The following is a 227,955-nucleotide window of genomic DNA, read 5'->3' as shown; positions in this document are numbered from 1 at the left end:
GGGGAGCGGTGTTCCTGATCGGCGTCCCGATCATGGTTGCGCTGCTCATCGCAGGTCCACGGCTGCTGCCGGAGTACCGCGCACCGGGCGGCAAGCGACTCGACCCGCTGAGCGCTGTGCTGTCGATGGCCGCGATCCTGCCGATCGTCTACGGGCTCAAGCACCTGGCCGCAGACGGGTTCGCCTGGCAATGGCTGGTCGCTGTCGCCGGTGGGGTGATCCTCGGGGTCATGTTCGTCGTCCGGCAGCAACGGCTACCCGATCCGATGATCGACCTGCACCTCTTCACCAGCCGCGTCTTCAGTACGGCGTCGATCGCGCTGGCCCTGGCCATCTTCGTTCTCTGGGCGGTCAACTACGCGATCGCCCAGTTCCTGCAGCTCGTGCACGGACTCGATCCGCTCACCGCGGGTCTCTGGACTGCACCCTCTGCCGTCGGCACGATCGCGGGATCCCTCCTGGCGCCACGACTGGCTCGCCGGATTGCCCCGGGCATAGTCATCGCGGGCGGACTCACGCTGGCGGTCGCAGGATTCGGCGTACTGATTGCGACCGGCCCACTCCCCCTACTCGTCACCGGCTCGATCATCATCTCGGCCGGTCTCGCGCCGACCATGGCGTTGGCCACCGACCTCATCATCGGCGCCGCTCCCACTGAGCGCGCCGGAACCGCCGCATCCATCGCCTCGACAGCTCCACAACTCGGTGGCGCACTAGGCATCGCGCTGCTCGGCAGCCTGATCACTGTCGCCTACCGCCACCAGACCGGCGCAACCGACCTCACGCGCGAAGCACTCGCCGTACCAGCGGCTCGTGACGCCTTCACCGACGCCTTCCACCTCTCAGCCACCGTCAGCGCCGCCCTCCTTCTAGCCACCGCCGCCCTCACCGCCCGCCACCTCCGCACCCCACCAAGCCCCGACCCGGTACGACGTTGAGCACGGATCAACCATGTACGCGCCCGGACGGTGGTCGATGCGTGCTCAAGGTGAGCCGGCCCGACAACCTTGAGCACGGCTCGACCGTTTCAGCGGGGCTCGCGTGGTCGATGCGTGCTCAAGGTGACACGCGCCCGCGACCTCGGGGTCCTGGGTGCGTTAGCCGAGGGATTCTCGTCACCGAGTCCCAAAATCCCCCGGACAGCGCAGAACTCGAGCAGCACGCACCTCAGCCACCGGTTCGGGGAGGGATCGCACCGTGCGCGGGGTATGCGAACGGGCGCCGGCGGAGGGGTCCGCGGGCGCCCGGTCGGGGGTGATCAGAAGTTGATCATGTGGCCTTCGAGGCCGTGGAAGGCTTCTTGGAGGGCCTCGGACAGGGTCGGGTGGGCGTGGACGTTGCGCGCCAGTTCCTTGGTGGTGAGGTCCCACTTCTGGGCGAGGGTGAGCTCGGGGAGGAGCTCGGTGACCTCGGGGCCGATCAGGTGCGCGCCGAGGAGTTCGCCGTACTTGGCGTCGCTGATGACCTTGACGAAACCGTTCGGGTCGTTCAGGCCGTGGGCCTTGCCGTTGGCGGTGAACGGGAACTTGGCGACCTTCACCTCGTGGCCGAGCTTCTTCGCCTCTTCCTCGGTGTAGCCGAAGCTGGCGATCTGCGGCTGGCAGAAGGTAGCCCGCGGGATCATGGCGTAGTCGAGTTCCATGGTCTCGTGGCCGGCGATCGTCTCGGCGGCGATCACGCCCATCGCCTCGGCGGCGTGCGCGAGCATCAGCTTCGCGGTGACGTCACCGATGGCGAAGATGTTCGGCACGTTGGTCTTGCAGAGACCGTCGATACCGATCGCGCCGCGCTCGGTGAGCTGTACGCCGGTCTTGTCGAGGCCGTAGCCGTCGACGCGCGGCTGGAAGCCGATCGCCTGCATGACCTTGTCGGCCTCGATCGTCTTCTGCGCGCCGTCCTTGCCGGTCACCGTGACCTTGACCGACGAGCCGGAGTCGTCGATCGAGTCGACCCGGGTGGAGGTGAGGACGTCGACACCGAGCTTCTTGTAGGCCCGGGCGAGCTCCTTGGAGACGTCCGGGTCCTCCAGCGGGACCATCCGGTCGAGGAACTCGACGATGGTGACCTTGACACCGTAGTTGGCCAGGACGTACGCGAACTCGACACCGATCGCGCCGGCGCCGGCGATCACGATGGAGCCCGGCAGGTCCTCGGTGAGGATCTGCTCCTCGTAGGTGACCACGCGGTCGGACAGCTGGGTGCCCGGCAGCAGCTTGGTGGTGGCGCCGGTGGCGATGATGCAGCTGCCGAAGGTGACGGTCTCCGAGGAACCGTCGTTCAGCGTCACGTCGATGGTGTTCGCGTCCGTGAACGAGCCCCACCCGTCGAACTCGGTGATGCTGTTCTTCTTCATCAGGAAGTGGACGCCCTTGACCCGGCCGTCGGCGACCTTGCGGCTGCGCTGGACGGCGGTCGGGAAGTCGAAGCTGACCTCACCGCTGATACCGAAGGTCTTCGCCTCCGTCCGGAAGATGTGCGCGAGCTCCGCGTTCCGCAGCAGCGCCTTGCTGGGGATACAGCCCACGTTCAGGCAGACACCGCCCCAGTACTTCTTCTCGATGATGGCGGTCTTGAGCCCGAGCTGAGCCGCGCGGATCGCCGCGACATACCCACCCGGACCTGCGCCGAGGACAACAACGTCAAAGTGCGAGGCCATGACCTGAACTTTAGTCGGTCGCCCCAGCACAGTGACGATCGGGCAGGCTGGTGGTCCAATTGGTCACACTGCGTGAAGTGGGGTTTCGTCAGGACCGTTCGCGGCTTACGCTGGGGCAGCGCGGGGGTTCGTCCGGCCTGCGCAAGTGAGGCGAGACGACAATGGGGAGCCTGATGGTTCTGGGGAACCGTCGGGGGCTGCGGTTCGCGGCGCTCGGCACGGTGCTGGCAGTGGTGGCGCTGCCCGCCTATGCCGGCACGCCCACGCCTCCCCCACCGGCCTCCGTCACGGACGTCAAGCGCTCACTCGAGCAGCTCCAGGCCGAGGCCGCCGTACTGCAGGCTGATTTCGCCAAGGCGACCATCGCCTACACGAACGCGCTCAAGGCCGCCGAGGTCGCTGAAGCCGCCGCCAAGAAGGCCGAGACCACGGCGAACAGCTCCACCGGCCGGGCCGACGAGGAGCGTCGCAAGCTCGGTGTGATCACCGCGCAGGCGTACCAACTCGGCGTACCGACTCAGCTCGGTGCGGAGTCGATCCTGTGGTCGCTGGCTCCGGTCGCGGAGAATCTGCAGGAGATCGCTGACCGGCAGACCGCGATCCAGCAGCTCGGTACGACGCAGACCTCGCAGTACAACAAGGCCATGAACGCCGGCGCCGAGGCCGACAAGGCCAAGGCCGAGGCCGGCAGCAAGCGCGGCGCTGCCAAGGCCGCGGCGGAACGGGCGCAGCAGCTCGGCAACGAGGTGAAGCAGAAGGCGGCCGATGCCGCGTCGCGTGCCATCGACCAGCTCCCGGAGCTGGACGGCGCGTCCGAGCTGTCGAGGCAGCTGCAGCTGGCCCGCAACCAGCAGGCGCTCCTGCGCTGGCAGGCCTACCTGAGCGAGCTCACCACGGCCAAGGTGGCGCTGCCGCCCGCCGCCACGATCAAGAACCCGGCCGCGCTCCCGGCCGGCCTGAGCCCACTCGTCGCCGGTGGTCAGCCGGTTCCCGGCGCAGCCTCGGTGACGGTCGCCGGCAAGACCCTCCGGGTGCTCTCGTCCGAGACGATCCGCGCAGTCAACCAGGCCTTCAACCTGGTCGGCCGCGCGTACGCGATCGATGCCAGCGGCCCCGACCAGTACGGATGTCTCGGCGCAACCCGCGCCGCCTGGGCGCCGTTCGCCAAACTGCCGAACACGATCAGCAAGGTCTACCCCGGCTACCAGCAGGTCCCGCCGGACCAGATCCAGCCCGGCGACATCATGCTGATGGGCAGCCGGTCGCTCGGCCTGGTCCACATCGGCATCGCCCTCGACAACGACGAGATGATCGCGTCCGACGAGTCCAAGGGCTCGGTCGTCGTGACGCCGGTCCCGCAGAACCTCTGGGCCGCCCTGCGCCCGACCCTCGGGGCACCCACCAAGGCGCAGGTCGCGCCGACGGCAGGCACCAACGCGGTCAACTTCCGCTGCGGCAACACCGGTACGTCGGTCAATGTCGGCACCGGCGCGTGGACGTGGCCGCTCGCCGACGGGACCTACGAGATCGGTACGCCGTTCGGTCAGTCCGGCGCGATGTGGTCGAGCGGCTTCCACACCGGCCAGGACTTCCCGGCCTCGATCGGTACGCCGGTCCGTGCGGTCACTGCCGGCACTGTCCGGGTCGAGCACCCGAGCTGGGCCGGCAACCTGGTCCGGATCGATCACGGCGATGGGTTCGAAACCCTCTACGCCCACCTCAGCCAGGTCAACGTGACCGACGGTCAACAGGTCGTCGCCGGTCAGCGGATCGGCGCGGTCGGCAGCGAGGGCAACTCCACCGGCCCGCACCTGCACTTCGAGGTCCGGATCGGCGGCGACCCGGTCAACCCGATGCCGTTCCTGGCCACCGGATCCGCGACAACCGGCTGGGGCGGCTACAGCAACGGCATGATCCCGTCCAGCAAACTGTGTGCGATCGGCAACGGTCACATGCTGCGCTGCGACGCCGCCGCGGCCTACCTGCAGCTCGCCGGTTCCTACCGCAAGGCCTTCGGCAAGTCGCTCTGCATCACCGACTCCTACCGTTCGTACCAGGCTCAGGTCAGCCTGTACGCACGCAAGCCGTCCCTGGCCGCGCTTCCCGGTACGTCGAACCACGGCTGGGGTGTCGCGATCGACCTCTGTGGCGGCATCGACAAGTTCGGCACCACGCAGTACCGCTGGATGAAGGCGCAGGCCTCCGCATTCGGCTGGGTGCACCCGTCATGGGCCGAGCAAGGCGGCAGCCGCGAGGAGCCGTGGCACTGGGAGTTCGGCCGCGCCGCGCGCGCCTGATTCGTCAGCGTTATTTCCGGGATTTCGGCCGGGTCAGCACGTAGGGTGGTTCCGTGGCCGAGCAGCACGACAGTCCCGACCGCACTGATCACAACATCACCTTGGACGCTGAAGACGACCGGTGGGAGTGGCGGCGCCGGATCCGGGCGAATCCGAAGAAGCATCTGATCTACCGCATCGTGGTGGGCGTGGTCGGCGGTGTGCTGATCATCGCGGCACCACTGACCGGCTGGTTACCCGGACCGGGTGGCATCCCGTTGTTCATCGCGGGTCTGGCGGTCCTGGCGAGCGAGTTCGAGTGGGCCCAACGGCTGCTCTACAAGGTCAAGGACTGGGTCAAGGCACTGACCGCCTGGACCGGCAAGCAGCCGGCATGGCTGAAGACGCTCGGCACCATCGCGTTGTTCTGCTGCGTGCTGATCGCGATCTGGCTCTACATGGCCGTGCTCGGCGTACCCGGCTGGCTGCCGGATTCGTGGGAGTCATTCCTGCACAAGCTGCCCCTGCTCCACTGAGTAGTCCGGCAGTTCGATCAGCGTGCTCATCTTCTGAGCCAGCTTGATCATCTGCCGCAACAGGAACGGGTTGTTCAGCATCCGGTTGCGGGCGGTGATGGCGAACTTGCTCGGCGGTGCCATGAACCGACCTGACTGACTGCCGTCCTGGGTCGTCGACGTCGCCTTGCGCAACCTGGCCTCATAGCGCTCGAACGCACCCTCGCGACCTACGCCCAGCTCCCCCGCCAGGACGTACGCCCCGACGACCGCCGTACCGGTGCCGAGTGCTCCGAAGGTTGCGCCGTACCCGGCGTCACCGAGCAGCACGACCCGGTTCGTCGACCAGCGGTCCACGTGCACGCGGCTGATCGAGTCGAAGTACAACTCCGTTGCTGATGGCAACGCTGCGAGCAGCTCCGGGACGCGCCAGCCGAGGTCGGCGAAGTGCTCATGGATGATCGCCTTCTGCTGGTCGCGATCGCGTCGGTCATAGGTCAGCACCGGCGACTTGAAGACGAACAGCGTCCCCGCCAGCGACGGATCACGCCTGTCCACACCAACACCGGCCATCCGGCCCGGCACGTTGTACAGCAACGAGTCCTCGACTGCGCCGAGTGTGTTCGGTACCTCCCAGCCGGCCACGTAGTAGCCCAAGTGACGCTCGGTCACCTGCTCACGCGGCCACGCGAGTCTGCGCACCACCGAATGCATGCCGTCGGCACCGATCACCAGGTCGTACGTCTCCTCCAGTCCACTCTCGAACGTCACGTCCACCCCGCCCGCCGTCTCATGCAGGCTCGCGATCGAGTCACCGAACCGGTACGACGCTGTGTCGCGACCGTGCTCGTACAGCACCTGCGACAAGTCGGAGCGCAGGACCTCGAGCTCGCCGCCCGCGAATTCGGCCGGCAACCGCATCAGCTGCCGACCCGACTCGTCGACGAACCGCATCGCCGTACCGCCGGTCTGTCGCTCGCGAAGATCCTTGAGGACGCCCATCCGCTCGAGGACGGTCAGGAACACCTCGCCCCGGAAGTCGACGGCGTACCCGCCCTTGCGTAGTGCGGGGGCGATCTCGACGACCGTGACGTCGTGTCCCGCGCGGCCCAGCCAGAGGGCGACCGACGGACCGGCCACGCTCGCTCCTGACACCAGAATCTTCATCGCATCTGCTCCTCACAGTTAACTGTGTCCGGTGGACACAATAATGTGTATGGTAGACACAGATCAACCGATCAGGGAAGGGCACCGCCGGGATGACCGAGTTGCTGTGGGGCACGGCCCAGCCGCCGAGCCGCGGCCCGAAGCCGGCCGTCACGCTGGCCGGGATCGCCGAGGCCGCGATCCGGATCGCCGATGCCGAGGGGCTCGACGCGGTGTCGATGCAGCGGGTCGCGGACGACCTGCCGGTCACCAAGATGGCGCTCTACCGGCATGTCCCCGGCAAGGCCGAGCTGGTCGCGGTGATGAGCGACCTTGCGATGGGCGCCCCACCCGAACGCCCCGAGCTCCCCTGGCGCGAGGCACTGCACGCCTGGTCGATGGACCTCTACGACGGATTCACGCGGCATCCCTGGTTGCTGCTGTCGACCATCGGCCGCCGCTTGGTCGGTCCGAACGAACTGACGTGGATGGAGCGCGGCGTCCAGGCCCTAACCGGATCCGGCTTGAATGGCAGTGAGCAGCTCGACGCGATCCTGGTGCTGGCCGGCCATGTACGCACCCTCGCCTTGCAGACCACCTCACAGCCTGGCGGCCGTCAGGGACTCACCGAGGAGGCGTTCGTCGGAGCCTTCGCGGAGATCCTCACGACCCACGCCGATCGCTTCCCGAGCCTGGCTAACGCTCTTCAGTCAGCCGGTCGGACCAACCAAGGGCTCGAGTTCGGTCTCGAGCGCATCCTGGACGGCCTGGAGCTGCTGATCACGAGCCAGAAGAGCTGACCTTCGACGTCACGAACCGCTTCGGCGTATTGAAACGTTGTCGATACGTGCTGGCGCTCAGCCCGAAGTGCGACTTGAACCGGCGGGCGAAGTAGTTCTGATCCGGCCAGCCGACCGCCTCCCCGATCCGGCTCACCGGCAGGTCAGTGTGCAGCAGTTGGACCGCCGCCAGCTCCACGCGATGCCGCGATAGATAGGCCATCGGCGGCAGTCCGGTCGCCGACTTGAACAGCCGCACCAGATAGCCCGGCGCCAGGTGCAGCTCCTGGGCCAGATCGGTCAGTGTCCACGGCCGCGCCGGGTCGGCCTCCAGCAACCGCATCGCATCCAGTGCGGCGGGATGCGTCTGCGGACGAAGATCGTTGCGCTCGGCAACCGTCCGGGCCAGGCAGCTCAGGTACAGCGACAGCCAGCCGATGAGATCACCGCGATGCCGGCCGAGCGGCTGGTTGCGCAACGACCGGAGTCCGTCCAGATGCCGCTTCGCCTCGGCGAAGGTTTCGCCCTCCAGATGTGTGCTCAGCACACCGCGGCGCTGCTCGGAGAACGGCCCGGTCCACAGGAGATACCCGAGCAGCGGATCTTCCCGGGTCCAGGCCAGCTCACGCCGTACCAGGTCTGCCGAGAAGCAGCAGTTGTAGACCTCGAGATCGTCGCACTGCACGTACTCGTGCCACACGCCGGGCCGCAACAGGACCGCGTCGCCTAGCTCCAGACGCTGCCGCCCGGCCTGGCTGTGATGGACACCGGTGCCGCCGATCACCAGCGCGACCTCGAAGAAGCTGTGCGTGTGCAAGGGGTGCGATTCGGCGTGCAGATGCGGGCCCGCGTGCACGATCGCCCCGTCGATGAAGTGCAGCAGGGTGCCGCGATGCCGCACCGGCTCGTCGCCCATGCCTCACCATAGGGGCCGAGGTTCATTTCGTGCTAGGTCTCGTGCACTCCGGGCTAGTTCTCCGCGCCGGACCACAGCAAGCTGGCTCTGAATCGTTTCATTCGCAACGGTTGGAGCCTCATGCCGAATCTCGCCGCACCGAGCAGCATCCGCTTCGAACACCGGACCGACGTCCCGCTCGGGCTGGGCACTGCCACCCCACGATTGTCCTGGCAGATCGCGACCGCACCCGCCGACTACGTGCAGACGGCGTACGAGGTCGAGATCACCGGTACGACGACGCAGTCGTACGTCGTGGAGTCCGCCGAGCAAGTGCTTGTCCCGTGGCCTGGTGAGCCACTGGCCTCGCGGGAACGCGCGGGTGTCCGGATCCGGGTGCGTGGTGCCGACGAGTGGAGTTCATGGAGTGAATCGGCTCATGTCGAAGCCGGTCTACTTAGTCCGGACGACTGGAGCGCACGCTTCATCAGTCCGCGGGAGAACGCTCTCGGCTCTCCCGCTCCCCTGCTCAGCGCCTCCCTCGATCTCCCGAGGGACATCACCGCGGCGCGGCTCTATGTCACCTCGCACGGCATCTACATCCCTGAGCTCAACGGCAGTCGCGTCGGCGACGACGAGCTGGCGCCCGGGTGGACGGCGTACGAGCATCGGCTGCGCTATCAGACCTACGACGTGACCGATCTGGTCCAGGCCGGCGACAACCAGCTTGAGTTCCTGGTCGGCAACGGGTGGTATCGCGGGCGGCTCGGCTTTCGTGATCAGTCTCAGGTGTACGGCACGCGGCTCGCGGTTCTCGCGCAGCTTGAGGTCACCACTGGCGACGGCCGCGTTCACACCTTCGGCACCGATGACACCTGGAACGCCCGAGAGAGCGCGATCTTGGCCGATGATCTGTACGACGGTCAGCGCACCGACCTGCGCCGGACACCGGGAACCGCCTCCCCTGTCGACGTTCTCGATGCCGATCTCGGGTTGCTCGTGGCCCCGGACGGACCGCCGGTTCGGATCACCGAGAAACTCCCGGCGAGAGCGCTCTCTGTGTCTCCGAGCGGGAAGACGCTGATCGACTTCGGCCAGAACCTCGTCGGCCGCGTCCAGCTCACCGTGCGAGGTGGTGCGGCCGGTGACGAGATCGTCGTTCGGCATGCCGAGGTTCTTGAGAACGGCGAGCTCGGGGTGCGTCCGCTGCGCACGGCCAAGGCCACTGACACGTACGTGCTGGCCGGTCCGGACGAGGTCGTCCTCGACTCCCCGCTCACTTTCCACGGCTTCCGGTACGCCGAGGTGACCGGCGTACCGGATCTTCGCCTCGAGGATCTGACCGCGGTCGTCGTCGGCAGCGATCTGCGCCGGACGGGATGGTTCGAGTCGTCGAACGAGCTGCTGAACAAGTTCCATGAGAACGTCGTGTGGGGTATGCGCGGGAACTTCGTCGATGTTCCGACCGACTGCCCGCAGCGCGATGAGCGGTTGGGTTGGACCGGCGACATCCAGGTGTTCTCCCCCACCGCGAGCTTCCTGTTCGACACCGCCGGATTCCTCGGCAACTGGCTGGCCGATCTGTCTGCCGAGCAGATGAAGGACGGTTCGGTGCCGTTCGTCATCCCGGACGTCCTGCGCAATCCGGAACCGGCCACCGCCGCATGGGGTGACGCGGCAACGATCGTGCCGTGGGTGCTCTACCACCGGACCGGTGACGCGGGCCTACTGGCGAGGCAGCTGCCGAGTATGCGGGCGTGGGTGGACAAGTTGACGGCCTTGGCCGGCAGCAACCTGCTGTGGTCGGGCGGTTTCCAGTTCGGCGACTGGCTCGACCCGACCGCGCCGCCGGAGAACCCGTTCCGTGCCAAGGCCGACCCCGACGTACTCGCGACTGCGCATCTGGCTCGGTCCGCCGAGGTCGTTGCCCAGGCCGCCGAGGTGGTCGGCGACGCCGAGACCGCCGCGCAGTACGCCGATCTGGCGGCGCGCGTGCGGCAGGCCTTCGCCGCCGAATACACCACCGAAGGCGGACGCGTCCTGAGCGACGCCGCCACCAACTACGCGCTCGCCCTGCAATGGGCGCTGCTCCCGACCGAGCACCAGCGACAGCGGGCCGGTGAGCGACTCGCGGACCTCGTCCGTACGGCGAGCTTCCGGATCAGTACCGGTTTCGTCGGCACTCCGCTGATCGCCGACGCCTTGGCCGATACCGGACATCCCGACCTCGCCTACCGCCTTCTGCTGCAGACACACTGCCCGTCGTGGCTGTACGCAGTGACGATGGGTGCGACCACGGTCTGGGAGCGCTACGACAGCATGCTCCCCGACGGAAGCATCAACCCCGGCGAGATGACGTCGTTCAACCACTACGCCCTCGGCGCGGTCGCCGACTGGATGCACCGCCGGGTCGCCGGTCTCGCGCCGAAAGATCCGGGATACCGCTCTCTCGCGATCAGGCCGCTGATCACGGGACAGCTCGAGAACGCGTCCGCCAAGCACCTCACGCCGTACGGCGAGGCCGCGGTGGCTTGGCGTCGGAGCAACGGCGAGATCGCGCTCTCCGTGACCGTTCCGGTCGGCGCTCGCGCGCAGGTCGACGTACCGGGGTCGAGTGAGCCGGTCGAGGTCGGGCACGGCACCCACGAATGGACTGCCGCCGACCCGTACGTCGGGAACGCGGAGCTGCCGGCGGATCCGACCGTGCGGCAGCTGATCGATCACGAGGCGACCTGGGGCGCCGTCGTGACCGGATCACTAGAGAGCGGTTTCTCCGCAGACGACGCCGTTCTGGCGGCGCGGCTGGAGCGCTATCTCGATCAATCCGCGACCGGGCTCGCCGAAGCAGCGGGTGATCCCGCCGCCGTGAGAGCCGCTCTCGAGGCCCTTCTCAATCACTGATTCATCGCACCAATCCCCTAGGAGGTCATGATGACGTTCCGCCCAGACATGCGAGTAGCCGCCGTACTGGTGGCCGGCTCTCTCGCCCTGACCGCGTGCAGCGCGGGCAGTCTCGGTTCCAGTGACGACTCGGGTGGGGGCTCGGTCACGATCACTTACCTGATCGGTAATCAGGACCAGGACATCAAGACAGCCAATCAGCTGATCAAGGACTTCACCGCGAAGAACCCCGGGATCACGGTCAAGACCGAGACTCGCCCGGCCGGCGCCGAGGGCGACAACCTGGTGAAGACCCGGTTGTCGACCGGTGACATGCCGGAGGTGTTCGGCTACAACACCGGATCGCTGTTCCAGGCGATCGCGCCGCAGAAGAACCTGGTGCCGATCAGCGACCAGCCGTACGTGAACGACCTCGACGACAACTTCAAGAAGACGGTGACCGCCGACGGCCAGGTGTACGGCGTACCGACCGGCGGTTACCAGGGCGGCGCGGTGCTCTACAACATCCCCGTCTACACGAAGCTCGGGCTGAAGATCCCGACGACCTGGGCCGAGTTCATGGCCAACAACGCCAAGATCAAGGCAGCCGGTGGGGTCGCGCCGGTCATCCAGAGCTACGGTGAGACCTGGACGTCGCAGCTGTTCGTGCTCGGCGACTTCCACAACGTGTCCGCCGCCGAGCCCGACTTCGCCGACCGATACACCAAGAACCAGGCGAAGTACGCAACCTCCGCCGCGGCCCTGAAGGGGTTCGAGCACACCCAGGCCGTGCACGACGCCGGCTACGAGAACACCGACTTCGCCTCCGCGAAGCTGCCCGACGGTCTGCGGATGCTTGCCCAGGGCAAGGGTGCGCACTACCCGATGCTGTCCGGTGCGATCGCGAACATGGTCGGCACCTATCCGGAGGCGGCCAAGAACGTCGGCCTGTTCGCGTTGCCTGGTGACGACGCGAGCAAGAACGGCCTCACGGTCTGGACGCCGAACGGCAACTACATCCCGAAGACCACCACCGGCGACAAGCTCGAGGCGGCGAAGAAGTTCCTCGCCTTCTTCGCCAGTCCCGACGGGTGCGCCTCCCTGTCCAAGGCCGCGCCCCCGACCGGGCCGTACGCGGTCAAGGGGTGCACGCTGCCGACCGACGTACCGCAGGCGATCAAGGACATGCAGCCGTACCTCGACAAGCCGGGCGCGTCCAGCCTCGCGCTGGAGTTCCTCTCACCGGTCAAGGGCCCGTCGCTCGAGCAGATCACCGTCGAGGTCGGCTCCGGCATCCGGAAGGCCAAGGACGGCGCGGCCCGGTACGACGACGATGTGAAGAAGCAGGCCCAACAGTTGGGGCTGGCGGGATGGTGAGGGTGTACCGCCCCTACTCGAACTGGTTCTACCTGCCGACCGCGCTGATCTACGGTGTCCTGTTCCTGGTCCCGACCTTCGCCTCGCTCTACTTCAGCCTGACCCGGTGGAGTCTGTTCGAGTCGAAGTTCATCGGGTTCGACAACTTCAAGCTGTTCTTCCAGGAGCCGGCGCTGGTCAAAGGCTTCACCAACACACTGATCTACGCGGTCGTCACGTCCGGGTCGAAGGTCGTGCTCGGTCTGCTGCTGGCGGTGCTGCTCACGTCGCAGATCGTTGCCCGCGGCTACCTTCGGTCGGTGGTGTTCTTCCCGGTCCTGGTCTCGACGATCGGTGTCGGACTGACCTTCACGGTCCTGATGAACCCGGAACGCGGTCTGATCAACGGCGCGCTGAGCGTGATCGGCATCGACGGACCGGGCTGGCTGACCGATCCGAAGTGGGCGTTGCTCTCAGTGGCCGCGGTCGACGTCTGGAAGGGCGTCGGCCTGGCCACCCTGATCTACATCGCCGGCATCGTCTCCATCCCCCGCGAGTACGTCGAGGCTGCGCGCGTCGACGGGGCCGGTTCGTGGGAGACGTTCCGGCGGATCGTGCTCCCGCTGTCCCGCCCGGCCACGGTGACCGTGATCATCTTGTCGCTGATCGGTGGGCTGCGGTCGTTCGACCTGATCTGGGCGATGACCCGCGGTGGTCCCGGCTTCACCTCGGACGTGATCGCGTCGGTGATCTACAAGCAGTACCAGGCCGGTTTCTACGGGCTGTCGACGGCTGGGAACGTCGTTCTGTTCGTCGTGGTCACGGCGGTCGTGCTGCCGCTGTCGTGGTTCCTGAACCGGCGGGAGGTGGAGCTGTGAGTACGGCGGAGATGGTCAACCACCGGCCTGGTCGCAAGCTCGCGTTGAGCGCGGTCGCGATCGTCGCCTCGGTGGTCGTGTTCCTGATCCCGTTCGCGTTCATCGTGCTGACCGCGGTCAAGGACCGGCAGCAGTCGGCACTGCTCGACTTCTCCTGGCCGGACCAGTTCCGGTTCGTGCAGAACTTCATCGAAGTGGTCGAGGCCCGCGACTACATGCTGGTGATCGCGTTCATCAACTCGACCATCCTGACGGTGGCCAGCGTGACCGGGATGGTGGTGCTGGCGGCGATGGCCGGGTTCGTCCTGCAACGCCGCAAGAGCCGGTGGAACGGTTTCATCAACTTTCTCGTGCTGGCCGGACTCATCATCCCGCCGGCCGTCGTACCGACGATCTGGGTACTGCAGCAGTTCGGGCTGTTCCGGACGATGCCTGGGTTGATCCTGATCGAGATCGCGTATGGGTTGTCGTTCTGCATCCTGCTGTTCCGGGCGTTCGTGTCGACGATCCCGCGCGAGCTCGACGAGGCTGCAATCATCGACGGGGCCGGGCCGCTGCGGCTGTTCTTCGGGGTGATCTTCCCGCTGCTGCGCTCGGTCGTGGTGACGGTCGTGGTGGTGCAGTCGGTGAACGTCTTCAACGACTTCACCAACCCGCTCTACTTCCTGCCCGGCGACCGGAACGCGACTGTCCAGCTGACCCTCTACAACTTCTCGAGTCAGTTCTCCACGCAGTACAACCTGCTGTTCATGAACATCCTGCTGATCACGATCCCGCCGCTGATCATGTTTCTCTTCTTCAACCGCCAGATCGTCGCCGGTATGACGGCCGGAGCTGTCAAGGGCTGAGTCCATTCGACGTCGATCGAAGGTGTACCGGGAGCGACGCCCGGCTGGGACAGTGCTCGCATGCGACGCTTCCTGGCCGGGCTGTTGATGCTGCCGGCTCTCCTCCCGCTCACCGCCGCCGCTCCGCAAACCGCGACTGCTGCTGCCCCGGTCAAGATCATGCCGCTGGGGTCGTCGACGACGGCGGGCAGCATCCCGGGTGGTTATCGGACGGATCTGTACTGGATGCTCACGAGTTCGGGGCAGCCGGTGGACTTCGTCGGGTCGATCACCGATGCGACGCCGGCGAATCTGCCGGATCGCAATCACGAGGGTCACGGTGGGTGGGTGATCGACCAGCTCACTCAGGTCGCGACCGAGCGGATGCAGACCTATCAGCCGGACACCGTGCTCCTGCACGCCGGCGCTAACGACGTGCTGCAGAACCTCAACCTGGCGACTGCGCCGGCCCGGCTCGAGAACCTGATCCGGACCTTGTACGCCGTACGTCCGGATCTGGCGGTTTATGTGTCGACGGTCGGGCCGATGACCGAGGCGGGAGCCAACGCGCGGGCGGCCGCCTTCAACAACCAGCTCCCGTTTGTGGTCGGCAGGTTGGCCGCCGAGGGAAAGAAGGTCCACTTCGTCGACAGCCGGGGCGCGCTCGCCGCGACCGACGTGATGAGCGATGGCATCCACCTCACCCACAGCGGCAACACCAAGCTGGCTGCGCAGTGGTACGCCGCTCTCCAGGGTTCGCCAATCATCCGCTTCGAGGCCGAGACGGCGGTGTTCGCCGGGAAAGCGCACAGCGCGGTGACTCCTTCGGCCTCGAACAACGGCAAGGCCGGGTGGATCGACGACGCCACGAGTTCCGCGACTGTCACGGTCAATGCGCCGTACGCGGGAAACTTCCGGGTGCTCATCCGTGGTGGGAACGGGACGGGTGGTCCGTGCTCACACAACCTGAGCGTCAACGGCGCAGCCGCGGTGGTGGTCGACTACCCGTCGTACGGGTGGGAGGCGTGGACGCAGCGAGCCCTCGACGTCAGCCTGAAGGCCGGAGCCAACACCTTCAAGTTCACCTTCCGAACCTGCTTCGCCGAACTCGACTCAATAGACCTCGTCACGGCCTAGCCGGTTTGCGCACCAGCGCATAAGCCTGCGGCTGCTTCTCACCCCACTCAGGCGCGTGGGTGAGCGTGGCCACCTCCTCAAAACCAGCATCCGCGAGAAGGGCGGCCACGTCCGCCGGCTCCTGCAGGTAGACGTCGAGGTCGACGGGGTGGCCATAGGCCGAGGCGAGGTGGTAGCTCGCGGCACCCGACCCAGATCCGGTGGTGAGGCGATCGGCGCCCGCCCCAGATCCGGCGCCGGGGGCCGCCTTGTAGCCGTACACCAGGTGTCCACCCGGCTGCAGCACCCGGTATACCTCGGCGAACGCGGTTGGCAGCTCGTCGCGGGTTGTGTGGACGAGCGAGTACCAGAGGAGGGCACCGGCTAGCTCGTCGTCCTTCAGGTCCAGGTCGAAGATCGAGCCGACCTCGAACCGCAGGTCCGGGTAGGCCTCGCGGGCTACCGCGATCATGCCTGGAGTTAGGTCGATGCCGAACACGTCCAGACCGGCCGCCGCGAGATAGGCCGTGATGCGGCCGGTGCCGCAGCCGAGGTCTCCGATCGGGCCGGGCTGCACGGTTTCGGCGAAGTAGCTGAGCATCATGCGCTCGGCCACACCCTTGGCGACGAAGTCCTTCAGTCGTTCGTGGTAGTCGGTGGCCGCGGCGTTGTACGAAGCTTGGATATCGTTCACCCGAGGACTCTAGGTAGGCCCTCCGACAGTTTCCGGTAGCACTCGGGGGTGTTGTAGGCGTGCGCGGAGAGCCGAATGTACGAGCGGCCCTCGAAGCCCGTCAGCGTGATCTCGATCTGCAGTTCGCGCGACACGTGTTCCTTGAAAGGTTCGGCATCCGCGACCACCATCGGCAGCTCGACGAGTCGCAGGGTCGGGGCCGGGTTCGCCACCTCACCGACCGACGTACCGAGCGCCTTCGCCACCAAACGCGCCCCTTCCTCGAGCATCGCGGTGATCTGCGGCCGCCGTACCGACCATTCCAGATCGGCCAGCACCCGGAGTGACTCCGGCGCCGCGATCCAGGCCGCGTAGTCCTGCGTACCCTGCATGTCGAACCGCTCCGGCAACCGCTCGTCGTACTCGGACCACGAAGTGATCAACGGGTACGACGCCTCGCGCCACCGCTCAGCCACCACCAGCCCGGCCGTCGCTCGCGGCGCGGCCGGCCACTTGTGGAAGTTGCCCGTCCAGAAGTCGGCACCATCACCGGTCGGTGCGTCGATCAACGCGGGCGCGTGAGCACCGTCGACGATGACCGGTACGTCGCGATCGTGCGCAAGCTCGACCAGTCGTGCAACCGGCAGGATCGTCCCGGTCGCAGCGCTGATGTGGTCGACGAGCAGCGCCGCCGCACCGACCAGCGCGGGTTCGATCAGCGCGACCACCGTGTCGTCGTCCGCCTGCATCGGCAGTTCGACCACCAGCAGTTCCGCACCCCGAGCCCGCGCAACACGCTCGGCGGCGAACCGGGAGGCGCCGTACACGTGGTTAGTGGTGACAATCCGGCTGCCCCGAGGAATCGGCACCGTGGCGAAGGCCGCCGTGATGCCGGCGCTCGCGTTCGAGACGAGCGCAAAGCCGTCCGGATCCGCCTCCAGGAACGCCGCGAGCTCGAGCCGGGCCGCGGTCAGCCGGGCGGGGACGGAGCGGAACCACACCATCGGGTTCGCCTCGGCCTCCGCGCGCAGGGCGCTCAGGACCTCCTGGGTACGGCGTGGGACGGCGCCCCACGATCCGTGGTTCAGGTGCACCACGTCGGGGTCGAGGGTCCACAGGTCTGGGCGGGGGCTGAGTACCGTCACCAGCCAAACGGTACATAATTCCTGACGTGTACCCCTACCTCGACCACGACGGTCCGATCGCGATGGCGCACCGCGGCGGCGCCAAGCACCCGGACCTGATCGGCTACGAGAACTCGCTGCACGCCTTCGAGCACGCGGTCGGCCTCGGCTACCGCTACCTGGAAACCGACCTGCACGCGACCAGCGACGGCGTCGTGATCGCGTTCCACGACGACGTCCTCGACCGGGTCACCGACCGGACCGGCGTGATCGCCGAGCTGCCGTGGTCGGAGGTGAGCCAGGCGAAGATCAACGGTCACGAGCCGATCCCCCGCCTCGACGACCTGCTCGAACACTTCCCCGACATCCGCTTCAACCTCGACATCAAGGCGGAGAACGGCCTCGCCCCGGCAGCCGACGTACTGCGGTCCGCGAACGCGATCGACCGGATCTGCGTCTCGTCGTTCTCCCAGTCCCGCGTCCGCCGCATCCGCAAACTCCTCGGCCCCCGCCTCTGCACCGGCTACGGCGACCTGGAGACCGCACTCCTGCGATTCCTCCCGATCGCCCTCCCGTCCAAGGGCGCCTGCCTGCAGATCCCCGAGAAGTACAAGTCCCTCCGCGTCCTCACCCCCGGCCTGATCGACCGCGCCCAGTCCGCCGGCAAACAGATCCACGTCTGGACCGTCGACGACCCCGCCACCATGCGCCGCCTCCTAGACGCCGGCATCAACGGCCTCATCACCGACCGCACCGACCTCCTCCGCGACGTCCTCATCGAACGAGGCCAGTGGCCCTAACGACAGGAGGTGTCCCCCGATTCGGGGCCACCGGTCCCGGACGCAGGCGTGCGGCGGCCTATACGTAGACAACTACGTCCTGTCCTTGTGCATCGCAATAACCAGGGGCGGGCTGGCGGCGGCTGACGCGGCAGGGTCACGTTCCTGACAAGGTCCTCTTCTTGGTCCCGGGAAGCTGCCACACTCTGCGCATGGGACTTCTCTCCGCCCCCGCCGGAGTCGACAAGCGGGAGTACTGGGGCTTCAGCCTCTACGACTGGGCCAACTCCGGGTACGTCACCACGGTCGGCACGGTGCTGTTCGCGCCGTACCTGACGTCGGTCGCCGAGACCGCAGCCTGCGGGTACGTCGGTACGTCGGACAAGCCGTGTCACACCAATCTCGACGTACTCGGGCTCGGTATCTCCCCCGGTTCACTCGCGTTCTACGTGGTCACGGTCGCGACCCTGATCTCGGCGTTGTTCCTGCCGGTGGTTGGCGCGATCGCGGACCGGCTCGAGCGCAAGAAGCTGCTGATGTGCGGCTTCGCGTGGGCGGGTGCGTTGGCCGCGTGCTGCATGGTCTTTGTCGGCGGCGGCCGATGGGAGCTCGGCGCGCTGCTGCTGTTCATCGGCAACCTGTGTCTGGGTTCGTCGATGGTCGTGTACGACTCGATCCTGATCGACATCGCCCCGCCCGACGACCGCGACGACGTCTCGTCGCGCGCCTGGGCGTTCGGGTACCTCGGCGGCTTCATCCTGCTCGCGATCAACCTCGGCGTCGTGACCGCTCACGACGCACTCGGTCTCAGCCAGGGCACGGCAGTCCGGCTCAGTCTGCTCAGCGCCGGCCTGTGGTGGGGCGCGTTCACGTTCTTCCCGTTCCTCAAACTCCGCAACCGGCCGCCGACGAACGTCGTACCGGTGCGCAGCGGCAGTCTGTTCAAGCAGAGCTTCGGTCAACTCGCCGCCACGCTCACCCACATGCGCGCCTACCCGATGACCCTGCTGTTCCTCGTCGCCTACCTGTTCTTCAACGACGGGATCCAGACGGTCATCTCGGTCTCCTCGACGTACGGCGAGAAGCAGTTGGGGTTCGAGACGCAGATCCTGATCATGACCATCCTGCTCGTCCAGTTCGTCGCCTTCTTCGGAGCCCTCGCCTTCGGCCGCTTCGCCCGCCGCTTCGGCAGCCAGCGCACGATCATGGGCGGCCTCGTGCTCTGGATGGTCATCGTGATCGCCGGCTTCATGCTCCCCGAACGCCAGGTCGTCCCGTTCCTCGCAATGGGCGTCGCGATCGGCATCGTCCTAGGCGGCACCCAGGCCCTGTCCCGCTCAGCCTTCAGCCAGCTCATCCCGGAGGGCCGCGAAGCCGAGTACTTCTCCCTCTACCAGGCAGGCGAACGCGGCACCTCCTGGCTAGGCACCCTCGTCTTCGGCCTAGTCCACCAGATCACCGGCTCCTACCGCCCAGCCATCGTCGCCCTAGGCCTCTTCTTCCTAGTCGGCCTAATCCTCCTCAGCCGAGTAGACATGCGCCGAGGCATCACCGAAGCCGGCAACACCCAACCCACCGTGATCTGACGCCGTGGTCAGTTGACGATGAAAGAATCGGACCCGTACCTTCGGACCGAATTGCACTATGCCGCATTGGAGAATGATTCCAGGCGGCTCGTCAGTCGCCTCGATAATGGTGACGATATCGATGCCCAGGATGTTCAAGGATTCACGGCGCTGCATCTCGCGTGTCAGGCGAATGCAGTCGAAGCGGCACGGATACTGCTCGACCGGGGCGCTTCTCTGAGTATCGTGAATCGCTTCGGAAATACGCCGCTGTTCGTTGCGGTTGCCAACTCTCAAGGTGCCGGCGAGTTGATAACCCTACTGCGTGAGCGCGGCGCGGACCCTCGCACAGTCAACAAGCATGGACAAACGCCCGTAGGCTTGGCGCGCTTGATAGCGAACTACAATGTGGAAAAATTCTTCGCAGACTTGCCAGACTAGCCGCTAATTGATTCATGGATTCGACTAGAGATGAGAATCATGGAAGGCTATTCTGTCATCTTTCGCGCGGGCGACCGGTATTCTTGGTCGAGTGGATCGCAAAGTGAAACAGAGGTCATTTCTGCGGGTGCTGTGCATTTTCCGACCGGAATGGTCGTCGCTGCCGATCCTGCCTGGTCGATCAATCCGCTGGAAGAATCGGATGCGGTAGCGGCGAAGGTGCCGACCGGCAGCTACCCGGTTTCCCTCCTGGTGTCGGTCTGGCGTCAGGCACCTGCTTCCGGTGCTGTTCCGCGGAGCAAGGTATGCGCCTCCAAGGTTCATGTCTCGGATGATCCGGTGACGCACTGGAGGCCCGCTTTTCCGTCGGGATCCGATCAGAGTGTGGCGCTCGGCTTCGCGGTGGACAGCGGTACGGCGAGCTTCTTCGACTTTTCCGCGAAAGATTGGCTTACCGCACGACAGGAGAATGACGACTGGTGGGACGAGGTTTCCGACGTACTCCGGCGCGATCTCTATGTCTTGATCGAGGATCAAGCCACCGGGGCCAATGCCATCATCTACGAATGCGGCATGGGCGACGGAGTCTACGAAGTCTGGCTCGGGCTGAATGCCGATGGGCAGGTCGCGGAGATTCTCGTCGATTTGGAGTTACTGTCCCACGGCACCGGCGCTGTATGAGTGAACCACTGACCTGCCGGTCGCTTCCTGAGTTTCTGGAGCTGCGGTTTCCTGACTACATGGTCGTGGTCTGGGCGGTTCGGGTGGCGAAGTACTCGGAGGGTGCGACCGCGGATGTGCTGATCGGCGAGGTGTTCGTGGATCAGATCTTCGCGGACGGGCTGAAGAGCGAGGATGAGACTCTGCTGACGGCGTGGTTCGAAGTGGTGGAGCTGGGGCTGGGGAGTCCGGATGAGTTGCTTCGGGGGATCTTTGCGGAGCACGTCGTGTCCATGATGTTGTTGCGGGATCGGCGGGCGCGGGCGGCGCAGGAGTTGGCTGGGCCGTTGCTGCGGGCGAGCCTGGACGACGACATGGGCAGCTCGTGGCGGAGGCAGGATGGTGGGTTCGGGCCGGACGAGGAAGAGCCGCCGGCTGTCTTGTTGATGAGCGGGTATCTCTTCCGTGGTGAGATCCTCTGGCATTCTCGTAGGTACTTGGCGGATCGGAGCGGGATTGCTACGACCGAGCCGTTCGCCAGGGTGCAGGCGGACGCTGGGGCCTACGAACTAGGTGTGGCTGTGGCGAAAGCGCTCGATCGCTTGTCCAGCACGACTGATGACAACCCGCAGCACGAACTGAAGAGGTTCCTCGCCTACGCAGGCATCGACTGGCCGACCTTGTATGCCGGCTCGCTTGAGGTGGGGTTGGAAGGTACCCCAGGTTCGTACGAGGCCTTGCTCTACACGATCCACAAGGCGAGCTATGGCACGTCACACATCAGCCGCTCCCCGGACGAACCGCTGGTGGTGCCGGATTGGCGGGATGCGGGTGAGTTCGGTGCCGCCGTCCTGAGGGCTTTCGGGGCGGCGACGACCGAGATCACGTACTAGACCGCGTTGGGGCCTACGTCCGCCGCAGTTAGGGGGCGGCGGGTGGGGGTGGCGGTTGAGTACTCGTCGGCGCCTACGTCGTACGGCGCGGTGCGGGCTTGGCCGTCTACGTCGTCGGTGACGCGGCTTGAGTGGTTCGCGCTCACCGCGTTGATGGCGGCGCTGCCGGAGGCGAGGCGGTAGACGCCGTCGGAGGTGGAGGTGAGTTTGGGGTCGGCTCGGGTGAAGCCGCTGGAGGGGATGGTGCCGTTGGAGGCGGCGCCCCAGAGGATGTTGCCGGAGAAGGTGATGCCGGATTGGTAGGGCAGGTCGGTCAGGTTGCCGGTGGTGCCGACTAGGAGGTTGTCGCGGATCTGGCAGGCCAGTGGCGGGATGGTGCGGTTGCTTTCGCCGGCGATGGCCTTGGTGTTGTTGCGCAGGGTGTTGAGGACGATGACGACGCGGTCGGGGGCGTCGTTGCCTTTGCGGGCGGTCTCGGACTCGCCGGGGGTGTGGTCGCGCTCGCTGCCGCTGCCGAGGACGATGCCGGCGCTGTTGGAGCCGGTGACGCCGTCGACGTAGTTGTTCACGATCAGGTGGTCGTTGCCGTAGATGCGGATGCCGTTGTCACCGGCAAGGATGTAGTTGCTCTCGACCCGGCTGCCGTTCCCGTGGCGGAGCACGATGCCGCCGAGGCTGTTGCGGATCGTGTTGTAGCGGATGGTGTTGCCGGACGACTTCACCGAGATCGCTTCGGGGTCGCCGTTCGCACGTTCGAACAGGTTGTACTCGACGGTCGCGTCGGCGTCGGCGAGGGCGCGGCTGCTGACGCCGAGGCGGATCGCCTCGCCGCCGTTCTCGCCGCTGAAGGTGTGGTCGCGGAAGTGGTTGCGCAGGATGTAGGTGCGCTGGGCAATCGTCTCGTTCTGCGGGTCGTTGTTCGAGGGACCGTCGATCACCAGGTAACAGCCGACGGTGGACTTGTCGCGGAAGATGTTCCGGTCGATCTTCACGTCATCACCCCGTACGACGACCGAGTGGCTCGCGGCCGATCCGAGGGCGAACTCGTTGCGCGTCAACCGGATCCGGTTCGACCCCGCCGCCAGGTCAAGCGTCGAGGTCTGTTTGAAGACGAAGCCGCTGATGGTGATGTTCGACGACTTCGAGAAGACGAAACTCTTCGAGCCGGTGAGCGTTACCCCGCCGCGGCTCTCGGCCTGGATGGTGATCGGCGAGGTGGTGGTGCCGTTGCGGCCGGTGATGGTGATGCCGCTGGAGCCGACGGCGTACGAGCCGTTCGCCAGGGTGATCGTGGAACCGGCGGTGGCCGAGTTGATGGCCGACTGCAGGGCGGCCAGCGAGGTCACCGTAGCGGCTTCGGCCGATCTGACCACGACGGCCGTGGCGCCGATCGCGCCGACGGCGCCGGCCAGGAAGGTGCGACGTTTCATGACAGATCTCCTCAACTGCGTGGGCGGTACAGCTTTCGGTAGGCGCTCGGGGTGACCGAGCTGACCTGACGGAAGACCTTCGAGAAATACGACTGGTCCATTCCGACCGCGGCGGCGATCTCTTCCATCGGGCGGTTCGTGGTGGTGAGCTCACGTTGAGCCCATTCGATCCGGGTGCGCTTGATGTACTGCTTGGGCGACAGACCGAACTCGGTCCGGAACCGGCGGACGAAGGTCGCCAGATCCTGCCCGAACTGAGCAGCCAGCAACTCGACCGTCAGCGGGTTGCCGAGGTTCTGCTGGATGTACTGCACGACGCTTGTCTCGCTGGTCTCCTGATGTGCGAGCCGGATCGATCCGGGCGGCGCGCTGTCCAGGTAGTGCGCGAACAGCGCGGTCAGCGCGGACCGCACCCGCAACGGCGTGGCGAGCCCGGGTGGGTCGCGATCGGCCGCGCCGACCTGTTCGAACAGGCACGCGGCTTCGTCCGGCGACTTGCTCGGCACGATGTACGGCAACGTCAGCACCTCGCCGATATCGCGCTCCCCGATCTGCGCGGAGAAGTGCAGCCAGTGCTTGCGGAACACGTTGTCGCTGATCGTCTCGTACGACACCGGCACCTCGGCCGGGAGATAACACAGCTCCCCCGGCTTCGGGAACAGCTCCTGGTCCCCCACGACCAGCCGGCCCTCGCCCTCGAGGATCAGATAGAGCCGGGAGAACGGGTCCGGTACCAGCGGTCGCGACCAGCCCCGATGCACCTTGGTGATCCGGGCCGCGACGACGAGGTCGAGCCGGAGCCGATCCAGCTGGGTCCGGATCAGCTCCTCGTCCCGGCGGCTCGCCACGGTCTCGGCCGAGGGCGTCGTACTCATGCGGAGTGCGGTCCGACGTCACCGGCGGTCAACGGCTGTCGGCAATGCGGCCGACGCGAGTACTCGTCGGCGCCCACATCAGCCCGGCCAGTACGGCGGTCGCCGTCAAGGTCGGTGTCGATATCGGGGTAACTGCGGGTGGCCGCGTTGATTGCCGGACTCCCCTTGGCCAGCCGCCGAATGCCATCCGGACCGGCCACCAGCCGCGGATCGGCCCGGCGGAACCCGCCGACAGGCGTGTTCCCGTCCGTGGCCGCGCCCCAGTGCAGATTGCCCGACCAGGTGACGCCGTCCGGGAACGGCATGTTCATCAACTGCCCACGATCGCCCATCAGAAGATTGTCGGTGATCGTGCAACCAAGCGGCGGGAGGGTCCGGTGACTCTCGCCGCTCACCGCGTTGTCACAGTCGAGAACCGTGTTCAACGCGATCTGTACGCCGTCAGGCGCGTCGTTGCCGGTCCGCGACGTCGGCGGCTCACCCGGGTAGTGGTCGCGGACATTCCCGCTCCCGAGCACCACCGCCGTACCAGCGATGTTCTCCAGATAGTTGTTCACGATCTGGTGGTCGTTGCCGTAGATCCGGATCCCGTTCTTGCCCGCGAGCAGGTAGTTGCCCTCGACCCGGTTGCCGTTCCCGTGCCGCAGCACGATCCCGCCAAAACTGTTGCGGATCGTGTTGTGCCGGATCACGTTCCCCGACGACTTCACCGAGATCGCCTCGGGATCGCCGTTCGCGCGCTCGAACAGGTTCGACTCGATCAGCGCGCCCGCCGTCGTGAGCGCGCGCGGACTAACGCCCAGCCGAATCGGCTCACCGCCATTGTCACCAGGAAAGCTGTGGTCGCTGAAATGATTGCGGTAGACATGCACACCCTGCGCCATCTGGTCGGACCCCGCGCCCTCGATGCCGAGGTAGATCCCGAGCGTCGTCTTCCCGTGGAACGCGTTGTGATCCAACGTCGTGTGGTCGGCCCGGACCATCACCCAGTGCACACCGGCGATATCGGCCAGCTGGAAGTCGTTGCGGGTCAGCCGGATCCGGCGACAGTCCGGCGGCAGCTCGAACGTCGTACTCTGCCGGAACGCGAACCCCTCGATGGTGATGTCCGACGCACCGGTGAGCACGAAGCTCTTCTCACCGGTCAGTACGGCGCCACCTGTCGACTCCGAGCGGATCACGATCGGCCGGTGCGGGCGGCCGCGTAGACCGGTGATTGCGATCGGCTGCCCGGCCGGCACCTGGTAGATGCCGTCGGCAACGGTGATCACGGTGCCCGGTCCCGCCGTACCGAGGGCTCGGCGCAGTTCGTCAAGTGAACGGACGTGCCGACGGTCCACCGCCGCAGCGGGGCGGACACCGGCGGTACTCAAAGCAACTCCAGCAGTGGCAGTGGCAGTGGCCAGAAACGTACGGCGATTCATGGAGCCTCACCCTTTCAACGCGCCCGCGGTCAGGCCGCGAGCGAAGGAACGCTGGAAGAACAGGAAGACCGTCACCGACGGCAGCAGGGCGAGCAGCGAGGCCGCCATCACCACACCCGGCGTCACCACCGGGTCGATCCGCAGCGTCCGCAGTGCCAGCGGCAGTGTGTACGAGTCGGAGTTCGTTGCCACCAGCAACGGCAGCAGGTACTGGTCCCAGATCATCGTGAAGCCGAAGACGCCGATCACGCCGAGGGCCGGTTTACAGAGCGGGAGGATGATCTGCCCGAAGATCCGGAACTCGCCGGCCCCGTCGATCCGGGCCGCCTCCTCCAGCTCACGCGGCACATCCTTCATGAACTCGGTCATCACCAGGATTGAGAACGCCCAGGCCCCGAGCGGCACGATCATCCCGGCCAGCGTGCCCATCAGGTTGATGTGCACCAGCGGTACGTCGGCCAGTACGAGGGTCAGCGGCAGCGCGAGGATCTCCTCGGGCAGCATCATCGTGGCCAGGATCGCGACCATCACCAGCGTCATCCCGGGGAAGATCTTGCGGGCCAGCGCGTACCCGGCCAGTACCGAGACCGCGACCTGCAGCAGCAGCCCGAAGCCGACGACGAAGAACGAGTTCAGCAGATACTTCAGTACGCCGTGATCGAACGCGACCCTGAAGTTCTCCAGCGTCGGGCTCTTCGGGATCACGCTCAGCTGGGTCGGATCGGACACGTGGTTGAACGAGCTGACCAGCAGCGCGAGCAGCGGTCCGGCGAACACGACGAACAGGCCGGTATAGATCACCGTCCGCGCCACGCGGGCCGCGGGCCTCTTGCTTTCAGTGAGACCGAGAGCAGTGTCGGTCATGCGACTCGCCTCCTTCGGAGCAGCTGGACGCAGACAGTCAGCACGAGCGTCGCGAGGAAGAGCAGTACGGCGCCCGCGGACGCGATCCCGAGCCGGTTCTGCTCGAAGCCGAGCTTGTAGATCAACGTCATCAAGACCTCGGTCGAGCCGTTCGGCCCGCCGTTGGTCAGCAGGAAGACTTCGGTGAACGCCCGGAACCCGCGCACGGCCGCGAGCACGAACAGAATCGCGAACACCGGCCGCAGCCCCGGCAGCGTGACGTGCAGGATGCGCTGCTTGGTCGAGGCGCCGTCGACGACCGCCGCCTCGTACAGACCACGGTCGATCCCGGCCAGCCCGGCGAGGAAGATCATCATGTCGTACGGCGCACCTCGCCAGATCCCCGTCACCACGATCGACGCGAGTGAGGTGTCCGGGTCGTTGATGAATCCCGACGGGCCGAGCCCAACCAGCCCGAGCACCTGGTTCAGCAGACCGTCGCCGGTCGGGTGGTACATGATCCGCCAGAGCTCGGCGACCACGGCGATCGGTACGACGACCGGCAGGAACGCCGCCGATCGGATGAAACTGAGCTTGCGGGTCTGGCCCTCCACCAGCAGCGCCAGCACGAACCCGAGCACCATCGATCCGGCGGTCTGCCCGACGGCCAGCACGATCGTGTTCCAGGTCGCCGACCGGAAGCCCTCCGACGACAGGATCTCGCTGTAGTTCGCCGACCCCACCCACAGGTTGCCGAGGTAGGGCCGCACCTCCTGCACCGACATCGAGATGGCCTGGGCCATCGGGATGAACTTGAAGTAGAGGAACAGGATCAGCGCCGGGGCCAGGAACAGCCACGGGATCCACCAGGAACCCGAGCTGCGGCCGAGGCGGCGCGACGGAGTCCGCCGCGCCACCCCTCCTGCCGCGAGCGGCTCCCGCCCCGCCGGTCGGGCCTCCGCCTCACGGACACTCACGATGCGCCGATGCCCTGCTGCTTCAGGGACTCGGCGAGTTTGCCGTCGAGCTTGGTCAGCTCTGCGGCGACATCCAGGCTGCAGTCGGCGATCAGCGCGTTCACCGTGTCGGCACTCGCCTGCCGGACCGGCGTCCAGTTCGGGATGCTCGGCGCGTACCGGCTGTGCTCGCGGTAGACGTCGGCGTACACCTTCCAGCGCGGGTCCTTGCGCACCGAGGTGACGTCGACGCTCTTGTTCACCGGCAGCTGCACGTTGAAGGCCTTCTCGCCGGCCATCCCGAGCTTCTGCGCCTCCGCCGAGATGATGTACGACGCCCAGGCGTTCTGCCCGGCCTCGTTCTTCGACCCGGCCATCAGGTAGGCGCTGCCACCCTCGGCCAGCACCGTCGAGTCCTTGACACCCTTCGGGACCGGGACCACCTCGTACTTGTCCTTACCGAGGCTCCCGTCGAACCGCGGCATCAGGTACGGACCGACGACGTACATGCCGGCCCGGCCGGACTCGAACGACTCATTGGTCGGCGGCGTGTCCATCGTCGCCGCGCCGGGCTGGATGACCTTCTCGGTGCAGGCCAGGTCGCGGAACCACTTGGTCGCGGCGACCGACTCGGGCATGGACATGGCCGGCTTGTACTTCCCGTCGGCCTGCTTGGCGATGAAGTCGCCGCCGGCGCCCCAGAGGAAGTTCGAGAAGTACCAGGAGGCATAGCCGCGCTTGGTCGACCCCGGTACGGCGAGTCCGGCGGTGTCGTTCTTGCCGTTGCCGTCGGGGTCCTTGGTGGTGAAGGCCTTGGCCAGCGCGACGAACTGGGTCAGGTCGGTCGGAGCCGGCAGACCGACCTTCGCCCGCCAGTCCTTGCGGATCAGCAGTGCGGACGCCTGCGCGGAGTACGGAACGCCGTACATCTTGCCGTCGCCGGACTTGGCCGCGGCGAGGGCGGACTCGAGGAGCTGGTCGCTGTTCTTGATGGCGGCCGGGTCGACCTCGCGGACGATGCCCTGGGTGACCATCGTGCCGAGCTGGGACGAGTCGTTCATGACAATGTCCGGCAGGTCCTTCTGCGCGGCGCGCTGGGACAGCTTGGTCTCGAAGTCGTCGAAGATCGCGGTGACCTCGATCTTCTGGCCGGTCGCCTGCTCGAAAGCGGCGGCCAGCTTCTTCATCCCCTTCTCGCCGTCACCACCGGGGGTAGTCCGCGTCCACAGCTCCAGCGCGGCCTTCGGATCCTGCTCGGTCTTGGCCGCGCCGGTGTTCCCGCACCCCCCGACGGCCAGGGCTGCCCCAAGCCCGACCGCCACCCACTTCAACGTCCTAGACATCCCGCCCACTCCCAAATTTGTACTTTTTGCACCTCATTTCGTCGGAAGATAGCGCTTTCCAAGGGAGTGGGTCAATGACTGATCGAGATCAGCGCGAGGGTGTCGCGCCCGGGCTGCGGAAGCCGCCGGCCGGGAAGGAGCCGCCTTGACGGACAGAACTGGCCGTCACCGAACCATCGGTGTTCTGGCCGGTGACGACGACCTGCTCGCCTGCCTTGAGGTCACTGGCCTTGCCCTTGGCGGTGATCTCGAAGTCGGTCTCACCGGTCAGTTTCACCGTCACGTCACCGCTCTGCGTCTTCACGACCAGCTGGGAATCAGTCGCCGAAACGACCGTGCCGACGGTGGCCCCAGCTCCCTGACCGCCCTGGCCGCGGAATCCCCCGCCGTACCCGCCCGCAGGGCCGCGACCCGCCGCGGTCTGCTGCGGAGTGCTGTCCGACGCGAAGGCCGCGTGCAGCCCGGCACCACCGGCCAGGCCGATCGCGAGAACCACCACACCAGCCAGTACGGCGGTCGCGGTCGGCAGGCTGAGTGTCTTCTTCGGCCGCAGTGCCGCGTCGACCTCTTCGTCGGACCCGATCTGGGCGAACTCATCGGGTGCTTGGTTACTCATCGGGTAATGCCTCTCACTCGTGACGTAGTGCGTCGATGGGACGAAGACCGGCGGCTCGGTGCGCCGGCATGCTGCCGAAGAACAGGCCGACCGCGGCGGAGACGCCGAGGGCGAGCGCGATCGACGACGGGACCAGGACCGGCATGACCCCGGCCAACTGGAACTGGGTCATAACCAGCGCGGCCGCGACTCCGACGGCACCGCCGATCAGGCTGAGCAGGGTGGCCTCGATGAGGAACTGGCCGAGGATCGTCCGCCGCCGGGCACCGAGTGCCTTCCGGATCCCGATCTCCCGGGTCCGCTCGGTGACGGTGACGAGCATGATGTTCGTGACCCCGATCCCGCCGACCACCAGACTGATCGCGGCGACCGTGGCCAGCAGCGCGGTGAACGTCGCCGCGGTGTCCTGGCTCGTCTGCAGGATCTGCGCCGAGTTGGTGATCCGGAACGGCGAGGTCGTGGTCGCCGGAACCTGGTGCCGCGCGGTCAGCAACTGCGTGACCTCGGCCTGCGCCAGGTCGACCCGGTCCTTGTCGGCCGCCTGGACGACGATCTGACTCAGCGCGCCGTACCCGGCCTGAGTCGCGCGCAGCGTGCTGATCGGGACGATCGCTGTCGCGTTGGGATCGTTGAACCCGGTGCTGTCCTTGCTGGCCAGCACACCTCGTACGACGAAGTCGACCGCGCCGAGCTTGACCGTCTGACCGACCGCGGCCTGGGCGCGTCCGAAGAGTTCGGTCGCGGTGGTCTGCCCGAGCACGATTACGCGCTCGGCCGCGTCGACGTCGTCCTGGGTGAACGACTCCCCGGAACCGACCGGTGTGTTGGTGGCCGGGAGGTACGCCGGCGTCGTACCGATGACCTGGTTGATCGTGTAACTGGTGTCGCCGTTGGTCGCCGTACCGGAACTCGTCATCACCGGGGCGACCGAGGCGACGTCCGGGGCGAGGCGCCGATCGGCGAGGGCAGTCGCGTCGTCGAGTGTGAGCGCGTACTGCTGGGCCGACGGACCGGCCTGGCCGCGGGCGAACCCTCCGCCTCCACCGGAGGTCGAGACCGTGAGCAGGTTCGTGCCCATCGCCTCCAACCGGCTCTGCACCGCCTTCCCGGAACCGTTGCCCACCGCAACCAGCACGATGACCGCGCCGACTCCGATCGAGACTCCGAGCACGGTCAGCAGCGAGCGCAGCTTGTTGGCGCTGAGGCCGCGCAAGGCGGCCCCGAACAGATCGCGAGGCGACATCAGCGGGTCACCTCGTCGACGACGATCCGGCCGTCGGCGACCTGGATCAACCGGCGAGCCCGGGCGGCGACGTCGTTCTCGTGGGTGATCACCACGACCGTCCGGCCTTCGGCGTTCAGCTCGTCGAACATGCCGAGGACCTCGTCGGTCGAGTGCGCATCGAGGTTTCCGGTCGGCTCGTCGGCCAGCAGGATCCGCGGGCCGGTGGCCAGGGCGCGGGCGATCGCGACCCGTTGCTGCTGACCGCCGGACAACTGGTTCGGGCGGTGACCGGCTCGATCCGAGAGGCCGACGAGTTCGAGAGCACGGTTGGCTCGCGTACGGCGTTCTGCGCGGCGCAGGTGGGCGTAGGTGAGCGGGAGCTCGACATTCGCCAGCGCGGTGGTGCGCGGGATCAGGTTGAAGGACTGGAAGATGAAACCGATCTTGCGGCCGCGGACGAGAGCCTGCTGATCCTCGGTCAGCCCGGCGACGTTGCTGCCGTCGAGGAAGTACTCACCGCGGGTCGGCACGTCGAGACAGCCGAGGATGTTCATCAAGGTCGATTTGCCGGAACCGGACGAGCCCATCACGGCGACGTACTCGCCGGCCTCGACCCGCAGCGAGACACCCCGAAGAGCGTGTACGGCGGTCTCCCCCGCGCCGTACGTCTTGGTGACCCCGCGGATGTCGATCAGGGCGTCAGCGCTCACCGGTTGCCACCGGCGTTGCGCTGAACCGGGAACTGACCGCCACCTCCGGGGAACTGGCCACCGCCACCGGGGACTTGGCCGGTGCGGCCCTGACCCGTCTGGCCGGTGCCGCCGCCGATCGTGCCCTGCAGGAGCTCGACCTGGTCGCCCTCGTTCAGCCCGGTCTTGATCTGGGTGAAGCTGCCGCCCTTGATGCCGATCTCGACCTCGCGGCTGGTGCCGTCGGCCATCGTCACGGTGTTCGTCGTACCGCTGGTGACGACCGCCGTACTCGGGACGTAGAGCACGTTGGTCGCCTTGGCGGTCTGGACGGTGACGTTCGCGGTCTGACCCATCCGGGCGTTCGCGGGGAGCTTGGCCAGCGAGAAGGTGGCCGAGTACGAGACCACGCCGTTGGTGGTGGTCGGGGTCGGCGAGACGGAGGCCAGTGTCGCGGTGAGGTTGGTGCCGGGTTCGGCGTTCAGGGTGACGGTGGCGGACTGGCCGGCTTTGATCTTGATCGCGTCGGCTTCGGGGAACGCGGCCGAGACCTGGAGGGCCTTGAGGTCGGAGATGTCGGCGAAGCCCGTGCCGGCGGCGGACGTCGTACTGGTGGAGGTTGACCCTTGACCTGAGGTCGAGCCAGAGCCTGAGCCGCCGGTGCTGCCTGAGCTTGAACCACTGCTCGACCCGGCGACCGACCCGACCGAGCCGTTGATCGCGGTGATGGTGCCGGCGATCGGCGCCTTCAACGTGGTCGCGGCGACCGCGGACTTGGCGGCCACGACGTCCTGATCGGCCTGCTCCTTGTCGGCCTTCGCCCGGGCCAGCGACGCCTCGGCGTTGCTGACGGCAACTTCCGGGTTCTGCGTCTGGGTCTGACCCTGTGCCTGAGCTTGACCTGTCGGCGTGGGTGAGGCGGACGCCTCGTCGGCGGCCTCCTTCGCGTCCTCGGCGTCGTCGAGTGACTCCTCGGCCGCTGTGACGGAGTTGGCCGCGGCGATCTGGTTCTGCTCGGCGATCCGCAGCTGCCGCTCGGCCGAGGCCGGGTCGACCTTGGCGATCGCGGCGCCCTTGGCGACCACCTGGCCGACCTTGACCAGGATCTGCGTGACCGTGCCGGAGGTCTCGAACTGCGGCGACGCCGTCTGCGAACTGGCCAGCGTCCCGCTGGAACTCACGCTCGCGACCACGTCGCCGCGGGTCACCGCGACACTCGGGCGGGTCGCTGCCGCGGAAGGTTCATCGCTGCGGAAGAACAGGAAGTACGCCGTGACGGCGATGGCGGCGACGATGGCCACCAGGGCCACATTGAGCAGACTGAGGCCACGGAGTTTGTGGCGGGGTAGCACCATGGGACCTGAAGCTAGAGACGGTTGCTGAGGAAGTAGTGCCTGCTTCCTGGCAACTGACTGTGAACTTCGCGCGTCAGTACTACGGGTGCCCGCGACACACCGTGATCTGTGCACGCCTGATGACAGCGGGTCATGACGGTGCTGTCAGGTGCGTACATATCGCTCGGGCATGCCAAAATGGGAATGATCCGGGCCGGCCGACCGTTGGCACGGATGACGATCTCGGAGGTTTGACATGTCTAATCGCGTACTGCGTGGTTCGGGGCTGGGTGGGGTCAGCTTCGAGGATGACCGCGGTGTCGAGTTCGCGCCGCGCCAGATGATTACGTACGACTGCCCGCGCGGTCACGTGGTCGAGGTGACGATGGCGCACGACGCCGAGGTGCCCGCGATCTGGGAGTGCCCGCACTGCGGCAGCGAGGCCGCTCGCTCGACCGGTGAGAAGCCGGAGCCGAAGCAGGAGAAGCCGGCCCGCACGCACTGGGACATGCTGCGCGAGCGCCGGAGCATCTCGGAGCTGGAGGAGCTGCTCGCCGAGCGCGTGGACCTGCTCCGCAAGGGTGAGATCGGCCCGGCGCACCTGCACCGGACCAAGCGCACCGCCTGACGTACTGCTGAGAAGCCCGGGTCGCAATGGCGCGATCCGGGCTTCTTCATGAACTCATTTGCCTAAAGCCTTTAGGTTTGCACATAATGAGTTATGGCACGAGTGGGACTGACTCCGGACCGGCTGGCCCGGGCCGGCGCCGAGCTCGCGGACGAGATCGGCTTCGACCAGGTCAGCGCGTCGGCGCTGGCCCGGCGGTTCGACGTCCAGGTCGCGAGTCTGTATGCGCATGTCCGGGGCGCTCACGACCTCAGGTCGCGGATCGCTCAGGTGGCGCTCGACGAGATGGCCGATCGCGCGGCTGAGGCGGTGGCCGGGCGGGCCGGTCGCGATGCGCTGGTGGCGCTGGCCACGGTCTACCGCGACTACGCCCGCGAACACCCCGGCCGGTACGCCGCTTCGCAGTACCGGGTCGATCCCGGCTCACCGGCGGTGGACGCCGGGCGACGGCACAACGAGCTGACTCGCGCTGTCCTGCGCGGCTACCACCTGGATGAGCCGGCTCAGACGGACGCGATCCGGCTGCTCGGCAGTGTCTTCAACGGCTATATCGGCCTTGAGTTGGGCGGCTCGTTCGCCCACTCCTCCCCCGCCAGCGACGAGAGCTGGCCGCGCATTCTCGACGCCCTCGACCTACTTCTCCGGAGCTGGACCAAGTCATGATCACCACCCCCATCACTCTTGACCTGCTGCGTGGCGCGCTCGAGCTCACGCCGTCCGACCGTGGCCTGGTGCCGCACCGGCTGCCTGGCTGGGCGCGACGCCAGTACGACGACCCGCAGCTCGCCGGCGCGGAGTCGCAGCCGTCAGGCGTGCGGCTGGTGTTCCGCAGCCGGGCGACCGTGATCGAGCTCGACGTCGTCGCCACCAAGCGCGACTACGTGGGCGCTCCCCCACGCCCAGACGGCGTCTACGACCTCGTGATCGACGGCACGCTCACCGCCCAGGCAACCGCCGAGGCCGGCGACGTGATGACCGTCGACCTGCTGGCCGGCACTGCCGACGTACAGCGCGGTGAGCCCACCACCGTCCGTTTCGCCGACCTGGGCTCCAAGGACAGGACGGTCGAGCTCTGGTTGCCGCACGACGAGACCACCGAGTTGGTCGCGCTGCGCACCGACGCTCCGATCTCACCCGTCGCGCCTGACGGTCGCCGTACCTGGGTGCATCACGGCAGCTCGATCAGCCACGGCTCGAACGCCGCAAGCCCGACCGGCACCTGGCCGGCGCTGGCCGCGGCCCAGGGTGAGGTGAAGCTGGTCAACCTCGGTTTCAGCGGCAGCGCGCTCGTCCAGCCGTTCGTCGCCCGCACGATCCGCGACCTCCCGGCCGACCTGATCAGCGTCAAGCTCGGCATCAACGTCGTGAACACCGACGCCCTGCGGCTGCGCACGTTCATTCCGGCCGTGAACGGCTTCCTCGACACGATCCGCGACGGCCACCCGACGACACCGCTGCTCGTCATCTCGCCGATCCTCTGCCCGATCCACGAGAACACCCCCGGCCCCACCGGCTGGGACCTGGCCGCCCTCGCCGAAGGCCGCCTGGCCTTTACCGCCGACGGCGACCCCGCCGACGTACCGGCCGGCAAACTCACCCTCACCACCATCCGCGCCGCCCTCGCCACCATCGTCGCCCAGCGCGCCACCACCGACCCCAATCTGCACTACCTCGACGGCCGCGACCTGTACGGCGACGCCGACACCCCCGCCCACCCGCTCCCCGACGACCTGCACCCCGACGCGGACTCCCACCGCCTGATGGCGGACCGCTTCGCTGAGCTCGCCTTCACCGGGAAAGGCCCCTTCGCCGTACCTCCCCAGGTACGCTAAGGAAGGTAGTGGTGTTGCCGTCGCGGATCCGAGGGAGGTGCGCCGTGGCCGTTGACATGGTCGCTCCGGCGTGGATGCACACGCAGATCACAGCCGAGCAGTACGACTCGTGGACCGCCGAGCAGTGCGCCGGCATCGAGATCGTGGACGGGATAGTCGCAGTGGCGCCGAGTGCCTCCAAACGTCACAACCGGATCGCTCGTCTGCTGGCGAACGCACTGGATCAGGCGGCCGGTCCGGAGTGGAACGCGGACACCGACTTCGATGTCCGGCTGCAGGACTCGCCGCTGACGAACCGGCGGCCGGATGTGGTGGTCTACCGCGCGGACACCATCGACATCTCCCCCACCCGGCCCGAGCACGTGCTCCTGGTCGTCGAGGTCGTCTCCCCCGGCTCAGAGACCACCGACCGAATCGTCAAGGTCGACCAGTACGCCAAGGCCGGAATCGGCTTCTACTGGCGAATCGAACAGGCGGCCACCGGACTCCCGATCGTCTACACGTACGTGCTGGACCCCGCGAGCCAGAGCTACCGCGACACCGAGGTCTTCGCCGGCGAGGTCAAGACCGCCGTACCGTTCCACGTCTCCGTGGATCTCGGGGTGCTCTGAGCAGAGCGACAACAACCTAGGCGTCTTGTTCGATCCGTTCGAAGATGTCGGCGTCTGTCTCGCGTTGCCATTGCGGGAGGTCGTCCCAGTCGGCCACGTAGCCCGGCTTGGGTTCGTCGATGTGCTTATGGATCTGTGCGATCCAGCAGACCGCAACGAATCGGCCTTTCTGCGCTCGGCTCAGCTTGGCCGTCGATCCGCCAGAGACCTCGACAAACGCCCGCACCTGCCCGTACACCGCGGCAGCACTCGCCTGCTCCCACGCCGGTGTCTCGTCCCACGGGACGACGTACCCGGGCTTCGGCTCACCCGGATAGTGCTTGTTGACCCCGGCAATCCACGCCTCACGAAACACTCGACCGGACTCGACCTGCATCCGAACTCCTCACGTCAACCAGCAACCGTCGTCTCCAACGCCTCGATGCGTCGACTTAGGTCATGGACCGATCCACCTTCAGGGATCTGTCCGAGACTCTGCCGGAAATCCAGCAACTTCCGGCGAACCACCCCGGACCAGGACTCCAGCGCCACATCGAGAGCAGCCTCGCCATATCTGATCACACGCTCGGTGTCCCGAAGCAGGACCCCGGTGCTGGCGAGATCGGTGAGCACGGCTCCGCGACGACGAAGTGACAGGTTTTGCTCGAGCGCCTGGGTCAGCGCGACATCGGCGGCTTCGGCCTCCCGCAGACTGGCCAGGCAGGCCCCGTGCTCTTCGGCCAGCCGCGACCCGTCGAACCGAAGCCAGCCTGAAGGTGCCTGAGAGATCGTCAGCTCGCGAACGCCGGCGGCTCGGTCGATTGCCCGCAAACACGCTTGACTGTCGCCCAACCCGGCCAACGCCTGAGACTGGACCGAGCTGACCCAATGCCGGGTGGCCAACTGCGGATCTCCGCTGCGGGCAACGACAGCGGCATGCTGAAGCAGCGGTTCAGCCTGGGCGAACGCTCCCTCGTAGATGCAGATGTAGGCATGGCGCGTCAGCGCACAGGCCCACAGATCGGGGCTCGCCGCCTCCCGCGCGGCGGTGAGGACATCGAGTTGAGCGCGAACCACCGGGAACATCGGCGCCTTGGACGTCGAGAGCGCGAAGACCGTCCAGAGGTGGCGATTCAGCTGCTCATGCTCGGCCAGCGCGGCCCGTGAGATCCGGCCACTGTGACGGCCGGCAGCTGTCACCATCTCAAGGTCGAACGACTGTGTTCAGGCGAGGACCGCGCCGGCCAGACTGAGCAAGCGCAGAAGTTCACGTCGATTCAGATCCTCAGTGCCCTTTCCGGCCGACCTGATCTCGACGGGTTCGTCGCCGGCGCAGACCCCGGCGGCCATCAGCCGCGTGGCGAATCGTTCTTGCACCTCAGCAGTTGCGCGCCGCAATGCCGTGTCCAGGATGGCCTGCATGTCCGGCCTCGGGCGTACCGCGGAACCACCGGCCTCCCAGTTGGCCACAGTGCGAGGGGCAACACCCAACCCGTCGGCGAACGCGCGCACGCTCTGCCGCAGAGACTCGCGCAACAGGCGCGATTCACGCCCGGTCCACTGATCGACGTGCGGCATGGCTTCATCCTGTCAAGGATCGCGGTCCGTAGTCGCCCCATCATCTCCCGCATTCAACGGACCTGCAACGGAGGTGCGTCGAGCCCTCATTTCTCCGCCGCCCCGTCCACGCGACGCTGATGGCAAGCCGGTGGGCGGACGTGCTGGAGCCCTGAGTCCCGCGTCCGTCCGCCGTACCAACTGACCGTTCTCACATACCAGGGGAGGTGACAGAGATGGACTTCGACGAGGTCTTCGAAGCCGATTGCATCCTCGGCGTTCCGGCGCCGGCCGACGAGTACGGCCGGAAGATGCCGGGAGCCGCGGACGCGAACGGCGATCACTGCAGCTGATCTGCCTCGGGGTCGCGGTCCACGACCGCGACCCCGAGTAACTCGAGAGGAGGAGGCATCAATGCTGCGGCTGCAGATTCACGTCGAAGACCTGTCCACCGCTTGGCACGAGCAGGAGGGCGAGTGGAGAGGCGGCGACAGCTTCATCGAACCGTTCAGGCATTCAATGGTCGAGGTGACCTCGGTCTCTGGCGTCGGTGAGTTCGATCTGCTGATCAGAGAGAGCCTGCCCGGCGGAGACGAGCTCACGGTGACGATCTCGAACGGAGTCCTTCGCTTGCGATCGGGACGACGGGGAACGCTGCCGATCTCGCTCGCAGTGGTCGACAGCGTCCTGCATGGATCCTGGGACCTCGCTGACCTGTACCGGTTCACCGCAGCGGACAGGTTGCTCGATCGAGCGATCACGCGGTTGCTGACTCGGCACCAGCGTTACTCGATGGACACAGTCTTCGTCGACATCAAGAGGCTGACGGAGAGAGAGCTGAGGCAACGTTCGATGGCGGTGGGCTCGACGTGCGGTACCCCGCTGACGCTGCACACGTACTCGTGGCGCGGACGTTGCAGGCGAATGCCGATCCGGTGGCGCACCTCGACCGTTTCCTGGCTCGCCAGCTCGAGTCGGTGCTGCAGGTGCGGGCGACCGGAATCGAGCTGTCGGGAGGGCTCGATTCGGCCAATGTAGCGCTCGCCGCGGCTGACCATACATCGCGGCAGCTCTACTCGTTCGGCCTGATCGGCCAAGGCTTGTCGGCCGCTCCGCAGATGGCCCGGAGAGCTGCGATTGTGCACGAGCTCGGCCTGGCAGACATCGATCTGCATGCTGCCGGCCATCTGCCGTTCAGCGGTGCTGCGATGGAAATACCCGATCGGAGGCATTATGCCGACGGTGACGTCTATCGCGAGGCGTTCGACGAGCTACGTATCCAGGCGGCTGCATCCGGCTGCGAAGTGATGCTCACCGGCTTCGGCGGCGACGAGCTCATGAGCCTGCGCGGGAGCGAACGCTCAGTTCCTCGCCGCGTCATCGGGCGGCCGTCGTGGTTGGGTGCGCGTTCAGTCGAAGCGTTGCCGACCATTGAGGACAACGTCGCCCCGGCAGCACCGGTCGCGGTGCCGTGCCTGATGGCGTTCGCGGCGCGGCATCCGTCGTACTTGCGTCATGGGCTGTGGCCGGTTGCTCCCTTGGCGGACCCGGAGTTACTTCGCTTCGCCGAGTCGCTTCCCCTGCAGTGGCGTGTCGGCAAGCATCTCCTGCGGTTGCGATTGACACGAGCGGGCTTCGGCAGCGAAGTCACGCGTCCCGCAGTCGCCGAGAGCTTCAGCGACACCATGGAACTCGCACTACGCCGGCACGGGTTGGCGATGGCACGAGAGATGCTGCAGGGCTCGATCCTCGTCGACGCCGGGTACGTCGACGAGTGCGGCCTCGCGGGGGTCGTTCGCTGCGCTGAGCGGGGTGGCGCCGTACCCGATCTGCTGTATGACACTCTGGCTGTAGAGAGAGGCCTGCGGAGCATGGTGGGGGCTGGAGTGAGATCTGCCGGTGGACAGTACTGAATGCGCTCGGTTGGCCAGATCCAATCTGGCCTACCGGCGGCCGGCCCTGTACGACGCGATGACGGCCGACGACGAGGTAGCGGGGCAGGTAGCGAAGGCCGTCGGGGAGTGCGGCGTGCGCCCGCTCGCGGTTCTGGACCTTGGCTGTGGGACTGGGCGGCACCTGGCTGCTCTTCGCGACGAACTCGGTGCAGTGGCGGTCGGTGTCGACCTGCAAACCGGGATGCTCGACTACGGGCGCCGAAGGTACGGAGTCGATCTTCGGCGTGGCGACCTTCGATCGATTCGGCTAGGTCGGCGGTTCGAGCTGGTTACTTGCCTCGGCAACAGCCTTTCCTACCTGCACGCCGATGATGACCTGGTCTCCGCTGTGCAGACGATGCGGGCGCACGTCGAGGACCGGGGTGTCGTCGTGATCTCGACCTTGACGAATCCTTTGGTTGAGCCGGCCGAGCAGGTTGTGCGGGTCGAGACGGCGTGCATCTCTGCGGACGTTGAGATCGCGTCAGCCTGGGACGCGGAGCGGCGGTTGCAGGTGACGCGGCGTACCTGGCGACACGATGATGGCCGCATCGACGTGGACGTGCTGCGACGCCGGGTTGTCAGGCTGGATGAGCTGGTCGGCCTGCTGCACGGTGCCGGCTTTGTCGGTGGACGGCTGGTGGGTGCCGGATACGTCGTGGCGACCGTGAGCGCGCGCGGGTAACCGAGGCCGCGGGGTTACTTCGGTGGGTCGGGGTCGATGACTTCGCCCTGTACGACGTTGTCGGCCGACGAGTGTGGTCCGGTGGGACCGGTCGGTGGGCCGAAGCCGGTGAAGCCTGGGCCGTTGGAGCCGGGTGTTCCGGCGCCGAACCCTGGGACTCCGCCCAGGCCGCCTAGGCCGTTGGCGCCCAACTGGGTGACGCGGCGGCCTAGGAAAGCCGTCAGGGCGCGTCGGGCTAGCGGCCGGGTGAAGGGGAGGACGAAGAAGAAGCCGAAGATGTCGGTGACGAAGCCTGGGGTGAGCAGCAGGGTGCCGCCGATCAGGACGAGGGCGCCGTCGGCGAGTTCGCGGCCGGGCATCTTGCCGGTCTCGAAGGAGGACTGGAGGGCGGCCCAGGCGCGGCGGCCTTCGCGTTTGATCAGCCAGGCACCGAAAGCGCTCTCGGCGACCAGGAGGGCGATTGTGGGCCAGCCACCGATCACCTGGCCGACCTGGATGATCACGTAGATCTCCACGATCGGCACCACGAGCAGCGCGAGCGCCACCAACCAGCCCATGTTCTACCCCTCTCCTGCTTCAGCCCAGGATACGGAGTCGGACCAAGCGCTAGACGGGAACCTTCTGCCGCGCGGGCTTGGCCGCCGGCGGCTCCTGCGGGCGGGCCGGGCGGCGGGTTGCGAGCGCCAGCACGATGCCGAGCAGGCCGAGGCCGGTCAGGATCCATTGCGGCCAGGCGCCGAGCCGGATCGCCAGCGTCTTGCCGACGCGGACGGGGACCTTCGCGACGTAGACGTCGGACACGAACTGGCCCGACTTGTGCTCGACCTTGCCGTTCGGCTGGATGACGCCGGAGATGCCGCTGGTGGACGCGATCAGGACGGTCCGGCCGGTCTCGATCGCGCGCATCCGCGTGATGGCGAACTGCTGCTCAGGCTGACCAGTGCCGCCGTACGTCGCGTTGTTCGTCTGTACGACGAGGACCTGCGCCCCGCCGTTGAGGACGTCCGCGATCACGTTGTCGTAGGCGAGCTCGAAGCAGATCACGTCGCCGTAGGTGACGCCGCGGATCGGCACTATGCCGGGGACCTTGCCGGGTGCGGTCTGCCGGCCGACCATCTCGAGCCGCTTGATGTAGGGCAGCAGTTGCTCGCGGAAGGGGATGTACTCACCGAACGGCACCGGGTGCCGCTTCGCGTAAACCTGACCGGGTCCGGTCTGCGGATCCCAGACGACGCCGGTGGTCTGCCGCTCGTTCGGACCCGGACCTTCGAGGACCGCGCCGACCAGGATCGGTACGCCGACGGCCTTCACGGCCTGCTCGATGTCGGCGCGGGTCTCGTCGTCCTTGAAGGGGTCGATGTCGGTCGAGTTCTCCGGCCAGATCACGATGTCCGGCTTCGCCTCGGCGCCGGCCTGGACGCGCTTCTCGAGCTCAAGGGTCGCGGTCAGATGGTTCTTGGTGACGGTCCGGGCCCGGCCGAGGAACTCCAGCCCCTTGCCCGGCACGTTGCCCTGGACCATCGCAGCGGTCACGGTCTTGCCGTTGCCGTCGGTGGACAGGTTGATCAGCGCACTGCCACCGAAGATCGCCACGCCGGCAATCACGGCCAGCACCCGGATCCGGAACCGCGTCGCCTGCCGGAACACGACGTACACGAGGACACCCAGTACGGCGATGACGAAGCTCAGGCCCGGGATTCCGACGTACGCCGCGAGTCTGCCCAGCGGGGAATCGGAGAAGGCCCACGCGAGCCGGCCCCACGGGAACCCGCCGAACGGCACCGACGCGGTCGCGAACTCGGTCGCGACCCACAGGCACGGGATCCAGAGCGCCCACAGTTTGTGCCGGAAGACCCGTACGGCGAAGGCGCCGAAGACCGCGTAGAACAGACCCTCGAGGATCGACAGCGCGATCGCGGCGTCGCCGCCGATGACACTCAGCCAGGGAACGAGCGTCGCGTAGTACGCGATCCCGAAGCCGGCTCCGATCAGGAACCCGGCCTTCGAGGAGAGCTGAGTGCCGCTGAGGGCGGCGAAGAACAGTGGCAGGGCGATGAACGCGAGCCATGGATGGGTGTGGGGTTCGAAGGCGTATCCGAGCGCGACACCCGCCGCCACAGCCACCACGATGCGCGGCAGCAACCGCCCCAGAGCCTGCAACCGATTCACGCCGTCTCCCTCAGTCCTCACGACCGGAAGCACCGGCGCGCGACAACTGTATCGGGACGAAAAAGAGGAAAGAGGCTCGGCGCCCTTCGGACCAACTACCGGATCACTGGATGCGAACCGCGCAGCTGTTGTCTACTGGGCGCCGAACCTCTTCCACCTCTGCCCCCGCGGGGGGCTAACCACCGGCGATCTCAGCCCCCGTCGACTCAAGCCTGGCACTGGCCTGGTCAGCGTCGCGGGATCATCCGGTGGCCGAACTCCGTGTGACCAATGGCCCAACGGGGTCTGACGACTCCCAAAACGATGCTCGCTGCCGACGATGGTGTCAACCTCTCCGTCGGCCTCTTTGGGTCGTTGTAACACTTTCGCCTGTCGTGCAAAGAGTTACACCTGTGTCACTCCACGTGACTGTTACCTAGGGCAACTATTCGTCACCCAACCGGTACGACGACAGTGCCCTTCGCGCGCGTGATCACAAGGGGTTCGGCGAGCACTTCGGCGGCCGATTCGGACCGGTCCGGCCGGCCGCGGCAGACGACGTACGCGCTGAACTCGAGGTCGCGGCTGCGGGTGCCGACGCGGGTGATCGTTGCCTGCACCTCGACCACGTCGCCGGCGCGCAGCGGCTGCAGGAACTGGACGTCGGAGTACGACGCGAACAGGCCCTCGTCACCGTCGGCCTGGATGCACACCTCGGTTGCCACGTCACCGAACAACGCAAGCACGTAGGCGCCGTCGACCAGGTTCCCGGCATAGTGCGCGTGGCTGTACGGGACGTAGCGGCGATGCGTGACGGTCAGCCCGGTAGTTGCCTTTGACACCTTTATGCACTCCGCTTCACAGGTTGACGTTTGGTGACGAGGGCATCGACCAGGTAGCTGGCCACTTCGCCCGGTGTGGTGCCGCGGCCGAACACCCGGTCGACGCCGAGCTCACCGGCCATCTGCTCGGTGAAACGGGGGCCACCGGCAACCAACACCGGGCGCGCGTTCTCGGCGTACGCCTCCCGGAACGCAGCCGACATCTCCTTGGTGTTCAGCACATGCGCCTCGCGCTGGGTGACCACCTGCGAGACCAGGATCGCGTCGGCCTTCTCGGCCTTGGCCCGCCGAACCAGCTCCGGTACGGCGACCTGGGCGCCGAGGTTCACGACCTTCAGCTCGCGGTAGTACTCCAGGCCCTTCTCCCCCGCGAACCCCTTGATGTTCATGATCGCGTCGATGCCGACCGTGTGGGCGTCGGTACCGATGCAGGCGCCGACAATGGTGAGCCGCCGACGCAAGTGCTTGCGGACCGACAGGTTCACCTCCTTGGGCGAGAGCAGCGGGTAGTCGCGCTCGATCACCTCGACCTTGTCGGTGTCGACGAGGTGGTTCACCGGGCCGTAGACGACGAAGAAGGTGAAGTCCGGTCCCATCGGCTTGGCGTGGACGACGAGTGCCGGGTCCATGCCCATCTTGTTCGCGAGCTGGATCGCGGCACCCTCAGCGCGCTTGTCGTGCGGGATCGGCAGCGTGAACGACATCTGCACCATGCCGTCCCCGGTGGTGTCTCCGTACGGCCGGATGATGCTCACTGCGCCTCCTCGAGTAGCTCGATGGCTGGGTTGTAGTACTCACTCGAACGCCGGGCCACACCGTCGAGACCGCGACCCGCGTCCTGCGGGCGCTTCATCAGGCCGAAGGTGCCGTCGCCGATCGCGTTCAGCAGACCGTCGTCGACGATCTCCTCCAGCAGGTCGACCGACTCCCCCAGCACCTGGCGGGCGCGGTTCGCGATGAAGCCGTCCGGTGCGGGATGGAAGTCCTCGTGAAGGTTGCCGGCGGCACCCAACACGTAGCGGACGTTCTGCAGAGCCAGGTCGCGGTCGGAGATCCATGGCGTCACGACCGCCTCGGTCATCATGCCGACCAGCAGGATGCCCTGCCCGGTCATCGCGCCGACCAGGTTGAAGAAGCCGTCCAGCAGGTAACCGCGGAACACATCGCCGGTCATGTGCCGGGTCGGCGGCATCCACTTCAGCGGCGCGTCCGGGAACAGCTGCCGGGCGAGCATCGCGTGCGCCAGCTCCATCCGGAACGAGTCCGGGATCTCCGGCGTGATCTCGAACGCGTGCCCGAGCCCGAGCTGCCAGTCCTCGAGGCCGGCCTCTTTGGCGAAGTACTCGTTCAGCAACTGCGAGACCGTCACCGTGTGCGCGGCCTCGACCGCGTCGGCCGTGGTCAGGTAGTTGTCCTCGCCGGTGTTGATGATGATTCCGGCGCGGGCGTGGATCTGCCGGCTGAACCGCTGGTCGACGAAGGTGCGGATCGGGTTGATGTCGCGGAACAGGATCCCGTACATCGAGTCGTTCAGCATCATGTCGAGCCGCTGCAGACCGGCCAGCGTCGCGATCTCCGGCATACAGAGACCGGAGGCATAGTTGGTCAGCCGGATGTAGCGTCCGAGTTCGCGCGACGACTCGTCGAGCGCGGCACGCATCAGCCGGAAGTTCTCCTGGGTCGCGTAGGTTCCGGCGAAACCTTCGCGGGTCGCGCCCTCGGGCACGTAGTCCAGCAGCGACTGCCCGGTCGAGCGGATCACCGCGATGATGTCCGCGCCTGCCCGGGCAGCTGCCTGGGCCTGCGGGATGTCCTCGTAGATGTCGCCGGTGGCAACGATCAGGTAGATCCACGGCCGCTGCTCGGGATCACCGTGCTTCTTGATCAGCCGGTCGCGTTCACGCCGCCGCCCGTCGATCAGCTTCAGTCCACCGGCCGCAGCCTTCCGCGCCGCGGCTCGCGCCCGTACGGCGTCGCGGCCCTCGGGCAGGCGGAACGTCACCGAACCAGACGCGGCCTTCTGCGCGAGCACGTTCAGGTCCTCGGCCTCACCGCGCAGCAGCGCGTCCCAGACCGGGAGCGCGAACCCGTGCTCCAGCCCGACATCGGCCCGGACGGTGTCCGCCAGGCGGTTCACCCACGGGATGCCTTCCGAGTCCGCGCCGGCTAGCCCGGCCAGACGCAGTACGGCGCGCTCGACCGAGACCGTCGTGTGCTGCTTGGCCAGGTTGACGATCGGCCGCCCGGCCTTCCGGGCCAGACTGCGCGCCTTCCGGACGGTCACCGGGTCGAGGTCGAGCTTCTTCACGGCACGCGTCACTGGGTCCATCCTTCGGAGTCGTACACGATGCGACCGCCGACCGCGGTCCGCAAACAAGTGGGCACCGGCGAGCCCTCGGACAGATCAGGCAGCACCGGTACGCCGGCCCGCGGGTCGGTCGACCAGGCCGCGACTCGCTGATCCGGGGTCTGGACGACGAGGTCGGCCTCGCTCTGCCAGATCGCGTACGTCGCCGGCATATTCGGCGCGAGCACGCCCGCATCGTCGATCCCGGCCGCCCGCCAGCCGCCACGCGTATGTGCTTGGAACGCCGCTCGCACGGTGATGCGCTCATCCGGGTTGTGATGGAACGCCGCCGCCCGTACGGCGTCCCACGGGCCGAGCTCCGTCACCGGCGAGTCCGAGCCAAACGCCAGTACGACGCCTGCCCGGGCGAGCGACGCGAACGGGTTCATCCCCTGCCAGCGGTCGCCGACACGTTCGGCGTACATGTCGTCCGGGCCGCCCCACAGTCCGTCGAACATCGGCTGCACGCTGGCCGCGACGCCGTACCGGGCGAAGGTGGCGATCGCCTCGGGGCTCGGCATCTCCACGTGCTCGAGCCGGTGGCGGACAGCGACAAGAGCTTGGACACCGACCTTCTCGGCGGCGAGCTCGAACCCGCGCGCGATGTTGTCGAGAGCCTGGTCGCCGATGCAGTGGAACCCGGCCTGGATGTCCCGCTCGGTGCACGCGATGACGTGCTCGGCGATCTGCTCAGGCGTCAGGTAGGCGTGCCCGCGATGATCGGTCTGGTCTGCGTACGCCTCGCGCAGTGCCGCAGTCCGCGAGCCGAGCGCCCCGTCAGCGTTCAAGTCCCCAGCCAGCCCAACGACGCCGTACTCGTCAAGCACCTCGAACACGCCAGGCTCACCCCAGTACAGCGTCGAGTGCAGCCCAACCTCGTCAGCAGCCTGTCGCACCAACGGAAGTTCCCAGCGAGGCCCGATATGAGGAGCCGCCATCTCATGAAAGGCTCCAATGCCTTGTGAAGCCATTGCCTGGACGGCAGTACGAGCATCCTTCAGTACGTCTTGCTCGGTGGTGACACTTTCAGACAACGCATCCCGTACGGCGTGGTTCGCGGCTCGCTCGACGCGTCCGCTCTCGTCGTACCCCTCACGGCTCGCGAGCCCCGGGACTGCCGCGACCAGCGCTGACGACACCACACCCGAGTGCCCGTCAACTCGCGACAGGTACACCGGGCGACCACCCGCAGCGCGGTCGAGCTCGGCGGCGGTGGGCGGGCGGTGTTCGGGCCAGCGGGTCTCGTCCCAGTTCGAACCCTCGATGACTGCGCCCGCCGGCAGGTCAGCCGCGTGAGCTGCGAGCCGGTCCAGCGCCTCGGTCAGCGACCGACAACCCGTGAGGTCGAGGCCGTTGAGGAGGAAGCCGGTGCCTACCGTGTGGACGTGGGCGTCGACGAAGGCGGGGGTGACCAGCTTGCCGTCGAGGTCGATCACCTCGTCGGCACCCTCGGCGTACGAGGTGGCTCCGGTGTCGTCGCCGAGCCACGTCACCACCCCGTCGTCGAAGGCGATGGCGGTGGCATGCGGGTCGGCGGGCGAGTAGACGGAACCGTTCGTCAGAAGTGTGCGCACGGGCTAATCCTCGTCCAGCCTGCTCTCGAACAGACCGCGGACACCCGGCTCGTTCCGCAACAACTGCAAGGCGTAGTCCGCGTGACCGGGCACGTACCCGTTCCCCACGAGCATCGTCACGTCCGCCGCCAGCCCCTCCGCACCCAGCGCAGCAGCCGAGAACGAGGTCGCCATCGAGAAGAAGATCACGGTCCCGCCAGCAGCGGTCGACAGTACGGCGCCGTGCTCGCATCCGGGGACATCGACGCAGACCACGGTGATGTCGGCCGGTCCCCCAGCCGCCTCGACGGCCGCGTTCAAAGCGACCGGATCCCGCGCATCGGCAAGGGCGACGACATCAGCCAGACTGGCCGCGTTCAACGTGTCGGCCTCGTGCTGAACCGGCACGATCCCGATCGTCCGAGCAGCACCGGCATCGCGGGCAGCCGCAAGCGACAGCGAGCCCGATTTACCTGCGCCGCCAATTACTGACACGACAGGCTTAGTGCCTTTGTCGACATACGAGCGGACCACGCGAGCGGTCAGCGCCGGCGCTCCGCACACGTCCATCACCGCCAGCGACAGCTCCGGCCGCAGGTCGTCCGGCAACTTCGCGACGATCGAGCGAGCGAACAGAATCGCGTGCCCGGCCGCCGGAACCTGCTCCCCCTGCCCATCCCAACCTGCTAGCTCGTCAGTGATCTGCAGCGGAGTCAGCGTCAGCGACACGAGAGTAGCGACCCGATCACCCACCGCGAGCCCCAGCGGCGACTCCGGCCCGACCTCGTCCACGACACCGACCAGCATCCCGCCCGATCCGGTCACCGGGTTCTGCATCTTGCCGCGCGCCTCGACGATCTCCAGCACCGCGCGGCGGATGGCATCACCATCGCCGTCATGAGCCCCGGACAGCTGCCGGTACGACGCTGCGTCCAGATTCAGCCGCTCGATCGCGATCCGGACCTCGTCCGGCCAGATCTCGGCGCGGGCGTCCAACCGCTCCGCGGCCTGCGGCAACACGCCGTACGGGGTGATCACGCGGTGTAGTCCTACCGGGCTCGACGGCACCTGTCCTCCTCTGAACGGTCGGGCAAAATACTACTGAAAGATCAGTGTGACGAGAATTCTTACGGCGTACTGTTGCTTCTAGGGGAAGTTCTATCGCTATCCTCACATCTGACCACATCGCGCGGAAACCCCCGGAGGACTCGTGACCGACCTGATCAGCCCGGCTGACCTGATCGACCCCGACAGCGCTGCGGGTCAGCCGTACGCGTACCAACGGGCCGAGCTCGTGGAGCCGGACTGGACCCGGCTGCCCGGCTGGAAGGACGTCACGGCCGAGGAGTGGCGCTCGGTGCAGTGGCAGCGTTCGCACTGCGTGAAGAACGTCAAGCAGCTGCGCGACGTGATGGGCGACCTGGTCGACGAGCGGTTCTACGAGGACCTCACCCGGGACCAGGCCGAGCGCGCGACGATGTCGATGCTGCTCCCGCCGCAGATGCTGAACACGATCGTTCCGAACGGCGCGGCCGACTACACCGAGGCGTTCTACGCCGACCCGGTGCGCCGCTACATGCTGCCGGTCTTCACGGACCGCCGCAGCGACTGGCCGTCGCACCCGCATGCGACGCGCGACTCGCTGCACGAGCACGAGATGTGGGCCACGGAGGGGTTGACCCACCGATACCCGACCAAGGTCCTTGCCGAGCTGCTGCCGACGTGTCCGCAGTACTGCGGTCACTGCACTCGGATGGACCTGGTCGGGAATTCGACCCCGGTCATCGACAAGCTGAAGTTCGTCACCAAGCCGGGTCAGCGGGTCGAGGACATGCTCGACTACCTGCGCCGTACGCCGGGTGTGCGTGACGTCGTGGTCTCCGGCGGCGACGTGGCGAACATGCCGTGGCCGCGGCTCGAGTCCTTCCTGACCAGCCTGCTCGACATCGAGAACATCCGCGACATCCGGCTGGCCACGAAGGCGCTGATGGGCATGCCGCAGCACTGGCTGTCCGACGACGTACGGGCCGGCGTCGAGCGGGTCGCGACGCTGGGCCGCGAGCGTGGCGTGATGATCGCGATGCACACGCACGTGAACGCAGCCCAGTCCGTCACCCCATTGGTGGCCGAGGCAACCAAGGCGATGTTCGAGGCCGGCCTGCGCGATGTCCGCAACCAGGGCGTCCTGATGCGCGGCGTGAACGACTCCATCCCCGAGCTGCTGGATCTCTGCTTCGCACTGCTCGACGGCGCGACCATCACGCCGTACTACTTCTACATGTGCGACATGATCCCGTTCTCCGAGCACTGGCGGGTCTCGGTCAAGGAAGCCCAGCACCTGCAGCACGGCATCCTCGGCTACCTCCCCGGCTTCGCCACCCCGCGCATCGTCTGCGACGTCCCGTACGTCGGCAAGCGCTGGGTGCACCAACTGTCGGAGTACGACGAGGTCCGCGGTATCTCGTACTGGAAGAAGAACTACCGCACCGGTATCGAGCAGCAGGACCCGGAAGCGTTGAACCGCACCTACGAGTACTACGACCCGATCGACACCCTGCCCGCCGAGGGCCAGGCCTGGTGGAACCAGCACGCCGGCAACTCCCTCGCCGAAGCCGAGTCCCGCGCCGCCGCTTCTCGCGAGGCAGCCGAAGCCCAGAAGCTCCTCCCGCTGATCTGACCCGTCTGCAACTTCGTGCAATCTCCCCGATTCCGGCCCTGCTGAACCGTTGCCGACCGCTACGATCTGGAGCCGGTTGGTAGCAATGTCGGTCTCGGGGAGTTGTTCGTGCGGGTTGTTCGCGTGTCTGTTGGTGCTCTGCTGGGTGTCGTCGGTCTTCTGCTGGCGGTCGGGGGTGGAATCGCCGCCTTCTTCGTCATCGGGCCGGACGACACCGTGCAGTCCGACGAGCAACACCTGGTGAGCAAGGGACTGGCCATCGCCAGTACGCCGGGACTGCTTGAGCTGCACGGTCCGATCCTGCACGTCGAGGCGCGGTCGGCGAAGCCGGTGTTCATCGGGGTCGCGCGGGACTTCGACGTCGCGAGCTATCTGAAGGACGTGGCTCATACGTCGTTGGTGCAGCTGACGTATCCGATCGCCTTGAACACCCAGGAGCAGAAGGGCGCGACGGACCCGCTCACCGCTCCAGACAGTTTGGACTGGTGGGTCGCTAAGGGAAACGGATCCCTCACCTGGCCGATCGCCGACGGGCCCCACGACGTCGTCATCATGTCCGCGGACGGCAAGACAGTTCCCGACGTCCAGGTCCGGCTCGGGATCGAGATCCCGAACGCGTTCCTCATCGCCCTCGCGATCTTCGTCGGCGGGCTGCTGATTCTTGCCCTCGGCATCGTTCTGATCGTCGCCCGGCGCCGCCCAGCCCCCGTCGTACCGCAGCCGCCGACACCAGCCCCGTTCGGTACGACGTACCGGGTGGTCGCCGGCACCGCCGTACTGGGCCTGCTCGCTGGGTGCTCGGCGATTCCTGAGCGCGACACGGTCACCACGCTGACCCGGCCCGCGGTGACCAACGAGTCCGGTGCCGCGGTCATCAAGCGCTACAACGAGGTGAGTACGGCGGCTGGTCGCGCACGCAATGAGGTGCAGATCGGCCAGGTCGAGGGTGGTGAGCTGGTCAAGCAGACCCGCGCCGCGTACGCGATCGGCCGCAACCTGAAGCGCCCCCTCCCGAAACCGGCGCCCATCAGCAAGCCCACCTTCGCCGTACCGGAGTATGGCGGTTACCCGATGCGGTTCGTCAGCACCGCCGGCTCAACCGTCGGTCTGTGGCAGCGCGACAGCGCCGGCGGTCCGTGGTTGCAGACGCTGGCTGCCACGCTGCAGAAGTCCGCGAAGCTCCCGGACCTCTCCGGTTTGCGGCCACTGACCACCGCCGACAAGAACTTCGCCGTGGCACCCTTGACCGCACCCGCCGCGCTGAGCGAGTACCTCACGAAGGAAGGCAAGTCGCCGCACGGAGCATCGTTCGCCGTGATCCCGGAGTTCGCCACCGGGTTCAAACGCCTCGCGTACGAGCGTCAGTACTGGCACAAGCACGACCCGAAGTCGGTGCAGAAGGTCACCCGCACCTACAGCGCTGCCGCGCCGCCCTCGGCGTTCGTCACCAAGGACGGCGAAGCAGTGGTGCTGGCGACACTCAGGGACGAGTATCTGCTGGTGGTCGGGCAGGACCCCGACACCTACTTCTACTGGAGCAGCGGCGAAGCGAACGCCTTCAGTCTGCCGTCGGCCCGCTACAAGAGTGCCCTGAAGTCCACGACCCTGCACGACGTCGCGCTCGTGATCCCCCCGAAGGGCAAGGGGAAGATCCGCATCCTCTCGTACGAGTCGCAGATGGTCGCGGCCGGTGGGTACTAGTGGGTGATCTTCACCTCTGATCCGGTGGCCGCCGACTCGTAGATGGCGGTCAGCATGCGGGCCATTTCGAGGCCGTGTTCGGCGGGGGCGTCGGCGGGGATCTCGCGGCGGCAGATGCGCAGGAAGTTCTCGATCTGGTTGGCGAAGCCGACGGTGAAGTCGAAGCCGAGGGAGTCGATCTGCGGCTCGATGTGCAGCAGGGTGTCGTGGCGTTCGGTGACCATGTGCAGGGCCGGTTCGATCTCCACGCCGCCCTTCTCGCCGAACAACTGCACGGCGGTCTCGTTGCGGGTGTGCAGCGAGTAGGAGACGTCGACGTTCAGTACGGCGCCGCCGTCGAACCGGATCTGCGCGGTGGCGTAGTCCTCGACGTTGTTGACCCGGGTGGCCGAGGCTGCGCGGTAGCGGGACAGGTTCTGGATGTTGTCGCGGGCACCGATCGGGTCGAAGGTCGCGCCGGAGACCGCGACCGCGGCCGGTTGACCCATCAGGTACCAGCAGAGGTCGACGACGTGTACGCCGAGGTCGATCAGCGGTCCGCCGCCGGCCACGTCCTTGTCGCCGAACCAGCCGCCGGGATTACCGGCGGTACGCAGGATCGTCGTACGGGCGGCGTAGATCTTGCCGAACTCGTCCTCGTCCAGGAACCGCTTCGCGACCAGGGCGTTCGGCGCGTACCGCCGTACATAGCCGATCTGGAGTGCTTGGCCGGTCTCGGTGGTTGCCTTGACCAACGACTCGGCCTCGGCGACCGACACGCTCATCGGCTTCTCGACGAGCACGTCCTTGCCGGCGCGCAGGGCCGCTTCGGCGATCTGGGCGTGCAGGTTGTTCGGGACACAGATGCTGACGGCATCGATCTCGGAGTCCGCGAGGATCTCGTCGACGTTGCCGGTCGCGCGCGGTACGCCGAACTGTTCGGCGCGCTGCTTGACCCGCTCGATGTCGATGTCGCAGAGCGCGACCACCTCGGCGCCGGGGTTCTTCTGGTAGGCCTTCACGTGTTCCTGGGCGATCGTGCCCAGGCCGATCACGGCAATCTTGGTGGTCATGTGTCAGGCTCCTTGGGCCAGTGCGAGGACGTTCTTGAGGCCGAGCTCGACCGCGCCGGGAGCCGCTTCGAGTCCTTCGAACTCGAGTGTGACGGGCAGGTCGGGCTTGGTGGCGACGAGTGCGAGCAGGGCGCGCAGGTCGAGGTCGCCGTGGCCCGGAATGGTGCCGAGCAGGTAGTCGCCGGCCAGGGTCTTCAGCCAGCCGTCGCTGGGGATCGAGCGGCGGATGTGGAAGTCCTTGACGTGCGCGGCGGCCGCGACATCGAGGAGACCGGACACGGTCCGGCCGGGGACCTCGCCGACGCAGAGGCCGTTGCCGAGGTCGAGGGTGACGCGGAAGTTCGGGCGGTCGACGGCGTGGACCAAGCGGGCGATGCGCTCGTGTCCGTTCATGGACATGCCGTGGTTCTCGACCGTGGTGGTGATGCCGAGCTCGGCTGCGTGGTCGGCGATGACCTGTGCGCCCTCGACCAGCTGCGGGAAGACCTTCTCGAACTCGGCCTGGTTCGCCTCGCGCCAGCCCCACGGCAGGACGTCGTGACGGAACAGCCGGGCGCCGAGCCGGTGCCCGACGTCCACGTGCCGGCGGACGCGGTCGATCTCGCTGCTGTCGCCTTCGCGGAAGTCGGCGCCGATCAGGTAGTTCAGGATCGGGACACCGCGGTCGCCCGCGGCCTTCACCACGGTCTCGACCAGCTTGTCGTCGGTCAGCAGGTCATCGCCGAGCGCGGCGATCTCCAGGTGCTCGGCCGGTGACGCCGCCACCCAGTCCACGACCCCGACCAGGTCCATCTCGCCGCGGGCCATGAGCTTGCTGAAGCTGTACGAACTGACTCCCAGTTTCACTGGTAGTTCCTCTCTTCGTCATGCGTGAGCTTGTGCCAGGGACTCGGATAGTTCCGGACGCCGTAGATGGCGGGGCCGAACCGGTCGAACGCGTGACCGGCTGCCCCCAGCACCGCTGCCTCACGGCCCAAGGCGGCGGCGACGAACGGCGATCGCTCCGGAACGACGAGTTCCTTCGCGACAGCTGCTTCCAGCGGGCGGAGCAACGCCGTACTCTCGGCGGCGCCGCCGCAGCGCACGACGACGACATCGGGGTCGACGACCAGTAGTACGGTCGCGATCCGGCCGGCGATCTGCCCGCAGAAATCCTTGATCTCGGCCTTGGCGTCCGCGTCACCGGCGGCGGCTGCCTGCAGCACAGCCTCTCCGGTCGGGTGCGACGTCCAGACGAGTTGGCCGCGTTGCGCGTTGCGGGTCCAGCGCATGCCGCGCTGGGCGCCGAGCTCGCCGGCCAGGCGATGGCTTCCTTGCCGGATCTCCTCGTCGAGGACGATCGACAGCGAGAGCCGGTTGCCGACTTGCAGGTAGAGCACGTCGGAGTGCCCGCGGCCGGCGCCACCACGCTGCTCGGCCAGCGCCGCGAGTTTGATGTCGTTGTCGACGGTGACCAGGCAGTCGAGCTCGGTCGCGACGGTTGCTGCGATCGGCTCACCGACGACCTCGGGCAGCACGAGGCTCGCCCGCAGGCGACCGCTCTCCTCGACGACACCTGGCAGCGCGACTCCGACGGCCCGCAGCCGGTCGAGATCGGTCCCGGACTCTTTGGCCGCGGCCTCGACCGCGTTGCGTACGACGTCGACAGTGCTTTTGTTGCGAGCGAGCTCGGCGTACCCGAGTCTGTCCCCCGCCAGATCGCAGAGCACCGCCCGCACGCCTCGCGGGCCGATGTCGACACCGGCGACCAGGCCGGCTTCGCGGACGAACCGGAACGATCTCGCTGGTCGCCCGGGTCCGGCGGAGGCGGCGTTGCTGGGCTCGACGAGGCCTGCTTCGACGAGATCGTCGAGTACGGCGTGCACCGTCGGACGGGACAACCCCGTCTCGGCGGCGATCACGCCGACCGTCTGCGCGACCCCGGCCTCGGCCAGCCATCGCAGGCAGGCGACCTGGTTCGCGGACCGCTCGGCATGAGCGGCCCCAGGAGCAGTCTCCATCGACCCCAACCAATTATCTAACCGGCTTTAATAACCACGCTAGTCGACTGTCTCTGGTCCTGACAAGCATCCTGCGAAGCTCGCTGAAAGCTCACGGAGAGCGATCTCCCGGGCACCCGGCGGCAGGCTCAACCGAGCGGGTGCGATCACTTCCGTGGCTCCTGCAACCTCTCGGTGCCTCCATTGCATTTGTCTGGCACAAGGCGATCGAGGGGGATCTTTGAGGATGCGGGCCCGGCGCTACTGGCCAGCCATGGTTGCGGGTGCTGCGGCCTCTGCCACGTTCGTCCTCAGCGGGATCATCCGCGGCACCTATCCGTTCGGCGACCGGACCCGCAGTACCAACGACCTCGGTCAGCAGTTCATCCCGATGGCCGCGCACCTGCGCGACGTCGTCACCGGCCAGGCCGCGGGCGATCTGGTGTTCAACTGGCAGAGCGGCTTCGGCGTCCCGTTCGTCGGCGACTTCATGGCGTACATCGGTTCCACGCTCTCCTGGATCGCGTTCGTCCTGCCGCGCGACCGGATCGACCTCGCCCTGTTCCTGATCGCCACGGCCGCGATCGGCATCGGGGCCGGCGCAATGACGGCGTACTTGCGGATGATCCGGCCGAGCGGGCCGGTCTGGATCGCGGTGGCAGCCGGGGCGTCGTACGGCGCCTGTTCGTGGTCGATCGACGATGCGGCGTACATGACCATCTGGCTGAGTGGGATGGTCGCGTTCCCGGTGTTGTGTCTGCTGTGCGAGTGGATCCTGCAGAAGCGGTCGATCGCCGCGATGGTGGTCACGCCGATCGTTGTCGCGCTGCTGTGGACCTCGCATTTCTACACGGTGTACATGGCAACGATCGGGGCCGGGATCGTCACCCTGGCACGTCTTCTGACGACCTCATCGACCTGGCGGGATCGACTGACCGGCGGTGTGCGGTGCGTTGTGGCGGTTGCCTTGGGCATCGGTCTGGCGGCGCCGTTGCTGGTGCCGACGTTCGCTCTGGTGAAGGCTGCGACGCCGAGTCCGCCCCAGGAGTTCCAGCGGGCCGGGATGCGGGAGTTCCTGTCGCGCCTGCTGGCCGGCACTGAGGGTGTCGGCACTAGCCCGAGCTTCGCCGTGGGCACTGTGATGCTGCTGCTCGCGTTGAGCTTCCCGTTCAACCGGGCGATCGCGGTACGGCAGCGGCTGGTCTGGACGCTGACGGTTGTGCTGACCGTGGTCAGCATGCAGGTGACGTTCACGCATCGGGCTTGGCACGGGTTCGATACGCCCCAAGGAAGTTCGTACCGGCAGGCGTTCGTGATCGCGGGGATGCTCGTGATCCTGGGCTGGATGTCCGCGAGTGAGATCACGAGATCGCGCTCTCTCGTGATCTCTCTCGCTCCCCCGGTACTCGTTCTCGGGCTTTACGTGTGGACGCGGGACGTGCGGCACATCACGCCAACCACGCGCGTCGTCGTACCGGTGTTGATCGGTGTCGCGGTGGTGGCTTGGTGGTTCAGTCGCTCACCTGGACGGTTGCGGTGGGGTGCCGTCGCGATTCTGATCGCCGCTGTGCTGGCGGAGGTGACGGTGTCGTCGGTGGCCATCGATGCCGCTCGGTACCCGCGGCTTTCGAATGCGGCGTTCTGGGGTGCTGATCACGAGCAGGTGCGGTCGCTGGTGCAGTCGATGGATGACTGGCCGCGGCATCGGACATCGCCGGGGCAGACGCTGACGTTCAACGATCCGATGCTGGTGGGTGGGCAGGGATCGCAGTACTACTCGAGCACCATCCCTCACACGACCTCGCGCGCGCTGATCGCGCTGGGATTCGGCTACACGTCGTACGGTCGCGCTCTCTACGATCCCGAGAACCCCGTCGTCGACGCCGTCTTCGCAATCCGCGGCCGTGTGATCCGCGGTCCGAAGCTGGTCACGCAGGACGCGGTGGCGCCGCTGGTCACGATCCGCCCTGCTTCCCCGTGGAAGTCGTCTGATCCCGGGCCGTACGGCGTTCAGGAAACCGCTCTCGGAGCCGACGTCTATACCGTGCCTCCGGTGTCCCCGCTGAAGATCGAACCTGGCGCCACCGCGAGTCTCGTCGCCTCGTGCCAGCCTGGTGCCGAGGTCTACCTCACCGCGCCCCAGTACGTCGACCTCCTGATCGACGGGACCTGGAAACCGACCCTGCGCGACCGGCGCCCTGGTATCTACAGCGGCGCTCCCGTGACCCGAGTCGGCACGGCGGACACCAGCGGCAACGTCCGCGTCGACATCAAGGCGCACCAGCGGACCACCATCCCCAGCGGCGCCCTGGCCTGCCTAGACCGCACCCGCCTGACCGCCGCCGTACGCGACCTCACGGAATCCGCACCGGGCGTTGTAGACGTCGGCGGTCATGCCATCCGGATCCAGCGCCTACCGGGCCGCGCCGCAACCGTGGCCGTCGCCGTTATCAGCATCAAGGGCTGGCGCTGTAGCGTCGACGGCAGACCAACCACCCCGATCAGCCACGCCGGTCTCCTGACCGTCGCCGTAGGACCACGCGCCTCCGAGGTCGCCTGCACCTACCGCCCACCCGGTACCCGCCTCGGCCTGGCAGCCGGCGCAGGCTCCCTCGCTGCCCTGCTGTTCCTCACAGCCCTCCTCACCTGGCACCGACGGCGAGCCGCCTCACGCCACGATGAGAGCAGGTAGCTCGGCAAACGTGTTGATGGTTTCACCGGGCCAAGCCGGGTGGCTGTTGGAGTGCTCCAGCGTGCGGATCGTATGCATACCGAGCGCCGCCGCAGCCGACAACTCGTTGTCCCGCCCGTCGCCGACGTAAACGCATTCGGATGGCGCGACACCGAGCGCCATACACGCGGCGAGGTAAATGGCCGGCTCGGGCTTGGCCGCACCAAGCTCCGACGAGAAGGCCGTCGTGTCGAAGTACGGCGCGAGCGGGCTGTCACCCCACTGCAGCTGAGTCTCCGTGGTGATGTTGCTGACCAACCCGATCCGCCACCCATCAGCACGCAACTTCGCAAGCGTCCCAAGAGTCGCCGCCGGCGGCCCCTGCATCAGCCGCCGAGTAAGCCCGCGCCGAAGATTAGTTGCCTCCAGCACCTGCTCGTCACTGGGTTCCCCACCGGCCCGCTCGGCAATCAACCGAACGGTCGTCTCCAGGTCGCCGTACACGCCGGTAAACCGCTCATAAGCAGCCGCATCGAACTCCCGAGCAAACCGAGCCGCATCCACCCCCAGCACCCGAGCCATCGCCTCATTCAGCACCCCCCGCTCGGCATCCCCACCCGGAATCAACGTGCTGAACAAATCACTCAAAAGCACCCGACGCATCCCCAGACCCTACCTGGGTCGACGATCTCGGCGACCGGTTCACCGCACTAGAGAGCTGGGGGGCGGCGTTCGTACGGGGTGCTGAGGACGATGGTTGTGGTGGTGGAGACGTTGGCGCGGGCGCGGATGACGGCGAGGAGGTTCTCGAGGGCGGCGGGTGAGGCTACGCGGACGATCAGGACGTAGCTGGAGTCGCCGGCGACGGAGTAGCAGGACTCGATCTCGCGGACGTCGCGGAGGCGTTCGGGTGAGTCGTCGGGCTGGGAGGGGTCGATCGGGCGGATCGCGATCAGGGCGCTCAGGGGCAGGTCGAGGGCGGTGTGGTCGATCAGGGCGGCGTACCCCTGGATGATGCCGCGCTGCTCGAGGCGCTTCACCCGCTGGTGCACCGCAGAGGTGGACAGGCCGGTGGCCTTGCCCAGGTCGGTGAAACTCATCCTGCCGTCGGATGCGAGCAGGCCGACGATCTTGCGGTCCAGGTCCTCCATCCTGGAGACCCTACTGCCGCGAGACCCCGGCATGAAAGCATCCCCTCATGGCTGAGATGGATCCTGGGACAGGACAGCGGCTGATGCTGCTCGACACCGCCTCGTTGTACTTCCGCGCGTTCTTCGGCGTGCCGGACACGATGAAGGCCGCCGACGGTACGCCGACGAACGCGATCCGCGGGTTGCTGGACTTCATCGCCCGCCTGGTCGAGAACCACCGTCCGACCCATCTGGTTGCCTGCTGGGACGACAACTGGCGGCCGTCGTGGCGGGTCGCGCTGATTCCGTCGTACAAGGCGCAGCGGGTGGAGTACGTGTCGCCGAAGGGTGACCAGGTCGAGGACGTTCCGGACCGGCTGGAGGTGCAGGTGCCGTACATCCGCGCCTGCCTGGACGCGCTCGGCATCGCGATCGTGGGCGCGGCCGACCACGAGGCCGACGACGTGATCGGCACGCTGTCGCACCAGGCGCAGATGCCGGTCGATGTCGTGACCGGTGACCGGGACCTGTTCCAGCTGATCGACGACAGCCGTGGCGTGCGGGTCGTCTACACCGCGGCCAAGGGGGTCGGGCGGGCCGAGGTGTATGACGAGAAGGCGCTGCTCGCGAAGTATGAGATCCCCGCGAACCGGTACGCCGACTTCGCGACTCTGCGCGGGGATGCGTCCGACGGGCTGCCTGGCGTCAAGGGGGTGGGCGAGAAGACGGCCGCGTCGCTGATCACGGCGTACGGGGATCTGGACAGTATCCGTGCGGCCGCTGCCGACCCCAGTACGCCGATGTCGGCTTCGGTGAAGCGGAAGATCCTGGACGCGGCCGACTACCTCGATGTCGCGCCGAAGGTGGTCGCGGTCGCCAAGGACGCGCCGGTCACCGTCGCGAACTTCTCGATCCCGCGGCAGGTGCAGGACCCCGAGCGCTGGCTGGACCTGGTCGAACTGCTCGAGCTGGGCAGCAGCGCCCAGCGGGTGATGACCGCCCTCAACCTCGGCCCGAAGTCGTGACGGCCACTCAGGATCTCGCCCGGAGCTTCGGCGACGAGATCATCGCGCTTCGCCGCGCCCTGCACCAGGTGCCGGAGTACGACCTCGACCTGCCGAAGAGTCAGCAGCTCATCCTCGATGCGCTCGCCGGTCTGCCGCTCGAGATCACTCTCGGCAAGGAGCTCTCCTCGGTCACCGCCGTACTGCGAGGAGGCGGCGGGCCCGGACCAGTCGTCCTGCTCCGCGGTGACATGGACGCATTGCCGGTCACCGAGCGCGTCGACGTACCGTATGTGTCGCAGCACCCAGGCATGATGCACGCCTGCGGCCACGACCTGCATGTGGCCGGCCTGGTCGGCGCCGCGAAGGTCCTGTCGGCGATGCAGGCTGAGCTGACCGGTGACGTGGTCTTCATGTTCCAGCCGGGTGAGGAGACCAGCGGCGGCGCGCCGATCATGATCCGCGAGGGTGTTCTCGACGCCGCGGGTCGCCGGGCGGATGCCGCCTACGGTCTGCACGTCGGTTCTGCGGTGCAGCCGCTGGGGATGTGGAGCAGTCGGCCCGGTTCGTTCATGGCCGCGGCCGACCAGCTCCACGTGCGTGTCGTCGGCGCGGGGACGCATGGATCGACGCCGTTCCGCGGCAAGGACCCGATTCCGGTGGCCTGCGAGATGGTGACCGCGCTGCAGACGATGATCACGCGGCAGTTCGATGTGTTCGATCCGGTGGTGCTGACCGTTGGGCGGATCGCGGGCGGTACGAAGGAGAACATCATCCCGGACGACGCGTTCTTCGACGCGACCGTGCGGACGTTCTCGGAGGAGACCCGGGCCAAGATCCAGCAGACGTCGACGCAGCTGGTCGAGTCGATGGCGGCCGCGCACGGGCTGGTCGCGGAGGTCGAGTACCTGATCGGCTACCCCGTCACCGTCAACAACCCCGACGAATTCGCCTTCGCCCGCGACACCATCATCGATCTCTTCGGCGCCGACCGCTTCCGCGAACGCGCCCACCCGCGCTGCGGCGCCGAGGACTTCTCCTACATCCTCAACGAGGTCCCCGGCGTCTACGTCAACCTCAGCGCCTGCCGCTCCGCCGAACCCGACAAGGCGGCCGACAACCACTCCCCCTTGGCCGACTTCGACGACTCCGTCCTCCCCGACGCCGCCGCCCTGCTGGCCGAACTCGCCGTACGGCGTCTGGCCCGCGGCATCTAGGGAATCTTCCCGATGCGCGCCTGCCCCGTGGTCGTCCACACTGCGGGGCATGCGCGGACATTACGTCGAGGTCTCTGAGGGCTACCTCTACTGCGAACAGCACGGCGATGGCGGCCCCGACGTCGTCCTCCTGAACGGCGGCCTGGCCGACACGCGGATGTGGGATTCGACCGTCCCGTGGCTGGCCAAGTTCGCCCGGGTGACCACGTGGGACTACCGCGACAACGGCCTGTCGTCGGTGTCGTGCGGCCCGTACGACGAGATCGCGGACCTGCTCGCCGTACTGGATGCCGCCGAGATCGACCGCGCCGTCCTGATCGGTTCCTCGGACGGCGGTCGTCGCGCCCTCGCGTTCGCGCACCGGCACCCCGAACGAGTGGAACGGGTGTGCGCGCTAGCGCCGTCGTTCGGTGAGTTCCCCGACCCGAACCCGGAGGAGGAGGCCGCCCGCGTCACCATGCGAACTCACTTCGCCGAGATCGCCGACCTCCTCGAAACCGAAGGCATCCCCGCCGCAGCAGCCCACGACATCGACGGCTGGTGCCCCCAAGTCACCGAACCCGACCGCCGCCTACTCACCGCCCTGGCCGTAGCCAACGCGCGCATCCTGACCATGCCCGTAGCCCACAACCAGGAGTTGGACCCACCCATCAAGACCTGCTTCGCCGAACTACAACCCCCGATCCACGTCCTAGTCGGCAAACACGACTTCCAAGGCACCCAACTCTGGGCCCACCGCCTAGCCGCCCAAGCCCCCACCGCCACCCTCTCGGTCCTCCCCCACGCCGACCACATGCCCATGTTCTCCGCCCCCGCCGCCTTCCGCGAATGGATCACTCACCACGCAAGAGCGGCCGCCAGCCACGCCATGAACGCCGGGTAATCGACGCTGACCGACATCTCGATCTCGACGCCGTCGTCACTGCGGCTCATCCGAGCCAGATCGTCGAGAGCGACGCGTTCCGTCGCAAAGCGGATTCCCGGCCACAGCATGGCTGCCGCCAGCGTCATGGCGTCGTGCTGCATCGACCCCGGATACCGCTGCAGCCAGCGATCCGTGTGAGTTCTCAGGACCTTCGCCCAGTCCGGCGAGTCGGGCTCGGCCCAGCGTTTGTACAGCGGCGATGCGGTCGTGATCTCCGTTGCCGGATTGAAGGTCACATCCGACACCACGTAGGCCGCCTCCCATCGCTGCAGGATCGGCACCATCCGGATCGCCGCCGCGGGATCCATCCGGAAGTTGTGCTCAGCCCGCGAAGGGTCGCGATAGACGATCGCTCCGCCCATCTGCGTCACCTGCAACTGCGCAAGCAGCTCCGGCCGCGCGTCCTGCACTGCGGCGAGATTGGTCAGTGGCCCCATACCCACCCACCGAACCGGACCCTCGACACCCGCGCACGCCTCGGCCACAGCCTCCACGACATCGGTCCGCTGCCCCGGCGCCGATGCCGGCGTGACCCCCTCCATGAACCACAGCCGCCGGTTTCCCAGATCGGCCCCTGCAACAACCTCCACATCGGTCCGCCCCACCAGATCCAGCAGGTACCGCACGAACCGGGCCCGCTCCCCCGCCACCTCGTCGCCCGTCACCACCAACCGCAACTCCGGCACCCGCAACCCCGCGACCACCAAGGCAACCGCGTCATCGGGATCACCGCCGCAGTCGGTATCGATGATCATCGGAGCCCTCGCCACGCCCGGCACCCCGCTCGGCGGCGGACCTGTCTCCAACAGCGACTCGGTCAGGTCCCCGAACTCGTCAAAGGTCTCGCCCAGTCCGGCCAGGGCCGTCCATTCCTCGCGGGGGTCTTGGCCCCGGGTCCTGCCCATCCCAACCTCCTGTGGCTTGTACCGAGCTGAGCACATTCTGTACGAACACCCGTTTGTCGTCGTCGCTGGCGCACTGGTCGAAGGCCGCCCACAGCTTGGCGCGAGCGCCGAGGGGCAAGAACGCGTGCTCCAGCGTTCGCTGAAGTTGTTGCACCTGCTGCTTGTCGGTCCGGTGGACGAACGAGTCGAGGAATTCCGTCAGCCGTGGGTCCCCAGGCGTGCCGGCGATCCAGGCCCGGATCTCGGTCCGATACCGTCGCGCCTCGTCTTCGAGCCGCGGCCGGTACTCGCGCCCGGCATCCCGGGACGCCGCAGCAATCCGCGCGCGGTCCGCAACCGCGTGAAGGTTGACGACCTTGACTCCCTCACGAACTCGCGGAGCCCACAGCCGCGGTGAGATTCGCCCATGGCTCAAGCCGGCCACCAACGCTTCCTCGTTGCGCTGCAACATCTGCGCCGGGCCGAACTCACCGATCGACACCGGACTGGTCATCGGACCATCGAGCAACTCCTCGATGCTGTTGATCGCGAGCTGATGGGCGAAGGTGTTGGCCTCGTCGTCCGGGAGCTCGTAGAAAGGCTTGCCCTGACGTGATTCGGCAGCGCTGAGGTGGACCTCGTACCCCTTCTTGCTGCCCGGGTGCGGATCGTGCGGCGACTCGCCGAAGAACGCATACCTCCCGGTGAACGTCGTCGCCGGGTAGACGGCCGACAGCAACTCCTGCACGGTGCCCTTGAAGCTGGTGTCGAACAGCGTGACCCGACTTCCCGGCCGGCTCACCGGAACCCCGCCACGGCGCAGATACCGGTCGAGCGCACGGAAACCGCCGACCGTGTCCGCCGGGCGGACCCGCGACGCCACCCTGCGATAACCGTCCACCTGAGGAAACGTCTGCCCCGCGTGGCGTTCCAGATCCTGCAGCGCGTTCTCGACCACAGCCCGCGAAAGCACCAGGTTCGCAATATGCTTCCGCGCGAAGCGGCGATCGAGCCGGTACATCGCCAACGCAAGGCTGTGACCGTCCCGTCCCAGAGCCACAACCCTGTCCACGCGTCCGGAACCGACGTCAGAGCGCAGATCCGCGAGCATGTCATCGGCGACTCTGACCATCAAGGGCGCCGAGAACTCGAAGGTCACCCGGTACGCGTCGCGCAGGATGTCGACCTCGTCGGCACTCAGGCCCAGCGCCCGCACAACGTCCGCGGCGAGCTTGTCGCCGCGCGCCATGTACTCCCTGTCCTCGCCGTTCATGGATCTAGTAAGTCATGAACGGCGAGGACGCCGCGGAAGTTATCCACAGGTCAGCTGCGGAGGGCTCCTGCTGGGCCTGCGGGGACGGGGGCGGCGTCTATGTCGGCTACGGCGCCGCTGAACTGGGCGTTGTAGAGGCGGGCGTAGGCGCCGTCGATGGCGAGGAGTTCTCGGTGGTTGCCTTGTTCGACGATGGCTCCGTTCTCCATGACGAGGATCAGGTTGGCGTCGCGGATGGTGGAGAGGCGGTGGGCGATGACGAAGCTGGTTCGGTCGGAGCGGAGGGCTGCCATGGCCCTTTGGACCAGGACTTCGGTGCGGGTGTCGACCGAGCTGGTGGCCTCGTCGAGGATCAGCAGCTGGGGGTCGGCCAGGAAGGCGCGGGCGATGGTGAGCAACTGCTTCTCGCCGGCGCTGACGTTGCTGCCTTCCTCGTCGATCACCGTGTCGTAGCCGTCGGGGAGGCTGTGGACGAAACGGTCGACGTATGTCGCCTTGGCCGCCGCGAGCATGTCGTCCTCGGTGGCGTTGAGGTTGCCGTAGAGGATGTTGTCGCGGATGGTGCCGCCGAAGAGCCAGGTGTCTTGGAGGACCATGCCGATGCGCGAGCGGAGGTCGTGGCGGGTCAGCTCGGTGATGTCGATGCCGTCGAGGGTGATGCGGCCGCCGTTGAGTTCGTAGAAGCGCATGATCAGGTTGACCAGGGTGGTCTTGCCGGCGCCGGTGGGGCCGACGATTGCGACTGTCATGCCGGGTTCGGCGACGAGGCTCAGGTCGGTGATCAGCGGGGTATCGGGGTTGTAGGAGAACGAGACGTGCTCGAACTCGACCCGGCCGCGCGCTTGCGTGACGGTCTCCGGTGTTGCGTCCTCCGGGACCTGCTCCTCGGCGTCGAGGACCTCGAAGACGCGCTCGGCCGAGGCGACACCGGACTGCAGCAGGTTCGCCATCGAGGCGACCTGGGTCAGCGGCTGGGTGAACTGGCGCGAATACTGGATGAACGCCTGCACGTCACCCAGCGACAGCTGACCAGACGCGACGCGTAGACCGCCGACGACCGCGATGACGACGTAGTTCAGGTTCCCGACGAACATCATCAGCGGCATGATCAGACCGGAGATGAACTGCGCCCCGAACGCGGCCTGGTACAGCTCGTCGTTCTTCACCTTGAACGACGCCTCGATCTCCTTCTGCCGGCCGAAGACCTTCACCAGCTCGTGCCCGGTGAACGCCTCCTCGATCTGGCCGTTCAGCGCGCCCGTGTGCCGCCACTGGGCGACGAACTTCGCCTGCGACCGCTTGGCGATCACCGCGGTGACGATCATCGAGATCGGGATCGACACCAGCGCGATCAGCGCCAGCAACGGCGAGACCACGAACATCATGGTCAGTACGCCGATCACCGTCAGCAGCGAGGTGAGCAGCTGGCTCAGTGTCTGCTGGAGACTGGTCGAGATGTTGTCGATGTCGTTGGTGACCCGGCTCAGCAGCTCACCGCGCGGCGCACCGTCGAAGTAGCTGAGCGGTAGCCGGTTCAGCTTGTCCTCGACCTCGGACCGCAGGTCGAACACGGTCCGCTGGACGACGCCGTTCAGGATGTAGCCCTGCATCCAGGACAGGAAGAACGCACCGATGTAGAGCGCCAGCACCAGCATCAAAACGTTGCGCAGGGCATCGAAGTCGATCCCCATCCCCGGGATCAGGTCGACGCCTTGGAGCAGGTCGGCGAGCCGGCCGTTGCCGGCGGCGCGGGTCTGCTCGATGACCTGCTCTTTGGTCATTCCACTCGGGAACCTCTTGCCGATGAAACCGGCGAAGATGATGTCGGTCGCGCGACCGAGGATCTTCGGCCCCAGCACCGCCAGGCCGACGCTGAAGATCGCCAGTACGACGACGCCGGACACCTTCAGGCGGTGTGGGCGCAGCCGCTTCAGCAACCGCTTGGCCGACGGACCGAAGTTCATCGACTTGTCCCCCGGGATACCTCCCGGCGGCCCGAACGCCCGGCCGGTATTCGGCCGATCGGTCGCCTTCACAGTCTGTTTCCCCTCGGGGACAGCTGCTTCCTCGCTCATGCTGCCTCCTCCGCAGAACGCTGGGACTCGACGATTTCGACGTACGTCGGACAGGTGTCGAGCAGCTCGTCATGCCGGCCCTTGCCGACGATCGCGCCGTCCTCGATCACGATGATCTGGTCGGCGTCGACGATCGTGGACACGCGTTGCGCCACGATCACCACACACGCCTCCCGGGTTTCCGGCCGCAGTGCCGCGCGCAGGCGGGCGTCGGTGGCCAGGTCGAGTGCCGAGAACGAGTCGTCGAACAGATAGATTTCAGGTTTGCGAACGAGCGCCCGCGCGATCGCCAGCCGCTGGCGCTGACCACCGGACACGTTCGTGCCGCCTTGGGCGATCGGCGATTCCAGTCCCGCCGGCATCGCCTCGACGAAGTCCTTGCCCTGGGCAATCTCCAGCGCAGCCCACAACTCGTCGTCGGTCGCCTCCGGATTGCCGTACCGCAGGTTGCTCGCGACCGTCCCGGAGAACAGGTACGGACGTTGCGGTACCAGACCGATGCGCTCCCAGAGCGCCTCCGGCTCGATCTCCCGTACGTCGATTCCGTCGACCAGCACCCGGCCTTCAGTCGCATCCATCAACCGCGGTACCAGCGAGAGCAGCGTCGTCTTGCCGGCGCCGGTGCTCCCGATGATCGCGGTCGTCTGGCCCGGCGATGCCACGAAATTGATGTCCCGCAGTACCGGCTCGGCCGCGCCCGGGAACTTGAACGAGGCGTGCTCGAGACTCAACTGACCGCGTCCGGTGAAGGACTTGATCGGCGTGGCCGGCGGCCGCACCGACGAATCGGTCTGCAGCACCTCGGAGATCCGGTCCGCGCAGACCGAGGCCCGCGGCACCATGATCATCACGAAGGTCGCCATCATCACCGAGAACAGGATCTGAATCAGGTAGCTCAGGAACGCCGTCAGTTCGCCGACCTCCATCGCGCCGCTCTCCACCCGGGAGGCGCCGAACCAGAGCACCGCGATACTCGACACGTTCAGGATCAGCATCACGACCGGGAAGACCAGGGCCATCAGCCGGCCGGCCCGCGTCGCGGAGTCGGTCAGATCCGCATTGGCCGAGGCGAACCGCTTGGTCTCGTGCGGTTCGCGGACGAACGCCCGGACCACCCGGATACCGGTGATCTGCTCACGCAGCACGCGGTTCACACCGTCGACGTACTTCTGCATGCGCTGGAACTGCGGCACCATCCGGCTTGCGATCAGCCCGATCGATGCGGCCAGCAGCGGCACCGCGACGGCGACCAGCCAGGCCAGACCGGCCTCCTCACGGATGGCCATGAACAGACCGCCGACCATCGTGATCGGTGCGGCGACCAGCATCGTGCAGGTGGTGACGACGAGCATCTGCACCTGAGTGACGTCGTTCGTGCTGCGCGAGATCAGTGTCGGCGCGCCGAACTGGTTCACCTCACGAGCGGAGAACTCGCCGACCCGGTGGAACACCGCGGCCCGGACGTCACGCCCGAACAGCGCGGCCGTCTTGGCGCCGTAGTACACCGCGACGACCGTACAGAGAATCTGGATCAGGCTGACACCGAGCATCCAGCCCCCGGTGCTCATGATGTAACCGGTGTCCCCCTTGGCCACGCCGTTGTCGATGATGTCGGCGTTCAGGCTGGGGAGGTAGAGGGAGGCGATCGTCCCGACCAGTTGCAGGACGACCACCAGGGACAGGTATCCCGCGTACGGACGCAGGTGCGTACGCAAGAGTCGAACTAACATCGATCATCCCCTGAGTGGTGTGCGGACACCGTCGAGCGCGAAGTCGACGATCTCCTCGGCGGTCAGCACCTGGCCGCCGGAAATCATTGGGTGGGTCGCGGAGAAGGTGATCATGTGCAGCCGGCGCACGACCTCCTCGGGCGAGAAGCGCAGCTGGTCCGCGTCCGGGCGCAGCAGGTCGGCGAAGGCCAGGTTCACCAGATCGGACTGCCGCTTACGCCGTGCCTCGTCCATCGGCGTCTGCAGCTTCGGGTCCGGCGGCCGGGCGATCCGCATCGCGAACATCAACCGGAACACCCCGCGCAGCCGCCGCTGGCCGACCTCGACCGCGGCGATCATCCGCTCCCGCAGCGGCAGCGCCGGGTCGACGGCCAGCAGTTCTTCGAGCAGGCCGCTGCTGTCGAAGGCCTTGGCCATCGCGGCGTCGATCAGCGACTCTTTGCTGCCGAACGCGCGGAAGATCGTCCCCTCGGCGATCCCCGCCGCCTCGGCGATCTGCTTGGTGCTCACATCCGATCCGTGCTCCTCGAGCAACGGCAATGCGGCCGCGATGATCGCGGCGCGGCGCTCGTCGGGCGGCAAAGGCGTGGCTCGTGGTGTCACCTGAACGACATTAACTGAGTGAGTACTCACTCACAACTGTATTTACGAGCGATCTTCCACGAGTGCCGCGACTCCGTCGAGCAGCCGGGCCAGGCCGTACTCGAAAGCGTGATCCGAGTCGTACGGCGCGTCGAATTCCTCCCCGACCGTACTTCCGACCCGCGTCGACAGCGGGTAGCTGTCGATATCGGCGATCCGGTCCAGATGCGGCACGTGCGCCAGCCACCACTGCTTGTCGGTCATCCCCGAGTGCTGAATGACCTGCCGCGCCTCGACCGCCGTCCGGACCGCGCCGTGCACATAGCCGTTGATCAGCGCGACCGTCGCGTCCATCTCGACATCGGTCAGCCCGATCCCCTCGACCGCGGCCAACTCGTACTCGTACTTCGCCATCACCTGCGGACCGAGTGGCGGCCGACTGACGGCGACCTGCAGCATCCAGGGGTGCTTCAGATAGAGCTCCCGGTTCTCCCGAGCCACCTCGTCGAGCTTGGCGCGCCAGTCCCCCGGTACGACGCGCTTCGGCAGCTCGCCGTACACGGTGTCGAGCATGACGTCGAGGAGCTCGCCCTTGCCGGGGATGTAGCGGTACAGCGTCATCGCGCCGGCGCCGAGCTCATCGGCGACCCGGCGCATCGACATCGCGGCAATCCCCTCCGCGTCGGCGATCCGGAGCGCGGCCTCGACGATGCCCTCGACGGTCAGCGCCGGCTTCGGGCCGCGGGTGGGCTGCGGGCGTCGGCGCCAAAGCAGTTCCAGGCTCTTCGCCGGATCCCCGCTCCCGCTGTACTCCTGGCTCATGTGCGTGATTCTCCCGGATCGGATATTCTTCGTACACTGTACCCAGTTCGATCGATGATTGACCTCAAGGTTTGTTGAGGTCATACGGTCGGAAACTGTCGGTGAGGTACGGAATCATCGACTCACCCGATCGACCGATGCTGTGGAGCCCGCTGTGAGTATGGAAATGACCGCGTGGAACTCGCTGTACCACGCCATGCACGCCTCTGACGACAGACGACCGTTCTCCAAGGAGACCCTGCTCCGGATCCTCGCGTTCGCGCGCCCGCACAAGCGGCAGCTGATCTCGTTCCTCGTGCTCAGCGTCGGCGCGGCGGTGCTCGCGGTGGCGACGCCGGTGCTGGCCGGCCGCGTGGTCGACGCCATCGTCGATCACAAGGCCGTCGGGACGGTACTGCGCCTGGCCGTGCTGATCGCGGTGATCGCGGTGGCCGAGGCCGGGATCAGCATGCTCACCCGCTGGCTGTCGTCCCGGATCGGTGAAGGGCTGATCCTCGATCTCCGGACTGCGGTCTTCGACCACATCCAGAAGATGCCGATCGCCTTCTTCACCCGCACGCGGACCGGCGCGCTCGTCTCCCGGCTGAACAACGACGTCATCGGCGCGCAGCGCGCGTTCAGCGACACGCTGTCCGGCGTGGTGAGCAACCTGGTCATGCTGGCGCTGACCCTCGTGGTGATGCTGCGCGTCTCGTGGCAGATCACGCTGCTCGCGCTGGTGATCCTGCCGATCTTTGTCATTCCGGCCCGGCGTGTCGGGAGCCGGCTGGCCGCACTCGAGCGGGAGGCGGCCAACTACAACGCCACCATGAGCACGCAGATGACCGAGCGGTTCTCGGCGCCCGGTGCGACCCTGGTGAAGCTGTTCGGGCGACCGGCACGCGAGTCGGCGGAGTTCGCGTCGCGGGCTCGTCGGGTGCGCGATATCGGCGTGCGGACCGCGATGGTGCAGTGGATCTTCGTCACCTCGTTGACGCTGGTGTCGGCGCTGGCGCTGGCCGTCGTCTACGGGCTCGGTGGCTTCTACGCGCTGCGCGATCAACTGGATGCCGGCGCCGTGGTCGCGATGGCACTCCTACTCACCCGCCTCTACGCGCCGCTCACCGCACTGGCGAGCGCGCGACTCGAGGTGATGACCGCACTGGTCAGCTTCGAGCGGGTCTTCGAGGTGCTCGACCTCAAGCCGCTCATCCAGGACAAGCCGGACGCCGGCAAGGTCCCCGAGGGTCCGGTCTCGGTCGAGTTCAGCAACGTGCACTTCGCGTATCCGTCGGCCGACAAGGTCTCGCTCGCCTCACTCGAAGAGGTCGCGAAGCTCGACACGCGCGGAGGCGTAGAGGTCCTGCACGACATGACGTTCCGGGCCGAGCCCGGTCAGATGGTCGCGCTGGTCGGATCCTCCGGTGCCGGGAAGTCGACGATCGCCCAGCTCATCCCCCGGCTGTACGACGTGGATTCGGGCTCGGTGCGGTTGGCGGACGTCGACGTACGGGATGTGTCGGCCGAGTCGTTGCGGGAGACGCTCGGCATGGTCACCCAGGACGGCCACCTGTTCCACGACTCGATCCGCGAGAACCTGCTGCTCGCGCGCCCCGAGGCGACCGAGGACGAACTGTGGGATTCGCTGCGGCGGGCCCGGCTCGAGGACCTGATTCGGTCGCTGCCTGATGACCTCGACACCGTCGTGGGTGAGCGCGGCTACCGGCTCTCCGGTGGCGAGCGGCAGCGGTTGACGATCGCGCGCCTGCTGCTGGCTCAGCCGCGGGTCGTCATCCTCGACGAGGCGACCGCCGCGCTCGACTCCACCAACGAGGCCGCGGTCCAGGCTGCGCTGACCGAGGCGCTCGCCGGTCGTACGGCGGTCGTCATCGCGCACCGCCTCTCGACCATCCGCGCCGCCGACCAGATCCTCGTGATCGAGGACGGCCGCATCGTCGAGCAAGGCACGCACACCAGCCTGCTCGCGGCCGGTGGCCGTTACGAAGAGCTCTACCGGACTCAGTTCGAGCAGCCAGGCGCCGGGCCGAGTGACGCGGAGGTGCTCACGGTCTGACGTAGCTGCGGTGACGGGGTCGAGGTCGGTCGGGACGGTTGGGAGTGCGGTTGTCTGAGTTGTCGGGGTGTGCGGTCGGGTTCGAGCCTGCGGATCCACCGCGGGACGGTCGGGTGGTGTTCTGGGATCCCGAGGGCGGCGAGTTGCCGCTCGGGGTCGGCGAGCAGGTCCGGCTCGACGTAGCAGTCGGATCGGGCGGGGCGCCGGGTTCGAGCACGATGGCCGGGGCGGGTGCGAGCTCGGTGCGCGGGATCAGCGTGCCGGTGGCGGACGCCGTACCGATGCTCGGGCGGATGCGGCGGGAGCCGGGTGCGCATCCGTCGGCGGCGTTCTGGGGTTCGGCCGCGGTGGCGGCGCTGCAGTTGGTTGCCCGGGGCAAATTGTTGCCTGGCGTCTCCCCCGACGGGTACGACGCGTGGCGGATGGGACCGTTGGAGCCGGCCGACGTCGCGCGGCTGGTTGCCCTCGCCGAAGCGATGCCAGCGACGGAGCTCCCCGGCGAGCTCGCGGCCGAGGGGTTGGTGCGGGCGTTCTGGGATGCGGTGGCGGACGGGATGCCACGCTCCCCCGCCGCCGCGAAGGCGCAGGGCGGTGGACTGTTCGCGGCGAAGGCTCCGCAGCCCGCTAAGGGTCTGCGGCGTTGGGCCGATGAGGTGTCGGTCGGGCTCGACAGCGGCGTGCGGGTCTCGCTGCGGATCGAGATGTCGGAGTCCCAGGCCTTTCACGCCGTCGTGCAGCTGCACAGCCTGAAGGATCCGACGCTGGTGCGGGATGCGGACGATGTCTGGGCCGCCGAGGTGCCGGGGTTCGGACCGCGGGCGCGGATCGACGCCACGCTGGCGATCCGCCGGGCCGGGCGGGTCTGGTCGCCGCTCGCGCGGTTGCTGGACGCCGCCGTACCGGATCAGTTGGAGCTGGCCGATGAAGAGGTCGCGGATCTGCTGGCTGGGTCCGGGCAGCGGCTGACTGCTGCCGGGATCGACCTGCACTGGCCGCGCAGTCTCGGGCGCGACCTCAAGGCGCGGGCGGCGATCACCACTCCCGAGCACCGGCCGAGTGACCTGCCGAGCTTCTTCGGTGGCGACGCGACGATGGACTTCCGTTGGCAGGTTGCCCTGGGCGACGATCCGCTGACCGAGGAGGAGCTGGATAAGCTCGCCGAGGCGACCCGGCCCGTGGTCCGGCTGCGTGACCAATGGATGCTGATCGACCCCGAGCTGGCCCGCAAGGCACGGGAGCGCATTCTCAAACCGGTCACCGCGATCGATGCGCTGAGCGCGGCGCTGACCGGGACCACCGAGGTGGACGGCCGGCAGATCAAGGTCGAGCCGACGGCTTGGCTGTCCGAGCTGCGGACCCGGATCGCTGATCCCGAGCGCGCTGACGAGCTGATCGACGTACCGGCCGGGCTGCAGGCCACGCTGCGCGACTACCAGCTGCGCGGTCTGCGTTGGCTCGCGCGGATGACGTCGCTCGGTCTTGGCGGCTGTCTTGCCGACGACATGGGTCTTGGCAAGACGATCACGCTGATCTCGCTGCACCTGCATCGGCAGGAGTCCGCCGGGACCGCCGGTCCGACCCTCGTGGTCTGCCCGGCGTCCTTGCTTGGGAACTGGGAGCGTGAGGTCAATCGGTTCGCGCCCGGCACCGCGGTACGGCGCTTCCACGGGTCGGCGCGGTCGCTCGAAGGGGCCGAGGACGGGTTCGTGCTGACGACGTACGGGACGTTGCGGCGCGACGCGGCCCGGTTGGGCGCGCATCGGTGGGGGCTCGTGGTCGCCGACGAGGCGCAGCATGTGAAGAATCCATCCTCGGGTACGGCGAAGGCGCTGCGGACTGTTCCGTCGCAGGCGCGCGTGGCGCTGACCGGTACACCGGTGGAGAACAACCTTTCCGAGCTCTGGGCGGTGCTCGACTGGACGACGCCCGGGCTGCTTGGGCGGCTCAGCACCTTCCGGACGCAGTGGGCGACGCCGATCGAGGCGGACAAGGACGAAGAGGTCGCGGATCGGCTGGCCAAGTTGGTCCGGCCGTTCCTGCTCCGGCGGAAGAAGTCCGATCCGGGGATCGCGCCGGAGCTGCCGCCGAAGACCGAGACGGATCAGACCGTTTCGCTGACGCGGGAGCAGGCTGTCCTCTACGAGGCGACCGTGCGCGAGCTGATGTCGGCAATCGCGGCCAGCGACCAGATGGCGCGCCGCGGCGCGATCGTGAAGCTGCTGACCGGGCTCAAGCAGATCTGCAACCACCCGGCGCAGTATCTGAAGGAGGGCGAGGACGCGCGGCTGACCGGGCGTTCGGGCAAGCTCGAGCTGCTTGATGAACTGCTCGAGACGATCGTCGCGGAGGACGGCGCGGTGCTCGTCTTCACCCAGTACGTCGCAATGGCGCGACTGCTCGAGCGTCACCTCGCCGGGCGTGGGATCGCGACCCAGTTGCTGCACGGCGGGACGCCGGTGCGGAAGCGGGAGGAAATGGTCGAGCGGTTCCAGGCGGGCGACGTACCGGTGTTCTTGTTGTCGTTGAAGGCGGCTGGGACGGGGCTCAACCTGACGCGGGCCGATCATGTCGTGCACTACGACCGGTGGTGGAATCCGGCGGTCGAGGATCAGGCGACCGACCGGGCGTACCGGATCGGGCAGACCAAGCCGGTGCAGGTGCACCGGTTGATTGCCGAAGGCACCATCGAGGACCGGATCGCGGCCATGCTCGCCGCCAAGCGGGAGCTGGCCGATGCTGTGCTGGCTGGCGGTGAGGCGGCGCTCACCGAGCTCTCGGATGCTGAGCTTGCTGATCTGGTCGAGCTGCGGGGAGGTCTGCGATGAGTACGGCACAGGGTTATCCGGCGTTTCCGGCTCAGCGGCGGAGTACGCGCGGTCAGTCGTGGTGGGCACGGGCGTGGGTCCAGGCGCTGGAGGACACCTCACTCGACAACACCCAACTCAAGAAGGGCCGCCGCTACGCGAACTCCGGTCACGTCGGGACGATCACCATCAGCCCCGGCCGGATCGGCGCGACGGTCTACTCCCCCGACGACACCTACGAGGTCGCCGTTCGGGTGGACGAGTTGAGTGAGGCCGAGTGGGATCAGTTCCTGGAGCAGATCGCGGCGCGGGCCGGGCACATTGCAGCTCTACTAGACGGTGAGATGCCGCAAGATCTCGTCGAGGCGGCGGAAGCCGCCGGGGTGGAGCTACTCCCAGGGATTGGCGACTTGGACCCGAGCTGCACCTGCGATGCCTGGGAGTTGCCGTGCCAGCACGCGGCGGGGTTGGCGTACCAAGTCGCTTGGTTGTTGGACTCCGATCCGTTCGTGCTGCTGCACGTTCGTGGGCGATCACGCGAGGTACTGATCGATCAGTTGGTGGCTCGCTCGACGGGACCGGAGGCTCATGCTGAGGTTGAGGATGAGGTCGGAGCTGGGTCGAGCGTTAGGCATGCTGGGCTTGAGGGTGAGCTCACTGGCGCTGTCCTAGGCGCGTTGCCTGAGGTGCCTTCGGTGCCGCGGAAGGTGTTGGTCGAGGATTTGGCGGTGAGTGGGATTGAGCCGCCGGCGGGGATGGCAAACGGTGTGCTGCCGTTGCTGGTGTTGGATGCGTCGCGGCGAGCACGGGCGTTGCTGATCGCACTGCTGAACGGGACGGCGGAACCGCAGCCGCTGGATGAGTGGCAGGACGCGGTTCGGCTTGCGGCTGACTTTCCCGAGTTGCTGGCGCCATTTGCCGACGCGACTGGGCAGCCGGCTGAGCTGGGACTTGGTGTTCAAGCTTGGCGGTACGGCGGGGTTACCGGGCTCGACGTACTTGAGCACGCGTGGCAACCGACTGCTGGAGAGCTGGCCAGGGCTCGGACTGATCTTGTTGTGGAAGAGATCGGAGATGTTGTTGTGGCCGGCAACCGGCTGACGGTTGGGGATGACGCTCAGCTGCGGTTGGATCGGCGTGGCAACTGGCACGGCTACCGTTTGGTTGAGGACACCTGGACGCCGGCTGCACCTGCTTCGCCGGATCCGCTGTTAGCGCTGGAGGAGGCTGTCGCACAGGTATGACCGAGAACGAATCGACGAGCGTGCACGCCACGGAGCGGGTGCGGCTGGCGGTCTACCGCGGGTTTGCTCGGACCGGCCGTGCTCCGGGCGTGGACGAGCTCGCGGCGATCACCGAGCTCACGTCCGACCAGGTGCGGTCGGAGCTCGGCGCTCTGCACGCTAGCCACGACCTGGTGCTGGATCCGCAGGACGGCGACCAGATTGTGATGGCCCATCCGTTCGCGTCCGTGCCGCTCGGCTTCTCCGTCATGGGGGCGCGCACGCTGTGGTGGGGCGGTTGCGCCTGGGACTCATTCGCCTTGCCGCACCTGCTCCGGGATGAGCCCGATGTTCTCGTCGCCACCCGCTGCCCGGCCTGCGACAGCCCACACGCGTGGGTCGTCAACCGAGCGGCACCCCCGCAGGGCGACCAGGTGGCCCACTTCCTCACCCCCATGAGCCGCGTCTGGGACGACGTCGTCCACACGTGCGCCAACCAGCGCCTGTTCTGCTCCACCAACTGCGTCGACACCTGGCTGCATGGCACGGGACAGGAACGCGGCTATGTGATGGACCTCGGCACGCTCTGGCACTTCGCAAGCGACTGGTACACCGGCCGCCTCGACGCGGGCTACCGCCGCCGCGACCCCGCCGCCGCCAGCACCTACTTCGCCGAAGTCGGCCTCCGCGGTTCCTTCTGGCGGCTCCCCCAAGGCCCAGTGAGTTAAGGCCTCCACCGCGCCGGTACGACGTTGTGCGCGGGTCAGCCATGTACGCGGCTGACAGGTGGTCGATGCGTGCTCAAGGTGAGCCGGCCCGGCAACCTTGAGCACGGTTCGACCGTTTCAGCGGGGCTCGCGTGGTTGATGGGTGCTCAAGGTGAACTGGTCGGGGCGGCCTTGAGCACAGTTCGACCGTTCCGGCGGGGCTCGGGTGATTGATGGGTGCTCAAGGTGACTCGCCCGCGATGTCGGGGTCTCGCGGCTGCCCGGGTGCGTTGTCCGATGGGTTTTCGTCACCGAGTCCCCCCCCCCCGAAATCCGGCTCTTGTGACGTATCTGTGGGTGTTGTTGCGCGCCTGAATGAGCACACGCCGTTCTCTGCCTAGGTTTCTGAGCTGTCGAGGAACAGGAACCAGTGGCGGAGGAACGGCGTGCGTGGTGTCAGTTTATGGCGTGGTCTGCTGGGTGTGGAGCACACGGTGGTGGAGAGCGTGGTGTTCGAGGACGGTCCCGGTGGTGTGGTGGTGGTCGCGCGGGTGCGGCCGGTGGCCAGGCAGCGGCGGCGTTGCGGGCGGTGCCGGCGGCCGTGTCCGGGCTATGACAGCGGCGCTGGGCGGCGGCGGTGGCGGTCGCTGGACCATGGCGTCGCGATGATGTTCTTGGAGGCCGACGCGCCCCGGGTCCGTTGTCGTGAGCATGGGGTGGTGGTGGCCCAGGTGCCGTGGGCGGCCCACGATGCGGGACACACTCACAGCTTCGACCAGCAGGTCGCCTGGCTGGCGACCCGGACCTCGAAGGCGGCCGCCACCGAACTGATGCGGGTGGCCTGGCGCACTGTGGGCACGATCATTGCCCGGGTCTGGCGCGCGGCCGAGGCCCGCGCCGAAGCCGCCGGGGACGGGGACGGGCTGGACGGGCTGCGCCGGATCGGGATCGACGAGATCTCCTACCGGCGCAACTTCAAGTACCTGACCGTGGTCGTGGATCACGACACCGGGATCTTGGTGTGGGCCGGCGAGGGCCGCGATCGCGCTACCTTGCGCAGATTCTTCGACCATCTCGGCCCCGACCGGTGCACGCGGATCACTCACGTCTCAGCCGACGGCGCCGGCTACATCGACGAAGAAGTGGCCATGGCCTGCCCGCAGGCGGTGCGGGCAATCGATCCGTTCCATGTGGTGAAGTGGGCCAACGACGCCTTGAGCCGGGTCCGCATCGACGCCTGGAACGACGCCCGCGCACAGGCCCGCACCGAACCCCCACCACTGACGGGATGGGCCCGCCGGACCCAGACGCTGCCCGGCCGCGAACGAGCCCACGGCCTGAAGAACTCCCGCTACGCATTGTGGAAGAACCCCGACAACCTGACCATCCGGCAGAAAGCCAAGCTGCAGTGGATCGCCACCATCGACCGCCGCCTCTACCGGGCCTACCTACTCAAGGAAGGCCTACGGCTGATCTTCCAGCTCCCACCCGACCAAGCCACCGAAGCCCTGGACCGGTGGCTGAGCTGGGCCCGCCGCTGCCGCATCCCCGCCTTCACCAAACTGGCCAAAACCATCAAGGTCTACCAAACCCGGATCCTGGCCTCGATCCAGCACCAGATCTCCAACGGACCGGTCGAATCGGTCAACACCAAGATCCGCCTCCTCACCCGGACCGCCTTCGGATTCCACACCGCCGACCCCCTGATCGCCCTCGCCATGCTCCGCCTCGGACGCCACCACCCCACCCTCCCCGCACGAAACTGACCCACACATACGACAGGAGAGCCCGAAATCCCCTCGGATAACGCAGAACTCGAGCAGCACGCACCTCAGCCCCAGCCCGTCAGCCCCAGGCAGCGTGGAACCGTAGTCGCCGGCCTCGCCATCCGGCTCAGCCATCTGCTCGGCTCGCCGTCTGGTTTTTGTCGGCCGCCTTTGGCGGTCGAGTGGGGGTGCGGGCCGAAAGGTTCTCGGCCGGGGACGTGCGCGGTGGTTGATCGCCGCTTCCGGCCGAACTGGAAGACAGGGTGGCTGGGCGCCGCGGTGGCTGAGCCGGATGGCAACGTCGGCGACAGCAGCTACACGTCGCTTGAGGTTGCCGGGCGATGGCTGGGGAGGTTGAGGTTCCGTCGCTTGACAGTGACTGTTGGGGTGGATATTCGCCGTGCCTGGCCCAATTTCCTCCCCAAACCGGTATGGGGAGGGCTGGCACCGGGAGCGAGGGGATGTGGGGAGGGTTCACCCCCCGAATCCGTCTGTGTTCGGGGGTGGATCCGCCCCAGAACGCCGCGGGTGGAGCGCAGGTGCTCCCCGAACCGGTTGGGGAAGGGGATTCGGCGACCCGTTCGCCGGCAGGCTCCTAACGTCCGATCATCCGGAGACGGGCCCTCCGGTCTTTCGGACGTTAGGTGGGGGCCGCGGTTAACGTCCGACGATCCGGAGACCATGCGTGCGGGTTCTTCGGACGTTGTGGTGGGGAGCGGGATGCCGCATGGGTGGGCGTTGATTGACTCGCGTTGGGGCCTGCCAGACGGAGTGCTTTTCGCTGTTTGACCTGAGTCCCGGGCTCTCTGGCGGTTACTCAAGAGGTCTTGTGCAAGGTTTATTGCGCACACTGCGGAATCACCTGTTTTAGGGTGGGCGGGACTTCGGAGGAGGTGGGTTGATGACCGCGCGACGCGGGACCTCGGTCGACCCATCCCTTTTTCGAGAGGCTTCGAAGTTGTCTATTACCTGGAACACCCGTGTCGGGACGTCTGCTGACGAGCAGGTTCTGCGTGACATCACGTTGCAAGCGTTCGGCCGGCAGTACGAGGTCGACTACCTGGATGCATTGCGTGCCGAGCCGGCGACCTGGATCCCGGAGCTCGTTTGCGTGGCCACTGTCGATGACCGGCCTATTGCCTACGCACTGTTGACCCTCGCGGCGGTCGGCTCTACGCCGGTGTTGTCGTTGGGGCCGGTTGCGGTGGTGCCGGAGTATCAGCGGCAAGGGGCTGGTGACGCGGCTGTGCGGGCGGTGCTTGCCTTGGGCTCCGAGCGCACAGAACCAGCGGTGGTGGTGCTTGGGCACGACAACTACTACCCGCGGTTCGGGTTTCGGCAGGCTACCGAGTTCGGGATCCATCACCCGCAGTACGACGGGCCGAACCTGATGGCGCTCGCGTTCGGTGATCGCGTCGTGCCGGCGGGGCTGTTGACGTACTCCGTCGAAGGCTGACGAGAACCGGAAAGAGTTCGAAAGAAACTCGCCCAATCCCTTGCGCGGGCAGCTTGTATACATGAAACAGTCGGGGCACCGCCTACGCAGGGAGCATGTGATGTCTCCTCGACTTCCGTTCGTGTTTGCGACTGTCCCCGTGATGGTCACGGCCCTCGCGCTCGTCGTGGCCGGCTGCTCTCCGGTGCAGCCGGCCGCTGACGGGCCGACGGCCGCGGAGACCCAGAGCGATGTGTTCGGCGAACCCGCGGATCCGGCGCAGGTGAAGGCCGGCGGGACGCTGACGGTCGCGCTCTCCGCGGATCCCGACAAGCTCGATCCGACGCTGTCGCGCAGTCTGTACTCGCGATATGTCTTCCACACCTTGTGCGAGAAGCTGTACGACCTCGGTCCGGATGCGAAGGTCGTCCCGCAGCTCGCGACCGCGCTGCCGACGATCGCGCCGGACGGGCTCAGCCTGACCATCCCGTTGCGCCAGGGCGTGAAGTTCGCCGACGGCGGCACGTTCGACTCGGCCGCGGTGAAGACGACCATCGAACGCCACCTGACGCTGGCGGGTTCGGCCCGTAAGAGCGAGCTCGGTCCGATCAGCGCGGTCGAGACACCGGATCCGAACACCGTGGTGATCAAGCTGTCGAAGCCGTTCGCCCCGCTCACCGCGGCGCTGGCCGACCGGGCCGGCATGGTGCTCAGCCCGGCCGCGGTCGCCAAGCTCGGTGCGAACTTCTCCACCGCACCGGCCTGTGTCGGTCCATTCAAGTTCGCCAATCGCGTCGCGCAGAACTCGATCAAGGTCGTCAAGGATCCCCTGTACTACGACGCTGCCAAGGTGCACCTGGATGCGATCGAGTACCGGATCATCACCGACTCGAGTATCCGCTCGGCCAACCTGAAGGCCGGCGACGCCCAGGTCGCGGACTCGCTCTCCTCGCAGGACGCGCCTTCGCTGCAGAAGGACAGCACGATCAGCGTCCTGCAGTCCCAGTCGCTCGGCTACCAGGGCGTGACGATCAACATCGCCAACGCGAACGGCGTCGGCAATCCGCTGAAGCAGCTCGACACCCCGATCGCGAAGGACCCGCGAGTCCGGCAGGCACTCGATCTGTCGATCGACCGCGCGGCGCTGGTGAAGTCGATCTTCAACGGGCTCAACACTGTTGCGTGTTCGCCGGTTTCACCGAAGAGCGAGTTCACGTCCGACGCGGCGCAGGCGTGTCCGGCTCATGACCCAGCGAAGGCGAAGGAACTGCTCGCCGCGGCCGGCGTCAGTACGCCGTACAAGGTCTCGATGATCACTTCGAACAACCCCGACAGTCTGCGGCTCGCGCAGGCTCTGCAGGCGATGGTGAAGGACGGTGGATTCGAGCTGGTGATCAAGCCGGTCGAGTACGCCTCGCTGCTCGATCAGCAGGATCGCGGCGACTTCGAGATCCTTCAGCTCGGGTGGTCCGGCCGGGTCGACCCGGACGCGAACATCTTCAACTTCGTGGGTACGACCGGCAGCCAGAACGTCGCCGGCTACAGCAGCCCCGAGGTCGACAAACTGCTGACTGACGCGCGGCAGTCCACGGACAAGGCGCAGCGGATCAAGCTGTACGGCGATGTGGTCACCAAGTTGCAGCAGGACGAGCCGCTGATTTACCTGTACCGGCAACGGAACCTGACCGGGGTTTCGAAGAAGCTGCTCGGCGTGCAGACCTATCCGGACGGGGTGATCCGCACGGCGTTCGCGGGGTTCGCCAAGTGAGCCGCTACCTCCTGCACCGGCTGTGGCAGTCGGCCGTGACGTTGATCCTGGCGACGATCGTGGTGTTCGCCGGGGTCCGCGCGCTGCCGGGTGATCCGGCGCTCGCGTTGGCAGGTGAGGATCGGGATCCGGAGTCGTTGCGGGCGATCCGGGAGCAGTACGGGCTGGACGATTCGTGGCTCGTGCAGTTCTGGCAGTTCGTGAGTCATGCGGCGCGGGGCGATCTCGGTCAGTCGATCCGGACGGGTGAGCCGGTCAACGGGATGATCGCCGGTGCGTTGCCGGTGACGATCGAGCTGTCGGTGCTGGCGATTCTGGTGGCTGGGGTGATCGGCGTCGGCGCGGGCGTGATTGCCGCCGTACGGCGGGGTCGGCCGGCTGAGTGGGCGGCGAACGCGCTCGCGCTGCTCGGGCTGTCGGTGCCGAACTTCTGGCTCGGGCTGATGGCGATCCTCTACCTGTCCGTTGCCCTCGGCCTCTTTCCGGCGTCGGGGTTCGTGCCGTTCTTCACCAATCCGGTGGCTAATCTGCACCATCTGGTTCTGCCGGCGCTGATTCTCGGTACGGGTCTGGCGGCGGTGATCATGCGGCAGACCCGGTCGTCGATGCTGGATGCGTTGTCCGCTGACTATGTGCGGACTGCGGAGGCCAAGGGGTTGTCGCCGCGTGCGGTGATCGGGCGGCATGCGCTGCGGAACAGCTTGATTGTCGTGGTCACGATCGTTGGGCTGCAGCTCGGGGCGTTGATCTCGGGGGCGGTGGTGACTGAGCGAATCTTCGCGCTGCCTGGGTTCGGGAAGCTGACGGTCGATGCGGTTTTCCAGCGGGACTACCCGGTGATCCAGGCGGTCGTGCTGGTGACGGCGACGGCGTACATCGTGATCAATCTGCTCGTCGACCTGCTGTATTCGGTGATTGATCCGCGGATCCGGGTCAGGGGTGAGTCATGACGACGGTCGCGGTGCCGATCCGGACCAATCGGCGGAAGGTCGCGCGGCGGATCCTGCGCAATCCGCTCGCGATCACCGGGCTCGTCGTACTCGTGCTTGCGATTGTCTTGGCTGTCTTCGCCAATGTGCTCGCGCCGCACGAACCGACGCAGACTCAGCTGGACCAAGCTTTTGCACCACCCGGTACAGCGGGGCATCTGCTGGGGACCGATGATCTCGGGCGGGATGTGCTGTCGCGGATCATGTTCGGGCTGCGGGCTTCGTTGCATGTGGGGTTGCTGGCGGTCGCGACCTCGTTGGTGATCGGGGTACCGCTGGGGTTGATGGCGGGGTACTTCCGTGCGATCGACGCGTTGATCTCGCGGCTGACCGATCTGGTGCTGGCGTTTCCGTTCCTGATTCTGGCGGTGGGGCTGGCGGCGATCCGCGGGGCGAGTTTGGGGAACGCGGCGATCGCGATCGGGATTGCGCAGATTCCTGGGGTGATCCGGATCGTGCGGTCGGAGACGTTGCGGCTGAAGTCGTTGGACTTCGTGGCTGCGGCGATCGTCGAGGGCGCGAGTGATGCGTGGGTGCTTGGGCGGCACATCCTGCCGAACGCCGCGTCGGTGATCATCGTGCAGGCGACGGTCGCGATTCCGGCGGCGGTTCTTGGGGAGGCGGTGTTGTCGTTCCTGGGGCTCGGGATTCAGCCGCCGGCGCCGAGTCTGGGGACGATGTTGTCGGATGCGCAGCAGTTCGCGGCGCGGGCGCCGTGGGCGGCGGTGATGCCGGGGTTGGCGATCATGCTGCTGACGTTGGCGTTCAACATCGTCGGCGACAGCCTGCGCGACGCCCTCGACCCGAAAGCGAGCCGCCGATGAGCGCGACCGCGAGGCCCAGCGCCGACTCGACGCAAGCTGGCCGTGACCGGCGCGTGCTGGAGGTGCGGGACTTGTCGGTGGCCTTCCGCACCGAGGACGGTCAGTTGTCGGCGGTGGACCGGGTCAGTCTCGAGGTCGGGGCGGGCGAGGTGCTGGCGATTGTGGGTGAGTCGGGGTGCGGGAAGAGTGTGACGGCGATGAGTTTGGCGGGCCTACTCCCCCGGTCGGCGCGCGTCGACGGTTCAGTGCGGCTGGACGGGGTTGAGCTGATTGGCGCGGATAAGCGAACACTGCGGTCGATTCGCGGGCGCGAGATCGCGTACATCTTCCAGGAGCCGATGACGTCATTGAACCCGGTCTTCACGGTCGGCAGTCAGATCGGTGAGGTCCTTCGCACGCATCTGGGGTCTAGCCGGAGTGCAGCCCGGGCTCGCGCGATCGAGTTGCTGAAGCTGGTGGGGATTCCGTCGGCCGAACGTCGGGTCGACGACTATCCGCATCAGCTGTCCGGTGGGATGCGGCAGCGAGTGATGATTGCGATGGCGGTCGCGTGTGATCCGAAGGTGCTGATCGCCGACGAGCCGACCACCGCGCTCGACGTGACGATCCAGGCGGGCATCCTCGACGTACTGCGGGGTCTGCGGGAGCGGCTCGGGACGAGCATCGTGCTGATCACGCACGACCTTGGCGTGGTGGCCGATCTCGCGGATCGGGTCGCGGTCATGTACGCCGGGCGGGTCGTCGAGACGGCCGAGGTCCACGAACTGTTCGCCCACCCGCAGCACCCGTACACGACCGGTCTCCTCGGCGCCTCCCCCGCCGCCGGCCGCCACGCGGATACTGAGCGGCTGGATGAGATCCCGGGCCTGGTGCCGGTGCTGTCGGAGCAACCGAACGCCTGCACCTTTGCCGACCGCTGCGGCCAAGCAGTCGACGCCTGTACGACGGCTCAGCCGCAACTGACGTCTAGTGGGCACGGACTGGCGTGCTGGAACCCAGTGGGGGTCTCATGAATGCGCTGGAGGTCGAGGACCTGGTCATGCACTTCGGTCCGGTCCGTGCGGTCGACGGGGTGACGCTGCGGATCCGTGAAGGCTCGGTGGTGGCACTGGTCGGTGAGAGCGGTTCTGGGAAGTCCACAGTCGGCCGCTGCATCGTCAGACTGCTCGAACCGACCGGAGGCACGGTCAGACTCGCCGGTGCGGACATCACGCACCTCAACCGGCGTCAATTGCGTTCACACCGGCGGGACGTCTCCATCGTGTTCCAGGACCCGGCGGGGTCGCTCGACCCGCGGTTGTCAGTCGGGGACATCGTTGGGGAGCCACTGCGGTTGATGCGGCGGAAAGACATCGCCGTACAGGTCTCTGAGGCGCTGCGGCGAGTGGGCCTGCGTCCTGAGGTCGCCCAGCGCGCACCGCATGAACTGTCGGGTGGGCAGCGTCAGCGGGTCAGCATCGCTCGCGCGCTCATCTCCGAGCCGCGGCTGCTGGTGGCGGACGAGCCGACGAGTGCGCTTGATGTGTCCGTGCAGGCCGCCGTACTGAATCTGCTGGCGGATCTGCAGCGGGATCTCGGGTTTGCGTGCTTGTTCATCACGCATGACTTGTCGGCGGTTGAGTACCTGGCTGACGAGGTTGCGGTGATGTATCTGGGTCAGCTGGTTGAGCAGGGGCCGCGGGCACGCATCTTCGGTACGCCGGCTCATCCGTACACGCAGGCGTTGTTGTCGGCCGCGCCGGTGCCGGATCCGGTGGCGCAGCGCGAGCGCAAGCCCGTGTTGCTGGGTGACGACCTACCGTCGGCGATCGATCCGCCGGACGGCTGCCGGTTCCACACCCGGTGTCCGGTAGCGGTTGATCGGTGCCGGACGATTGTGCCGGAGGCTCGCGTGATCGGATCGGGTGGACACCAGGTGGCGTGTCACCTGGTTGCTGACGACGGTAGCGGTCCCGACGTACGAACAGCAGAAGGAGTGGCTTGATGACGTTCACCACCCGGCCGACGTTGCGCGGCACGTTCGGCATGGTTTCGTCGACGCACTGGCTGGCGTCGCAGTCGGCGATGCGGATGCTGGAGCTCGGCGGGAACGCGTTCGATGCGGCGGCTACTGCAGGGTTCGTGCTGCACGTGGTGGAGCCGCATCTGAACGGGCCTGGTGGTGAGGTGCCGGCGATCGTGGCGACGGCGGACGACCCGACGCCGCGGGTGCTGTGTGGGCAGGGGGTTGCGCCGGCCGGGGCGACGATCGAGCACTATCGGTCGCTCGGGCTCGATCTGGTTCCGGGGTCGGGGCCGTTGGCCGCGACTGTGCCGGGTGCGGTCGACGCGTGGTTGCTGCTGCTGCGGGACCACGGGACGCTGCCGCTGCGCGTCGTACTGGAACCGGCCATCGACTACGCGCGCAACGGGCATCCGCTGGTACCGCGGGTGACGGAGACGGTGGCGACGGTGCAGTCGCTGTTCGAGGAACACTGGCCGACGTCGGCGGCGCTGTGGTTGCAGGACGGACCGCCGACCGGGTTATTCCGGAACGAGGCGTACGCGGCCACGCTTGAGCGGCTCGTGGTTGAGGGTGAGGCGGCTGGAGCGGATCGGGTCGCGCAGGTCGAGCAAGCGCGGAAGGTTTGGCGGGAAGGGTTCGTGGCCGAGGCCATCGATGGGTTCTCACGGTTGCCGCATCGCGATTCGAGCGGTTCGGATCATGCGGGGTTGATCACTGGGGATGATCTGGCGGCGTTCTCGGCTAGCTGGGAGGACGCGACCACGCTCGACTGGAACGGTCACACGGTGGCGAAGACCGGGGCTTGGGGACAAGGACCGGCTTTGCTGCAATCGCTCGCCGTACTGGCTGAGCTTGGTGATGTGGACCTGGCGAGTGCTGAGGGGGTGCACACGACGGTTGAGGTGATGAAGCTGTCGTATGCGGACCGCGAGGCCTGGTACGGCGACGGCGACGTACCGCTGAAGTCGTTGCTCTCCCCCGCGTACGCTGCTGAGCGGGCGCGGCTGGTTGGTTCCGAGGCGACGCTCGAGCTGCGACCGGGGTCGCCGGACGGGCGCGCGCCGCGGATGCCGTCGCTTGCTACCGGCAACCATCTGATCGATGCGAGTGTCGGGGAACCGACCGTTGCGCGCGATGGGGTGACGCGTGGCGACACGTGTCATGTGGATGTGGTGGATCGGTGGGGCAACATCATTTCGGCGACGCCGAGTGGTGGGTGGTTGCAGTCGTCGCCGACGATTCCGGAGCTGGGGTTCTGTCTGGGGAGCCGGGCGCAGATGTTCTGGCTGGAGGAAGGGTTGCCGGCGTCGCTTGCTCCGGGCAAGCGTCCGCGGACGACTTTGACGCCGACGCTGGTACTGCGGGATGGGCGACCGGTGGTGGCGTGTGGTTCGCCGGGTGGGGATCAGCAGGATCAGTGGCAACTGCTGTTCCTGCTGCGGCACCTGGGTGGCGGGATGGACCTGCAAGAGGCGATCGACGCGCCGGCCTGGCACACCACCGGCTTCCCGTCGTCGTTCTACCCCCGCGCAACCGAGCCCGGTGGGCTATCCCTCGAGAGCCGCCTAGGCCCGGCAATCCGCGACGACCTGGTACGCCGAGGCCACGTAGTCACCGAGTCCGACCCCTGGAGCCTCGGCCGCCTCTGCGCCGTACGCCGAGACCCCAACGGCCTCCTATCCGCAGCCGCCAACCCCCGAGGAATGCAAGGCTACGCCGTAGGCCGCTGACCCCAAGCTAACGTCCGAACAACCGGAGGCGGGCCCTCCGATCCTTCGGACGTTGTGGGTTGGTCAAGCCGGAGGGCGTTGGCCTAGGGCTGCTTTGGCTGCGGCTTCTACGTGGAGGCGGGCGGCTTCGGTGGCGGCTGGGCGGTCGCGGGCGGCTATGGCGTCTACTAGGCGGACGTGTTCTTCCGACGAGTGGGGGGCTCGTTGGGCGGCGCCCACTCGGAAGACCCAGTGGACGTGGTGGTACATGGCGGCTGAGATCGAGTGCAGCCAGCGGTTGCCGCTGACTTCGATGACGGCGCGGTGGAAGTCGCTGTTCAGTTCGGCGACTCGGCCGAAGTCTTGTGCCTCGGTGGCGGTGCGGGCGTCGTCGCACAGTTGGCGGAGGCGGGCGATGTCTTGTTCGCTGGCGCGTTCGGCGGCGAGGCCGGCGGCTAGGGTTTCGAGTTGTTCGCGGACCGAGAACAGGTCGCGGACGGCGGTCTCGTCGAGGGTGGCTACGACGGCGCCGCGGCGGGGCAGGATCTGGACGAAGCCTTCGGCCTCGACGACTCGCAGGGCCTCGCGGACCGGGTTTCGGGAGACGCCGAAGTCGTCGGCCAGCCGCGTTTCGGTCAGACGCTCGCCCTGTGCGTAGTCGCCGTCGACGATGCGTCGCCGCAGCTCCGCCAGCACCTGCTCGCGTAGTGCGATGTGGTCGGCGCCGATCGTCCGGATCGCGTCCGCAGCCAGCTCTTGCACCCCGTGCTCCTCTCCCCACTGTGCCTGCCACGGTCGAGTTCCGCGGTCGGCTTCGCAGCACCGTAGCGGATTCACCGTGTCAGAGGGGGCCTGGGGACTCCACGCCGTAGCGAGGAGGTGCTCGGTGCGGTGCATCGGCGTGCGGGGGCGAAGGGTGCGATGCGGAGCATCGTGCGCTTTGCACACGTGCGGCGAGGTGCCGTGCCGAGTGCCCCGCAGTAGGCGTGGGGTCCCCAGGTCCCCTCTTAAGCACGTGGCCCGCTGGGGAGCTATGGTGCCGGTTTGAGCATCAAGCTAACTCCTCTGACCGATCCGGACTTCCGGCCGTTCAGCCGCCGGATCGCCTGGCTGGCTGCGGACGCCGCCGGCCACCCGGTCGGTTCCGCGTTCCTCCGGTTGCACAGTCGTGAGTCGATGGCGCATCTGGCCGAGCTCGAGATCACCGTCCACCCCGCCGAACGCCGTCGCGGCATCGGCAGCCAACTCCTGTACGCCGCTCTCACCGCGGCCCGCGATCAGAACGCGCGGGTGGTCGTGGCCGAGGTTCACGCGGACACCCCGTCGTACGAGTTCCTGGTGCACCACGGGTTCACGATCGGGCTCACGCTGATCTTCGCCCGGCTCGATCTGGCGACGGACGTGCAGCCGGCGTCCCCGCCGGCCGGCTACCGCGTCGTGACGTGGCAGGGCGTCGTACCGGATGAACTGGTGCAGAGCTTCACGGATGCGCGGACCGGGATGGATGATGCGCCGACCGGTGCAATCGACTATGGGACTGACCAGTGGGATGTCGCGAGGACCAGGAACGCTGCTGAGGTGATTGCGCAGCGCGGCGAGTACCTGATGACGGTGGCGGCGGTTGAGGAGGCCAGCGGGCAGGTGGTCGCGTTCACCGAACTCGTCGTACCGGGTGATGGGAAGAGCGATGCTCAGAACTACGGCACCGCGGTCCTCCCGGCCCACCGCGGCCGCGGCCTCGCCCGGTGTCTGAAGACCGAGCAGATCCGCTGGGCCCGCTCAGCCTTTCCCGACCTAGGCGGCCTGCTGACCGACACAGTCGACACCAACGTCGCCATGCGGCACCTCAACGCCGCTCTCGGCTACGTCCCCACCCACACCGTCCACCGCTGCCTGTTCGACCTCACAGCAGCCCAGCCAGCCGATACAGAACCAGCGAGCCAGCCACCGCGACATTGAGACTCGAACCGGTTCCGATCATCGGAATCTCCACCACCAGATCCAGCTGATCCACTGCCTCAGGTGGAATCCCGGTCCGCTCATGACCCAGTACGGCGATCGTCCGGTTCCGCGCCGCCTTCAGGTCACCGAGCCGCACCGACTCGTCGGCCAACTCGACCCCGACCACCGTCGTCTCCGCACGGGTCTTCTGATCGATCAGCCAGCGCACCGGGTCATGCCCGGTCCAGTGCACACACGACCGCGTCCGCAACGTGTTGCCGCGGGCAAGCGCATCCGGCACCCACGGCAACCGCGGCACCGCAAGACAGGCCCCGACCGCATCACATGTCCGCAGCAACGTGCCCAGATTGGCCTCGTGCATCGGCCACAACACCGCGACCAGCAAGTGGTCCCAGCACCCGTGAGCCCGGCGCCGACGTTGCCCTCGAAGCTCCTTCGGGTTCCGCACCCGAATCCGAGCCCCACTCATCCGCCAGCGGGAGCGACCCTCCCGCACGTACAAGTCATCATTCGCAGGGCGCTTAGCGGCGCGCCCGGGCCATCGACGAACAACAAGACGACCTCAGACTAGCTCACTGGCCGAGGATCTTTTGGACTGCGAGGGTGGTGATGGGGTGGTAGCCGGGGCGGGCCTTGGCGAACACCTCGGAGGCGAAGGCGCGGTCGCTGCCGGCCAGGGCTCGGTAGACGGGGAGGACGAGTTTCATGCGGCCGACTTCGGTGAGGAAGGCGGCTAGTTCGGCGTACGCGGGTTCGTAGCTGCTGGCGGCGACGATCTGGTACCAGCGGCGGGCGATCTCGCCGTTGGCGGTGCCGGTGAGGCCGAAGGCGCGGTCGAGTTGCTGGAGCTGGTTGGGGCTGAGCATGTCGGGGGCGGCGTCGAGGAAGCGGAGCCACTCCTGGGTGGTCCAGTTCGCGGCGCCGGCGGGGAGTTCGCCGGAGGTGAACCACAGGGTGCGGGCCTCGTCGACGACCTGGAAGCGGGCCGAGACGGCGCGCTCGGCGAAGGCGGGGATGCCGGGCTCTTCGAGCCAGGCGGCGACCTCGTCGTCCTTGACGATGCCGGGGTGGGCGTCGAGCAGGTGCTCCTGTAGGTGGCCGACGAAGTCGTCGGAGTTGATGCTGCGGAAGGCGAACCGGTCGAAGTACCCGCGCAGGAACGGGTCGAACACGTCCCGCGAGAACCGCTCCTCCAGCCATGCCAGGAACCAGGTGCCCTTGAGCGGCCCGAGCGCGGTGGTGCCGTGGTACTCGGAGCGGTGGTTCAGTCCGGGCAGCTCGACCGCGAGCTCGGCCGGGGTGAGCGGGTCGAGCTTCACCACGGTGGCGTGCTGCTTGATCGCCGTCTCCATCACCGCGAACTCGGTCCCGTAGACCGCCTCGACGATCCGGTTCTCGACGTACGCCGTGAAGCCTTCGTTCAGCCAGATGTCGTCCCAGCTGTCCTGGGTGACCAGGTTGCCCGACCAGCTGTGCGCGAGTTCGTGGGCGACGACGCTGACCAGGGACTTGTCGCCGATCACGACCGTCGGGGTCGCGAATGTCATCCGCGGGTTCTCCATCCCGCCGTACGGGAAGGAGGGCGGCAGCACGAGGATGTCGTAGCGGCCCCAGCGGTAGGGGCCGAAGAGCGCCTCGGTGACTCGCATCATCTCTTCGGTGTCGGCGAACTCCTGCGCCGCCCGCCCGGCCATCGCCGGCTCGGCCCAGACGCCGGAGCGCTCACCGAGCGGCTCGAAGACGAGGTCACCGGCGGCGATCGCCAGCAGGTACGACGGGATCGGTTCGGGCATCACGACGTCGTACGAGCCGGTACGGCGGGAGGTGGTGCCGTTGTCGGCGCTCATGAGCACCATCAGCTCGGGCGGCGCGGTCACGTGCGCGGCGTAGCTGAACCGCACACCGGGGGTGTCCTGCACCGGCACCCAGCTGCGCGCGTGGATCGCCTGGGACTGGCTGAACATGAACGGCATCACGCCACCGGCCGTCATCGACGGCTCCAGCCACTGCAGCCCGGTCGCGGTCGGCGCCGTCCGGTAGCTCACCCGGACCCGCTCCTGGCGCGCGGTCCGGATGGTCAGCGCGGACCCCAGCTCCTTGTCCGGCACCGCGAGGCTGTACTCCAGCGGCTCCCAGCCACCGGCCGTCTCACCCTCGACCGCGAGCACGGTCAGGTCACGCGTGTCCAGGATCAGCCGGTCACTGGAACCAGACCAATCCAGCGTGTGCGTGGCGGTGCCGGTGAGCACCTTCGCGGTGAAATCCAGCTCGAGATCGAGTTCGAGATGGGTCGTCCGAACCAGCAGTGGTTCGGCGTAAGAGTGGCGATCGTGCGTCACGGAGTGCTCCCGAGTGAGTGCGTCCGGGGAACATTACCCACGGCTGTCGTGTCTCAGGCGGCCGATCTGAGCCACCAGCACCACCGTGCCAAATAGCTGGTGTCATTCCCGCTCAACGGCGAGGGTTGTTGCATCAAGCTGCAACGCTGGGAGCACACTGTGACCATGACATCGCACGGGGGTGCCGAGCTGGTCCTGAAACGGCGGCCGTTCGGCTCCTGGCTGCTCGGACCCGCCGACCAGAGCACGAAAATGCTCCGGCTCCGCCTCCGGGTGCTGATGACAACGTTCTCCATCGGCACCAACCTGATCGGCGCCGCGGTCGTGTACACGCTGGCCGTGTTCGTCCTGCCCGGTCCCCCGCTGAACGCTCGGCTCCTGCGGCTCGAGGCGATCTTCGTCCCGTCGTACCTGCTGTTCGCCATCCTGGTGGGCTGCCTGTGGAGCACGCGCGTGACGGTACGCCGTACTGCCTGGGTGGACGAGGATCGGCCGGCCACGCGGAAGGAGCAGATCACCACGCTCCGGCTGCCGTTGCGGCTGACCCTGATCGAGGTGGTGCTCTGGATGGTTGCCGCGGTCGGCTTCACCGCCGCCACCGTGGTGATCCAGCCGGAGAACGCGTTGCGGGTCGCGGTGACGATCTTCGACGGCATGATCGTGACCTGTGCGGTCTCGTATTTGCTGACCGAGTTCGCCCTCCGCCCGGTCGCGGCGAAGGCGCTGGCCGACTCCGCTCCCCCGCGCCGGCTACTTGCCTTCGGCCTCAAAGCGCGCACGGTGCTGTTCTGGGCGGCCGGCTCGGCGGTGCCGGTCGCCGGGCTGATGCTGACCGCGATCGTGGCGATGGTCGAGGGCGGCGTCTCCGCGACCCGGCTGTCGGTGGTGATCCTGGTCCTCGGCACCGTTGCCCTCGGCATGGGTTGGCTGCTGATCGTGCTGTCGGCCAAGTCCGTGGTCGCGCCGGTCCGGTCGGTGCGTGACGCGCTGACCCTGATCGGCGAGGGAGAACTGAACATCCGGATCCCGGTCTTCGACGGTACCGAACTCGGGTCCCTGCAGGCCGGGTTCAACCGGATGGCGGCCGGTCTGCGCGAGCGGGAGCGGATCCGGGACGTCTTCGGCCGGTACGTCGGTCCTGAGGTCGTCCGCGAGGCGTTGACCAGCGACCAACTGGGTGGCGAGGAACGGTTCGTCGCTGTCCTGTTCGTCGACCTGGTCGGCTCCACGAAGATTGCGTCGGACCGGCCTCCGACGGAGGTGGTCCAGCTGCTGAACCGCTTCTTCACGATCGTCGTCGACGAGGTGGTGCGCGAGGGCGGATTCGTGAACAAGTTCGCCGGTGACGCGTCACTCGCGATCTTCGGGGCACCGGCCGAGCTGATCGACCCGGCCGGGGCGGCACTGCGGGCCGGGCGGGCGCTGAGTCGGCGTCTGACCGAAGAGTTGCCGGAGGCAACAGCTGGGATCGGGGTGACCGCCGGGATCGTGGTGGCCGGCACGGTCGGCGACGTACGGCGGCTCGAGTACACGGTGATCGGGGATCCGGTGAACGAGGCGGCTCGGCTGAGCGAGCTGGCCAAGAACACGCCGGAGCGGCTGATCGCGTCGATGTCGACGGTCGACGAGGCGGGTCCGACCGAAGGTGAGCACTGGCGGCCGGGTGATCGGGTCACGGTTCGGGGCCGCTCCGAACCCACCCAGCTCGCCGTACCCGAGTAGCACACGGACCCCGCCCACAGCTCAGGGCGGTGGGGGCGCCGCGCCCCGCTTCTCCTCGACCAATTGGTGGAGGAGGCCGGCGCCGTACAGCATCGCTTTGGTGATGCGGTCGTGGGCGGCGCGGCGTTCGGCGATCGCGTCGCGAAGGGCCTCGGTGCTGCCTGTTTGGCGCAGGCCTTCGAGGACGGGGCGGATCTGGTCGAACGAGTAGCGGCCCTGGCGGAGCATGTGGATGATGCGGGCGTCGCGGATCTGTTCGGGCTCGTACCGGCGGTACTTCGTCACGCGCTCGCGCGTCGGCAGCAGCAGGCCGGCGGCCTCCCAGACACGCAGCGCCGACGTACGGACGCCGAGGCGGTGCGCCAACTCGCCCACCAGCAGCGCGGGACCGGTCGGCGCCGGCTCATCGCGGAACTCGGCCGCGGCCGCACCCAGCGCCTCGCTGGCCGCGTCAGTCGCGAGGCGTTGCTCGTAGAGACCGGCATGCGCTTGGTCGACCAGCCGGTACGCCGATTCCTCGTTGCCCGCGTGGACCGCCTGCATGATGTGGCGAGCGGTCTCGGCGCCGAACCCGGGCGCGAGGGCGCGATAGGTGAGCAGCGCGGACACGTGTTCCTCGCCGTACTGGCGGTAGCCGCTGTCCGTGCGCGGGGCCGGCGGGAGGATCCCGTCTGCTTCGTAGTTGCGGATGAGCTGGGTCGACACCCCCGCACGCCGCGCCAGATCGACCGGCCGCAAACCCATCGTCAGCGGCCGCCCGAGACGTCCATGGTGGTTCCGGTCATGTACGACGACCGGTCCGAGGCGAGGAACGCGATCACCTCGGCCACTTCCTCGGGCCTACCCGGTCGGCCGACGGGCGGCGTCGTACCGAGCCGGTCGAGTCGGCCTGGCGCGTGGATGTCGGTCTCGATCAGTCCGGGCCGGACGCCGAGCACGCGGATACCTTCCTTGGCGACCTCGTTCGCGAGACCGACCGTGAGGGTGTCGACGGCCGCCTTGCTGGCCGCGTAGTCGACGTACTCCCCCGCCGATCCGAGCACGGCCGCGCGCGACGACACGTTGACGATAACACCGCCATCGCCGCCGTGCTTGGTGGACATCCGGCGCACCGCGGCACCGGCGACCAGGAACGCGCTGATCGCGTTGATCCGGAACACGGTGTCGAGCCGCGCCGCGTCGTACTCATCGACGCGACCGGACGGCGAGACGACGCCGGCGTTGTTGATGACGGCGCTGATCGGTCCGAGTCCGTCGGTGACGGCGTCGAAGAGGCGCTCGATCTCTTCGGGCTCGACGACATCAGCCTGTACGGCGATCGCGCGGCGGCCCAGCTTCTCGCAGGCTTGCACCACCTTGGCCGCCTCGTCGTCCCGCGACCGGTAACCGATCCCGACATCCCAGCCATCCGCCGCCAACGCGACCGCTGCCGCAGCGCCGATCCCCCGGCTCCCACCTGTCACCAATACAACCGTCATGGGAACACCTTAGGAGGAAGGCGGGATCGAGATCCCCAACTGGGTCTCCGAGTCGCTGAAGCCGAGCGCGCGATAGATCCGGATCGCCAGGTAGTCCGGGTCCGCGACCATCACCAGCGTCTTGGCGCGCCCCTCGCTCAGCCCGTACGTCGACGCATGGTGCACGAGCGTGCTCGCGATGCCCTGGTTGCGGTCGTCCGGATGCGTCTGCACGTTCTGGAACCGGGCTAGTCCCGCGCCGTCGAACATCAGCCCGAGCGAGGCCTGGAGCCGGTCGCCGTCGAACGCACCGAACCACACGCCGTGCCCGGCCTCGACGCGACCTCGATCGGCCAGCCCGCGGCGGCGGTTGTACTCGATGTAGCCCTCGTCGACGGTCATGGTGGCGGTCTTGAGGTTCAGCTCGTCCTGCTGCGCCCAGTCGCCATCGGTCGACAGCAGGCGGTACGTCGAGGTCGTGTTCGGCCTGGTCGGGGCGATGACAGTGGACGCTGCCATCACCGTGTCGCCATCAACCGTGGCACCGAGCGCGAGCAACTCCTCCTTGACGCCGTCCACCCCGAGCACACCGTCGGTGGTGTCCACACCGATCGAGACGTGCTCCGCGTCCGGGAACTCCTTGCGGAACTGTTCGAGGCGCCGCTGTACGTCGCCCGGGCCGAACGGCGTGCGGTAGAGCAGGTAGTTCCCCCACCAGAACATCGGGTTGGCGGGTGTCCGGATGACGACGTACTCGCCGTTGTCGTGCAGTTCGCTCCCGCCGAGACCGAGGAGGAACAGGTCGGTGCGGTAGCCGAGGCTCTTGATCTCCACCCCCTCATGGTCGTGGGTGCGTCAACGCATTTCCTTGACAGGCAGCCGCACGGGTGCCTATTTTGAACAGGCAGCCGAATGGCTGCCTATGGAACGGAGCGGGATGGACGACGAGGTGTTCCGGGCACTGGCCGACCCCAGCCGGCGGCAACTGCTGGATGCGCTCAACGCGCAGAACGGGCAGACGCTGCGCGAGCTGTGCGCGGGACTGTCGATGGCGCGGCAGTCGGTCAGCAAGCACCTCGCGGTGCTGGAGGCCGCGAACCTCGTCAGCACGGTTCGGCGCGGGCGGGAGAAATACCACTACCTGAACGCCGAGCCGATCAACGCCATCGCCGATCGCTGGATCAATCGCTACGACCGTCGGCGGGTGCAGTTGTTCGCCGACCTCAAGACGGCTCTGGAGGCCGAGACCATGAGTGACAACGACTTCGTCTACACGACCTACATCAAGACCACGCCGGAGCGGCTGTGGCGCGCACTCACCGAGCCGGAGTTCACGACGCAGTACTGGGGGCTGCACTTCGAGACCGACTGGGAGGTCGGCTCGGAGATCGTATGGAAGATGGGGAAGGCGACGATGGCGGGTCCTGGGCAGGTCGTCCTCGAGCATTCGCCCTTCACTCGGCTTGCGTACGCGTGGCATCACATGACGCCCGACTTCGCGGCCGAGGCGGGCATCGAGGATGAGCTGTTCCAGCGCATCAGCAGTGAGCCGTTGTCGAAGGTGGCGTTCGATCTCGAGCCGGTCGACGGTCAGGTCAAGCTGACCGTCACCCACAGCGGCTTCGAGCCCGGCAGCACCATTCGCGAAATGATTAGCTCGGGCTGGCCCGCGGTGCTGTCCGACCTCAAGTCCTTCGCGGAAGCCACCCCAGCACTCGTCAGCTGATCATGGGCGTTTGTGCAGTAGCAGTGGCAGTACGGCGCCTGCCCCGGCCTCCCGGAGTTTCGCGGCGGCGACGGTGACTGGCCATTGCGATGAGCTGGCGTCGACCAGGAGTAGGACTGTGCGACCGGCGACGGTTTGGGCGGTGGTGCCGTCTACCTGGAGACCGTCGCGCCAGACTCGGGCCTCGTCGGCTGAGGACAGGTCGTCGGTGTAGCCGGAGCGGTCGACAGTGAGGTCGGCGCGGTCTAGGCGGCCGACTGTGGCGATTCGATCGGCGACTGCGGCGGTGACTGCGGTGTGGCCGGCGGCGGCTAGCGGGACGACTACCTCGGGGCGGCTGGACCAGGTGCTGCGCCAGCGGGACAGGGCGGCGACCGCGCCGGCCTGGAGGGCTTCGAGGGCATCGGCGGGTGGTTGGCCACCTGCGAATGCGGCGGCGAGAACCTCGCGCCACTCGGGCGCATCGGCGTAGATGAGGGAACGGCCGGGGTCGGCCATCAGGTTGGCGGGGATCTTGCCGCGCGGGCCGAACGAACCGCCGGGCCACATCTTGCGTGGTTCGAGGACGTGCACCTCGCCGCGGAGCAGTCCGGTGACGGTTGCGACGGTGTCGGCGTCCGGCGCCGCGGAGAGCGGGGCGGGCAGAGCGCCGAGGCAGACCGAACAGCGGCCGCACGGCTCGGCGGAGGCGTCGTCCAGGGACTCCTGCAGTAGTTGCATCAGGCAACGTTCACCGCGGGTGTAGGCGCGCATGATGTCGGCCTCGCGACGTCGTACCGCGACGATGCCGTCGTAGTGGGCCGCGTCGAACGTCCAGTCCTTGCCGGTCCGGATCCAGCCGCGCTCAAGCCGCTCGGTGACGCCGTCAACCGCGAGCTGCTTGAGCATCAACTCGACGCGGGTGCGGCGCAGGCCGGTCTCGGCTTCGAGCGCGGGGACGCTGGCCGGCTGGTCGGGGCCGTAGGCCTGCATGGCGTGCAGGAGGCGGTTGACGTTCTCCGGTACGGGGATGGTGGCGGTGGCGAAGTAGTCCCAGATGCCGGAGTCGGCATCGGACGGCAGCAGGGCGACGATCGCGTGGTCGATGCCGCGGCCGGCGCGACCGACCTGCTGGTAGTACGACACCGGCGATGGCGGTGAGCCGACATGGACGACGAATCCGAGGTCGGGTTTGTCGTATCCCATGCCGAGCGCGGAGGTCGCGATCAATGCCTTCAGCCGGTTGTCACGGAGTGCGTCCTCGAGGCTCTCGCGCTCCCCCGCCTCCAGAGCACCCGTGTACGCCGCTACTGGCACGTCGCGACCGTGGATCTCCTGGATCGTCGCGGCCAGCCGCTGCGCATCCGCGACCGTCAACGCGTAGACGATGCCCGAGCCCGGAAGCTTCGGCAGATGATCGACCACCCACGCGAACCGCTGCAACGGCGACAACCTGTCGACCACGGCAAGCTGCAGACTCGACCGAGCCAGCGGCCCCCGCAGTACCAGCGTTGACTCACCCAACTGGTGCGCGACGTCGTCGGTGACTCGCTCATTCGCTGTTGCAGTTGTGGCGAGGACCGGCGTCTTCGGATTCAGGTGCTGCAGTACGTCGGACACGCGGCGGTAGTCGGGTCGGAAGTCGTGTCCCCAGTCGGAGACGGCATGCGCTTCGTCGATCACCAGCAGACCGATCTCCCCCGCCAAACTGTCCAGCACGCGCCGGCCGAACCCCGGGTTCGCCAACCGCTCAGGCGAAACCAGCAGTACGTCGATCGCTCCAGAGCGCAGGTCCTGCTCGATGCCCGACCACTCGTCGACGTTGTTCGAGTTCAGCGTCGCCGCCCGCAACCCCGCCCGCCCGGCCGCACCCACCTGATCCCGCATCAACGAAAGCAGTGGCGAAACCACCAGCGTCGGCCCAGCACCTTCAGCCCGGCGAATCGCCGTAGCCGCCCAGTACACCGCCGACTTCCCCCACCCCGTCGCCTGCACCACCAGAACCCGAGCCGCCGGCTCACACAAAGCCGCAACCGCAGTCTCCTGATCCGACCGCAACCGCGCGCTCTCCCCCGCGATCGCCTGGATCACCCCACCGGCAATCCCCGCCCGCGCTTCGTTCAGAGCCAACCCCGCACCACCATCAACCATGCCCCGACCCTAGACGCCCCCACCCCCATTCCCCACTTCACACCAACCCCCTGTGGATAACCCACCCCCAACCACCACAAACAACAGGAGGTCCCGCCAGTTCCCCGTCCCAGTCACCACTCCCCACACGTGTCGCAAATGCATTCCACGCCCACCTGATAGTCCACCCCACCGCATGATGCGCGGGGATCCTCGTTTGGTGGGTCGCCCGGAAAGGGGTGGGCGGGTGGAGTGGGGGGATCAGGTGGAGTGGGGGTTAGGCGCAGCGGCCGGGGTGGCAGGGTTCGCCGGTTGGGGTTTGTAGGCGTTGGGGGCCGGGGCCTTTGGCGGCTAGGGCGTCGTGGGGGTTGGCCAGGGCGCAGCGGTCGAGGGAGAGGCAGCCGCAGCCTACGCAGTCTTTGAAGTCGTCTCGGAGTTGTTCGAGGTGGAGGATGCGGCGGTCCAGTTCGGCTTGCCAGCATTCGGAGATGTGTTCCCAGTCCTGGCGGGTGGGGGTGCGGTTCTCCGGGAGGAGGGCGAGGATGGCGGCGACTTCGGACAGGGGGATGCCGACGCGTTGGGCGATGCGGATGAGGGCGACTCGGCGGAGGGTGTCGCGTTTGTAGCGGCGTTGGTTGCCGGCGGTTCGGCGGCTGATGATGAGGTTTTGGCGTTCGTAGAAGTGCAGTGCGGAGATCGCGACTCCGCTGCGTTGCGCCAACTGCCCGACCGTCAGCTCACCTGGCTCGACGTCCACTACTCCACCCACGGCTCCGCCCTCCAACAACAACCTCAACTTAGGTCGAGGCTAGCTGACGAAGGCACGTGCGATCGGCCAAGCCCCCGGTGAAGTGTTGGACAACACGGTGCAGGTGAGACCGGTGTGCGGATCGTGGGTGGACTTGAACGACTCGCCGGCGTCGTACCCGACCAGCGTCACGGCATCCGTCGTACCGTCCAACCAGAAGCCGAGGCCGCACCGCCTCGACTCCTCCGGTACGTCGCAGCGCGGCCGCACGACCTCTTCGACGGAACTCACGATGTCGCCGGCGAAGAACGCTCGCCAGAACGTCGAGATGTCAGCGGCCGTCGTGTGGATGCCGCCATCTCCCGTGGACAGCACCGGGAGGTGGAAGACGTTCGAGCGATCGACCCCGTCGAGCGGCAGATACCCGACAGCCGCGTCGGCGGGTAGTTCGTCGGAGCGCAGGAAGTCGGTTCGGGTCATACCGGCCGGGCGCAGCACCCGTTCGCGAACGAGGTCGTGGTAGCCGACACCGCTGGCCCGCTCAGCCAGCAAGGCGAGGACCACGAAGCCACCGTTGCAGTAGGCGAACCGCTCACCGGCCGGGAACTTGGTCGGGTGCCCGTCTAGCAGCGGCAGGAACGCCTCGGTCGTCGCGAGCTCGTGGGCCGCGCCGATGAAGTAGTCGGTGATCTCGGACTCGACCTCTTCGTCGAGGTAGTCGCCAATGCCGGACGTGTGCGTGAGCAGGTGCTCGATCGTCACGTCGTCCGCGATCAGCGGCAGATCCTTCCCGAGCAGCGATCGAGCCGTCGTACTCAACTCCAGCGCACCCTCGCGCACGAGCGAGATCACCGCCAGCGCAGTGAAACCCTTGCTCCCACTGGCGATCCCGAACCTGGTGTCCAGCGTGTTCGGCACTCGATAAGCGCGGTTCGCCAGCCCGTACGCCTGAGCAAACTCGACCTCCCCGCCCCGATCGATCTGGACGACACCGGAGAACCCGGTCTCCTGAGCAATCTTGTCGATCTCCCCCAGCTTCATGTCGGCAGATTAGCCGGTACCACGATTCGTCGTCCGATGCTCGCGGACATTAGGGCAGCCGCTGCGCAGAGCCCGCCGGCCAGGTACCAAGCGAGGTTGTAACTGCCCTGCACGTCCCGAATCGCACCCGCTCCAGTCGCCGCCAGCGCCGCACCGATCTGATGCGAGGCGAACACCCACCCGAATACGATCGGCCCGTCGACACCGAACCACTCCCGGCACAGCGCGACGGTCGGCGGCACAGTCGCGACCCAGTCCAGACCGTAGAAGATGATGAAGACCCAGACACTCGGCTGTGCAGTCGGCCCGAGCAGTGACGGCAGGACCAGCAGGGACAGGCCGCGCAGCGAGTAGTAGGCGATCAGCAGGTACCGCGGGTCCCAGCGATCCGTCAGCCAGCCGGACAGAATCGTGCCGCCGACATCGAAAACGCCGACCAGCGCGAGCAACGAGGCCGCAGTGGTGATCGGCATCCCGTGGTCGTGGGCGGCGGTGACGAAGTGTGTCCCGATCAGTCCGTTCGTCGAGGCACCGCAGATGGCGAACCCACCCGCCAGCATCCAGAACGCCGGCCGCCGCGCCGCCGTACGGAGAGCATTCAGCGCGCGCAGCGCACTACTACCGGTCGCTTCCACACGCTGCCCGGCAAGACTGCCCTCAGGGGCACCGTACGCGCGCAGGCCGACATCGCTCGGGTAGTCACGCAGGAAGATCAGCACCAGCGGTACGACGGCCAGCGCCGTACCGGCCGCGACCAGAGCGGGCGTCCGCCAGCCGTAGTTGGCCGCGAGGTTCGCGATGAGCGGCAGGAAGATCAGCTGACCGGTCGCACCGGCCGCGGTCAGCAGGCCGGTGACCAGACCGCGGCGCTCGACGAACCAGCGTCCGGTGATCGTCGCCACGAAGGTCATCGACATCGAGCCGGTACCGACGCCGACGAGCAGTCCCCAGCAGAGCAGGAGCTGCCAGGACGAGTTCATGAAGATCGTCAGACCGCTGCCGAGCGCGATGAGCACCAGCGCACCGCTGACCACCCGGCGCAGACCGAGGCGGTCCATCAGCGCCGCCGCGAACGGCGAGATCAGGCCGTACAGCAGCAGGTTGATCGAGACCGCCGACGAGATCGTCGCGTGCGACCAACCGAACTCCTCATGCAGCGGATCCAGCAGCACGCTGGGCACCGACCGGAACCCGGCCGCGCCGATCAACGTCACGAACCCCACCGCAGCGACTGCCCAGGCCAAGTGCACCCGGGCAGGCTTCTTCGTCTCCACAGTCTGCGTCACCCGACTACTTTGCGGCCTCGGCCGCCGCCGAACCAGTGGCCTGAACGCCATCATGTGTCAAGATGTGGCCATGAGGCATATCGTCGCTGTGCTGGTCCTGGAGCCGGTGGTCGGATTCGACATGACCATCCCGTCGACCGTCCTGGGTGCGGCCAGCACCGCGGACGGCACGAAGCTGTACGACGTCCGCGTCTGCGGGATCGATCGTGAACCGGTCCGGGTCGAGGCCGGCTTCAGCATGATCCCGGACTACGGTCCCGAAGCGCTGGCCGAGGCCGACACCGTGATCATCCCGGGCACCTACATTCCGCAGCCTCGCTACGAAGGCACGCTGCCGGACGCGCTCGCGAAGGCACTCGCGACCATCCGCCCGGGCACGCGGGTCGCCTCGATCTGCACAGGAGCCTTCGTGCTCGGCGCAGCCGGGTATCTGGACGGACGTCCGGCGACCACGCACTGGAAGCGTGCCGAGTTGTTCCGCGAGCGCTATCCCCAGGTGGAATTGCGCGAGGAGCAACTGTTCGTCGACGACGGCGATATCCTCACCTCGGCCGGACTCGCCGCCGGAGTGGACCTCTGCCTGCACCTGATCCGCCGCGACTTCGGCAGCGATGTCGCCAACCGCGCCGCCCGCGCCTGCGTGGTCCCGCCGTGGCGTGATGGCGGGCAATCGCAGTTCATCGAACGCGCCGTACCGGACGAGGGCACCGACGGTACGTCGCCGACCCGCGCCTGGACGCTGCATCACCTCGACCGGGATTTGAGCCTGCAGGCGATGGCCGCGCACGCCCGGATGAGCGTGCGGACCTTCAGCCGCCGGTTCAAGGCCGAGACCGGGCAGTCGCCGGGCATGTGGCTGATGCAGCAGCGCATCCGGCACGCCTGCCACCTGCTGGAGACGACCGACTTGTCCGTCGACCGGATCGCCACCGCCGCCGGTCTCGGTACGGCGGCCTCCCTGCGGCACCACCTGCGCTCCGAGCTCGGCGTCTCACCCCTCGCCTACCGCAAGACCTTCCGCGCCAGCTGACCTCCTAGAGCACGATCAGCTCGTGCGGCCGGCGGTTCATCGGCTCGACGCCGTCTGCGGTGACCACGACGATGTCCTCGATCCGCGCGCCCCATCGGCCCGGCTGGTAGATCCCCGGTTCGATGCTGAACGCCATCCCCGGCTCCAGAAGCAGTTCGTTCCCGGCGACGATGTACGGCTCCTCGTGGACGTCGAGCCCGATCCCGTGCCCGGTCCGATGGATGAAGTACTCACCGAACCCAGCCGCCGCGATCACCTCACGCGCAGCCGCGTCGATCGACTCAGCAGTCACACCCGGCCGCACCACATCCACCGCAGCCTGCTGCGCCTCCTGCAGTACGGCGTACGTCGCCGCGACATCCGCGTCCCGCGGAGTCCCCACGGCGTACGTCCGGGTCGAGTCCGAGAAGTACCCCTCCGCAATCGGCCCACCGATATCCACCACCACGACGTCACCGGACTCGATCACCCGATCCGACACCGAGTGATGCGGACTCGCGCCGTTCGGCCCGCTGCCGACGATGACGAAGTCGGCCTCCGTATGCCCTTCCTCGACGATCGCGGCCGCGATGTCCGCCCCGACCTCGGCCTCGGTCCGCCCCGGCCGCAACCACTCACCGACCCGCGCGTGCACCCGGTCGATCGCCGCACCAGCCGTCCGCAGCGCGTCGATCTCAGCCGCGTCCTTCCGCATCCGCAGCTCCCGCAGAATCGGACCAGCCAACACCTGCTCCGCCTTCGGCAGCACAGTCCGCAGCGCGAGCACGTGCAACGCCGCCGTGAAGTCGCTGACCGCAACCTGCTCCGCACCGCTCAACCGGTCGGCAGCCAACGCATACGGATCATCGCCGTCCACCCACGTGACGACCTCGATCCCGAGCTCCTCCAGCGGTACGTCGGCATACCCCGGTGCCTCGAGCTTCGGCACCACCAACGCCGGTACGCCGTCGGCCGGAATCACCAGCGTGGTCAGCCGCTCGAACGACCCGCCCCCTTGACCGATCAGGTACCGCAGGTCGGAGCCGGGGGCAATCAACAGTCCGGTACCGGCGGCCGCCGTACGGGCGCGGTCGACACGGGAACGCAGGATGGCAGCATCGGGAGCAGGCGCGTGACTCGACATGAGGCGACTATAGGCACGCACCCCCGACAGAAAGCGATCGCAATGACCCTGCATCACGTGATCCACGGCGAGGGCACCCCGGTGCTCGCGCTGCACGGCTGGACTCCCGACCACCGGTTGATGACCGGCTGCCTGGAGCCTGTCTTCAAAGGCCTGACCGGCTACCGGCGGATCTATCCCGACCTGCCCGCGATGGGCCAGAGCCCGGCGGGCGACATCGACAGCTCCGACGGGATCCTCGCCGCGGTCGCGGCCTTCATCGATGAGCAGATCGGCACTGAGCCGTTCCTGCTGATCGGCGAGTCGTACGGCGGTTATCTCGCCCGCGCGATCGCCCGTTCGCGGCCGGCGCAGGTCACCGGACTGGCGATGATCTGTCCGATCGGAACGGTGGTGGAGAACGCGGATCGCACGCTGCCGGAGCACGTCGTACTGCGGTCCGAACCGGGTGTGCGCGAATCACTCGAACCGGGCGAGGACTTCACCGACCTCGCGGTGGTCGAAACCGCGGCCGCGTTGGCGGCGTACCGGCGGGACATCGCGCCCGGACTGGCGGCCGCCGACACCGTCGCGCTGGAGCGGATTCTGAAGAAGCGCGAACTGTCCGTCGACCCCGAGTCGGGACCGCCGTACGAGGGGCCGACGCTGATCGTGTGCGGGCGGCAGGACGCGGTGGTCGGGTTCGAGGATCAGTACGTGCTGCTCCCCCACTACCCGCGCGCGACGTTCGCCGTACTGGATGTGGCCGGGCACAACCTGCAGATCGAGCAGCCTGAGCTGTTCGACGCGCTCATCCGCGAATGGCTCAGCCGGGTCTGACCGCTACCAGGACCCGCCGCCTCCACCGCCGCCACCGCCACCAGACGAGCTGTCGCTGGAGAAGCCCGACGACGAGCCGCCACCGTCACCACTGCTCGTCGACGGGCTGGCCGGCTCGCTGAACGTGCTGGCCACGGCACCGGTCATCAGGTTCGGCGACCAGCCCGAGTCGTAGTACGACGGGCCGACGTACCAGCCCGGATCGGGGGTGAGCCGGCCGTCGGCGACGAGCTGTTTGCAGACCTGCTGCCAGCGGTCGGCGATGCCGAAGATGATGGCCCAGGGCAAGTACTTGCTGAAGATGTCCTCGCCCTCCTCGAACTTGAGCTGGTCCGCTTCGGCGGTGGCGAGGTACGTCCGGAAGCCGATCACCTGATCGGTCACCGCGCGTCCGGCGGCGGTCCGGCGCCCTTGGCGGCGTTTGCGAAGCAGGGTGATGCCGAGGCTGAGGAGCGCGATCGCGGGCACGCCGATCGCGACGAGCGGGCCGGCCCAGCTCGGCAGCCCGTCGCGTATCAGGGTGATGATCAGGATGATGAACCCGATGATCGCGAAGAATCCGGTCACCAGCCAGACGCCCACATGGGGGTCTCCGAGTTTCGACGGGGCCGGCATCCGCGTGTACCAGCCACGCTCCGAGACCTGCTTGCGGATCGCCTCGACGGTTCCGTCCGCGGCGATCGAGAGTGAGTTGTCACCGGGATCGCGCTGCTCGAGCCGGGCTTCCTTGCCGACCTTGAGCGACGGGAACAGACCCTTGAGCAGGCGCTGCTCATGCGGTGCCGTGGCCAGGTCGGGATCGACGAGGACGGCTTTGCGCTTCTTGTCGCTGTTGTCGATGCGCAGCGCGCCGCGGACCGCGAGGTCGATCAGCGTCGCGGCGATCTCGGTCGAGTCGGATTTCGCGTCGAGCAACAAGCCACCTTCGGCGACTGGGACCCGTGGCGGCGAGAACGCGACCGGGAGCTGGTCGTCGGTGATCGTGTTCTTGACGGTAGTGCCCATCTCGCCTGCGGGTGGCAGCGTGCCCGGCGGCAGCCCGGCGTACCGGAGGTCGCGACCGCCACGAGCGGCGTACAGCTTGCGGGTGACGAAGGCGGCGATCGTGATCAGCACCGACACGATCAACCCAGGGACGCTCAACCCGTTGCGATCGAGGAACCCCGGCGGATCGACGAGAATCGGCGCATCGTTGCTGACGGCTCCGGCCGGAATCGCCGCGACGATCGTGACCTGCTCGCCCCGGCCAACCCCCGTCTCGGAGTAGATCGCCTTGCCGCCGACGATCCGTGCGGTCTCGCATTGCTGCGTGGAGCCTGCCGGTCCGGTGAGGCAACGCACCTGCTGGACGCCGCTCGGGACGGTCACGCCGACATCGACTTGGTTCAGTACGGCGTCCCAGCCGGAGCCGGTCGCGTCCCAGTACAGCTCGCTGTGGTCGGCGAAGTGCCGCAGCGCGCCCCGCACCTCGTAGCTCAGCTGGTACGTCGCCTCCATCCGGCGGATCGTCTCGCCGGAGCTGCCGATCTTGATCCGGAGGACCTGGTTGCGATCGCTGTTCGTCTTCGCGGTCGATGTGGAGAACTCGGCCGAGGCGTTCGGTGACGACACCTGGATGTTCGAGACGTCGTACTGCTGATCCTTCGACCGATCGCTGACGTACGGCTCGCGGATCACCAGGTCGCGGTAGATCCCGTGCCGGTCGATGCCGTTGAAGTCGTAGTCGATCGACTCCTTCACGTGCAGTACGCCGTCCGCGGTGACCGTGTAGTCGATCTCGAATCGGGTTACCCGGTCACCGGGTTCCGCCGACGCGGGTGCCGCGAAGGCGACCACGGACAGCAGCGTGCAGGCCAGGACCGCGAGTGCTCTGCGCATGACGCTTACCAGGACCCGCCGCCTCCGCCACCGCCTCCGCCGCCTGATGAACCACCGCTGAACCCGGACGAGCTACCGCCTCCGCCACCGCTGCTCGACGGCGTCGGCGGCGGCTGGAACGTCTGGGCGACAGTCGAGCTCACGTTGCCCGCGGTCCAACCAGAGGTGTAGTACGACGGGCCGACGTACCAGTAGGGATCGGGCGTCAACTGGCCGGCGTCGACGAGCTTGCGGCAGACCTTCTGCCAGCGGTCAGCCAGGTCGAACGCGATCGCCCACGGGAGGTACTTGCTGAAGATGTCCTCGCCCTCCTCGAAGCGCAACTGCTCCGCCTCGGCGGTGGCCAGGTACTTCCGGAAGCCGATCACCTGGTCGCTGACCGCACGCCCGGCCGGGGTGCGCTGACCGCGAGCGCGGATCCGCACCCAGGTGGCAATCGCGATGATCACGGCCAGGACCGGTACGGCGATCGCCACCGCCCGGCCGAATCCACCGGTGTTGGCGGCGGTCGCCGTACCGGCGATTCCGGCGCCGAAGACCCAGAACGCGATCAGGGTGATGCAGCCGCAACCCGTGCCGGACTTGAAGACTGAGCCGCCGCGGGTGCCGATCTTGGACGGCAGCCGGGTGTACCACTCCCGCTGCGCCACCTGGTCACGCAGAGCGTCCAGCATCGCGGTGGCCGTCTGCGCCATCGAGGTGTCGCCGACGGGACGCCGTTCCAGCGTGACCGACGCGCCCGGGACCAGGCCCGGGAACATCCCCTGCAGCAACGCCTGCTCGTGCGGCGCGGTGGCGACGCTGCCGTCCAGGAGTACGGCGCGGCGGTCGGTGCCGTCGTTCTCGATCCGGACGCCGCCGCGGACGGCCATGTCGATCAGCGTCGCGGCGACCTCGGTCGTGTTGGCCTTGGCGTCGACCAGCAGACCGGCCTCGGCGACCGGGATGCGCGGTGGCGCGAAGGCGACCGGGATCTGGTCGTCGTCGAGCGTGTTCTTCTCCGGTACGGCGGCGATCCCGCCCGGCGGGAACGTCCCCGGCGGCATCCCGGCGAACCGCTGGTCCTTGTTGCCGGTCGCCGCGTAGATCGCGGCCACGATCAGCGCGAACAGGCTGACGGCGCCCGAGCCGATCAGCACCGGGATGTTCAGGCCGTTGCGCTCCAGCCAGTCCGGCGGGTCGACCACGATCGGGGTGTCGTTCTGCACCGCGCCGGCCTTGATCCCGGCCACGATCGTCAACTGCTCACCCCGCGCGAGCCCGGCCGCCTTGAAGACGCCCTTGCCGGCCACGACGGACTTCTGCGGGCACTTCGCGGTGGAACCGCCGCGGCCGGTGAAGCACTCCACCTGCTGCACGCCCTGCGGGACCGTCACGTTGACGGTGACCTGCTTGATCGGCGCTTCCCAGGCCGACCCGGTCGCATCCCAGTACAGCTCGCTGTGGTCGGCGAAGTGCCGCAGCGCGCCGCGGACGTCGTACGTGATCACGTACGTCGCGTCCTGGCCGGAGATCGTCTTGTCCTCTTCGCCGATCTTGATCCGGAGGATCTGGTCGCGCTGACCGTTCTCCTTGGTCGTCTCGGTGTCGAACGCGTCCGGCGCCTTGGTCGGACTGTCGACCTTGATGTTCGAGACCTCGTACTTCTGGTCCTTCGCCTGGTCGTCCAGCCACGGCTCCCGGATCACCAGATCGCGATAGATGCCGTGCCGCCCGTAGCTGCCGAAGTGGTAGGCGATCGTCTCCTTCACGTGCAGTACGCCGTCAGTCCCGACCGTGTAGTCGATCGTGAAGGCCCGCACCTCGTCACCGGCCGCCGCCGACGCGGGCAGCGCGAAGCCGGCCAGAGCCAGCGTGGTGACGAGCAGGCTGATGACGACCCCGAGTGCCCTACGCATGGCCGCGACACTATCGAGCGCCGGGGTCTGGCAGTGGGAGGCCGCCCGATGGGGCTTGTGCAAAGGGACCGATAGGGGAATGGTGGATGACCCAGGAGGAAACGTCATGGCAGACAAGACTTCTCCGGGCGCCGGAGCCGCGCCCGCTGTGGACAGCCCGGCCGCCCTTCGCAACGTGGTGCTCGTCGGACCGTCAGGTTCCGGCAAGACCACGCTCGTCGAGGCCCTGCTGGTGGCCTCCGGAGTCCTGACCAGACCCGGCACCGTCCTGGACGGAACGACGGTCTGCGACTTCGACGACGCCGAGGCCCGGCAACAGCGGTCGGTCGGGCTCGCACTGGCCTCGCTGCCGTACAACGGCATCAAACTGAATCTGATCGACACCCCCGGGTACGCCGATTTCGTCGGCGAACTGCGGGCCGGGCTCCGGGCGGCCGATTGCGCGCTGTTCGTGATCGCGGCCAACGAAGGGGTCGACGAGCCGACCAGAGCGGTCTGGCAGGAGTGCGACCAGGTCGGGATGCCGCGGGCGGTCGTGATCACCAAACTCGACCACGCCCGGGCGAGCTTCGCCAACGCGCTGGCCGCGGCCCAGGGCACCTTCGGCGACAAGGTCCTGCCGCTCTACCTCCCGGCCGACGACGGGCTGATCGGGTTGCTGTCGACACCGGACCCGTCGTACGAGGAGCTTCGGGGCACGCTGATCGAAGGGATCATCGAGGAGTCCGAGGACGAGTCGTTGATGGAGCGCTACCTCGGTGGCGAGGAGATCGACCAGAAGGTGCTGATCGAGGACCTCGAGCGTGCGGTCGCGCGCGGCTCGTTCTTCCCGGTCATTCCGGTCTGCAGCGGTTCCGGCGTCGGCCTGCACGAGCTGCTCGAGGTCGCGACCAGCGGGTTCCCGTCGCCGCCCGAGCATCCGCTGCCCGAGGTGTTCTCCCCACACGGCGTGCCGCGCAAGGGGCTCGCCTGCGATCCAAGTGGTCCCCTGCTCGCCGAGGTGGTGAAGACGACCTCGGACCCGTACGTCGGCAGGGTGAGCCTGGTGCGGGTGTTCTCCGGCACCATCAGGCCCGACACGACGGTTCACGTGTCGGGCCATTTCACGTCCTTCTTCGGAGACGGCAGTTCGCATCAGGACCACGACGAGGACGAGCGGATCGGCACGCTGTCGTTCCCGCAGGGCAAGCAGCAGCGACCGGCCGGCACGGTGATCGCGGGTGACCTGTGTGCGATCGGCCGGCTGACGCGGGCCGAGACCGGCGACACGCTGTCGGACAAGGCCGACCCACTGCTACTCAAGCCGTGGACGATGCCCGAACCGCTGCTGCCGATCGCGATCCAGGCCCATGCGAAGACCGACGAGGACAAACTCGGTGCCGGTCTGCAGCGGTTGGCTGCCGAGGATCCGACGCTGCGGATCGAGCAGAACCCCGAGACCCACCAGATCGTGCTGTGGTGCATGGGCGAGGCGCACTCCGACGTCGTACTGGATGCACTCTCGAACCGGTACGGCGTGACGGTGGACACCGTGGAGTTGCGGGTACCGCTGCGGGAAACGTTCGGTGGCAAGGCCAAGGGGCACGGCCGGCACGTGAAGCAATCCGGTGGTCACGGTCAGTACGCCGTCTGCGACATCGAGGTGGAACCGCTGCCCGGTGGGTCGGAGTTCGAGTTCGTCGACAAGGTGGTCGGCGGCGCCGTACCGCGGCAGTTCATCCCGAGCGTCGAGAAGGGCGTGCGGGCCCAGATGCAGAAGGGCTGCGCGGCCGGGTTCCCGATGGTCAACATCCGGGTCACGCTGCTCGACGGCAAGGCGCACAGCGTGGACTCGTCGGACATGGCGTTCCAGATGGCCGGTGGGCTCGCGTTGCGCGAGGCCGCAGCGGCGACCAAGGTGAGCCTGCTCGAACCCGTCGACCTGGTCTCGGTGCTGGTACCGGACGAGCTTGTCGGTCCGGTGATGAGCGATCTGTCGGGGCGGCGCGGGCGACTGCTCGGGACGGACAAGGTCGGCGACGATCGCACCCTGGTGAAGGCCGAGGTGCCGCAGGTGGAGATCACCCGCTACACCATCGACCTGCGATCACTGTCCCACGGCGCGGCAACATTCAGCCGCCAGTTCGCCCGCTACGAACCGATGCCCGATTCCGTCGCCTCGAAAGTAAAGAGCTAGCCCCAACACCGACCCCGCCAAAGCGTCTCCAGTTCCAGAGCGATGGGGAGTCCCACCTGCCAATACAGGTGGGTAGCTCTCCCCAACGCACCCATACAGCGCCACACTCGGCCCCCGCCACGAGCCGGTACGACGTTGTGCACGGATCAACCATCTGCGCGGCCAAAAGCTGGTTGACGGGTGCTCAAGGTGACGTGGCGGGGCGACCTTGAGCACGGTTCAACCGTTTCGGCGGTGCCCGTGTGGGTTGATGGGTGCTCAAGGTGACTCGTGCCCGCGATCTCGGGCATCACGTACCTCGGCCACAGCCCGTCAGCCCCAGGCAACGTGGAACCGTGGTCGCCGGCCTCGCCATCCAGCCCAGCCATCTGCGCGGCTCGCCGTCTGGTTTTGTCGGCCGCCTTTGGCGGTCGAGTGGGTACAGGCGCGAAAGTTCTCGGCCGGGGACGTGCGCTGTGGCTGATCGCCGCTTCCGGCCGATCTGAAAGACAGGGTGGCTGGGCGCCGCGGTGGCTGAGGGGGATGGCCGAGATCGGTGACCGTGGCTTCGCGTGGCTGGGGTTGCCGGGCTTTGGCTGGGGAAGTTGAGGTTCCGTTGCGTGGCAGTGACCGTTGCTGGAGGTTGGGGTGGATATTCGCCCTGACCGGCCCAGATTCCACCCCACACCGGTTTGGGGAGGGATCGCACCGTCCGCGAGGCGGATGTGGGGAGGATCCCCCCGAATCCACCCCCGAATCCGTCGCAGATCCACCCCGAACCGGTTTGGGGGATGCGGTAGAGGTCGGTGGGGTTAGTTCTTGGAGTCGCGGTTGAGGCGGCGGCGGACGTCGCGGGACTTCAGGTACGACGCGACGTCGTCGTAGCGCTCGCTCTGGTTTGCGAACTCGATGTAGGAGCGGACGCGGTGGAGCCAGTCCAGGGTGGATGGCTTCACGGTGCTGAGGACGTCGGCGAGGTGATGCATGGCGAGCGGTGGTTCGCCTCCGCCGGCCAGGGCCTCGTCGATGACTCGGTCGACGCCGCGCTCGATCAGGGCGCGTAGGTCGGCGCCGCTGAACATCGGTGTCTGGGCGGCGATCGCCTTCAGGTCGAGTCCGTCGGCCGGTACGTCCTTCACCAGCACGGATAGGATGTCGGCGCGGGCGGGTTCGTCCGGCGGCGGTACGAAGATCACGCGGTCGAAGCGGCCGGGGCGCAGCATGGCCTCGTCCACGTCCCACGGTGCATTGGTTGCCGCGAGCACCAATAGGCCGTCGTTCTCGGAGCCGATCGCGTCCATCTCCTGGAGCAGCACGTCGACGAGCCGGCGCGCCTCCGAACCGCCGTGCTTGTGCCGGGCGAAGGCCAGTGCGTCGAGCTCGTCGAGGAATAGCACGCACGGTGCGTTGGCGCGGGCGCGCTCGAACGCGGCGTGCAGGTTGCGCTCGGAGACACCGAGGTAGGGGTCCATCACGTCTTCGATGCGCACGTTGATGAACGGCAGCCCGCACTCCCCCGCGGTCGCCCGGGCCAGCAGCGTCTTGCCGCAACCGGGCGGACCGTAGAGCAGCACGCCACCACCGGACTTGCGGCCGTACTTCTCGTACAACTCGGGTCGGCTGAGCGGCAGGATGACCATGCGGTGGATGACCCGCTTGATCTCCTCCATCCCGCCGACCTGATCGAAGGTCGTGGTCTCCTTCGCGGTGTCGGCCGAGAACGGCGTCTCCTCCGTCTCGGGACCCACCTTGATCTTCACGCCACTGCGCTCGGAGATCATCTCGTCGACGAGCTGCTGCAGACGGCCTGTCCCCTCGACAACGCCTTTCTGCCGAGCCGTCTCCAGCAAGCTGCGCAGTAGCGCGAGTCGACCGTTCGCCGCGGCCAACTCCCCCACTGGTACGAGCTGGTCCTCGGGCAAACCGTCCTTGTCCAGCAGTACGACGTACTGGTCGAGCGCCTCTTCGGTGTTCTCGGCACCGACCAGCGACTCGGCGAGGACGAGCCTCAGCAGGACGTCGTCCGGATTCGCGTCGACCGCCTTGCGCAGGGCGTCGATTCGCTCGTTCATGAACCCCATCCTCGGTTGAGCCAGCGGCGGAGCAAAGGCGGCGCCACCCAGGAGTAGATGCAGAAGGCGAGCCAGGCCATCGCGAACACGAACGACAGTGGCCTGAGGCCGGCGATACGGAGGCCGTAGATGATCGCGACCGCGCCGATCCACACGACCAGCGGGTTGAAGCGCTGGAACGGGCGCAGCGGCAGCATCAGCGGGTGGTTCATCAGCCTGGCCTCACGGGCCGCCGTACGCAGGTCCTCGTCGCCGGGCTGTGAGGCGGCGGCCGACGCCAGCGAGTTGTACCCCGATCGCGAGTCGCCGGTCAGCATCGACGCCGTACCGTGCAAGGCTCGCGCATGCGGGTCCTCGGGATCGTGCGACAAAGCCTCGGTGCTGTGCTTGCGCATGTCGTGGTCCTTGCCGAGCGCGAACGCGACCTCGGCCCGGGCCGCTGACACGACCGCGCTCTCCGGCGCGTGCGACGCGGCCCGCTCGACCAGCGCGCTCGCCTTCTCGGCCTGCCCAGCGGTCAGGCACACGCGGGCATAGCCGATCAACAGATCCGGATCGTTCGGATCCAGGCTCAAACCTTGCAGGTACGCCGCCTCGGCCTCGGGCAGCCGCCCTTCGGAGCGCAACGCGGACCCGAGCACCTGCAGCAGCGGCAAGAACGGCCCGTGCAGTGCGAGCCCGTCCTTCAGTACGTCGATCGCTTCCGCATTCCGATCGAGTTGGTGCAGCGCGGCCCCGCGGAACAAGTAGGCGCGGAAGTCGACAGCCGCGTCACCCCACAGACCCTGGAGTTCGTCCAGGGTCCGCTCGGGATGACCGATCTGCAGCCAGTGCCCGGCCATCTGCAGGCGGGACTCGGTCGGCTCGTTCACAGCATCACCACTAGGGCTAGAAGGAGGGCTTCGGCGATTGCGCAGGTGACGACCAGGATCGGTCCCAGCACCCACATCGAGTGATAGTCGGTCCCCCGCAACTGGAACGCCCGATCCATCGGCCGCTGCCAACGCATCTGCACCAGAATGCACAGCACCGCGATAACCCGGACGACGATCCGCAGACTCGACGTACGCTCACCGTCGGGGTTCAGCAGCGCGAAGAGCGCGATCACCGCGCCCAGTCCGACTACGCCGGTGCCGACGATCATCAACCGCTTACCGCGCTCGACCCCGAGGCGGCCGCTGTTCAACCAGGCGATGATCGTCGCCGCGATCACTCCGCCGAAGAAGGCGACGTACGCCTGCGAGTTCAGCCGCCACGGCTGCACCTTCGGATCCACCGCCGAGCTGATCGTCGGCCGCAGCAGTTCGTCACTCATGAGCTCGCCACCACCGCGATCATCAGCTCAGTGAACACACCGATCGCCACCATCCCCAAGTTGCCGGCCCCGAACGGCACGGCGTACTCGCGCCCGCTCAACTGGAACAACCGATCGCGCTGCAGCTGGATCCGGTACTGCACGAAGTAGCAGAGCACTGCGATGATCCGCATCGGCAGCAGCGCCTTCCACCACATCCCGTCTCCAGCAACCAGCAACCCCGCGGCGAAGAACTCGACCACCACGGCGACCAGTCCGACCACCACGATCAGCCCGCGTTTGGCGTCGCTCACGCCGAGCCGGCGGCTGTTCACGAACGCCAGCCAGGTGATCGGCAGCACGCCGCCGAGGACCGCGATATAGGCGACGTTCAGCAGCGGCCAGGGCCGATCCGACGGGTCCGCGTCGGAGCCCGCACTCGGGCGCAACAGGTCGTCCGGCATCGGGCTCCTCGGGGTGACAGCTTCGGCGAGCGCAGTGTATAGCCTGTCCGAATGAGCGAGAACTGCCTCTTCTGCGGGATCGTGGCCGGAACCATCCCCTCGACCCAGGTCGGCGAGAACGATCGTGCGATCGCCTTCATGGACATCGCCCCCGCCACCCCGGGCCACCTTCTGGTGATCCCCCGCGCCCATTCCACCGACCTGCGCGAGACGGCTCCTGAGGACCTCGCCGCCATCACTCTGCTCGCGCAGTCGCTGATCGGCCGCGTCATCGAGCGCCTCGACGGGGCCACCGGTGCCAACCTGCTCAGCTGCATCGGGCCGGACGCCTGGCAGACCGTGTTCCACACTCACCTGCACGTGATCCCTCGCTACCCGAACGACCCGATGGTGCTGCCGTGGCAGCCGCATGCGGGCGACATGGACGAGATCAAGGCGGTCGGCGCGAAGCTGGTGTAACGCCTGCGCCCCCTCGTGACACTGAGGGGGTATGACGCTCACTGCAGTACGTGCAGCACCCAGCTGTTTGCGACGGCGGTTGGTGCCGTTGTGGGTGGCGACGTTTGTGCAGGCCGTCGGGTTCTGGGTGCCGGTGGAGAAGTTGTTCATGGCCGAGATCGGCTTCGACGCGGCCACGGTCGGAGTGATGGCAGCCGCGTACGCCGCTTTGGTTCCGCTCGCCGAGGTGGTGTCGGGCGTGCTGGCGGACCGCTGGTCGCGGCGTGGGGTGTTGATGGTGGCCGGGGTCGCGTTGCTGGTCAGCGTGTTCGTCGGTGCGATGAGTCACCACGTCATCACCTACATCGTGGCCGCGCTCATTCTCGGCATCTACTTCGCGATGTACTCGGGCACGGTCGAGGCGGTCGTGTACGACGTGGTGCTCGAGGAGACCGGCGACAGCACGGAGTACGAGCGGCAGATCGGACGGGTCCGGCTGATCGAGAGCATCGCGCTGGTGGGTAGTGCGCTCGTGGGCGGGTGGATCGCCTCGGCGCTGTCCGCGCGGGCGACGTACGTGCTGACGCTGCCGTTCGCGGCGCTCTACCTGATCGTGCTCACCCGCTTCCGTGAGCCGACCCTGCATCGGACCGAGGAGCGCATCACGCTGCGCACCCATCTCGCCGTCACCTACCACGCGATCACCGACCGCGGCCGCCTGATCCCAATCGCCGCCGCGACGTTGATGGCGGCGATGATCCTGCAGGCGATGTTCGAATTCGGGCCGCTGTGGCTGGTTGCTCTCAAAACCTCCGCCGTGTACTACGGCCCGTTCTGGGCGCTCCTGGTCGGCACACTCGGGCTCGGTGGTCTGCTCGCGCACCGGCTCCGCCTGGATCGGCTGGCCCCGACCGTGCTGGTGGTTGCCACGATGCTGGCCGCTTGTATCGCCATGACGACGAGCCACGACCTCGCCGTACTGACTGCCGCGATGGTCGCGCTCACCTTCCTGCTCGTGGTGATCGGCATCCACCTGAGCCGCCTGCTGCACGACGCCATCCCGTCGACGATCCGGACTGGCGTCGCCTCCGGGATCGGCGCGCTGTCGTGGGTGGTGTTCATGCCGTTCGCCCTCGCCTTCGGCGTGGTCACCAAGCGCTTCGGCGTCTACACGTCCGGCTGGATGATCACCGGTGCCGTCGCACTGGCGGGGCTCGCGCTGATCTGGGTACAGCGGAATGCGCACCGCACCGCACTACGATGACGCGATGGCTGCGCTGCCGGCGGACGACGTACTGGTTGAGCAGTTGCGCGCCGGTGACGAGGCTGCGTTCGCGCTGGTGCTGGATCGCTGGTCCGGCGGGATGCTGAGGGTGGCGCGCTCGTTCGTATCGACCGATGCGTCGGCGGCCGAGGTGGTTCAGGAGACCTGGCTGGCAGTCATCGAGGGCATCGACCGCTTCGAAGGCCGCTCGGCGCTGCGGACCTGGGTCTACCGGATCCTCACCAATACCGCCCGTCGGCGCGGTACGCGAGAGCACAAGGTCGTCCCGATGAGCAGCGTCGACGACACCGGGCCGACGGTCGATCCGAGCCGCTTCCGCCCGCCCGGCGAGCCGGATTCCGGCCACTGGTGGGAGTTCCCGCCCGCCTGGCCCTCGCCCGAACAGGGCGCGCTGACCGCTGAAGTGCGAGCCTGCCTGAGCGACGCGCTGGCCGAACTCCCCGAGCGGCAACGGCTGGTCGTCGTACTGCGCGACATCGAGGACTACCCGTACGACGAAGTCTGCGAACTGCTCGGAATCACCGCAGCGAACCAGCGGGTGCTGCTGCATCGAGCCCGGGCGTTCCTGCGTGGGAAGCTGGAAGGGCTCTACTCCAGAGAGGTTGACGGTCGTGAATGAACTCGAGTGCCGGACGTTCGTCGAGCAGGTCACGGCCTATCTCGAAGGCGCACTGTCGCCGGAAGCCCAGCAGGCCTTCATCGACCACCTCCCGCTGTGCACCGGGTGTGAAAGCTACCTCGACCAGATCCGGAGCACCCAGCAGGCGCTGAGCAACCTCCCGGCCGACGGCCTGCCGGATGACACCCGCAGCGCCTTGCTGACCGCCTTTCAGCGGCGAGCCACCAGCTCGTAGACGGCGAGGAGTTCGGGGACCAGGACCGACCAGTCATAAGCCTGTACGGCGCTCAGTCCGGCGGACCGGAGTCGTTCGCGGTCCTCGGGTGAGCGCAGCAGGTGCAGGATCCGGTCGGTCAGCATCCGCACGTCACCGGGCTCGACCAGGTCGCCGAGGCGACCGTTCTCCAGGACCTGTCGGAACGCAGGCAAGTCGCTGGCCAGCACTGGCGCTCCCGCGGCCATCGCCTCAAGCAGGACGATGCCGAAACTCTCGCCGCCGAGGTGTGGAGCGACGTACACATCTGAGCCGGCCAGCATGTCGGCGCGGGCCTCGTCGTCGACCATGCCGAGGAAGAGCACGTTGTCGCGGCACCAGAACGGCAACGACCGCCAGGCCTCGTCGGCCTGTCCGGCGCCGGCCACCAGGACCTTCAGGCCGGGTCGCGCGGTGACGAGAGCGGGGACGGCCTTCAGCAGGACGCCGAGTCCCTTGCGCGGCTCGTCGAGGCGGCCGAGGAAGCTGATCGTGCCGTCGCCTTGCCACTCGTTGCGCGGGCTGCCCTTGAAGCGCGACGTGTACAGGCCGTTCGGGATCACGACCGCCTCGCCGCCGACGTGCTGGACCATCATCGAGCGCGCGTTCTCCGAGACCGCGATCCGGGCGTCGATCTTCTCCAGAGCCGGCCGCAGCAGGCTCGACGCCGCACTCATCGCCCGCGACCGGACCTGCCAGGTGTGGAACGTCGACACGAACGGACCGTCAGCCGACCACAGCGCGATGATCGACGCGCTCGGCGTCGTCGGCTCATGCACGTGGACGACATCGAAGTCGCCCTCGGCCAACCAGCTCTTCACCCGCGCCGCGGTCCGCGGTCCGAAGGTGACCCGGGCCACCGACCCGTTGTACGGAACACCGACCGCGCGTCCGGACGAGACGACGTACGGCGGGACTTCGTTGTCGTCGACCGGGGCGAGTACCGAGACCTCGTGGCCGAGGTCGAGCAGCGCCTCGGCCAGGTCGCGGACATGGTTCTGCACACCGCCGGGCATGCCCAGCGAGTACGGGCACACCACGCCGATCCTCACGAAACGATTGTCACCCGTCCAGGAAAATCCGCTGCAACATGTGCCAGTCCTCAGGATGCGCGGCAATCCCGCGGGCATACGCGTCAGCGCAGCGCTGGGTCATCGCCGCGGCACCGCCCTCGGGGCCGACCGGATCGTGGAAGGTGATCACGAGGTCCGGGCCGTCGAAGTGCAGCGTGGCAGGGATCAGCGGTGCGCCCGTCTTCAGGCTCAACGCGGCAGGGCCGACGGGCATCCGCGATGGGCGACCGAAGAAGGTGACCGGTACGCCGCGCTCGGACAGATCGCGGTCGGCGACCAGGCAGACGAACTGCCCGGCTCGCAGTTGCTCCGCCAGAATGGCAGTGACGTCCTCGTCACTGCCGGTGAGCGGAAGCACCTCCATGCCGAGCTTCTTGCGGTAGGCAATGAAACGGTCGAAGAGCGATTCAGGCTTCAGACGCTCCGCGACCGTCCACACCGGCATCCCCGTGCGCCCGGCCCAGGCACCCGCGTGGTCGTAGTTCGCCAGGTGCGGCAGCCCGCAGATGACGCCGTTGCCGGCGGCATGCGCGTCGCGCAGGAGCTTCTCGTTCACCGTGCGGACCCGGCCGACGATCTGCTCGTCGGTCCAGTCCGGCAACCGGAACGCCTCCTGCCAGTAGCGCAGGTACGAACGCATCCCGGCCTGGGTCAACGCGTCGAGTTCAGCCGGAGTCGCGTCCGGCCGAACGACCGCGAGGTTGCTGCGCAGCCGCTGCACCCCGCGACCGTTGCCGCGATAAGTCCGGTCCGCCGCATACCGGAACAACCGCGTCACGGTTCGTTCCGGCAGGCGCCGTACGACGGTCCAGGCGAGAGCGAACGCTAGGTCCACAGCCCGCTGGCGGAGGCCCTCCACTTGTCAGCTCTGCGGGTCGGCAGGCGGTGGCGGCGGGGTGTCGAGACCGGCGCCGGCCGGGTCGGCCAGCACCTGCTTGCGCACCGACAGCGACCGCTGGACGACAGTGATCGTGCTCGCGACGGCGATGTACCAGATCACGATCTCGAGCAGGATCGGCAGGTTGAAGACGTCCGAGAAGAACGCCGTCACCAGTACGAACACCAGCCGGTCGGCGCGCTCGGCCAGGCCGCCGCTCGCCTTGTACCCGAGGCTCTCCGCCTTGGCCCGCGCGTACGACGTGACTGCGCCCATCACCAGCGCCCACAGCGCGACCGACGCCATCAGCGTCGAGTCACCCGCGCGGGAGTTGGCGTAGAAGAGCACCAGCGCGCCGAAGATCGCGCCGTCGGCGATCCGGTCCAGCGTGGAGTCCAGGTACGAACCCCACTTCGACGAGGTGCCCGACGTCCGGGCCATATAGCCGTCGATCAGGTCCGAGAAGACGAAACAGGTGATCACCAGCGCGCCGATCCACAGCTCACCGCGCGGGAAGAAGATCAGCGCTCCGGCGGACACCCCAACGGTGCCCACCAGCGTGACCATGTCGGCGCTCACGCCGAGTTTGAGCAGGAGGTTGGCGATCGGCGTGATCACCAAGGTCCAGAAATGCCGGAATCTGTTAAGCATGGCGTGCGTGATCGTAGTCGAGCGAAGTCACCATCAGGTGACAGCCACCCTTCGGCAAGTGATCCTGGACTCATGAAACTCGGGAGGTGAGGCATGCGGATCGCCCCGTTCGCCGTGCTCGTCGCGGTGGTTCTGACCGGTTGTTCGGTCGCCCGGACCGCCGATCGCGCCCAGCCGTCCGTCCCGACCTTCCCCGCCGGCGTCCCGACCGTGGTCGCTCCCCCACAGGCCGAAGGCCTCGACGGCCGCTCGGCCGCTGACGGCCCTCAGGTCTGTACGGCGATCTCCGCCGAACTGACCGCCCGTCTCGGTGTCCCGGTCGCCGCCCGCTCCGGAGCCTGGAACGACGGCGGTCTGCCCGCCCTCGACCTGTGCACCCTCCTCGTCGAGGGCCGCCCGGTCACGGTCGGAGTGAGCGCTCTCCCCCGCCAGCCCGACGCCCTCGGCCGACTGCTCACCGGCGCCGGGCACATCGCGCCGCTGACCGAACTCGGCCCGGAAGCACAGATCACCGAGTCCCGGATCGTGTTCATCACCGCCGATCGCGCGGTCCGCATCGCCCCGGCTGGCGGTATCGACCAGGGACATCCGAACGGCCTCGACCGCGCCAAGGCCGTCACGATCGCGCTGGCCGCGAAGGACGCCGTACCGCGTGTCCTCCGTGCCGCCCGGCAAACCGATCCCACCTGTCAGCTGTCGAACTCGGCCGCCGAGAAGTTCATCGGCGCGTCTGCCCAGCTACGGCGCGACTATCGGGTCCACGGCGCGCTCACCTGCATTTGGGGCACGTACGACGCCACGGTCTCGATCGTCGAGGCGTTCGACCAACCCACCATCCCCGAATCGCAACGCGTTCCCCCGCCGCGGAACGCCCCGATCGGCAGCCCTGGCTACTACATCCCCGAAGAAGGCGAACTCGTCTTCCGCCTCGGCCGCCGCGTCGTACGGGTCACGGCACTCACCACCCCGCCCCGCGAGGTCAGCCTCGACGCGTTGAACGAGATCGTCGACCAGATGATGCCGCTATTCCTGCGCTAGTCAGTGGGCCATGACTTGGCGAGCAGTGCCCGGGTGTCCCCGAGCAGCTGCGGCAACACCTTCGTGTGACCGATCACCGGCATGAAGTTCCCGTCACCCGACCAACGCGGTACGACGTGCTGATGCAGATGCCCGGCAATCCCGGCACCCGCGATCTCTCCCTGATTCATCCCGATGTTGAACCCATGCGCATCCGACACCGCGCGAACCGCCAGCATCGCCTGCTGCGTCAACGCCGCGATATCCGACACCTCGGCCGCGGTCAGCTCGGTGTAGTCCGCCACATGCCGATACGGCACCAGCATCAGGTGCCCCGGGTTGTACGGGTACAGGTTCAGTACGGCGTACGCCGCCTCGGCCCGATGCACGATCAACGCGTCCGCATCCGGCAACCCCGGCAACCGGCAGAACGGGCACCCCGAACCGGCGTCCTTGCTCGTCGGCTTGTTCTCACCCTCGATGTAGGCCATCCGGTGCGGCGTCCACAACCGCAGGAACGGATCGCCCACCCCGACCCCGTCCTGCCGCACCAGCTCCTCCGGCTGGTACGGCGACTCCGGGGTGTCCGTCATACCTGAACGCGCCGTTGCACAGCGTCGACGATCTCGGCGATCGCGTCCGCGACCGGTACGCCGTTCTTCTGCGTGCCGTCGCGGTAGCGGAACGAGACCGATCCGGCGGCCATGTCCTCGTCACCCGCGATGAGCATGAACGGGACCTTCGACTTCTGGGCGTTGCGGATCTTCTTCTGCATCCGGTCGTCGGAGCCGTCGACCTCGATCCGGATGCCCTGCGACTTCAGTTGCTGAGCGACGTCGTACAGGTAGTCGACGTGGCCGTCGGTGATCGGGATGCCGATCACCTGGACCGGGGCCAGCCACGGCGGGAAGACGCCGGCGTAGTGCTCGACCAGGACCGCAACGAACCGCTCGATCGAACCGAACAGCGCGCGGTGGATCATCACCGGGCGCTGGCGTGAACCATCCGGCGCGGTGTACTCCAGCTCGAAGCGCTCCGGCAGGTTGAAGTCCAGCTGGATCGTCGACATCTGCCAGGTCCGGCCGATCGCGTCGCGGGCCTGAACCGAGATCTTCGGGCCGTAGAACGCGGCGCCGCCCGGGTCCGGGACCAGCTCGAGACCGGAGCCCTCGGCGACCTCGCGCAGCGTGTTGGTCGCCTCTTCCCAGACCTCGTCGGAGCCGACGAACTTCTCCGGGTTCTTGGTGGAGAGCTCAAGATAGAAGTCATCCAGGCCGTAGTCGGCCAGCAGACCGAGCACGAACGTGAGCAGAGCCTTCAGCTCGTCGCGCATCTGCTCACGGGTGCAGTAGATGTGCGCGTCGTCCTGCGTGAAGCCGCGGGCCCGGGTCATGCCGTGGATAACGCCGGACTTCTCCAGCCGGTAGACCGTGCCGAACTCGAACAGCCGCAGCGGCAGCTCGCGGTACGAGCGGCCACGCGCGGCGAAGATCAGGTTGTGCATCGGGCAGTTCATCGGCTTCAGGTAGTAGTCCTGACCCTGCTTGCGAATCTGACCGTCCGCGCCACGCTCCTCGTCCAGGTGCATGGGCGGGTACATGCCGTCGGAGTACCAGTCCAGGTGGCCCGAGGTCTCGAACAGCTGGCCCTTGGTGATGTGCGGGGAGTAGACGAACTCGTAGCCGTCCTCGACGTGGCGCTGTCGTGAGTAGTCCTCCATCACCTTGCGCAGCACGCCGCCCTTGGGGTGGAAGACCGCGAGCCCGGAGCCGATCTCGTCGGGGAAGCTGAACAGGTCCAGCTCGTTACCCAGCTTGCGGTGGTCGCGCTTGGCGGCCTCCTCCAGGCGGGTCAGGTAGGCCTTGAGCTCGTCGCGCGACTCCCACGCCGTACCGTAGATGCGCTGCAGCTGCGGGTTCTTCTCAGAACCACGCCAGTACGCCGCTGCCGTCCGCATCAGCTTGAAGTTGCCCAAGTATCCGGTGGCCGGCACGTGCGGCCCGCGGCACAGGTCCTTCCAGGCGACCGAGTCGTCGCGGCGGATGTTGTCGTAGATCGTCAGCTCGCCGCCGCCGACCTCGACACTCGCGCCCTCGGCTGCGTCAGCCGCGGAACCCTTGATGCCGATCAGCTCGAGCTTGTACGGCTCGGCTGCGAGCTCGCTGCGCGCGTCGTCGTCGGAGACCACCCGGCGGCTGAACCGCTGCCGCTCCTTGATGATCTGCTGCATCTTCTTCTCGAGCTTGCCCAGGTCGTCCGGCGTGAACGGGGTCTCGACGTCGAAGTCGTAGTAGAAGCCGTTCTCGACGGGCGGGCCGATGCCCAGCTTCGCGTCCGGGAACAGCTCCTGCACCGCCTGCGCCAGGACGTGCGCGGTCGAGTGCCGGATGATCGCGCGGCCGTCGTCCGACCCGGCCTTGACCGGCTCGATCTGGTCGCCGTCCTCGACGACCTTCGACAGATCGCGCAGCTCACCGTTGACGCGAGCGGCGATGGCGGAGCGGTCCTGGCCGAAGATCTCGGCGAACAGCTCCCCGATCGTCGTCGTCTCGGTCACGCTCCGCTCAGCCTCGCCCTCGACGCCGACCAGATGGACCTTGACTTCCGACACGGTGCACTCCTCGTGGTACGACCGGCCCACTGCCGGTCCCGCACGAATGGTATCGGCGTAGTCCTACCCCTGACGAAAGTAGGGGGTAAGTCAGGTCTGTCGTCCGATGTGGGTCAGGGTCCGCTCTTCATACCGTCGTTTCATGGCCGACGCCCTGCTGCACTTCGCCGAAGAACTGATGTCCTCCTGGTGGATCTATCTCGCGGTCTGGGGGTTCGCCGCGCTGGACGGCTTCTTCCCAGCCATTCCCAGCGAGACCCTGGTCGTCACCGCCGGCGTCTTCGCCGCCTCGATCGGCTCCCCGAACCTGTACGTCGTGATCGTGGTCGCTGCCTTGGGCGCGTTCGTCGGCGACCACCTGTCGTACTGGCTGGGCCGGGGCGCGGGCGGCCGAATGCTCGACCGGGTCAAGCCAGGTACCAAACGGCATAGCGCGGTGATGTGGGCCCGGCGGGCGCTGGCTGATCGCGGCGGCCTGGTCCTGATCGTCGCCCGGTACATACCCGGTGGCCGCACCGCCGTCACGCTCACCATGGGCAGCGTCCGCTACCCGCTGCGCCGCTTCACGCCGTACGCGGCACTGGCCGCCATCAGCTGGGGTCTCTACTGCAGCCTGGTCGGCTACATCGGCGGCAAGGCCTTCGAGGACAACCCCCTCAAGGGAGTCATCCTCGGGATCGGCCTCGCCCTCGCGGTGACCTTGATCGTCGAGGTCGTCCGCCACTACCTCCGCAAGCGCCGCCCTCAACCTGAGGTCGAGGCTCAGGTCGAGGACGAGCTCATGGTCACCTCGGAACGTTGAGCGCGATCGTGATCTGCTCGGACACCTTCGCTGCCAGCTCCAGACCGGCCCGCCGGGTGGCCGGCTGCAGCGCGGAGTGGTCGAGCGGGCCCTCGGCGGCGATGTGCTGGTCGGTCGGGATGTCGACGACCGCGGCCGCCCGCGACTCGAAGTACGGGCGGAGCTGCTTCTCCACCTCACGGTTGATGTCGCCGGGACCGTTCGAGACCGCGATGATCGCGCGCCGGATCAGCCGCTGCGCCTCGGGACCCTGGTTGTCCAGCTCCTCCAGCATCTGTACGGCGGCCGCGCAGGACAGGCTCTTCCACTTGATCGGGATGACGAGGGCGTCGGCCGCCTTCATCGCCTCGCGCCAGTTGCTCGAACCCTCGTTGTTCCCGGTGTCGATCACGAGCACCTTGTAGAACCGGCTCAGCAGACGGTGGATCTGGTCGAAGTCCTTCGCCTCGATCTGCGCATACGTCGTGGTCGCCGACGTCAGTACGTCGTACTGCCCCGCGACCTGGTGCCGCAGGTACGCCGCCACGTCGCCGAGCCGTGCATCCGGCTGGGTGAGCATCGCCATCGCCTGCAGCATGTCGGTCACCGTGGACCGCGCGTTGGTGTCGTGGGTACGCAGGTGCATGTTGCCGCGCAGCTCGTTGTTGTCCCAAGCCACGACTCCGCCGCCGCGCGCCTGACCGAGCGCACCGGCCAGCAGCAACGTGGTCGGCGTCTTGCCGGAGCCGCCCTTGGGGTTGGCCACGACGATCGTGACTGGGCGCCGGAACGCGGTCGCTGCGGTTGCGCGGGCGATCCGCTCGGTGCGCTCGGTGGTGCCTGGGCGCAGTCGCAGCACGCTACGGACGCCACGCTCGGCCGGAGCTTCGCGCGGTAGCGGGAGCGCCTGCATCAGCTCGTCGGTGCGGTAGGAGACGTCGCGCTGCTGCGGAACGTTCTGACCGGGGATGCCCTGCGGGAAGAAGTGCTGGGCGGCCGGGGACAGCGGCTGGCTCTGCTGCGGCGCGGGGGCGGTGTGGCCGCCGTGCTGCGGGGCTTCGTGTCCTTGGTATCCGCCTTGGCCTGCCGAGCCCTGGCTTGCCCAACCTTGGTCTGACGAGCCCTGACCAGCCCAGCCTTGGCTTGCCGAGCTCTGGCCAGTTGAGCTCTGGGCCGCCGAGCCGTGGCCTGTTGAACTCTGGCCTGCCGTGCCCTGACCGTGGGCCGGGTTGGTGACGTTGAAGGACTGTCCGCCGAACACCGGCGAGGCCGGCTCCGGGGTGCTCGGCTCCTCGACCTCTGTGGCGGCGGCTGCTTCGGTCTCGTCGACCTCGTCGAGATTCTCGTCCTCGAAGTCGGGCTTCTCCGCGGCGGGCTGCGTCCAGGAAGCCGTCGGCTCAGCGGCCGGCTGCGTCCACGAGGGGGCCGGCTGGCTCGGGGGCTCGGGCTGGGGCTGCTGCTTCTCCCACGGCGCGGCCTGGCCCGCGGGCCGCGACCACGAGTCGCCCGGGAACTCCTCGGACAGGGCGTCCGGGGTCTGCTCCGGAGTCTCTGCCGGGTCGGCGGCAGGCTCGGAGTTCGGGTCCGGCTGGGTCCAGGACGGCGTCGGTTGCCACATTCTCCGGACCTCGGCCGCCGCCGCTTCCCGGTCCTTGTGCTGTCCGGAGTTGTGCGAGTCGGTCACGACCTGGGTCCCCGATTTCTGTGAGAAGGGGCGGAAACGCCCCACAGGCTTGGTCTGTCGATCCGGGGGTGAGGTCCCCAGGTGTCCCACTATCCCATGACCCGGTGTCCACGCCATGTCACCACCCGGAGCGTCGCAGGTTCCTGCCACCCGCAGCACCTGTGCCTATTTTCTTGGGGTAGTCACCAAACCGGCTTCATAGGCAACGATCGCCGCCTGGACACGGTTCTTGACCGCCAGCCGGAGCAGGATCGCACTCACGTAAGCCTTCACCGTTCCTTCCACCAGGAACAGCCGCTGCGCAATCTCGGCATTCGACATCCCCGCACCGACCAGCCCGAGTACCTCACGCTCTCTAGGGCTCAGCACCTCAACCTGCTCCTTGGCCGCGACCGCCCGGGCCATCGATCCGCCACTCAGCTCGGCGATCACCCGCTGCGCCACCCGCGGCGACAGATAAGCAGCACCTTCCGCCACGGCCTTCAGCCCAGCGATCAGCTCCCGCGGATCACCCGACTTCAACAGGAACCCGCTCGCCCCGTCACCCAGCGCTCGCGCGATATACGCATCCTCGGAGAACGTCGTCAGCATCACGACCGCCGTCTCCGGGTGCTGCCGCCGGATCTCGGCGCCCGCCTCCAGCCCGTCCATCCGCGGCATCCGGATATCCAGTACGGCGACATCCGGCCGATGCCGGCGAACCAGCTCGACCGCCTCGATCCCATCGCCCGCCTCGGCCACAACCTCGATCGCGTCATCGGTACCGAGAATCGCCCGCACCCCGGCCCGAACCATCAGCTCGTCATCGGCCAGCAAAACCCTGATCATCGTGTGCTCTCCGGAGTTGGCGGAACCGAACCACTTTGCACAACCGCCTTGTCCACCAACACCCCACCGGCAAAACACAACCGGTACACGTAGTTCGTCGAGAACGGCTCAGCCGGCCGATAGTAACGGCACGCCCAATCTCCGGGTGGCGTGAAACTCTCCGACGGCGGATCGATCATCTCCATCGCAGGGAGCGCTCTCCGTACGTCGTTCTCGGCCTGCCCAAGCGTCAATCCGTCGTACGCGGCCGGGCGCAGAATCGAGCTGTACCCAGTCACCAAGTAGTAGCCCAGAGCAACCACCCCGATCACCGCCCCCAACCCCAACGGCGCCACCACAGCCGTCACCAGCCCCCGCCGCGCCCGCCGCCGCACCCGATCCCGCTCAACCGCAGCCCCGCCTTCGCCCTTCGGTTCGGGACCGGGTGCTGCCTCGGCTGAGGGCTCGGGTTCGGGGCGTCCTCCTGCGTGTGGCATCGCGGCTCGTACTTCGAATCCGCCTCCCGTGCGCGGACCCGCTTGCAGGGTTCCGCCGACCAGCCGCACGCGCTCGCGCAGCCCGTCGAGCCCGCGACCACCCGACACCGGCGGCTCTTGCATCGGCCGTGCAGCGCCCGTGTCGACCACCGTCACGATCACCTGGTCGCCGCGAAGAACACTCACGGAGACCGCTCCCCCAGGTGCGTGCTTGCTCGCGTTTGTCAGCGACTCCTGCACGACCCGATGCACAGCCCGATCAACCATCGGCGCCAACTCCGCCGCACCCTCCTCGACCAGTCGCACCTCAAGACCAGACGCGGCCGCCCGCTCCACCAGCGCCGCCACCGTTTCGTCGCGCGGAACCGTCGTCGCCTCGGAGTCACGCAGTACGCCGATGATCTCGCCCAACCGCTCGGTCGCCGACGCGGCCGCCTCACGCAGCGAGGTTGCGGCCTGCCGTTGCTCGTCGCGGAGTGCGGGGTCGAGCTCAAGAGCCGCCGCCCGCAAGGCGATCAGGCTCAGCTCATGGCCGACCGAATCGTGCATGTCCTGAGCGATCCGAGAGCGCTCTCTGAGGCGTTCTTGAGCCACCGCCATCTGTTGCTCACGCTCGATCCGCTCAGCCCGTTCCCAGCCGGCCGATGTCAGCAACAACTGCTGCGCCCGGTACCGCCCGATCAGCCACGGGAGCACAACCAGAAGCAACGCCAACAGCAGCATGACCAACCACGTCAGCACCGCCTCGGTCTTCTGCACCTCCGGCCGTACCACCAGCGAGAGCACCAGCATCCCGAGCAACGTCCAACTGCAGAGCATCACGAAATGCCGGAGCTGCGTTTCCCGGCGCCCAGCCAGATAGCTCAGCACGATCATCGCGAACACCAGCGCGATCGGAACGCCGTTCCGGGTCCCCAGCGAGAACGCCAAGATCGCGCTCTCTGCCGAAGAAACCAACGCCAGCGCGAGCAAGGGCCGGCTCTGCCGCAACAGCACCGCCGTACCGACCACTGCGATACACGCCAGCCGCATCACCCACGGATCCTGCCGGGCACCGCTCTCCGCGATCACGGGGAAACTCAGGGCGGCCCACAGGCCGACATCTCCCAGGCGCCGCCAGTTCATGCCGCCGACGCTACACAGCCGCCGGGCCCCCGCAGTACTGCCGAAAGTCAGTGGTCTGCGGCGGGAACGATCTCGAACGGCACGTACGACAGGTTGGGCACCGTCTCACCACGCAACCGCGCGACCAGCAGATCCACCGCCGTACGGCCCATCTGCCCCTGGTTCTGCTGCACATGCAGGTACGGCGGTCCGCCGATCGAATCCCCCGGCGAGTCGAAACACGCGATCACCCGGTCGCCACCGAGCGCGTGATCCGTCATCCGCGCCAGGTTGTACTCACACGCGAAGTACGCCGTCACCTCGGGGAACCGATCCCGGAACTGACGAATCGCGTCGATATCCCCCTGCACACTCTCCATCGAACCGGGCAGCGTGCTGCGCAGATCCGTCAGCTCGTAGGCCTGCCCGCGCCCCTGGAACGCCGACCGGAAACCCTCGAGCCGCTCCTCGATCGACGACGTGTTGACCGGCGGCGGCGACACGAACGCGATGTGCTGATGCCCCTGGTCGAGCAGCTGAGTGGTGAGCGCCCGCGAGGCCGCGACGTTGTCGGTGTGGACCGCAGCCACCGGAATCCCGGACAGATGGCGGTCGACGAGCACGATCGGGTACCCGTCCAGCACCTGCCGCAACAGACTCGCGTTGTAGAAGTCCCCGTGCACCGGGAACACGATCAGTCCGTCCACCTCGCCGGTCGCCACCAGCGAGTCCACAGCCTTCTCCTCATCGGCCTGCCGCCCGTGCGTCCGCCGTACGATCAAGTGCGTCTCGTGCTCCGCACAACGCTCCTCGATCGCACACATGAGCTCGAGGCCATAGGAGTCCGACACATCCGGTACGACGAGCGCGATCGTGCGCGCCTCCCGTCGTGGCGTCGCGACCCGCCCGCGCAGCGGCATCGTGAGCCCGGCCAGATCCGGCAACTGCTGCACCACGAACGTGCCCTTACCCCGGACCCGCTCGACCAGCCCAGCCTCGCGCAGCACCTCGAGCGCCCGCTTCGACGTGATCCGGCTGACGTCGAACTCCACCGCCAGCTCCATCTCCGACGCCACCCGGTCCCCCGGCCCCAAAACCCCGCGCCGGATCTGGTCGAGCAACCGCGCACAGATCTCCTCGTACAGCAGCACCCGCCCGTCCTCCTCACGCCGCCCGGTCTGGTTGGCATATCAAATCATCCCCGAAGACTGTCGGTGCGCGGTGACAACCTGCAAACCATGGACATCTACGGCAAACGCGCAGTCGTCACCGGAGCCGCCGTCGGCATCGGCCGAGCCATCGCCCAGCGCCTGGCCGCCGAGGGCGCCGAGGTGGTGATCGCCGACCTCGACGCGGCCGGCGGCGTCGAAACCTGTACGTCGATCGGCCCGGCGGCCCGCTTCGTCCAGGTCGATATGCGCGACGATGTGGCCGTCGCGCAGCTGATGTCATGCCAACCACACATCCTCGTCAACAACGCCGGCGGTGGACCTTCGCTCGCGCCCTGTTTCCCCGAGGCGTCCGTCGAGCGATGGTCGGCCGCACTCGACCTCAACCTCCGCGCACCGATGCTGGCCACGCAACTCGCCCTCGACGCGATGCAGCAGGCGGGCGGCGGTGCGATCGTCAACATCGGATCGACCGCCGGGCTCGGGTTCGACGAACATTCTTCGCCTGAATACAGCGTCGCGAAGGCCGGGCTGATTCGCTTCACGGCAACCCTCGCCCCGCTGGCCACGACACATCGCGTCCGCGTCAACTGCGTCGTACCGGATTGGGTCGCCACCGAGCGCGGCATCCAGGAGCGAGCGATACTGCCGGCAGCTGAGCGTGGTGCGGAGCAGGTGCCGCTCGAGGCGGTGACGGATGCGGTGGTTCGGTTTGTTCGCGACGACGGTGCTGCGGGCCGCGTCGTGCTGTTGGATCAGGGGCAGCCTGAGCGATGGCTGAATTGACCTGGTCTTGACCTCGTTGTGCTGTCAACATTCGAGCATGATTCCGGCCGCCCCCGCCTTTGCTGCGCGTTCCGTGTTCGCTGTCGCCGGAGCGCTGGCCGCCGTACTGACTGCTCTGTCGGGGCGGTACGGGTATCACCGTGACGAGTTGTACTTCCTGGTGGCGGGCGACCACCTCGCCTGGGGGTACGTCGACCAACCGCCACTGACGCCGTTGATCGCCCGCGTCTCCACCGAGCTGTTCGGCAATACGCCGATGGGCTTGCGAGTCATCTCGACTCTTGCCAGCGCTGCCACGGTGATCGTGGTTGCGCTCCTGGCCCGTGAGTTCGGGAGCGGTCGCCCTGGTCAGCTAGTGGCCGCGGTCTGCGCAGCCGTCTCGGGCTTCCTGCCTGGTGTCGGCCACATGGTCTCGACTGCGACCTACGACCTGCTCGCCTGGATGCTCATCGCGTTGTTCGCGGTCAAGCTCCTGCGCACGGACGACCGTCGCTGGTGGCTGGCACTCGGGCTGACCGCGGGAATCGCCCTCGAGAACAAGTACCTCGTCGTACTGCCGATCGCAGCCCTCCTTGCCGCGCTGCTGATCGTCGGACCTCGCCGAGTACTGCGTTCGTGGTGGCTGCTCGCGGGTATCGCCATCGCGGGGCTCGTCGCGCTGCCGAACGTCATCTGGCAGTTCCAGCACGACTGGCCGCAGCTGACGATCGCCGGTGGAATCGCGGAAGATGACGGTACCGAGAACCGGATCATGTTCATCCCACTGCAGATCCTGCAGCTCGCCCCAATCCTGCTCCCCGTGTGGGTAGCCGGCTTCCGCCGACTCTGGAAGCTGCAGTGGCCGCGCGCGGTCGCACTCGCCTATCCGCTCCTCTGCATCGCCGTACTGGCGGTAGGCGGCAAGTCCTACTACGCCCTCCCCCTGCTCTACGTCCTACTCGCAGCCGGCGCCGAACCCACCCTCGCCTGGTTCACCCGACACCGCGCCCTGGCAGCCACCGCATTGGCTTTCACCGCAGCCAGCTCCTTCATCTTCACCCTCCCCGTCCTCCCCACCTCAGCCGTCGACTTCGTCATCCCGGTCAACCAGGAGCAAGGCGAACAAATCGGCTGGCAAAACCTCACCACCACAGTCGCGAACGCGATCCCCCCAGCCGAACGAGCCACCACCACCATCCTCGCCGGCAACTACGGCGAAGCCGGCGCCCTCCGCCGCTACGGCCCCGCCCACAACCTCCCCCTCGCCTACTCCCCCCACATGAGCTTCGCCGACTGGGAACACCCACCCGCAACCGCCACCGGCCCAGTCCTCCTGATCCAAATAGAACGCTCCCCCACCCTCGAATCCAACTTCCCCAACTGCCACCTGCTAACCACCGTCCAAAACCCCGTAGCCAACGAAGAAGACGGCACCACCCTCGTCCGCTGCGACGCCCCCATCACCCCCTGGCCCACCCTCTGGCCCAACCTCCGCCGCTACTACTAGCCCTCCCCGCCTTCCCTGGAATAGGCGCGCGCCTCCCGCACTTACTCAAGACCTCTTGTACAAGCCCCATTGCAAACAAGACACCGTCTTCGGTGGTGCCGGCGCCTTCACGGAGTCTCGCCGCCGCTCCAGGCCGCCGCACACTCCATGGCGAGCCGATACGACGCTGAGCACGGATCAACCATCTGCGCGCCCGAAAGTGGCTGGTGGGCGCTCAAGGTGAGCCGGCTGGTCGACCTTGAGCACGGTTCGACCGTTCCAGTGGGATGTCAGATGGTTGATGGAGTCTCAAGGTGACTCCGCCCCGCGAGTTCGGGGCGCCATGGATGCTCACCATCGGCGTGGTCGGCTTGATGGTTTTTGGTCGACCACCGGAGGCGGTCGACTCCGGGGTACAGGCGCGAAAGGACTCGGCCGAGGACGTTCGCTGTGGCTGATCGCCGCTCCCGGCCGACCAAAAAAGACAGCGTGGCTGGGCGCCGCGGTGGCTAGGGCGGATGGCGAGGTCGGCGACCGCGGCTGCAGGCTGCTTGGGGTTGCCGGGCTGTGGTTGCCGTGCGGGAAAGAGGCCTGCCGACCCACCCCGCGCCTCACCAAACCGCGCCGCGTCTCGTCGTGCATGCAGCGCGGTGGTGCGTTGGCCGGTACCTTTTTCGCAAATAACACCCAAAAGTTACCGACCAACGCAACCTCCGCGGCCCAACGTCCGACGATCCGGAGACCAAGCCTGCGGGTTCTTCGGACGTTGTGGCGGGGAGCGGGTCGCCGCACCGGCCGACCCGGGGTGAGCCCGCCAACGAACCCGGCGAAGGCATCGCCCCAGCCCCAGCGCGGAACCGCACAGGCACCCCTCACCCCACGCCGGAAACCGGGGAGCGCGCCGCACCGGCCGCCGCCGATGCGAAGCGAGGCGCAGGGGGTGCGGGTGGCGAAGCCCCCGCCCGCGGCAAGCGAAGCGCAGCCGCACAAACGACGAAGGCGAGGCGGCGAGCGCTGTTAAGCGCCGCACACCTCGCCTATCGACTTCGTGGACGATACTGGGATCGAACCAGTGACCTCTTCCGTGTCAGGGAAGCGCGCTACCGCTGCGCCAATCGTCCATAAAAGAACCTGAAGTTCTTCGAGGTGGAGACGGGATTCGAACCCGTGTACACGGCTTTGCAGGCCGTTGCCTCGCCTCTCGGCCACTCCACCAAGCACACAGCTTGGTCCGTCAAAACCATCTCCGAGCGGACGACCGGGCTCGAACCGGCGACCTTAACCTTGGCAAGGTTACGCTCTACCAACTGAGCTACGTCCGCACTACGACCGGTTTGGTGTTCCCCGGCGCGAGAAGAACATTAGCCCATCCCGCCCTCAGTTCAAAAATCGGGGTCCCCCGCAGGACGACGTACCGTCACCTGCTGGTCACCAACGGGACCCGAATCGCCTTAGCACTAAGGTGTTCCGTGGAAGGAGCGGCACATGCGGATCTGGGTGAACGGTGAGCTCGGCGGTGAACTGGCGACGGTTCCCGCGCTCGACCACGGGCTGACGACGGGCGACGGGGTGTTCGAGACGATCAAGATCGTCGACGGAAAGCCGTTCGCCGTACGGCGGCATCTGGAGCGGCTGGTCCGTTCCGCGACCGGTCTCGGTTTACCCACGCCCGACGTGGCGCGCGTCGAGGCCGGCATCGCCGAGGTCATCGCGGCGGATCCGGGCATCGCGTTCGGCCGGTTGCGGATCACGTTCACCGGCGGCGTCTCGCCGCTCTCCTCCGATCGCGGGACGACCGGACCGACGATCGTGATCGCGTCCCAGGCCATCCAGCCACCGTCACCAGTCTCGGCGATCATCACGGTCCCGTGGACCCGCAACGAGCGCAGCGCGGTCGCCGGTCTGAAGACCACGTCGTACGCCGAGAATGTCCGCGCGCTCGCCTATGCCAAGGAGCGCGGCGGCAGCGAGGCGATCTTCGCGAACACCGCCGGCGCGCTCTGCGAAGGCACCGGCTCGAACATCTTCTGCGTGTACGACGGTGAGCTCGTGACCCCGACCCTCGAGTCGGGCGCCCTGGCCGGGGTCACGCGCGCGCTCGTCATCGAGTGGTTCGGCGCGACCGAGCGCGACGTACCGATGGACAAGCTTTTCGAGGCCGACGAGATCTTCCTCACATCGACGACGCGCGACGTCCAGGGCATCCATCGCGTCGACGACCGCGAGCTGGCCGCGCCGGGCTCGATCACCGCCCAGGTCGTGAAGATCTTCGCGGATCGCTCGCTCGAGGACCTCAACCCCTAAAGGTCTTTCGGCGCGTCGAGCATCTGCGAGGTCGCGACGGTGACGATGTTCTCGCGGGTGAAGACGTCGACACCGGCCAGGCGGTGCAGCCACTTGCGGTAGATGACCGGCTCCACCTTGTCGGCGACCGCGTTGTACCAAAGCTTGAACGCGGCCCAGTTGTGGCCGGCTTCGACCTGCCCGAAGAACGGCGCGGATGGTGTCCCGGCAACGGCCTTGCGGGTCTCGTTCCAGAGGTCGTAGGTGAATTCGCGCGACACCTTGATGTCCTCCGGCGTACCGAGCCGGTGCACGTGCCCGCCGACAAACGTGTCGATGTCGAGCTTCGCCAGAACGTCATGCGCCCGCAGCACGCCGGGCACGCTGTCCGCAGTCCCCCACGCGCTGAACGGCGACCAGCCAGGCAGTACGACGTCGATCATCAGCGCGGCCCGTTGCCGCGGCGCGTGCACGATGATGTTGCCGGACTCGTGATTCACCCCGGGGTAGCTCAGCTCGAGGTGCTGGTTGCCGACGGTCAGCGAGTACCGGTCGGTGAAGGTGCGGGTCGGCATCGGCCGGGTCTTGTCGCGCTCCGCGCGGATCAGCCGTGCGGTATCGGCGTGCGCGATCCGGATGACATCACCGAACGCCGCCGCTCCCGCGATGTGGTCCGCGTGATGGTGGCTGTACACCAGGTGCGTGACCCGCTTGCTGGTCACCTTGCTGATCGCCGCCGGCAACGCCTCGGCGAGCGCGGGCGGCGCGTCGAGCAGGATGACACCGCGGTTGCTGACCACGAAAGCCGCCTGCGTTCCACCGGCAGTGACGGCGTACATCTCGGGCCCGATCCGGTCGAGGCGGTACCCGTCCGGCCCCATCGGCAGCGGCTTCGCATCAGCCGGGAGCGGTACGAACTTGGGTTGCGCGGGCGCCGCCGTACCGACTGCTGTCGCGGGCTCACTGCCCAGTACGACGCTCGCGGCGCCGGCCGCGGCACCCAGCTTCAGCAGGCCCCGGCGGGACGGGGCACTCGTGACCTCACTCATGATCTGCTCGCTCTCTAGACGGTCGTTCAAATTGGAACTACCTGATCGACGATAGCGCCTAGTTCGAATTTGAACAATCATTCGATAGGATGAGTCACATGGCGGACGGACACGGGCTCACCGATCGGGAGCTGCGCACCTGGCGGACATTCCTGGGCATCGCGACCCTGCTCAACCAGCAGGTCGAACAACAGTTGAAGGACAACGCCGGCCTCTCACACCCGCAGTACGAAGTGCTCGCGCGCCTGTCCAACGCCCCCAACGGCGAACTCCGCATGACCGAGCTAGCCGGCGTAGCCCTCACCTCAAAAAGCGGCCTCAGCTACCAGGTCACCCAACTGGAAAAAGCAGGCCTAGTCAGCCGCCGCCCCTGCACCACCGACGACCGAGGCATCATCGCCGCCCTCACCGAAGCCGGCTGGACCAAACTCCGCGAGTCCGCCCCCGACCACGTAGACCTCGTCCGCAAACTCTTCGTGGACCCCCTATCCCCCGAAGAATTCACCGGCCTCAGCAAGGCCGCCGACGCCCTAGCAGCCCGCCTCGGCCTCACCAGCAAAACCATGACCGCACTACGCACTCATGGGTGAGAATCGCGGCCCTTCCGGGCAGGGCTACTCCCCCGAGGCCTTGCGGCGTTCGCGGTAGGCGGCTACGTGCAGGCGGTTGCCGCAGGTGCGGGCGTCGCAGTAGCGCTTCGAGCGGTTGCGTGAGAGATCGATCAAGGCATCGTCACAGTCCGGCGCCTCACAGCGGCGCAGCCGCTCGCGCTCGCCGGCCGAGATCACCTGCGCCAGCGCGATCCCGCACTCCACGGTGATCCGGCACGCCAGCGACGAACCGTCCCGCGAATAGTGGATGTGCCACGGGTGCCCGTCATGGTTCGTCAGCCGCGGCGTCGTCGTACCGCGGGCAATGATCGCGTTGATCATCGCCGCCGCCGTCGCATCCGAATCCGTCGTGAACACCGGCGCGAACAACGGCCGCAGATCCCGGACATCGGCCAAGTCCTTGTCGGTCAGGATCCCGACCGCGCTGAACTCCCGCTCCTGGACGAACTTCTCCAGCTCCTCCAAGGTCCCCATCGTGTCGACCTGGCTGTTCGGCCCGGGCAGCGTGTTCACCATCCGGACCAGCGTGCCGAGCGCCTGCTCGGTGTCGTGCGAGAAAGTCACAATCACGTCTCCAACGTGACGGGGTCTCCGTCCTGGCCCAAGAGTAGCCCGCCCCGATTAGAACGTCGCCGCATCATGCGCTAAGGTTTCACCCGCAAGACCCCACCAGGCAACACCAGCAACACGCACCACGCCTGGGCGATTGGCGCAGTGGTAGCGCGCTTCGTTCACACCGAAGAGGTCACTGGTTCGAACCCAGTATCGCCCACGAAGTCGATAGGCGACTCGTGTCCCCGGAAAGCGGGGACCGGGTCGCCTTCGTCGTTTGTGCGGCTGCGCTTCGCTTGCCGCGGAGTGGGGGCTTCGCCACCCACACCCCCTGCGCCTCGCTTCGCGTCGGCGGCGACGGTTGCGGCGCGCTCCCCCGGTTCGGCGCTGGGGCTGGGGCGCGTTTGCACGGTTCCGGCGATGGCTGATGTGCGCTTCCCAGGGCCGGCGGTCGGTTAGATCAGCCAAGTGCCGTTCGTCATGAGGGTTCTTTCTTTTAGTTCGTTGGCTTCTTGCCAGGCTTGGATTTTGGTGGGGGTTGCGCGGATGAAGGGGTAGTTGGGGAGGGGGCGGGGGTCGAAGCCTGCTTTGGTGGCGAAGGCTTGGGCTTCGGTGGGGGTTGGTTGGGTGGGGTCGGTGGTGGCGGTGATGTGGACTACGTCTCGGAGGGTGCCGAGGGTTAGTTGGAGGAGCGGGTTCAGGTGGAGGTTTTTGGCGGTGGGGTTGGTGGTGGCGGTGGCTAGGTAGAGGTGGGTGCCGTTCCAGAGGAAGGAGAGGGGCATTAGGTACGGCGTGCCTTCTGGGGAGGCGGTGGCTACCCAGGCGTCGATGTCGTGTTCTAGGCGGTCGAGGGTGTCTTGTTTGCGGGTGGCTAGGGGGCGGGGGGCTGTTGCGGTCATGTCGGTACGGTTTCACGGGGCGTGGATGAGTCGGTAGGCATGGTGGTGGGGATGAAGTGGGCGGTGATGGTTAGGCCGCCTTCGGGGTGAGTGGTGGTTGTCAGGGGTGCGTGGTGGGCGGCCGCGACGGCGTTGACTATGGCTAGGCCTAGGCCGTGGCCGTCGGGGTGGTTTTGACGGTTGGTGGGGTGTTTTTGGAAGGGGCGGAAGAGGCGGTTGAGGTCTTCGTCGGGGATGACTGGGCCGGTGTTGGTGATGGTGAAGGTGGTGTGGGCGGCGGCGGTTTGGGTGGTGATGGTTATTTGGCCGTTGGGGTGGTTGTGGTGGATGGCGTTGTCGACGAGGTTGGCGATGAGGCTTTCGATCAGGTGGGGGTCGCCGGCGGTGGGGGCGGGCGAGAGGTTTGCGGCTAGGTCGATGCCTTTGGCGGTTGCTTGGTGGTGGCGGGTGGCTAGGACTCGTTCGGTGACCTGTGCTAGGTCGACGGGGTCTTGGCGGGAGAGTCCGCGCTCGCTGGTGGCTAGGACTAGTAGTGCCTCGACGATGCGTTCCTGCTGCTGGCCTAGGGCTAGAGCTTCTTGGCAGGTGGAGCGCAGGGAGTCTGTGGTGGCATCGGGGTCGGATAGGGCGACTTCTAGCAGGGTGCGTAGGCCGGCGAGCGGCGTACGTAGCTCGTGGGAGGCGTTGGCGACGAAGTGGCGTTGCGCGTCGAAGGCGGCCTCCAAGCGGGCGAACAACTCGTCGAGGGTTTGGCCGAGTTCTGTCAGCTCGTCGGTGGGTTCGCCGAGGTCGAGGCGTCGGTGGAGGTCGCCGGTGGAGATGACTTGGGCAGCGGCAGTGATGGACCGCAGCGGACGCAGGAAGCGGCCGGCGACGATCCAGCCGAGAGCGAAGGCCACCGGGATCAGAACGATCAGGGCGGCGGCCGATCCCACCAAGAGCTGCGGCAGGGTGATTCCGCTGCCGGTTCCGGTGATGGCGCCCGACGAGGCTTGGCCCTCGGGTGTCACTGACTGGACCCCGGCGAGCGGGACGACGACGGACGCGAGCACCACGACTCCGGCGGCGTAGATACCAGTTGCGTAGGCGAGCGCGAGGCGTTTCTGCAGGGACTTCCGGCCGCGCCGCGGCGACGTCATGACGGTCCGATGCAGTAGCCGCCTTCGCGGATGGTCCGGATCACCGGCGGATCGCCGAGCTTGGCTCGCAGGCGGTGCATGGTGTGCTTGACCGCGCTGCTGAAGGGGTCCGCGGCCTCGTCCCAGACGCGTTCGAGCAGGTCCTCGGCGGAGATCACCAGGCCGGGTGCGGCGAGCAGACATTCCAGGAGTGCGAACTCCTTGGCACTCAACTCGAGCCGCCGGCCGGCCCGAGAGGCGGTACGGCGGGCTGGGTCGAGCGTGAGGTCGCCCCAGGCCAGCGTGGGCGGGAGCGGCGGGCCGGTACGGCGAGCCAGCGCGCGGATGCGGGCGACCAGTTCGGCGAACGCGAACGGTTTGGGTAGGTAGTCATCGGCACCGAGTCCGAGCCCGTCCACGCGATCCTCGATCGTGCCGGAGGCGGTGAGCATCAGGATCCGGGTCTCGGAGCGCCCCCGGGCGAGTTGCCGGCAGATCTCGTCTCCGGGGACACCGGGCAGATCGCGGTCGAGGACCACCACGTCGTACCGGGTGCCGGTCAGGCGGTCGAGGGCGGCAGTTCCGTCCAGTACGACGTCGACGGCCATGCCCTCGCGGCGCAACCCGGTTCCGATGGAACGGGCCAGGACCTCGAAGTCCTCGACGACCAATACCCTCATCGCCGCTCACCGCAGGCCGTCGTACGGGCAGTGCAGCGGAACCGGCCAAGCGGTCGAGATGCCATGGCTTCACGATGTCAGATCCCAGGTCGCAGCCGGGTCGCAGCGAATGCGACCGTGCTGAAACCGGACGCCACGTAGAACCGTCGGCATGAATCCATTCCGAACCATGAACTCGCCGCGATGAGCGCCCCAGGAATCGTCGTGGCCGGGCTGCGGAAGCGGTACGGCGGGACGCAGGCACTCGACGGTATGTCGTTCGCAGTCCGCTCCGGGCTGGTGACCGGCTTCGTCGGGCCGAACGGCGCCGGGAAGTCCACCACCATGCGGGTCATCCTCGGCCTCGACGCCGTCGATGAGGGCACCGCGCTGATCGACGGCCGGCCCTACCGCAGCCTGCGGCACCCACTGACCCATGCCGGTTCCCTGCTGGACGCAGCGGCGCTGCACCCTGCGCGGAGCGCCCGCAACCACCTGCTGTGGCTCGCACATTCACAGGGATTGCCAGTACGGCGGGTGGATGAGGTCATCGAGCAAGTCGGCCTGACCCCGGCGGCCAGGCGCAAGACGGGGGGCTACTCACTCGGCATGCGGCAGCGGCTCGGGATTGCGGCGGCCCTGCTGGGTGATCCGCCGATCATCATGCTCGACGAGCCCTTCAACGGCATGGACCCCGAGGGCATCGTCTGGATGCGTGGATTCCTGCGCTCGCTGGGTGCTCAGGGCCGCAGTGTCTTGGTGTCCAGCCATCTGATGAGCGAGTTGCAGGACACCGCCGATCATCTGGTGGCGGTCGGGCGCGGCAAGGTCCTCGCCGATAGCAGCGTGGCCGACCTCATCGCAACCGCGTCCAGGAACCGCGTCGCCGTACGGACCACCGCCACGGCGGCAGCGACCGCCGTACTGTCCGGCGCCGGCGCTGTTGTCGCCGCCGCGAGCCACGACACCGTCACGGCTACCGGCATCGCCTCGAATCACATCGTCACGCTGCTGAACGACAGCAGGGTGCCCTTTTCCGAAGTGTCGGCACATCGCGCGACGCTCGAACAGGCCTATCTCGAGCTCACGCGCAGTGCGGTCGAGTTCCGTGCCGAGGTACCGCAGTGATCTCCTTCCGCCAGTTGCTGCACGCAGAATGGACCAAGTTCCGCACGGTCCGGGGCTGGGTGACCGGCATGGTCGCGGCCGCACTGATGATGGTGATGTTCGCCCTGCTCGCCGGTCTCAGCAGCGACCAGAAGGGTGCACTGCCCGTTCCGATCGGACCGTACGGCGGGCCGGTCACCGACAGCTTCTACTTCGTGCACCAGCCGATCACCGGCGATGGCAGCATCACCGTTTCCGTCGCCGCGCTCGAGAGCAGTGTCCCGGAGGGGCCGGAGACATTGCGGCCCGGCAGCGTGCCATGGGCGAAAGCCGGTCTCATCGTCAAGGCAGGCACCGAGCCGGGATCGCCGTACGTCGCGATCATGTTGACCGGCGAGCATGGCGTGCGAATGCAGGACAGCTATGTCAACGACACTGCCGGCCCTGGCTCCGCGGCGTCTCCACAGTGGCTGCGGCTGGACCGTTCTGGTGACGTGATCACCGGATATGCCTCCAGTGACGGCACGAACTGGAGCGAGGTGGGCACTGCGCAGCTGGCCGGGTCCAGCGCACAGGTGGGGCTGTTCGTCGCCTCGCCGCCGGCTGTAGGAGGCGGGGGGACAGCCGGGACCGTGTCCACAGCGACCTTCGGGAATCTCCGCGTTCGGGGAGGCTGGGCCGGCGGCTCCTGGGCGGGTGATCAGGTGGGAGCTGAGTCCCCGACGTTCGCCGGCTATCCCGCGAACGCCGCAGGCTCGTTCATGAGTACCGATGCGCAGTTCACGGTCACTGGTGCCGGTGACATAGCCCCGGCTGTGCGCGACAGCCTGCCAACGGGCGGCCATCTTCGAGACCTGCTGACCGGGACGTTCGCGGCGCTGATTGCAGTGATCGTCGTGGGTGCGCTGTTCGTCACCGACGAGTACCGGAGCGCGATGATCCACCTCACCCTGGCCGCGAGTCCACGGCGGAGCAGGGTCCTGGTGTCCAAGGCGATCGTGGTGTGGGTGGTTACCTTCGTGGCCGGGTTCGCCGGGGCGGTTCTCGCGGCACCACTCGGCGAGCGGCTCGCCCGGGTCAACGGCGTCTACATCTTTCCGGTGTCGTTCTCGACCGAGCTGCGAGTGGAGCTCGGGACCGCAGCCTTGCTCGCGACCGCGGCGGTCCTGGCGGTGTCGGTCGGCGCCATCGTCCGGCACAGCGCGGCCGCGGTCACCACGGTCGTCGTGGCCATCGTGCTCCCCTACCTCTTGATCGCCATCCCCTTCGTACCGGCTGCTGTGTCGAAGGTGGTCGCCACGGTCACACCGGGAGCAGCCTTCGCGGTTCAGCAGACGCTCGTTCCGTACGACCAGGTCGCCAGCAACTACACGCCCTACTACGGGTACTACCCGCTGGCGCCTTGGGCTGGCGTCGCCGTACTGGCCGGATACGCCGCGGTCAGCCTGGCAGTGGCCGCTGTGCTTCTCCATCGGAGGGACGCATGAGGCTCGCGCTGCACGGTGAATGGACCAAGCTGCGAACTGTCGCCGGCCCGCTGTGGCTCCTGGTCGGAACGGTCGCGGTGACCGTGGCCCTGAGCGCAGTTGCGACCTCTGTGGTGAGTTGCACCGCGGCTGGCTGTGGCGGCGACACCACGAGGCTCACCGTCAGCGGCATCTACCTCGGGCAGGCGCTGGTCGCCGTACTCGCTGTGCTGGTCATCAGCGGCGAGTACGGCTCTGGGATGGTTCGTACCAGCCTCACTGCGATTCCTCGCCGTACGACGCTCTTCGTGGCCAAGGCCGTGATCCTCAGCGGAGTGGTGGCGCTCGCCGCGACGGTTGCCGTCATCGGCTCGTACGTCGCCGGGCGACTGGTTCTGCCGCCACCCGGGAACCAGGCGCTCTCGCTCGCCACGCTGCGCGCGATCGGTGGAGCGGTTGTCTACCTAGTCCTGATCGGCTTGCTGAGCCTCGGTGTCGCCACCGCCGCGCGCGACTCCGCCGCCAGCATCGGGGGCGTTCTCGGCCTGCTCTACATCGTCCCGATCATCTCCCAGACCATCAGTGATCCAGACTGGCAACGCCGGCTCGAGAAGCTCGCACCGATGACAGGCGGTCTCGGCGTGACGGCGGTCTGGGCCGGCCTGGCTCTCGTGGTCGGCGGGCTGCTGCTGCGTCTCCGAGACTCGTAGCGCAGTGATGAAAAGCAGGGGTTTCGACGGCGTGTTGAGTGGACAGAAAGGGTGGTGCTTGTGTGACGGATGAGGTGGTTTTCAGGCGTGAGAATCCGGTTTTGGCGCAGCCAAAAAGTGCGCTACTGTTCTGCTCACGCCGGAGAACACCAAACCGGACGTAGTGCGGACGTAGCTCAGTTGGTAGAGCGTAACCTTGCCAAGGTTAAGGTCGCCGGTTCGAGCCCGGTCGTCCGCTCGGAGATGGTCCTAGGGGCCTCACTCTGCACGGTGGAGTGGCCGAGAGGCGAGGCAACGGCCTGCAAAGCCGTGTACACGGGTTCGAATCCCGTCTCCACCTCGAAGAACTTCAGGTTCTTTGACGGACGATTGGCGCAGCGGTAGCGCGCTTCCCTGACACGGAAGAGGTCACTGGTTCGATCCCAGTATCGTCCACGAAGTCGATAGGCGACCTGTGTCCCCGGAAAGCGGGGACCGGGTCGCCTTCGTCGTTTGTGCGGCTGCGCCTCGCTTGCCGCGGGCGGGGGCTTCGCCACCCGCACCCCCTGTCGCCTCGCTTCGCATCGGCGGCTGGGGCTGGTGAGCGCTCACCCGGTTCCGCGCTGGGGTTGCGTTGCTACATCCTTAGGTGGGAGGCGCCGTTGAAGTCGAGGATGGTGCCGGTGGCGAATTCGGCGGCGGGGCTGGCCAAGTACAAGATGGCGGCGGCTACTTCGGTGGGGGCGGCTACTCGGTCTAGGGGGCTTTCTTGGCTTCGGCGGTTGACGCCTTCGCCGGCTAGGTTTTCGGCGGCCATGTCGGTGGTGGTCCAGCCGGGGGCGATGGCGGTGACGGCTATGCCTTCGGGGCCTAGGGCTCTGGCTAGGGACTGGGTGAAGGAAACTATGGCTGCCTTCGAGGCGCCGTACGCGGGTTGGTTGGGTTCGCCGCGGAAGGCGCCTCGTGAAGAAACGTTGATGATGCGGCCGCCGCGGGGCATGTGGCGGACTGCGCACCAGGTGGCGTTCGCGGGGCCGATCAGGTTGACGGCGAGGGTGTCGGTCCAGGCCTGCTGCCATTCCTCGTACGTCGTTTCGCGGATCCGGTGCGGGTGGTAGACGCCGGCGTTGTTGACCAGTACGTCGATGCGCCCCAACCCGGCCGCGGCCTCGTCGACCATCGTCTGTACGGCGTCCGGATCGGCCAGGTCGGCGTGGACCATGACATGCCCACTGCCTGGTAGAGCGGCTAACACCTTCGAGGCGGACTCGCGGGAGGAGCTGTAGTGGACGGCGACCCGGTCGCCATCGGCGGCGAAGGCGTGGGCGGTGGCGGCACCGATGCCGCGTGAGGCACCGGTGATCAGAACGGCACGATCCATACGGAGATCATGTCAGGACCTAACGCGGCTTGATGTCCCGGCGGTAGGACTTGCTCGCCCGCACCCACTCCTTCTTCGCCAACTGCCGCGCCCGCGCATCCGAGCGCCGCGCCATGTACGCCGCCTCCTTGCGCAGCTGGACCCAGCTCTCGTAGCGCCGGTACGGCAGCGTCCCGTCCTCGAGTGCCGCCTTCACCGCGCACCCCGGTTCGCCATCGTGCGAGCAGTCCTTGAACCGGCAGTTCTCAGCCAGCGCAGTCACATCCGGGAACGCGGCCGCCAGCCCCTCACCCGACTCCTGCAGACCGATCCCCCGCAGCCCCGGCGTGTCGATCACCACGCCACCAGCCGGCAGTACGACGAGCTCCCGCCGTACCGAGGTGTGCCGGCCCTTGCCGTCCTCGCGGATCTCCTGGACATCCAGCAGCTCCACACCGGCCAGCGCGTTCACCAGCGACGACTTGCCCGCGCCACTCGACCCGAGCAGCGCCAGCGTCGCATCCCCCGCCACCAGCTCGCGGACGGAATCCATACCGGCACCGGTCGCGGTACTACACACCAGTACGTCGGCCCCGGGCGCGGCCGCCGCGACGTCCTCGGCCACGGCGTCGGCATCACCGACCAGGTCGGCCTTCGTCAGTACGACGACCGGCCGGGCACCGCTCTCCCAGGCCAGCGTGAGAAAGCGCTCTATCCGGCCGATGTTCGGCTCGGGATGGAGTCCGACGACGATCGCGATCACGTCGACATTCGCGGCCAGCAGCTGGCCTTTCGACGTACCGCTGACTTCGGCGCGGACGATCGCCGTACGGCGTGGTGCCAGCGACTCGACGGTGATGCGGTCGTCCGGCCAATGGCGGAGCACCGCCCAGTCCCCTGTGCAGGGTGCGGCGTGGGCATCACCGGCGATCGCGCCGAGGAGCCCACCGGACCACGAGGCGCGGACCGGTCCGTCCTCGGTGAGAACTGTCGCCAGGCCCTTGTCGACCCGGGCGACTCGCCCCGGCACCAGCTCGGCCGGGACGGATTCGAAGAAGGCGGCCGTGGAACTGTCGAGTCCCAGAGCCTGCAGTGTCACGGACATGACGAACCTTTCGGAAGGTCCGGCCGCGAGGTCAGCTCAGCGGACGGACAGAACGGGAGACAACGGCCCGGCGACAGGCCGATAAGTGGCTCATGGTGGGGACGCCTCCCTTCCAGTTCCTGCGGGTCCTGATCGAGGACCGGTGATCGCGACGCGACCAGCCTATGTCGTCCGATTCGTCGTGCGCACCGGATTTTCGGCCGGCGCGGGCTCCGGTACCGCCTCCGCCTTGGGCGCCGCCTCCGCCTTGGGCGCGGTCTCGGGCTTGGGCTTCGGCGGCTCGGGCTCGGCATCGACGGCCGGTGTCTTCGCCGGCTCGCGTTCGGAGAGCCGCTCGATCCGGCGCGCGACCGCCAGCTCCGGCCGCTCGAACTCGGGCCGCTGCTGGTCCGGTACCGGCACCGCGTGATCGGGCTCGTCGTGGTGATGCGGATCCGGCTCGGCCTTCATCACCGGCTCGACCTCGACCTCGTCGTCGTCATCGGCCAACTTCGGCAGCGCGGGCTCGCGGGTCTTGGCCGGCCAGAGCCGGTTCACGACCGCGTTCAGCGCCGCGCCGATCAGTACGGCGATCGTGGTCATGTACAGCCACATCAGTACGGCGATCGGCGCAGCGAGCGGACCGTAGATCGACGTACCGCCGACGGTGCTCTGCAGGATCCAGCGGAGCACGAAGCTGCCCAGGATCCAGATCGACAGCGCGAGGAACGCGCCGGGCAGGTCGGAGACCCACGGCGTCCGGACCGGCACGGACACGTGGTACAGCGTGTTCAAGAAGCCTGCGGAGAGGATCGTGACGACAGGCCAGTACAGCTGGTTCAGGAAGTCGAGGCGGGGTGGGAGGAGCTGGTCCACCGCCTCAGGCCCGGCCAGCACCAGCGGGAGCACGATGACGCCGATCACCAGGGCGATGCTGTACAGACTGAAGGAGAGCGCGCGGGTCCGGACGATGCCACGCTTGCCGCCCATCCCGTACATGATCGTGATGGTGTCGACGAAGACGTTCAGCGCGCGGCTGCCCGACCACAAGGCCAGCACGAAACCGATCGAGATGACGTCCGGACGGCCGCCGTTCAGGACCTTGTCCAGAGTCGGCACGATGACGCTGTTCACGGAGTCGTCGGTGAGCGCTCTCGCGGCGAGCTCCGCGATCTCGAGCTTGATCTGCGCGATCTGGACGACGTTCAGCCAGCGGTCCGCGATGTAACCGAGGCTGCCGGCCAGCCCGAAGATCAGCGGCGGCAGCGAGAGGATCGCGAAGAACGCTCCCTCGGCGGCCAGGCCGGTGACGCGGTAGCGCAGACACTCGCCGACCGTCTGGGTGAGCAGCTTCCAGATCGTCGAGGGGATCTTGCGGACCCATGCCAAGGAGACCGAGCTCCCACTCGCGGGCCCTGCCCCTGAACGTGCCATACCGCTTACCGTACTGATATGGCGGACCCTTTCGCGGTAACGAATCAGGCTCCCCCACTGCAGGGGGTGAACTTCTTCACCTCCGACGCTGCCCTCGGTGACGCTTTGCGGCCGTACGGCGACCTGGCGGCGGACCCCGGCCTGGTCCGGATCGGAGCGGTGGCGGGATCGGAGGAAGCGCTCTCTCACGCGCTCCCGGCGAACCAGAATCCACCGGTTCTGCGCACCCACGACCGCTACGGGAACCGGGTCGACGAGGTCGACTTCCACCCGTCGTGGCACTGGCTGATGGAGAAGGCCGTCGGCTTCGGACTGCAGGCCGCGCCGTGGACGAGTTCCGGGCCCGCGCCGCATCTGACGCGCGCGGCGGGGTTCTACGTCTGGTCGCAGGTCGAGCCGGGGCACGGCTGCCCGATCTCGATGACGTACGCCGCGGTCCCTGCGCTGCGGGCGGACGAGCGGCTCGCGGCCGAGTGGATTCCGCGACTGGCTTCGACCGAGTACGACGTACGACGGTTGCCCGGGGCAGCCAAGCGCGGCGCGCTGGCCGGGATGGGGATGACCGAGAAGCAGGGTGGTTCCGATGTGCGGGCCAACCTGACGACCGCGATTCCTGCTGGTGGAGACGGTGAGTACCTGCTCGACGGGCACAAGTGGTTCTGTTCGGCGCCGCAGGTCGATGTGTTCCTCGTGCTGGCTCAGGCGCCGGACGGGCTGAGCTGTTTCGTCGTCCCCCGGGTGCTTGCTGACGGCAACCGGAACACGTTCGCGCTGCAACGCCTAAAGGACAAACTCGGCAACCGCTCGAACGCCTCCAGCGAAGTCGAATTCCACAGCACCGTCGGCTACCGCCTGGGCGACGAAGGCGCCGGCGTCCGCACCATCATCGAAATGGTCGCCGCCACCCGCCTCGACTGCGTCCTAGGCTCCGCCGCCCTCCAACGCCGAGCCCTCGTCGAAGCCACCTGGCACACCCACCACCGCTCTGCCTTCGGCAGCCTCCTGTCCGACAAACCCGCCATGCTCAACGTCCTAGCCGACCTAGCCCTAGAGAGCGAGGCAGCAACCGCTCTCTCGATGCGGCTCGCCGCGGCGGTCGACTCTTCGGTTGGCGGCGACCAGCAGGCGACCGCCTTCCGAAGGATCGGGCTGCCTCTGGCGAAGTTTTGGGTTTGTAAGCGGACTTCGTTTGTGGTGGCGGAGGCGTTGGAGTGTTTGGGCGGGAACGGGTTTGTGGAGGAGTCGGGGTTGCCGCTGCTCTTCCGGGAGTCGCCTTTGAACTCGATCTGGGAGGGGTCGGGGAATGTGAATGCGCTGGATGTACTGCGGGCGCTTCGGCGGCCGGAGTCGTTGGAGGCTTGGCTGGTGGAGGTGGGGGCGGCACAGGGGGCCGACAGCCGGCTGGATGCGGCGGTGAACGACGTACTGCAGGCGTTGGCGGATGTTGAGGGGGCCGAGGCGGGGGCGCGCAGGTTGGCGGCTCGGATGGCTTTGTGTCTGCAGGGGTCGTTGCTGGTGCGGTACTCGACGCCGGCGGTGGCGGACGCGTTTGTGGCGTCGCGGCTGGCTGGGGACTGGGGTGGCGTGTTCGGGACGTTGCCACGCACGACACCCTTCCGGGAGATCGTCGAGCGCACGATAGGGTGAGCTGGTCGCGACTGGCGCGCTGAGGTGGAGTACCACCGGGGAGCGAAAAGCGTTGGCACCGTGCGCCTGGGTGCCTCGAACCACTGCAACCTGCAGGAGACAACGATGACTCAACCCTTCGACGCTGCCAAGGCATCGGCCGCCTACCGCAACGCGCTCGAGGTGATCGCCTCCGTCGAGCCGACGATCGCCGGTGCGATCAAGGCCGAGCTGGCCGACCAGCGCTCCTCGCTGAAGCTGATCGCGAGTGAGAACTACGCCTCCCCCGCCACTCTGCTGACGATGGGTAACTGGCTCTCGGACAAGTACGCCGAGGGCACCGTCGGGCACCGCTTCTACGCCGGTTGCCAGAACGTCGACACCGTCGAGCAGACCGCGGCCGACCACGCGCGTGAGCTGTTCGGCGCGCCGCACGCCTACGTTCAGCCGCATTCCGGGATCGACGCCAACCTGGTCGCCTTCTGGGCGATCCTGGCGCAGCGGATCGAGTCCCCGGCGCTGGCCGAGGTCGGTGCGAAGCACGTCAACGACCTGTCCGACGAGGACTGGGACAAGCTCCGCAAGGCGCTCGGCGACCAGAAGATGCTCGGCATGTCGCTGGACGCCGGCGGTCACCTGACCCACGGCTTCCGCCCGAACATCTCCGGCAAGATGTTCAACCAGCACTCCTACGGCACCGACCCGGAGACCGGCCTGCTGGACTACGACGAGGTCGCGCGCAAGGCCCGTGAGTTCAAGCCGCTCATCCTGATCGCGGGCTACTCGGCGTACCCGCGCAAGGTGAACTTCGCCAAGATGCGTGAGATCGCCGACGAGGTCGGCGCAACCCTGATGGTCGACATGGCGCACTTCGCCGGTCTGGTCGCGGGCAAGGTCTTCACCGGCGATTTCGACCCGGTACCGCACGCGCACGTCACCACGACGACCACGCACAAGTCGCTGCGCGGCCCGCGTGGCGGCATGGTGCTGTGCCAGCCCGAGTACGCCGAGTCGGTCGACCGCGGCTGCCCGATGGTGCTCGGTGGTCCGCTCAGCCAGACGATGGCCGCCAAGGCGGTCGCGCTGGCCGAGGCCCGCCAGCCGGAGTTCCAGACCTACGCGCAGGCCGTCGCCGACAACGCCGTCACCCTCGCCGAGGGTCTGATGAAGCGCGGCGTCAAGCTCGTCACCGACGGTACCGAGAACCACCTGGTCCTGCTGGACGTATCGTCGTACGGCATCACCGGCCGGCAGGCCGAGTCGGCGCTGCTCGACGCGGGCATCGTCACCAACCGCAACGCGGTCCCCCGCGACCCGAACGGCGCCTGGTACACCTCGGGTGTCCGGATCGGTACGCCGGCGCTGACCACGCGCGGGTTCGGCGCTGACGAGTTCGACCGCGTGGCCGAGCTGATCGTCGACGTACTGTCGTCGACCACGCCCACCACGACGGCGGCCGGTGCACCCTCGAAGGCCAAGTACGTGCTGGCCGACGGGGTCGCCGACAAGACCCGCGCAGCCTCGGCGGAGATCCTCGACAAGCACCCGCTGTACCCGGGTCTCGAGCTCAGCTGACAAACAATCAGAAACTTCTGATTAATGTAAGGTTCAATCATGGCGCCCACCCCGGATGAAGTCAGTCAGTACGTCGAACGCTTCGCCGGGGTGATGGCCAACAGTGGGGTGCCGACGATGTCGGCCCGGGTGATGGGCCGGATGCTCGTCAGCCCGAACGGAACGATGACCGCGGCTGAGCTGGCCGAGACGTTGCAGATCAGCCAGCCTGCGGTGTCCGGCGCGGTCCGGCAGCTGATCCAGATGTCGTTCATCTCCCGGGAGCGGATGCCGGGTTCCCGCAAGGATCACTACCGGATTCGCGAGGATGTATTCGCCGCGATTCTCGAACGCCGCAATCAGGCCCTGACCGAATGGGCGGCCAGCAGCGCGTACGGCGCGGCTCTCTTCGGCGCCGACACCACCGTCGGCCGTCGGCTGTCCGAGGCGGCCGAGTTCTTCACGTTCGTGCACGGTGATCTCGAGCAGACGATGAAGGACTGGCGAGCCAAAAACCCAGGCTAGGCGACGATTCCGGGCCTTGGCAGCTCGACCAGCAGGCGCTTCGCCACCGCGAGCGCGGTCGCATCATCGCCGTACGGCGTGACCACTTGCGCGCCGACGGGGAGTCCGTCGAGCAGTCCGACCGGCACGCTGACGGCTGGGTGGCCGGTAACGTTGAACGCCCAGCACGGGTCGCCGACGATGATGTTCTCGTCGTACTGATCGTAGCCGTGGGCAACAGTCAGCGTGGTCGGGGTGACGAGCGCGTCGACGACGTTGAACAGATCAGCCAGCGCGGTGTGGTTGTGATCCCGTACGGCGCGTGCTCGTTGCACGTCCGCAGCCGCGACACCTCGTCCCGCATCCAGCGCGGATAGCACCTGCCAGGCATCGTCGGTGGGCAGCAACTTCAGCGGTACGTCGATCACGTCGACGACCGACAGGCGGTTGCGAATCAGCTGGTCAACGGCCGGATCCGCGGCGTACTGGCTGAGTGTCGGCAGATAGGCCACCCGCCAGGGGCCCTCGGCAAGTATCGGCACCGGCCAGTGCGGTAGCGCCGTTGGATCCAGCCGATGCGGTCCACTCACGACACTCGTCGCGAGCATCACGTCACCGAGGTTCGCACCGATCACGCCGGCCGTGGTGAGCCCACCGAGCCCTCGGCCGACTGCTCGCGGGACCCTGCCGTAGGTGCCTTTGAACCCCACCAAACCGCAGAACGACGCCGGAATCCTGAGGGACCCTCCACTGTCGCCACCAGTCGCCAGCGGTACGACGCCCGCCGCAACCGCCGCCGCTCCCCCGGCCGTAGACCCACCCGGCGACCGCTTCACATCCCAAGGGTTCCGCGTGTACTCGCGCCCGTTCCACCCATACGTCTGCGACCCAGGTCCCGGCCGCGCCCGCGTCGCCGTCCCGATCGGAATCGCGCCGGCCGCCAACAGTCGCTCCAGAATCGGCGACTCCGGCGGCGTCCGAGCCTTCACCAGAAACGGCACCCCCGCCAACAGGCCCGCCGGATCCACCTCCCGAGCCAGCCGCAACGCCGTACCGGCATCCAACTCTTCCAGGAAATGCAGCACCGAATCCAACCGCCGAGCCGCATCCACTGCTTCCTCGACCACCGCGAGAGGCGACAACTCCCCCGCCCGAACCCCAGCCGCAATCGCCCCCGCACTCAGCACCGCTGCAGCCTAACTGTTTCGGTTATGAGCACACCGAGGTGAGGTGTTCGAGGAGGAGGGTGGTGGTGGCTTCGGCGGCTTCGGTTGGAATGTTGTGGCCGATACCGGCGAGGATCTCGAGGCGGTAGTGACCGGTGACCCAGTTCTTGGTCGCGTGGACGCCCGAGGGTGCGACTGCCGGGTCTTTCGTGCTGGCGATGAACAGCGTCGGGATCGTGATCTTCTGCTCGTAGCCGGTGAAGTCGTTGGCCCGGTACCAGTTGAGCGCTGCGGTCAGCGCACCTGGCTGCGAGAACCTCTCGAGGTACTTCGCGGGCAGCGTGGGCGGCCCGCCGGCGAGAATGACGTTCTCGGGAATCGGAGCCGGTTGCCGGAAGAAGTTCATGTACTTGGAGGCCTCTTGCTGAACCGGATCGGTCCGCAGCGCCTCGGCAAAGGCACCGAGATGCGGCACGGATACCGCCGTCAGCGACCGCACGCGCCGGGAGTGCTTCGCCGCAGCGACCCACGCGACCGCGGCACCCCAGTCATGTCCGACCAGGTCGAACCGGCCCCAGCCCAGGGAGTCGGCGATCGCACGAACGTCCGCGACCGGGTGATCCAGGTGGTAGTCCGCGACGCTGGTCGGCCGCACGCCCGGCGAGTAGCCGCGCTGGTCGGGCGCTACCGCCCGATAGCCGGCCGCGGCCAGCCCGAGCAACTGGTGCTCCCAGTCGAGGCCGATCGCCGGAAAGCCGTGCAGTAACAGCACCTTTCGGCCGTGCCGCGGACCCGCGGCGACGGCGTCGAAGGTCCCAGCGCGGGTACGGATCCGCAGTGGTGTGAGGTCTGGCGAACCGGAGGCTCGCGCCGTGCTTGAGACACCGAGAGTCGTCAGACCGGTAGCGGCAGCGAGCATCATGAAGGCTCTGCGAGAGTGCGAAGTCGGCATGCCGCGAGTCTGGTCCGTCGGACGGCAGACAGACCACCAACCTGCCCCCACCTTCCTGGTGGGTCCAGGTCCACTGACGGCACCTAGTCGACGATGGTGTGGCCGGCGGCTTGGAGGGTTGCGATGGCTGCGTCGAGGTCCGCTTCGGCTACCAGGACGAGGTCGGCTTGATAGGTGGAGGCCGCGCAGACCGAGAGGCCGGCAGCGGCTAAGGGATGGACGATCGCGGCGAGCATGCCTGGCTGGTCCAGGGCGTGCGGTTCGTTGTTGTAGAAGGCTCGCCAGGGCTCGGCTCCGCCCTCGGTCTCACAGATGACCGTCGTACCAGCGGGCGTTCGGGACATCGCCCACCAGTCGCCCGCAGGGACAGCCGGTACGCCGTCGGTGACGTGGGTGATGGTGAAGCGCGGCCGGAGGAGGGTCAGGGTTTGGGCTTGCATAGGCTCAGTCTCCGCCGACCGCGGGTCCAACAAAGTTAGCGGGTGAGGGCGTAGACGGCGATGGCGGCGAAGTCGTCGGCGGGTTCGGAGGCTTGCCAGGAGCGGACGTCGTCGACATAGCGTGAGCCGCGGCCGGTGAACTCGGCGTACTGGTCGACGCCGTTCGCCGGGCAGGCGTTCATGCCGTCGAGGTGATCGCCGAGGCCTTCCTCGAACAGGTCGGCGGAGTTCGGGCCGTTGACGACGGCGCCGACCACCTGGCGGCCGAGGATGTTGCCGATCTGGTGATGCGGGCACTGGCCGGCGTTCGAGCCGACGCCGACCATGAACGACACGCCCCACGCGTTGGCGCCGAAGGCCCAGTCGATTTGCTGAGCACCGAAGGTGTCGTACCGACGGTCGCCGGTCACCTGCCGATACAGCCGTGCAGTCGCCGCCAACCCAAAGGTGTGCGGTACGGCGTCGAAATTGTCGTACTGCGCGCCCGCCCGGAACGGGTCCTGAGCGGCGCGCGTGGTCCCGATCGCCAACTGAGCCCGCAAGTCAGCACTCAGCTTGGCCACCAGTGCACGGTCGGATCGCGCCGCGCGGATGAGATCCGCGTGCGCGAGCGCACTCACGTCGTACAGGTTGAGCGTGTCGCCGCCCGCCTCGTGCTCCAGATACTGGCCGGCCCAGTACGACGCCTGTCGCACCCAACCGGCGGCCCGGCGATCGCCCAGCCGGTGAGCCGCCAACGCCAGCTCAGCCGCACCCAGCTCGAGGTCGTCGCGCCAGGCGGATTCGGGGTAGAACGCAAACGGCAACGACGTCACCAGCTGACCGACATTAGTGGTCTTGGCCTGGGCGAAGATCTGCGCAGCCGTCTCCAGGTGCTTGCGCGCCAGGCGACGGTCGGTCCGCGCCTCGACCTGTGCCGCCAAAGCAAACGCGGCCGCCGTGCGACCGGCCAGGTTCGGGCTGATCAGCTGCCCAGGGGCCGCCGCGCGGAACACCGGCCGGTTGCGCAAGTGACGTTCGGCAGGTGAAGTCAGGTGGTCGTCCGCCTCGGGCAGCCGCCAGATGTCGTGGTCACCGATGAATGTGCCCTCGGCGTTGCCGGTGCCGACACCGACCTGGATGTAGAGCGTCTTCGACTTCTCATCCCACATCTTGTCGAGCCACTTCAGCCCGTGGCGAGCCTCGTTCGTCACCTTGCGATCCGGCCGCCGCGCGTCCCGGGCCGATGCCCACAGCAACGAGTCCGAGTACGCCGCGATGTGCGTGAACTTGAGGTAGTCGCCCGCGTCGTACCAGCCACCCTCGACATCAACCGGACCAGCAACCCGCTGCAGCTCACCCACCGTCTGATCGGTGTCCGGATTCACGAACGTCGGCGTTTCGTAGACCTGCGCCGCCCGATCCGTCAGGTGTGCGGGCTTGCGCCCGAGAGACCCCGGTACGACGTTCGCCCCGTCCCGCTGCTCGGTGAAGAAGTTCACCGCCTTGTCCTTCGCCGACGTCGCCAGCGCATCCCCGTCGGCCCGCACGACGAACGCGGGCGACGACGCGACCCCAGGCACCTCGACCCGATAGGTCCCCGGCACCCACAGCCGGGTCAGGTCCACCTGCGAGACGTGCTGGTACTTCGCGTTCCACTCCCCCAGCTCGGCGCCAACCTTGCCGGTCAGCACCCGACGACCCCGGCTGTCGACGACCGAGAAGGACTTCCCGGTCACCGCGCCCTCGCTCAGCACGTACGCCGACTTTCCGTCGAAGGCGCCGTACCCGAGCTGATTGACCCGAACCGCGCCCCCGGTCGCGGCCTCGACCGGGCCGACCAAGCCCAGCACCAAGCCGCCCGCCACCACAACCGATCCCACCCGGCGTATCGCCTTCACAACAGCCTCCTCCATCAACAGTTAGGAAAGTTTCCTGTTGATCCGAGGAAATGTACAGAGGTCAGGGCTGCGCCGGGACCCCCTGGGCGAAGACGTACACCGGTTCCGCCTCGGGTTCGGTCGACGGGTTGTCGACGTACTCCTCGAGGACCTCCTGGATCCGCTCGCGCAGCTCGGTCAGCCGCTCGGGCGTGAGCCGCAACCAGACATCGATGGACAGCTCCGCCTCGCCCCACGCCGCGCCGTACTCCGGGCGCTTGGCGACCCAGTCGCGGATCTTGCCGGCGCGGTACGTGACGTTGCTCTCCTCGGCCACCCCGCCGATCAGCTCCGCGCCCGGCTCGTCGTCACCAACGCGCCAGGAGTACGACGACCAGGCGCTCTTCCACCACCGTTCGCGCCGGTCCTTGGCCAGCTCGGGGACCTCCTCGATCACCCCCGCGGTGGCAAGCACCTTCAGGTGGTGGCTGATGTTCCCGACCATCTCCCCTGTCCGCGCAGCGAGCACCGACACGGTGGACGGTCCGTCGACTGCGAGGATGTCCAGCAGCCGGCGTCGTAGCGGGTGATCCACGGCCTGCACTCGGGAGGCTCCGGGTGAACGGGTCTTTTTCGGCGACATGAGTCCATGGTAATTAGACAAGATATCTTGTACAAGCTTCATTGCTCAGCGTGTTTCAGGCGGGAATCAAAACACACCAGACTGGTCGGGATAGCCACATCGTGAGATCGCGTCTCGCGATGCAGGATTGGGAGTTGATTTGTCAGCCGTTCACGCTGACTCTTGTTGACATGCTCGCTGCCCGCTCAACTCACCTCGTAGGTCGGATTCATGTCGACCTCGGGCGGATGCGCAGCGCCATCTGTCGTCCTTCGATGCTCTGACAGCCACCCCGCTCGAAACATCAGCTGGGTGCGCACCGCGCAGACCAGGTCGAATCGACGACGCTTCGAGCTAGGCCCCCGCGGACGCACCTGTCTCTAGGACAAGGACACCGTTCCGGATGACTGGCGTCTCCTCACCGCAGGCCGGTACCACCCGCAAGCCCGCCCGCCCCCGTAAGGGCAAGGGTGAGGGTCAGTGGGCGCTCGGCTACCGTGAACCCCTGAACAAGAACGAAGAGAACAAGAAGAACGACGACGGCCTGAACGTCCGGGCCCGGATCGAGAACGTCTACGCGCACCGCGGGTTCGACTCGATCGACCCGGCGGACCTGCGCGGCCGCTTCCGCTGGTGGGGCCTCTACACCCAGCGCAAGCCCGGGATCGACGGCGGTAAGACGGCGACCCTGGAGCCCGAAGAGCTGGACGACAAGTACTTCATGCTCCGGGTCCGGATCGAGGGCGGCCAGCTCTCCACCGAGCAGCTCCGCGTGATCGCCGAGATCTCCACGACCTACGCCCGCGACACCGCCGACATCACCGATCGGCAGAACATCCAGCTGCACTGGATCCGGGTCGAGGACATCCCCGCGATCTGGAACAAGCTGGAGGCCGTCGGCCTCTACACGACCGAGGCCTGCGGTGACGTGCCCCGGGTGATCATCTCCAGCCCGGTCGCCGGGATCGCGGCCGACGAGATCATCGACCCGACGCCGGCCATCGACGACATCGTCGAGAAATACATCGGTACGACGGAGTTCTCGAACCTGCCGCGGAAGTTCAAGACCGCGATGACCGGGCACCCGTCGCACGACGTCGTACCGGAGGTGAACGACATCGCGTTCGTCGGCGTCGTGCACCCCGAGCACGGCCCGGGTTTCGACGTCTGGGTCGGCGGCGGTCTGTCGACCAACCCGATGCTCGCCCAGCGTCTCGGCGCCTGGGTTCCGCTCGACGAGGTGCACGAGGCCTGGTGGGGTATCTGCAGCATCTACCGCGACTACGGCTACCGCCGGCTGCGGACCCGCGCCCGGATCAAGTTCCTCGTCGCCGACTGGGGTATCGAGAAGTTCCGTGAGGTGCTCGAGGAGAAGTACCTCAAGCGGAAGCTGATCGACGGCCCGGCGCCGGAGATCCCCGCTGTGCAGGGTGACCACGTCGGCGTCCACAAGCAGAAGGACGGCAAGTACTTCGTCGGTGTCGCGCCGGTCGTCGGTCGCGTGTCCGGCGAGAAGCTCGCCAAGGTCGCGGACGTCGTCGCGGCGCACGGCTCGGACCGGATCCGGACCACCGCCCAGCAGAAGCTGATCGTGCTCGACGTCGAGGAGTCGAAGGTCGAGTCGCTCGTCACCGAGCTGGCGGCTCTCGGCTTCCAGGCGCGGCCGTCGGCCTGGCGGCGGAACACGATGGCCTGCACCGGGATCGAGTTCTGCAAACTCGCGATCGTCGAGACCAAGGCCCGCGCGGCCCAGCTGATCGACGAACTCGAGGAGCGGATTCCCGACCTCGACGTACCGATCACGGTGAACGTCAACGGCTGCCCGAACTCCTGCGCCCGGATCCAGGTCGCTGACATCGGTCTCAAGGGCCAGCTAGTCCTCGATGCCGACGGCAACCAGGTCCCTGGCTACCAGGTGCACCTCGGCGGCGGGCTCGGCCTGGACGCCGGCTTCGGCCGCAAGCTGCGCGGCCACAAGGTGACGTCCGACGACCTCACCGACTACGTCGAGCGCGTCACCCAGAACTACCTGAAGGAGCGCAACGAGGGCGAGCGATTCGCCCAGTGGGCCACCCGAGCTGATCAGGAGGCGTTGACATGAGCGAGCGCGCTGCACCGCTTTATTGCCCGTACTGCGGGGATGAGGACCTCCGGCCATCGGAGGAAGGGCACGGCGCGTGGGAGTGCCGGCCGTGTGCACGGGTGTTCCAGCTCAAGATGATCGGTTTACGGGTGAACGTGGAATGAGTACAGACCTCAAGACAATCGCCGAAGAGGCGAATGAACGACTAGCGGACGCCTCGCCGCAGGAAGTGCTGGCGTGGGCGCGAGAGACCTTCGGGGATGACCTGGTGGTGACCGCGTCGATGGCGGACGGGGCACTCCCCCACCTGGCGGCCGAGGCGGCTCCTGGTGTCGACGTCCTGTTCCTCGACACCGGCTACCACTTCGTCGAGACGATCGGCACCCGGGACGCAGTGGCGTCGATGCTGCCAATCAACCTGATCAACGGCACTCCGCTGCAGACGGTCGCCGAGCAGGACGCCGAGTACGGCGAGAAGTTGTACGAGCGCCAGCCGGACAAGTGCTGCGCGCTCCGCAAGGTCGAGCCGCTGAATCGGCATCTGTCTCACTACAAGGCCTGGGTCACCGGCATCCGCCGCGAGGAGGCGCCGACCCGCGCGAACACTCCCCTCGTCGAGTACGACGAGAAGCGCGACATGGTGAAGCTCAACCCGATCGCCCCGTGGACGCAGGAGGACCTGGACTCCTACATCACCGACAACGGCGTACTGGTCAACCTGCTCCAGTACGACGGCTACCCCTCGATCGGCTGCGAACCGTGCACCCAACGCGTCGCCCCCGGTGAGGACCCGCGCAGCGGCCGCTGGTCGGGCACGGGCAAAGTCGAATGCGGGCTCCACACATGACCGCCATCTTGGAGGCTCCCCTGAGTACCAACACGGTAACCGAGCTGGACGCACTCGAGAGCGAGTCCATCTTCGTGTTCCGTGAGGTGGCAGCGGAGTTCGAGCGTCCGGTCATCCTGTTCTCGGGCGGCAAAGACTCGATCGTCATGCTGCACCTGGCACGCAAGGCGTTCGCACCTGCGGGAGTTCCCTTCACGCTGCTGCACGTCGACACCGGGCACAACTTCCCCGAGGTCCTCGCCTACCGCGACAACACCGTCGCCCAACTTGGGCTGCGGCTCGAGGTCGCGAGCGTCGAGGACTACATCGCCGACGGCCGGCTGCGTGAGCGCAACGACGGCACCCGCAACCAGCTCCAGACGGTTCCGTTGCTGGACGCAATCAACGAGCACCGCTTCGACGCAGTGTTCGGCGGCGGTCGGCGCGACGAGGAACGCGCCCGGGCCAAGGAGCGCATCTTCAGCCTGCGCGACGAGTTCGGCCAGTGGGACCCCCGCAACCAGCGCCCCGAGCTCTGGTCGCTCTACAACGGCAAGCACAAGCCCGGCGAGCACGTCCGGGTGTTCCCGCTGTCGAACTGGACTGAGCTGGACGTCTGGAACTACATCGCCCGCGAGAACATCCCGCTCCCGAGCATCTACTACGCCCACGAGCGCGACGTGTTCGAGCGCGACGGCATGCTGCTTGCCGTCGGCCCCTACTCACAGCCCCGTGACGGCGAAACCGTCGCCGAGCGCACCGTTCGCTACCGCACCGTCGGCGACATGTCCTGCACCGGAGCCGTCGCCTCCACCGCAACCACGCCGGCCGACGTCGTGATCGAGGTCGCGGCCAGCACCATCACCGAACGCGGCGCCACCCGCGCCGACGACCGCGCCAGCGAAGCCGCCATGGAAGACCGCAAACGAGAGGGGTACTTCTGATGAGCACCCCCCTCAACCGACAACTGCTCAGGCTCGCCACGGCGGGTTCGGTTGATGACGGCAAGTCCACGCTGGTCGGCCGGCTGCTGCACGACTGCAAGGCGATCCTCGCCGACCAGATCGCGCACGTGAAGACGGTCTCCGAAGCTCGCGGTGGTGACTTCGACTTCGCCCTGCTCACCGACGGCCTCCGGGCTGAGCGCGAACAAGGCATCACGATCGACGTCGCCTACCGCTACTTCGCCACAGACAAGCGGTCGTTCATCCTGGCCGACTGCCCCGGACACGTCCAGTACACGCGCAACACGGTCACCGGCGCCTCCACCGCGGATGTCGTGATCATCCTGGTCGACGCGCGGCACGGCGTACTGGAGCAGACCCGCCGGCACCTCGCCGTGATGGGCCTGCTGCGCGTCCCGCACGTCGTCCTCGCGGTCAACAAGATCGACCTGGTCAACTACGACGAAGCCGTCTACACCGGCATCGCCAAAGAGGTCGGGCAGCTCGCCGACCAGCTCGGCATCGCGGACCTCAAGACCATCCCGGTCTCGGCCCTGGTCGGCGACAACATCGTCACGCACTCCGAGCAGACGGCCTGGTACGCCGGTCCCACGCTGCTCGAGGTCCTCGAGAACGCAACCGGCCGGTCGGACATCTCCGGTCGCCCGCTGCGCTTCCCGGTCCAGTACGTGATCCGCCCGCAGACCGACGACGAGTACCGCGACTACCGCGGCTACTCCGGAACTGTTGCCTCCGGCACCGTTTCGGTCGGCGACCCGGTCATCGTGCTCCCGGCAGGACGCCGTACGACGGTCGCCGGCATCGACCGCCCAGTCGTGTCCGCCACCGCGACCGCAGTTGCCGAACGGCCGAGTGCGGTCGCCGGTGAAGCCGTCACGGTGCGGCTCGCCGACAACCTCGACGTCGCCCGCGGCTCAGTCATCGTCGCGGCCGACTCCTCCCCCGGCACCCGCCGGGAACTGGCCGCGACCGTGGCCTGGCTGTCCGAACGCCCACTGACCGTGGGCGCCCGGCTACTCATCAAACACACCACCACAACGGCCCAAGCGATCGTCACCAAGATCGCCGGGGTGCTCGATCTGGACACACTCGGCGTCATAGACGCCGCCGGGTTGGACCTGAACGACATCGGCAAGGTGCAGCTCAAAATCGCCGCACCGCTCGCCGCCGACCCGTACTCCAGTAACAACATCACTGGATCCTTCCTGCTGATCGACGCCCACGACGGATGGACGCTCGCAGCCGGCATGATCGACGACGAAGAAGGGGAACTGCTGTGACTGCTCCAGCTCTCGTGATCCTCGCCCACGGCAGCCGCGACCCGCGCTCGGCCGCCACCGTCCACTCGCTCGTGAAGTGCCTGCGCGAGCTGCGTGACGACCTGCGGATCGAAGCCTCCTTCCTCGACCACTGCCCGCCCACGCCGTACCAGGTGATCGGCAAGCTCGCCGCCGAGGGTGTCGAAGAGGTCGTCGTCCTGCCGCTGCTGATGTCGTCCGCCTTCCACGCCCGGGTCGACGTACCGGCCGTGATCGACGAGTCGCGCAGCCGGTTCCCGAACCTGCGGATCATCGCCTCCGACGTGCTCGGGTACGACGACTCGCTGCTCGACGTACTCGACCGCCGGATGCGCGCCGAGCTCAAGGACGGCCGGGTGCGTGAACTCGACGCGCTCGTGCTGGCGGCGGCCGGCTCCAGTGACTCACAGGCCAACGCCAGCGTGACCCGCCTGGCGCGCCTGTGGGGTCAGCGGCACAAGCTGCCGGTCACCGCTGCGTTCGTGTGCGCCGCGACGCCGTCACCGGCCGAGGCCGTCCTGCAGTGGCGGCTCGAGGGTCGTCGGCACGTCGCGGTCGGCTCGCTGTTCCTCGCTCCCGGCGTGCTGCCGGACCGCGCGGAGTCCATGTCCCGCAAGGCGGGCGCGGTCGCGGTCTCCCGGCCGCTCGGCGTCAGCGCCGAGGTCGCGCGCCTGGTCCTCCTCCGGTACGGCGTTGCCGGTCTCGACCTACTCACGCTGGCCCCGGCACCGCGCCCGGTGCTCGTGCAGTCTGCGTAGTACTGGCCCCTCCGGGAGCTACGGTTTCGCGCAATAGCGCGTCGTAGCTTCCGGAGGTGCACCCCGTGTCCGAGTCCGTCAGGTCCTTCGACGCTTTGATGCGTCTGGCCGCCGGCACGACCGTTGCCATGGACAAGTGGGCGAAGAGCTCACGCTGGACCGAGGGATCGATCGACCTCGCGCCGGAGCGCATGCAAGCCCTGCGCGAGATGTTCGAGAACCCGCAGTCGGATCCCGCGTCGCTGACGCGCTACCGCGGGGCGCTGCAGTCATTGCTGCGTGAGCACAGCCGACTGCTCAAGCGCGCGGGCTACGACGAGAAGCGCGCCGACGCCATCGCGGATCACACCTGGGCGAAGGTCCTCGACCGAGGAACGTCAGAACTCTGGGCGGCCTGGAACGTCGACGACTTCATCGACCGGCTCGGTCTGGAGCAGACCGTGCCTGGGCTCAAGGCAGCCAAGGCCGACCCCGAGTACACCCGGGAGACGGCGGCCGCCGTCGGTTACGTCGGCGCCCTCGCCACCAATTGGAAGTGGCGCACGGAGCGGATCGCCGAGGAGATTCACCGGCGCCCGCCGCATCTGAAGCTCGAGTGGGCCAGCAAGCTCTGGTACGAGAGTCAGGAGCTCGAGTTCCTGGTCCCTCTGCACTCCCAGCACGTGACGATCCTCCGGTCCGAGCAGGTCGTTCGCGATCATCTGGACCGGGTCGGCGGTGTCACCGGTGACGATCCCGTCAAGGTGTTCGCCGCATGCCAGGCGCACGGGGAGCAGGCGGTTCGCGCGCTCGACACCGAGCTGGCGGCGATGCGCAAGGAGTACGACAACCCGGCGTTGATGGCGTTCCTCAAGGAGGATGCGAAGGCCGCCGTACTGAAGATCACCCGGGCCGGTCAGTCCGCGCACAACCAGGCGCTGGACGAGACCAAGAGTGCCGGTGGCATCGCCGCGTGGGACGGCCGGATGCACCTGCACAACAAGTTCGTGGTGCAGCATCTGCGGGAGATGTTCGCCAACCCCGGGCAGCAGCACGACGAGCAGACGCTGCGCCGATTCCGGTGGGCAATTGGCGTCGTACTGCATGAGAACGCGCACTTCGCCATACCGGACAAGGACGACTACGCCTTGTCGGCGGCGCCGTTCGGTGATCGCAAGTGGTTGCGGTGGGCCGAGGAAGGGTTCGTCGAGGCGTTCAACACGGCGTACCTGAACGACTTCATCAAGGAGACCGGTCTCGACAAGGTTGCCCCGGGCATCCATGAAGTCGAGTCGGGTGAGACCTACGAGTCGTTCGCGCCGGCCGCGCGGGCGATGAGCCAAGGCGTCGACGGCCGGACCGGGATGGATCGGGAGGCGTTGCGACGCCAGGCGGCCGCCTCGCCGCGCGGTCAGTGGGACGAGTTGGTCGACCAACTGTACGAGACCAGCAAGCTTCCCGACCTCGTCCCCGATGCTGACGTCGGTTTCGTGAAGCGTGAGATCGGCGAGGCCATGCGGACGCACTTCGCCTGGCTGGACGAGAACACTGGGCGCGGCAACGTGCAGCAGACCCGCGAACTCAGCGCGCTGCGTGGCCAGCAGGCGTTCCAGGCCGGCGTGTACGCGATGGAGTCGTTCGAGAAGCTCTACAGCAGCCCGACCGCGGAAGCCCTGTACCAGTCGCGACTAGCACGCGGGGTGGCGCCGGAAGCAACCGTCCAGCACGAGCCCGGACCTGTGCGCGAGCGTCAGTGGGAGCGGGCGGCCGCGGACCTGTACGCCGACAGCAAGCTGCCCGGCCTCGTTCCGGAGCCCGAGGTCTTCCACGTGAAGCGAGCAATCGAAACCGCGATGGGTGCGGAAGGGGCGGCCGAGCCTGCGAAGTCGCTGATCACCCAGCTCGAGGCGCAGTACGGCAGCTCGGACTCCAAGGCGCTCTACCAGTCCCTACTCGCCGCGCACAGCGGTGTCGCCCCGGCCGGCTCTGCGAAACCCGCCCAGGACGCGCCCGCAGCGGCCGCGGTCGCGGCCCGGGTCGCGGCCTGCCGCCACGATCGAGGATCCGAGACCTTGCGATAGCGTGATATCACGCTATCTTGGTAGCCATGGCGAAAGAGGCGACCAAGAACATCCTGCTCCGGCTCGACCCGGAGCTGGCTGAACACCTGCAGACGGTGGCGGCGGTCGAGGGACGGTCGGTGTCGGACGTGGCGCGCGAGGCAATCGCCGAGCTCGTCGATCGGCGCCGGACCGACAGCGGCTTCAGCCGGCTGCTCGAGGAGAACCTGTCCCGGCACGAGGAGTCTCTGCGCCGCCTGCGCGGGGACGACTGATGCGGCACCTCGACCTGTACGACGTCCTCGCGGTCGCGGCGCGCGTGTTGCGCTGCGACTCCGACGAGGCGGTCCGCCGAACCAACCTCGACACGGTTCAGCGCGTCCTGTCCGACGTACGGCGTACCGGCGGGCTGGCCGAGGCATCCGCGGCTTTGCTGGCCGGGCTGGTCCGCGGTCGGCCGTTCGACGGCGCGAACCGAGTGGTGGCGGTGGCGGTCGTGCTGCAATTCACCGCACTGAATCACGCAGACCTCCGGCTCGAACCCGTGGCCGAGGTCGACGAGGTGCTGGACCGGATCGCCGCCGGTGACGCGAGCGGGGTCGCGGATTTCGTCCGCGAGCGACTTGATGAGTTCGATGACTGGATGGGGAGGCGGGTCGGTATGTACGAACGGTTCACGGAATTGGCACGCAAGGTGGTCATCCTCGCGCAGGAAGAGGCTCGGCAGCTCAACCACAGCTACATCGGCACCGAGCACGTACTGCTCGGGCTGATCGGGACGGCCGAGGGCGGCGCCTCGAAGCTACTGGCCGCGACCAGCGCCTCCGCGGTGCGTGAGCTCGTGATCGAGATCGTCGGCCGCGGTCAGCGCTCGCCGGACGGATTCGTCCCGTTCACGCCGCGCGCCAAGGCGACTCTCGAGGACTCATACCTGGAAGCGCGGCGCCTCGGCTCGGAGGACATCGACACCGAGCATCTCCTGCTCGGACTACTCAAGGACACCGACGGCGTCGCCGCTCAAGTCCTGTCCCGGCTCGGCGTGGAGATCGACGCCGTCCGCAGCCTCACCGAACAGCGCATCGATCGGCGAAAGCGGTCGCGCACGGCGGTCGAGGCAATGGTGGCCGGCGATCCGGACTGGACGACGTACGGGCGCAGGCATCACCTCATCGCCGAACTGCACGCCGTCCTGGACGAGAACGAGCGGCTGCACGAGCAGGTCGCCAAGCTGCGCGACCTGCTCCGCAAGAACGACATCGACCCGGATCTCTAGGTCGCCGCGAGGCGCTTCTTCTCCTTGGCGACGTCGAAGTCAGCGGCCGGCCACTGGGGGTCCAGGCCCTTCAGGGTCTCGAGGAGCAGGGTGGTGACGGCCCAGTTGCGGTACCACTTGCGGTCGCTGGGGATCACGAACCACGGCGACTGCTCGCTGTTACAGCGCTCGATCGCCGCGTGGTACGCGTCCATGTAGTCCGGCCAGAGCTGCCGCTCGTCGACGTCGCCGGGGTTGTACTTCCAGTGCTTGGTCGGGTTGTCGAGGCGCTCCTCGAGCCGGACCCTCTGCTCGTCGGGCGAGATGTGCAGGTAGCACTTCAGCAGCGTGACACCGCTCTCGGCGAGCTCGGCCTCGAACTCGTTGATCTGGTCGTAGCGCCGGTCCCACACGTTCGGCGCGACCAGGTTGCGGACGCGCGCGATCAGCACGTCCTCATAGTGCGAGCGGTCGAAGATGCCGATCATCCCGTGCCCGGGGACGGCCTGGCGGATCCGCCAGAGGAACCCGCGGCGCTTCTCGGCCGGCGTCGGTGCCTTGAACGAGGTGATCTTCAGGCCCTGCGGGTCCATCAGCCCGGCGCCGTGGCGGATCACGCCACCCTTGCCGGACGTGTCCATCCCCTGCAGCACCAGCAGCACGCTGCGCTGACCGCCCTTGCGGCCCTCGGCGAACAATCGCTCCTGCCAATCGGACACCTCGGCGCCGAGCGACTCCAGCGCGGCCTTGCCGTCGTCCTTGGCGCCGACGAACCCCGTCGTCGCCCGCGGGTCATACGTGGTCAGATCCACCGGGCCCGCGGGGACTCGCAGCTGCTCGAGCAGCCCTCCGGCCTCCTCTGCTTTCGCCTTCTTCTGCTTCGCCATCTGCCCATCCTGCCCTATCGGTGCTGCGGTACCCGGGAAGGATGACGGCGTCGCCACAACACGCCCTCGATCACAGCGATCGCGATCACGCAGACCACGATCGCGCCTCCCGCCCAGAACAGCGCGCCCAGCACGGCCAGGCAGTCGCCGGAATCGTCACTGCCACACATGGTCCGGTCGTAGTACTCGACCCCGACGAGGAAAGTGCCATACACCAGCACCGTCGTACCGAGGAGGTAGCCGACCAGCCGCAGCCACCCGCCCGCTCCGGTGCGCGCCGCCCGCGCGGTGGCGACCAGAACGATGGCGAGCAGGAAGAGGATGAACTCGAAGGCGACCATCTCGAACTCTTCCCGGACCCAGATGAACCGGAAGCCGGTGTTCGCGAGCCCCAGCAAGATCACGAGCCCGCTGAGCACGGCCAGCTCGATCCCGAGCATGGTGCGGGCCTTCGGCAACGGCCAGGCGGCGACCACCGCCGCGATCCCGAGCACGGCCGCGACGTACCCGAGCGGCCGGTTCCACTGCTCCCAGCCGAAGCCGCTGACGTCGTGGAACTGGATGAAGCCGCCGACGGCGAGCAGGATCAAGCCCAGCACGAGCAGCGCGGACGAGAGCAGGACGCGGTTCTTGAGCATGCTTTCAGCGAAGCACGTCCGGGGGTTCAGCGTCTCAGGATGTGCGTGACAATGCGATCAATCGAGACAAAGCCCGTAAGTACTTCTTCCGGTAACCGCCCTTGAGCATGGCCGCCGAGAACAGCTGATCAAGCGGTACGCCGCTCGCCAGCAACGGCAGATCCCGGTCGTACATGCGGTCAGCCAGCACCACCATCCGCAACGCGACGTTCTCGTCGTCGAGCGGCCGGATGTCGGTGATCGCAACCGCCTGCACGCCGTCGAGCAGAGCGCCGTACTTGCTCGGGTGCAGCTCGGCCAGGTGGTGATGCAGGTCGACGAAGTGATCGCAGGATGTCGACGGACGCTCGGCCGCGGTCTGCTCCACGCGCTCGTCGGTCCACGGTTCGGGTGCTTCCGGGAGGCCGCGATGGCGGTAGTCGGGGCCGTCGATCCGCCGTACGTCGAAGTTCGCGGCCAGCGCCTGGATCTCGCGGAGGAAGTCGACCGCCTGGAACCGCCCCTCCCCCAGCTTGTCGGGCAGCGTGTTCGAGGTCGCGGCGAGCTGGACACCGGCGGCGACGAGTTGCCCGAGTAGCCGGGTGATCAGCATCGTGTCGCCGGGATCGTCGAGCTCGAACTCGTCGATGCAGATCAGCCGGTACGACGACAGCGCCTCGACGGCCGCGCGAAGTCCGAGCGCGCCGACGAGGTTGGTGAGCTCGACGAACGTGCAGTACATCTTCGGACCGGCCGCCTCGTGCCACAGCGACGCAAGCAGATGCGTCTTGCCGACCCCGAACCCGCCGTCGAGGTAGACCCCAGGCTTGCCTGGGTCAGGCGCACGACCACGCAGCCTCGACCACATCGACGGCGTCTGCCGCGGCTGAGCCAGATGCTCGGAACGCTCGATCAGTACGCCGAGCGCCTCGGCCTGCGAGGGCTCGTCGGGGTTCGGCCGGTACGTCGCGAACCGGGCATCGGCGAATCGAGGCGGCGGCACGCACTCGGAGAGCAGCCGATCCGAGCTAACCTCCGGCCACCGCTCACTCAGCCGAATCACCATGCCGCCAACCCTAGTGGGCCAACCAGCCCCCACCGCGACCACCCACAGCGATCCACCCATGACCGGGAACACAACAGTCATCCCTGACCACAACACCTTCGTCCGCGACCGAGTCGCCGCAGCTCCGGCACGGGCTCGGCCGACGACGTCCGCGATGGTTGATCACCGCTGCGGCCGACTAAAAGCAGGGTGGCTGCGCGATCCGATGGCTGAGCCGGACGGTTGCTGCGAGCGACCGGCGCCTGCATCGTCTGGGGCTGACGGGCTGTGGTTGCTGCCGGGATCAGGTCGCTTGCACCTGACCCACCGCTGCAATTGCTGACCCCAGCATCAGGCGGCTTACGGCTGGTCCGGTTGGCTTGCGCAGCTCCGGCGTGGACTCGGCCGACGACGTGCGCGGTGGTTGGTCACCGGTGCGGCCGACTAAAAGCAGGATGGCTGAGCAATCCGGTGGCTGAGTCGGATGGTTGCTGCCGGCGACCAGACTCTCCCTCGCCTGGGGCCGACGGGCTGTGGTTGCTGGCCCGGGGATTAGGCGGCCTGCAGCTGACCACCGCTGTAGGTTTCGGCCCGGGGATCAGGTGACTTACAGCTGATCCGGTTGGGTGGCGCAGCCAGGCGTGGACTCGGCCGATAACGTGCGCGGTGGTTGATCGCCGCTGCGGCCGACTAAGAGCAGGGTGGCTGGGCGGTCCGGTGGCTGAGGGGGATGGTTGCTGCCGGCGACCAGTGTCTGCGTCGTCTGAGGCTGACGAGCTGTGGTTGCTGCCACGGCGGTGGCCTGCAGGTGACCCACCTCCGTGGTTGCAGACCCGGGGATCAGGTGGCGTGCGGGTGACCCATCGACCCGGATAGTGAACCACCCCGGGTTTGATGCACACCTCCTTCGTTGGGAAGGTGGCATCTATGCCGAGTAAGTACGACGAGCAGACCCGCGCTAAGGCGGTCCGGCTGGTCATTGATCATGTTCAGGACTATTCGTCTGAGTTTGCTGCGATCAAGGCGGTGGCGGCCCGGTTGGGTATGACGGCCGAGACGCTGCGCCGCTGGGTTCGCCAGGCCGAGATCGATGCCGGCCAGGCCGACGGGGTGTCGTCTGAGTCGGCGCGGGAGATCCGGGAGTTGAAGCGGAAGAACGCCGAACTGGAACGCACGGTCGAGATCTTGAAAGCCGCGACAAGTTTCTTCGCGCGGGAGAGCGACCCGCGACAGCGCTGATCTGCCGGTTCATCGCCGAGCACAAGGCTCGGTTCGGGGTCGCTTCGATCTGCCGTGTGCTGTCCGCGCAGGGCTGCCAGATCGCCTCGAGGACCTATTACGCCTGGACGGTCCGGGCGCCGTCCAAGCGGGCGCTGTGGGACACCACGGTGACCGCCGGGGTACTGGCCGGGTACTACGAGCCCGACGAGCACGGCAAACGCCCACCGGAGGCGTTGTACGGGTCATTGAAAATGTGGGCCCACCTGCAACGCCAAGGCATTGGCGTGGCGCGGTGCACGGTCGAGCGGCTGATGAAGACCAACGGCTGGCGCGGCGTGACCCGGGCCAAGAAGGTCCGCACCACGATCGCGGACCCGGCCGCGACCCGGGCACCGGACCTGGTCAACCGCCAGTTCACCTTCGCGGCACCCAACCGGCTGCTGGTCGCGGACTTCACCTACGTGCGCCTGGCGACCGGCGCGTTCGCCTACACCGCGTTCGTCATCGACGCCTTCGCCGGACGGATCGTCGGTTGGGAATGCTCCACGTCCAAGCACACCGCATTCGTCGAACGGGCCATCGCCCAGGCCGCCACGATACGCAGAAGACAAGGCAATCCCTTGCAGAACAAGACGATTCACCACTCCGACGCCGGATCCCAATACACCTCGGTGCACCTCACCGAGACCTTGCAGCTACACGGACTCAGCCCCTCGATCGGCACGGTCGGCGACGCTTACGGCAACGCCCTGGCCGAGACCACCATCGGCCTCTACAAAACCGAATGCATCCGCGACGACTCACCGTTTCGCCGCGGACCACTCACCGGCCTGGCCAGTGTCGAGACCATCACCGCCGACTGGGTGCATTGGTACAACACCAGCCGGCTCATGCACCGCCTCGACCGACGCCCACCCGCCGAAGCCGAGGCTGACTACTATTCACAAACCCGCGACGACCGAACAGTCGTCCACACATAACCGGCTGCCGCGGTGAGGGTGATGGGGTGGGTGGACGGGTGGGGTTGGTGAGTTGGGTGGTGGGGTTTATGGGTCGGCGGTGGGGGTGGTGTTGGTGCCCCAGGGGTCGGTGTAGTTGGGGACGAGGGCGGGCAGGCGGCTGAGGGCTTCGCGGGCCGCGGCCAGTCCAGGGTTGGGTAGGGTGCTGGCGGCGGGGAGTCGTTCGGGTTGCTGGTGGGTTGGGTTGCTGGTGACGCCGCTGAGGCCGGTCCAGTCGGCGCTGGTGGTGCTGGTGCTGACGCTGGCCCGATCGTCATCGCCGTCGTTGGGGCTGTGGGCAGGGGTGACCCAGCCGATGACCTCGGCGAGTGCGGCGGGATCGGTGCGGGGTGGGTCGGCCCACGACGGGCGGGTGACCTGCACGCCGGCAGTAGTGATCGACAGCGCCCATTGACCGTCATGGACGGCGCGGTGATGGACCGCGCACAGCAACGCCAGATTCTGCAGACTGGTCGGACCGCCGTTGGCCCAATGGATCAAGTGATGGGCGTGACACATCCACGGTGGGGCATGGCACACCACACAGCCCTTGTCACGTTTGTTCAACGCCCGGCGGATGTAGCGGTTCACGAAGCGTTGCTCGGTGCCGACGTCCAAGGGCTGGGAGTCGCCCCCGAGCACGATCGGCAGCACGGCGGCGTCGCAGGCCAGCAGCCGGACGGCGCCTGCTGACAGGTTCCCGCCGAACACCAGTTCACCCACCCCGCCGCGCCCGTCGGGCGCACCAGCGTCGGTTGTGCCAGCTTGGGCGGTGCCGCCGAGAGCGGCTGGGGCAGCGGCCAGCGAGGCTTTGAGGTCTGCGAAGTCGATGGTGACTATCAGGTGCGGGACGCCGGGTGAGTCCGGGTTGCCTGCGGCGCGGTCCAGGATGATCTTCAGCGCGTCAGCGCCTCGCTGGTCGGCCGTGCGTGGGTCGCGTTCACCGTCGACGGTCTTGTGGGGCTTGGACAGGGTGTGGAGCTGGGTCTTGAGGAGTTCGGCGTAGGCGCCGGCGACGAATCCGGTGATCTTGACGCCGTCTTCGGTGGGTCGTAGCCGCAGGTACTCCTTCGCGCGCGCCACATCCTCGGCCGGCTCCGGGCCATCAGTGTCCAAAGTAGACAGCACCTTGTGCCCGAACCGGGTGAGTTCGCGGGGATTGGTGATCCGGGCCGCTTCGACCATCTGCTCCTCGGCGACCGTCAGGGTCTCGACCGGCACGGTCGAGGGTGCTTTCTCCAAGGTCTTGACGATGACCTTGGCCTGGTCAACAGACACCACCGCAGGGCGCGCGGGGTCGGTCGGGTCGGGCAGGGCGGCGGTGACGGCTGGGTATTTGTGCAGGGCGCTGGTGAAGGCGAGGTCTTTGCGGACCTCCGCACGGTCGATCCGGTACCGCTCCGAGACCAGCTCCACGGTGTCGCGGGCACCGAGCTCGGCCGCCGCGCCCATCTCGTCGAGACGGGCGAGTACCTGGAGCTCGTCGGTCTCGATCAGGGCTTTGGCGGCCTTCAGGGTGTCCAGGCGCGACAGCAATTCGCTGCAGCTCTGCGTGTACACCGGGGGCAACGCCAACATCTCCATACCCAATAGCTTAGACATGGGCACCGACAGTTTTCGAGGCCAGAAGGCCTTATTTACAAGGGCTGTGTGGGCTGTTTGTGGGCTGGTTGCACACTCAACCTGACATGGTCGTAGGGTCGATGGCATGGACCTACGACCACTCGGCAGCACCGGATTGACCGTCTCCTCCGTATGCGCCGGGGGCAGCGGGCTGGGGAGTATGCCCGCCGTCTTCGGGTACGACGTCTCGGCGGAGCAGGCGATCGAAGTCATCCTGCGGATCTTCGACAGCCCGATCACCTGGATCGACACCTCGAACGGCTACAGCGACGGCGAGAGCGAACGTCGCATCGGCCAGGCCATCCGCCAGTACGGCGGCCTGCCGGACGGGTTCCTCGTCGCGACCAAGGTCGATGCTCGCGGTTCCGACTACTCGGGGGCGCGGGTCCGGGCCAGCGTTGCCGAGAGCAAGGAACGTCTCGGGCTCGACGACCTGCCGCTGGTGTACCTGCACGATCCCGAGTTCCACGACTTCGACTCGATGCGCGATGCGGTCGACACCTTGATGCAGCTCCGCGCCGACGGCGAGATCGGTCACGTCGGCCTGGCCGGGGGTAACACGACCGAGCTCGGCCGCTATCTCGACCTCGGCGGTTTCGAGGTCCTGCTGGTTCAAAACCGCTGGAGCCTGGTCGACCACTCCGCGGCTGAGCTACACCAGAGAGCGCTCTCTGATGATCTCGCAGTGGTGAACGCCGCGATCTACGGTGGCGGGATTCTCGCGAACCCGCAGGGTGCGACCAAGTACGGCTACCGCGACGCGCCTGACGCGGTACTGAAGGCTGTCGCTGAGATGGATGCGGCGTGCCGCGATCACGGGCTCGACCTGGCCACCGCGGCGCTGCGTCACTCGGTGGACGACCCGAACATCACCGGCACGGTTGTCGGCATCACCAAGCCCGCTCGCGTCGACGCGCTCCTCACCGCGTTGGAAGCCGAGCTCCCGCAAGAGCTTGTCGATCGGCTGGACGCGTTGCTGCCAGATCCGCAGTACTGGCTTGACCTCAAGTGAAGTTGAGGTCATAGCTTCTCGGCCATGAAGACGATTCAGTTGCATTCGTTCGGGCCGGCCGAGAACCTGCGGTATGAAGAGGCACCGGATCCGATACCGGGTCCGGGGATGGTGTTGATCCAGGTCGAGGCGGCCGGGGTGCACTTGCTCGACACGTTTCTGCGGGAGGGCAACTTCGAGGGGACCGCGTTCTCGGCGCCGGAGTTGCCGACGATTCCGGGGCGGGAGATCGCCGGGGTCGTGCGGGAGGTCGGGCCGGAGGTTGACGGCGGGTGGGTCGGCAAGCGGGTGGTGGTCCATCTCGGGATGGTGCCGGGCGGGTACGCCGAACTTGCGGTCGCGAAGGTGGAGTCGTTGTACGAACTGCCTGATCACGTGGACGGCGTACAGGCGGTGGCGGCGATCGGGACCGGACGCACGACGGCGGGGATCCTCGCGCAGGCAGCGCTCTCCTCCGACGATGTCGTACTGGTGACTTCGGCGGCGGGTGGGATCGGCGCGTACCTGATTCAGGCTGCGCGCAATGTTGGGGCAACGGTGATCGGTGTCGCGGGTGGACCGGCCAAGGTGCAGCTGGTTCGTGATCTGGGTGCCCACTATGTCGCCGACTACCGGGATCCGGAGTGGGTGAGCGCTCTCCGAGCTGATCTCGCGGCGGGGCACGAGCCGACGGGGCACAAGCCAGCGGGGCACGAGCCGACGGGGAGTGCGGCGGCCGCCCCCGACAATCCCCATCGGCCGGTGACCGTGATGCTCGACGGGGTTGCGGGTGAGAGTGGGCGGCGGGCCTTGGAGCTGATCGCGGACGGCGGGCGGGTGCTGACGTTCGGCTGGTCAGGCGGTGAGCCGCTGCCGGAGGACTCCCCTGAGCTGTCCTCCCGCGGCGTCTCGGTCACTGCCGCGCTCGGTGATATCCGCAGCCGGCTTCGGGAATTCGAGAAGGCGGCCCTCGACGAGACCGTCGAGGGCCGCTGGAGAGCGCTCTCGACCACGTTCCCGCTCTCCGAGGCGTCGTCCGCTCACCGGGCGCTCGAAGAACGGCGGACCGTGGGCAAGGTCGTTCTCCTGCCTTGATCCGCCGACACCGGGGCCTTCTCCCACCTCATCAGGAGAAGGCCGCACGGTGTGGCGTCGGGCCGCGGAAGACCTGGTGGGTTCCTCCGCGGCCCAGCCTGTTAATAGATGGTGTAGCTGAAGGTCGCCTTTCCGCTTGCGCCGCTGGAGTCCTTACCTGTCGCGGTCACTGAGTAGGCGCCGCGGGTGGTCGGCATCCCGGTGACCGAGCCGGACGAGCTGATCGTCAGGCCGGGCGGCAGGCCAGTGGCGGTGAAGGTGATCGGCAGGCCGGCGCTCGAGGTTCCCCGCAGCTGCAGCGGGAAGGCCTGCCAGCCGACGAACCCGAACTGGCTCCCCGGGTTCTCGACCGTCACGGTGCCGGTTTGGGATCCGGTCACCGTCAGCCGGTACGTCGACTCGTGGCTGACCGCGCCGGTTCCCTTGACCACAACGTCGTACGAGCCGGCTGCCGTCGACGACGACGCGGCGATCGTCAGCGTCGACGACGATCCCGACGTCACGCTGGTCGGCGAGAACGTCGCGGTCACCCCGCTCGGCAGGCCGCTCGCGGCCAGCTGCACCGACTGCGGGTCACCACTGGTGGTGGCCGTCTTCACGGTCGTCTGCACCGAGTTGCCCGGGGCAACCGAACCACTGGCCGGGTCGAGGCTCAGGCTGAAGTCGCTCCCGGTCGGCGGTTCGCCGACAGCCAGCTTCCACAACCCGTACGCCGCCGCGTCGGCACTGCGGTCGAGTACGGTCGCCGCGATGTTGGCCGGGTACTTGTCGCAGGACGCGTGGTAGCAGGGGTCGTAGGCCGAGCCAGCGGTGCCGCCCCACTTCTGTGCCTGCGCAGTTGTCTTGCGGGCACTGGCCCCGGCGGCGACACCGCTGGTCGGGATCCCGGCATTCTTGAAGGACGCGTCGTCCGAACGTCCCGCACCTTCGGTGTTCTCCTCCGGAGCCAGGTTCAGCCCGTCGTAGAACGCCTTCAGCACCTTGCCGGTGTCTGTGGTGATGTTGTTGACGAAGTAGCCCGCGTTCGTGGAGGCGACCATGTCGAAGTTCAGGTAGGCCTTGATCTTCGACTTGTCGGCCGACGACAGCTGGCCGACGTAGAACTCCGAGCCGTTCAGGCCCTGCTCCTCATCGGTCCACCAACCGAACCGGACGTGCTTGACCAACGTCGGCTGCTGCTGCGCGAGTGCCAGCGCGACCTCGAGGATCGCTGCCGAGCCGGAACCGTTGTCGTTGCTGCCCGGACCGGCGCTCACGCTGTCCAGGTGCGCACCGAGCATGATCACCTGGTTCGCGTCACCACCGGGGTAGTCGGCGATCAGGTTGTCCGACGGGTACTGGCAGTTCGTGCACCGCTGCTTGGCCACGGTGTAGCCGGCATCGCGCAGCTTGCCCTCGATGTAGCTGACCGACGCGGTGTAGCCCGCGCTGCCGGCCCGCCGGTTGCCGCCGTTGTTGTCCGCTGCTGTCTGCAACGCCTGCAGGTGCGCCTTCACCTTCTCGACGTCGATATTCGGCACGCCGGCGGGCGGGGCGGACCCGCCGACGGTCAGCCGGTACGTCGCGGTCCGGTCGACGTTCGCACCATCACCAGTGATGCGGATGTCGTACGAACCTTCCGCGGTACTCGACGTCGTGCTGATCTTCAGCGTCGACGAGTTGCCGGACTGGATCGAGGCCGGGTCGAACGACGCGGTCGCGCCGGACGGCAGACCGGACGCGCTCAGCTGGACCGACTGCGCCGAGCCGCTGCCGATCACGGTGTTCACCGTTGCGGAAGCGCTCTCTCCGGGTTTCACGGTGCCACTCGCGGGCGAGACGGACATGGTGAAGTCGTTACCGCTCGGGGCGCAGGTGGCCTCGCCGGACTGGGCCGGGACCGACACCGCGTCCCAGGCTGCCTTGACCTTGCCGTGCCAGGCACAGCTGCTGTCCAGGTTCTTCGCGGCGTTCAGCGTGACCGAGCGCCACTTGCCGTACGTCATGCCGGACGTCTTCGACAGCATCGCGTTGTAGAAGATCTTGCCGGCGTCCTTGATCCCGATGCCGGTCAGCGTGGTGTTGTTACAGGTCGGGCTGGTCGGCTTGCCGTTACCGGGATTGGTGCCCTCGGCAAGCAAGTAGAACCAGTGGTTCATCGGACCGGCCGCGGCGTGCACCGAGCTCGGCAGGCTGCTGGAGTTGCAATCCGGGTGCCCGGAGACCTTCGACGGCTGGTACATGTAGCGGATCGGGCCGTTGCCCTGCAGGTTGATCCGCTCGCCGACCTCGTAGTCGGGAGCGTCGTTCGGGTTGTTGAGATACGCCTCGGTGAGCGCTCCCCAGATGTCCGCGACCGATTCCTGCGACGGGTGCCCGGAGATCCCGCCGGGGGTGTTCGCGTCCAGCCCGTGACCGTACTCGTGGGCGACCACGTCGATACCGGTGATCCAGTTGTTCGCGTTGTTGTAGCCGAAGACGACACCGTCGGGGTTGTACTGCGAACCCCAGTAGGCGTTGATGTCACCGAGGCCGACCAGCGCATCGGCCCACTTGCCCTGGTTGTCCAGGCCGTTGCGCCCGTACCAGTTCTTCAGCAGATCCCACTCGCCGGCGGCGGTGTTCATGACATCGACGCAACCGGCCTCGCGGTCGGTCTTCGACGTACTACCCCAGGTGTCGTCCGGGCCGGAGAACGTCGTGCCGTTCGACTGGTTGCCGCATCGCAGCGACGGGCGCGCCGGGTCCACCATCGTGTACGTCGAACCGGACTGCGTCGTACCGATGGTCAGGTTCGAGCCGTTCCAGATCCCGGTACCGGTGCCGGCAGCGCTCTCCTCGATCGTGTGCACGACCTTGCCGGTGCGCGCGTCGACGTACACCTTCTGGCGGGTCGCCTCACCGTGGTCGCGACCCTGGACGCGGGCCTCCCAGGCGAGCACGGGCTTGGCGCCACCTGCGTAGACGACCAGGGTCGGCTCACCAGGAACCGGGTCGGCCTTCTGGAGCGTCTTCAGCGCCGCCTTGCGAGCGGCCGCCTTGCTGACCGTGGGGGTGCGGTCGAGCGAGATCGGCTGCTGCTGGGCGACGGTGATGCCCTTGGCGTTGCCAGCGGCATCGGTGGTGACAACGAAGTCGCCGCCGATCACGGCCAGGTCCTGGTACGTGCGCTGGTAGGCGACGTACTGCAGACCCCACGGGGTGCTGATGTCCTGCTGACGGATGAACCGGTCCCCAGAACCGGCTTTCAGCTCGGCGGCCCGGCCCTCGACCAGGCGGTCGGCGGTGCGGATCGCGAGCGCCCGTGGATCGGGCTTCGACGCAACGCTCGCGTCGGCGTCGGCCGACGGGAGCTTGGTAGTGACAACGGCGGTGGTCAGAAGCGCGAGACTGAGCACGCCTCCGACCGTCGCCGTACGCAGGGCAGTGCGTTTCACTGGGACACGTCCTCACTAGATGGGGGCGGAGACCCCGCCACCGGCCGCTGGGGCTGCAGTCCGGGCCGGCCGGTGGCGGAATGAGGAGGACGCCGGTTCCGGCAGGGCGGGCAGGTGAACGGCCGGTGTCCTCTGTCCGATGACATTGACACCTCTACGTGATGGCTGTGATATCCCAGCAGGGCATAACCTCGCCGCTATGGAGCTCGAACTTCGCCATCTGCGCGTGGTCTGCCGCCTTGCGGACACCGGCAGCGTCTCCAAGGCCGCCGCCGCACTGGGTGTCTCGCAACCGTCGCTGACCGCCCAGCTGCACCGCATCGAGGAGGCGGTCGGCGGATCGCTGTTCGAGCGCGGCCCGAACGGTGTGGTCCCGACCCCGCTCGGCCGGCATGTACTGACCAGGTCGCGGTCGATGCTCGCCGACATGGACGAGCTGATCGGCTCCAGCCGCCGGCACCTGGCCGATTCCGGACCCCTGCGGCTCGGATCGGCGCGCACCGTCATGTTCGGGAGATGGCTCGCCCGGCTCGAGGAAGCCCTGCCGGGTCGCGAGATCGCCACCCAGGTCGACTCGTCGGCCGCGGTCCTGACCGAGTTACTGGCCGCCGACGTCCTGGACATCGCGATGATGGGGCTGTGCGAGGACGCCTACGCACCGCCGTGCCCACCGGGGATCCGCGAGCAGACGATGGTCTATCCGGAACCGTTCGGGGTCGCGCTCCCCGGGTCGCACCGGCTGGCCGGCGCCGACGAGGTGAAGCTCGACGAGCTGGCCGACGATGTCTGGATCTGCCCGCCGGCCGGGAAGGAGGACGGCGACCTGGCCTATCTGCGCGAGGCCTGTGAGCAGGCCGGTTTCACCCCCGACTTCCGCTACGCCAATCTCGACACGACCGAGATCGAGCAGCTGATCGGCGCCGGCCGCGGCATCTGCCTGTGCGCCCCGACCGTCCGGGAACTCCCCCGCACCGTCGTGAAACCGCTCGCCGGCGAACCGCTGTCCTGGCGCCGGACCCTGCGCTACCGCGTCGACAACGTCGGACAGGAAACCGTCGACACTGTCCACCGGACCTTCGTCGAGACCTACCGCGAAACCATCGCCGAGAACTCCGCCGCCCGCCCCTGGTGGAGTGCGCACTCCGAGGCGCACCCCACGGTCATCGATCCGCCGGTCTAGCTGCTGCGCGGCGCGTACATGATGACCGCGACTCCCACCAGACAGATCGCCGCGCCGACCAGATCCCACCGATCCGGCCGGAACTTGTCGACGACCATCCCCCACGCCAACGACCCTGCCACGAACACCCCGCCGTACGCCGCGAGGATCCGGCCGAAGTTCGGATCGGGCTGGAACGTCGCCACGAACCCATAGGCGCCCAAGGCAACGACTCCCGCGGCGATCCACCACAATCCCCGATGCTCGCGCCACCCCTGCCAGATCAGCCAGGCCCCACCGATCTCAGCCACTGCCGCCAGCACGAACAGTGCGACGGACCGCAGCACGCTCACCGATGCAGCCGATCGGCGAGCGCATCCAGTACGGCGGTCTGTGTCGGCGGGACCTGGATCCGGAGGCGAAGGTGGCCGTTCGCGGGCTCGGCCAGCGTGAAGGTGAAGAACGAGCAGCAACCGCTCTCTCGCGCGATCAGATCGGCGGCGGAGTCATGGGAGTCGGCACCGAGGACGAGCTCCACGGTCTGTGGATCCGCGCGGTCAGCCGCGACGAGGTGATCAGCGAAGAGCCGATCGAACTCGGCAACCCGCAGCGGCTGCTCGACGGTCGGAAGTGTGCACGCATCCGGAACCCAGGTCATGCTTCGACGGTAAACCCCGTACTTGCTACGGAGTCCAGCTATTCGGGTTCGTCGGTCCAGGTGAGGGTGAAGGTGATCGCGCCGAAGCGGAGGTGGTCGCCGGGGCGGACGCGGACGGGGGTGGTGATGCGGCGTCCGTTGTGTTCGGTGCCGTTCATCGAGCCGAGGTCGCGGATCATCCAGCCGTCGCCGACGTGGCGGAGTTCTGCGTGGTAGCGGGAGACGGAGATGTCGGCGAGGCGGAGGGTGGCGCCGGGACCGCGGCCGATGCGGACTGTCGGCGTACCGGCTGGGGGTAGGGCGAGGTTCTGGATCGGTACGGCGGGGAGTTCGCGCTTCGCCAGCGGGATTCCGAGGACGTCCTCCAGGCGCCGCCAGACGTTGACGCGCGCCAGCCGGGTGCGCGTGGTGCGCATCCAGCCGGCGATGCGAGGTTCGGGGCGGGGTAGATCGGTCAGGACCGAATCGAGCTCACCGCGGCTCTGGGCGCGCAAGACGAAGTTCATCCGGCGGATGAAGGTGTCGTGCGACAACCGACCCGAGCCGGCGCCCTCCCGCAGGACCGCGAGCGCGCGATCGCGCTCCGCGTCGGAAGGACGCGTGTTCACCAGCGGGAGCGGACCCATAAACGAAATTGTCGACGGCGATCGGCTCACTGTCCACAGACCTCGCGGGTCGCGCCTTACTTGTACTGGACCCGATCGGCGGCGTGGGCGTCGCCCTGGCTCAGTCCGATGTTCGACACGCCGACGACCAGACGGTGGCCGGTGGCGTCGTTCCGGTAGGTGACGTACGTCGAACCGGCCCCGGCATCAGCCGCGATCCGGCGCCACGAGGAGCCGCCGGTCTTGGAGATCTTCGTCAGTGCCTTCGTGACACTCGGGGTTGCGTAGTACGTCATCCACTTCGTGTCCCCGCGGCCCCAGGCGCGGATCAGGTTGTCGGACCACTGCACCGGACCCCACGCCTTCGGCTCACCGACGAACCGGGCGCTGGTCGCGGCATGCCAGCCGCCGGATCCGCGCAGGCCGACATTCTGTACGCCGACAGTGAGGTTCCCGCCGCGCGCGTCGTCGTGGTACGTCACGTAGATCGTCCCGGCTGCACCCTGAGTGCCGACACGACGCCAGTGGACACCGCCCGGAGTCGCCTGGGCGTTCAGCGCGCGGGCGGTCGCCGTACTCGCGTAGCAGGAGGTGGCGGCCTGTTCGCCACTACCCCACGCGCGGACGAGACGATCGGCGTACGTCACGGCGGCGACGTTCGCCACGGACTTGCCGCAGGCCGTCGCGGCGGTCGCCGGAGCGGCACCACCGAGGACGAACGGCACGGTCACAGCGAGTGCGGCAGCCGTCCCGAGGAGCTTCTTCTGACCTTTGATGCGCATGATCAACCTCCCGAGTTGGTCAACATTTGCCTTCACCGGGTGAGACGCATCGGAGACCAATGGAGTTGGGCATAGGTGAGAATGGCCACATGGACCTGCCTGTGATGCCGCCGGTGAAGCCGATGCTCGCGAAACCCGTGAAGGGGATCCCGCGCGGGGAGCTGAGCTACGAACCCAAGTGGGACGGGTTCCGCTCGATCATCTTCCGCGACGGTGACGAGGTGGAGATCGGCAGCCGCAACGAGAAGCCGATGACGCGGTACTTCCCCGAGCTCGTCGAGGCGATCAAGGCGAACCTGCCGGAGCGCTGCGCGATCGACGGCGAGATCGTGGTGATCGGCGAGTCCGGCGACCGTCTCGACTTCGAGGTGCTGCAACAGCGCATCCACCCCGCCGCGAGCCGGGTGAACATGCTGTCCGAGAAGACCCCGGCGCGCTTCGTCGCCTTCGACCTGCTGGCGCTCGGCGACGAGGACTACACCGAGCGCCCGTTCAGCGAACGCCGTACCGCCTTGTTGGAGGCGCTCGCCGATGCGAAGGAGCCGATCCACATCACGCCCGCCACCACCGACCACGGCACGGCCGGCCAGTGGTTCGAGCAGTTCGAAGGCGCCGGGCTCGACGGGCTGATCGCGAAGCCGCTCGACGGCCTCTACCTGCCGGATAAACGGACCATGTTCAAGATCAAGCCGGAGCGTACGGCGGACTGCGTCGTCGCCGGCTACCGCCTCCACAAGAGCGGTCCCGACCGCATCGGCTCCCTGCTACTCGGCCTCTACAACGAGGACGGCACGTTGGCGAGCGTCGGCGTCATCGGCGCCTTCCCGCTCGAACGCCGCAAGGAACTCTTCGTCGAGATGCAAGAGCTCGTCACCACCTTCGACGACCACCCCTGGGCCTGGGCCAAACAAGAGGAAGGCACCCGGACGCCACGCAACGCCGAAGGCAGTCGCTGGCAAGCCGGCAAGGACCTCTCCTTCACACCCCTCCGCCCCGAGCGCGTAGTCGAGGTCCGATACGACCACATGGAAGGCGTCCGCTTCCGCCACACCGCCCAGTTCGTCCGCTGGCGCCCCGACCGCACCCCCGAATCCTGCACCTACGAACAACTCGAAGAACCCCTCAAGTTCGACCTGGCCGACGTACTCACGAGCGCGACCAGCTGATGAACCCTCTCTACCGCCTCTACACCCACAAACTGCGCCGCCAACTCGCCGGTCTCCCGCAGCCGCAGCACGTCGCAATCGTCATGGACGGCAACCGCCGCTGGGCGCGCCAAGCCGGCCTGGACGACGTACGTCTCGGCCACCGCTTCGGCGCCCACCACCTCGAGCAGTTCCTTGCGTGGAGTGCCCGCGCGGGCGTGCGGTGCGTGACGGCGTGGGTCGCGTCGGCCGACAACATCAAGCGCCGCGACCCGGCCGAGGTCGACTACCTGATGCAACTCGCGGAGACCGTCCTCGCCAAGCATGTACGGCGAGATCACCGCTGGCGACTGCATGTCGCCGGGCAGCTGGACCTCCTCCCAGATTCGACTGCCCGCGCGTTGAAGGAGGCCGTCGAGGCCACCCGGGATCGGCACGACGCCGGCGATCTGACGATTGCCATCGGCTACAGCGGGCGGCTCGAGGTGGTCGATGCGGTCCGCGGCGTACTGGACGAGGCCGCAGCGTCGGGTCGCGAGCTGTCTGAGGTTGCTGCGGAGCTGACCGAGGAGGACATCAGCCGGCACCTCTATGTGCCCGGTCTGCCCGACCCGGATCTGGTGATCCGTACCAGTGGCGAGCTGCGGATGTCCGACTTCCTGCTGTGGCAGGCGACCCGGTCCGATATCGAGTTCTGCGACCTCAACTGGCCGGCGTTTCGGGAGATCGACCTGCTGCGGGCGCTCCGGACGTACGGTCAGCGAGTTCTGGAACGATCCAGTTGAGCATGTGGGTGGCTAGTGGGGGCACTATGGGTGCATACCGACTGGTAGTGACCGGAGGTGCGCGATGTATGACGTCGTACTGCTCGTGGAACAGGAACTCTCGGAGCCGGACGCCAAGCGTGTGGTCGAACTGCACGAGGACATGCCTGATCAGGTGAAGTACCACGTGCTGGTGCCGTGTCACAACGCCGAGGCGGGGGTGGAAGCTTCGATCAGTGCTCTGGGGACGGCCGACTTGTATGGGCCGGGGTTGGCTACTCAGCGGCAGGATCTGGCGGAGGCGCAGAAGGCGATCGACAGTGAGGCCAAGGGATGCAGTGGGCGGAGTGTGCAGCGGCTGCGTGATCTTGGGAAGACGGCTGAGGGCGGGATCTCGCATGAGCGGCCGATCGATGCGTTGATCGCGACTGTGGATGCGGCGAAGGGTCAGGAGGTTGTGATTCTGACGCGGCCGCATGTGGTGGCGGAGTTCTTCCATTTGGACTGGACGAACTCGGCTCGCCGGCATCTGAAGGTTCCGGTGCTGCATCTGCTTGAGCACTCGTCGCAGAAGGAGAACGCCTCTTAGTGGTTCAGGAGGGCTGCGTAGGTGATCCCCGCGGCCAGTGCACCGATCAGCAAGGACAGCGACGTGCGGAGTACGCGGTCGCCGACCTTGCCGTAGTGCTCACCGTCTTCGGAGTGGTAGGCGACCTTGTAGCCCGCGTACCCCGCAACAAGGACAAGCGCCAGCTTGATCACGCAGCTGCCTCCCGTTCCTGACGCGTCAGGTCAACGGTAGCGCGGTCTCCGCGAACTGGGTGTGATACAGATCGGCGTACTCGCCGTTGCGCGTGAGCAGTTGTTCGTGCGTGCCGCGTTCGACGATGTTGCCGTGGTCAACGACCAGGATCAGGTCGGCGTTGCGAACCGTCGACAACCGGTGCGCGATCACCAATGACGTCCGGCCTTCGAGCGCTGTATCGAGCGCTTGCTGGACATGCACCTCGGACTCCGAATCCAGGTGTGCGGTCGCCTCATCCAGTACGACGATCTGCGGTGCCTTCAGCAACAACCGGGCAATCGCCAGCCGCTGCCGCTCACCACCGGACAACCGGTGACCGCGATCCCCGACGACCGTGTCCAGGCCGTCCGGCAACGAGTCGACCAGGTCCCACACCTGCGCCGATCGCAGCGCCTCAATCATCTCCTCATCGGTCGCATCCGGCTTGGCGTAGATCAGGTTCGCGCGGATCGTGTCGTGGAACATGTGCGCGTCCTGCGTGACATACCCGATCCGATCGTGCAGCGACTGCAACGTCACATCACGTACGTCGGCTCCCCCGATCCGCACGGCTCCCCCGCTGACGTCGTACAGGCGGGCGACCAGGTTCGTGATCGTGGTCTTGCCGGCACCGGATGGGCCGACGAGCGCGACCATCTGACCAGGCTGTACGACGAAGTTGACGTCCTCAAGCACCTGAGCCGATGCGCGCTTGTCGAGGACGGCGACCGACTCGAGGCTCGCGAGGGACACCTCTTCGGCGGTCGGATAAGAGAACGCAACATGGTCGAACTCGACACTCGCCGCGTCGCGCGGCAGGTCCTTGGCATCCGGCGCGTCCCGGATCATCGGCTCCAGATCCAGCACCTCGAAGACGCGCTCGAAGGAGACCAGCGCGGTCATCACATCGACGCGCACATTCGACAACGCGGTCAGCGGACCGTACAAACGACCGAGCAACGCAACCAGCGCGAGCAGGGTCCCGACGGTCAGAGTCTGACGAACGGCCAGGTTGCCACCGACGCCGTACACGAGGGCTGTGGCCAGCGCCGCGACCAGAGTCAGCGCGGTGAAGAACACCCGGCCGAGCATCGCGATCCGGATCCCGAGATCGCGCACCTGACCAGCGCGCTGACCGAACTCACGGTTCTCGATCGAGGGCTGTCCGAAGAGCGTCACGAGCAGCGCACCGCCGACGCTGAACCGCTCGGTCATCGACGTCGACATGGCGGCGTTGAGGTTCATCTGCTCGCGCGTCATCGCGGCCAATCGCCGGCCGAGGATGCGCGCCGGGATCAGGAACACCGGCAGCAACAGGATCGCGACCAGGGTCAGCTGCCAGCTCAGCACGAGCATCGCGCCGACGACGAGGATCAAGCTGATCACGTTCGAGACCACGCCCGACAGCGTTGAGGTGAAGGCCTGCTGGGCGCCGATCACGTCGTTGTTCAGCCGCGAGACCAGCGCGCCGGTCTGGGTCCGGGTGAAGAAGGCAACCGGCATCCGCTGGACGTGCGCAAACACCTTGGTACGCAGGTCGAAGATCAACCCCTCACCGATCCGCGCCGAGAACCAGCGCTGCATCAGCCCGAGCGCTGCCTCGACCACCGCGAGCCCGGCGACCACCAGAGCGAGCGCGGTCACCAGACCGCCGTTCCCCTTGATGATCCCGTCGTCGACGATCTTCTTGAACAACAGTGGCGAGGCGATCACCAGGACCGCCGCCACGATCACCAGCAGCAGGAACAACGTGATCTGCCACTTGTACGGCTTCGCGAACGCGGCGATCCGCCGCAACGTCCCCTTGGCCAGCTTCTGGTCCTTGACCGACGAGTCCATCCGCCGCCAGCTGGCGCCACCCATCGGCATCCCGCCGCCCATGCCCGACATCCGGACTCCTCCCTGTTGAACCTGCACAACACTTCAGGTCGCGCGGTTCTTCCGACCTGCAACCATCGGTTGCGCATTGCCGCCGGTTCCCCTAGAGTCATGTGCAACAAAAGGTTGCGAAAGAAACGGTGGAACCGATGACGCGAAGCATTACACGTGAACTCCGGATCGACGCCTCCCCGGAGGTCGTCTACGAGGTGATCAGTACGCCGGAGCACCTCCGCGAGTGGTGGCCGGACGAGGCCGACGTGAAGGCCTCCCCCGGTTCGATCGGCACCGTCTCGTTCGGCACGGACAACGTCGTACCGCTGACCGTTGTCGAGGCCGACCCGCCGCGGCGCTTCTCGTTCCGCTGGGCGCACCCGGTGGACGAGGCGGCCAGTGCGGCCAACTCGCTGCTCGCGACCTTCGACCTGATCCCGGATGGCGACGGCACGCTGCTGCGGTTCGCCGAGACCGGGTTCGACGAGGCCGGCCGCTCGGACGACGAGTTCAAGGACCACACCAGCGGCTGGGACTACTTCCTGCCCCGGCTGACGCCGTACGCCGCGCGGGTTGCCGGCGCGTAATGGCCGTCGACAACGAGCTCTGGTCCGCCATCGGGGACCCGACCCGGCGGGAGATGCTCGACCTCCTGCTGGCCTCCGGCGGCGGTACGGCGACCTCGCTCAGCGACCGGTTGCCGGTCACCCGGCAGGCAGTCGCGAAGCATCTCGGCGTACTGGAACGGATCGGGCTCGTGCACGCCACGACCGCCGGACGCGAACGCGTCTACACGGTCGACGAAGACCAGCTGGCCCGCGCGGTAGCGCAACTCTCGACCGTCCGCGACGCCTGGGACGGCCGCCTGCAACGCATCAAGCGGATGGCGGAAACCATCCAGAAGACACGGAAGAGGTAAAGGACATGGTGGATATTCTGCACAGAGTCGGCGTCGTCGGTTCGGTCGACGACGTGTACAAGGCCCTCGACTCCATCGACGGGCTCGCCGCCTGGTGGACCGAGGACACCAAGGTCACCGCCGACGGCACGATCCAGTTCCGCTTCGGCGAGGCCGGCGGGTTCGACATGTTGGTGGTGGAGACCGAGCCCGGCAAGCTCGTCCGCTGGGAGGTCGTCGACGGTCCGGAGGAATGGATCGGCACGCACGTCCGCTTCGACCTCCATCAGGAGGAGGACTTCGCGATCATCATGTTCCGGCACGAGGGCTGGCGGGAGGTCGTGCCGTTCATGTTCCACTGCAGCACGAAGTGGGCGACGTTCCTCATGAGCCTGAAGCACCTCGTCGAGACCGGCACGGGCGAGCCCGCGCCGAACGACGTACAGGTCAGCAACTGGCACTGATCACCCGAAGACGGCCAGCAGCTCCTTCAGCCGACGCTCCTGCGCTGCGCCTTCCGCCTTGAGCTGATCGGCGTACGAGCGATCGGCGGCACCGAGCAGCAGCGCCTTCGTCTCACGGATCGCACCGGCGAGCGGCGTCAGTACGGCGTCGGTCAGGTCCTTGACGGTCGCCGCCAGCTCCTCAGCCGGTACGACGATATTCGCGAGGCCGATCTCCTTGGCCTCGGCCGCCTCGACCCAGCGGGTGGTCGCGCAAATCTCGAGGGCCCTCGAGTACCCGACGAGCTGGACCAGCGGTTGCGTGCCGCCGAGGTCAGGCACCAGCCCGAGCGCCGGCTCACGCATGCTGAAGCGGGCGTCCGGGGTGACGACCCGCAGGTCGCAGGCGAGCGCGAGCTGGAAACCAGCGCCGACCGCGTGACCTTGGACCGCCGCGATGCTGATGATGTTCGGGTTCCGCAGCCACGAGAAGCCCGCCTGGAACTCGGCGACGATCTCGTAGACCTCTTCGGTCGGCTTCGCCCCGAGGGCGAGCAGCGGCTCCTCGCCCTGGTCGTTCTCACCCATGATGAGCCGCCGGTCCAGACCCGCCGAGAACGACTGGCCCTCCCCCGACAGCACGACCACCCGGACGTCGTCCGGCAGCGACCGGCCGAAGTCGGCCAGCGCGCGCCACATCGCCGGGGTCTGCGCGTTGCGCACCTCCGGCCGGTCCAGTACGACGCGCGCCACCGGGCCATCCACCGAGAACCGCAGTCCGAGATCAGTCATGCGGCGTACATTACTGCACAGTAATTAAGCGAGCGAGACCAGATCGGCGTAGTCGTTGGTCCAGAGGTCCTCGACGCCGTCCGGGAGCAGCAGCACGCGCTCCGGCTCCAGCGCCTGCACCGCGCCCTCGTCGTGGGTGACGAGCACGATCGCGCCCTTGTACGAGCGGATCGCGTTCAGCACCTCTTCACGCGACGCCGGGTCCAGGTTGTTGGTGGGCTCGTCGAGGAGCAGGACATTGGCTGCCGAGACGACCAGCGTGGCCAGCGCCAGCCGGGTCTTCTCGCCACCGGACAGCACACTCGCCGGCTTGTCGGCGTCGTCGCCCGAGAACAGGAACGCGCCGAGCACGCTGCGCGCCTGGGTCTCGTTGAGATCCGGGGCGGCGGTCTTCATGTTCTCGATGACCGTCCGGTTCACATCCAGGGTCTCGTGCTCCTGGGCGTAGTACCCGAGCTTGAGGCCGTGTCCGTCGATCACCTCGCCGGTGTCCGACTTCTCGATCCCGGACAGCACCCGCAGCAGCGTGGTCTTGCCGGCACCGTTCAGCCCCAGTACGACGACGCGCGAACCGCGGTCGATCGCCAGGTCGACATCGGTGAAGATCTCCAGCGAGCCGTAGGACTTCGACAGCTCCTTCGCCATCAACGGCGTCTTGCCGCACGGCGCCGGCGACGGGAACGCGATCTTCGCGACGCGGTCCGAACGACGCTCGTCCTCGAGCCCCGACATCAACTGTTCGGCACGCTTCAGCATCTGCTGCGCAGCCGTGGCCTTGGTCGCCTTGGCACGCATCTTGTTCGCCTGGTCGACCAGCTGGCTGGCCTTCTTCTCGGCGTTCGAGCGCTCCCGCTTACGACGGCGCTCATCCTGCTCGCGCTGTGTCAGGTAGACCTTCCAGCCGACGTTGTAGACGTCGATCTCGGCCCGGTTCGCATCCAGGTGGAAGACCCGGGTGACTGTCTCCTCGAGCAGGTTCACATCGTGGCTGATCATGATCACGCCACCGGCGTACGACTTGAGGAAGTCGCGCAGCCAGACGATCGAGTCCGCGTCGAGGTGGTTGGTCGGCTCGTCGAGCAGCAGCGTCTCCGCCTGCGCGAACAGGATCCGCGCCAGCTCGACCCGCCGCCGCTGACCACCCGACAACGTGCCCAGCGGCTGCCCCAGTACGCGATCCGGCAGGCCCAGGTTCGCCGCGATCCGAGCGGCCTCCGACTCAGCGGCGTACCCGCCGGCTGCATGCAGCTCGGCCTCGGCCCGCTCGTAGCGCCGCATCCCCTTCGCGCGCGTCTTCTCGTCCGCGCTGGCCATCGACTTCTCCGCGCTGCGCATCCGGTGCACAACCTCATCCAGCCCACGAGCGGACAGAATCCGGTCCCGCGCCAGTACGTCGAGGTCCCCTGTCCGCGGGTCCTGCGGCAGATACCCGATCTCGCCCGACTTCGTCACCGACCCGCTCGCCGGCAACCCCTCACCGGCCAGGATCTTGGTCAACGTCGTCTTACCGGCGCCATTGCGCCCGACCAGCCCGACCTTGTCGCCCGGCCCCACCCGGAACGACGCCGGGGAGAGCAACTGCCGAGCACCAACGCGTACCTCGAGATTGGAAGCAGTAATCATCGCGGTGGCAGGTGTCCTCAGGGGTCGGTGTAGCGGTCGGCGGCGCGGAGTCACGACACGGCAACAACCCTCGCTCTGAGGTCTAGTCTAATGCTTGTGAAATTCAATCCGGACGCGGATCTCGATACCAGCGGTATCGAGGACACCCGCGGCAGTGGCGGTGGACGCGGCGGCGGGCTGCCCGGCGGCATGATTCCGGTCGGCGGCGGCATCGGCGGCCTGATCCTGCTCGTCATCATCGTCCTGCTGAACGGCGGCATCCCCGGCCTCGGCAGCGACGGCACCGGCGAACCCACCAGCCGGAACACCGGCCCCGGCAGCCTGAACGCCTGCAAGAACGTCACCACGAGCAAGGACTGCCGCTTCGTGGCCGACCAGAACTCCATCGAGGGCTTCTGGTCCACGGAACTCCCCCGCCGCGGCAAGAAGTACATTCCCGCCCCCATGCGCGTCTTCGAAGGCCAGGTCAGCACCGGCTGCGGCCCCGCCACCAGCGCGGTCGGCCCCTTCTACTGCCCGCCCGACAAGCGCGTCTACCTGGAGCTCGGCTTCTTCAAGACCCTCGAGACCGAGCTCGGCGCCCAAGGCGGCGACTTCGCCGAGGCCTACGTGATCGCCCACGAGTACGGCCACCACATCCAGAACCTCTACGGCATCCTCGGCCGCATCAAGACCCGCACCGGCCCCACCTCGGACTCCGTCCGCTCCGAGCTCCAAGCCGACTGCCTGGCCGGCATCTGGACCAACCACGCCACCACGGTCCCGAACAAGAACGGCAAACCCTTCATCCTCGAACTCACCGAGGACGACATCACCCGCGGCCTAGACGCCGCCGCCTCCGTCGGCGACGACCGCATCCAGTCCAAAACCCAAGGCCAGGTCAACCCCGAGTCCTTCAGCCACGGCACCGCCGAACAACGCATGCGCTGGTTCAAGACCGGCCTGGACTCCGGCGACATGACCGCCTGCGACACCTGGTCCGCCAGCACCCTGTAACCCGCCGTACGAGAACCGCCCTGCACCAATCCGGTGCAGGGCGGTTTCTGTTTGGAGGTCAGGCGACCTGGGCGGGGCGGTGGTAGCCGGGGAGGAGTTCGTCGACCAGGGCGTCGGTTTCGGACTCCGGGCCTCGGGGGCCGCCGTGTTTGGAGAGGGCGGCGTAGAGCTGGGTGGCTACGTTGGTGACGTCTTGGGTGGAGCCGAAGTGGGCGGCCAGGCGGAGGGTGGCTCGCCAGAGGTCCTCGGAGGCCGGGGAGAAGCTGAGGCCGGTCTGGAGGGCTGTGCGGGCGGTTTGGCCGTCGTTGTGGGTGAGGGAGGCTTCGGCGAGCTTGAGGGCTGCGTCGACCACTGCCTCGACCATGCGGCGTTCGATGCCGGAGGCGGCCAGCCAGGAGTAGCGGCCGGCTGGGATGTCGGCCCAGGCGGGGCCGTGGACGAGGCTGAGGGCGGTGGAGAGGGCTGCTCTCGGGTCCTCTTGCATCGTCGACTGCTTGGCCAGGGTGCGGAAGACGTCCCAGTCGACGCGGACGATGCTGCGGTTCAGCATCCAGCGGCCGGACTCGTCGGCGTACATGGCGTCGTTGCCGACCCAGCGGCGGGTGTGCTCCAGGGCGGAGTCACGCAGTTCGTCGCTGATGCCGCGCGGCCAGATGGCGCCGGCCAGGACGTTCGGGTGGACGCCGTAGTCCTGGCTGGCCAGGAAGGCAATGATCTCGGTGGAGAGTGCGACGCGGCCGTCGTCGATCGGACCGCGGGCGTCCACCTCGACCGGACCGAGCAGGTCGACCTCGACCGGCGCGGGCAGGCTCAGGTCGGTGGTCGAGAACTCGTACGCCGGCATGTTCTGCTCGGTACGGCGTTTGTCGAGCGCGTCCGACTCGGCGGCGTCGAAGAGGGCGACCAGCTCGCTGACCTGCTCCGGCGTGACCGTGTGGGCCTCGACCTCGAGGCCGAGCAGGCGGCAGACGGCCTGGTTCTTCTCGTCGACGACGAACCGCCACGGCGAGTTCATCACGTCGCCGACCACGACGACCGCGATGCCACGCTTCTGATCGGCGGCGAGCCGGTTCAGCAGGTCCTGCTCCTCCGCCGACGGCGGGGCCGAGACGAAGATGATCTCCGCACCCCACAAGACCGAGTCCGGGTGAGCGGTCCGGGCCTCGGCGACCGAAGCGACGTTCCGCCGTTCGCAAGCCTGGACCTGAGCGTCGGTACGACGGCTCACCTCGGCGAGCGCAGCGTCCAGCCGGACCCAGTAGCTCAGGCGGCCGGGAGCCAGCGACGAGAGGTCATCGCCGAACCCGACCATGCTCACGTGCGCACCCTCGGACCACAGGTTCGTCGCGAGCTCGACAGCCAGCGAACCGACCACGTCGCGCGCGGCGGAGTTGACGCCACCGAAGCTGACGATGCCGTTCGCGGTGTCGAGGTCGACGAGCACGGTCGCGCCGTCGGCGTTCTGACCGATGGTGACGAGCGTCGGGTACGGCGCCGGCGCGGTGATCTCGCCGGTCGGGGCGTACGCGCGGCGCAGCGTCCAGCGGGTGCCCTCGGCAATGGCCTGCCAGGGGCCAGGAGGCGCAGCCTGAGCCTCGTACGGGTCGAGAACCAGCGTGAGCGCGCTGGTCGTCACCAGGGCGGCGACGACCTTCGGCATCGGTCGCTGGGACTTGGCCATGTCCGCGCCGAGCTGACGCAGTGCGGCGTCCACGAACTGCGCGGTCGGGATGTCGGAAGCCAGCCGCAGACCGACCTCGGTCTGTCGGTGACCGGCCGCCTTCGGGCCCGGGCCCTGCGCCCAGCCCCGGCGGCGCTTCAGCGCCAGCGCGAGACCGGCGGCGAGCAGCGTCCCGCCGAAGCCGTAGATGCCGGCCTGGGTCAGATCGAAGCCCTGGTCGGCTGCAACCGGCACAACCTCGGGCACCTTGGTACCACCCGCGGCCGGATCGCCCGGCTGTGACTCCCCCACCTTCGGGTCGTGCGCCGGCGTCCCCGTGTTCGGGTCGCCCGGCTTGATGTTCTTCGCACCCGGGTCGCCCGCGACGCTGCCGATCGTGACGCCCGAGCCGGGCTCGATCCCCTGCTCGGCCCAACGGCCGCCCTGCTCGGGGGTCGCGACCTTGGTCGGCTTGACCACCGGGTTCGTCTTCGTCACCGTCTTGGTGGGCTTGACCGTCGGCTTGACCTCCTGGGTCTTGCCGGGCTGGTCGATGTTCACCCGAACCGTGTGCACGCCGGCACCCTTGGCGTCAGCAGGCAGGCGCACCTGCCAGCCCGGCATGATCAGATCCGGGTTGGTGAGACGGCGGCCGTCCGGCTGCAGCTTGTTCTTGTTGAGGTCGTAGATCTCCTTGTACCGCCGGCCCTCGCCCAGGTACCGCTCGGCGATATCCCACAGGCAGTCGTAGTTCCGCCCATGCGGCGGCCGGACCTCCGTGTACTTGACGACCTGACCCTTCTGGTCGTTGTTCGTCCGTACGCCGGTCGTCGTCTTCGTCCCTTGCTGTGCAGAACCGGAGAGCACACTGCTCCGCTGCTCGGTCTGCCGGAACGAGGAACCGGACTCGTGCTCGCCGCCTTGGACGACGGAAACCGAAGTCGGAACCGTGCCCGGGCTGGTGGTGACTGCGCTGGCGACAGGCAGGCTCACGCTGGCCGCGCCGGCGATCAGTACGACGGTAGAGATCAGCCGACGAGCAAGTGTCTGCGAACCGCCACCGAGCGGAATCCGTGGCGACAACCCATGACCGCGAATCTCGGACACGGCCTCGACGAGCAGGCAGACCACGAAGTGCAGCCACGCCACCCAGATGATGAACGCGAAGATCCCGAGCACCGCCCGGATGTCCAGCTCATCGAACAGCACGTTCCACTTAGGCATCTGGTCCGGCCACGGCGTCCCGAAGAAGCGCAGGAGCACATAAGGCACCCCACCGACGATCGCCACGATCGCCAGCAGCGCCACGAACCCCTTCAGCCGATCCGCACCCGGACTGGCCGACCGCTGCTGCGGCAACCGCGCCGACCGAACCGGCTCACCGGTCTTCACCATGCTCGCTCCTCCGTCCCCGTCCCCACCACGTCACCCACCGATAGCCTGCACTTCCTGCACAGGCAACCGCTGCACCGCGTGCACTTCCGCCGACGCGAGGTACTTCCAGTCCGGCGGGCCGACCCAGTACGACACGTCCCAGGTGATCGTCAGCTTGACCGTGTACATCCCGTCCGGCTGACTGGCACTCGACTTCTTGTAGGTGTGCCTGCACGTACTCATCTGGGTGAACGGGTCACTGTTCTCGTCGTACCCGTCGGTGTCACCGGCCGGCACCACGCCCATCGGGCAGGTGAACGGCGGCGTGCCGTCGCCCGGATCGACGATCATCTTGCCGACCAGCCCGCGCATCACGAAGTCGTGACTACCGCCCCAGTACATGTCCTGGTAGTCCGGCCGGGACTGGTTCTTCAGGATGTACGAGGTGTCCGGAGTCAGCGAGAAGTACGCCGGAACGTTCACGCGCGGCGTGTACGTCGGCTTGATCTGCAGCACCGGGTCCGGATAGCTGTTGTGGAACTCGTCCCAGAACTCGTCCATGTAGCCGCGCCGCGGGCACTGGTTCCGCTCGTCCGCGCCGACCGGCACGATCGCGCGCTCGATGTGGACCTCGCCGCCGCCGTCCTTGGTGTCCAGGTCGTAGTCGACGATGGTCAGCCGCAGCCGCCACTCCTTGCCCTCGGGCGCTGCGGGCAACGTGATCCCCTGCGGCACATCCAGGTCGCGGCACGGGATGAACACGTTGTTGCCGAGGCGCTGCTTCCAGGTCGGGATGGGCTGGCCACTCCCGTAGGTCACCTGGCCGTTGCTGCACCAGGCGCCGAAGCCGATGGAGTTCACGTACATGCTGCAGCTGCGAGTCCCCTGCTGTACGGTCTCGCCGCCGCCTGCGACGGCAGCGGTGACGCCAGGGAAAATCAGCAGCGTGAGCACGGTGCCCAGGGCGATCAGCCCGCGTCCCACGCGATTGCGCATCCTCACTCCAGAGAGTAGTCCTAGCGGCAGATTATCGTCGGCCGAGGGCATCGTGCCCGTTATCCGGTCTCCCGTCACCTTTTCGGAACCTCATATTCCGGACTAGGCCGGGAATTTGACCCCCGCACAGCTGATCCCGCTCGACGGCCCGATCCGGTACGGCCGCCAGCCGAGGCCGGTCTTGATCATGTCGATGGCCTGCGGCTGACCACCGGGTGCCACCAGCGTCCAGGCCTTGGCCTTCGGGTTCCAGTACTGCGTCTTCTGCGACCGGCAGGTCTTCACCCGCACCACGCCGAGCGGCTGATTCGAGAACCCGCGCACCACAACGCTGCCTGGCGGCTTCATCACCCACCCGTTGACCTTGGCATCGACGATGACCTGACCGGCGTCCGCGTAGAAGTAAGCAGGGAACTTGTTCTTCACGATGTCCACGTTCTTGGTGACCAGTGCTTCGTAGTACAGCGGCAGTGACTGCACGAGCCCTTGGACGGCGGGGGTGCTCGCGAAGTTCCCCGGAACGACGATGACGTTCACGTTCTTGGGCGCCGTCGACGTGGGAGCGCTCGGCTCCTTCGTGGGCGCGGTGCTCGGTGGCGTCGAACTACCGGCGGACGGCGTCGGCGTACTCGACGACTCGGAGCCGCCGACGGGGACCGGGCGGCCGCCGTCGTTCGAGTTGCCGCCGCAGGCGGCCAGCAGGGCTACGCCGGCCAGGGCGGCGACCGTCAGAGGAGCACTACGCACGGTCATGGTCCTTAACGTCCGAGGCTTGGTGGGAGGGAGTTCTGCGGCGGCTCGATGCCAGCCGGGGCGCCGCCGCCCGGGGGCTTGCTGGTCACCGGGCTGGTCGGGGGCTTCGAGCTTTGCTCGCCGTCGGTGGGGCTCGGCGTGGGCGTGATGCTCGGCGTGCAGGTGGCCGGGAACGGGATCGGCGGGTCCAGGGTCCAGATCGGGGTCGGTGAGCCGATCGTCCACTTCGGGCACGGTACGTCGAGGGTCGGCGGGACCGCCGTACTCGAGATCGTTGCGCCGGGCCCCTGGGGACCAGTGCTGACGAAGATCGGCGGGATCGTCGGGCTGTCGTTGGCCTTCTCAACACCCTGTTCGGCGTGGGCGGTGCCGGTGCCGGTGGATTTTAGGGTGGATTTGCCGATGAGGCCTAGGAAGGTTGTTTTGTTGGCTATGCCTACGGCGATGTCGACCTGGTCGGTGGTGAGTTTGGTGGGGGCGCAGGAGGTGACGGTGGGGTCGTTGGAGGAGACCTGGGCGCAGAAGTCGGCGATGGCGATGGCGGCTTTGGCGGTGTCGATCTTGGCTTCGGCGGTGTTGAGCTGGATGGTGGCGGCACCTACGCGGGCGGCTTCTTGGGCGTAGCCGACGGCTCGGGAGCGGGCGCCTAGTTGGCGGCCGCCGTCGATGACGAGGCCGGCCAGGGTGAAGATCATCACCGCGAGGATGGCGACCGCCGGGCTGAGGGCGCCGCGGGGGAAGACGCGGTGGTTGCCGGGGGCATCGATGCGGAAGAAGTCGACGATGCGGGAGCGGTGGTTGTCAGGAGCCATCGCGGACTCCTCGGTACGGGTCCACGCTGGAGGTGAAGCGTTTGGTGATGGTGGTGTCGCCGCCCAGGCCCAGGAAGCTGAGGTCGCGGTAGTCGATGGTGCAGGTGACCTCGACGGACAGGGGGGTGCCGGCGGCGAGGGTGGTGGTGATGACGCCGGTGGCGGATTCCTTGCAGGACTTGACGGCTTGGCCCATGGTGCGGGTGACGGCGTCGTTGACGCGGGCTTGGGCGTCGGTCTGGGAGCGGGACATGCTGGCGGCCCGGGCGCCGTCGCGGGCGGCGGACTCTGCCAGGGCTGTTGTCTGGAAGTAGCGGCCGGCGGCGAGCAGGAACATGAACAGGAGCAGCAGGATCGGCGCGAGCACCACCATCTCGAGCGCCATCGTGCCGCGGTCCCCGCGAATCTGAGGCCGCCTCACTTGTCGGCCTCGAACTGCTCGATCGGTCCGGTCGCCGTCCGCTCCACGTGCAGCTCGAGCCCGGGGACCAGTGAGACGGTGTCACCGCTCACGGTGAACGAGACCATGCCAGGAGGATTGTTGTACGCCGGTGATGCCACCGTCGCGTTCTGCAGTGTCGTGCCGGCCAGCTGGTTGACGTACGACTCGATGTCGACCCGGACCTTCTCCCCCACCGCCGGGCTGTACACCGGCGGCTGCACCAGCCGCAGCCGGGAAACGCCTTCCTGGGCGGCGTTCAGCGCGACCGAGCGGCCGTACAGGTAGAGCGCCGTCTGGATCGAGACGAAGATCAGCGCCATGATCGTCGGCGCGAGGATGGCGAGCTCGAGTGAGCTCGCCCCACGCTCGGACCTGCGTCTGAGGCGCCGGCGGGCGCGCGCGGCGGTCGGGGGGCGGACCGGCACGATGGGTCAGCCGTTCTCGATCTCGCCGGTGCGCTTGTCGATGACACGCCGCACCACGAGGCCGATGGCCAGCGCGGCCGCGACCAGGATCGCCGAGATGATGGCCCACTCCAGTGCGGAGGCGCCGAGCTCCGTGCGGCCCTGCTTGGCCCGCGCCCGCTGGGCGTGCGCCCGGGCGACGGCGTAACCGGTCATCGCCCGCCAGAACTGCAGTTCGGTGTTCATTCGCATGCCTTCCAACTCATGAGGCCGGGGCTGGCCTCAGTATGCCTGGTACGACGGACAGTTCCGCCGAACGGATCCCTACCCGCTTTCAGCTGCCCAGGATCGCGATCCCGGCCGGGAATCCGAGGAACAGCATGAACGCCGCGCACATCACCAGCTGGGCGACCAGCATCGACTGCGACCGCTCACCCGCCTTGCCTTCCACATCGGCAAGCTCTTTGCGGCGCAGCGACGCGGCCCGGGCCAGCAGCGAGGCGCGGATCTTCGCGCCCTCGTCACCGGCCAGCGCGAGCGCCGACGCCAGGTCCCGCAGTTCCTCGACGCCCAGGTCCTCACCCAGGCGGGCCATCGCGTCCCACGGCGTGATGCCGATCAGGCGCGCGTTGGCCAGCGCCTGCCGGATCCGCGCCATCGCCCAGTGGTCGCCGATGGTGGAGGCCGTCATCAGCGCCTCGGGCAGACCGCGGCCGCCGGCCAGGTTCATCGCGACCAGGTCGAGGAAGCTGCCGACCACGTGCCGGAAGTCCCGTCGCCGCGCCTCGGCCTCCTGGCGGAGTGCCAGGTCCGGCAGGAAGAACGCGAAGGCCATCGCGGCCAGCGTGACGATGGCCGGTGTCGCACCGGGTGCGCCGAAGCCGAGCGCGGTGAACGCGAACAGCACGAACGGGATGAAGATCATCGCGCCGAGCGCGAAGAACACCTTGGTGGCCAGCATCGCGGCGAACGGCTGGTTCATCACCGCGAGGTCGCGGCGCAGCTTGCCGAAGGCCCAGCCGCGCGCGTTCGCCTCGGCCTCGAGCCGCTGGCCGAGCGTGTGCCGCGCCTTGTCGAGACCGCCGAGAACGCGCTCTCCGGCGGCGCTCGTGGTGGCACCACCACCGCCGCGACCGGCGTCGATCCGCGCGATCGTCGAGAGCACGTTGGCCCGCGGCCGGATCAGCATCCGCACCAACAGGTACGCGCCGAGTCCCACCAGCGCACCGGTGAAGAAGGCCCACATCATCCGCCCACCACCTCCATCCGTTCCTCGCCCGAACGCTTCTGCGTGCCACCGATCAGGAACCGCTCCGGTACCTCGATCTTGGCCAGGCGCCGCAGCCACACCAGGCCGACCGCGTAGAGCGCGATCACGATGAACAGCACGAACTGTCCGATGAAGCTCGTGTACGGCGCCACGTACGCCGGGTTGAACAGCACCAGCGCGGCCGCGACGAGCAGCGTGATCGCGACGACCACCTGCACCGAGCGCCGCGTCGACCGCCGTTCGGCTGCGACCTTTCGCCGTACGTCGAGCTCCTCGCGGGCCGAGTCGGCCAGCGCGCTGAGCACCTCGCGCAGACCGGGACCACGCAGCCGCGCGTTCAGTACCAGGGCCGCCACGATCAGGTCGGCGGACGGGTCATCCAGGTCGTCGGCGAACCGCATAAGTGCCGAGGGCAACGGTTCGCGGATCCGCAGCCGGTCGACCAGCAGGTTCAGGCCGGGCTTGATCGCGGGGGCCGCGTTCACCGCGGTCGCGGGGATGGCCTGCTCCAGACCGACCGCGCCGGCGATGGTGTCGCGCAGCGCCTCGGTCCAGGTGGCCAGCGCCTCAAGTCGCTCGATGGCCCGCCGCTCCTCACCGGTACCGCCGAAGAAGCGATCGGCCAACGCAGCAAGCAAGCCAAGCGCGGCAGCAAGCACCAGCCAACGAGTCACCGCCAGTACGACGAGGCCGACGCCGACCCCGACGCCGAATCGGATCAGGTTCTTCCGGCTATCCGCGTTCCCGCCACGGCGGAACATCGACGGGGTCTCGTCGCGCGGCTCGGTACCGCGAATCGCGACGATCAGCAGCAGAACCGCACCACCGACAACCGCTCCGCAGAGCAGGGCCAACAGAGTCTCGTCGCTCATCTCGTCACGCCCACGTTCCGTGTACGACGGGCTGGTACCCGTAGTACTCGAGCTCGTCCATGCAGGCGATCGGAGCGTGCGCCGCAGCCCGACCGTCCGGTCCGGGCGCGAAGACCTCGCCGGACAGCACCCGGCCGTCCCAACCAGTGACCTCGCGGATGCTCTCGACGTACCGGCTCAGGCCGCCGCCGTGCTGGTAGTCGTTCTGCTTGCGCACGAAGACCACGAAGTCGAGGGCACCGGCGATCAGCATCTGGGTGGCCTCCATCGGCAGCCGCTCGGTCGCCTGGATGGCGTAGGTGCTGATTCGGTTGAACACCTCCATCGAGCTGTTCGAGTGGATCGTCGACAGCGAGCCGTCGTTGCCCTGGCTCATCGCGTTCAGCATCGTGACGATCTCGTCGCCGAGCACCTCACCGACGATGACGCGCGACGGATTCATACGCAGCGAACGGCGAACCAGGTCGGCCATCGGAACCGCGCCGACGCCCTCGGAGTTCGGCAGCCGCTCCTCGAACGCGACCACGTTCGGGTGCAGCTCCTTGAACTCACCGAGACCGAGCTCCAGAGAGCGCTCTACGGTGATCAGCCGCTCGTGCGGGGCGATCTCGTTGGCGAGTGCGCGCAGCATCGTGGTCTTCCCGGAGTTGGTCGCTCCGGCGATCATGATGTTCTTCCGAGCCAGTACGGCGGCGCGCAGGAACTGACCGACGTCATCGGAGAAGGTGCCGTTGGCCACCAGATCGCGCAGGAACACCCGGCCAAGTCGTGCACGCCGGATCGAGACCGCGGGCCGGGACGTCACGCCCATCACCGCGGACAGTCGCGAGCCGTCCGGCAGGCGCAGGTCGAGTTGCGGGTTCGCCGAGTCGAACGGGCGGCTGGTCAGACCCGCGTGGGCGGCCAGCACCTGGATCAGCTCGACCAGTTCCTCATCGCTCTCGGCGACCGGACCGGGCATCTCCTCGCGACCGTCGCCGTACTGGACGAAGACCTGGTCGCAGCCGTTGATGTCGATGTTCTCGACCTCAGGGTCGTCGATCAGCGGCTGCAGCCGCCCGACCCCGAACAGCGCCGAGTGAATGGCACCGGCGATCTGCGCGTCGTCATCCGGAGTCGGCGGCGTCCGGCCTTCGGCCAGCTCGTAGCGGGCGTGGTCCTCCAGCACCTGCACGATCAGCGACCGGGCGTACTCACGCTCGTCCTCGGCGCTCATCGGCGGTACGCCGTTCACCTGGTCCCGACGGCGCTGTTCGTTCAGCCGATCGGCCACCTGGGAACGCAGGCGGCGGACCAGTTCCTGATCAGCCGTCATCGCTCACCCTGCAAAGGGAAGGCGGCCTGGGCCATGTCGAAGTCGTGCGGCGCTGCGACCAGTGCGGCCATTTCGGCGGTGATGTCGGTCGCGGAGCGGATCAGCTGGGTCTTCTCGAGCCGGCCGTGCCCGCGTCCATCAAAGAACGCCGCACCGACCGGGTCGTACGCCAGGTGCCACCTGTTGCGCACCGGCACCGACATGGCGTCCAGAACGGACCACACCTGCTTCACGCCGTCACGACGCTTCGGATCAGCCACGACGATCACACCGAGCTGCGCGTCGACGTGGTGCACCAGTGCGCCCATTCGCTCACGCAGATGCGCCACGGACGAACCAGTCGCCGTACAGACCATCACGATGAGCCGTGCGGACTGGATGACCGGCAGTTGCGGCGAGGTGGCGCCGATGCGTCCGCAGTCAGCCAGTACGTCGGCCTGCTGCAGCTGGTTGAACGTGATTCCCAGGGGATGCCACAGACCGCCCATGCCGCCGACCTGCTCAGGCGAACGCACACCAAGCAGGACGTCGAGCCCACCGTCGAGCTGCTGGCTGTGAGCGTGGATGACCTCGTCACCAAGGCCCTTGCGGCTCGCAGCGGCCAGACTGACCAGACCGCGGTCGGAGTTGAGCGGAGTACCACCAGGTGCGGTCATCCGGATCGCTACGTCGCTACCGGACGGGTCGCACTCGGCCAGCAGCACCTGCCGCGGCCAGAGCGCCCCCAGCACCAGACCGGCAGTGGTGACACCGGGAGACCCTTTGGCACTCGCAAGAGCTACGAGTGCCATCAGCCGTCCCCGTTGGTACGCGGTACGTCGGGCTTGGTCGCCGGGTTGAGCTTCACCAACACCAGCGTCTTCGAGGCCGCCGCAGCAGCGACAGCGGTCGCCTTGCCGGTCGGGACCAGGATGCTGACGTTCAGCGTGTTGACGGTGGAGCCCTTGTCTGCGACGACACCGCCGGCAGAGGCCGTCACTACAGCAGCGGAGACGAGCGTGGCCGGACCGACGCTGTCCTGGTTGGCAGTCGGCACCCGCACCACCTGTACGACGTCGCCTTCGGCCAGACCGTCGGACGGAGCCCGACCGGCGTCGAGGACAACACCGACCTGCGCCCCGCCGCTCGGGGTCGGCGCATCGGCGGACAGGTTCGCCGGCGTCAGGTACTGGTCCTGGTACAGCCAGGTGGTCGTGTACTGACCGATGTACTTGCTCCGGTCGGACCACTTGATCAGCGCATCGGTCGCACCGGCCAGGTCACCGTTGCCCAGGTCCTTCTCGACGAGCTTGTGGCCAGGTGGGAGCTCTTTCACGCTAATGGCGACATAGCCCTCGCGGTTGCCGCTGTTCAGGGCGATGAGGGCGGAGCCGGCGGCGCCGAGCAGGATCAAGATCACCGCCAAGGCGGCCAGGGCCGGGCGGCGCTCTCGGCTGTTCGGGAGGCGGTTCGTACCACCGCCCGCCGACCGGCCCGTACCGCGGGCGTTGGGGGCAGGAGTACGCGTGGAGGACGAGAGACTCACGCGCCTACCGTAATGGCATCCAGGTGCCATCCTCGCCAACTGGTGCGGGCTGTTACCCGCTCGCGACCCGGTTGCGCTCCTCAGAGGTCAAAAGCTCGGTGAATGCGCCCGGTCCGCCGTACAACTGGTCTAGGTAGGTGTAGAGCGCGTGTAAGGCCAGTCCTAGCTGGTGTTGCCAGCCCTCTGCGCTTTCCAGTGCACCTGCGAGCGCACGGCCCTCAGCCAGCGTGACAGCAGAGTTCACCGGCTGTTCCAGCCGCTCTCCAGCTCCGGCGCGTCGTGAGCGTTGCTCACCAATTGCCCCGGCGAGCGCAGCGCGCTCCGGATCCACCAGCAGGACGTCGAAGCCGTGGCCGCCGTACAGCTGGTCCAGGTACTCGGACAGGGCGAGGAAGAGCTCGACGCCGTCGTACTCAGGGCCTTCGGTGGCGACGTGCCGCAGTTGCGCGATCACTCCGCGCGCTTCGGTCACTGTCCACCCGGAGGATCCCAACTGCTCGGTCATGCGTCGATCCTAGGAGGCCGACAGGCGTAAATCGTTAACAGAACGGGTGCTTCGAGTAGCTGGCGAGTAACCGAAAGTTTGCTAGCGTCCCGGCCAGACGACCCTTCGGAGGTGTGGTGCCCGACCCGCAGAGCCGTGCCCGGACGGCGATTTCCACCGCATTGGGAATCGCTTGGCCCACTGCTGTCCCACTCCGTGACGGCAGCGTCTGGCTGACCAGCCGGTACGACGTCCTCCCGGCGCGGGTCACCGCCGACCTGCAGACGTACCTCGCCAGTCGGGCCAGCGACAAGGTGCACGACGACCGGATGCTGGCCGAGGCGGTAGCGCTGCTCGGTGCCGCACGCTCCCGGAACCGTGACGAGCAGCCCGGCCTCGGCGCTGCCGCTGCGCTCGACCGGCTGCTCACAGTGCCCGGACTGGACCAATCGCGTCACGACGAGGCCCGCGCCATGCTGCGCGTCGCCCTGCGCAGCGCCGCCCAGACCTCCCCCGAAGCCGCTACCCGACTAGCCGCGCTCCCCGCCGCCAACAGGCCGCCGTCACTGACTGCGGCTGTCTCCGGCGCCGCCGCGATCAGCCAGACCGCACGCAGTCTCGGTACGCCGGCCGCGGTGACACCGCCCCAGCACCGCCTCCACCGACGCCGCTTCCTGACCCGCGCCACCGGCACCACCAGCCGCCCGGCCGACGCACCCGCGTTGACCCCCGACTCCGCGCTGGCAGCCCTCGGACAACTGCCCGACGCGCCAGCACTCGCCGGCCCCGGACTCGCAGTGATTGACGGCTCGCAGTACGTGCGCGTCGAGGTCGACCGCACAGTCGGCACCCTGCTCGCCCAAGGCCGCACCGCAGCCGGTACGGCGGAAGACCCGCATGTACTGCGGATCTCGCCCACCGTGGCCGACGGGCAGCTCGCCCAGGTCTGGACGCACCAGATCAGCCAGCTGACGCAACAACTCGCGACGCCCGAGCCCACCGGCATGTTCGCGAGACTGCGAGCCCGCTTCGGCGTGGAGCAGCGCGACATCCGGACCCGCGCGGACTATGCGACGTACCAGCTGCTCGCCAAGGAGTGGCGCGATCCGAACGGCACCCGCAGCAAGGCGGAGATCCGCACCGAGATCGAAGGTCTGGCCGGCGCCCTCAAGCGCCGCGGTGGTGCGCTGCCAGAGCTGCCCTGGTCGCCCGAAGCCCGGTCGGCGCCGGATGCGATCGAGCTCGGCCACGCAGCGGAACGACTGCTGACCGAATCGACGACGCCGAACTCCCCCGCGGCCCTGCGTGAGCAGGTCGTCCGTCAGATCGACGAGCTCGAGACAGCCGTCGCCGGCTTCACCGTGCAGGCCGACACCAAGGTGTCGACGGCGGTGGCGGCCACGGCTGACGCGGCCGATCTCGAAGGCAAGGCCGTCACCGAAGAAGCCCTCAAGGATCTTGGGGCCGCCGAACGGGCTCGCGTCTTCCGCGTCCAGGCGGTTGCTGCAGGCAACAAAGCAGGCCGGCACACCGAGCTCGCGACCGGTTACAGGCAGGTGGCTGAGGACGCCGCCCACGCGTTGACCGGGTACCGCGACCTGCTCACCGCGATCGACGCCGGCTCGCCTCAAGCGCAGCTCACTGCGCTAGCCGATGAGGCAACGGACCGCGTCGAGGTCTACGAGGCCGCCAGCGCGCGAGCCCTGCCGGCTCCCGAGCTGCTGGAGACCGGCGTACCGACTGGCGAGCCGCTGCTCGCTCCGGTTGCCGACATCAACCGCATCATCCAGGAGCGCGGCGGACCGCACGGGCTCGACCCGAACGCTCCCCGCCCGATCCCGACCGCCGAGTACCGGCTGCTGATGTCGGACGACGGCTTGGTGATCCCGGTCGGCGGTGGCGCCGCTGACGACGACATCAAGAAGGTCGGTCAGGTCCGGCTGCGGTTCGAGCGGACCGACCTCACCGAGGTCGTCGACCGCGACCACGACCTGGCCCAGCAGATGAACGGCTGGATCGGCGCCGGCGGCCAAGGCATGGGTACGTCGAACACCCACTCGACCAGTACGTCGTTCGGTGTGAATCTGCAGCCGGTGATGGCGCTGGCGACGCCCGGCAGCGCGGTCCACACCGCCGGCCAGGTCGCCGCACCCCGTGCGGACGTGAACCGCGGACAGTCCTTCACCCAGTCGTCCGGTCTGTCGACGCATGAGCAGGAAGGCGAGGTCGACGACGCGCACGGCGAGTCCCTGCTCTACCGGTCGCAGGGCAAGTGGCTGGTCGAGTACCGCAACTCCCCCTTGGCAGACTGGTCGCCGGTCGAAGCAGTCGACGCCGGAGAGCACCTCACCTGGATCCCCAGCGCCTACACCGTCAAGGCGCCCACGGAGATCGTGACGCTGGAGCAGCTGGGCCGGGCGGACGAGTGCAGTCCGGAGTTCCCGCCGCACACCGTCACCCGGATCAACGGTGTACAGGACATCAGCGACCGCCTGGCCAAGCAACTGCGGGACCGCGAGGACGGCCTCGACCGGGTCGCCTACGACCACCTGAACGTAATGGTCACCCGCGACACCAGCCGGCTGCTGCACCAGTTCACCAAGCCCGGTGGGCTCACGCGGCCGATCTCGGTCGACGGGCGGTCGGAGTACGAGCTCACCATCGAGATCGAGCCGGTGTGGAGCACCGCGTCGCTCAGCGGCGAGCCCAGCACCGAGGTGGGCAAGGAGGGCGTCGAGGTCGACTTCTCCGGAGTGAACGCCTCTGAGTCCTACGGCACGTCGATGACCGCGACAGCCGGCGTGACGGCGTTCGGAGTGCCCAATGCGTCCGCCGGGCGCAGCGTCAGCCGCTCCGGCGGCCAGAACGTCAGCAGCACCGCCATCACGCCGGTGGTCCATCGCGATCGCGGCCCGACGCAGGGCGTGATCGTCGACTTCGAGGTCCGGGCGACCCTGCGGAAGATCTCCGACCGCGAGGCCGCGCCGATCGTGGTGGCAGACACCTGCGAGGCGCGAATCCGGGTCACCGAGAACGACCTGCTGCGGGCCGGGGGGCCTGCCTCGGCCGACGCCGTACGGCGGGAGGACGACGGCAGCCTGCGGTTCGACCAGGACGACCGACTACTGCTGCGCGGCGATGCCGAACCCCCGACCGGCCCGCAGACCGTACCGCCGTGGCTGGGCAACGGACCGAACCAGCTGCGCGGTCCGGGCAAGGCACTCGCCGAGAACCTGCAGGGTGCCGAACAGGCTCAGCGGGACGCCCTGACGGCGCTGAGCCAGATGGGCCTGGTGCCACCACTCGACGCGGACTACCAGCCGCGCATGGACGCACTGCCGAAGGATCCGCTGCGGCGAGCTGGTCAGCTGGCGAACTACCAGCGGATCATCGACAACGTCGATGACCACCGAATCCAGGCGGGCATCAACCAAGCCTGCCAAGGCGGTCTGCCGGTCACTCTGGTCGATCAAAGCACCGGCCGGGCACCGCACTACCGCCACTTCCGCCTGGGCGTCGAGCAGGACTTCGACGACCAGACCGGACGCGGTACGACGCCTGCGCGCAACGTGGTGCGGCTCGGCATCACCTCGGACGCCACCAGTCGCAGTACGACGAGGTCGACCGCCCTGCCGCTGTCGGCCGGAGCTGTTGTCGGCGATGGGCCCGATGAAGGGCAGAGCGGGCTGACGAGCCGGTTCGGGGCCAAGCTCAACCGGAACGCAGTCGGCCGCAGCATCACCACCACGTCCGGCCGCCGGGTCAACCGGGTCGTGCTCGCTGAGAGCACCGAGCCGCTCGACAAGATCGAGCAGGGCGTCCGGATCACGTTCGCGGAGCGCACCGACCGCGGACTGGAGAAGCCGATCGCCGACGTCCGCGGTTCGGTCGACCTGTACTACGAACAGTCCCTGACGCGCGCCGAAGCGCCCGTGATCGAGGCGCAGCCGAAAGCGCCGCACGCCAATGCGGTCCGCGCGTCGATCGCCGTCGCCGTCGACGCGGCGAACCCGGCCGACCAGATCTTCACCGAGGTCGCCGCCTTCCGGGCCGACTCCAGCGCCGTCGCGCAACTGCACGCCGCCTTCTCCTCGGACAGCCTCGTCGCGAATCCGGACTGGATGAACGGCAACCTCGAGGTCCCGATGGTGATCACGCCACCGCCGGCGAACCCGGCCGAGGCGATCGCGGACCGCAGTGCGCTGGCCCAGCAGTACAAGGTCGTCCTGCGCGGCCGCGCAGTCAGCCAGACCTTCCTGGCGGTCAACCAGCAGAACACCGCGAATATCAACCTCACCCTGACCGACGCCTCGTTCACCTCCGGTACGTCGACCTCGGGCGGGCTGGGCGCCGAGGGCGGCGGCGGTCAGACCGATGCCGACGCGTCGTCGGCAGCCGGCTCGGGCTCCATCGGCCGAAACGCCGGGTCCTCGCAGTCCACGACCGTGAGCCGGGCGACCGGCCAGGAGTGGCTGCTGGTCAACACCGGCACGCACTACGAGTTCCTCGAACGCTACGAGCTCGAGGCGGACATCCTCGACTCCTCCGGCGCCGTCGTCCAGACCGTCCAGCTCGATGACGGCCTTGCGCAGAAGGCGATGGCCGAGCGCCGCGCCCTCGCGCTCTACGCGAAGCGAGAGCTCGATCTGCCGCTGCCGGTCGTGGCCGATGTCGCCGAGCGCTACCTGCACGACCGCGTGACGATGGATCCGCAGACCGCGATGGGCTTCCTCCGTCGGTACGAGCTCGACCGGGCCGGCGTCACCACCGGGCTGGCCGCCGAGCACGACCACGAGCAGTTGGCCGCGAAGGTGTTCGAGAACGCCGGAATGCCGACGACCAACCAGACCGCGACGGTCGAGGAGCGCCTGCTCGCCACCGAGAAACTGTCCGCTCAGCGACGCGCAGTCGACCCAGGACCGGCGTACCAGGACAGCATCGCGTCGGCGCAGATCGACCAGCTCACCGTGCTCGGTCCGGACGGCGAACCGGTGGATCTCTTCGAGCTCGTCCGGCCGCAGTTCGAGGAGATCGCGCCCGGTGTACTGACCGAGAGCAAGCTGCTCGCCCCGGCGCTACGGGTCAACCTGGCCGCGGATGCGCATCAGGGTGAGCTCGAGAACATGCTCGGCGCCCGCGGCTTCGTCGCGACGATCGAAGTGCCGATCGAGGGACAGCAGCGCCCGGATCTCTACGAGGTGCAGCTCACCGCGGAGATGATCGGCGAGTACACCGTCGACGGCACGCCCGAGATCTCCGGTGTCGAGGCGATCGGTCTCGACCAGGCCTACCGCCATCACAGCCAGGATCGGTCGATCGGCCACAGTACGGCGTACTCCGCAGAGGTCGGCGGTAGCGCGGCAGCCGGGGACTCGGGCAACGTGGGCGGCAAGGTCGAGCGCGTCCGCACCACCGGGGCCGGCAGCAGCGAGCAGGACGTCAACGTCGACCGCACCGGTCACTTCGACATGGCCGAAGTGAAGCGCTCGATCGTCTACACCTCGAAGGTCACCCGCATTCAGAATGCCGGCGCCGCCGCCCTCACGAGTGCGCGCTGGAAGCTGGACCGGACGAAGCCGGACCAGGTCTCGATCACCGCCACCCCGCGCCAACTGCAGGCCGAGCTCACCTTGCTCGTCCCGAAGAAGCTCCTCAAGGAACCCGGCACCCGTCCGCAACTCGCCGACCAGCCCGAGCACCGGCCGATCCGGATCACCGAGAGCGCCGTCGTCGAGAGCACCCAGCCGTACGGCCTGGGCGACGAGCGGACCAACCAGCTGTACGACGTCCTGGACGCGGAGCTGAGTGATCCCCGGGTGCTCGGCCCGGCCGGGTTCGCCGAGCACCGCGGCGCGCTCGAGGGTCATCTCAAGGCCACGGCCATGAAGGCGTATTTCCACGAGCTGATCAGCGACGACGGTCTGCGACTGCCGCCGATGGTTGCTCGCGGCAACGGCCAGACCACGATCGGCGTCACGATCAAGGCCCACAAGACCGGCCTCCAGCTGGTCGAGGATCCAATCGGTGACGCGCAGACCGGCGCGGTCTCGCGGCGCGAGACCGCGGCTCGCTCGAGCAGCTCCGGGAGCCACGTCGGTCCCGGCACGGTGAATGCGGGCGTGGGTGGCGGTCCGGTCAGTGTCGGCGGCTCGGTCGGCGAGCAGGTGAAGGAGCAGGCCTCCGACGCCTACGGCACCCGGCTGGAGACGAGCAAGTTCGAGGAGGGCGAGGTCGTCACGGTCCGGATCCCGGTGAGCTACGACGTCGGTATCGACCAGTTGCGCGACAACGGACAGGGCACGCCGAAAACCAAGCGGAGCAAGGAGATTCCGGACGCCGCGCGTGGCCAGTTCTACGTCAAGATGCTCAAGCACGAGTTCCTCGACGCCCTGAAGGCGATGGAGTCCGGCGCGAGCGTCGACGCCGCACTCGCCGATGCCCGGCTGATGATCACCCCGGAGGGACTCGGCCGGCCAGACATCGAGGCCTCGGAGACGACGACGGATGCCAACGGCAACGAAGTACACGAGCCCTATCGGCCACTGGTGACGGCGCTGGCCCAGGCACAGCAGCAGCGGCAGACACTGCTGGTGTCGGTGCGCGACCGCGATGACAACGAGCAGCTCTATCTCGCGGTCTACAACCCGGGAGACGGTACTGCGCGACTAGCGGGGGTGGGCGACGGCGGCTTCGGCTCGGCACTCGGCAGTCTCGATGGCCGGATCGCCCTGATGGCTCAGGGCCGGGTCGACCTTCGCGAGCTGTACAACACGATGGGCCCGAACGACGACTTCGCCGCGAAGACCGCCGACGCTCTGATCCAGAACGGCGTACCGGCCAGCATGTTGAAGGGTCTCGACTACGGGTCGACGGCCCAGCAGTTCAACCCCGGCGTGGCGCCGCCGCCCACCCAGCCGGCGGCCGCCACGACGGCCGCGCGGGCGATGTCGCCAACCGGTCAGGGACCGGCGATCTCCGGGCCATGAGCACGATAGTGTGCATGCGAACTAGCGAACAGGAGCGCGGGAACTGATGCTGACTGCCAGGACCCTGATCGAGGCACAGGTCTACACCAGCGTGCAGACCGCAGCCGACACGGCCGCGCCCGCGGTACCGCCGCCGGACCTGCAACCTGGTGTCAACATCACCCAGGGCGAGACCGCCTGGACCTATGCCTCACCGTCGGGCGACATCGAGATCCCGTACGAGAGTGAAGAAGCCTCCCGCACGATCGGCGTGCCGTTCGGGCTGGGCGTCTCCACCCTGATCGACGCAGCTCAGTGGGCAGTGCTGGCATCGACCTTCGCCCGCCGGGCGCTGACCGCCGACATGGCCTACACCGGGCAGCCCGGCCAGGACCGGTCGGTCGTCGAGCTCAACTGGGAGTACGCCGCTTACGCCGTACGCGAGGCGTTGAAGTTCTTGCCTGAGGATGCGGATCAGGTGCCGGATTCGGCGATCTGGTCGGACTTCGGCCGGCAGGCGCTCGCGGACAGCCCGCAGTTGGTGCACCGCGCCAAGCTGTTCGACGACCTGCAGTACTACGAAGGCACGCTTTCGGACTTCCGCGCGCTCTACGACGGCCCGTCGTCGTCCTGAGGTTCGGTCAGCTCGATCCGGATCGCGCGCGCGTCGACCCCGGCAGCTTCCAGGACCTTCTGCTTCGGATCCGCCACCCCGAGAAACGGCGGCCGCACCAGCTTCGCGATGTCCTTCAGCCGCGGATCCTCCAGCACGGTCTCGATCGCGCGCCGGTCTCCCCCACACACCAACGCGTCCAGCCGAGCCCCGGCCAGAATCCGTACGGCGACCTCGGTCGCCGCCGCGAACGCCTCCCGCGCCTGGTTGTCACGCCGCCGAGCGAACCGCTGCTGCGACCATCCACCGGCCTTCGTCGTCCCCTGCACATGGCGTGACCCGACCTTCGAGTCCACCAGCTTCGGCCCGACGAAAACACCCGCGCCGTAGCCACCCCGCCGTACCAGCAGCAGCCCCAGCCGGTGCTCCCCCAGCACATGCGCAACCAGCCCCTCGCGACTCAAGTCCACGAGAGGCTGGAAAGGCACACTCACCACGGCAATCGCCCCGTCCGCCGCAGACACCGTCACCTGATGCGGTGCTACGTCGAACGAGACGTCGCCGTGCCGTTCACCAAAGCCGGTCAACCACCGATCCAACCGCTCCGGCGCGACTGTTACTACTCTGCTCACACGTTGAAGCCGAGAGCCCGCAGCTGGTCGCGGCCGTCGTCGGTGATCTTCTCGGGGCCCCACGGGGGCATCCAGACCCAGTTGATCCGGAAGTCGTTGACGAGCCCCTCGAGGGCCATCCGGGTCTGGTCCTCGATGACGTCGGTCAGCGGGCAGGCGGCGGACGTCAGGGTCATGTCGATGATCGCCGTGGAGCTGTCGTCGACGGTGACGCCGTAGATCAGGCCGAGGTCGACGACGTTGATCCCGAGCTCGGGGTCGACGACGTCCTTGAGGGCCTCGGTGACGTCCTCGACCGGAGGCGGCGTCGTACCGGGGCCGGCGGCCTGGGCCGCGGCGGCTGCTTCGAGGTCGACCTCGGGCAGCTCGATCTTCTCGTCGGTCTGGTCAGGCATTCTTCACTCCTTGGTTGGCCGCCAGCGCCTGGGCGGTGGCATCGCGCCAGGCCGACCAGCCCAGCAGTGCGCACTTCACGCGGGCGGGGAACTGCGCGACGCCCGCGAAGGCGACGCCGTCCTCCAGAACCTCTTCGTCCGGCTCGATGTTCCCGCGGCTCTGCATCAGCTCGAGGAACTTCTCGTACGTCGCCATCCCCTCGGCGACCGGCTTGCCGATCACCAGGTCCGACATCACCGACGTGGCCGCCTGACTGATCGAGCAGCCGACGCTGTGGTGGGTGACGCCTTTGACGGTGTCCCCGTCGAGCTCGACGCGGAGCGTGACCTCGTCCCCGCAGGACGGGTTCACGTGGTGCACCTCCACGTCGTACGGGTCCGCGAGCCCCGCGTGGTGCGGGGTGCGGTAGTGATCCAGGATGATCTCCTGGTACAGGCTGTCGAGCTGCATCTATCAGTCCACCTTGAAGAAGCTACGGACGAATCCGAGTCCGTCGACGAGCGCGTCGACCTCCTCGGGAGTCGTGTACAGGTAGAAAGACGCTCTGGTGGACGATTGCATTCCGAACCGCTCGTGCACCGGACGCGCACAGTGGTGACCAGCCCGTACGGCGATGCCTCGCGTGTCCAGCACGGTCGACACATCGTGCGGGTGGACACCGTCCAGCTCGAAGCTGATCGCGCCACCGTGGTCGACCGCATCGGTCGGACCGAGCAGCTTCAGCCCGGGGACCGTCTTCAGGCCCTCGAGCGCGTACTCGACGATCGCGTGCTCGTGCGCCGCGACCTTGTCCATCCCGATCCCGGACAGGTAGTCCAGGGCCGCACCGAGACCGACTGCCTGCGCGATCGGCGGCGTACCGGCTTCGAACCGGGCCGGCGGAGCGGCGTACGTCGAACCGGTCATCCGGACGATCTCGATCATCTCGCCACCACCGAGGAACGGCGGCAACGCAGCGAGCAGGTCGTAGCGGCCCCAGAGCACGCCGATACCCGTCGGGCCGACCGCCTTGTGCCCGGTGAAGACGAGCATGTCCACCCCGAGCGTGGACACATCGACCGGGAACTGCGGGACTGCCTGCGAGGCGTCCACGACAACGGTCGCGCCGACCGCGTGCGCCTTGACCGCGATGTCGGCGATCGGGTTGATCGTGCCGAGCGCGTTCGAGACCCAGGTCAGCGCGACGATCTTGGTCTGCTCGGTGAGCAGTTCGTCGATGTTCGACAGATCGAGCCGGCCGTCTTCGGTGACGCCGAACCACTTCAGCGTCGCGCCGGTGCGCTCACAGGCCAGCTGCCACGGGACGATGTTGCTGTGGTGCTCCATCTCGGAGATCACCACGACATCGCCCGGCTTCAGCCCGGCGCCGAGTGTATGCGCGGCCAGGTTGAGCGCCTCGGAGGCGTTCTTGGTGAAGACGATCTCGTCCCGGTTGGTCGCGCCGATGAAGGCCGCGACCTTGTCCCGGCCACCCTCGTACGCCGCCGTGGCCTCCGCACCGAGTTGGTGCATGGCGCGGGCGACGTTCGCGTTGTGGATCAGGTAGTGGTCCTCGATCGCCTGGACCACCTGGCGCGGCTTCTGCGAAGAGTTGGCCGAGTCCAGGTAGACCAGCGGGAACCCACCCGCGAGCTCACGGCTCAGGATGGGGAAGTCCGCCCGGACCGACTGCAGGTCCAGGGGACTGCTGAATGTCCGGGCGTCGGTCACTTGGCGGCTGCCTTCAGGAAGCGCTCGTAGCCGTTCGCCTCGAGCTCGTCGGCCAGCTCGGCGCCACCCTCTTCGGCGACCTTGCCGTCAACGAACACGTGCACGAAGTCCGGCTTGATGTAGCGCAGGATCCGGGTGTAGTGGGTGATCAGCAGAACGCCCTTGTCACCCTTCTCCGCGAACCGGTTGACGCCGGTGGAGACGATCTTCAGCGCGTCGATGTCGAGGCCGGAGTCGGTCTCGTCGAGGATCGCGATCTTCGGGTCGAGCAGCTCCAGCTGGACGATCTCGTGGCGCTTCTTCTCACCACCGGAGAAGCCCTCGTTGACGTTGCGGTTGCCGAAGTCGGCGTCCATGTCCAGGTCGGCCAGCGCCTTGTTGACGTCCTTGACCCAGGTGCGCAGCTTCGGGGCCTCGCCGTCGATGGCGGTCTTGGCGGTGCGCAGGAAGTTCGACACCGACACGCCGGGGACCTCGACCGGGTACTGCATGGCCAGGAACAGGCCGGCCCGGGCGCGCTCGTCGACGGCCATGTCCAGCACGTCCTCGCCGTCCAGCGTCACGGTGCCGCTGGTGACGTTGTACTTCGGGTGACCGGCGATCGAGTACGCCAGCGTGGACTTGCCGGAACCGTTCGGGCCCATGATCGCGTGCGTCTGACCACCGGCGATGGTCAGGTCGACGCCGCGCAGGATCTCCTTCGGGCCGTTCTCGGTGTCGACCGACACGTGCAGGTCGCGAATCTCGAGTGTCGCCATGAGGTTTCTCTATCTCCGTCGTTTTCTACAGGGACTGCTGGTTCAGGGGGTTCTTCACGTCGACGAGTACGTCGGCGCCGTCCAGGCGGACCGGATAGACCGGGACCGGGTCGTACGCCGGCAGGCTGGTCGGCTCGCCGGTGCGCAGGTCGAAGCGGGATCCGTGCAGCCAGCACTCGATCTCGCATCCGCCGACGTCACCCTCGGACAGCTGGATCTGCGCGTGCGAACACTCGTCCCGCACCGCGAAGTACTGTCCTTCGCTCTTGATGACCGCGACCTCGACGCCACCGATCTCCACCGAGACGACTCCCTCGTCCGGTACGTCGGCAGCGGCGCAGGCGCGCTCGAAACTGTCGCTCACTGGCCGAGTGCTGCCTTCGCGCTTGCGCTCAGCTCCGCCGTACGGGCCAGCTTGGTTTCGATCACCTCGTGCAGGTGGTCGACGACCTCGGGGACACCGATCTTGCCGATGATGTCGTTGAAGAAGCCGGACACGACCAGCCGGCGGGCAGCGTCCTCGGGGATACCGCGCGCCTGCAGGTAGAACAGCTGCTCGTCGTCGAACCGGCCGGTCGCGGACGCGTGTCCCGCGCCTTCGATCTCGCCGGTCTCGATCTCCAGGTTCGGCACCGAGTCGGCGCGGGCGCCCTCGGTCAGGACCAGGTTGCGGTTCAGCTCGAACGTCTCGGTGCCCTCGGCCGCGGCCCGGATCAGCACGTCGCCGATCCACACCGAGCGGGCGTTGTCACCGGCCAGGGCGCCCTTGTAGAGCACGTTGCTCTTGCAGTGCGTGGCCTCGTGGTCGACGAACAGCCGGTTCTCGTGGTGCTGACCGCCCTCGGCGAAGTACACGCCGAGCAACTCGGCGTCGCCGCCCGGACCGGCGTACCGGACGTTGGTGTTGATCCGGACGACCTTGCCGCCGAGCGACACCACGACGTGGTGCAGGCGGGCGTCCCGGCCGACCAGCGCGTCGTGCTGGGCCAGGTGGACCGACTCGTGGTCGGCCTGCTGGATGCTCACGACGCGCAGCTCGGCGCCGTCGCCGACCTTGATCTCGACGTTGCTGCTCAGCTCACCGGCACCGGTGTGATCGATGATGACCTGGGCGCGGCTGTGCCGGCCGGCCTCGACGATCAGGTGCGTGTAGCCGCGGCCGCCGAGGCTCGCGACGTTCACGTGCACCGGCTCGGTCAGCTCGGCCTCGTTCGGGATGCGAACGGCCAGGGCGGACGGCGAGCGCTTCCATGCGATCGCGGACGGCCGGTCCTGCGGGGTGAGCACCTTGAGCGCGTCGGCGACGACGGTCTCGATCGCGACCTGCTCGGGGCCGGAGGCGTCGATCTTCGGCGTCTCGGTGCTCTCGGCGTCCTCGAAGAGCGACTTCAGCGCCTTCACCGGGGTGAAGCGCCACTCCTCCTCGCGCCCATTGGGCACCGGGAAGGTCTCGACGTCGTACGACGTGGGCCGTTCGCTCCGGGCCTGCAGCGGGACCGGGGACCCCGGCCCGTGCGAGTGCGCCTTATTGCCAGTGGCAACCAGAGTTTCGACTGCCTCAACTGTCGACGGCATCAGCCGACGGCCCCTTCCATCTGCAGCTCGATGAGCCGGTTGAGTTCCAGCGCGTACTCCATCGGGAGCTCGCGGGCGATCGGCTCGATGAAGCCGCGGACGATCATCGCCATCGCCTCGTCCTCGGCCATCCCCCGGCTCATCAGATAGAAGAGCTGGTCGTCGCTGACCTTGGAGACGGTCGCCTCGTGCCCCATCGCCACGTCGTCCTCGCGGACGTCGACGTACGGGTAGGTGTCGGAGCGGCTGATGGTGTCGACCAGCAGCGCGTCACAGCGCACCGTGGACTTGCTGTGGTGCGAACCCGGCGCGACCTCGACCAGACCGCGGTACGAAGTCCGGCCGCCACCGCGGGCCACCGACTTCGACACGATCGAGCTCGATGTGTACGGCGCGTTGTGCACCATCTTCGAGCCGGCGTCCTGGTGCTGACCCTCGCCCGCGAACGCGACCGACAGCGTCTCGCCCTTGGCGTGCTCACCCATCAGGTAGACGGCCGGGTACTTCATCGTCACCTTGGAACCGATGTTGCCGTCGATCCACTCCATCGTCGCGCCCTCTTCACAGGTGGCGCGCTTGGTGACCAGGTTGTAGACGTTGTTCGACCAGTTCTGGATCGTCGTGTAGCGGCAGCGGGCGCCTTTCTTCACGATGATCTCGACGACCGCGGAGTGCAGCGAGTCCGACTTGTAGATCGGCGCGGTGCAGCCCTCGACGTAGTGCACGTAGGCATCCTCGTCGACGATGATCAGGGTGCGCTCGAACTGGCCCATGTTCTCGGTGTTGATCCGGAAGTAGGCCTGCAGCGGGATATCCACCTTGACGCCCTTGGGCACGTAGATGAACGAACCGCCGGACCAGACCGCCGTGTTCAGCGCGGCGAACTTGTTGTCGCCGACCGGGATCACCGAGCCGAAGTACTCCTGGAAGAGCTCCGGGTACTCCTTCAGGCCGGTGTCGGTGTCCAGGAAGATGACACCCTGCTCCTCCAGGTCCTCACGGATCTGGTGGTAGACGACCTCGGACTCGTACTGCGCGGCGACGCCGGCGACCAGGCGCTGCTTCTCCGCCTCCGGGATACCGAGCTTGTCGTAGGTGTTCTTGATGTCCTCGGGCAGCTCTTCCCAGCTGGTCGCCTGCTTCTCGGTCGACCGGACGAAGTACTTGATGTTGTCGAAGTCGATCCCGGACAGATCGGCGCCCCACGACGGCATCGGCTTGCGGTCGAAGAGCTTCAGGCCCTTCAGCCGCAGGTCGAGCATCCACTCGGGCTCGCTCTTCAGGGACGAGATCCCACGCACCACGTCGGCGCTGATGCCGCGCTGGGCGACCGCACCGGCGGCGTCGGAGTCGGACCAGCCGTACTGGTAGTTGCCGAGGCCTTCCAGTTCGGGGTGAGCGGTTTGCGTCATCGTGCAGTCCTCGCAGATTCGCCGTCGGATACAGAGGAAACCGGGGCAGGCCCGGGGATGTGCGTCGTACAGACACCGTCGCCGTGGGCGATGGTGGCCAGCCGCTGGACGTGCCGGCCGAGCAAGGTGGCGAACACCTCGGTCTCGGCCTCACACAGCTGGGGGAACTGCTCGGCCACGTGCGCGACCGGGCAATGGTGCTGGCAGAGCTGAGCGCCGTGGCCCCGCTCGGCGGTGGACGCGGCGTACCCGTCCGCCGTCAGCGCCTGGGCCAGCGCCTCCGCCTTGTCACTCTCGGGAGCCGCGTCGACCAGCTCCCGGTACCGCTGTCCCACCTCGACGGCGCGACGGCGGGCGAACTCCGCCACCGCCTCGTCGCCGCCGGCCTCCGCGATGAAGTGCAGCGCGGTGGCCGCCAGGTCGTCGTACGCCTGGTGGAACGCGTGCCGGCCGGAGTCGGTCAGCACGAAGACCTTCGCGGGGCGGCCGCGGCCGCGCGGGCCGTAGACGCGCTCCTCGCGGGACTCGACCAGGCCCTCCTCGAGCAGGTGGTCCAGGTGCCGCCGCACGGCGGCAGGCGTCAGCTCGAGGCGCTCGGCCAGCACTGCCGCGCTGGACGGGCCGTTGGTCAGAATGGACCGGGCGACCCGGTCCCGGGTGGACTCGTCCCGCGCGCTGCCGGTGCCGGCAGGCGCCGCTCCGGATGTCGCGGAAGTTTTCACAACATCAGTGTCGCGTAATTCAGGGTGCCCTTCAAATAAGGCTGCCCTAACCGGTTCACGCCGCTCCGCTGAAGTTCAGGGGTGGGCGTGAGCGAGGTCACGTCACCGGGTTCTCTATGCTGCGGTTGTGCCAGTCGCGGTGGAGATCGACAACCTCGTCGTGCGGTACGGCGAGAAGGCCGCGGTCGACGGACTCACTCTCACCGTAACCGGCGGCACCGTCACGTCTGTGCTCGGCCCCAACGGGGCGGGCAAGACCACGACCGTGGAGAGCTGCGAGGGGTTCCGGCGACCGGATTCCGGCAGTGTCCGGGTGCTCGGGCTGGATCCGATCGCCGACCACGACGAACTGATGCCGCGGATCGGCGTGATGCTGCAGGAGGGCGGCGCCTGGTCCGGCGTCCGCGCGCTCGAGATGCTCACGTACGTCGCTTCTTTGCACACGCACCCGCTGGACCTGCCGACGCTCGTCGAGCGACTGGACCTCGGTACGTGCGGCAAGACGCCGTACCGGCGGTTGTCGGGTGGGCAGAAGCAGCGGCTGTCACTGGCGCTGGCGATTGTCGGGCGGCCGGAGATCGCGTTCCTCGACGAACCGACGACCGGGCTCGACCCGCATGGTCGCCGCGAGATCTGGCAGCTGATCCGCGACCTGCGGGATGACGGGGTGACCGTCGTACTGACGACGCATGCGATGGACGAGGCCGAGCAGCTGTCCGACCAGGTGCATGTGATGGCGGCCGGGAAGCTGATCGCCTCCGGCACGCCGGACACGCTGACTGAGCACGGCACGAAGTCGCTGGAGGACGTGTACCTCGAACTGACTGCACCGAAGCGAGAGAACTCATGACGACGTACGCGCCCCAGCCGGGCAGCGCGCCCTGGTCGCGCAAGGTGCTGGCGCACACGCGGATGGAGTTCCGGCTGCTGATTCGCAACGGTGAGCAGCTGCTGCTCGCACTGGTCATTCCGCTTGGGCTGCTGCTGTTGCTGGGCGCGACTGGGCTGGGCAACCGGCTGCCGCTCGGCGACGGCCGGCCGATCGACGACGCCGTACCGCGGGTGCTTGCCCTTGCGGTGTTGTCTTCGTCGTTCACGTCTCTGGCGATCGCTACTGGTTTTGAGCGCCGGTACGGCGTGATCAAGCGGCTGGGGGCGTCTCCGCTCTCACGCGGCGGACTGCTTGCCGGGAAGATCGGTGCGGTGCTGATCGTGCAGGTGATCCAGTTCGCCGTACTGATCGGGACCGGGTTCGCGCTGGGCTGGAAGCCGGTTGGGGGCGCTCAGGCGGTGGTTGGCGTCGTACTGACTGTTCTGTGCGGTACGGCGGCGTTCGCGTCGCTCGGTCTGTTGATGGCCGGCGTGCTGCGGGCCGAGGCGACGCTGGCGGCCGCGAACCTCCTCTATCTGTTGCTGCTCGCTGGCGGCGCGGTGATGACGCCGGTCGACGAGTATCCGGAGGCCATGCAGGGCGTGGTCCGGCTGCTGCCGAGTGCGGCGCTGGCGAGCGGTCTGTCGAACTCGACGGTCGAAGGGATCATCCCCTGGGCCGCCGCGTTGTCACTCGCGTTATGGGCCGGAGTCCTGGGCTACCTGGTCTCCCGAACCTTCCGATGGGACTGACCTTTAGAGTGTGCCGGTGATGACGACCGATCTTCCGCCCGAACAGACTGAACCAGTCGGCCGGTTCTGGCGCCTGGTGCCCGAGCCGAGCCTGGACGCGGTCCGGCGCTGGGGCTGGGCTTCGGTGATCGTCAACATCGGCATCGTGGTCACCGGCGGTCTCGTCCGGCTGACCGGCTCCGGACTCGGCTGCCCGACCTGGCCGTCGTGCACGGACTCGTCGTACGTGCCGCATGCCGCGCTCGGGATGCACGGCGCGATCGAGTTCGGCAACCGGATGCTGGGGTTCGTGGTGGCGATCGTTGCGATCGGCACCTGGCTCGCGGTGATGCGCTACCGGCCGATTCGCCGGGATCTGCGGAGACTGACGACGGCGGCGGCGCTCGGCGTACCGCTGCAGGCTGTTATCGGCGGTGTGAGTGTCCTCACGGGTCTGAACCCGTGGATCGTGTCGGCGCACTTCCTGGTCTCGCCGGTCATCATCACGCTGACCGTGTCGATGATGCGCCGGTCGCGAACCAGTCCTTACCCGCACACTCCCCCGGTCGTCCGGGCGCTCGCCACGGCATCCGTGGTGGCCGTCTGGCTGGCCGTTGCCGTCGGCACCCTCGTCACCGGCGCCGGGCCGCACTCAGGCGACCCGGACACCGGCCGGAACGGGTTCGACGAGGAGCTGATCAGCCAGCTCCACGCCGACGTGGTCTTCGGGCTGCTCGGCATCACGATCGCTCTCGTGATCGCTACCCGCGTGACGGCGACCTCACGCACCCTGCGCAAGCTCGCATCCTGGCTTCTCGCTGCCGAGCTACTCCAGGGCGTGGTGGGCTTCACGCAGTACTTCACCCACCTGCCCTGGGTGCTCGTCCTCATTCACATGTTCTTCGCGGCGCTACTGATCGCGCTCGTCACAGCTGTGTACGGCGAACGCGGTACGCCGGCTACTTAACCCTGTAGACCGCCCCTGGCCCGAAGACCGGCGACGACACGAAGAGCTGGCCCCAGCGGTTGTAGGCGACGCCGCCCGGCAGGTTGAGCTTGCCGCGGGCAAGTTCCTTCCGGTGTCCCCACTTGTCCTGCACGATGAGCGACCCGATCGGCGAACCACCCATCTCGAACTTCAGCCAACTGTCGCGAGCCAACTGCACCACGGCGAGCTTCCCGTGCGGCCCACCGGCGAGATCCACGATCGACGTGTACCCATCGGCGTACCGCTTGCAGTTGCCCTTCCACGGCTTCACCGGGTCACACACCGCGTTCACCGAGCCAGGCTTGATCCGCCAGATCTGCGACGTCCCCTTGGTAGCCGGGAAGCCGCGGAGCTCACCGACGTACCAGTAGCCATCCGACCCGACGGTCACCGAGGTCGCTACCGCCTCGCTCGGCATCTTCGTCCCAGCCGGCGGCGCGTCCGGTCCGAGACCGGCCGGCACCTTCACGACTCGCGGCTTCAACCGCGCCACGGTCTTGATCTTCCCATTCGGCCACACCCGCAACAGGTCGTTGCCCGCAGCATCCGCCACGAGAACCGTGCCGTCCTTCAAAGCCGCCACCCCGAACGGGTTCGACTCGGTCGGCGGATCGGCCAGGTTGTACGGATCCGGGTCCTTGGCCTGGTACTTCGCGATATTCGCCACCACGACCGGCGACTTCCCCGGCCGCAACCGGAACAAGCTCGCCCCACCTGGCGGGATCGGCTGCCCCGGCTCACCACCCGCGCTGGTCAGCGCATACGTCGTACCCCACCTGTTGGTGTCCACCGCCGGCGGGAACCCGCCCGGCACCTGCCCCAACTTCCACGTCTTGTGACCATCGGTCGCATACACCGAACCGTCCGTGACGCCGTAGATCACCTTGTGCCCATACGTCGCCACACCCCGTGGACCATTCAAATTCGTTGCCACAGGCTTCAGTACCCCGCCCGCCTCAGCCGGCCCCGCCACCAGCATCGACCCAGCCAACGCAAGCGCCGCAATCGCGGCTATTCGTGTTCGTGCCCCCACTGTGTTACCCCCTGAGATCTGTGTCTCCCCAGACGCGGAGCCCCTCCACAGACCCCAACATCGCAACACCACACCTGGCAGGGGTCAAGGCCCACAAGGGCATAACTCTGCGCCGCCGCCTGCCGACTCAGACGCGATTCACCTCAGTCGGACTGCAATCCGCCGTCCGCAACGGCTCGTTGGTGATGTGCACGCCCGGGAAGCGGCGGCGCATCGCGGCCTCATGGCGGTCAGCGGAAGCCGGCTCTCCGATGAAGTCCGCAAGCACATGCGGACCGAACCACAGCCGCACCCGTCGGCGAGGTAGGAAACTCACGCGCCGGACGCTATCGCCCGCAGTTGTCAGCAGTGTTACTCCGCGTTACACCCCGAAGTCACCACCAATCCTCACCTTCAGCCTGACCCGACGCCTCACCTCGATCGCGGACCTGCCCCACTCACTAACCCCCGCCCAAGCCCTCCCCGAACAATCCGCTGAGCGTGAACCACGCAACCGCCCCCAAGTTAGTGAGTGGGGGCGGTCCGCCCCACGCGATTGCCCCCTCGCTCCGGGCACGCGCGCTCCTACGTCGCGTGCTCCCGCCCGTGCGCCCCACCCACCCGTTCACGCGGCTACCGCCGCTTCCTCTCAAACACAGTTCGCCCAGCCGTTCATTCGCAAGCAGCCGCCGCTCCAGCCCGCTCCTGCGTCGCGTGCACTGCGGCTAGCTGACAGGTGATTGCGGGGAGGGGTGGCGTCGGCGAGCCTGATCAACGGGGCTGAGGTGGACACCCGCCTGGCTGGCCTGGTGGACCGCCATCACCCAATAACTCGCCGCATGTCGGCGGCACCACGCTCACCTGCTCACGCGTGGGCGCGGAGAACACCGGTTGGTGGGTGATGCGCGTCCGCCGGACCACAGTTCGCACGCCGATCACCTGTCGGCGGAACCACCTGGGGCCGCCGCGCCGGAGGCGCCAAGAGATCTGTCGCCGCCGGAGGCGGTGTCCTTTAGCGCAGGAGCGGGTCGATGGCGGCGGCGATGAAGAGGAGGGCTAGGTAGATGTTGGAGAAGTGGAACAGGCGCATGGGGCGGAGGGCTGCTCCGTCGGCGCCGGTGTGGGCTCGGCGGAGGAGGTTGCGGGCTTCGCGGAGGAAGACGACGCCCAAGACCACGGCGGCTGCGGGGTAGACGAAGCCGGTGTCGGCTACGGGCCAGAGGGCGATGGAGGTGAGGACCATCACTACCGAGTAGGCCATGATCTGGCGGGCGGTCTGGACCGGGGTGGCGACAACCGGGAGCATCGGGACGTCTACCGAGGCGTAGTCCTCGCGGTACCGCATGGCGAGGGACCAGGTGTGGGGCGGCGTCCAGAAGAAGACGACGCCGAACAGGACGATGGGGGTCCACGCCAGCGAGTTGGTGACTGCGGTCCAGCCGATCAGGGTCGGGAAGCAGCCCGCGATACCGCCCCAGACGATGTTTTGCACAGTCCGGCGCTTCAGGATCATCGTGTAGCCGAAGACGTAGAACAGGTTCGCGACCAGGGCGAGGATCGACGAGAGCCAGTTCACGAAGAAGCCGAGCTCCAGCGTGGCCAGCACACCGAGCACCACACCGAAGATGGTCGCCGAGCGGGGGCTGACCGCGTGCCGCGGCAACGGCCGGCGGCGGGTGCGGCGCATCTGCTCGTCGATGTCGCGGTCGAGCACGCAGTTGATCGTGTTCGCGCTGCCGGAGGCGAGGATGCCGCCGACCAGGGTGGCGGCGACGACGCCCAGGCCGGGGACTCCCCCGGCGGCCAGGAACATCACCGGCACGGTGGTGATCAGCAGCAGCTCGATGATGCGTGGCTTGGTCAGCCCGACGTACGCCTTCACCACGTCGCGCACCGACGGAGACACCACAGAAGATGGATCCGGCAGCGGCGTCGGGTACGACGTCGTCGCGGCTGGACGCGGGTCGACGGCCGTCACGAACACCTCGAACTCAGAAGGTTGACGCCGGGGTACCGGCGCTGACGGTTCGACAGTCTACGACGCCCCGTAGGAGGGCCCGACCACCCCCCTGGGTGTGTCCGGGAACAACGACGTTCACGTCCGAGTTGCTCATCTGTGAGACGCCTGAAACGTGCTGGCGAGTAGGCTCCTGACCGAGAACCAGCACCTGTGGTGACAGCCATCGAGAGGAGCGCCGCCGGCGTGACGGAGAAGACCAGCCCCAAGCTTGAATGGACCGAGCTCGACCAGCGTGCGGTTGACACCGTGCGGGTCCTCGCGATGGACGCCGTGGAGAAGGTCGGCAACGGCCACCCCGGTACGGCGATGAGCCTGGCGCCGGCGGCGTATCTGCTGTTCCAGAAGGTGATGCGGCACAATCCCGCGGATCCGCACTGGGCCGGTCGCGACCGCTTCGTCCTGTCCGCCGGACACTCGAGCCTGACCCTGTACATCCAGCTCTACCTCGCCGGTTTCGGCCTCGAGCTCGACGACCTGAAGGCCCTGCGCACCTGGGGCAGCAAGACCCCGGGCCACCCGGAGTACCGGCACACCCCCGGCGTCGAGACGACCACCGGCCCGCTCGGCCAGGGTGTCGGCAACGCGGTCGGGATGGCGATGGCGGCCCGCCGCGAGCGCGGTCTGTTCGACCGCGAGAGCGCGAAGGGCGAGAGCCTGTTCGACCACCACATCTACGTGATCGCGTCCGACGGTGACCTGGAGGAGGGCGTCTCGTCCGAGGCGTCGTCGCTGGCCGGTCACCAGCAGCTCGGCAACCTGACGGTGATCTGGGACGACAACAAGATCTCCATCGAGGACGACACGAACATCGCGTTCTCCGAGGACGTCGCGGCCCGCTACGCGGCGTACGGCTGGGATGTCCGCACGGTCGACTGGACCAACGGCGGCACCGGGTACGACGAGGACGTCCAGGCCCTGTACGACGCGATCGAGGCCGGTAACGCGGTCACCGACAAGCCGAGCTTCATCCAGCTGCGCACGATCATCGGCTGGCCGTCTGCCACCAAGAAGGGCACCGGCAAGGTGCACGGCAACGCCCTCGGCGCCGAAGAGGTCGCGGCCACCAAGGAGATCCTCGGCTGGGACCCGGAGCAGAACTTCCAGGTCGCCGACGAGGTCATCGCGCACACCCGTCAGGCCGTCGAGCGCGGCCAGGCCCTCGAGGACGTCTGGAACGCCGAGTTCGAGAAGTGGAAGGCTGCGTCCCCGGAGCAGGCCGTGCTGTTCGACCGGTTGAGCCGGCGTGAGCTTCCGGCCGGCTGGAAGGACGCCCTGCCGAGCTGGGACGCCGACGCCAAGGGTGTCGCGACCCGCGCCGCCTCCGGTGAGGTCCTGTCCAAGCTCGCACCTGAGCTCCCTGAGCTGTGGGGCGGCTCGGCCGACCTGGCCGGTTCGAACAACACGACCCCGAAGGGTCAGCCGTCGTTCATCCCCGCGGTGCACTCGACCGAAGCCTTCCAGGGCGACGAGTACGGCCGCGTCCTGCACTTCGGCATCCGCGAGCACGGTATGGGCGCGATCCTGAACGGGATCGCCCAGCACGGCGGCACCCGCCCGTACGGCGGCACCTTCCTGGTCTTCTCGGACTACATGCGACCGTCCGTCCGCCTGGCTGCGCTGATGAAGCTGCCGGTCACCTACGTCTGGACGCACGACTCCATCGGTCTCGGCGAGGACGGCCCGACGCACCAGCCGATCGAGCACCTGTCGGCGCTGCGCGCGATCCCGGGCCTGGATGTCGTCCGCCCCGGTGACGCCAACGAGACGGCCGCCGCCTGGGAGGCAGTCCTCGAGCACACCGACCGCCCGGCGGCCCTCGCGCTGACCCGGCAGAACGTGCCGACGTTCCCGCGCGGTACCGACGGCTACGCCACCACGGAGAACGTCAAGAAGGGCGCCTACACGCTCCTCGACACCGAGGGCACGCCGGACGTCGTACTGATCGGCACCGGCTCCGAGCTGCAGATCGCCGTCGAGGCCCGCACCAAGCTGGCCGAGGAGGGCATCAACGCCCGGGTCGTGTCGATGCCGTCGCGCGAGTGGTTCGACGAGCAGGACGACGCCTACCGCGAGACTGTCATCCCGGCCGACGTACGGGCCCGCGTCTCGGTCGAGGCCGGGATCGCGCAGAGCTGGCACGCCGTCGTCGGCGACGCCGGCCGCAGCGTCAGCATCGAGCACTACGGCGCATCCGCCGCCTACCAGACCCTGTACGACGAGTTCGGCATCACGACCGAGGCTGTCGTCCAGGCGGCCAAGGACAGCATCGCGACGGCGGCCGGTATCTCCGGTCCCGGCGTACCGACGAAGCGTGCCTCGTCCGGCCCGGTCGGTCCGGCCGACGCCAACTGAACTCACCTCACAACAGAAGATTCCGGAAGAAGGCATCGGACATGAACGATCGCTTGAAAGCACTCGCCGACGCGGGTGTCTCCATCTGGCTCGACGACCTGTCCCGTGAGCGGCTGAACAGCGGCAGCCTGCGGGCCCTGATCGAGGACAAGCACGTCGTCGGTGTGACGACGAACCCGACCATCTTCGCCAAGGCCATCTCGGACGCCGATGCGTACGCCGAGACTGTCGGCAAGCTCGCCGCCCAGGGCGTCTCGACCGACGAGGCGATCCGGGTGATCACCACCAGCGACGTGCGTGACGCGGCCGACCTGTTCAAGCCGATCTACGACGACACCGACGGCCAGGACGGCCGGGTCTCGATCGAGGTCGAGCCGGGTCTGGCGCGCGACACCGCGGGCACGATCGAGCAGGCCAAGCTGCTGTGGGAGATCGTCGGCCGCGAGAACGTGTTCGTGAAGATCCCCGCCACCAAGGAGGGCTTGCCTGCGATCACCGCGACGCTGGCCGCCGGCATCAGCGTGAACGTGACGCTGATCTTCTCCCTCGAGCGCTACAAGGCCGTCGCGGACGCGTTCCTGTCCGGCCTCGAGCAGGCGATCGAGAACGGTCACGACGTGACCAAGCTGGCCAGCGTGGCGTCGTTCTTCGTCAGCCGCGTCGACACCGAGATCGACAAGCGGCTCGACGCGATCGGCACCGACGAGGCCAAGGCCCTCAAGGGCAAGGCCGCGGTCGCGAACGCGCGGCTCGCTTTCGAGGCGTACGAGGAGATCTTCTCCAGCGACCGCTGGCGCGAGATCGAGACCGCCGGCGCCAAGCCGCAGCGTCCGCTGTGGGCGTCGACCGGCGTCAAGGACCCGGCGTACTCCCCCACCCTGTACGTCGACAACCTGGTCACCAACGGTGTCGTCAACACGATGCCCGAGGCAACCATCAAGGCGGTCGAGCAGCACAGCGAGGTCACCGGTGACACGGTGCGCGGCGACTACGCGGGCGACCGCAAGGTGATCGACGACCTGGAGAAGCTGGGTATCTCGTACGACGAGGTCGTGCAGATCCTCGAGGACGAGGGGGTCGCGAAGTTCGACGCATCCTGGTCGGAGCTGCAGGACACCGTCACCGCAGCGCTGAAGGGTGCGGCCAAGTGACTGGTGTAACGACTCACAACGGCGACTGGACCGAGGTCGTCAACAAACTCGTCGAGGACAAGATCGCCTCCCGGATCGCCGCGAAGGACGCGACGATCTGGGGTCCGGACGCCGAGTCCGAGGCCTCGATCCGGCTCGGCTGGGTGGACCTCCACGAGACCTCGCGGCCCCTGCTGGTCGAGATCGAGGCCCTGCAGGCCGCGTTGCGGGCCGAGGGCATCGACCGCGTCGTACTCTCCGGCATGGGCGGCTCGTCGCTGGCCCCTGAGGTCATCACCCGTACGGCGGGGGTCGACCTCGTCGTCCTGGATTCGACCGACCCGAGTGTGGTCGCTCGGGCGCTGGCCGGTGACCTGTCGAAGACGGTCGTCGTCGTGTCCAGCAAGTCCGGCGGCACGGTCGAGACCGACAGCCACCGCCGTACGTTCGTGAAGGCCTTCACCGATGCCGGGATCGACGCGGCGTCGCGGATCGTGGTCGTCACGGACCCGGGTTCGCCGTTCGAGAAGCTGTCGGCCGACGAGGGCTACCGCAAGACGTTCCTCGCCGATCCGAATGTCGGTGGTCGCTACAGCGCGCTGACCGCGTTCGGCCTGGTGCCGTCCGGTCTCGCCGGTGCGGACATCGCCGAGCTGCTGGAGCAGGCCGCCGAGGCTGCGCCTTCTCTGCAGGCTGACTCCACGGACAACCCGGCCCTGTGGCTGGGTGCGGTGCTCGCCGCGTCCGAGGGTCGCGACAAGGCGATCATCACGGCCGACGGATCCGACATCGTCGGCTTCCCGGACTGGGCCGAGCAGTTGATTGCCGAGAGCACCGGCAAGCTCGGGACCGGCGTACTGCCGGTTGCTGTTGAGCTTGGCGCTCCGGAGCTGACCAGCGAGGCGGCCGACCTGACCAACGCGTTGCTGGCCGGCAAGCCGACCAGCGGCGTACCGACTGCTCTCACGTCGGGTTCGCTCGGCGGGCAGTTCCTGCTCTGGGAGGTCGCGACGGCGGTGGCCGGCTACCTGCTGGGCATCGACCCGTTCGACCAGCCGGATGTCGAGAGCGCGAAGAAGGCCGCTCGCGGTCTGCTCGACGCGCAGCCGGAGCCGGAGGAGGCCGCCTTCACCGACGGTGTCGTCGAGGTGCGCGGTTCCGAGGGTCTGCTCGACGGTGTCGACTCGCTGCAGGGCGCGGTCGACGCGCTGCTGGGTCAGCTCGACGAGGTCGGGTACGTCGCCGTCATGGCCTACCTGGATTCCGAGCGGGACGCTTCGCTCATCGGCGTTCGGCCGGCGATCGCCGGGAAGACCGGTCGCCCGGTCACCTTCGGGTGGGGACCGCGGTTCCTGCACTCGACCGGCCAGTACCACAAGGGTGGTCACCCCGAAGGCGTGTTCCTGCAGATCACGGCGGCGCACCCGGCCGACGTGGAGATCCCGGATCGCCCCTTCACCTTCGGTACGTTGATCTCGGCTCAGGCGGCCGGTGACGCGAACGTCCTCGCCGAGCGCGGCCGGCCGGTGCTGCGGCTCCACCTCACCGATCCGGCGAGCGGCGTACAGCAACTTCTTTCTCTGTTCACGAAGTAAGCAACTCAGGAGGCTTGCGGCTGATGACCGCTGAGCTCGACGAAGGGCCGGTCGGCCCGGTGAACCCGCTGCGCGACCCGCAGGATCGGCGGCTGCCGCGGATCGCCGGGCCGTGCAGCCTGGTGATCTTCGGTGTCACCGGCGACCTGGCCCGCAAGAAGCTGATGCCGGCGGTCTACGACCTCGCGAACCGCGGGCTCCTGCCCCCGGGTTTCGCGCTGGTCGGGTTCGCCCGGCGCGACTTCACCAACCAGGACTTCGCGCAGATCGTGCACGACTCGGTGAAGGAGCACGCGCGGACGCCGTTCCGCGAGGAGGTCTGGCAGCAGCTTGCCGAGGGCTTCCGCTTCGTGCCCGGTGATCTCACCGACGACGAGGCGTTCAAGCGGCTGCGCGAGACCGTGGACGAGCTGGACATCAGCCGTGGGACGGGTGGCAACCACGCGTTCTACCTGTCGATCCCGCCGGGCCTGTTCCCGCAGGTCGTGCAGCAGTTGTCCGAGCACGGCCTGACCGAGGAGAAGCCGGGTTCCTGGCGCCGGGTGGTCATCGAGAAGCCGTTCGGCCACGACCTGCAGAGTGCTCGTGAGCTGAACCGTGTGGTCGAGTCGGTCTTCCCGCCCGAGGCGGTCTTCCGGATCGACCACTACCTGGGCAAGGAAACCGTCCAGAACATGCTGGCCCTCCGGTTCGCGAACGCGATGTTCGAGCCGGTGTGGAACAGCCACTACGTCGACCACGTGCAGATCACGATGGCCGAGGACATCGGCATCGGCGGCCGGGCCGGGTACTACGACGGTATCGGCGCCGCCCGCGACGTCATCCAGAACCACCTCCTCCAGCTGCTCGCACTGGTCGCGATGGAGGAGCCGGTCAGCTTCGACGCGTGGTCGCTGCGGCAGGAGAAGAAGAAGGTGCTCGCGGCGGTCACGCTGCCCGATCGCCTCGACCTGCACACCGCCCGCGGTCAGTACGCGGCCGGCTGGGCCGGTGGTTCGAAGGTCAAGGGATACCTCCAAGAGGACGGCATCCCGGCGCACTCCGCGACCGAGACCTTCGCCGCGATGCGGGTCGACGTGGACACCCGGCGCTGGGCCGGCGTCCCGTTCTACCTGCGCACCGGCAAGCGCCTCGGGCGGCGCGTGACCGAGGTCGCGGTGATGTTCAAGCGCGCCCCGCACCTGCCGTTCACCAAGACCGAAACCGAGGAACTGGGGCAGAACGCCCTGGTCCTGCGGATCCAGCCCGACGAAGGCATCACGATGCGCTTCGGCGCCAAGGTGCCCGGTACGTCGATGGAGATCCGCGACGTCAACATGGACTTCCAGTACGGCGGTTCGTTCACCGAGTCGTCGCCCGAAGCGTACGAGCGGCTGATCCTCGACGTACTGCTCGGTGATCCGCCGTTGTTCCCGCAGCACACCGAGGTCGAACTGGGCTGGAAGATCCTCGACCCGGTGATCAACTACTGGGCCTCGCACGGAACGCCCGAGCAGTACGCGTCCGGCGACTGGGGACCCGATTCTGCGCACGAGATGCTCGCCCGCGACGGACGCGCTTGGAGAAGGCCATGATCATCGACCTCACCGGCACGACGTCGAGCGAGATCGCGTCCGCGCTGCTGAAGGCCCGCCGCAGCGCGGGCTCACCGGCCATGGGCATGGTCGGCACCATCGTGGTCGTCGTCGACGAGGCGTCACACCATGACGCGATGAAGGCCGCGAACGAAGCCGGTCGTGAGCACCCCTCCCGCGTTCTGGTCGCGATCCTGCGGCCGGGGCGCGGGGCTGCCGGGCTGGATGCTGAGGTCCGGGTCGGCGAAGGCATTCCGGGTGAGGCCGTGCTGCTGCGGCTGCACGGTGAGCTGGCCCGAGTTCCCGAGTCGGTCATCACGCCGCTGCTGCTGCCGGACTCCCCCGTCATCGTCTGGTGGCCGGGTGGCGGACCGAAGGTCCCGGCCGAGGACCCGCTGGGTCGGCTCGCCCGCCGTCGCGTCACCGACGCTGCCGCGGGTCGGCGTGCTTCCGTTGATTTCACCGCGCGCGCCGAGGGCTATGCGCCTGGCGACACCGACTTCGCCTGGACCCGGCTCACGCCGTGGCGCGCGCTGATGGCGGCGGCGCTGGATCAGTACCCGACGAAGGTGCTGGCCGCCGAGGTCGTGTCAGCCAAGGGCAACCCCTCGGCCGACCTGATGGCCGCCTGGCTGCAATGCCGGCTGGGCGTCCCGGTCGAACACAAGAACTCGCGCGGGCCGGGCATCACCGCCGTACGGATGTTCACGTCGTCGGGGCCCATTGCGTTGACGCGCCCGGACGGTTCGGTCGCGACGTTCACGATCCCCGGTGCGCCGGATCGGCCGGTCGCACTCAAGCGCCGTACGCCGTCTGAGCTGTTGAGCGAGGAGTTGCGCCGCCTCGACCCGGACGACGTGTACGCGAAAACACTCGCCTGCATGGTCGAACGCGAAAACATGCCAGCCTCCGCCAAGAAGGTCACCGAAGCCGACCGCCGCTCCACCCAAGCCGCCGTAAGCCGAGCTGCCGCGAAGACCGCTGCGGTCGGCGGCAAGGCCGCATCGGCCGAGCTCGAGGCACACGCCGCCGGCAAGAAGGCAACCCCCGCGAAGAAAGCAGCCGCGTCGAAGAACGCTGCGGCTAAGAAGCCTGCCGCCAAGAAGACGACGTCGAAGCGCACGGCGAAGTCGTCAGCTGCGCGTGCGAGTGCTACTCGCTCGACGGCCGCCCGCTCGACGGCGAAGAAGGCAACCGCGAAGAAGGCGGCCGCGGGCCAGAAGACGGCGTCCGGCGCGTACAAGAAGGCTGTCGCGAAGAAGCCGGCCAGCAAGCGTGTGGCGGGGCGGTCATGAGCGGGCCGGAGCGGGTGATTGACCCCGAGCTGCTGATTCACCGGGACGCGACTGCGTTGGCTCATGCGGTGGCGGCTCGGTTTGTTACAGCGCTGGTCGATGCCCAGAGCAACGGTCGGGTGGCTCAAGTGGTGCTCACCGGCGGGCGGGTCGCGGCTGCAATTTACCGCGCGGTGGCCGAGTCACCTGCCAGTGCGACGATCGACTGGCAGCGGGTTGAGTTCTGGTGGGGCGACGAGCGCTTCCTGCCGCCCGGCGACCCCGAGCGGAACGAAACCCAGGCGCGCGACGCGCTCCTGAACCACGTCAACTTCGACCCAGCCCGCGTGCACCCGATGCCCGCCGACACCGGTCAGACCCCCGAAGTTGCCGCCGAGGTCTACGCAACCGAACTCGCCGCCACCATCTCAGCCCTCAGCGACGTCAAAGGCCGCGCAGTACCGGCCTTCGACGTACTGATGCTAGGTGTCGGCCCCGACGGTCACGTCGCCTCACTCTTCCCCGGCTACCCCCAGCTAGAGGTCGTCGACGTCACCACCATCGCCGTCCACGACTCCCCCAAACCGCCGCCGACCCGCATCTCACTCACCGTCCCGGCGCTCAACCGCTCCCGCGAGGTCTGGTTCGTAGTCTCCGGCGAGGACAAAGCCGAAGCAGTAGCCGAAGCCCTCAAGGAAACCAGCACCCTCCCCGCCTCAGCCCCCAAAGGCCGCAACCGCACCCTCTGGCTCCTAGACGAACAAGCCGCCTCCCAAATCCAGTAACTCCCGCCACCACAACCTCCGAAGCCCCGCAGCCCCCGTCCCCGCATCATCGGACGTCAGCCGCGGAGATCGCGTCGGTCGGTAACTTTGGTGCGCTATACGCGAAAACGTACCGCCCAACGCACCACCCCACGGCACACACGCCGACGCGCAACACGCTTAGGCGAGGCCCGGGGTGGTGAGGCGCGGCGCGGTTGGCGAGGCGTCGGGTGGGTTGGCGCGGCACGGTTTGGTGAGGCGCGGGGTGGGGTCAGGTGCAAGCAGGCCTCTCTCCCGCACGGCAACCACAGCCCGGTAACCACAGGCGGCGTGGAACCGCGGTCACCGAACCTCGCCATCCGCCTCAGCCACCGCGGCGCCCAGCCACCCTGTCTTTCTAGTCGGCCGGAAGCGGCGATCAGCCACCGCGGACGTCCCCGGCCGAGTCCTTTCGGACCTGTACCCCGGACTCGACCACCAAAGGCGGCCGACAAAGCAAGAGGGCGGGCCACGTGGGTGGCTGGGCCGGTTGGCGAGGCCCGGCGACCGCGGCTGCGCGTCGTCTGGGGCTGACGGGCTGTGGCTGAGGCGAGTGATGCTCGAGTCTTGCGTTAGTCGGAGGATTTTCGGGTCCAGGAGCCTGTTGCGGAATGGGTGTGGCGGTGGTGGTCGGGGTGGGTGGGTTGGTTGAGGATTGGGTGGTGGCGAATGGGTATCGGCGGGTTGATCG

General features: G+C 67.7%; 203 protein-coding genes, 7 tRNA genes and 1 riboswitch (1 of these 211 only partly in view). Of the genes, 94 read left to right on the top strand and 116 right to left on the bottom strand.

What is annotated here, in order from left to right; genetic code table 11:
- A protein-coding gene (locus tag ACFTSF_RS08590; RefSeq protein ID WP_380153253.1) for an MFS transporter crosses the window boundary here: on the top strand, positions 1-938 show its 3' portion. 511 nt of this gene lie to the left of the window's left edge; only the last 938 of its 1,449 coding nucleotides appear in the window; its start codon lies beyond the left edge, outside the window; the stop codon is at positions 936-938.
- A 320-nt stretch (positions 939-1,258) separates the two neighbouring features.
- Here the strand turns inward: ACFTSF_RS08590 and lpdA are convergent, their stop codons facing one another.
- Positions 1,259-2,656, bottom strand: coding sequence for a dihydrolipoyl dehydrogenase (gene lpdA, locus ACFTSF_RS08585; protein ID WP_344147319.1), 1,398 nt, complete (start codon positions 2,654-2,656; stop codon positions 1,259-1,261).
- A gap of 173 nt (positions 2,657-2,829) precedes the next feature.
- Here lpdA and ACFTSF_RS08580 point away from each other — a divergent pair, with 173 nt between their 5' ends.
- Together ACFTSF_RS08580 and ACFTSF_RS08575 are read left to right on the top strand one after the other, a co-directional pair.
- Positions 2,830-4,953 carry a peptidoglycan DD-metalloendopeptidase family protein gene (locus ACFTSF_RS08580; protein WP_380153252.1) on the top strand — a complete coding sequence of 708 codons (2,124 nt, stop codon included), beginning with the start codon at positions 2,830-2,832 and terminating at the stop codon, positions 4,951-4,953.
- 53 nt (positions 4,954-5,006) lie between these two features.
- Positions 5,007-5,468, top strand: a complete 462-nt coding sequence (locus ACFTSF_RS08575) for a PGPGW domain-containing protein (protein ID WP_344147313.1) — start codon at positions 5,007-5,009, stop codon at positions 5,466-5,468.
- Here ACFTSF_RS08575 and ACFTSF_RS08570 read toward each other — a convergent pair.
- The gene (locus ACFTSF_RS08570) at positions 5,436-6,614 is read right to left on the bottom strand and encodes an FAD-dependent monooxygenase (RefSeq protein ID WP_380153251.1); all 1,179 of its coding nucleotides are present in this window, start codon (positions 6,612-6,614) and stop codon (positions 5,436-5,438) included. The genes ACFTSF_RS08575 and ACFTSF_RS08570 overlap by 33 nt on opposite strands.
- Positions 6,615-6,706: 92 nt before the next feature.
- Between ACFTSF_RS08570 and ACFTSF_RS08565 the strand changes: the two genes are divergently transcribed.
- On the top strand, positions 6,707-7,393 hold the full coding sequence (locus ACFTSF_RS08565) for a TetR/AcrR family transcriptional regulator (protein WP_380153250.1): 687 nt from the start codon (positions 6,707-6,709) through the stop codon (positions 7,391-7,393).
- Here ACFTSF_RS08565 and ACFTSF_RS08560 read toward each other — a convergent pair.
- Positions 7,374-8,288, bottom strand: coding sequence for an AraC family transcriptional regulator (locus ACFTSF_RS08560; protein ID WP_380153249.1), 915 nt, complete (start codon positions 8,286-8,288; stop codon positions 7,374-7,376). The genes ACFTSF_RS08565 and ACFTSF_RS08560 overlap by 20 nt on opposite strands.
- 120 nt (positions 8,289-8,408) lie before the next feature.
- On the opposite strand from ACFTSF_RS08560, the gene ACFTSF_RS08555 reads away from it, so the two are divergent.
- The 5 genes from ACFTSF_RS08555 to ACFTSF_RS08535 are packed head-to-tail and all read left to right on the top strand — an operon-like array spanning position 8,409 to position 15,345.
- Positions 8,409-11,168, top strand: coding sequence for a family 78 glycoside hydrolase catalytic domain (locus ACFTSF_RS08555; protein WP_380153248.1), 2,760 nt, complete (start codon positions 8,409-8,411; stop codon positions 11,166-11,168).
- 30 nt (positions 11,169-11,198) lie between these two features.
- Positions 11,199-12,524, top strand: a complete 1,326-nt coding sequence (locus ACFTSF_RS08550) for an ABC transporter substrate-binding protein (protein WP_380153247.1) — start codon at positions 11,199-11,201, stop codon at positions 12,522-12,524.
- Entirely contained in the window at positions 12,518-13,381 is an 864-nt protein-coding gene (locus tag ACFTSF_RS08545; RefSeq protein WP_344147294.1) for a sugar ABC transporter permease, read from the top strand. The genes ACFTSF_RS08550 and ACFTSF_RS08545 overlap by 7 nt, the downstream gene beginning before the upstream one ends.
- Positions 13,378-14,229: a carbohydrate ABC transporter permease gene (locus ACFTSF_RS08540; RefSeq protein ID WP_380153246.1), complete on the top strand. Its 852-nt coding sequence runs from the start codon at positions 13,378-13,380 to the stop codon at positions 14,227-14,229. The genes ACFTSF_RS08545 and ACFTSF_RS08540 overlap by 4 nt, the downstream gene beginning before the upstream one ends.
- Positions 14,230-14,289: 60 nt before the next feature.
- Positions 14,290-15,345 (top strand): GDSL-type esterase/lipase family protein, encoded by a 1,056-nt coding sequence (locus ACFTSF_RS08535; RefSeq protein WP_380153245.1) that lies wholly within the window; start codon positions 14,290-14,292, stop codon positions 15,343-15,345.
- Here ACFTSF_RS08535 and ACFTSF_RS08530 read toward each other — a convergent pair.
- Positions 15,335-16,018: a class I SAM-dependent methyltransferase gene (locus ACFTSF_RS08530; RefSeq protein WP_380153244.1), complete on the bottom strand. Its 684-nt coding sequence runs from the start codon at positions 16,016-16,018 to the stop codon at positions 15,335-15,337. The two genes, ACFTSF_RS08535 and ACFTSF_RS08530, sit on opposite strands and share 11 nt — an antisense overlap.
- Positions 16,015-17,142, bottom strand: a complete 1,128-nt coding sequence (locus ACFTSF_RS08525) for an aminotransferase class V-fold PLP-dependent enzyme (RefSeq protein ID WP_380153243.1) — start codon at positions 17,140-17,142, stop codon at positions 16,015-16,017. Before ACFTSF_RS08525 ends, ACFTSF_RS08530 begins: the two co-directional genes overlap by 4 nt.
- Positions 17,143-17,168: 26 nt before the next feature.
- Here ACFTSF_RS08525 and ACFTSF_RS08520 point away from each other — a divergent pair, with 26 nt between their 5' ends.
- The 5 genes from ACFTSF_RS08520 (at position 17,169) to ACFTSF_RS08500 (ending at position 21,459) form a co-directional block, all read left to right on the top strand.
- Positions 17,169-17,921, top strand: a complete 753-nt coding sequence (locus ACFTSF_RS08520; RefSeq protein WP_380153242.1) for a glycerophosphodiester phosphodiesterase — start codon at positions 17,169-17,171, stop codon at positions 17,919-17,921.
- A gap of 191 nt (positions 17,922-18,112) precedes the next feature.
- Positions 18,113-19,486 carry an MFS transporter gene (locus ACFTSF_RS08515; protein ID WP_380153241.1) on the top strand — a complete coding sequence of 458 codons (1,374 nt, stop codon included), beginning with the start codon at positions 18,113-18,115 and terminating at the stop codon, positions 19,484-19,486.
- An 18-nt stretch (positions 19,487-19,504) separates the two neighbouring features.
- Positions 19,505-19,906 carry an ankyrin repeat domain-containing protein gene (locus ACFTSF_RS08510; protein ID WP_380153240.1) on the top strand — a complete coding sequence of 134 codons (402 nt, stop codon included), beginning with the start codon at positions 19,505-19,507 and terminating at the stop codon, positions 19,904-19,906.
- A gap of 30 nt (positions 19,907-19,936) precedes the next feature.
- The gene (locus ACFTSF_RS08505) at positions 19,937-20,587 is read left to right on the top strand and encodes a DUF4241 domain-containing protein (RefSeq protein ID WP_380153239.1); all 651 of its coding nucleotides are present in this window, start codon (positions 19,937-19,939) and stop codon (positions 20,585-20,587) included.
- Positions 20,584-21,459: a hypothetical protein gene (locus ACFTSF_RS08500; RefSeq protein WP_380153238.1), complete on the top strand. Its 876-nt coding sequence runs from the start codon at positions 20,584-20,586 to the stop codon at positions 21,457-21,459. Before ACFTSF_RS08505 ends, ACFTSF_RS08500 begins: the two co-directional genes overlap by 4 nt.
- Here the strand turns inward: ACFTSF_RS08500 and ACFTSF_RS08495 are convergent.
- The 10 genes from ACFTSF_RS08495 to ACFTSF_RS08450 form a co-directional block, all read right to left on the bottom strand.
- Positions 21,456-22,889, bottom strand: a complete 1,434-nt coding sequence (locus ACFTSF_RS08495; protein ID WP_380153237.1) for a polysaccharide lyase 6 family protein — start codon at positions 22,887-22,889, stop codon at positions 21,456-21,458. The two genes, ACFTSF_RS08500 and ACFTSF_RS08495, sit on opposite strands and share 4 nt — an antisense overlap.
- Before the next feature lie 11 nt (positions 22,890-22,900).
- A complete protein-coding gene (locus ACFTSF_RS08490; RefSeq protein WP_344147268.1) occupies positions 22,901-23,764 on the bottom strand; it encodes an AraC family transcriptional regulator in 864 nt (287 codons plus the stop codon).
- A complete protein-coding gene (locus tag ACFTSF_RS08485; RefSeq protein ID WP_380153236.1) occupies positions 23,761-25,188 on the bottom strand; it encodes a polysaccharide lyase 6 family protein in 1,428 nt (475 codons plus the stop codon). Before ACFTSF_RS08485 ends, ACFTSF_RS08490 begins: the two co-directional genes overlap by 4 nt.
- Before the next feature lie 6 nt (positions 25,189-25,194).
- Entirely contained in the window at positions 25,195-26,052 is an 858-nt protein-coding gene (locus tag ACFTSF_RS08480) for a carbohydrate ABC transporter permease (RefSeq protein WP_380153235.1), read from the bottom strand.
- Entirely contained in the window at positions 26,049-27,008 is a 960-nt protein-coding gene (locus tag ACFTSF_RS08475) for a carbohydrate ABC transporter permease (protein WP_380153234.1), read from the bottom strand. The genes ACFTSF_RS08480 and ACFTSF_RS08475 overlap by 4 nt, the downstream gene beginning before the upstream one ends.
- The gene (locus ACFTSF_RS08470; protein ID WP_380153233.1) at positions 27,005-28,330 is read right to left on the bottom strand and encodes an extracellular solute-binding protein; all 1,326 of its coding nucleotides are present in this window, start codon (positions 28,328-28,330) and stop codon (positions 27,005-27,007) included. The genes ACFTSF_RS08475 and ACFTSF_RS08470 overlap by 4 nt, the downstream gene beginning before the upstream one ends.
- Positions 28,331-28,418: 88 nt before the next feature.
- Positions 28,419-28,946, bottom strand: a complete 528-nt coding sequence (locus tag ACFTSF_RS08465) for a hypothetical protein (protein ID WP_380153232.1) — start codon at positions 28,944-28,946, stop codon at positions 28,419-28,421.
- Positions 28,947-28,959: 13 nt separating this feature from the next.
- Positions 28,960-30,189, bottom strand: a complete 1,230-nt coding sequence (locus ACFTSF_RS08460; protein WP_380153231.1) for an ABC transporter permease — start codon at positions 30,187-30,189, stop codon at positions 28,960-28,962.
- Positions 30,189-30,881, bottom strand: a complete 693-nt coding sequence (locus ACFTSF_RS08455) for an ABC transporter ATP-binding protein (RefSeq protein WP_344147246.1) — start codon at positions 30,879-30,881, stop codon at positions 30,189-30,191. Before ACFTSF_RS08455 ends, ACFTSF_RS08460 begins: the two co-directional genes overlap by 1 nt.
- On the bottom strand, positions 30,878-32,215 hold the full coding sequence (locus tag ACFTSF_RS08450) for an efflux RND transporter periplasmic adaptor subunit (RefSeq protein WP_380153230.1): 1,338 nt from the start codon (positions 32,213-32,215) through the stop codon (positions 30,878-30,880). The genes ACFTSF_RS08455 and ACFTSF_RS08450 overlap by 4 nt, the downstream gene beginning before the upstream one ends.
- Before the next feature lie 235 nt (positions 32,216-32,450).
- Between ACFTSF_RS08450 and ACFTSF_RS08445 the strand changes: the two genes are divergently transcribed.
- The 4 genes from ACFTSF_RS08445 (at position 32,451) to ACFTSF_RS08430 (ending at position 35,265) form a co-directional block, all read left to right on the top strand.
- On the top strand, positions 32,451-32,822 hold the full coding sequence (locus ACFTSF_RS08445) for an RNA polymerase-binding protein RbpA (RefSeq protein WP_130385606.1): 372 nt from the start codon (positions 32,451-32,453) through the stop codon (positions 32,820-32,822).
- Between the two features lie 93 nt (positions 32,823-32,915).
- Complete coding sequence (locus tag ACFTSF_RS08440; protein ID WP_380153229.1) at positions 32,916-33,485, top strand: TetR/AcrR family transcriptional regulator; 570 nt, start codon at positions 32,916-32,918, stop codon at positions 33,483-33,485.
- Positions 33,482-34,654 (top strand): GDSL-type esterase/lipase family protein, encoded by a 1,173-nt coding sequence (locus ACFTSF_RS08435; protein WP_380153228.1) that lies wholly within the window; start codon positions 33,482-33,484, stop codon positions 34,652-34,654. The genes ACFTSF_RS08440 and ACFTSF_RS08435 overlap by 4 nt, the downstream gene beginning before the upstream one ends.
- Positions 34,655-34,698: 44 nt before the next feature.
- Complete coding sequence (locus tag ACFTSF_RS08430) at positions 34,699-35,265, top strand: Uma2 family endonuclease (protein ID WP_380153227.1); 567 nt, start codon at positions 34,699-34,701, stop codon at positions 35,263-35,265.
- 16 nt (positions 35,266-35,281) lie between these two features.
- Here ACFTSF_RS08430 and ACFTSF_RS08425 read toward each other — a convergent pair whose 3' ends face one another.
- Genes ACFTSF_RS08425 through ACFTSF_RS08415 form a run of 3 tightly spaced genes read right to left on the bottom strand, consistent with a single transcriptional unit; the run spans position 35,282 to position 36,822 of the window.
- Positions 35,282-35,641, bottom strand: a complete 360-nt coding sequence (locus ACFTSF_RS08425) for a hypothetical protein (protein WP_380153226.1) — start codon at positions 35,639-35,641, stop codon at positions 35,282-35,284.
- A gap of 14 nt (positions 35,642-35,655) precedes the next feature.
- Positions 35,656-36,444 carry a hypothetical protein gene (locus ACFTSF_RS08420; protein WP_380153225.1) on the bottom strand — a complete coding sequence of 263 codons (789 nt, stop codon included), beginning with the start codon at positions 36,442-36,444 and terminating at the stop codon, positions 35,656-35,658.
- A 24-nt stretch (positions 36,445-36,468) separates the two neighbouring features.
- On the bottom strand, positions 36,469-36,822 hold the full coding sequence (locus ACFTSF_RS08415) for an XRE family transcriptional regulator (protein WP_380153224.1): 354 nt from the start codon (positions 36,820-36,822) through the stop codon (positions 36,469-36,471).
- Positions 36,823-37,670: 848 nt separating this feature from the next.
- Here ACFTSF_RS08415 and ACFTSF_RS08410 point away from each other — a divergent pair.
- Positions 37,671-38,714 carry an asparagine synthase-related protein gene (locus ACFTSF_RS08410; RefSeq protein ID WP_380153223.1) on the top strand — a complete coding sequence of 348 codons (1,044 nt, stop codon included), beginning with the start codon at positions 37,671-37,673 and terminating at the stop codon, positions 38,712-38,714.
- Between the two features lie 10 nt (positions 38,715-38,724).
- Entirely contained in the window at positions 38,725-39,420 is a 696-nt protein-coding gene (locus tag ACFTSF_RS08405; protein ID WP_380153222.1) for a class I SAM-dependent methyltransferase, read from the top strand.
- Positions 39,421-39,434: 14 nt separating this feature from the next.
- On the opposite strand, the gene ACFTSF_RS08400 is transcribed toward ACFTSF_RS08405, so the two are convergent.
- The 7 genes from ACFTSF_RS08400 to ACFTSF_RS08370 form a co-directional block, all read right to left on the bottom strand.
- Positions 39,435-39,977 (bottom strand): FxsA family protein, encoded by a 543-nt coding sequence (locus ACFTSF_RS08400; protein ID WP_380153221.1) that lies wholly within the window; start codon positions 39,975-39,977, stop codon positions 39,435-39,437.
- A gap of 49 nt (positions 39,978-40,026) precedes the next feature.
- Positions 40,027-41,589, bottom strand: coding sequence for an apolipoprotein N-acyltransferase (gene lnt, locus ACFTSF_RS08395; RefSeq protein ID WP_380153220.1), 1,563 nt, complete (start codon positions 41,587-41,589; stop codon positions 40,027-40,029).
- Positions 41,590-42,020: 431 nt separating this feature from the next.
- Complete coding sequence (locus tag ACFTSF_RS08390) at positions 42,021-42,410, bottom strand: hotdog domain-containing protein (RefSeq protein ID WP_344147220.1); 390 nt, start codon at positions 42,408-42,410, stop codon at positions 42,021-42,023.
- Between the two features lie 2 nt (positions 42,411-42,412).
- Complete coding sequence (locus ACFTSF_RS08385) at positions 42,413-43,165, bottom strand: OAM dimerization domain-containing protein (RefSeq protein ID WP_344147217.1); 753 nt, start codon at positions 43,163-43,165, stop codon at positions 42,413-42,415.
- Positions 43,162-44,739 (bottom strand): lysine 5,6-aminomutase subunit alpha, encoded by a 1,578-nt coding sequence (locus ACFTSF_RS08380; protein WP_380153219.1) that lies wholly within the window; start codon positions 44,737-44,739, stop codon positions 43,162-43,164. Before ACFTSF_RS08380 ends, ACFTSF_RS08385 begins: the two co-directional genes overlap by 4 nt.
- A complete protein-coding gene (locus tag ACFTSF_RS08375; protein WP_380153218.1) occupies positions 44,727-46,331 on the bottom strand; it encodes an amidohydrolase in 1,605 nt (534 codons plus the stop codon). The genes ACFTSF_RS08380 and ACFTSF_RS08375 overlap by 13 nt, the downstream gene beginning before the upstream one ends.
- A 3-nt stretch (positions 46,332-46,334) precedes the next feature.
- A complete protein-coding gene (locus ACFTSF_RS08370) occupies positions 46,335-47,378 on the bottom strand; it encodes an L-erythro-3,5-diaminohexanoate dehydrogenase (protein WP_380153217.1) in 1,044 nt (347 codons plus the stop codon).
- 142 nt (positions 47,379-47,520) lie between these two features.
- On the opposite strand from ACFTSF_RS08370, the gene ACFTSF_RS08365 reads away from it, so the two are divergent.
- Both ACFTSF_RS08365 and ACFTSF_RS08360 read left to right on the top strand, forming a co-directional pair.
- Entirely contained in the window at positions 47,521-48,987 is a 1,467-nt protein-coding gene (locus tag ACFTSF_RS08365; protein WP_380153216.1) for a KamA family radical SAM protein, read from the top strand.
- Between the two features lie 123 nt (positions 48,988-49,110).
- A complete protein-coding gene (locus ACFTSF_RS08360) occupies positions 49,111-50,688 on the top strand; it encodes a hypothetical protein (protein ID WP_380153215.1) in 1,578 nt (525 codons plus the stop codon).
- Here the strand turns inward: ACFTSF_RS08360 and ACFTSF_RS08355 are convergent.
- The 3 genes from ACFTSF_RS08355 to ACFTSF_RS08345 are packed head-to-tail and all read right to left on the bottom strand — an operon-like array spanning position 50,685 to position 53,740.
- Positions 50,685-51,740 carry a Gfo/Idh/MocA family protein gene (locus ACFTSF_RS08355; protein ID WP_380153214.1) on the bottom strand — a complete coding sequence of 352 codons (1,056 nt, stop codon included), beginning with the start codon at positions 51,738-51,740 and terminating at the stop codon, positions 50,685-50,687. The two genes, ACFTSF_RS08360 and ACFTSF_RS08355, sit on opposite strands and share 4 nt — an antisense overlap.
- A 3-nt stretch (positions 51,741-51,743) precedes the next feature.
- A complete protein-coding gene (locus ACFTSF_RS08350; protein ID WP_380153213.1) occupies positions 51,744-52,586 on the bottom strand; it encodes a sugar phosphate isomerase/epimerase family protein in 843 nt (280 codons plus the stop codon).
- Complete coding sequence (locus tag ACFTSF_RS08345) at positions 52,583-53,740, bottom strand: ROK family protein (RefSeq protein ID WP_380153212.1); 1,158 nt, start codon at positions 53,738-53,740, stop codon at positions 52,583-52,585. The genes ACFTSF_RS08350 and ACFTSF_RS08345 overlap by 4 nt, the downstream gene beginning before the upstream one ends.
- A gap of 226 nt (positions 53,741-53,966) precedes the next feature.
- Between ACFTSF_RS08345 and ACFTSF_RS08340 the strand changes: the two genes are divergently transcribed.
- Positions 53,967-56,411 carry a YfhO family protein gene (locus tag ACFTSF_RS08340; RefSeq protein WP_380153211.1) on the top strand — a complete coding sequence of 815 codons (2,445 nt, stop codon included), beginning with the start codon at positions 53,967-53,969 and terminating at the stop codon, positions 56,409-56,411.
- Here ACFTSF_RS08340 and ACFTSF_RS08335 read toward each other — a convergent pair.
- Together ACFTSF_RS08335 and ACFTSF_RS08330 are read right to left on the bottom strand one after the other, a co-directional pair.
- Positions 56,388-57,053, bottom strand: a complete 666-nt coding sequence (locus tag ACFTSF_RS08335) for an HAD family hydrolase (RefSeq protein ID WP_380153210.1) — start codon at positions 57,051-57,053, stop codon at positions 56,388-56,390. The two genes, ACFTSF_RS08340 and ACFTSF_RS08335, sit on opposite strands and share 24 nt — an antisense overlap.
- A gap of 47 nt (positions 57,054-57,100) precedes the next feature.
- Positions 57,101-57,541 carry an AsnC family transcriptional regulator gene (locus ACFTSF_RS08330; protein ID WP_344147187.1) on the bottom strand — a complete coding sequence of 147 codons (441 nt, stop codon included), beginning with the start codon at positions 57,539-57,541 and terminating at the stop codon, positions 57,101-57,103.
- Positions 57,542-57,624: 83 nt separating this feature from the next.
- Between ACFTSF_RS08330 and ACFTSF_RS08325 the strand changes: the two genes are divergently transcribed.
- Genes ACFTSF_RS08325 through ACFTSF_RS08315 form a run of 3 tightly spaced genes read left to right on the top strand, consistent with a single transcriptional unit; the run spans position 57,625 to position 60,624 of the window.
- Positions 57,625-58,545, top strand: a complete 921-nt coding sequence (locus ACFTSF_RS08325; protein ID WP_344147848.1) for a 5'-3' exonuclease H3TH domain-containing protein — start codon at positions 57,625-57,627, stop codon at positions 58,543-58,545.
- On the top strand, positions 58,542-59,741 hold the full coding sequence (locus ACFTSF_RS08320; protein ID WP_380153209.1) for a M20 family metallopeptidase: 1,200 nt from the start codon (positions 58,542-58,544) through the stop codon (positions 59,739-59,741). The genes ACFTSF_RS08325 and ACFTSF_RS08320 overlap by 4 nt, the downstream gene beginning before the upstream one ends.
- A 49-nt stretch (positions 59,742-59,790) precedes the next feature.
- Positions 59,791-60,624: an alpha/beta fold hydrolase gene (locus ACFTSF_RS08315; protein WP_380153208.1), complete on the top strand. Its 834-nt coding sequence runs from the start codon at positions 59,791-59,793 to the stop codon at positions 60,622-60,624.
- On the opposite strand, the gene ACFTSF_RS08310 is transcribed toward ACFTSF_RS08315, so the two are convergent.
- From ACFTSF_RS08310 to ACFTSF_RS08285, 6 genes are read right to left on the bottom strand one after another with little or no spacing between them, the layout of a single operon-like run.
- A complete protein-coding gene (locus ACFTSF_RS08310) occupies positions 60,579-61,571 on the bottom strand; it encodes a nucleoside hydrolase (protein WP_380153207.1) in 993 nt (330 codons plus the stop codon). The genes ACFTSF_RS08315 and ACFTSF_RS08310 overlap by 46 nt on opposite strands.
- Positions 61,501-62,823: a hypothetical protein gene (locus tag ACFTSF_RS08305; RefSeq protein ID WP_380153206.1), complete on the bottom strand. Its 1,323-nt coding sequence runs from the start codon at positions 62,821-62,823 to the stop codon at positions 61,501-61,503. The genes ACFTSF_RS08310 and ACFTSF_RS08305 overlap by 71 nt, the downstream gene beginning before the upstream one ends.
- Before the next feature lie 50 nt (positions 62,824-62,873).
- Positions 62,874-64,898: an ABC transporter ATP-binding protein gene (locus ACFTSF_RS08300; RefSeq protein ID WP_380153205.1), complete on the bottom strand. Its 2,025-nt coding sequence runs from the start codon at positions 64,896-64,898 to the stop codon at positions 62,874-62,876.
- Positions 64,895-66,628, bottom strand: a complete 1,734-nt coding sequence (locus ACFTSF_RS08295; RefSeq protein ID WP_380153204.1) for an ABC transporter ATP-binding protein — start codon at positions 66,626-66,628, stop codon at positions 64,895-64,897. Before ACFTSF_RS08295 ends, ACFTSF_RS08300 begins: the two co-directional genes overlap by 4 nt.
- A gap of 3 nt (positions 66,629-66,631) precedes the next feature.
- On the bottom strand, positions 66,632-67,231 hold the full coding sequence (locus ACFTSF_RS08290) for a TetR/AcrR family transcriptional regulator (protein WP_344147173.1): 600 nt from the start codon (positions 67,229-67,231) through the stop codon (positions 66,632-66,634).
- A gap of 42 nt (positions 67,232-67,273) precedes the next feature.
- On the bottom strand, positions 67,274-68,032 hold the full coding sequence (locus tag ACFTSF_RS08285) for a TetR/AcrR family transcriptional regulator (protein ID WP_380153203.1): 759 nt from the start codon (positions 68,030-68,032) through the stop codon (positions 67,274-67,276).
- Positions 68,033-68,192: 160 nt separating this feature from the next.
- Between ACFTSF_RS08285 and ACFTSF_RS08280 the strand changes: the two genes are divergently transcribed.
- The 12 genes from ACFTSF_RS08280 (at position 68,193) to ACFTSF_RS08225 (ending at position 85,336) form a co-directional block, all read left to right on the top strand.
- Complete coding sequence (locus tag ACFTSF_RS08280) at positions 68,193-70,085, top strand: ABC transporter ATP-binding protein (protein ID WP_380153975.1); 1,893 nt, start codon at positions 68,193-68,195, stop codon at positions 70,083-70,085.
- A gap of 44 nt (positions 70,086-70,129) precedes the next feature.
- Positions 70,130-72,910: a DEAD/DEAH box helicase gene (locus ACFTSF_RS08275; RefSeq protein ID WP_380153202.1), complete on the top strand. Its 2,781-nt coding sequence runs from the start codon at positions 70,130-70,132 to the stop codon at positions 72,908-72,910.
- Complete coding sequence (locus tag ACFTSF_RS08270; protein WP_380153201.1) at positions 72,907-74,133, top strand: hypothetical protein; 1,227 nt, start codon at positions 72,907-72,909, stop codon at positions 74,131-74,133. Before ACFTSF_RS08275 ends, ACFTSF_RS08270 begins: the two co-directional genes overlap by 4 nt.
- Entirely contained in the window at positions 74,130-74,840 is a 711-nt protein-coding gene (gene merB, locus ACFTSF_RS08265) for an organomercurial lyase (RefSeq protein WP_380153200.1), read from the top strand. Before ACFTSF_RS08270 ends, merB begins: the two co-directional genes overlap by 4 nt.
- A 425-nt stretch (positions 74,841-75,265) precedes the next feature.
- Complete coding sequence (locus tag ACFTSF_RS08260) at positions 75,266-76,585, top strand: ISL3 family transposase (protein WP_380153199.1); 1,320 nt, start codon at positions 75,266-75,268, stop codon at positions 76,583-76,585.
- A gap of 958 nt (positions 76,586-77,543) precedes the next feature.
- Positions 77,544-78,041, top strand: a complete 498-nt coding sequence (locus ACFTSF_RS08255; RefSeq protein WP_380153198.1) for a GNAT family N-acetyltransferase — start codon at positions 77,544-77,546, stop codon at positions 78,039-78,041.
- 100 nt (positions 78,042-78,141) lie between these two features.
- Positions 78,142-79,788, top strand: coding sequence for an ABC transporter substrate-binding protein (locus tag ACFTSF_RS08250; RefSeq protein WP_380153197.1), 1,647 nt, complete (start codon positions 78,142-78,144; stop codon positions 79,786-79,788).
- Positions 79,785-80,738 (top strand): ABC transporter permease, encoded by a 954-nt coding sequence (locus ACFTSF_RS08245; RefSeq protein ID WP_380153196.1) that lies wholly within the window; start codon positions 79,785-79,787, stop codon positions 80,736-80,738. Before ACFTSF_RS08250 ends, ACFTSF_RS08245 begins: the two co-directional genes overlap by 4 nt.
- Entirely contained in the window at positions 80,735-81,601 is an 867-nt protein-coding gene (locus tag ACFTSF_RS08240; protein ID WP_380153195.1) for an ABC transporter permease, read from the top strand. The genes ACFTSF_RS08245 and ACFTSF_RS08240 overlap by 4 nt, the downstream gene beginning before the upstream one ends.
- Complete coding sequence (locus ACFTSF_RS08235; RefSeq protein ID WP_380153194.1) at positions 81,598-82,614, top strand: ABC transporter ATP-binding protein; 1,017 nt, start codon at positions 81,598-81,600, stop codon at positions 82,612-82,614. The genes ACFTSF_RS08240 and ACFTSF_RS08235 overlap by 4 nt, the downstream gene beginning before the upstream one ends.
- Positions 82,611-83,585, top strand: a complete 975-nt coding sequence (locus tag ACFTSF_RS08230) for an ABC transporter ATP-binding protein (protein ID WP_380153193.1) — start codon at positions 82,611-82,613, stop codon at positions 83,583-83,585. The genes ACFTSF_RS08235 and ACFTSF_RS08230 overlap by 4 nt, the downstream gene beginning before the upstream one ends.
- Positions 83,585-85,336, top strand: coding sequence for a gamma-glutamyltransferase family protein (locus ACFTSF_RS08225; RefSeq protein WP_380153192.1), 1,752 nt, complete (start codon positions 83,585-83,587; stop codon positions 85,334-85,336). The genes ACFTSF_RS08230 and ACFTSF_RS08225 overlap by 1 nt, the downstream gene beginning before the upstream one ends.
- A 63-nt stretch (positions 85,337-85,399) precedes the next feature.
- Here the strand turns inward: ACFTSF_RS08225 and ACFTSF_RS08220 are convergent, their stop codons facing one another.
- A complete protein-coding gene (locus ACFTSF_RS08220) occupies positions 85,400-86,077 on the bottom strand; it encodes a GntR family transcriptional regulator (RefSeq protein WP_380153191.1) in 678 nt (225 codons plus the stop codon).
- Positions 86,078-86,359: 282 nt separating this feature from the next.
- Between ACFTSF_RS08220 and ACFTSF_RS08215 the strand changes: the two genes are divergently transcribed.
- Complete coding sequence (locus tag ACFTSF_RS08215) at positions 86,360-87,274, top strand: GNAT family N-acetyltransferase (protein WP_380153190.1); 915 nt, start codon at positions 86,360-86,362, stop codon at positions 87,272-87,274.
- Here ACFTSF_RS08215 and ACFTSF_RS08210 read toward each other — a convergent pair.
- Both ACFTSF_RS08210 and ACFTSF_RS08205 read right to left on the bottom strand, forming a co-directional pair.
- A complete protein-coding gene (locus ACFTSF_RS08210) occupies positions 87,219-87,638 on the bottom strand; it encodes a TrmH family RNA methyltransferase (RefSeq protein WP_380153189.1) in 420 nt (139 codons plus the stop codon). The genes ACFTSF_RS08215 and ACFTSF_RS08210 overlap by 56 nt on opposite strands.
- Before the next feature lie 211 nt (positions 87,639-87,849).
- A complete protein-coding gene (locus tag ACFTSF_RS08205; protein ID WP_380153188.1) occupies positions 87,850-89,616 on the bottom strand; it encodes a M1 family metallopeptidase in 1,767 nt (588 codons plus the stop codon).
- 165 nt (positions 89,617-89,781) lie between these two features.
- On the opposite strand from ACFTSF_RS08205, the gene ACFTSF_RS08200 reads away from it, so the two are divergent.
- Entirely contained in the window at positions 89,782-91,338 is a 1,557-nt protein-coding gene (locus ACFTSF_RS08200) for an adenylate/guanylate cyclase domain-containing protein (RefSeq protein WP_380153187.1), read from the top strand.
- 21 nt (positions 91,339-91,359) lie between these two features.
- Here ACFTSF_RS08200 and ACFTSF_RS08195 read toward each other — a convergent pair whose 3' ends face one another.
- The 3 genes from ACFTSF_RS08195 to ACFTSF_RS08185 are packed head-to-tail and all read right to left on the bottom strand — an operon-like array spanning position 91,360 to position 93,629.
- A complete protein-coding gene (locus ACFTSF_RS08195; RefSeq protein WP_380153186.1) occupies positions 91,360-92,082 on the bottom strand; it encodes a MerR family transcriptional regulator in 723 nt (240 codons plus the stop codon).
- Positions 92,083-92,084: 2 nt separating this feature from the next.
- Positions 92,085-92,816, bottom strand: a complete 732-nt coding sequence (locus tag ACFTSF_RS08190) for an SDR family oxidoreductase (RefSeq protein WP_380153185.1) — start codon at positions 92,814-92,816, stop codon at positions 92,085-92,087.
- A 9-nt stretch (positions 92,817-92,825) separates the two neighbouring features.
- Positions 92,826-93,629, bottom strand: a complete 804-nt coding sequence (locus ACFTSF_RS08185) for a GNAT family N-acetyltransferase (RefSeq protein ID WP_380153184.1) — start codon at positions 93,627-93,629, stop codon at positions 92,826-92,828.
- A gap of 103 nt (positions 93,630-93,732) precedes the next feature.
- Between ACFTSF_RS08185 and ACFTSF_RS08180 the strand changes: the two genes are divergently transcribed.
- The gene (locus tag ACFTSF_RS08180) at positions 93,733-94,521 is read left to right on the top strand and encodes an ArsR/SmtB family transcription factor (RefSeq protein WP_380153183.1); all 789 of its coding nucleotides are present in this window, start codon (positions 93,733-93,735) and stop codon (positions 94,519-94,521) included.
- Here ACFTSF_RS08180 and ACFTSF_RS08175 read toward each other — a convergent pair whose 3' ends face one another.
- The 4 genes from ACFTSF_RS08175 to ACFTSF_RS08160 form a co-directional block, all read right to left on the bottom strand.
- On the bottom strand, positions 94,522-96,651 hold the full coding sequence (locus ACFTSF_RS08175; protein ID WP_380153182.1) for a RecQ family ATP-dependent DNA helicase: 2,130 nt from the start codon (positions 96,649-96,651) through the stop codon (positions 94,522-94,524).
- Between the two features lie 256 nt (positions 96,652-96,907).
- A complete protein-coding gene (gene soxR, locus ACFTSF_RS08170; RefSeq protein ID WP_380153181.1) occupies positions 96,908-97,387 on the bottom strand; it encodes a redox-sensitive transcriptional activator SoxR in 480 nt (159 codons plus the stop codon).
- A 51-nt stretch (positions 97,388-97,438) separates the two neighbouring features.
- Positions 97,439-98,419 carry a serine hydrolase domain-containing protein gene (locus ACFTSF_RS08165; protein ID WP_380153180.1) on the bottom strand — a complete coding sequence of 327 codons (981 nt, stop codon included), beginning with the start codon at positions 98,417-98,419 and terminating at the stop codon, positions 97,439-97,441.
- Complete coding sequence (locus tag ACFTSF_RS08160) at positions 98,416-99,705, bottom strand: MFS transporter (RefSeq protein WP_344147103.1); 1,290 nt, start codon at positions 99,703-99,705, stop codon at positions 98,416-98,418. The genes ACFTSF_RS08165 and ACFTSF_RS08160 overlap by 4 nt, the downstream gene beginning before the upstream one ends.
- Positions 99,706-99,775: 70 nt before the next feature.
- On the opposite strand from ACFTSF_RS08160, the gene ACFTSF_RS08155 reads away from it, so the two are divergent.
- Positions 99,776-100,735 carry a GlxA family transcriptional regulator gene (locus tag ACFTSF_RS08155; protein ID WP_380153179.1) on the top strand — a complete coding sequence of 320 codons (960 nt, stop codon included), beginning with the start codon at positions 99,776-99,778 and terminating at the stop codon, positions 100,733-100,735.
- Positions 100,736-100,739: 4 nt separating this feature from the next.
- Here the strand turns inward: ACFTSF_RS08155 and ACFTSF_RS08150 are convergent, their stop codons facing one another.
- Positions 100,740-101,858 (bottom strand): M24 family metallopeptidase, encoded by a 1,119-nt coding sequence (locus ACFTSF_RS08150; protein WP_380153178.1) that lies wholly within the window; start codon positions 101,856-101,858, stop codon positions 100,740-100,742.
- A gap of 42 nt (positions 101,859-101,900) precedes the next feature.
- Here ACFTSF_RS08150 and ACFTSF_RS08145 point away from each other — a divergent pair, with 42 nt between their 5' ends.
- Positions 101,901-102,677: an alpha/beta fold hydrolase gene (locus ACFTSF_RS08145; RefSeq protein ID WP_380153177.1), complete on the top strand. Its 777-nt coding sequence runs from the start codon at positions 101,901-101,903 to the stop codon at positions 102,675-102,677.
- A 3-nt stretch (positions 102,678-102,680) separates the two neighbouring features.
- Here ACFTSF_RS08145 and ACFTSF_RS08140 read toward each other — a convergent pair whose 3' ends face one another.
- Positions 102,681-104,555 (bottom strand): DUF2207 domain-containing protein, encoded by a 1,875-nt coding sequence (locus tag ACFTSF_RS08140; RefSeq protein ID WP_380153176.1) that lies wholly within the window; start codon positions 104,553-104,555, stop codon positions 102,681-102,683.
- A 5-nt stretch (positions 104,556-104,560) separates the two neighbouring features.
- Entirely contained in the window at positions 104,561-106,453 is a 1,893-nt protein-coding gene (locus ACFTSF_RS08135; RefSeq protein WP_380153175.1) for a DUF2207 domain-containing protein, read from the bottom strand.
- Positions 106,454-106,559: 106 nt separating this feature from the next.
- Between ACFTSF_RS08135 and ACFTSF_RS08130 the strand changes: the two genes are divergently transcribed.
- Positions 106,560-108,629: an elongation factor G-like protein EF-G2 gene (locus tag ACFTSF_RS08130; protein WP_380153174.1), complete on the top strand. Its 2,070-nt coding sequence runs from the start codon at positions 106,560-106,562 to the stop codon at positions 108,627-108,629.
- 791 nt (positions 108,630-109,420) lie between these two features.
- On the opposite strand, the gene ACFTSF_RS08125 is transcribed toward ACFTSF_RS08130, so the two are convergent.
- Genes ACFTSF_RS08125 through ACFTSF_RS08110 form a run of 4 tightly spaced genes read right to left on the bottom strand, consistent with a single transcriptional unit; the run spans position 109,421 to position 112,438 of the window.
- Positions 109,421-110,680 carry a tetratricopeptide repeat protein gene (locus tag ACFTSF_RS08125; RefSeq protein ID WP_380153173.1) on the bottom strand — a complete coding sequence of 420 codons (1,260 nt, stop codon included), beginning with the start codon at positions 110,678-110,680 and terminating at the stop codon, positions 109,421-109,423.
- Positions 110,677-111,552: a tetratricopeptide repeat protein gene (locus ACFTSF_RS08120; RefSeq protein WP_380153172.1), complete on the bottom strand. Its 876-nt coding sequence runs from the start codon at positions 111,550-111,552 to the stop codon at positions 110,677-110,679. The genes ACFTSF_RS08125 and ACFTSF_RS08120 overlap by 4 nt, the downstream gene beginning before the upstream one ends.
- Entirely contained in the window at positions 111,549-111,995 is a 447-nt protein-coding gene (locus ACFTSF_RS08115) for a hypothetical protein (RefSeq protein ID WP_380153171.1), read from the bottom strand. Before ACFTSF_RS08115 ends, ACFTSF_RS08120 begins: the two co-directional genes overlap by 4 nt.
- The gene (locus tag ACFTSF_RS08110; RefSeq protein ID WP_344147073.1) at positions 111,992-112,438 is read right to left on the bottom strand and encodes a hypothetical protein; all 447 of its coding nucleotides are present in this window, start codon (positions 112,436-112,438) and stop codon (positions 111,992-111,994) included. The genes ACFTSF_RS08115 and ACFTSF_RS08110 overlap by 4 nt, the downstream gene beginning before the upstream one ends.
- A 51-nt stretch (positions 112,439-112,489) precedes the next feature.
- Between ACFTSF_RS08110 and ACFTSF_RS08105 the strand changes: the two genes are divergently transcribed.
- From ACFTSF_RS08105 to ACFTSF_RS08090, 4 genes are read left to right on the top strand one after another with little or no spacing between them, the layout of a single operon-like run.
- On the top strand, positions 112,490-112,897 hold the full coding sequence (locus tag ACFTSF_RS08105) for an HIT family protein (RefSeq protein ID WP_380153170.1): 408 nt from the start codon (positions 112,490-112,492) through the stop codon (positions 112,895-112,897).
- Positions 112,898-112,928: 31 nt separating this feature from the next.
- Positions 112,929-114,140 (top strand): MFS transporter, encoded by a 1,212-nt coding sequence (locus tag ACFTSF_RS08100; RefSeq protein WP_380153169.1) that lies wholly within the window; start codon positions 112,929-112,931, stop codon positions 114,138-114,140.
- Positions 114,141-114,144: 4 nt separating this feature from the next.
- Positions 114,145-114,780, top strand: coding sequence for an RNA polymerase sigma factor (locus ACFTSF_RS08095; RefSeq protein ID WP_380153168.1), 636 nt, complete (start codon positions 114,145-114,147; stop codon positions 114,778-114,780).
- Entirely contained in the window at positions 114,773-115,015 is a 243-nt protein-coding gene (locus ACFTSF_RS08090) for an anti-sigma factor family protein (RefSeq protein ID WP_380153167.1), read from the top strand. The genes ACFTSF_RS08095 and ACFTSF_RS08090 overlap by 8 nt, the downstream gene beginning before the upstream one ends.
- On the opposite strand, the gene ACFTSF_RS08085 is transcribed toward ACFTSF_RS08090, so the two are convergent.
- The 3 genes from ACFTSF_RS08085 to pgsA are packed head-to-tail and all read right to left on the bottom strand — an operon-like array spanning position 114,991 to position 117,634.
- Positions 114,991-116,085, bottom strand: coding sequence for a glycosyltransferase family 4 protein (locus ACFTSF_RS08085; RefSeq protein ID WP_380153166.1), 1,095 nt, complete (start codon positions 116,083-116,085; stop codon positions 114,991-114,993). The two genes, ACFTSF_RS08090 and ACFTSF_RS08085, sit on opposite strands and share 25 nt — an antisense overlap.
- A 10-nt stretch (positions 116,086-116,095) precedes the next feature.
- Positions 116,096-116,965: a phosphatidylinositol mannoside acyltransferase gene (locus tag ACFTSF_RS08080; protein ID WP_380153165.1), complete on the bottom strand. Its 870-nt coding sequence runs from the start codon at positions 116,963-116,965 to the stop codon at positions 116,096-116,098.
- A gap of 3 nt (positions 116,966-116,968) precedes the next feature.
- A complete protein-coding gene (gene pgsA, locus ACFTSF_RS08075) occupies positions 116,969-117,634 on the bottom strand; it encodes a phosphatidylinositol phosphate synthase (RefSeq protein WP_344147046.1) in 666 nt (221 codons plus the stop codon).
- A 93-nt stretch (positions 117,635-117,727) separates the two neighbouring features.
- Between pgsA and ACFTSF_RS08070 the strand changes: the two genes are divergently transcribed.
- The gene (locus tag ACFTSF_RS08070; RefSeq protein ID WP_380153164.1) at positions 117,728-118,672 is read left to right on the top strand and encodes a hypothetical protein; all 945 of its coding nucleotides are present in this window, start codon (positions 117,728-117,730) and stop codon (positions 118,670-118,672) included.
- On the opposite strand, the gene ACFTSF_RS08065 is transcribed toward ACFTSF_RS08070, so the two are convergent.
- Positions 118,669-119,244, bottom strand: a complete 576-nt coding sequence (locus ACFTSF_RS08065; protein WP_344147041.1) for an HIT domain-containing protein — start codon at positions 119,242-119,244, stop codon at positions 118,669-118,671. The two genes, ACFTSF_RS08070 and ACFTSF_RS08065, sit on opposite strands and share 4 nt — an antisense overlap.
- Positions 119,241-121,262 (bottom strand): threonine--tRNA ligase, encoded by a 2,022-nt coding sequence (gene thrS / locus ACFTSF_RS08060; RefSeq protein WP_380153163.1) that lies wholly within the window; start codon positions 121,260-121,262, stop codon positions 119,241-119,243. The genes ACFTSF_RS08065 and thrS overlap by 4 nt, the downstream gene beginning before the upstream one ends.
- Positions 121,263-121,404: 142 nt before the next feature.
- Between thrS and ACFTSF_RS08055 the strand changes: the two genes are divergently transcribed.
- On the top strand, positions 121,405-122,064 hold the full coding sequence (locus ACFTSF_RS08055) for a DedA family protein (protein WP_380153162.1): 660 nt from the start codon (positions 121,405-121,407) through the stop codon (positions 122,062-122,064).
- Here the strand turns inward: ACFTSF_RS08055 and ACFTSF_RS08050 are convergent.
- The 4 genes from ACFTSF_RS08050 to ACFTSF_RS08035 form a co-directional block, all read right to left on the bottom strand.
- Positions 122,048-123,727, bottom strand: a complete 1,680-nt coding sequence (locus ACFTSF_RS08050) for an AAA family ATPase (RefSeq protein ID WP_380153161.1) — start codon at positions 123,725-123,727, stop codon at positions 122,048-122,050. The two genes, ACFTSF_RS08055 and ACFTSF_RS08050, sit on opposite strands and share 17 nt — an antisense overlap.
- Positions 123,728-123,892: 165 nt before the next feature.
- On the bottom strand, positions 123,893-124,555 hold the full coding sequence (locus tag ACFTSF_RS08045; protein WP_380153160.1) for a response regulator: 663 nt from the start codon (positions 124,553-124,555) through the stop codon (positions 123,893-123,895).
- The gene (locus ACFTSF_RS08040) at positions 124,552-126,156 is read right to left on the bottom strand and encodes a sensor histidine kinase (protein ID WP_380153159.1); all 1,605 of its coding nucleotides are present in this window, start codon (positions 126,154-126,156) and stop codon (positions 124,552-124,554) included. Before ACFTSF_RS08040 ends, ACFTSF_RS08045 begins: the two co-directional genes overlap by 4 nt.
- 47 nt (positions 126,157-126,203) lie before the next feature.
- On the bottom strand, positions 126,204-127,286 hold the full coding sequence (locus tag ACFTSF_RS08035) for a GntR family transcriptional regulator (RefSeq protein WP_344147023.1): 1,083 nt from the start codon (positions 127,284-127,286) through the stop codon (positions 126,204-126,206).
- Positions 127,287-127,349: 63 nt separating this feature from the next.
- Between ACFTSF_RS08035 and ACFTSF_RS08030 the strand changes: the two genes are divergently transcribed.
- Positions 127,350-128,090: an SDR family NAD(P)-dependent oxidoreductase gene (locus tag ACFTSF_RS08030; RefSeq protein WP_380153158.1), complete on the top strand. Its 741-nt coding sequence runs from the start codon at positions 127,350-127,352 to the stop codon at positions 128,088-128,090.
- 37 nt (positions 128,091-128,127) lie between these two features.
- A complete protein-coding gene (locus ACFTSF_RS08025) occupies positions 128,128-129,576 on the top strand; it encodes an ArnT family glycosyltransferase (protein WP_380153157.1) in 1,449 nt (482 codons plus the stop codon).
- Positions 129,577-130,604: 1,028 nt separating this feature from the next.
- Here ACFTSF_RS08025 and ACFTSF_RS08020 read toward each other — a convergent pair.
- From ACFTSF_RS08020 to ACFTSF_RS08010, 3 genes are all read right to left on the bottom strand, one after another.
- Positions 130,605-130,676: transfer RNA gene (locus tag ACFTSF_RS08020), tRNA-Val, on the bottom strand.
- A gap of 23 nt (positions 130,677-130,699) precedes the next feature.
- Positions 130,700-130,770: transfer RNA gene (locus ACFTSF_RS08015), tRNA-Cys, on the bottom strand.
- 34 nt (positions 130,771-130,804) lie between these two features.
- Positions 130,805-130,877 (bottom strand) — tRNA-Gly (locus ACFTSF_RS08010).
- A 163-nt stretch (positions 130,878-131,040) separates the two neighbouring features.
- Between ACFTSF_RS08010 and ACFTSF_RS08005 the strand changes: the two genes are divergently transcribed.
- Entirely contained in the window at positions 131,041-131,859 is an 819-nt protein-coding gene (locus tag ACFTSF_RS08005) for an aminotransferase class IV (protein ID WP_380153156.1), read from the top strand.
- Here ACFTSF_RS08005 and ACFTSF_RS08000 read toward each other — a convergent pair.
- Positions 131,856-132,887 (bottom strand): MBL fold metallo-hydrolase, encoded by a 1,032-nt coding sequence (locus ACFTSF_RS08000; RefSeq protein WP_380153155.1) that lies wholly within the window; start codon positions 132,885-132,887, stop codon positions 131,856-131,858. The genes ACFTSF_RS08005 and ACFTSF_RS08000 overlap by 4 nt on opposite strands.
- Positions 132,888-132,985: 98 nt before the next feature.
- On the opposite strand from ACFTSF_RS08000, the gene ACFTSF_RS07995 reads away from it, so the two are divergent.
- On the top strand, positions 132,986-133,477 hold the full coding sequence (locus tag ACFTSF_RS07995) for a MarR family winged helix-turn-helix transcriptional regulator (RefSeq protein WP_380153154.1): 492 nt from the start codon (positions 132,986-132,988) through the stop codon (positions 133,475-133,477).
- 24 nt (positions 133,478-133,501) lie between these two features.
- Here the strand turns inward: ACFTSF_RS07995 and ACFTSF_RS07990 are convergent, their stop codons facing one another.
- On the bottom strand, positions 133,502-134,068 hold the full coding sequence (locus ACFTSF_RS07990) for a CGNR zinc finger domain-containing protein (protein ID WP_344147002.1): 567 nt from the start codon (positions 134,066-134,068) through the stop codon (positions 133,502-133,504).
- A 130-nt stretch (positions 134,069-134,198) separates the two neighbouring features.
- Between ACFTSF_RS07990 and ACFTSF_RS07985 the strand changes: the two genes are divergently transcribed.
- Positions 134,199-134,270 (top strand) — tRNA-Val (locus ACFTSF_RS07985).
- Between the two features lie 235 nt (positions 134,271-134,505).
- Here ACFTSF_RS07985 and ACFTSF_RS07980 read toward each other — a convergent pair.
- From ACFTSF_RS07980 to ACFTSF_RS07970, 3 genes are read right to left on the bottom strand one after another with little or no spacing between them, the layout of a single operon-like run.
- Complete coding sequence (locus tag ACFTSF_RS07980) at positions 134,506-134,949, bottom strand: pyridoxamine 5'-phosphate oxidase family protein (RefSeq protein WP_380153153.1); 444 nt, start codon at positions 134,947-134,949, stop codon at positions 134,506-134,508.
- Positions 134,946-136,088, bottom strand: coding sequence for a sensor histidine kinase (locus ACFTSF_RS07975; protein ID WP_380153152.1), 1,143 nt, complete (start codon positions 136,086-136,088; stop codon positions 134,946-134,948). The genes ACFTSF_RS07980 and ACFTSF_RS07975 overlap by 4 nt, the downstream gene beginning before the upstream one ends.
- Positions 136,085-136,747: a response regulator transcription factor gene (locus ACFTSF_RS07970; protein WP_380153151.1), complete on the bottom strand. Its 663-nt coding sequence runs from the start codon at positions 136,745-136,747 to the stop codon at positions 136,085-136,087. Before ACFTSF_RS07970 ends, ACFTSF_RS07975 begins: the two co-directional genes overlap by 4 nt.
- 183 nt (positions 136,748-136,930) lie before the next feature.
- Here ACFTSF_RS07970 and ACFTSF_RS07965 point away from each other — a divergent pair, with 183 nt between their 5' ends.
- The 6 genes from ACFTSF_RS07965 to ACFTSF_RS07940 all read left to right on the top strand — a co-directional run bounded on the left by ACFTSF_RS07965 (position 136,931) and on the right by ACFTSF_RS07940 (position 140,444).
- Positions 136,931-137,854 carry an ABC transporter ATP-binding protein gene (locus ACFTSF_RS07965; RefSeq protein WP_380153150.1) on the top strand — a complete coding sequence of 308 codons (924 nt, stop codon included), beginning with the start codon at positions 136,931-136,933 and terminating at the stop codon, positions 137,852-137,854.
- Positions 137,851-139,320 carry an ABC transporter permease subunit gene (locus ACFTSF_RS07960; RefSeq protein WP_380153149.1) on the top strand — a complete coding sequence of 490 codons (1,470 nt, stop codon included), beginning with the start codon at positions 137,851-137,853 and terminating at the stop codon, positions 139,318-139,320. Before ACFTSF_RS07965 ends, ACFTSF_RS07960 begins: the two co-directional genes overlap by 4 nt.
- A complete protein-coding gene (locus ACFTSF_RS07955) occupies positions 139,317-140,009 on the top strand; it encodes an ABC transporter permease (protein WP_380153148.1) in 693 nt (230 codons plus the stop codon). Before ACFTSF_RS07960 ends, ACFTSF_RS07955 begins: the two co-directional genes overlap by 4 nt.
- A 165-nt stretch (positions 140,010-140,174) precedes the next feature.
- Positions 140,175-140,247 (top strand) — tRNA-Gly (locus ACFTSF_RS07950).
- A 31-nt stretch (positions 140,248-140,278) separates the two neighbouring features.
- Positions 140,279-140,349 (top strand) — tRNA-Cys (locus ACFTSF_RS07945).
- Positions 140,350-140,372: 23 nt separating this feature from the next.
- Positions 140,373-140,444 (top strand) — tRNA-Val (locus ACFTSF_RS07940).
- A 181-nt stretch (positions 140,445-140,625) separates the two neighbouring features.
- On the opposite strand, the gene ACFTSF_RS07935 is transcribed toward ACFTSF_RS07940, so the two are convergent.
- The 3 genes from ACFTSF_RS07935 to ACFTSF_RS07925 form a co-directional block, all read right to left on the bottom strand.
- Positions 140,626-141,369: an SDR family NAD(P)-dependent oxidoreductase gene (locus ACFTSF_RS07935; protein ID WP_380153147.1), complete on the bottom strand. Its 744-nt coding sequence runs from the start codon at positions 141,367-141,369 to the stop codon at positions 140,626-140,628.
- A gap of 19 nt (positions 141,370-141,388) precedes the next feature.
- A complete protein-coding gene (rsgA, locus tag ACFTSF_RS07930) occupies positions 141,389-142,453 on the bottom strand; it encodes a ribosome small subunit-dependent GTPase A (RefSeq protein ID WP_380153146.1) in 1,065 nt (354 codons plus the stop codon).
- 162 nt (positions 142,454-142,615) lie between these two features.
- The gene (locus ACFTSF_RS07925; protein WP_380153145.1) at positions 142,616-143,866 is read right to left on the bottom strand and encodes a YihY/virulence factor BrkB family protein; all 1,251 of its coding nucleotides are present in this window, start codon (positions 143,864-143,866) and stop codon (positions 142,616-142,618) included.
- An 18-nt stretch (positions 143,867-143,884) separates the two neighbouring features.
- On the opposite strand from ACFTSF_RS07925, the gene ACFTSF_RS07920 reads away from it, so the two are divergent.
- From ACFTSF_RS07920 to ACFTSF_RS07910, 3 genes are all read left to right on the top strand, one after another.
- On the top strand, positions 143,885-145,513 hold the full coding sequence (locus ACFTSF_RS07920; RefSeq protein WP_380153144.1) for an acyl-CoA dehydrogenase family protein: 1,629 nt from the start codon (positions 143,885-143,887) through the stop codon (positions 145,511-145,513).
- Positions 145,511-145,592: riboswitch (ZMP/ZTP riboswitch) on the top strand. Its footprint overlaps the gene before it by 3 nt.
- A gap of 26 nt (positions 145,593-145,618) precedes the next feature.
- Positions 145,619-147,067, top strand: coding sequence for a glycine hydroxymethyltransferase (locus ACFTSF_RS07915; RefSeq protein WP_380153143.1), 1,449 nt, complete (start codon positions 145,619-145,621; stop codon positions 147,065-147,067).
- A gap of 39 nt (positions 147,068-147,106) precedes the next feature.
- Entirely contained in the window at positions 147,107-147,571 is a 465-nt protein-coding gene (locus ACFTSF_RS07910) for a MarR family transcriptional regulator (RefSeq protein ID WP_344146966.1), read from the top strand.
- On the opposite strand, the gene ACFTSF_RS07905 is transcribed toward ACFTSF_RS07910, so the two are convergent.
- The 5 genes from ACFTSF_RS07905 to ACFTSF_RS07885 all read right to left on the bottom strand — a co-directional run bounded on the left by ACFTSF_RS07905 (position 147,568) and on the right by ACFTSF_RS07885 (position 152,610).
- Positions 147,568-148,737: an amidase gene (locus ACFTSF_RS07905; RefSeq protein ID WP_380153142.1), complete on the bottom strand. Its 1,170-nt coding sequence runs from the start codon at positions 148,735-148,737 to the stop codon at positions 147,568-147,570. The two genes, ACFTSF_RS07910 and ACFTSF_RS07905, sit on opposite strands and share 4 nt — an antisense overlap.
- A 22-nt stretch (positions 148,738-148,759) precedes the next feature.
- A complete protein-coding gene (locus ACFTSF_RS07900; RefSeq protein ID WP_380153141.1) occupies positions 148,760-149,668 on the bottom strand; it encodes an alpha/beta fold hydrolase in 909 nt (302 codons plus the stop codon).
- Positions 149,669-149,751: 83 nt separating this feature from the next.
- A complete protein-coding gene (locus ACFTSF_RS07895) occupies positions 149,752-150,108 on the bottom strand; it encodes an ACT domain-containing protein (protein WP_380153140.1) in 357 nt (118 codons plus the stop codon).
- A gap of 35 nt (positions 150,109-150,143) precedes the next feature.
- Positions 150,144-151,988, bottom strand: coding sequence for a glycoside hydrolase family 9 protein (locus ACFTSF_RS07890; RefSeq protein ID WP_380153139.1), 1,845 nt, complete (start codon positions 151,986-151,988; stop codon positions 150,144-150,146).
- A gap of 61 nt (positions 151,989-152,049) precedes the next feature.
- Positions 152,050-152,610, bottom strand: a complete 561-nt coding sequence (locus ACFTSF_RS07885) for a winged helix-turn-helix domain-containing protein (RefSeq protein WP_380153138.1) — start codon at positions 152,608-152,610, stop codon at positions 152,050-152,052.
- A 382-nt stretch (positions 152,611-152,992) separates the two neighbouring features.
- On the opposite strand from ACFTSF_RS07885, the gene ACFTSF_RS07880 reads away from it, so the two are divergent.
- The 8 genes from ACFTSF_RS07880 to ACFTSF_RS07845 all read left to right on the top strand — a co-directional run bounded on the left by ACFTSF_RS07880 (position 152,993) and on the right by ACFTSF_RS07845 (position 161,831).
- A complete protein-coding gene (locus ACFTSF_RS07880; protein WP_344146952.1) occupies positions 152,993-154,690 on the top strand; it encodes a nitrite/sulfite reductase in 1,698 nt (565 codons plus the stop codon).
- A gap of 142 nt (positions 154,691-154,832) precedes the next feature.
- Entirely contained in the window at positions 154,833-155,519 is a 687-nt protein-coding gene (locus tag ACFTSF_RS07875; protein ID WP_344146949.1) for a phosphoadenylyl-sulfate reductase, read from the top strand.
- Complete coding sequence (cysD, locus tag ACFTSF_RS07870; protein ID WP_380153137.1) at positions 155,516-156,442, top strand: sulfate adenylyltransferase subunit CysD; 927 nt, start codon at positions 155,516-155,518, stop codon at positions 156,440-156,442. Before ACFTSF_RS07875 ends, cysD begins: the two co-directional genes overlap by 4 nt.
- Entirely contained in the window at positions 156,442-157,743 is a 1,302-nt protein-coding gene (locus ACFTSF_RS07865) for a sulfate adenylyltransferase subunit 1 (RefSeq protein WP_380153136.1), read from the top strand. Before cysD ends, ACFTSF_RS07865 begins: the two co-directional genes overlap by 1 nt.
- Positions 157,740-158,519 carry a sirohydrochlorin chelatase gene (locus ACFTSF_RS07860; RefSeq protein WP_380153135.1) on the top strand — a complete coding sequence of 260 codons (780 nt, stop codon included), beginning with the start codon at positions 157,740-157,742 and terminating at the stop codon, positions 158,517-158,519. Before ACFTSF_RS07865 ends, ACFTSF_RS07860 begins: the two co-directional genes overlap by 4 nt.
- 65 nt (positions 158,520-158,584) lie before the next feature.
- Positions 158,585-160,579: a hypothetical protein gene (locus ACFTSF_RS07855; protein ID WP_380153134.1), complete on the top strand. Its 1,995-nt coding sequence runs from the start codon at positions 158,585-158,587 to the stop codon at positions 160,577-160,579.
- 26 nt (positions 160,580-160,605) lie between these two features.
- On the top strand, positions 160,606-160,833 hold the full coding sequence (locus ACFTSF_RS07850) for a ribbon-helix-helix protein, CopG family (RefSeq protein WP_132414664.1): 228 nt from the start codon (positions 160,606-160,608) through the stop codon (positions 160,831-160,833).
- Positions 160,833-161,831 (top strand): Clp protease N-terminal domain-containing protein, encoded by a 999-nt coding sequence (locus ACFTSF_RS07845; RefSeq protein WP_380153133.1) that lies wholly within the window; start codon positions 160,833-160,835, stop codon positions 161,829-161,831. The genes ACFTSF_RS07850 and ACFTSF_RS07845 overlap by 1 nt, the downstream gene beginning before the upstream one ends.
- Here ACFTSF_RS07845 and ACFTSF_RS07840 read toward each other — a convergent pair.
- From ACFTSF_RS07840 to zapE, 3 genes are read right to left on the bottom strand one after another with little or no spacing between them, the layout of a single operon-like run.
- A complete protein-coding gene (locus tag ACFTSF_RS07840) occupies positions 161,828-162,697 on the bottom strand; it encodes a PPK2 family polyphosphate kinase (RefSeq protein WP_380153132.1) in 870 nt (289 codons plus the stop codon). The two genes, ACFTSF_RS07845 and ACFTSF_RS07840, sit on opposite strands and share 4 nt — an antisense overlap.
- Before the next feature lie 14 nt (positions 162,698-162,711).
- The gene (locus tag ACFTSF_RS07835; RefSeq protein WP_380153131.1) at positions 162,712-163,335 is read right to left on the bottom strand and encodes a hypothetical protein; all 624 of its coding nucleotides are present in this window, start codon (positions 163,333-163,335) and stop codon (positions 162,712-162,714) included.
- Positions 163,336-163,369: 34 nt separating this feature from the next.
- Positions 163,370-164,380, bottom strand: coding sequence for a cell division protein ZapE (gene zapE / locus ACFTSF_RS07830; protein ID WP_380153130.1), 1,011 nt, complete (start codon positions 164,378-164,380; stop codon positions 163,370-163,372).
- 906 nt (positions 164,381-165,286) lie between these two features.
- On the opposite strand from zapE, the gene ACFTSF_RS07825 reads away from it, so the two are divergent.
- Positions 165,287-166,560, top strand: a protein-coding gene (locus tag ACFTSF_RS07825) for an IS3 family transposase (RefSeq protein WP_380153129.1) whose coding sequence is annotated in 2 segments (ribosomal slippage) — positions 165,287-165,560 and positions 165,560-166,560 — 1,275 coding nt in all. Because the reading frame shifts where the segments join, the coding sequence is not laid out codon by codon here.
- 66 nt (positions 166,561-166,626) lie between these two features.
- Here the strand turns inward: ACFTSF_RS07825 and ACFTSF_RS07820 are convergent.
- On the bottom strand, positions 166,627-168,162 hold the full coding sequence (locus tag ACFTSF_RS07820; RefSeq protein ID WP_380153128.1) for a DUF222 domain-containing protein: 1,536 nt from the start codon (positions 168,160-168,162) through the stop codon (positions 166,627-166,629).
- 124 nt (positions 168,163-168,286) lie between these two features.
- Here ACFTSF_RS07820 and ACFTSF_RS07815 point away from each other — a divergent pair, with 124 nt between their 5' ends.
- Positions 168,287-169,213 carry an aldo/keto reductase gene (locus ACFTSF_RS07815; RefSeq protein WP_380153127.1) on the top strand — a complete coding sequence of 309 codons (927 nt, stop codon included), beginning with the start codon at positions 168,287-168,289 and terminating at the stop codon, positions 169,211-169,213.
- Positions 169,214-169,237: 24 nt separating this feature from the next.
- Positions 169,238-170,287 carry a zinc-binding dehydrogenase gene (locus tag ACFTSF_RS07810; RefSeq protein ID WP_380153126.1) on the top strand — a complete coding sequence of 350 codons (1,050 nt, stop codon included), beginning with the start codon at positions 169,238-169,240 and terminating at the stop codon, positions 170,285-170,287.
- A 101-nt stretch (positions 170,288-170,388) separates the two neighbouring features.
- Here ACFTSF_RS07810 and ACFTSF_RS07805 read toward each other — a convergent pair whose 3' ends face one another.
- Entirely contained in the window at positions 170,389-173,703 is a 3,315-nt protein-coding gene (locus ACFTSF_RS07805; protein WP_380153125.1) for a M28 family peptidase, read from the bottom strand.
- A gap of 199 nt (positions 173,704-173,902) precedes the next feature.
- Here ACFTSF_RS07805 and ACFTSF_RS07800 point away from each other — a divergent pair, with 199 nt between their 5' ends.
- Positions 173,903-174,883, top strand: coding sequence for a LysR family transcriptional regulator (locus ACFTSF_RS07800; protein ID WP_380153124.1), 981 nt, complete (start codon positions 173,903-173,905; stop codon positions 174,881-174,883).
- On the opposite strand, the gene ACFTSF_RS07795 is transcribed toward ACFTSF_RS07800, so the two are convergent.
- The 4 genes from ACFTSF_RS07795 to ACFTSF_RS07780 are packed head-to-tail and all read right to left on the bottom strand — an operon-like array spanning position 174,880 to position 176,907.
- The gene (locus tag ACFTSF_RS07795; protein ID WP_380153123.1) at positions 174,880-175,215 is read right to left on the bottom strand and encodes a YnfA family protein; all 336 of its coding nucleotides are present in this window, start codon (positions 175,213-175,215) and stop codon (positions 174,880-174,882) included. The genes ACFTSF_RS07800 and ACFTSF_RS07795 overlap by 4 nt on opposite strands.
- Entirely contained in the window at positions 175,212-175,520 is a 309-nt protein-coding gene (locus ACFTSF_RS07790) for a hypothetical protein (RefSeq protein ID WP_380153122.1), read from the bottom strand. Before ACFTSF_RS07790 ends, ACFTSF_RS07795 begins: the two co-directional genes overlap by 4 nt.
- 38 nt (positions 175,521-175,558) lie before the next feature.
- Positions 175,559-176,146, bottom strand: coding sequence for an FHA domain-containing protein (locus tag ACFTSF_RS07785; protein ID WP_380153121.1), 588 nt, complete (start codon positions 176,144-176,146; stop codon positions 175,559-175,561).
- Between the two features lie 56 nt (positions 176,147-176,202).
- Positions 176,203-176,907: a hypothetical protein gene (locus ACFTSF_RS07780; RefSeq protein WP_380153120.1), complete on the bottom strand. Its 705-nt coding sequence runs from the start codon at positions 176,905-176,907 to the stop codon at positions 176,203-176,205.
- Positions 176,908-176,996: 89 nt separating this feature from the next.
- Here ACFTSF_RS07780 and ACFTSF_RS07775 point away from each other — a divergent pair, with 89 nt between their 5' ends.
- From ACFTSF_RS07775 to ACFTSF_RS07765, 3 genes are all read left to right on the top strand, one after another.
- Positions 176,997-178,073 (top strand): ATP-dependent DNA ligase, encoded by a 1,077-nt coding sequence (locus tag ACFTSF_RS07775; protein ID WP_380153119.1) that lies wholly within the window; start codon positions 176,997-176,999, stop codon positions 178,071-178,073.
- The gene (uppS, locus tag ACFTSF_RS07770) at positions 178,073-178,837 is read left to right on the top strand and encodes a polyprenyl diphosphate synthase (protein WP_380153118.1); all 765 of its coding nucleotides are present in this window, start codon (positions 178,073-178,075) and stop codon (positions 178,835-178,837) included. The genes ACFTSF_RS07775 and uppS overlap by 1 nt, the downstream gene beginning before the upstream one ends.
- Before the next feature lie 64 nt (positions 178,838-178,901).
- On the top strand, positions 178,902-179,405 hold the full coding sequence (locus ACFTSF_RS07765) for a hypothetical protein (protein WP_344146891.1): 504 nt from the start codon (positions 178,902-178,904) through the stop codon (positions 179,403-179,405).
- Here the strand turns inward: ACFTSF_RS07765 and ACFTSF_RS07760 are convergent.
- Complete coding sequence (locus tag ACFTSF_RS07760) at positions 179,402-179,578, bottom strand: hypothetical protein (RefSeq protein ID WP_344146888.1); 177 nt, start codon at positions 179,576-179,578, stop codon at positions 179,402-179,404. The two genes, ACFTSF_RS07765 and ACFTSF_RS07760, sit on opposite strands and share 4 nt — an antisense overlap.
- 25 nt (positions 179,579-179,603) lie before the next feature.
- Positions 179,604-181,481: an ABC transporter ATP-binding protein gene (locus tag ACFTSF_RS07755; RefSeq protein WP_380153974.1), complete on the bottom strand. Its 1,878-nt coding sequence runs from the start codon at positions 181,479-181,481 to the stop codon at positions 179,604-179,606.
- Between the two features lie 146 nt (positions 181,482-181,627).
- On the opposite strand from ACFTSF_RS07755, the gene ACFTSF_RS07750 reads away from it, so the two are divergent.
- Genes ACFTSF_RS07750 through ACFTSF_RS07740 form a run of 3 tightly spaced genes read left to right on the top strand, consistent with a single transcriptional unit; the run spans position 181,628 to position 182,834 of the window.
- On the top strand, positions 181,628-182,059 hold the full coding sequence (locus tag ACFTSF_RS07750) for an SRPBCC domain-containing protein (protein ID WP_380153117.1): 432 nt from the start codon (positions 181,628-181,630) through the stop codon (positions 182,057-182,059).
- Complete coding sequence (locus ACFTSF_RS07745) at positions 182,059-182,391, top strand: ArsR/SmtB family transcription factor (RefSeq protein ID WP_380153116.1); 333 nt, start codon at positions 182,059-182,061, stop codon at positions 182,389-182,391. Before ACFTSF_RS07750 ends, ACFTSF_RS07745 begins: the two co-directional genes overlap by 1 nt.
- A gap of 5 nt (positions 182,392-182,396) precedes the next feature.
- Entirely contained in the window at positions 182,397-182,834 is a 438-nt protein-coding gene (locus tag ACFTSF_RS07740; protein ID WP_380153115.1) for an SRPBCC domain-containing protein, read from the top strand.
- Here ACFTSF_RS07740 and ACFTSF_RS07735 read toward each other — a convergent pair whose 3' ends face one another.
- Both ACFTSF_RS07735 and abc-f read right to left on the bottom strand, forming a co-directional pair.
- Positions 182,835-183,605, bottom strand: a complete 771-nt coding sequence (locus ACFTSF_RS07735) for an enoyl-CoA hydratase/isomerase family protein (RefSeq protein ID WP_380153114.1) — start codon at positions 183,603-183,605, stop codon at positions 182,835-182,837.
- Between the two features lie 24 nt (positions 183,606-183,629).
- On the bottom strand, positions 183,630-185,228 hold the full coding sequence (abc-f, locus tag ACFTSF_RS07730; protein ID WP_344146874.1) for a ribosomal protection-like ABC-F family protein: 1,599 nt from the start codon (positions 185,226-185,228) through the stop codon (positions 183,630-183,632).
- 90 nt (positions 185,229-185,318) lie between these two features.
- Between abc-f and ACFTSF_RS07725 the strand changes: the two genes are divergently transcribed.
- On the top strand, positions 185,319-186,224 hold the full coding sequence (locus ACFTSF_RS07725; RefSeq protein ID WP_380153113.1) for a neutral zinc metallopeptidase: 906 nt from the start codon (positions 185,319-185,321) through the stop codon (positions 186,222-186,224).
- A 58-nt stretch (positions 186,225-186,282) separates the two neighbouring features.
- On the opposite strand, the gene ACFTSF_RS07720 is transcribed toward ACFTSF_RS07725, so the two are convergent.
- The 13 genes from ACFTSF_RS07720 to ACFTSF_RS07660 all read right to left on the bottom strand — a co-directional run bounded on the left by ACFTSF_RS07720 (position 186,283) and on the right by ACFTSF_RS07660 (position 198,152).
- A complete protein-coding gene (locus ACFTSF_RS07720; protein WP_380153112.1) occupies positions 186,283-189,279 on the bottom strand; it encodes a BTAD domain-containing putative transcriptional regulator in 2,997 nt (998 codons plus the stop codon).
- Between the two features lie 30 nt (positions 189,280-189,309).
- The gene (locus tag ACFTSF_RS07715) at positions 189,310-190,254 is read right to left on the bottom strand and encodes a hypothetical protein (protein ID WP_380153111.1); all 945 of its coding nucleotides are present in this window, start codon (positions 190,252-190,254) and stop codon (positions 189,310-189,312) included.
- Positions 190,255-190,356: 102 nt separating this feature from the next.
- The gene (locus ACFTSF_RS07710) at positions 190,357-191,001 is read right to left on the bottom strand and encodes a hypothetical protein (protein WP_380153110.1); all 645 of its coding nucleotides are present in this window, start codon (positions 190,999-191,001) and stop codon (positions 190,357-190,359) included.
- 11 nt (positions 191,002-191,012) lie between these two features.
- Positions 191,013-191,819, bottom strand: a complete 807-nt coding sequence (locus tag ACFTSF_RS07705) for a pilus assembly protein TadG-related protein (RefSeq protein ID WP_380153109.1) — start codon at positions 191,817-191,819, stop codon at positions 191,013-191,015.
- The gene (locus tag ACFTSF_RS07700) at positions 191,809-192,204 is read right to left on the bottom strand and encodes a TadE/TadG family type IV pilus assembly protein (RefSeq protein ID WP_344146855.1); all 396 of its coding nucleotides are present in this window, start codon (positions 192,202-192,204) and stop codon (positions 191,809-191,811) included. The genes ACFTSF_RS07705 and ACFTSF_RS07700 overlap by 11 nt, the downstream gene beginning before the upstream one ends.
- 32 nt (positions 192,205-192,236) lie before the next feature.
- Entirely contained in the window at positions 192,237-192,686 is a 450-nt protein-coding gene (locus ACFTSF_RS07695; RefSeq protein ID WP_380153108.1) for a TadE/TadG family type IV pilus assembly protein, read from the bottom strand.
- Between the two features lie 6 nt (positions 192,687-192,692).
- Positions 192,693-192,911, bottom strand: a complete 219-nt coding sequence (locus ACFTSF_RS07690) for a hypothetical protein (protein ID WP_132405931.1) — start codon at positions 192,909-192,911, stop codon at positions 192,693-192,695.
- Between the two features lie 88 nt (positions 192,912-192,999).
- Entirely contained in the window at positions 193,000-193,914 is a 915-nt protein-coding gene (locus ACFTSF_RS07685; protein WP_344146843.1) for a type II secretion system F family protein, read from the bottom strand.
- Complete coding sequence (locus ACFTSF_RS07680) at positions 193,911-194,807, bottom strand: type II secretion system F family protein (RefSeq protein ID WP_380153107.1); 897 nt, start codon at positions 194,805-194,807, stop codon at positions 193,911-193,913. Before ACFTSF_RS07680 ends, ACFTSF_RS07685 begins: the two co-directional genes overlap by 4 nt.
- 4 nt (positions 194,808-194,811) lie before the next feature.
- Positions 194,812-196,122, bottom strand: a complete 1,311-nt coding sequence (locus ACFTSF_RS07675; protein ID WP_344146837.1) for an ATPase, T2SS/T4P/T4SS family — start codon at positions 196,120-196,122, stop codon at positions 194,812-194,814.
- A complete protein-coding gene (locus tag ACFTSF_RS07670) occupies positions 196,119-196,913 on the bottom strand; it encodes a hypothetical protein (protein ID WP_380153106.1) in 795 nt (264 codons plus the stop codon). The genes ACFTSF_RS07675 and ACFTSF_RS07670 overlap by 4 nt, the downstream gene beginning before the upstream one ends.
- Positions 196,913-197,647, bottom strand: a complete 735-nt coding sequence (locus ACFTSF_RS07665) for a hypothetical protein (protein ID WP_380153105.1) — start codon at positions 197,645-197,647, stop codon at positions 196,913-196,915. The genes ACFTSF_RS07670 and ACFTSF_RS07665 overlap by 1 nt, the downstream gene beginning before the upstream one ends.
- Before the next feature lie 52 nt (positions 197,648-197,699).
- A complete protein-coding gene (locus tag ACFTSF_RS07660) occupies positions 197,700-198,152 on the bottom strand; it encodes a hypothetical protein (protein ID WP_380153104.1) in 453 nt (150 codons plus the stop codon).
- Positions 198,153-198,268: 116 nt separating this feature from the next.
- On the opposite strand from ACFTSF_RS07660, the gene ACFTSF_RS07655 reads away from it, so the two are divergent.
- Together ACFTSF_RS07655 and ACFTSF_RS07650 are read left to right on the top strand one after the other, a co-directional pair.
- Positions 198,269-205,117, top strand: coding sequence for a hypothetical protein (locus ACFTSF_RS07655; protein WP_380153103.1), 6,849 nt, complete (start codon positions 198,269-198,271; stop codon positions 205,115-205,117).
- Between the two features lie 46 nt (positions 205,118-205,163).
- Positions 205,164-205,730 carry a hypothetical protein gene (locus ACFTSF_RS07650; protein WP_344146822.1) on the top strand — a complete coding sequence of 189 codons (567 nt, stop codon included), beginning with the start codon at positions 205,164-205,166 and terminating at the stop codon, positions 205,728-205,730.
- On the opposite strand, the gene ACFTSF_RS07645 is transcribed toward ACFTSF_RS07650, so the two are convergent.
- The 9 genes from ACFTSF_RS07645 to ACFTSF_RS07605 are packed head-to-tail and all read right to left on the bottom strand — an operon-like array spanning position 205,706 to position 212,914.
- Complete coding sequence (locus tag ACFTSF_RS07645) at positions 205,706-206,341, bottom strand: acVLRF1 family peptidyl-tRNA hydrolase (RefSeq protein ID WP_380153102.1); 636 nt, start codon at positions 206,339-206,341, stop codon at positions 205,706-205,708. The two genes, ACFTSF_RS07650 and ACFTSF_RS07645, sit on opposite strands and share 25 nt — an antisense overlap.
- A complete protein-coding gene (locus ACFTSF_RS07640) occupies positions 206,338-206,736 on the bottom strand; it encodes a metal-sulfur cluster assembly factor (RefSeq protein ID WP_380153101.1) in 399 nt (132 codons plus the stop codon). The genes ACFTSF_RS07645 and ACFTSF_RS07640 overlap by 4 nt, the downstream gene beginning before the upstream one ends.
- Positions 206,729-207,187, bottom strand: a complete 459-nt coding sequence (gene sufU / locus ACFTSF_RS07635; protein WP_380153100.1) for a Fe-S cluster assembly sulfur transfer protein SufU — start codon at positions 207,185-207,187, stop codon at positions 206,729-206,731. Before sufU ends, ACFTSF_RS07640 begins: the two co-directional genes overlap by 8 nt.
- 3 nt (positions 207,188-207,190) lie before the next feature.
- Entirely contained in the window at positions 207,191-208,447 is a 1,257-nt protein-coding gene (locus ACFTSF_RS07630) for a cysteine desulfurase (RefSeq protein WP_380153099.1), read from the bottom strand.
- Complete coding sequence (gene sufC / locus ACFTSF_RS07625) at positions 208,444-209,205, bottom strand: Fe-S cluster assembly ATPase SufC (RefSeq protein WP_380153098.1); 762 nt, start codon at positions 209,203-209,205, stop codon at positions 208,444-208,446. Before sufC ends, ACFTSF_RS07630 begins: the two co-directional genes overlap by 4 nt.
- A gap of 25 nt (positions 209,206-209,230) precedes the next feature.
- Positions 209,231-209,569, bottom strand: a complete 339-nt coding sequence (locus tag ACFTSF_RS07620) for a non-heme iron oxygenase ferredoxin subunit (RefSeq protein ID WP_380153097.1) — start codon at positions 209,567-209,569, stop codon at positions 209,231-209,233.
- On the bottom strand, positions 209,566-210,780 hold the full coding sequence (gene sufD / locus ACFTSF_RS07615; protein WP_380153096.1) for a Fe-S cluster assembly protein SufD: 1,215 nt from the start codon (positions 210,778-210,780) through the stop codon (positions 209,566-209,568). Before sufD ends, ACFTSF_RS07620 begins: the two co-directional genes overlap by 4 nt.
- Positions 210,780-212,192, bottom strand: coding sequence for a Fe-S cluster assembly protein SufB (sufB, locus tag ACFTSF_RS07610; protein WP_344146800.1), 1,413 nt, complete (start codon positions 212,190-212,192; stop codon positions 210,780-210,782). Before sufB ends, sufD begins: the two co-directional genes overlap by 1 nt.
- Positions 212,189-212,914 (bottom strand): metalloregulator ArsR/SmtB family transcription factor, encoded by a 726-nt coding sequence (locus ACFTSF_RS07605; protein WP_344146797.1) that lies wholly within the window; start codon positions 212,912-212,914, stop codon positions 212,189-212,191. The genes sufB and ACFTSF_RS07605 overlap by 4 nt, the downstream gene beginning before the upstream one ends.
- Before the next feature lie 127 nt (positions 212,915-213,041).
- Between ACFTSF_RS07605 and ACFTSF_RS07600 the strand changes: the two genes are divergently transcribed.
- Genes ACFTSF_RS07600 through ACFTSF_RS07590 form a run of 3 tightly spaced genes read left to right on the top strand, consistent with a single transcriptional unit; the run spans position 213,042 to position 215,483 of the window.
- A complete protein-coding gene (locus tag ACFTSF_RS07600; protein WP_380153095.1) occupies positions 213,042-213,764 on the top strand; it encodes an ABC transporter ATP-binding protein in 723 nt (240 codons plus the stop codon).
- Positions 213,761-214,537: an ABC transporter permease gene (locus ACFTSF_RS07595; RefSeq protein WP_380153094.1), complete on the top strand. Its 777-nt coding sequence runs from the start codon at positions 213,761-213,763 to the stop codon at positions 214,535-214,537. The genes ACFTSF_RS07600 and ACFTSF_RS07595 overlap by 4 nt, the downstream gene beginning before the upstream one ends.
- A gap of 19 nt (positions 214,538-214,556) precedes the next feature.
- On the top strand, positions 214,557-215,483 hold the full coding sequence (locus ACFTSF_RS07590; RefSeq protein WP_380153973.1) for a heme A synthase: 927 nt from the start codon (positions 214,557-214,559) through the stop codon (positions 215,481-215,483).
- Here ACFTSF_RS07590 and ACFTSF_RS07585 read toward each other — a convergent pair.
- From ACFTSF_RS07585 to ACFTSF_RS07575, 3 genes are all read right to left on the bottom strand, one after another.
- Positions 215,476-216,483, bottom strand: coding sequence for a ScyD/ScyE family protein (locus ACFTSF_RS07585; RefSeq protein ID WP_380153093.1), 1,008 nt, complete (start codon positions 216,481-216,483; stop codon positions 215,476-215,478). The genes ACFTSF_RS07590 and ACFTSF_RS07585 overlap by 8 nt on opposite strands.
- Before the next feature lie 181 nt (positions 216,484-216,664).
- Positions 216,665-216,853: a hypothetical protein gene (locus ACFTSF_RS07580; protein WP_344146785.1), complete on the bottom strand. Its 189-nt coding sequence runs from the start codon at positions 216,851-216,853 to the stop codon at positions 216,665-216,667.
- 675 nt (positions 216,854-217,528) lie between these two features.
- The gene (locus ACFTSF_RS07575) at positions 217,529-218,500 is read right to left on the bottom strand and encodes a heme o synthase (RefSeq protein WP_380153092.1); all 972 of its coding nucleotides are present in this window, start codon (positions 218,498-218,500) and stop codon (positions 217,529-217,531) included.
- A 297-nt stretch (positions 218,501-218,797) separates the two neighbouring features.
- Between ACFTSF_RS07575 and tkt the strand changes: the two genes are divergently transcribed.
- Genes tkt through pgl form a run of 6 tightly spaced genes read left to right on the top strand, consistent with a single transcriptional unit; the run spans position 218,798 to position 227,246 of the window.
- On the top strand, positions 218,798-220,888 hold the full coding sequence (tkt, locus tag ACFTSF_RS07570) for a transketolase (protein WP_380153972.1): 2,091 nt from the start codon (positions 218,798-218,800) through the stop codon (positions 220,886-220,888).
- A gap of 41 nt (positions 220,889-220,929) precedes the next feature.
- A complete protein-coding gene (gene tal, locus ACFTSF_RS07565) occupies positions 220,930-222,039 on the top strand; it encodes a transaldolase (RefSeq protein WP_380153091.1) in 1,110 nt (369 codons plus the stop codon).
- On the top strand, positions 222,036-223,613 hold the full coding sequence (locus ACFTSF_RS07560; RefSeq protein ID WP_344146777.1) for a glucose-6-phosphate isomerase: 1,578 nt from the start codon (positions 222,036-222,038) through the stop codon (positions 223,611-223,613). The genes tal and ACFTSF_RS07560 overlap by 4 nt, the downstream gene beginning before the upstream one ends.
- Positions 223,614-223,636: 23 nt before the next feature.
- Positions 223,637-225,187: a glucose-6-phosphate dehydrogenase gene (gene zwf / locus ACFTSF_RS07555; RefSeq protein ID WP_344146774.1), complete on the top strand. Its 1,551-nt coding sequence runs from the start codon at positions 223,637-223,639 to the stop codon at positions 225,185-225,187.
- Positions 225,184-226,482 (top strand): glucose-6-phosphate dehydrogenase assembly protein OpcA, encoded by a 1,299-nt coding sequence (locus ACFTSF_RS07550; RefSeq protein ID WP_380153090.1) that lies wholly within the window; start codon positions 225,184-225,186, stop codon positions 226,480-226,482. Before zwf ends, ACFTSF_RS07550 begins: the two co-directional genes overlap by 4 nt.
- Positions 226,479-227,246 (top strand): 6-phosphogluconolactonase, encoded by a 768-nt coding sequence (pgl, locus tag ACFTSF_RS07545; RefSeq protein ID WP_380153089.1) that lies wholly within the window; start codon positions 226,479-226,481, stop codon positions 227,244-227,246. Before ACFTSF_RS07550 ends, pgl begins: the two co-directional genes overlap by 4 nt.
- Positions 227,247-227,955 lie beyond the last annotated feature (709 nt).

Origin of the sequence: Kribbella sp. NPDC056951, from assembly GCF_042674205.1 — a bacterium.
In the GTDB taxonomy this organism is placed as follows: Bacteria; Actinomycetota; Actinomycetes; order Propionibacteriales; family Kribbellaceae; genus Kribbella; species Kribbella yunnanensis.
This window is presented reverse-complemented; position numbering and strand designations above follow the sequence as displayed.

What these genes read in the sequence shown, in the direction of transcription:
- ACFTSF_RS08555 (WP_380153248.1), top strand. Translation starts at nt 8,409, where the DNA reads ATGCCGAATCTCGCCGCACCGAGCAGCATCCGCTTCGAACACCGGACC.
- ACFTSF_RS08485 (WP_380153236.1), bottom strand. Translation starts at nt 25,188, where the DNA reads ATGAATCGCCGTACGTTTCTGGCCACTGCCACTGCCACTGCTGGAGTT.
- ACFTSF_RS08380 (WP_380153219.1), bottom strand. Translation starts at nt 44,739, where the DNA reads ATGGACCCAGTGACGCGTGCCGTGAAGAAGCTCGACCTCGACCCGGTG.
- ACFTSF_RS07850 (WP_132414664.1), top strand. Translation starts at nt 160,606, where the DNA reads ATGGCGAAAGAGGCGACCAAGAACATCCTGCTCCGGCTCGACCCGGAG.
- ACFTSF_RS07925 (WP_380153145.1), bottom strand. Translation starts at nt 143,866, where the DNA reads ATGGCACGTTCAGGGGCAGGGCCCGCGAGTGGGAGCTCGGTCTCCTTG.
- ACFTSF_RS08490 (WP_344147268.1), bottom strand. Translation starts at nt 23,764, where the DNA reads ATGAGTACGACGCCCTCGGCCGAGACCGTGGCGAGCCGCCGGGACGAG.
- ACFTSF_RS07595 (WP_380153094.1), top strand. Translation starts at nt 213,761, where the DNA reads ATGACGACGTACGCGCCCCAGCCGGGCAGCGCGCCCTGGTCGCGCAAG.
- ACFTSF_RS08400 (WP_380153221.1), bottom strand. Translation starts at nt 39,977, where the DNA reads ATGGGCTGGTTGGTGGCGCTCGCGCTGCTCGTGGTGCCGATCGTGGAG.
- ACFTSF_RS08270 (WP_380153201.1), top strand. Translation starts at nt 72,907, where the DNA reads ATGAGTACGGCACAGGGTTATCCGGCGTTTCCGGCTCAGCGGCGGAGT.
- ACFTSF_RS08200 (WP_380153187.1), top strand. Translation starts at nt 89,782, where the DNA reads ATGACATCGCACGGGGGTGCCGAGCTGGTCCTGAAACGGCGGCCGTTC.
- ACFTSF_RS07835 (WP_380153131.1), bottom strand. Translation starts at nt 163,335, where the DNA reads ATGCTCAAGAACCGCGTCCTGCTCTCGTCCGCGCTGCTCGTGCTGGGC.
- ACFTSF_RS08230 (WP_380153193.1), top strand. Translation starts at nt 82,611, where the DNA reads ATGAATGCGCTGGAGGTCGAGGACCTGGTCATGCACTTCGGTCCGGTC.
- ACFTSF_RS07955 (WP_380153148.1), top strand. Translation starts at nt 139,317, where the DNA reads ATGAGGCTCGCGCTGCACGGTGAATGGACCAAGCTGCGAACTGTCGCC.
- ACFTSF_RS07585 (WP_380153093.1), bottom strand. Translation starts at nt 216,483, where the DNA reads ATGCTGGTGGCGGGGCCGGCTGAGGCGGGCGGGGTACTGAAGCCTGTG.
- merB (WP_380153200.1), top strand. Translation starts at nt 74,130, where the DNA reads ATGACCGAGAACGAATCGACGAGCGTGCACGCCACGGAGCGGGTGCGG.
- ACFTSF_RS08095 (WP_380153168.1), top strand. Translation starts at nt 114,145, where the DNA reads ATGGCTGCGCTGCCGGCGGACGACGTACTGGTTGAGCAGTTGCGCGCC.
- ACFTSF_RS08355 (WP_380153214.1), bottom strand. Translation starts at nt 51,740, where the DNA reads ATGACCACCAAGATTGCCGTGATCGGCCTGGGCACGATCGCCCAGGAA.
- ACFTSF_RS08125 (WP_380153173.1), bottom strand. Translation starts at nt 110,680, where the DNA reads ATGAACGAGCGAATCGACGCCCTGCGCAAGGCGGTCGACGCGAATCCG.
- sufB (WP_344146800.1), bottom strand. Translation starts at nt 212,192, where the DNA reads ATGACGCAAACCGCTCACCCCGAACTGGAAGGCCTCGGCAACTACCAG.
- ACFTSF_RS07980 (WP_380153153.1), bottom strand. Translation starts at nt 134,949, where the DNA reads ATGACCGCAACAGCCCCCCGCCCCCTAGCCACCCGCAAACAAGACACC.
- ACFTSF_RS08025 (WP_380153157.1), top strand. Translation starts at nt 128,128, where the DNA reads ATGATTCCGGCCGCCCCCGCCTTTGCTGCGCGTTCCGTGTTCGCTGTC.
- ACFTSF_RS08150 (WP_380153178.1), bottom strand. Translation starts at nt 101,858, where the DNA reads ATGTCGAGTCACGCGCCTGCTCCCGATGCTGCCATCCTGCGTTCCCGT.
- ACFTSF_RS07755 (WP_380153974.1), bottom strand. Translation starts at nt 181,481, where the DNA reads ATGGGCGGCGGGATGCCGATGGGTGGCGCCAGCTGGCGGCGGATGGAC.
- ACFTSF_RS07735 (WP_380153114.1), bottom strand. Translation starts at nt 183,605, where the DNA reads ATGACTGATCTCGGACTGCGGTTCTCGGTGGATGGCCCGGTGGCGCGC.
- zapE (WP_380153130.1), bottom strand. Translation starts at nt 164,380, where the DNA reads ATGGTGATTCGGCTGAGTGAGCGGTGGCCGGAGGTTAGCTCGGATCGG.
- ACFTSF_RS08560 (WP_380153249.1), bottom strand. Translation starts at nt 8,288, where the DNA reads ATGGGCGACGAGCCGGTGCGGCATCGCGGCACCCTGCTGCACTTCATC.
- ACFTSF_RS07880 (WP_344146952.1), top strand. Translation starts at nt 152,993, where the DNA reads ATGACTGGCGTCTCCTCACCGCAGGCCGGTACCACCCGCAAGCCCGCC.
- ACFTSF_RS08195 (WP_380153186.1), bottom strand. Translation starts at nt 92,082, where the DNA reads ATGGGTTTGCGGCCGGTCGATCTGGCGCGGCGTGCGGGGGTGTCGACC.
- ACFTSF_RS08005 (WP_380153156.1), top strand. Translation starts at nt 131,041, where the DNA reads ATGCGGATCTGGGTGAACGGTGAGCTCGGCGGTGAACTGGCGACGGTT.
- pgsA (WP_344147046.1), bottom strand. Translation starts at nt 117,634, where the DNA reads ATGCTTAACAGATTCCGGCATTTCTGGACCTTGGTGATCACGCCGATC.
- ACFTSF_RS08510 (WP_380153240.1), top strand. Translation starts at nt 19,505, where the DNA reads ATGAAAGAATCGGACCCGTACCTTCGGACCGAATTGCACTATGCCGCA.
- ACFTSF_RS08235 (WP_380153194.1), top strand. Translation starts at nt 81,598, where the DNA reads ATGAGCGCGACCGCGAGGCCCAGCGCCGACTCGACGCAAGCTGGCCGT.
- ACFTSF_RS08295 (WP_380153204.1), bottom strand. Translation starts at nt 66,628, where the DNA reads ATGTTAGTTCGACTCTTGCGTACGCACCTGCGTCCGTACGCGGGATAC.
- ACFTSF_RS08175 (WP_380153182.1), bottom strand. Translation starts at nt 96,651, where the DNA reads ATGGTTGATGGTGGTGCGGGGTTGGCTCTGAACGAAGCGCGGGCGGGG.
- ACFTSF_RS07910 (WP_344146966.1), top strand. Translation starts at nt 147,107, where the DNA reads ATGGCGCCCACCCCGGATGAAGTCAGTCAGTACGTCGAACGCTTCGCC.
- ACFTSF_RS07745 (WP_380153116.1), top strand. Translation starts at nt 182,059, where the DNA reads ATGGCCGTCGACAACGAGCTCTGGTCCGCCATCGGGGACCCGACCCGG.
- ACFTSF_RS07885 (WP_380153138.1), bottom strand. Translation starts at nt 152,610, where the DNA reads ATGTCGCCGAAAAAGACCCGTTCACCCGGAGCCTCCCGAGTGCAGGCC.
- ACFTSF_RS08480 (WP_380153235.1), bottom strand. Translation starts at nt 26,052, where the DNA reads ATGACCGACACTGCTCTCGGTCTCACTGAAAGCAAGAGGCCCGCGGCC.
- ACFTSF_RS07680 (WP_380153107.1), bottom strand. Translation starts at nt 194,807, where the DNA reads ATGAGCGACGAGACTCTGTTGGCCCTGCTCTGCGGAGCGGTTGTCGGT.
- ACFTSF_RS08250 (WP_380153197.1), top strand. Translation starts at nt 78,142, where the DNA reads ATGTCTCCTCGACTTCCGTTCGTGTTTGCGACTGTCCCCGTGATGGTC.
- ACFTSF_RS07785 (WP_380153121.1), bottom strand. Translation starts at nt 176,146, where the DNA reads ATGGGTCCGCTCCCGCTGGTGAACACGCGTCCTTCCGACGCGGAGCGC.
- ACFTSF_RS08130 (WP_380153174.1), top strand. Translation starts at nt 106,560, where the DNA reads ATGGCAGACAAGACTTCTCCGGGCGCCGGAGCCGCGCCCGCTGTGGAC.
- ACFTSF_RS08300 (WP_380153205.1), bottom strand. Translation starts at nt 64,898, where the DNA reads ATGAGCGAGGAAGCAGCTGTCCCCGAGGGGAAACAGACTGTGAAGGCG.
- abc-f (WP_344146874.1), bottom strand. Translation starts at nt 185,228, where the DNA reads ATGATTACTGCTTCCAATCTCGAGGTACGCGTTGGTGCTCGGCAGTTG.
- ACFTSF_RS08140 (WP_380153176.1), bottom strand. Translation starts at nt 104,555, where the DNA reads ATGCGCAGAGCACTCGCGGTCCTGGCCTGCACGCTGCTGTCCGTGGTC.
- ACFTSF_RS07920 (WP_380153144.1), top strand. Translation starts at nt 143,885, where the DNA reads ATGGCGGACCCTTTCGCGGTAACGAATCAGGCTCCCCCACTGCAGGGG.
- ACFTSF_RS07810 (WP_380153126.1), top strand. Translation starts at nt 169,238, where the DNA reads ATGAAGACGATTCAGTTGCATTCGTTCGGGCCGGCCGAGAACCTGCGG.
- ACFTSF_RS07895 (WP_380153140.1), bottom strand. Translation starts at nt 150,108, where the DNA reads ATGCAAGCCCAAACCCTGACCCTCCTCCGGCCGCGCTTCACCATCACC.
- ACFTSF_RS08535 (WP_380153245.1), top strand. Translation starts at nt 14,290, where the DNA reads ATGCGACGCTTCCTGGCCGGGCTGTTGATGCTGCCGGCTCTCCTCCCG.
- ACFTSF_RS08240 (WP_380153195.1), top strand. Translation starts at nt 80,735, where the DNA reads ATGACGACGGTCGCGGTGCCGATCCGGACCAATCGGCGGAAGGTCGCG.
- ACFTSF_RS07765 (WP_344146891.1), top strand. Translation starts at nt 178,902, where the DNA reads ATGTATGACGTCGTACTGCTCGTGGAACAGGAACTCTCGGAGCCGGAC.
- ACFTSF_RS07845 (WP_380153133.1), top strand. Translation starts at nt 160,833, where the DNA reads ATGCGGCACCTCGACCTGTACGACGTCCTCGCGGTCGCGGCGCGCGTG.
- ACFTSF_RS07685 (WP_344146843.1), bottom strand. Translation starts at nt 193,914, where the DNA reads ATGATGTGGGCCTTCTTCACCGGTGCGCTGGTGGGACTCGGCGCGTAC.
- ACFTSF_RS08565 (WP_380153250.1), top strand. Translation starts at nt 6,707, where the DNA reads ATGACCGAGTTGCTGTGGGGCACGGCCCAGCCGCCGAGCCGCGGCCCG.
- ACFTSF_RS08165 (WP_380153180.1), bottom strand. Translation starts at nt 98,419, where the DNA reads ATGAAGCTGGGGGAGATCGACAAGATTGCTCAGGAGACCGGGTTCTCC.
- ACFTSF_RS08155 (WP_380153179.1), top strand. Translation starts at nt 99,776, where the DNA reads ATGAGGCATATCGTCGCTGTGCTGGTCCTGGAGCCGGTGGTCGGATTC.
- ACFTSF_RS08425 (WP_380153226.1), bottom strand. Translation starts at nt 35,641, where the DNA reads ATGCAGGTCGAGTCCGGTCGAGTGTTTCGTGAGGCGTGGATTGCCGGG.
- ACFTSF_RS08305 (WP_380153206.1), bottom strand. Translation starts at nt 62,823, where the DNA reads ATGAACGGCGAGGACAGGGAGTACATGGCGCGCGGCGACAAGCTCGCC.
- ACFTSF_RS08285 (WP_380153203.1), bottom strand. Translation starts at nt 68,032, where the DNA reads ATGAGCCAGGAGTACAGCGGGAGCGGGGATCCGGCGAAGAGCCTGGAA.
- ACFTSF_RS08515 (WP_380153241.1), top strand. Translation starts at nt 18,113, where the DNA reads ATGGGACTTCTCTCCGCCCCCGCCGGAGTCGACAAGCGGGAGTACTGG.
- ACFTSF_RS07935 (WP_380153147.1), bottom strand. Translation starts at nt 141,369, where the DNA reads ATGGATCGTGCCGTTCTGATCACCGGTGCCTCACGCGGCATCGGTGCC.
- ACFTSF_RS07820 (WP_380153128.1), bottom strand. Translation starts at nt 168,162, where the DNA reads ATGGAGATGTTGGCGTTGCCCCCGGTGTACACGCAGAGCTGCAGCGAA.
- ACFTSF_RS07640 (WP_380153101.1), bottom strand. Translation starts at nt 206,736, where the DNA reads ATGCCTGACCAGACCGACGAGAAGATCGAGCTGCCCGAGGTCGACCTC.
- ACFTSF_RS08070 (WP_380153164.1), top strand. Translation starts at nt 117,728, where the DNA reads ATGCGGATCGCCCCGTTCGCCGTGCTCGTCGCGGTGGTTCTGACCGGT.
- uppS (WP_380153118.1), top strand. Translation starts at nt 178,073, where the DNA reads ATGAACCCTCTCTACCGCCTCTACACCCACAAACTGCGCCGCCAACTC.
- ACFTSF_RS08100 (WP_380153169.1), top strand. Translation starts at nt 112,929, where the DNA reads ATGACGCTCACTGCAGTACGTGCAGCACCCAGCTGTTTGCGACGGCGG.
- ACFTSF_RS07725 (WP_380153113.1), top strand. Translation starts at nt 185,319, where the DNA reads ATGCTTGTGAAATTCAATCCGGACGCGGATCTCGATACCAGCGGTATC.
- ACFTSF_RS07995 (WP_380153154.1), top strand. Translation starts at nt 132,986, where the DNA reads ATGGCGGACGGACACGGGCTCACCGATCGGGAGCTGCGCACCTGGCGG.
- ACFTSF_RS08330 (WP_344147187.1), bottom strand. Translation starts at nt 57,541, where the DNA reads ATGGAGGACCTGGACCGCAAGATCGTCGGCCTGCTCGCATCCGACGGC.
- ACFTSF_RS08450 (WP_380153230.1), bottom strand. Translation starts at nt 32,215, where the DNA reads ATGGTGCTACCCCGCCACAAACTCCGTGGCCTCAGTCTGCTCAATGTG.
- ACFTSF_RS08045 (WP_380153160.1), bottom strand. Translation starts at nt 124,555, where the DNA reads ATGATCAGGGTTTTGCTGGCCGATGACGAGCTGATGGTTCGGGCCGGG.
- ACFTSF_RS07675 (WP_344146837.1), bottom strand. Translation starts at nt 196,122, where the DNA reads ATGACGGCTGATCAGGAACTGGTCCGCCGCCTGCGTTCCCAGGTGGCC.
- ACFTSF_RS08315 (WP_380153208.1), top strand. Translation starts at nt 59,791, where the DNA reads ATGCGCGGACATTACGTCGAGGTCTCTGAGGGCTACCTCTACTGCGAA.
- ACFTSF_RS07875 (WP_344146949.1), top strand. Translation starts at nt 154,833, where the DNA reads ATGAGTACAGACCTCAAGACAATCGCCGAAGAGGCGAATGAACGACTA.
- ACFTSF_RS08550 (WP_380153247.1), top strand. Translation starts at nt 11,199, where the DNA reads ATGACGTTCCGCCCAGACATGCGAGTAGCCGCCGTACTGGTGGCCGGC.
- ACFTSF_RS08225 (WP_380153192.1), top strand. Translation starts at nt 83,585, where the DNA reads ATGACGTTCACCACCCGGCCGACGTTGCGCGGCACGTTCGGCATGGTT.
- ACFTSF_RS07590 (WP_380153973.1), top strand. Translation starts at nt 214,557, where the DNA reads ATGACGACCGATCTTCCGCCCGAACAGACTGAACCAGTCGGCCGGTTC.
- tkt (WP_380153972.1), top strand. Translation starts at nt 218,798, where the DNA reads ATGGACGCCGTGGAGAAGGTCGGCAACGGCCACCCCGGTACGGCGATG.
- ACFTSF_RS07750 (WP_380153117.1), top strand. Translation starts at nt 181,628, where the DNA reads ATGACGCGAAGCATTACACGTGAACTCCGGATCGACGCCTCCCCGGAG.
- ACFTSF_RS08210 (WP_380153189.1), bottom strand. Translation starts at nt 87,638, where the DNA reads ATGCACGAGGCCAATCTGGGCACGTTGCTGCGGACATGTGATGCGGTC.
- ACFTSF_RS08000 (WP_380153155.1), bottom strand. Translation starts at nt 132,887, where the DNA reads ATGAGTGAGGTCACGAGTGCCCCGTCCCGCCGGGGCCTGCTGAAGCTG.
- tal (WP_380153091.1), top strand. Translation starts at nt 220,930, where the DNA reads ATGAACGATCGCTTGAAAGCACTCGCCGACGCGGGTGTCTCCATCTGG.
- ACFTSF_RS07740 (WP_380153115.1), top strand. Translation starts at nt 182,397, where the DNA reads ATGGTGGATATTCTGCACAGAGTCGGCGTCGTCGGTTCGGTCGACGAC.
- ACFTSF_RS08500 (WP_380153238.1), top strand. Translation starts at nt 20,584, where the DNA reads ATGAGTGAACCACTGACCTGCCGGTCGCTTCCTGAGTTTCTGGAGCTG.
- ACFTSF_RS08580 (WP_380153252.1), top strand. Translation starts at nt 2,830, where the DNA reads ATGGTTCTGGGGAACCGTCGGGGGCTGCGGTTCGCGGCGCTCGGCACG.
- ACFTSF_RS07670 (WP_380153106.1), bottom strand. Translation starts at nt 196,913, where the DNA reads ATGGCACTCGTAGCTCTTGCGAGTGCCAAAGGGTCTCCCGGTGTCACC.
- ACFTSF_RS08325 (WP_344147848.1), top strand. Translation starts at nt 57,625, where the DNA reads ATGCTGCTCGACACCGCCTCGTTGTACTTCCGCGCGTTCTTCGGCGTG.
- ACFTSF_RS07550 (WP_380153090.1), top strand. Translation starts at nt 225,184, where the DNA reads ATGATCATCGACCTCACCGGCACGACGTCGAGCGAGATCGCGTCCGCG.
- ACFTSF_RS08495 (WP_380153237.1), bottom strand. Translation starts at nt 22,889, where the DNA reads ATGAAACGTCGCACCTTCCTGGCCGGCGCCGTCGGCGCGATCGGCGCC.
- cysD (WP_380153137.1), top strand. Translation starts at nt 155,516, where the DNA reads ATGACCGCCATCTTGGAGGCTCCCCTGAGTACCAACACGGTAACCGAG.
- ACFTSF_RS08505 (WP_380153239.1), top strand. Translation starts at nt 19,937, where the DNA reads ATGAGAATCATGGAAGGCTATTCTGTCATCTTTCGCGCGGGCGACCGG.
- ACFTSF_RS07840 (WP_380153132.1), bottom strand. Translation starts at nt 162,697, where the DNA reads ATGGCGAAGCAGAAGAAGGCGAAAGCAGAGGAGGCCGGAGGGCTGCTC.
- lpdA (WP_344147319.1), bottom strand. Translation starts at nt 2,656, where the DNA reads ATGGCCTCGCACTTTGACGTTGTTGTCCTCGGCGCAGGTCCGGGTGGG.
- ACFTSF_RS08460 (WP_380153231.1), bottom strand. Translation starts at nt 30,189, where the DNA reads ATGTCGCCTCGCGATCTGTTCGGGGCCGCCTTGCGCGGCCTCAGCGCC.
- ACFTSF_RS08345 (WP_380153212.1), bottom strand. Translation starts at nt 53,740, where the DNA reads ATGGAGACTGCTCCTGGGGCCGCTCATGCCGAGCGGTCCGCGAACCAG.
- ACFTSF_RS08415 (WP_380153224.1), bottom strand. Translation starts at nt 36,822, where the DNA reads ATGCCGCACGTCGATCAGTGGACCGGGCGTGAATCGCGCCTGTTGCGC.
- ACFTSF_RS07815 (WP_380153127.1), top strand. Translation starts at nt 168,287, where the DNA reads ATGGACCTACGACCACTCGGCAGCACCGGATTGACCGTCTCCTCCGTA.
- ACFTSF_RS08465 (WP_380153232.1), bottom strand. Translation starts at nt 28,946, where the DNA reads ATGAGTAACCAAGCACCCGATGAGTTCGCCCAGATCGGGTCCGACGAA.
- rsgA (WP_380153146.1), bottom strand. Translation starts at nt 142,453, where the DNA reads ATGTCCGTGACACTGCAGGCTCTGGGACTCGACAGTTCCACGGCCGCC.
- ACFTSF_RS08145 (WP_380153177.1), top strand. Translation starts at nt 101,901, where the DNA reads ATGACCCTGCATCACGTGATCCACGGCGAGGGCACCCCGGTGCTCGCG.
- ACFTSF_RS08440 (WP_380153229.1), top strand. Translation starts at nt 32,916, where the DNA reads ATGGCACGAGTGGGACTGACTCCGGACCGGCTGGCCCGGGCCGGCGCC.
- ACFTSF_RS08340 (WP_380153211.1), top strand. Translation starts at nt 53,967, where the DNA reads ATGCGGGCCCGGCGCTACTGGCCAGCCATGGTTGCGGGTGCTGCGGCC.
- ACFTSF_RS08445 (WP_130385606.1), top strand. Translation starts at nt 32,451, where the DNA reads ATGTCTAATCGCGTACTGCGTGGTTCGGGGCTGGGTGGGGTCAGCTTC.
- ACFTSF_RS08470 (WP_380153233.1), bottom strand. Translation starts at nt 28,330, where the DNA reads ATGTCTAGGACGTTGAAGTGGGTGGCGGTCGGGCTTGGGGCAGCCCTG.
- sufC (WP_380153098.1), bottom strand. Translation starts at nt 209,205, where the DNA reads ATGGCGACACTCGAGATTCGCGACCTGCACGTGTCGGTCGACACCGAG.
- sufD (WP_380153096.1), bottom strand. Translation starts at nt 210,780, where the DNA reads ATGCCGTCGACAGTTGAGGCAGTCGAAACTCTGGTTGCCACTGGCAAT.
- ACFTSF_RS08055 (WP_380153162.1), top strand. Translation starts at nt 121,405, where the DNA reads ATGGCCGACGCCCTGCTGCACTTCGCCGAAGAACTGATGTCCTCCTGG.
- ACFTSF_RS08570 (WP_380153251.1), bottom strand. Translation starts at nt 6,614, where the DNA reads ATGAAGATTCTGGTGTCAGGAGCGAGCGTGGCCGGTCCGTCGGTCGCC.
- ACFTSF_RS07865 (WP_380153136.1), top strand. Translation starts at nt 156,442, where the DNA reads ATGAGCACCCCCCTCAACCGACAACTGCTCAGGCTCGCCACGGCGGGT.
- ACFTSF_RS07720 (WP_380153112.1), bottom strand. Translation starts at nt 189,279, where the DNA reads ATGGTGAAGACCGGTGAGCCGGTTCGGTCGGCGCGGTTGCCGCAGCAG.
- ACFTSF_RS07650 (WP_344146822.1), top strand. Translation starts at nt 205,164, where the DNA reads ATGCTGACTGCCAGGACCCTGATCGAGGCACAGGTCTACACCAGCGTG.
- sufU (WP_380153100.1), bottom strand. Translation starts at nt 207,187, where the DNA reads ATGCAGCTCGACAGCCTGTACCAGGAGATCATCCTGGATCACTACCGC.
- ACFTSF_RS08310 (WP_380153207.1), bottom strand. Translation starts at nt 61,571, where the DNA reads ATGGGCAGGACCCGGGGCCAAGACCCCCGCGAGGAATGGACGGCCCTG.
- ACFTSF_RS08065 (WP_344147041.1), bottom strand. Translation starts at nt 119,244, where the DNA reads ATGACGGACACCCCGGAGTCGCCGTACCAGCCGGAGGAGCTGGTGCGG.
- ACFTSF_RS08135 (WP_380153175.1), bottom strand. Translation starts at nt 106,453, where the DNA reads ATGCGTAGGGCACTCGGGGTCGTCATCAGCCTGCTCGTCACCACGCTG.
- ACFTSF_RS07900 (WP_380153141.1), bottom strand. Translation starts at nt 149,668, where the DNA reads ATGCCGACTTCGCACTCTCGCAGAGCCTTCATGATGCTCGCTGCCGCT.
- ACFTSF_RS07965 (WP_380153150.1), top strand. Translation starts at nt 136,931, where the DNA reads ATGAGCGCCCCAGGAATCGTCGTGGCCGGGCTGCGGAAGCGGTACGGC.
- ACFTSF_RS07715 (WP_380153111.1), bottom strand. Translation starts at nt 190,254, where the DNA reads ATGCGCAATCGCGTGGGACGCGGGCTGATCGCCCTGGGCACCGTGCTC.
- pgl (WP_380153089.1), top strand. Translation starts at nt 226,479, where the DNA reads ATGAGCGGGCCGGAGCGGGTGATTGACCCCGAGCTGCTGATTCACCGG.
- ACFTSF_RS07690 (WP_132405931.1), bottom strand. Translation starts at nt 192,911, where the DNA reads ATGAACACCGAACTGCAGTTCTGGCGGGCGATGACCGGTTACGCCGTC.
- ACFTSF_RS07800 (WP_380153124.1), top strand. Translation starts at nt 173,903, where the DNA reads ATGGAGCTCGAACTTCGCCATCTGCGCGTGGTCTGCCGCCTTGCGGAC.
- ACFTSF_RS08110 (WP_344147073.1), bottom strand. Translation starts at nt 112,438, where the DNA reads ATGCCGGACGACCTGTTGCGCCCGAGTGCGGGCTCCGACGCGGACCCG.
- ACFTSF_RS07700 (WP_344146855.1), bottom strand. Translation starts at nt 192,204, where the DNA reads ATGGCGCTCGAGATGGTGGTGCTCGCGCCGATCCTGCTGCTCCTGTTC.
- zwf (WP_344146774.1), top strand. Translation starts at nt 223,637, where the DNA reads ATGACCGCTGAGCTCGACGAAGGGCCGGTCGGCCCGGTGAACCCGCTG.
- ACFTSF_RS08280 (WP_380153975.1), top strand. Translation starts at nt 68,193, where the DNA reads ATGGAAATGACCGCGTGGAACTCGCTGTACCACGCCATGCACGCCTCT.
- ACFTSF_RS08545 (WP_344147294.1), top strand. Translation starts at nt 12,518, where the DNA reads ATGGTGAGGGTGTACCGCCCCTACTCGAACTGGTTCTACCTGCCGACC.
- ACFTSF_RS08115 (WP_380153171.1), bottom strand. Translation starts at nt 111,995, where the DNA reads ATGAGTGACGAACTGCTGCGGCCGACGATCAGCTCGGCGGTGGATCCG.
- ACFTSF_RS07780 (WP_380153120.1), bottom strand. Translation starts at nt 176,907, where the DNA reads ATGCGCATCAAAGGTCAGAAGAAGCTCCTCGGGACGGCTGCCGCACTC.
- ACFTSF_RS08335 (WP_380153210.1), bottom strand. Translation starts at nt 57,053, where the DNA reads ATGCGTCGGGTGCTTTTGAGTGATTTGTTCAGCACGTTGATTCCGGGT.
- ACFTSF_RS07790 (WP_380153122.1), bottom strand. Translation starts at nt 175,520, where the DNA reads ATGACCTGGGTTCCGGATGCGTGCACACTTCCGACCGTCGAGCAGCCG.
- ACFTSF_RS07775 (WP_380153119.1), top strand. Translation starts at nt 176,997, where the DNA reads ATGGACCTGCCTGTGATGCCGCCGGTGAAGCCGATGCTCGCGAAACCC.
- ACFTSF_RS07915 (WP_380153143.1), top strand. Translation starts at nt 145,619, where the DNA reads ATGACTCAACCCTTCGACGCTGCCAAGGCATCGGCCGCCTACCGCAAC.
- ACFTSF_RS07660 (WP_380153104.1), bottom strand. Translation starts at nt 198,152, where the DNA reads ATGACCGAGCAGTTGGGATCCTCCGGGTGGACAGTGACCGAAGCGCGC.
- ACFTSF_RS07970 (WP_380153151.1), bottom strand. Translation starts at nt 136,747, where the DNA reads ATGAGGGTATTGGTCGTCGAGGACTTCGAGGTCCTGGCCCGTTCCATC.
- ACFTSF_RS08190 (WP_380153185.1), bottom strand. Translation starts at nt 92,816, where the DNA reads ATGACGGTTGTATTGGTGACAGGTGGGAGCCGGGGGATCGGCGCTGCG.
- ACFTSF_RS08105 (WP_380153170.1), top strand. Translation starts at nt 112,490, where the DNA reads ATGAGCGAGAACTGCCTCTTCTGCGGGATCGTGGCCGGAACCATCCCC.
- ACFTSF_RS08180 (WP_380153183.1), top strand. Translation starts at nt 93,733, where the DNA reads ATGGACGACGAGGTGTTCCGGGCACTGGCCGACCCCAGCCGGCGGCAA.
- ACFTSF_RS08040 (WP_380153159.1), bottom strand. Translation starts at nt 126,156, where the DNA reads ATGAACTGGCGGCGCCTGGGAGATGTCGGCCTGTGGGCCGCCCTGAGT.
- ACFTSF_RS07975 (WP_380153152.1), bottom strand. Translation starts at nt 136,088, where the DNA reads ATGACGTCGCCGCGGCGCGGCCGGAAGTCCCTGCAGAAACGCCTCGCG.
- ACFTSF_RS08435 (WP_380153228.1), top strand. Translation starts at nt 33,482, where the DNA reads ATGATCACCACCCCCATCACTCTTGACCTGCTGCGTGGCGCGCTCGAG.
- ACFTSF_RS07705 (WP_380153109.1), bottom strand. Translation starts at nt 191,819, where the DNA reads ATGGCTCCTGACAACCACCGCTCCCGCATCGTCGACTTCTTCCGCATC.